At 52.9% G+C, this 230686-nt stretch carries 207 protein-coding genes, 2 tRNA genes, 2 other RNA genes, 1 pseudogene and 1 riboswitch (1 of these 213 cut by a window edge); of the genes and pseudogenes, 96 read left to right on the top strand and 116 right to left on the bottom strand.

Annotated elements, in window-relative coordinates:
* Positions 1 to 193: 193 nt before the first annotated feature.
* A complete protein-coding gene (locus tag BUA28_RS01500; protein WP_072766368.1) occupies positions 194 to 847 on the top strand; it encodes a hypothetical protein in 654 nt (217 codons plus the stop codon).
* Positions 847 to 1437, top strand: a complete 591-nt coding sequence (locus tag BUA28_RS01505) for an RES family NAD+ phosphorylase (protein ID WP_072766369.1) — start codon at positions 847 to 849, stop codon at positions 1435 to 1437. The genes BUA28_RS01500 and BUA28_RS01505 overlap by 1 nt, the downstream gene beginning before the upstream one ends.
* A gap of 69 nt (positions 1438 to 1506) precedes the next feature.
* On the opposite strand, the gene BUA28_RS01510 is transcribed toward BUA28_RS01505, so the two are convergent.
* From BUA28_RS01510 to BUA28_RS01520, 3 genes are read right to left on the bottom strand one after another with little or no spacing between them, the layout of a single operon-like run.
* Positions 1507 to 2961, bottom strand: coding sequence for a putative sulfate exporter family transporter (locus tag BUA28_RS01510; RefSeq protein ID WP_256598195.1), 1455 nt, complete (start codon positions 2959 to 2961; stop codon positions 1507 to 1509).
* A 21-nt stretch (positions 2962 to 2982) separates the two neighbouring features.
* Entirely contained in the window at positions 2983 to 3261 is a 279-nt protein-coding gene (locus BUA28_RS01515) for a DUF5395 domain-containing protein (RefSeq protein ID WP_072766371.1), read from the bottom strand.
* Positions 3262 to 3265: 4 nt separating this feature from the next.
* Positions 3266 to 3469 carry a hypothetical protein gene (locus tag BUA28_RS01520; RefSeq protein WP_072766372.1) on the bottom strand — a complete coding sequence of 68 codons (204 nt, stop codon included), beginning with the start codon at positions 3467 to 3469 and terminating at the stop codon, positions 3266 to 3268.
* A 463-nt stretch (positions 3470 to 3932) separates the two neighbouring features.
* Here BUA28_RS01520 and BUA28_RS01525 point away from each other — a divergent pair, with 463 nt between their 5' ends.
* The 3 genes from BUA28_RS01525 to BUA28_RS01535 are packed head-to-tail and all read left to right on the top strand — an operon-like array spanning position 3933 to position 5316.
* Positions 3933 to 4424, top strand: coding sequence for a hypothetical protein (locus tag BUA28_RS01525; protein ID WP_072766373.1), 492 nt, complete (start codon positions 3933 to 3935; stop codon positions 4422 to 4424).
* A gap of 35 nt (positions 4425 to 4459) precedes the next feature.
* Complete coding sequence (locus BUA28_RS01530; protein WP_072766374.1) at positions 4460 to 4996, top strand: hypothetical protein; 537 nt, start codon at positions 4460 to 4462, stop codon at positions 4994 to 4996.
* Entirely contained in the window at positions 4993 to 5316 is a 324-nt protein-coding gene (locus BUA28_RS01535) for a hypothetical protein (protein WP_072766375.1), read from the top strand. Before BUA28_RS01530 ends, BUA28_RS01535 begins: the two co-directional genes overlap by 4 nt.
* 78 nt (positions 5317 to 5394) lie before the next feature.
* Here BUA28_RS01535 and BUA28_RS01540 read toward each other — a convergent pair whose 3' ends face one another.
* Complete coding sequence (locus BUA28_RS01540; RefSeq protein ID WP_072766376.1) at positions 5395 to 6882, bottom strand: DVUA0089 family protein; 1488 nt, start codon at positions 6880 to 6882, stop codon at positions 5395 to 5397.
* Between the two features lies 1 nt (position 6883).
* Positions 6884 to 7147 carry a tyrosinase family oxidase copper chaperone gene (locus BUA28_RS01545; RefSeq protein WP_072766377.1) on the bottom strand — a complete coding sequence of 88 codons (264 nt, stop codon included), beginning with the start codon at positions 7145 to 7147 and terminating at the stop codon, positions 6884 to 6886.
* A 403-nt stretch (positions 7148 to 7550) separates the two neighbouring features.
* Between BUA28_RS01545 and BUA28_RS01555 the strand changes: the two genes are divergently transcribed.
* Positions 7551 to 8576 carry an isoaspartyl peptidase/L-asparaginase family protein gene (locus BUA28_RS01555; RefSeq protein WP_072766379.1) on the top strand — a complete coding sequence of 342 codons (1026 nt, stop codon included), beginning with the start codon at positions 7551 to 7553 and terminating at the stop codon, positions 8574 to 8576.
* A 115-nt stretch (positions 8577 to 8691) separates the two neighbouring features.
* Here BUA28_RS01555 and BUA28_RS01560 read toward each other — a convergent pair whose 3' ends face one another.
* Positions 8692 to 10038, bottom strand: coding sequence for a cytochrome P450 (locus BUA28_RS01560; RefSeq protein ID WP_072766660.1), 1347 nt, complete (start codon positions 10036 to 10038; stop codon positions 8692 to 8694).
* Positions 10039 to 10358: 320 nt separating this feature from the next.
* On the opposite strand from BUA28_RS01560, the gene BUA28_RS01565 reads away from it, so the two are divergent.
* Together BUA28_RS01565 and BUA28_RS01570 are read left to right on the top strand one after the other, a co-directional pair.
* Positions 10359 to 11042, top strand: a complete 684-nt coding sequence (locus BUA28_RS01565; RefSeq protein ID WP_072766380.1) for a zinc metallopeptidase — start codon at positions 10359 to 10361, stop codon at positions 11040 to 11042.
* 360 nt (positions 11043 to 11402) lie between these two features.
* Positions 11403 to 12233 (top strand): hypothetical protein, encoded by an 831-nt coding sequence (locus BUA28_RS01570; protein WP_072766381.1) that lies wholly within the window; start codon positions 11403 to 11405, stop codon positions 12231 to 12233.
* Positions 12234 to 12324: 91 nt separating this feature from the next.
* On the opposite strand, the gene BUA28_RS01575 is transcribed toward BUA28_RS01570, so the two are convergent.
* A complete protein-coding gene (locus tag BUA28_RS01575) occupies positions 12325 to 13035 on the bottom strand; it encodes an REP-associated tyrosine transposase (RefSeq protein WP_072766382.1) in 711 nt (236 codons plus the stop codon).
* A gap of 179 nt (positions 13036 to 13214) precedes the next feature.
* Entirely contained in the window at positions 13215 to 14390 is a 1176-nt protein-coding gene (locus BUA28_RS01580; protein ID WP_072766383.1) for a hypothetical protein, read from the bottom strand.
* A gap of 183 nt (positions 14391 to 14573) precedes the next feature.
* On the opposite strand from BUA28_RS01580, the gene BUA28_RS16365 reads away from it, so the two are divergent.
* A complete protein-coding gene (locus BUA28_RS16365; RefSeq protein ID WP_083569822.1) occupies positions 14574 to 14735 on the top strand; it encodes a transposase in 162 nt (53 codons plus the stop codon).
* A 363-nt stretch (positions 14736 to 15098) separates the two neighbouring features.
* On the opposite strand, the gene BUA28_RS01590 is transcribed toward BUA28_RS16365, so the two are convergent.
* Both BUA28_RS01590 and BUA28_RS01595 read right to left on the bottom strand, forming a co-directional pair.
* Positions 15099 to 15275 carry a Rossmann-fold NAD(P)-binding domain-containing protein gene (locus BUA28_RS01590; RefSeq protein ID WP_218587209.1) on the bottom strand — a complete coding sequence of 59 codons (177 nt, stop codon included), beginning with the start codon at positions 15273 to 15275 and terminating at the stop codon, positions 15099 to 15101.
* A gap of 49 nt (positions 15276 to 15324) precedes the next feature.
* Positions 15325 to 16035: an REP-associated tyrosine transposase gene (locus BUA28_RS01595; RefSeq protein ID WP_072766384.1), complete on the bottom strand. Its 711-nt coding sequence runs from the start codon at positions 16033 to 16035 to the stop codon at positions 15325 to 15327.
* 81 nt (positions 16036 to 16116) lie between these two features.
* On the opposite strand from BUA28_RS01595, the gene BUA28_RS01600 reads away from it, so the two are divergent.
* Positions 16117 to 16704 carry an efflux RND transporter periplasmic adaptor subunit gene (locus tag BUA28_RS01600; RefSeq protein WP_143148408.1) on the top strand — a complete coding sequence of 196 codons (588 nt, stop codon included), beginning with the start codon at positions 16117 to 16119 and terminating at the stop codon, positions 16702 to 16704.
* Positions 16705 to 16722: 18 nt separating this feature from the next.
* Entirely contained in the window at positions 16723 to 16848 is a 126-nt protein-coding gene (locus tag BUA28_RS16145; RefSeq protein WP_256598197.1) for a hypothetical protein, read from the top strand.
* Positions 16849 to 16960: 112 nt separating this feature from the next.
* Here BUA28_RS16145 and ssrA read toward each other — a convergent pair.
* From ssrA to BUA28_RS01625, 5 genes are all read right to left on the bottom strand, one after another.
* Positions 16961 to 17322: a transfer-messenger RNA gene (ssrA, locus tag BUA28_RS01605) on the bottom strand.
* Between the two features lie 207 nt (positions 17323 to 17529).
* On the bottom strand, positions 17530 to 18177 hold the full coding sequence (locus tag BUA28_RS01610; RefSeq protein ID WP_072766386.1) for an HAD family hydrolase: 648 nt from the start codon (positions 18175 to 18177) through the stop codon (positions 17530 to 17532).
* A gap of 170 nt (positions 18178 to 18347) precedes the next feature.
* Complete coding sequence (ubiG, locus tag BUA28_RS01615; protein WP_072766387.1) at positions 18348 to 19067, bottom strand: bifunctional 2-polyprenyl-6-hydroxyphenol methylase/3-demethylubiquinol 3-O-methyltransferase UbiG; 720 nt, start codon at positions 19065 to 19067, stop codon at positions 18348 to 18350.
* A gap of 229 nt (positions 19068 to 19296) precedes the next feature.
* Positions 19297 to 20622 (bottom strand): TRZ/ATZ family hydrolase, encoded by a 1326-nt coding sequence (locus BUA28_RS01620; RefSeq protein WP_072766388.1) that lies wholly within the window; start codon positions 20620 to 20622, stop codon positions 19297 to 19299.
* 68 nt (positions 20623 to 20690) lie between these two features.
* A complete protein-coding gene (locus BUA28_RS01625; protein ID WP_072766389.1) occupies positions 20691 to 21359 on the bottom strand; it encodes an OmpA family protein in 669 nt (222 codons plus the stop codon).
* A gap of 304 nt (positions 21360 to 21663) precedes the next feature.
* Between BUA28_RS01625 and gyrA the strand changes: the two genes are divergently transcribed.
* From gyrA to BUA28_RS01660, 7 genes are all read left to right on the top strand, one after another.
* On the top strand, positions 21664 to 24231 hold the full coding sequence (gyrA, locus tag BUA28_RS01630; protein ID WP_072766390.1) for a DNA gyrase subunit A: 2568 nt from the start codon (positions 21664 to 21666) through the stop codon (positions 24229 to 24231).
* 298 nt (positions 24232 to 24529) lie between these two features.
* Complete coding sequence (gene serC / locus BUA28_RS01635) at positions 24530 to 25624, top strand: 3-phosphoserine/phosphohydroxythreonine transaminase (RefSeq protein ID WP_072766391.1); 1095 nt, start codon at positions 24530 to 24532, stop codon at positions 25622 to 25624.
* Positions 25617 to 26816, top strand: a complete 1200-nt coding sequence (locus tag BUA28_RS01640) for a phosphoglycerate dehydrogenase (RefSeq protein ID WP_072766392.1) — start codon at positions 25617 to 25619, stop codon at positions 26814 to 26816. Before serC ends, BUA28_RS01640 begins: the two co-directional genes overlap by 8 nt.
* Before the next feature lie 28 nt (positions 26817 to 26844).
* Entirely contained in the window at positions 26845 to 27912 is a 1068-nt protein-coding gene (gene pheA, locus BUA28_RS01645) for a prephenate dehydratase (protein WP_072766393.1), read from the top strand.
* A gap of 111 nt (positions 27913 to 28023) precedes the next feature.
* Positions 28024 to 29217, top strand: coding sequence for a histidinol-phosphate transaminase (gene hisC / locus BUA28_RS01650; RefSeq protein ID WP_072766394.1), 1194 nt, complete (start codon positions 28024 to 28026; stop codon positions 29215 to 29217).
* On the top strand, positions 29214 to 30230 hold the full coding sequence (gene aroF / locus BUA28_RS01655; RefSeq protein ID WP_072766395.1) for a 3-deoxy-7-phosphoheptulonate synthase: 1017 nt from the start codon (positions 29214 to 29216) through the stop codon (positions 30228 to 30230). Before hisC ends, aroF begins: the two co-directional genes overlap by 4 nt.
* 34 nt (positions 30231 to 30264) lie before the next feature.
* Positions 30265 to 31164 carry a prephenate dehydrogenase gene (locus BUA28_RS01660; protein WP_072766396.1) on the top strand — a complete coding sequence of 300 codons (900 nt, stop codon included), beginning with the start codon at positions 30265 to 30267 and terminating at the stop codon, positions 31162 to 31164.
* 57 nt (positions 31165 to 31221) lie between these two features.
* Here the strand turns inward: BUA28_RS01660 and lpxA are convergent, their stop codons facing one another.
* Complete coding sequence (gene lpxA / locus BUA28_RS01665; protein WP_072766397.1) at positions 31222 to 32004, bottom strand: acyl-ACP--UDP-N-acetylglucosamine O-acyltransferase; 783 nt, start codon at positions 32002 to 32004, stop codon at positions 31222 to 31224.
* Positions 32005 to 32223: 219 nt separating this feature from the next.
* Between lpxA and BUA28_RS15730 the strand changes: the two genes are divergently transcribed.
* The 5 genes from BUA28_RS15730 to BUA28_RS01690 are packed head-to-tail and all read left to right on the top strand — an operon-like array spanning position 32224 to position 38521.
* Positions 32224 to 33642: an ABC transporter ATP-binding protein gene (locus BUA28_RS15730; RefSeq protein WP_072766398.1), complete on the top strand. Its 1419-nt coding sequence runs from the start codon at positions 32224 to 32226 to the stop codon at positions 33640 to 33642.
* Positions 33643 to 33650: 8 nt separating this feature from the next.
* Positions 33651 to 34520, top strand: a complete 870-nt coding sequence (locus BUA28_RS01675; RefSeq protein ID WP_143148409.1) for a hypothetical protein — start codon at positions 33651 to 33653, stop codon at positions 34518 to 34520.
* 7 nt (positions 34521 to 34527) lie between these two features.
* The gene (locus BUA28_RS01680) at positions 34528 to 36393 is read left to right on the top strand and encodes a glycosyltransferase (protein ID WP_178297836.1); all 1866 of its coding nucleotides are present in this window, start codon (positions 34528 to 34530) and stop codon (positions 36391 to 36393) included.
* A complete protein-coding gene (locus BUA28_RS01685) occupies positions 36390 to 37391 on the top strand; it encodes a Gfo/Idh/MocA family protein (protein WP_178297837.1) in 1002 nt (333 codons plus the stop codon). Before BUA28_RS01680 ends, BUA28_RS01685 begins: the two co-directional genes overlap by 4 nt.
* Positions 37391 to 38521, top strand: coding sequence for a DegT/DnrJ/EryC1/StrS family aminotransferase (locus BUA28_RS01690; protein WP_072766402.1), 1131 nt, complete (start codon positions 37391 to 37393; stop codon positions 38519 to 38521). Before BUA28_RS01685 ends, BUA28_RS01690 begins: the two co-directional genes overlap by 1 nt.
* A 185-nt stretch (positions 38522 to 38706) precedes the next feature.
* Here BUA28_RS01690 and BUA28_RS01695 read toward each other — a convergent pair whose 3' ends face one another.
* Positions 38707 to 38994 carry an encapsulin-associated ferritin-like protein gene (locus BUA28_RS01695; RefSeq protein WP_072766403.1) on the bottom strand — a complete coding sequence of 96 codons (288 nt, stop codon included), beginning with the start codon at positions 38992 to 38994 and terminating at the stop codon, positions 38707 to 38709.
* A gap of 841 nt (positions 38995 to 39835) precedes the next feature.
* On the opposite strand from BUA28_RS01695, the gene BUA28_RS01700 reads away from it, so the two are divergent.
* Positions 39836 to 40021 (top strand): CsbD family protein, encoded by a 186-nt coding sequence (locus BUA28_RS01700; protein ID WP_072766661.1) that lies wholly within the window; start codon positions 39836 to 39838, stop codon positions 40019 to 40021.
* Positions 40022 to 40504: 483 nt separating this feature from the next.
* On the opposite strand, the gene BUA28_RS01705 is transcribed toward BUA28_RS01700, so the two are convergent.
* The 4 genes from BUA28_RS01705 to BUA28_RS01720 all read right to left on the bottom strand — a co-directional run bounded on the left by BUA28_RS01705 (position 40505) and on the right by BUA28_RS01720 (position 47175).
* Complete coding sequence (locus tag BUA28_RS01705; protein ID WP_178297839.1) at positions 40505 to 41635, bottom strand: Wadjet anti-phage system protein JetD domain-containing protein; 1131 nt, start codon at positions 41633 to 41635, stop codon at positions 40505 to 40507.
* Positions 41636 to 41739: 104 nt separating this feature from the next.
* Positions 41740 to 45060: an SbcC/MukB-like Walker B domain-containing protein gene (locus BUA28_RS01710; RefSeq protein ID WP_072766405.1), complete on the bottom strand. Its 3321-nt coding sequence runs from the start codon at positions 45058 to 45060 to the stop codon at positions 41740 to 41742.
* Positions 45061 to 45070: 10 nt separating this feature from the next.
* Positions 45071 to 45700, bottom strand: coding sequence for a DUF4194 domain-containing protein (locus BUA28_RS01715; protein WP_072766406.1), 630 nt, complete (start codon positions 45698 to 45700; stop codon positions 45071 to 45073).
* Positions 45697 to 47175, bottom strand: a complete 1479-nt coding sequence (locus tag BUA28_RS01720; RefSeq protein ID WP_072766407.1) for a Wadjet anti-phage system protein JetA family protein — start codon at positions 47173 to 47175, stop codon at positions 45697 to 45699. The genes BUA28_RS01715 and BUA28_RS01720 overlap by 4 nt, the downstream gene beginning before the upstream one ends.
* 157 nt (positions 47176 to 47332) lie before the next feature.
* Between BUA28_RS01720 and BUA28_RS01725 the strand changes: the two genes are divergently transcribed.
* Positions 47333 to 47878, top strand: coding sequence for a hypothetical protein (locus BUA28_RS01725; RefSeq protein WP_143148410.1), 546 nt, complete (start codon positions 47333 to 47335; stop codon positions 47876 to 47878).
* Between the two features lie 76 nt (positions 47879 to 47954).
* Here the strand turns inward: BUA28_RS01725 and BUA28_RS01730 are convergent.
* Positions 47955 to 48044, bottom strand: a tRNA-Ser gene (locus BUA28_RS01730).
* Positions 48045 to 48192: 148 nt separating this feature from the next.
* Here BUA28_RS01730 and BUA28_RS01735 point away from each other — a divergent pair.
* On the top strand, positions 48193 to 48888 hold the full coding sequence (locus BUA28_RS01735) for a Bax inhibitor-1/YccA family protein (protein WP_072766409.1): 696 nt from the start codon (positions 48193 to 48195) through the stop codon (positions 48886 to 48888).
* A 93-nt stretch (positions 48889 to 48981) separates the two neighbouring features.
* Here BUA28_RS01735 and rlmD read toward each other — a convergent pair whose 3' ends face one another.
* The 9 genes from rlmD to BUA28_RS01780 form a co-directional block, all read right to left on the bottom strand.
* The gene (rlmD, locus tag BUA28_RS01740; protein ID WP_072766410.1) at positions 48982 to 50307 is read right to left on the bottom strand and encodes a 23S rRNA (uracil(1939)-C(5))-methyltransferase RlmD; all 1326 of its coding nucleotides are present in this window, start codon (positions 50305 to 50307) and stop codon (positions 48982 to 48984) included.
* Positions 50308 to 50371: 64 nt separating this feature from the next.
* Positions 50372 to 51145: a 3'-5' exonuclease gene (locus tag BUA28_RS01745; protein WP_072766411.1), complete on the bottom strand. Its 774-nt coding sequence runs from the start codon at positions 51143 to 51145 to the stop codon at positions 50372 to 50374.
* A gap of 69 nt (positions 51146 to 51214) precedes the next feature.
* On the bottom strand, positions 51215 to 51604 hold the full coding sequence (locus BUA28_RS01750) for a YdbL family probable chaperone protein (RefSeq protein WP_371915202.1): 390 nt from the start codon (positions 51602 to 51604) through the stop codon (positions 51215 to 51217).
* Between the two features lie 43 nt (positions 51605 to 51647).
* Positions 51648 to 51911, bottom strand: coding sequence for a hypothetical protein (locus BUA28_RS01755; protein ID WP_072766412.1), 264 nt, complete (start codon positions 51909 to 51911; stop codon positions 51648 to 51650).
* 6 nt (positions 51912 to 51917) lie between these two features.
* On the bottom strand, positions 51918 to 53969 hold the full coding sequence (locus tag BUA28_RS01760; RefSeq protein WP_072766413.1) for an intermembrane phospholipid transport YdbH family protein: 2052 nt from the start codon (positions 53967 to 53969) through the stop codon (positions 51918 to 51920).
* 106 nt (positions 53970 to 54075) lie between these two features.
* Complete coding sequence (gene cysM / locus BUA28_RS01765) at positions 54076 to 54963, bottom strand: cysteine synthase CysM (protein WP_072766414.1); 888 nt, start codon at positions 54961 to 54963, stop codon at positions 54076 to 54078.
* Between the two features lie 185 nt (positions 54964 to 55148).
* Complete coding sequence (locus BUA28_RS01770) at positions 55149 to 55445, bottom strand: ComEA family DNA-binding protein (protein ID WP_072766415.1); 297 nt, start codon at positions 55443 to 55445, stop codon at positions 55149 to 55151.
* Positions 55446 to 55659: 214 nt separating this feature from the next.
* A complete protein-coding gene (ssb, locus tag BUA28_RS01775) occupies positions 55660 to 56124 on the bottom strand; it encodes a single-stranded DNA-binding protein (protein ID WP_072766416.1) in 465 nt (154 codons plus the stop codon).
* Positions 56124 to 57482, bottom strand: coding sequence for an MFS transporter (locus BUA28_RS01780; RefSeq protein ID WP_072766417.1), 1359 nt, complete (start codon positions 57480 to 57482; stop codon positions 56124 to 56126). Before BUA28_RS01780 ends, ssb begins: the two co-directional genes overlap by 1 nt.
* 169 nt (positions 57483 to 57651) lie before the next feature.
* On the opposite strand from BUA28_RS01780, the gene uvrA reads away from it, so the two are divergent.
* From uvrA to mutS, 6 genes are all read left to right on the top strand, one after another.
* Positions 57652 to 60513 (top strand): excinuclease ABC subunit UvrA, encoded by a 2862-nt coding sequence (gene uvrA, locus BUA28_RS01785; RefSeq protein ID WP_072766418.1) that lies wholly within the window; start codon positions 57652 to 57654, stop codon positions 60511 to 60513.
* Positions 60500 to 61834 carry a glycerate kinase type-2 family protein gene (locus BUA28_RS01790; protein WP_072766419.1) on the top strand — a complete coding sequence of 445 codons (1335 nt, stop codon included), beginning with the start codon at positions 60500 to 60502 and terminating at the stop codon, positions 61832 to 61834. Before uvrA ends, BUA28_RS01790 begins: the two co-directional genes overlap by 14 nt.
* A gap of 148 nt (positions 61835 to 61982) precedes the next feature.
* Complete coding sequence (gene phoB, locus BUA28_RS01795) at positions 61983 to 62687, top strand: phosphate regulon transcriptional regulator PhoB (protein ID WP_072766420.1); 705 nt, start codon at positions 61983 to 61985, stop codon at positions 62685 to 62687.
* A 22-nt stretch (positions 62688 to 62709) separates the two neighbouring features.
* A complete protein-coding gene (gene phoR, locus BUA28_RS01800) occupies positions 62710 to 64044 on the top strand; it encodes a phosphate regulon sensor histidine kinase PhoR (RefSeq protein ID WP_256598199.1) in 1335 nt (444 codons plus the stop codon).
* Between the two features lie 107 nt (positions 64045 to 64151).
* Positions 64152 to 64709: an NUDIX domain-containing protein gene (locus tag BUA28_RS01805; RefSeq protein ID WP_072766422.1), complete on the top strand. Its 558-nt coding sequence runs from the start codon at positions 64152 to 64154 to the stop codon at positions 64707 to 64709.
* Between the two features lie 439 nt (positions 64710 to 65148).
* Entirely contained in the window at positions 65149 to 67788 is a 2640-nt protein-coding gene (gene mutS, locus BUA28_RS01810; RefSeq protein WP_072766423.1) for a DNA mismatch repair protein MutS, read from the top strand.
* Between the two features lie 110 nt (positions 67789 to 67898).
* Here the strand turns inward: mutS and BUA28_RS01815 are convergent, their stop codons facing one another.
* The 13 genes from BUA28_RS01815 to rpsB all read right to left on the bottom strand — a co-directional run bounded on the left by BUA28_RS01815 (position 67899) and on the right by rpsB (position 80641).
* Positions 67899 to 68378 (bottom strand): FKBP-type peptidyl-prolyl cis-trans isomerase, encoded by a 480-nt coding sequence (locus BUA28_RS01815; protein WP_072766424.1) that lies wholly within the window; start codon positions 68376 to 68378, stop codon positions 67899 to 67901.
* 219 nt (positions 68379 to 68597) lie between these two features.
* Entirely contained in the window at positions 68598 to 69188 is a 591-nt protein-coding gene (gene rnhB / locus BUA28_RS01820) for a ribonuclease HII (protein ID WP_072766663.1), read from the bottom strand.
* A gap of 431 nt (positions 69189 to 69619) precedes the next feature.
* The gene (fabZ, locus tag BUA28_RS01830) at positions 69620 to 70075 is read right to left on the bottom strand and encodes a 3-hydroxyacyl-ACP dehydratase FabZ (RefSeq protein WP_072766426.1); all 456 of its coding nucleotides are present in this window, start codon (positions 70073 to 70075) and stop codon (positions 69620 to 69622) included.
* 105 nt (positions 70076 to 70180) lie between these two features.
* Positions 70181 to 70663 (bottom strand): OmpH/Skp family outer membrane protein, encoded by a 483-nt coding sequence (locus BUA28_RS01835; RefSeq protein WP_072766427.1) that lies wholly within the window; start codon positions 70661 to 70663, stop codon positions 70181 to 70183.
* A 74-nt stretch (positions 70664 to 70737) separates the two neighbouring features.
* Positions 70738 to 73020, bottom strand: coding sequence for an outer membrane protein assembly factor BamA (gene bamA, locus BUA28_RS01840; protein WP_072766428.1), 2283 nt, complete (start codon positions 73018 to 73020; stop codon positions 70738 to 70740).
* A gap of 3 nt (positions 73021 to 73023) precedes the next feature.
* The gene (rseP, locus tag BUA28_RS01845; protein ID WP_178297841.1) at positions 73024 to 74391 is read right to left on the bottom strand and encodes an RIP metalloprotease RseP; all 1368 of its coding nucleotides are present in this window, start codon (positions 74389 to 74391) and stop codon (positions 73024 to 73026) included.
* A 146-nt stretch (positions 74392 to 74537) separates the two neighbouring features.
* Positions 74538 to 75725: a 1-deoxy-D-xylulose-5-phosphate reductoisomerase gene (gene ispC, locus BUA28_RS01850; RefSeq protein WP_072766429.1), complete on the bottom strand. Its 1188-nt coding sequence runs from the start codon at positions 75723 to 75725 to the stop codon at positions 74538 to 74540.
* On the bottom strand, positions 75722 to 76543 hold the full coding sequence (locus BUA28_RS01855; RefSeq protein WP_072766430.1) for a phosphatidate cytidylyltransferase: 822 nt from the start codon (positions 76541 to 76543) through the stop codon (positions 75722 to 75724). The genes ispC and BUA28_RS01855 overlap by 4 nt, the downstream gene beginning before the upstream one ends.
* A 47-nt stretch (positions 76544 to 76590) precedes the next feature.
* The gene (uppS, locus tag BUA28_RS01860; protein ID WP_072766431.1) at positions 76591 to 77388 is read right to left on the bottom strand and encodes a polyprenyl diphosphate synthase; all 798 of its coding nucleotides are present in this window, start codon (positions 77386 to 77388) and stop codon (positions 76591 to 76593) included.
* Positions 77389 to 77491: 103 nt separating this feature from the next.
* On the bottom strand, positions 77492 to 78049 hold the full coding sequence (gene frr, locus BUA28_RS01865; RefSeq protein WP_072766432.1) for a ribosome recycling factor: 558 nt from the start codon (positions 78047 to 78049) through the stop codon (positions 77492 to 77494).
* 100 nt (positions 78050 to 78149) lie between these two features.
* On the bottom strand, positions 78150 to 78866 hold the full coding sequence (gene pyrH / locus BUA28_RS01870; protein WP_072766433.1) for a UMP kinase: 717 nt from the start codon (positions 78864 to 78866) through the stop codon (positions 78150 to 78152).
* Between the two features lie 13 nt (positions 78867 to 78879).
* Positions 78880 to 79797, bottom strand: a complete 918-nt coding sequence (gene tsf / locus BUA28_RS01875) for a translation elongation factor Ts (RefSeq protein WP_072766434.1) — start codon at positions 79795 to 79797, stop codon at positions 78880 to 78882.
* A 103-nt stretch (positions 79798 to 79900) separates the two neighbouring features.
* Positions 79901 to 80641, bottom strand: coding sequence for a 30S ribosomal protein S2 (gene rpsB, locus BUA28_RS01880; RefSeq protein WP_072766435.1), 741 nt, complete (start codon positions 80639 to 80641; stop codon positions 79901 to 79903).
* A gap of 476 nt (positions 80642 to 81117) precedes the next feature.
* On the opposite strand from rpsB, the gene BUA28_RS01885 reads away from it, so the two are divergent.
* The 5 genes from BUA28_RS01885 (at position 81118) to BUA28_RS01905 (ending at position 83677) form a co-directional block, all read left to right on the top strand.
* Positions 81118 to 81528 carry an ElaB/YgaM/YqjD family protein gene (locus BUA28_RS01885; RefSeq protein WP_072766436.1) on the top strand — a complete coding sequence of 137 codons (411 nt, stop codon included), beginning with the start codon at positions 81118 to 81120 and terminating at the stop codon, positions 81526 to 81528.
* A gap of 40 nt (positions 81529 to 81568) precedes the next feature.
* Positions 81569 to 81937 carry a phage holin family protein gene (locus tag BUA28_RS01890; RefSeq protein WP_072766437.1) on the top strand — a complete coding sequence of 123 codons (369 nt, stop codon included), beginning with the start codon at positions 81569 to 81571 and terminating at the stop codon, positions 81935 to 81937.
* Positions 81934 to 82281, top strand: a complete 348-nt coding sequence (locus BUA28_RS01895) for a hypothetical protein (protein WP_072766438.1) — start codon at positions 81934 to 81936, stop codon at positions 82279 to 82281. Before BUA28_RS01890 ends, BUA28_RS01895 begins: the two co-directional genes overlap by 4 nt.
* Before the next feature lie 231 nt (positions 82282 to 82512).
* The gene (locus BUA28_RS01900) at positions 82513 to 82806 is read left to right on the top strand and encodes an EF-hand domain-containing protein (RefSeq protein ID WP_176767762.1); all 294 of its coding nucleotides are present in this window, start codon (positions 82513 to 82515) and stop codon (positions 82804 to 82806) included.
* A gap of 364 nt (positions 82807 to 83170) precedes the next feature.
* The gene (locus BUA28_RS01905) at positions 83171 to 83677 is read left to right on the top strand and encodes a shikimate kinase (protein ID WP_256325237.1); all 507 of its coding nucleotides are present in this window, start codon (positions 83171 to 83173) and stop codon (positions 83675 to 83677) included.
* 59 nt (positions 83678 to 83736) lie between these two features.
* Here the strand turns inward: BUA28_RS01905 and def are convergent, their stop codons facing one another.
* From def to smc, 7 genes are all read right to left on the bottom strand, one after another.
* Positions 83737 to 84270, bottom strand: coding sequence for a peptide deformylase (gene def, locus BUA28_RS01910; RefSeq protein WP_072766440.1), 534 nt, complete (start codon positions 84268 to 84270; stop codon positions 83737 to 83739).
* Entirely contained in the window at positions 84260 to 85006 is a 747-nt protein-coding gene (locus BUA28_RS01915) for an S-methyl-5'-thioinosine phosphorylase (protein ID WP_072766441.1), read from the bottom strand. Before BUA28_RS01915 ends, def begins: the two co-directional genes overlap by 11 nt.
* 158 nt (positions 85007 to 85164) lie before the next feature.
* Positions 85165 to 85710: a hypoxanthine-guanine phosphoribosyltransferase gene (locus BUA28_RS01920; RefSeq protein WP_072766442.1), complete on the bottom strand. Its 546-nt coding sequence runs from the start codon at positions 85708 to 85710 to the stop codon at positions 85165 to 85167.
* A gap of 45 nt (positions 85711 to 85755) precedes the next feature.
* Positions 85756 to 86640, bottom strand: coding sequence for a UTP--glucose-1-phosphate uridylyltransferase GalU (gene galU, locus BUA28_RS01925; protein WP_072766443.1), 885 nt, complete (start codon positions 86638 to 86640; stop codon positions 85756 to 85758).
* A 45-nt stretch (positions 86641 to 86685) separates the two neighbouring features.
* Positions 86686 to 88761 (bottom strand): NAD-dependent DNA ligase LigA, encoded by a 2076-nt coding sequence (ligA, locus tag BUA28_RS01930; protein ID WP_083569826.1) that lies wholly within the window; start codon positions 88759 to 88761, stop codon positions 86686 to 86688.
* Positions 88758 to 90014 carry a cell division protein ZipA C-terminal FtsZ-binding domain-containing protein gene (locus BUA28_RS16355; protein WP_305887641.1) on the bottom strand — a complete coding sequence of 419 codons (1257 nt, stop codon included), beginning with the start codon at positions 90012 to 90014 and terminating at the stop codon, positions 88758 to 88760. Before BUA28_RS16355 ends, ligA begins: the two co-directional genes overlap by 4 nt.
* 13 nt (positions 90015 to 90027) lie before the next feature.
* Complete coding sequence (gene smc, locus BUA28_RS01940) at positions 90028 to 93576, bottom strand: chromosome segregation protein SMC (RefSeq protein ID WP_072766446.1); 3549 nt, start codon at positions 93574 to 93576, stop codon at positions 90028 to 90030.
* Positions 93577 to 93714: 138 nt separating this feature from the next.
* On the opposite strand from smc, the gene queF reads away from it, so the two are divergent.
* Complete coding sequence (gene queF / locus BUA28_RS01945) at positions 93715 to 94134, top strand: preQ(1) synthase (protein WP_072766447.1); 420 nt, start codon at positions 93715 to 93717, stop codon at positions 94132 to 94134.
* 215 nt (positions 94135 to 94349) lie between these two features.
* Positions 94350 to 95813: a transglycosylase SLT domain-containing protein gene (locus BUA28_RS01950; protein WP_072766448.1), complete on the top strand. Its 1464-nt coding sequence runs from the start codon at positions 94350 to 94352 to the stop codon at positions 95811 to 95813.
* A gap of 302 nt (positions 95814 to 96115) precedes the next feature.
* On the opposite strand, the gene BUA28_RS01955 is transcribed toward BUA28_RS01950, so the two are convergent.
* From BUA28_RS01955 to BUA28_RS01965, 3 genes are all read right to left on the bottom strand, one after another.
* Entirely contained in the window at positions 96116 to 96478 is a 363-nt protein-coding gene (locus tag BUA28_RS01955) for a hypothetical protein (RefSeq protein WP_143148411.1), read from the bottom strand.
* Entirely contained in the window at positions 96475 to 98613 is a 2139-nt protein-coding gene (locus tag BUA28_RS01960; protein WP_072766450.1) for an Agd3-related carbohydrate deacetylase, read from the bottom strand. Before BUA28_RS01960 ends, BUA28_RS01955 begins: the two co-directional genes overlap by 4 nt.
* Positions 98614 to 98925: 312 nt before the next feature.
* On the bottom strand, positions 98926 to 100053 hold the full coding sequence (locus BUA28_RS01965) for a PEP-CTERM sorting domain-containing protein (protein ID WP_072766451.1): 1128 nt from the start codon (positions 100051 to 100053) through the stop codon (positions 98926 to 98928).
* A gap of 154 nt (positions 100054 to 100207) precedes the next feature.
* Between BUA28_RS01965 and BUA28_RS15735 the strand changes: the two genes are divergently transcribed.
* Complete coding sequence (locus tag BUA28_RS15735) at positions 100208 to 100369, top strand: hypothetical protein (RefSeq protein ID WP_178297843.1); 162 nt, start codon at positions 100208 to 100210, stop codon at positions 100367 to 100369.
* Between the two features lie 294 nt (positions 100370 to 100663).
* On the opposite strand, the gene BUA28_RS01975 is transcribed toward BUA28_RS15735, so the two are convergent.
* Both BUA28_RS01975 and BUA28_RS01980 read right to left on the bottom strand, forming a co-directional pair.
* A complete protein-coding gene (locus BUA28_RS01975; RefSeq protein WP_083569827.1) occupies positions 100664 to 101560 on the bottom strand; it encodes a pirin family protein in 897 nt (298 codons plus the stop codon).
* Positions 101561 to 101591: 31 nt separating this feature from the next.
* Entirely contained in the window at positions 101592 to 101921 is a 330-nt protein-coding gene (locus tag BUA28_RS01980) for a DMT family transporter (protein ID WP_072766453.1), read from the bottom strand.
* A gap of 261 nt (positions 101922 to 102182) precedes the next feature.
* Between BUA28_RS01980 and BUA28_RS01985 the strand changes: the two genes are divergently transcribed.
* The 4 genes from BUA28_RS01985 (at position 102183) to BUA28_RS02000 (ending at position 110874) form a co-directional block, all read left to right on the top strand.
* Positions 102183 to 103349 carry a DUF1207 domain-containing protein gene (locus BUA28_RS01985; protein WP_072766454.1) on the top strand — a complete coding sequence of 389 codons (1167 nt, stop codon included), beginning with the start codon at positions 102183 to 102185 and terminating at the stop codon, positions 103347 to 103349.
* A 145-nt stretch (positions 103350 to 103494) separates the two neighbouring features.
* Complete coding sequence (gene recJ, locus BUA28_RS01990; protein ID WP_072766455.1) at positions 103495 to 105333, top strand: single-stranded-DNA-specific exonuclease RecJ; 1839 nt, start codon at positions 103495 to 103497, stop codon at positions 105331 to 105333.
* 176 nt (positions 105334 to 105509) lie between these two features.
* Positions 105510 to 108971, top strand: a complete 3462-nt coding sequence (mfd, locus tag BUA28_RS01995) for a transcription-repair coupling factor (protein ID WP_072766456.1) — start codon at positions 105510 to 105512, stop codon at positions 108969 to 108971.
* A 208-nt stretch (positions 108972 to 109179) separates the two neighbouring features.
* A complete protein-coding gene (locus tag BUA28_RS02000; RefSeq protein ID WP_256598200.1) occupies positions 109180 to 110874 on the top strand; it encodes a sensor domain-containing diguanylate cyclase in 1695 nt (564 codons plus the stop codon).
* On the opposite strand, the gene BUA28_RS02005 is transcribed toward BUA28_RS02000, so the two are convergent.
* Entirely contained in the window at positions 110837 to 111682 is an 846-nt protein-coding gene (locus tag BUA28_RS02005) for an SH3 domain-containing protein (protein ID WP_072766457.1), read from the bottom strand. The genes BUA28_RS02000 and BUA28_RS02005 overlap by 38 nt on opposite strands.
* A 594-nt stretch (positions 111683 to 112276) precedes the next feature.
* On the opposite strand from BUA28_RS02005, the gene serB reads away from it, so the two are divergent.
* On the top strand, positions 112277 to 113122 hold the full coding sequence (gene serB / locus BUA28_RS02010; RefSeq protein WP_072766458.1) for a phosphoserine phosphatase SerB: 846 nt from the start codon (positions 112277 to 112279) through the stop codon (positions 113120 to 113122).
* Positions 113123 to 113153: 31 nt separating this feature from the next.
* On the opposite strand, the gene BUA28_RS02015 is transcribed toward serB, so the two are convergent.
* The 3 genes from BUA28_RS02015 to BUA28_RS02030 form a co-directional block, all read right to left on the bottom strand.
* A complete protein-coding gene (locus tag BUA28_RS02015; protein ID WP_072766459.1) occupies positions 113154 to 115748 on the bottom strand; it encodes a TonB-dependent receptor in 2595 nt (864 codons plus the stop codon).
* Positions 115749 to 115861: 113 nt separating this feature from the next.
* Positions 115862 to 117076: a sialidase family protein gene (locus BUA28_RS02020; RefSeq protein WP_072766460.1), complete on the bottom strand. Its 1215-nt coding sequence runs from the start codon at positions 117074 to 117076 to the stop codon at positions 115862 to 115864.
* A gap of 405 nt (positions 117077 to 117481) precedes the next feature.
* Positions 117482 to 118735: a dicarboxylate/amino acid:cation symporter gene (locus BUA28_RS02030; RefSeq protein ID WP_072766462.1), complete on the bottom strand. Its 1254-nt coding sequence runs from the start codon at positions 118733 to 118735 to the stop codon at positions 117482 to 117484.
* Positions 118736 to 119064: 329 nt separating this feature from the next.
* Between BUA28_RS02030 and BUA28_RS02035 the strand changes: the two genes are divergently transcribed.
* Both BUA28_RS02035 and BUA28_RS02040 read left to right on the top strand, forming a co-directional pair.
* Positions 119065 to 120045: an MraY family glycosyltransferase gene (locus tag BUA28_RS02035; RefSeq protein ID WP_256598201.1), complete on the top strand. Its 981-nt coding sequence runs from the start codon at positions 119065 to 119067 to the stop codon at positions 120043 to 120045.
* A 1-nt stretch (position 120046) separates the two neighbouring features.
* Positions 120047 to 122005, top strand: coding sequence for a polysaccharide biosynthesis protein (locus BUA28_RS02040; protein WP_072766463.1), 1959 nt, complete (start codon positions 120047 to 120049; stop codon positions 122003 to 122005).
* Between the two features lie 19 nt (positions 122006 to 122024).
* Here BUA28_RS02040 and BUA28_RS02045 read toward each other — a convergent pair whose 3' ends face one another.
* Together BUA28_RS02045 and BUA28_RS02050 are read right to left on the bottom strand one after the other, a co-directional pair.
* Positions 122025 to 123869 carry an ABC transporter transmembrane domain-containing protein gene (locus tag BUA28_RS02045; protein WP_072766464.1) on the bottom strand — a complete coding sequence of 615 codons (1845 nt, stop codon included), beginning with the start codon at positions 123867 to 123869 and terminating at the stop codon, positions 122025 to 122027.
* 112 nt (positions 123870 to 123981) lie between these two features.
* On the bottom strand, positions 123982 to 125994 hold the full coding sequence (locus BUA28_RS02050) for a TonB-dependent receptor (protein ID WP_178297845.1): 2013 nt from the start codon (positions 125992 to 125994) through the stop codon (positions 123982 to 123984).
* Between the two features lie 164 nt (positions 125995 to 126158).
* Positions 126159 to 126506, bottom strand: a riboswitch (cobalamin riboswitch).
* Between the two features lie 189 nt (positions 126507 to 126695).
* On the opposite strand from BUA28_RS02050, the gene BUA28_RS02060 reads away from it, so the two are divergent.
* The 3 genes from BUA28_RS02060 to ssrS all read left to right on the top strand — a co-directional run bounded on the left by BUA28_RS02060 (position 126696) and on the right by ssrS (position 127471).
* Complete coding sequence (locus tag BUA28_RS02060) at positions 126696 to 126896, top strand: hypothetical protein (protein WP_072766465.1); 201 nt, start codon at positions 126696 to 126698, stop codon at positions 126894 to 126896.
* Positions 126893 to 127201 (top strand): cell division protein ZapA, encoded by a 309-nt coding sequence (locus BUA28_RS02065; RefSeq protein ID WP_072766466.1) that lies wholly within the window; start codon positions 126893 to 126895, stop codon positions 127199 to 127201. The genes BUA28_RS02060 and BUA28_RS02065 overlap by 4 nt, the downstream gene beginning before the upstream one ends.
* A gap of 90 nt (positions 127202 to 127291) precedes the next feature.
* Positions 127292 to 127471, top strand: a non-coding RNA gene (gene ssrS, locus BUA28_RS02070) — 6S RNA.
* A 37-nt stretch (positions 127472 to 127508) separates the two neighbouring features.
* On the opposite strand, the gene BUA28_RS02075 is transcribed toward ssrS, so the two are convergent.
* Both BUA28_RS02075 and BUA28_RS15740 read right to left on the bottom strand, forming a co-directional pair.
* Positions 127509 to 128294 carry a galactose oxidase early set domain-containing protein gene (locus BUA28_RS02075; RefSeq protein WP_072766467.1) on the bottom strand — a complete coding sequence of 262 codons (786 nt, stop codon included), beginning with the start codon at positions 128292 to 128294 and terminating at the stop codon, positions 127509 to 127511.
* Positions 128218 to 129417: a hypothetical protein gene (locus BUA28_RS15740; protein WP_072766468.1), complete on the bottom strand. Its 1200-nt coding sequence runs from the start codon at positions 129415 to 129417 to the stop codon at positions 128218 to 128220. Before BUA28_RS15740 ends, BUA28_RS02075 begins: the two co-directional genes overlap by 77 nt.
* On the opposite strand from BUA28_RS15740, the gene BUA28_RS02085 reads away from it, so the two are divergent.
* Positions 129416 to 129745 carry a hypothetical protein gene (locus BUA28_RS02085; RefSeq protein WP_072766469.1) on the top strand — a complete coding sequence of 110 codons (330 nt, stop codon included), beginning with the start codon at positions 129416 to 129418 and terminating at the stop codon, positions 129743 to 129745. The genes BUA28_RS15740 and BUA28_RS02085 overlap by 2 nt on opposite strands.
* A gap of 91 nt (positions 129746 to 129836) precedes the next feature.
* Here BUA28_RS02085 and BUA28_RS02090 read toward each other — a convergent pair whose 3' ends face one another.
* Complete coding sequence (locus BUA28_RS02090; protein ID WP_143148413.1) at positions 129837 to 130196, bottom strand: cupredoxin domain-containing protein; 360 nt, start codon at positions 130194 to 130196, stop codon at positions 129837 to 129839.
* Positions 130197 to 130862: 666 nt separating this feature from the next.
* Here BUA28_RS02090 and BUA28_RS02100 point away from each other — a divergent pair.
* Positions 130863 to 132344 (top strand): amidohydrolase family protein, encoded by a 1482-nt coding sequence (locus BUA28_RS02100; protein ID WP_072766472.1) that lies wholly within the window; start codon positions 130863 to 130865, stop codon positions 132342 to 132344.
* 153 nt (positions 132345 to 132497) lie between these two features.
* On the opposite strand, the gene BUA28_RS02105 is transcribed toward BUA28_RS02100, so the two are convergent.
* Positions 132498 to 133820 carry a CapA family protein gene (locus tag BUA28_RS02105; RefSeq protein WP_256598202.1) on the bottom strand — a complete coding sequence of 441 codons (1323 nt, stop codon included), beginning with the start codon at positions 133818 to 133820 and terminating at the stop codon, positions 132498 to 132500.
* A 682-nt stretch (positions 133821 to 134502) separates the two neighbouring features.
* Here BUA28_RS02105 and BUA28_RS02110 point away from each other — a divergent pair.
* From BUA28_RS02110 to BUA28_RS02125, 4 genes are all read left to right on the top strand, one after another.
* Complete coding sequence (locus BUA28_RS02110; protein ID WP_072766473.1) at positions 134503 to 135453, top strand: Kdo hydroxylase family protein; 951 nt, start codon at positions 134503 to 134505, stop codon at positions 135451 to 135453.
* A gap of 254 nt (positions 135454 to 135707) precedes the next feature.
* A complete protein-coding gene (locus BUA28_RS02115) occupies positions 135708 to 137024 on the top strand; it encodes a sugar-transfer associated ATP-grasp domain-containing protein (protein ID WP_072766474.1) in 1317 nt (438 codons plus the stop codon).
* A 295-nt stretch (positions 137025 to 137319) separates the two neighbouring features.
* Positions 137320 to 137775, top strand: a complete 456-nt coding sequence (locus BUA28_RS02120) for an EVE domain-containing protein (protein WP_072766475.1) — start codon at positions 137320 to 137322, stop codon at positions 137773 to 137775.
* Between the two features lie 81 nt (positions 137776 to 137856).
* A complete protein-coding gene (locus BUA28_RS02125) occupies positions 137857 to 138654 on the top strand; it encodes a sulfite exporter TauE/SafE family protein (RefSeq protein WP_072766476.1) in 798 nt (265 codons plus the stop codon).
* A gap of 53 nt (positions 138655 to 138707) precedes the next feature.
* On the opposite strand, the gene BUA28_RS02130 is transcribed toward BUA28_RS02125, so the two are convergent.
* The 21 genes from BUA28_RS02130 to BUA28_RS02230 all read right to left on the bottom strand — a co-directional run bounded on the left by BUA28_RS02130 (position 138708) and on the right by BUA28_RS02230 (position 157817).
* A complete protein-coding gene (locus BUA28_RS02130; RefSeq protein WP_072766477.1) occupies positions 138708 to 139598 on the bottom strand; it encodes a phosphoribosylaminoimidazolesuccinocarboxamide synthase in 891 nt (296 codons plus the stop codon).
* 45 nt (positions 139599 to 139643) lie between these two features.
* Positions 139644 to 140813 (bottom strand): 5-(carboxyamino)imidazole ribonucleotide synthase, encoded by a 1170-nt coding sequence (locus BUA28_RS02135; RefSeq protein ID WP_072766478.1) that lies wholly within the window; start codon positions 140811 to 140813, stop codon positions 139644 to 139646.
* Positions 140810 to 141301 (bottom strand): 5-(carboxyamino)imidazole ribonucleotide mutase, encoded by a 492-nt coding sequence (gene purE, locus BUA28_RS02140; RefSeq protein WP_072766479.1) that lies wholly within the window; start codon positions 141299 to 141301, stop codon positions 140810 to 140812. The genes BUA28_RS02135 and purE overlap by 4 nt, the downstream gene beginning before the upstream one ends.
* Before the next feature lie 15 nt (positions 141302 to 141316).
* Positions 141317 to 141760, bottom strand: a complete 444-nt coding sequence (locus BUA28_RS02145; protein WP_072766480.1) for a phosphate-starvation-inducible protein PsiE — start codon at positions 141758 to 141760, stop codon at positions 141317 to 141319.
* A 138-nt stretch (positions 141761 to 141898) separates the two neighbouring features.
* Positions 141899 to 142660, bottom strand: coding sequence for an HAD family hydrolase (locus tag BUA28_RS02150; protein ID WP_072766481.1), 762 nt, complete (start codon positions 142658 to 142660; stop codon positions 141899 to 141901).
* A 63-nt stretch (positions 142661 to 142723) separates the two neighbouring features.
* Positions 142724 to 143728 carry an L-threonylcarbamoyladenylate synthase gene (locus tag BUA28_RS02155; protein WP_072766482.1) on the bottom strand — a complete coding sequence of 335 codons (1005 nt, stop codon included), beginning with the start codon at positions 143726 to 143728 and terminating at the stop codon, positions 142724 to 142726.
* A complete protein-coding gene (locus tag BUA28_RS02160) occupies positions 143725 to 144477 on the bottom strand; it encodes an endonuclease/exonuclease/phosphatase family protein (RefSeq protein WP_072766483.1) in 753 nt (250 codons plus the stop codon). The genes BUA28_RS02155 and BUA28_RS02160 overlap by 4 nt, the downstream gene beginning before the upstream one ends.
* A 90-nt stretch (positions 144478 to 144567) precedes the next feature.
* Positions 144568 to 145668, bottom strand: coding sequence for a quinolinate synthase NadA (gene nadA / locus BUA28_RS02165; RefSeq protein ID WP_072766484.1), 1101 nt, complete (start codon positions 145666 to 145668; stop codon positions 144568 to 144570).
* A gap of 286 nt (positions 145669 to 145954) precedes the next feature.
* Positions 145955 to 146449 carry a dihydroneopterin triphosphate diphosphatase gene (gene nudB, locus BUA28_RS02170; protein WP_083569846.1) on the bottom strand — a complete coding sequence of 165 codons (495 nt, stop codon included), beginning with the start codon at positions 146447 to 146449 and terminating at the stop codon, positions 145955 to 145957.
* Between the two features lie 118 nt (positions 146450 to 146567).
* Entirely contained in the window at positions 146568 to 148334 is a 1767-nt protein-coding gene (aspS, locus tag BUA28_RS02175) for an aspartate--tRNA ligase (protein WP_072766486.1), read from the bottom strand.
* Between the two features lie 29 nt (positions 148335 to 148363).
* Positions 148364 to 149029: a DUF502 domain-containing protein gene (locus BUA28_RS02180; RefSeq protein WP_072766670.1), complete on the bottom strand. Its 666-nt coding sequence runs from the start codon at positions 149027 to 149029 to the stop codon at positions 148364 to 148366.
* A gap of 17 nt (positions 149030 to 149046) precedes the next feature.
* Positions 149047 to 149343 (bottom strand): FmdB family zinc ribbon protein, encoded by a 297-nt coding sequence (locus BUA28_RS02185; RefSeq protein WP_072766487.1) that lies wholly within the window; start codon positions 149341 to 149343, stop codon positions 149047 to 149049.
* Positions 149344 to 149806: 463 nt separating this feature from the next.
* Positions 149807 to 150001, bottom strand: a complete 195-nt coding sequence (locus BUA28_RS02190; RefSeq protein WP_072766488.1) for a hypothetical protein — start codon at positions 149999 to 150001, stop codon at positions 149807 to 149809.
* A 444-nt stretch (positions 150002 to 150445) separates the two neighbouring features.
* Entirely contained in the window at positions 150446 to 151537 is a 1092-nt protein-coding gene (gene ychF / locus BUA28_RS02195) for a redox-regulated ATPase YchF (protein WP_072766489.1), read from the bottom strand.
* A gap of 97 nt (positions 151538 to 151634) precedes the next feature.
* Positions 151635 to 152210 carry an aminoacyl-tRNA hydrolase gene (gene pth / locus BUA28_RS02200; protein WP_072766490.1) on the bottom strand — a complete coding sequence of 192 codons (576 nt, stop codon included), beginning with the start codon at positions 152208 to 152210 and terminating at the stop codon, positions 151635 to 151637.
* A gap of 90 nt (positions 152211 to 152300) precedes the next feature.
* Positions 152301 to 152999 carry a 50S ribosomal protein L25/general stress protein Ctc gene (locus tag BUA28_RS02205; RefSeq protein WP_072766491.1) on the bottom strand — a complete coding sequence of 233 codons (699 nt, stop codon included), beginning with the start codon at positions 152997 to 152999 and terminating at the stop codon, positions 152301 to 152303.
* Between the two features lie 127 nt (positions 153000 to 153126).
* On the bottom strand, positions 153127 to 154077 hold the full coding sequence (locus tag BUA28_RS02210) for a ribose-phosphate pyrophosphokinase (protein ID WP_072766492.1): 951 nt from the start codon (positions 154075 to 154077) through the stop codon (positions 153127 to 153129).
* Positions 154078 to 154244: 167 nt separating this feature from the next.
* Positions 154245 to 154319, bottom strand: a tRNA-Gln gene (locus BUA28_RS02215).
* A 4-nt stretch (positions 154320 to 154323) separates the two neighbouring features.
* Positions 154324 to 155169 carry a 4-(cytidine 5'-diphospho)-2-C-methyl-D-erythritol kinase gene (gene ispE, locus BUA28_RS02220; RefSeq protein ID WP_072766493.1) on the bottom strand — a complete coding sequence of 282 codons (846 nt, stop codon included), beginning with the start codon at positions 155167 to 155169 and terminating at the stop codon, positions 154324 to 154326.
* 15 nt (positions 155170 to 155184) lie between these two features.
* Positions 155185 to 155901, bottom strand: a complete 717-nt coding sequence (lolB, locus tag BUA28_RS02225; protein WP_072766494.1) for a lipoprotein insertase outer membrane protein LolB — start codon at positions 155899 to 155901, stop codon at positions 155185 to 155187.
* A gap of 197 nt (positions 155902 to 156098) precedes the next feature.
* Positions 156099 to 157817 carry a tetratricopeptide repeat protein gene (locus tag BUA28_RS02230; RefSeq protein ID WP_072766671.1) on the bottom strand — a complete coding sequence of 573 codons (1719 nt, stop codon included), beginning with the start codon at positions 157815 to 157817 and terminating at the stop codon, positions 156099 to 156101.
* 236 nt (positions 157818 to 158053) lie between these two features.
* Here BUA28_RS02230 and BUA28_RS15745 point away from each other — a divergent pair, with 236 nt between their 5' ends.
* The 6 genes from BUA28_RS15745 (at position 158054) to BUA28_RS02250 (ending at position 161149) form a co-directional block, all read left to right on the top strand.
* Entirely contained in the window at positions 158054 to 158194 is a 141-nt protein-coding gene (locus tag BUA28_RS15745; protein ID WP_178297847.1) for a hypothetical protein, read from the top strand.
* A 26-nt stretch (positions 158195 to 158220) separates the two neighbouring features.
* On the top strand, positions 158221 to 159042 hold the full coding sequence (mutM, locus tag BUA28_RS02235) for a bifunctional DNA-formamidopyrimidine glycosylase/DNA-(apurinic or apyrimidinic site) lyase (RefSeq protein WP_072766495.1): 822 nt from the start codon (positions 158221 to 158223) through the stop codon (positions 159040 to 159042).
* A 151-nt stretch (positions 159043 to 159193) separates the two neighbouring features.
* Entirely contained in the window at positions 159194 to 159322 is a 129-nt protein-coding gene (locus BUA28_RS16155; RefSeq protein WP_256598203.1) for a hypothetical protein, read from the top strand.
* Positions 159323 to 159404: 82 nt separating this feature from the next.
* The gene (gene proC / locus BUA28_RS02240; RefSeq protein ID WP_072766496.1) at positions 159405 to 160217 is read left to right on the top strand and encodes a pyrroline-5-carboxylate reductase; all 813 of its coding nucleotides are present in this window, start codon (positions 159405 to 159407) and stop codon (positions 160215 to 160217) included.
* Positions 160218 to 160247: 30 nt separating this feature from the next.
* Positions 160248 to 160820, top strand: coding sequence for a YggT family protein (locus BUA28_RS02245; protein WP_072766497.1), 573 nt, complete (start codon positions 160248 to 160250; stop codon positions 160818 to 160820).
* Positions 160820 to 161149, top strand: coding sequence for a DUF167 domain-containing protein (locus BUA28_RS02250; RefSeq protein ID WP_072766498.1), 330 nt, complete (start codon positions 160820 to 160822; stop codon positions 161147 to 161149). Before BUA28_RS02245 ends, BUA28_RS02250 begins: the two co-directional genes overlap by 1 nt.
* A 13-nt stretch (positions 161150 to 161162) precedes the next feature.
* On the opposite strand, the gene BUA28_RS02255 is transcribed toward BUA28_RS02250, so the two are convergent.
* Positions 161163 to 162215 (bottom strand): hypothetical protein, encoded by a 1053-nt coding sequence (locus BUA28_RS02255; RefSeq protein WP_371915200.1) that lies wholly within the window; start codon positions 162213 to 162215, stop codon positions 161163 to 161165.
* A gap of 665 nt (positions 162216 to 162880) precedes the next feature.
* Between BUA28_RS02255 and BUA28_RS02260 the strand changes: the two genes are divergently transcribed.
* From BUA28_RS02260 to BUA28_RS02270, 4 genes are read left to right on the top strand one after another with little or no spacing between them, the layout of a single operon-like run.
* Positions 162881 to 163363, top strand: coding sequence for a cupredoxin domain-containing protein (locus tag BUA28_RS02260; RefSeq protein ID WP_072766500.1), 483 nt, complete (start codon positions 162881 to 162883; stop codon positions 163361 to 163363).
* Complete coding sequence (locus BUA28_RS02265) at positions 163360 to 163842, top strand: DUF411 domain-containing protein (protein WP_072766501.1); 483 nt, start codon at positions 163360 to 163362, stop codon at positions 163840 to 163842. The genes BUA28_RS02260 and BUA28_RS02265 overlap by 4 nt, the downstream gene beginning before the upstream one ends.
* A complete protein-coding gene (locus BUA28_RS15750) occupies positions 163839 to 163994 on the top strand; it encodes a hypothetical protein (RefSeq protein WP_178297849.1) in 156 nt (51 codons plus the stop codon). Before BUA28_RS02265 ends, BUA28_RS15750 begins: the two co-directional genes overlap by 4 nt.
* A 2-nt stretch (positions 163995 to 163996) precedes the next feature.
* The gene (locus BUA28_RS02270) at positions 163997 to 164569 is read left to right on the top strand and encodes a c-type cytochrome (protein WP_083569831.1); all 573 of its coding nucleotides are present in this window, start codon (positions 163997 to 163999) and stop codon (positions 164567 to 164569) included.
* A gap of 439 nt (positions 164570 to 165008) precedes the next feature.
* Here BUA28_RS02270 and rplS read toward each other — a convergent pair whose 3' ends face one another.
* From rplS to polA, 6 genes are all read right to left on the bottom strand, one after another.
* On the bottom strand, positions 165009 to 165413 hold the full coding sequence (gene rplS, locus BUA28_RS02275) for a 50S ribosomal protein L19 (RefSeq protein ID WP_072766503.1): 405 nt from the start codon (positions 165411 to 165413) through the stop codon (positions 165009 to 165011).
* 29 nt (positions 165414 to 165442) lie between these two features.
* On the bottom strand, positions 165443 to 166213 hold the full coding sequence (gene trmD, locus BUA28_RS02280; RefSeq protein WP_072766504.1) for a tRNA (guanosine(37)-N1)-methyltransferase TrmD: 771 nt from the start codon (positions 166211 to 166213) through the stop codon (positions 165443 to 165445).
* 4 nt (positions 166214 to 166217) lie between these two features.
* Positions 166218 to 166730 (bottom strand): ribosome maturation factor RimM, encoded by a 513-nt coding sequence (gene rimM / locus BUA28_RS02285; protein WP_072766505.1) that lies wholly within the window; start codon positions 166728 to 166730, stop codon positions 166218 to 166220.
* Positions 166731 to 166752: 22 nt separating this feature from the next.
* Positions 166753 to 167016 carry a 30S ribosomal protein S16 gene (gene rpsP / locus BUA28_RS02290; protein WP_072766506.1) on the bottom strand — a complete coding sequence of 88 codons (264 nt, stop codon included), beginning with the start codon at positions 167014 to 167016 and terminating at the stop codon, positions 166753 to 166755.
* A 21-nt stretch (positions 167017 to 167037) separates the two neighbouring features.
* A complete protein-coding gene (locus BUA28_RS15755; RefSeq protein ID WP_176767835.1) occupies positions 167038 to 167196 on the bottom strand; it encodes a hypothetical protein in 159 nt (52 codons plus the stop codon).
* Positions 167197 to 167304: 108 nt separating this feature from the next.
* Positions 167305 to 170046, bottom strand: a complete 2742-nt coding sequence (gene polA / locus BUA28_RS02300) for a DNA polymerase I (RefSeq protein ID WP_072766508.1) — start codon at positions 170044 to 170046, stop codon at positions 167305 to 167307.
* Between the two features lie 22 nt (positions 170047 to 170068).
* Here polA and BUA28_RS02305 point away from each other — a divergent pair, with 22 nt between their 5' ends.
* The 4 genes from BUA28_RS02305 (at position 170069) to BUA28_RS02320 (ending at position 173045) form a co-directional block, all read left to right on the top strand.
* A complete protein-coding gene (locus tag BUA28_RS02305) occupies positions 170069 to 170797 on the top strand; it encodes an LOG family protein (protein WP_072766509.1) in 729 nt (242 codons plus the stop codon).
* Positions 170798 to 170855: 58 nt separating this feature from the next.
* Positions 170856 to 171221, top strand: coding sequence for a DUF2782 domain-containing protein (locus tag BUA28_RS02310; RefSeq protein WP_072766510.1), 366 nt, complete (start codon positions 170856 to 170858; stop codon positions 171219 to 171221).
* Positions 171222 to 171284: 63 nt separating this feature from the next.
* Positions 171285 to 172235 (top strand): homoserine kinase, encoded by a 951-nt coding sequence (locus BUA28_RS02315; protein WP_072766511.1) that lies wholly within the window; start codon positions 171285 to 171287, stop codon positions 172233 to 172235.
* 54 nt (positions 172236 to 172289) lie between these two features.
* Complete coding sequence (locus BUA28_RS02320) at positions 172290 to 173045, top strand: BPSS1780 family membrane protein (protein WP_072766512.1); 756 nt, start codon at positions 172290 to 172292, stop codon at positions 173043 to 173045.
* 45 nt (positions 173046 to 173090) lie between these two features.
* Here the strand turns inward: BUA28_RS02320 and BUA28_RS02325 are convergent, their stop codons facing one another.
* Together BUA28_RS02325 and BUA28_RS02330 are read right to left on the bottom strand one after the other, a co-directional pair.
* Complete coding sequence (locus tag BUA28_RS02325) at positions 173091 to 175325, bottom strand: UvrD-helicase domain-containing protein (RefSeq protein ID WP_072766513.1); 2235 nt, start codon at positions 175323 to 175325, stop codon at positions 173091 to 173093.
* A 310-nt stretch (positions 175326 to 175635) separates the two neighbouring features.
* Positions 175636 to 176508 carry a phosphoribulokinase gene (locus tag BUA28_RS02330; RefSeq protein ID WP_072766514.1) on the bottom strand — a complete coding sequence of 291 codons (873 nt, stop codon included), beginning with the start codon at positions 176506 to 176508 and terminating at the stop codon, positions 175636 to 175638.
* A 281-nt stretch (positions 176509 to 176789) separates the two neighbouring features.
* On the opposite strand from BUA28_RS02330, the gene rplM reads away from it, so the two are divergent.
* The 6 genes from rplM (at position 176790) to erpA (ending at position 180771) form a co-directional block, all read left to right on the top strand.
* Entirely contained in the window at positions 176790 to 177224 is a 435-nt protein-coding gene (gene rplM / locus BUA28_RS02335) for a 50S ribosomal protein L13 (RefSeq protein WP_025040412.1), read from the top strand.
* A gap of 4 nt (positions 177225 to 177228) precedes the next feature.
* On the top strand, positions 177229 to 177621 hold the full coding sequence (rpsI, locus tag BUA28_RS02340) for a 30S ribosomal protein S9 (protein ID WP_072766515.1): 393 nt from the start codon (positions 177229 to 177231) through the stop codon (positions 177619 to 177621).
* Between the two features lie 346 nt (positions 177622 to 177967).
* On the top strand, positions 177968 to 178996 hold the full coding sequence (argC, locus tag BUA28_RS02345; RefSeq protein ID WP_072766516.1) for an N-acetyl-gamma-glutamyl-phosphate reductase: 1029 nt from the start codon (positions 177968 to 177970) through the stop codon (positions 178994 to 178996).
* 191 nt (positions 178997 to 179187) lie between these two features.
* Positions 179188 to 179922 (top strand): DUF6776 family protein, encoded by a 735-nt coding sequence (locus BUA28_RS02350; protein WP_072766517.1) that lies wholly within the window; start codon positions 179188 to 179190, stop codon positions 179920 to 179922.
* 10 nt (positions 179923 to 179932) lie between these two features.
* Positions 179933 to 180346 carry a bactofilin family protein gene (locus tag BUA28_RS02355; protein ID WP_072766518.1) on the top strand — a complete coding sequence of 138 codons (414 nt, stop codon included), beginning with the start codon at positions 179933 to 179935 and terminating at the stop codon, positions 180344 to 180346.
* Positions 180347 to 180402: 56 nt separating this feature from the next.
* On the top strand, positions 180403 to 180771 hold the full coding sequence (erpA, locus tag BUA28_RS02360) for an iron-sulfur cluster insertion protein ErpA (RefSeq protein ID WP_072766519.1): 369 nt from the start codon (positions 180403 to 180405) through the stop codon (positions 180769 to 180771).
* Positions 180772 to 180808: 37 nt separating this feature from the next.
* On the opposite strand, the gene BUA28_RS02365 is transcribed toward erpA, so the two are convergent.
* Both BUA28_RS02365 and BUA28_RS02370 read right to left on the bottom strand, forming a co-directional pair.
* Entirely contained in the window at positions 180809 to 181909 is a 1101-nt protein-coding gene (locus BUA28_RS02365) for an anhydro-N-acetylmuramic acid kinase (RefSeq protein WP_072766520.1), read from the bottom strand.
* A gap of 50 nt (positions 181910 to 181959) precedes the next feature.
* Positions 181960 to 183315 (bottom strand): M23 family metallopeptidase, encoded by a 1356-nt coding sequence (locus BUA28_RS02370; RefSeq protein WP_256598205.1) that lies wholly within the window; start codon positions 183313 to 183315, stop codon positions 181960 to 181962.
* 406 nt (positions 183316 to 183721) lie between these two features.
* On the opposite strand from BUA28_RS02370, the gene BUA28_RS02375 reads away from it, so the two are divergent.
* From BUA28_RS02375 to BUA28_RS02415, 9 genes are all read left to right on the top strand, one after another.
* Positions 183722 to 184879 carry a sensor histidine kinase gene (locus tag BUA28_RS02375; RefSeq protein ID WP_072766521.1) on the top strand — a complete coding sequence of 386 codons (1158 nt, stop codon included), beginning with the start codon at positions 183722 to 183724 and terminating at the stop codon, positions 184877 to 184879.
* Positions 184880 to 185020: 141 nt separating this feature from the next.
* Positions 185021 to 186508, top strand: coding sequence for an apolipoprotein N-acyltransferase (gene lnt / locus BUA28_RS02380; RefSeq protein ID WP_143148423.1), 1488 nt, complete (start codon positions 185021 to 185023; stop codon positions 186506 to 186508).
* A gap of 175 nt (positions 186509 to 186683) precedes the next feature.
* The gene (gene glyQ / locus BUA28_RS02385; RefSeq protein WP_072766522.1) at positions 186684 to 187589 is read left to right on the top strand and encodes a glycine--tRNA ligase subunit alpha; all 906 of its coding nucleotides are present in this window, start codon (positions 186684 to 186686) and stop codon (positions 187587 to 187589) included.
* Complete coding sequence (gene glyS / locus BUA28_RS02390; protein WP_072766523.1) at positions 187586 to 189721, top strand: glycine--tRNA ligase subunit beta; 2136 nt, start codon at positions 187586 to 187588, stop codon at positions 189719 to 189721. Before glyQ ends, glyS begins: the two co-directional genes overlap by 4 nt.
* Before the next feature lies 1 nt (position 189722).
* The gene (gene gmhB, locus BUA28_RS02395; RefSeq protein ID WP_072766524.1) at positions 189723 to 190256 is read left to right on the top strand and encodes a D-glycero-beta-D-manno-heptose 1,7-bisphosphate 7-phosphatase; all 534 of its coding nucleotides are present in this window, start codon (positions 189723 to 189725) and stop codon (positions 190254 to 190256) included.
* Positions 190253 to 191002, top strand: coding sequence for a lysophospholipid acyltransferase family protein (locus BUA28_RS02400; protein ID WP_176767830.1), 750 nt, complete (start codon positions 190253 to 190255; stop codon positions 191000 to 191002). The genes gmhB and BUA28_RS02400 overlap by 4 nt, the downstream gene beginning before the upstream one ends.
* 93 nt (positions 191003 to 191095) lie before the next feature.
* Positions 191096 to 191875, top strand: coding sequence for a M48 family metallopeptidase (locus tag BUA28_RS02405; protein ID WP_256598206.1), 780 nt, complete (start codon positions 191096 to 191098; stop codon positions 191873 to 191875).
* 345 nt (positions 191876 to 192220) lie between these two features.
* Positions 192221 to 193900, top strand: a complete 1680-nt coding sequence (locus tag BUA28_RS02410) for an AAA family ATPase (protein WP_072766525.1) — start codon at positions 192221 to 192223, stop codon at positions 193898 to 193900.
* A gap of 45 nt (positions 193901 to 193945) precedes the next feature.
* On the top strand, positions 193946 to 194821 hold the full coding sequence (locus BUA28_RS02415; protein ID WP_072766526.1) for a DNA adenine methylase: 876 nt from the start codon (positions 193946 to 193948) through the stop codon (positions 194819 to 194821).
* A gap of 163 nt (positions 194822 to 194984) precedes the next feature.
* Here BUA28_RS02415 and BUA28_RS16160 read toward each other — a convergent pair.
* The 3 genes and pseudogenes from BUA28_RS16160 to BUA28_RS02430 all read right to left on the bottom strand — a co-directional run.
* Positions 194985 to 195116: pseudogene (locus BUA28_RS16160) on the bottom strand (ATP-binding protein); the annotation flags it as partial.
* Between the two features lie 1078 nt (positions 195117 to 196194).
* Positions 196195 to 196869 carry an O-methyltransferase gene (locus tag BUA28_RS02425; protein WP_072766676.1) on the bottom strand — a complete coding sequence of 225 codons (675 nt, stop codon included), beginning with the start codon at positions 196867 to 196869 and terminating at the stop codon, positions 196195 to 196197.
* 264 nt (positions 196870 to 197133) lie between these two features.
* Entirely contained in the window at positions 197134 to 197808 is a 675-nt protein-coding gene (locus BUA28_RS02430) for an epoxyqueuosine reductase QueH (protein WP_072766528.1), read from the bottom strand.
* Between the two features lie 285 nt (positions 197809 to 198093).
* Here BUA28_RS02430 and BUA28_RS15435 point away from each other — a divergent pair, with 285 nt between their 5' ends.
* Together BUA28_RS15435 and lysA are read left to right on the top strand one after the other, a co-directional pair.
* Complete coding sequence (locus BUA28_RS15435) at positions 198094 to 198264, top strand: LPS translocon maturation chaperone LptM (RefSeq protein WP_143148416.1); 171 nt, start codon at positions 198094 to 198096, stop codon at positions 198262 to 198264.
* Positions 198261 to 199517 (top strand): diaminopimelate decarboxylase, encoded by a 1257-nt coding sequence (gene lysA, locus BUA28_RS02440; RefSeq protein WP_072766530.1) that lies wholly within the window; start codon positions 198261 to 198263, stop codon positions 199515 to 199517. The genes BUA28_RS15435 and lysA overlap by 4 nt, the downstream gene beginning before the upstream one ends.
* A gap of 43 nt (positions 199518 to 199560) precedes the next feature.
* On the opposite strand, the gene mgtE is transcribed toward lysA, so the two are convergent.
* The 5 genes from mgtE to BUA28_RS02470 form a co-directional block, all read right to left on the bottom strand.
* On the bottom strand, positions 199561 to 201006 hold the full coding sequence (gene mgtE, locus BUA28_RS02445; protein ID WP_072766531.1) for a magnesium transporter: 1446 nt from the start codon (positions 201004 to 201006) through the stop codon (positions 199561 to 199563).
* A 287-nt stretch (positions 201007 to 201293) separates the two neighbouring features.
* Positions 201294 to 201986, bottom strand: coding sequence for a monofunctional biosynthetic peptidoglycan transglycosylase (mtgA, locus tag BUA28_RS02455; protein ID WP_072766533.1), 693 nt, complete (start codon positions 201984 to 201986; stop codon positions 201294 to 201296).
* A 24-nt stretch (positions 201987 to 202010) separates the two neighbouring features.
* The gene (aroE, locus tag BUA28_RS02460; RefSeq protein ID WP_072766534.1) at positions 202011 to 202847 is read right to left on the bottom strand and encodes a shikimate dehydrogenase; all 837 of its coding nucleotides are present in this window, start codon (positions 202845 to 202847) and stop codon (positions 202011 to 202013) included.
* A 63-nt stretch (positions 202848 to 202910) separates the two neighbouring features.
* Positions 202911 to 203792, bottom strand: coding sequence for an energy transducer TonB (locus BUA28_RS02465; RefSeq protein WP_072766535.1), 882 nt, complete (start codon positions 203790 to 203792; stop codon positions 202911 to 202913).
* A 197-nt stretch (positions 203793 to 203989) separates the two neighbouring features.
* Entirely contained in the window at positions 203990 to 205843 is a 1854-nt protein-coding gene (locus BUA28_RS02470) for a ribonuclease catalytic domain-containing protein (RefSeq protein ID WP_072766536.1), read from the bottom strand.
* Positions 205844 to 206489: 646 nt separating this feature from the next.
* Between BUA28_RS02470 and BUA28_RS02475 the strand changes: the two genes are divergently transcribed.
* On the top strand, positions 206490 to 208682 hold the full coding sequence (locus BUA28_RS02475) for a di-heme-cytochrome C peroxidase (RefSeq protein ID WP_072766537.1): 2193 nt from the start codon (positions 206490 to 206492) through the stop codon (positions 208680 to 208682).
* A 58-nt stretch (positions 208683 to 208740) separates the two neighbouring features.
* A complete protein-coding gene (locus BUA28_RS02480; protein WP_072766538.1) occupies positions 208741 to 210018 on the top strand; it encodes a cytochrome P450 in 1278 nt (425 codons plus the stop codon).
* Positions 210019 to 210109: 91 nt separating this feature from the next.
* On the opposite strand, the gene BUA28_RS02485 is transcribed toward BUA28_RS02480, so the two are convergent.
* Positions 210110 to 210778 carry an ankyrin repeat domain-containing protein gene (locus BUA28_RS02485; RefSeq protein ID WP_072766539.1) on the bottom strand — a complete coding sequence of 223 codons (669 nt, stop codon included), beginning with the start codon at positions 210776 to 210778 and terminating at the stop codon, positions 210110 to 210112.
* A gap of 377 nt (positions 210779 to 211155) precedes the next feature.
* Between BUA28_RS02485 and BUA28_RS02490 the strand changes: the two genes are divergently transcribed.
* Positions 211156 to 211677 (top strand): DUF3617 domain-containing protein, encoded by a 522-nt coding sequence (locus BUA28_RS02490; protein WP_072766540.1) that lies wholly within the window; start codon positions 211156 to 211158, stop codon positions 211675 to 211677.
* A 19-nt stretch (positions 211678 to 211696) separates the two neighbouring features.
* On the opposite strand, the gene mpl is transcribed toward BUA28_RS02490, so the two are convergent.
* Positions 211697 to 213058, bottom strand: coding sequence for a UDP-N-acetylmuramate:L-alanyl-gamma-D-glutamyl-meso-diaminopimelate ligase (gene mpl, locus BUA28_RS02495; RefSeq protein WP_072766541.1), 1362 nt, complete (start codon positions 213056 to 213058; stop codon positions 211697 to 211699).
* Here mpl and BUA28_RS15765 point away from each other — a divergent pair.
* From BUA28_RS15765 to rsmA, 5 genes are all read left to right on the top strand, one after another.
* On the top strand, positions 212984 to 213169 hold the full coding sequence (locus tag BUA28_RS15765) for a hypothetical protein (RefSeq protein ID WP_176767828.1): 186 nt from the start codon (positions 212984 to 212986) through the stop codon (positions 213167 to 213169). The two genes, mpl and BUA28_RS15765, sit on opposite strands and share 75 nt — an antisense overlap.
* Positions 213170 to 213572: 403 nt before the next feature.
* Positions 213573 to 216353 carry an LPS-assembly protein LptD gene (locus BUA28_RS02500; protein ID WP_072766542.1) on the top strand — a complete coding sequence of 927 codons (2781 nt, stop codon included), beginning with the start codon at positions 213573 to 213575 and terminating at the stop codon, positions 216351 to 216353.
* An 86-nt stretch (positions 216354 to 216439) separates the two neighbouring features.
* Positions 216440 to 217780, top strand: coding sequence for a peptidylprolyl isomerase (locus BUA28_RS02505; RefSeq protein ID WP_072766543.1), 1341 nt, complete (start codon positions 216440 to 216442; stop codon positions 217778 to 217780).
* 19 nt (positions 217781 to 217799) lie between these two features.
* Entirely contained in the window at positions 217800 to 218780 is a 981-nt protein-coding gene (pdxA, locus tag BUA28_RS02510; RefSeq protein ID WP_072766544.1) for a 4-hydroxythreonine-4-phosphate dehydrogenase PdxA, read from the top strand.
* A gap of 53 nt (positions 218781 to 218833) precedes the next feature.
* Positions 218834 to 219604, top strand: a complete 771-nt coding sequence (rsmA, locus tag BUA28_RS02515; RefSeq protein WP_083569832.1) for a 16S rRNA (adenine(1518)-N(6)/adenine(1519)-N(6))-dimethyltransferase RsmA — start codon at positions 218834 to 218836, stop codon at positions 219602 to 219604.
* A gap of 55 nt (positions 219605 to 219659) precedes the next feature.
* Here the strand turns inward: rsmA and BUA28_RS02520 are convergent, their stop codons facing one another.
* The 8 genes from BUA28_RS02520 to ttcA form a co-directional block, all read right to left on the bottom strand.
* Positions 219660 to 220079, bottom strand: coding sequence for a DCC1-like thiol-disulfide oxidoreductase family protein (locus BUA28_RS02520; protein ID WP_072766546.1), 420 nt, complete (start codon positions 220077 to 220079; stop codon positions 219660 to 219662).
* 163 nt (positions 220080 to 220242) lie between these two features.
* The gene (gene lpdA / locus BUA28_RS02525; protein ID WP_072766547.1) at positions 220243 to 222060 is read right to left on the bottom strand and encodes a dihydrolipoyl dehydrogenase; all 1818 of its coding nucleotides are present in this window, start codon (positions 222058 to 222060) and stop codon (positions 220243 to 220245) included.
* A 57-nt stretch (positions 222061 to 222117) separates the two neighbouring features.
* On the bottom strand, positions 222118 to 223383 hold the full coding sequence (locus BUA28_RS02530) for a glutamate-5-semialdehyde dehydrogenase (protein WP_072766548.1): 1266 nt from the start codon (positions 223381 to 223383) through the stop codon (positions 222118 to 222120).
* Positions 223384 to 223458: 75 nt separating this feature from the next.
* Positions 223459 to 224469, bottom strand: coding sequence for a DNA polymerase III subunit delta (gene holA / locus BUA28_RS02535; RefSeq protein ID WP_072766549.1), 1011 nt, complete (start codon positions 224467 to 224469; stop codon positions 223459 to 223461).
* Positions 224470 to 224510: 41 nt separating this feature from the next.
* Positions 224511 to 224999: an LPS-assembly lipoprotein LptE gene (gene lptE, locus BUA28_RS02540; RefSeq protein ID WP_072766550.1), complete on the bottom strand. Its 489-nt coding sequence runs from the start codon at positions 224997 to 224999 to the stop codon at positions 224511 to 224513.
* Between the two features lie 87 nt (positions 225000 to 225086).
* Entirely contained in the window at positions 225087 to 227684 is a 2598-nt protein-coding gene (leuS, locus tag BUA28_RS02545; RefSeq protein ID WP_072766551.1) for a leucine--tRNA ligase, read from the bottom strand.
* Positions 227685 to 227928: 244 nt separating this feature from the next.
* Entirely contained in the window at positions 227929 to 229299 is a 1371-nt protein-coding gene (locus BUA28_RS02550) for a Do family serine endopeptidase (protein ID WP_072766552.1), read from the bottom strand.
* A gap of 40 nt (positions 229300 to 229339) precedes the next feature.
* Complete coding sequence (ttcA, locus tag BUA28_RS02555; RefSeq protein ID WP_218587215.1) at positions 229340 to 230224, bottom strand: tRNA 2-thiocytidine(32) synthetase TtcA; 885 nt, start codon at positions 230222 to 230224, stop codon at positions 229340 to 229342.
* A gap of 350 nt (positions 230225 to 230574) precedes the next feature.
* Between ttcA and BUA28_RS15315 the strand changes: the two genes are divergently transcribed.
* Positions 230575 to 230686, top strand: the start of a protein-coding gene (locus tag BUA28_RS15315) for a YezD family protein (protein ID WP_256598208.1). 116 nt of this gene lie beyond the right edge of the window; the window shows 112 of its 228 coding nt (coding positions 1-112); its start codon is at positions 230575 to 230577; its stop codon lies off the right edge, out of view.

The following is a 230686-nucleotide window of genomic DNA, read 5'->3' on the forward strand; positions in this document are numbered from 1 at the left end:
TGGTGGTCGATAAAAGTATGAGCTTCAACATGCTTCTGTAGAAACGATACACACACCCCTCGGTGTTATCGGTACGCTACCGCACGATAGAGGATTGTGGCGGCACAATTGCCAAGAGCAATTGAAAACTCTTGACGAACTTGACGAACTTGATCAGCGGTGTAAACTTGTACTTCGTCAGGAGGAAATCAACATGCCAACCAAAACCATGCAACAAGGACAGGAAAGTCTCGATGAGATAGTGAATGATTTGTTTCCGAAAGAAGCGACCAAATTCTCGCGCGCGTTGAATGATCACATGGTTAACCTGGTCAATGAAATAGTTCAGGAGGTCGTGGCTGACACGCTTCAACGTACAGGAGCCGCCGCCACCGAAAAGTTTTCGTTACCCAGTCGTCAGACACATACGTCGGAGTCCGGCGCCCCGATTGACTGGACAACACTCCGGCCCGTAGGTGGAGGTGTTGCTACTGCCGAAAGGGAAGGCAGTCGTTTCAAGCAGGAAACCTGGTCCAGCGATGAAATGCTGACGTCTGATGAAGCAGCGAGCCGGATGAGCATGAGCCGTGAAGCCCTTAACAACCGTCGGAAATCAGGGCGGGCTTTAGCGCTTGAGGCAGGGAAGCGCGGCTATCGGTATCCTTCGTGGCAGTTTGAAGATGCGCTTATCCCTGCCATGCCCTATGTCTTGAAAGCACTGTCCTCTTTTGATCCCTGGGCGCAATATCTGTTTTTCAAGCAACCGGAGCCTTTACTGAAAGGTGAAGCACCGTTGAATTTGCTTCGCGAAGGCAAGCTGGACGAGGTGACGCGAGTGGCTCGCCTTTTGGCGGCGGAAGCGGATTGATGAAGGGCCTGCCAGCTTCTTTTCCTGCCACATTGCCGCTACACACTTTTACAGAGGCGGTTTTTTTTCGGATCTGTAAAACCTTGTATTCGAGCAGCGAACCTGGTTTTCGTGCGGCAGGTACTTATCGTTTTGATTCGCCGGATCAAAGCTTCGGCACCCTTTACTGTGCCCGCAACTTTAAAACCTGTTTTTTTGAGACGATTATTCGCGACCGTCCCGATCTAAAGATCCCCTCCGCTGACTACAACAACCGATCGGCGGTACAGTTGCTACTGGACACCCTCAAGTTAAGGCTCGTTGCCATTCATGGTGACGGGGCTCAAACACTTCGGCTTAACCTGGCAGAGCTTGCGGGCGGCGATTACACCTACCCGCAGGCGTTAGCGAAAGCAATCCATGACCACGCGAGTGAGCCGCATGGAATGGTATACCGTTCGCGTTTCGATGATGATGCTTTGGCGATGGTATTATTTGAGCGCGCCAAACCGCATGTCCGGATATTCCCAAGCAGTACGCCGGTTGCATTATTAAATGCGAAGGAACTTGGTGATGCAATTCGCAACACCGTTCCTTTCATTCTTATCTGACCTATTCTTGCGTCAGCCAACCAGTCACTTGAAAAAAAATGGCGATAGATCCCACTCTCTGCAGCATTGTTAAAGAGTAGGCGGCATCATGCCGCGATGAAATATCCAGGCAACGCCATAAGCAATCGGCGCAATGATCCCGAACAAGGCAATTGCATAAAGGAGTGCCAGTTTGCCCATTCCCCTGAGTTTGCTGAAATCGGTTATGACACCAATGCTGAGGAAAGTCAGCATGAACATCATGGTACGCATGGACCCTTCCACCGGGGTCGCAGCTTCATGCAAAGTTTTGGCAATTTCCGGCCCGCTGGAAGCAATGGCGATATATGAAAACCACACCAGAAGGTAGCCCAATACGAATTTAGGAAATCGGTGCCAGATTTCCATGAGTCCGATTTTGGATTGCCCAGGTTGACGCTCCACCTTGTATACCCATACAAGCGCCAATACAAAAGCCCAAACGCCAATAAACATATCGATCCAGATTTTAGTGGTCAGCGAAGCCATTAAAATCCAGCCTTCCTTCCATCTCACACCCAGATTAGCCTCGGCGTTTGCCCGCATTAATTCATCGAGCATCGCTCCGGCGGCTGCATCCGCGCCGTCAGTTTTGACCGTCAACCCCAGAGCAGAACCATTAACGATCGGCTGGTTCGGGGCTATTGCGGTATAAAAACCGGGCAGTATGATGAGCTCGAACATGGCGAAGATTACCACCAGTATCGAGACGACGACTGGAATGACCGGGCGGGCGCGAATGGCACCGGCGGTGGCAATGGCGGCCGATACGCCGCAAATGGAAATACCGGAAGCGAGCACAGCCGAAGCATCGCGTGATAGACGGAACACCCTGCGGCCGAGAGCATACACAATGGGCCAGAACAACATATATGCAACAAAGGTTGCGGCAACACCGGTCATGACCAGTTCGGTAATGAAACCGGCCGCCTCGATGGACATGACACCAATTTTTATACCCAGGAACACGATTGCTGTTTTGATAAACCATTCAGGTTTCGCTGCTTCGCTGAGAAACCCGGCAGTGCCCTTGAAAAAATTTCCGATAATCAGCCCAATCAAGAGGGCCAGCAGGTAAGAGAATCCACCTCCAAGCGACAATCCCCAGGATAAGCCAAATTTGGCGAACTCATTAACAGACACCTTGAAATGTGCTTCCTGTCCAATGATCCATATTATCCAGGTCATTACAAAAAGCACGGTCCATCCCGCCAGGAACCGTTTTAGATCGAATTTCATCGCCCATGCCGCCACACAAGTCAGCGTGGTAAATACCAGATAGGTTACCAGCCATGAAAGTGTCGGATGCCAGCCCAGCTTGCCGCTGGGTTTCAATACACCCTCAAGAGAAAATTCTCCCCATACCCAGGTGTTGGGTTTCGCCATCCAGCCGGTTAGATCCAATCCCCAGAGCGAACTGACGCTTGCGAGGAACATGGTGAGCCCCAGCCAGACCGCCCACCAGTCTTCTGTTCTCGCCATGCCGGAATACCACTTTCTGTTCATTTCACTTATTTCCTGCTCCGATTATTGCGCTGCCGATATCGGTGATTTCAAATCCAACCGGATGTAGCGGTTGAAGTAATGAGAGGCGTACTGCCGTATCCAGGTCGGGATACAGTTATAGTCAAACACCATGAATACGGTAACGTGACTATTCTCGGGGAATAATTGCCTATCCAGCAGACATCTGGTCAGTTCCTGGTCCAGTTCGAGCAAAGTCTCTCCAAAGGCTTCGAAACTTTGATGGTATGCGATCCAGTTGATGCCATCATGCACCAACCGGACCTCCAGATCGGCTTTCATCCGTTTATGCGGGAAGCAGGAACATGTCTACCAAAATACCCAGGATTACAAGTCCCGCGATACCGATGCCTATGCTCCACAAGCACAGCTGGGTTTCCCACTTTTCCCAGGGTTCAGGTTCGCCCAGAACAGATTGATTGGATAATAAGTTGCCGACATTTTCAAATAAATGATCGGCCATCTCATTCTTTTTATCATTTTTTGTCATGGTGTTTCTTTCTCTATAAGGTCCTTTTTATTTTAACGCAGGTCAGGAAAAATGCCGATAGGGTCAGCATCGAGCTATCTTCAGTTTCGCCCGAGCAGCAGGCGAAACTGAAGCTTGTATGAGGTGGATGCGGACAAGCACGATTAGCAGGCGGCATAAAAATGGCGGATAAGTCCGTTATCTATAATGAGTGGGAGTCTTACCCCATAGCTCCAGGATCGGGAAGCACTTCAGCTAACTCTTCCATTCATTATAAATATGGAAAAAACGAAAATATCTCCTATATTTCATAGATGACAGATCTCGGAAGGCTTTAAATTTCTTTCTTCGGTTCAGTCTATCCTGAAGATAGGCCAAGTCCCGGCAACCGCATGGAGAAGTTGCACGAGGTCAGCGCGGTAAAAATGAAGAATCAGCAATCCAAATTCATGGATGCTCGTCAGCCATTAAGACCAAAAGGATCATGAGCAAGAAGGATTACGAAATGAAGAAACTTGCGCTGGTAACAGTTCTATTATTGAGTACTACTGGCTGTATTGGAAACCTTAGTAGTGTTCATCGCGTGCTTGAGGTTTCGAATGGAGAGGGAGCGTTGATTGATATAAAGCAACGCGCCATTATGTCGTCGGTCGTACCTATCTATGATGAGCATGGAAGAAAGATCAGGACTGAAACAAGAGTTTGCGCAGAAGCGAGTCCGGATGCCCTTTCGGCATATGCAGCGGAATTGGCAGCAAAAGCGGATTCCGGAAAAATTGGTGCGGAACTGGCTGCCGCATTTCAGGAGGGATCGTCCTACGTTGGAATGAGAACGCCGACCATTCAATCACTTCGCGATGCATCTTATCGATTGTGTGAAAGCTATCTCAACAATGCTATCAGCGGGGCAGAATACGGCTGGCAGCTCCGCCGCTTCCAGCGCAACATGGTCGTATTGGCTGCCTGGAGCAACTGACAGGTACGATACGTGCGCCGTCTGTCACCATTAAAATGCGAGGTCAAGCAGAGGCGGCAAAATCACTATCCGAAATTACTGCCGAAAAGCAAAAGATAGATTCAAAAATCGCTGAACTGGAAAACGGAACGGTAGAGGAAAAAGAGAAAAATAAAGACACGCTGGCAGCAATGAAAAAAAATAGCCAAATCATGAATGACGCAATCCTAAACGCCACGGGCCTGATTGCCGGGGGGGCGGCGACTACTTCAGTCGAAAGTCTCAATGTTCCACAAGCTACGCCTCAATACATCGCTTCGGTATCAAAAGACATCCTGGAAATGGTTTCAAAAATTATTGAACAGGACGATAGAGGGCAGTTATGTTTCATTTATCTTAGCTCGCTTCTTAAAGAAGCATTGGCGAAACCCGTAAACAAAGATCTTGAAGATATCTGCGTAGCTTTTCTGTCTGATCAAACTGCTGGAGTGAAACGCCACTCCGCAGAGTCCGCTTCTGATACGCTCACCTCGGCGCAAATTCCAGATACTACAAAAAAACGCCAAATCAATAAAGCGAAGGAGACAAAATGAAAATATATATCATTTTTATCGCTCTTCTTCTCGCCGCTACAAGTGTCATGGCTCAGGATATCAACGACGCTGTAATAGCACAATATCGGGATAAATCAAAGAATGCCTGGGATAAGGCGCAGAAAACGCAAACCCGGGAAAATTGGCTGGAAGCCGTGAAATATGCTTTCGTTTATAGAGAACTTAGTGCAATCAATAAGGCCGATGAAGCCGATTTAAATGAATTGGATAAATTCGTTAAAAAGGCCCAAGATAAAGTTCTGGACGAAAAAAAATGGGAACCTGTCGAAATAATAAAGAAAAGAATAGAGGACCAGTGAAGAACTGGTGAGCACGCCCATGCTGCCCGCTGTATGCAGACCGGATGAGCTTTATCCAAAATAATAGGGAATGCGGAATCAGTCTCTAACCGAAATGCTGTAAGAACCCGTGCCGGCTGGGCTGTAGTGCCTGACCTGGGCATAGTAAACGCCAGACGCAAGGTTGACAGCAATCCTTGAATTGGTTCCGGGACCGCTATCATCATCCTGGGTGATGAATGTGGCTGGATTATCGGGGCCAAATAATGTAAGGAAGCAGTCGGTGCTGCCAGCGGTCTCGATTGTATGCGTGCCGGGATTCATTACCGTGAATGTATACATATCCCGCTCATTCGCAGCAGCGATCGTTCCCTGCGCTGCCGGACCGTTCACCTGAATGGTGGGGATACCGGGCTGGGACGCCGATCCGCTTACGGAGATACTATAGCTCCCGACTGATGAGCCGCTATAGTGCCGCACGCGTACATAATAGGTCCCCGCCGACAAATTTCTTTCAATCCGCGAATTCGCGCCTGGTCCGCTGTCGTCATCCTCAGTAATGATTGCCGCCATGTCGTTGGGGCCATACAGGCCGGTCACCACGTCGGTTGGACCCTGAGTCTCGATGACATGGCTTCCAGACGTAGTCACGACGAAACTATATATATCAATTTCTCCTGCCTGCCCTATCGAAGCCGAGGTAGCGGGCGCGCCAACGGTAAGGGGCACGACCTCTGGAGACACCACCCCCTCGTCGTCATACGTATAGCCGAGCGCATGATGATCGAGAACGCTTAGCGGCGTAGGCGGTGACGCCTCATTATCCCATGGCGGCATCGGATCGTCCCGGCCGTGACCCGCCACTACATTGGGGGTACCGCTGGGCGGCAAATAAATTGCCGCAGGATTTTCCCTTTGCCATTCCGCCCATAGCCGATCGATATTGCAATGGTGCAGCCAGAACACGGGGTCATTGGGAGATGCCATGGCCATCATCGACCCACCAACCCACATGTGCCCCGGATTGTGAATGACCGATTCCAGTCGATTACGAAAACTTGTGTTAGTGCTGCTATTGGAGTTCCAGGGTGCGGAATCATACGGAACCACATTCAGGGTGGCACTGACACCCTGTTGAGTCGGCAGCGACCCCATTGCGCCAAAAGCGCGCGTAAGAAAAGTGGTTGTATCGCCGGGATCACGGACCGTAAGAGTCCATTCTCCGGTCGAAAATGCAAAGGGCCCTGTGGTAACCTGCCGGCTGGCACCTGTTCCATTGCCGCCCATGAGATCCGAGGCCCAAAGCGAGGCTCCCGCCGTCCTGTCGACTGTCCAGTCCCAATAGGGTATGGAAACACTTGAATCGATCTGCTGGAGAGCAAGCTCGAATCGTCGAAGATACTCACGGTGCCACGGCAAAAAGGCTGGGCCGCGGTGCGCAGGATCATTGGGGCTGGCCATAAAGGCGGCGCGATGTTGAGCAACGAACATATCGTAGTCGCCGTTTGCCTTCAGCGCTTTCACCGCAGCGACGAATGCCGCTTTCTCGGCGGCTGTCAGGCTGGACTGATTTTTTCGGATCCCCATATTATTCCCCCGTTTCCCTGTAGTCGATAATCTTCCTGGCCAAGTCGACTGGCGAAGGTTGAGGATCGAAGGCAAAGCCGGATGCAATATATTTCCCACCTGCATCGCGCATCGTGAAGATTCGCTCCCCATCGATGTATAGTTCAGTCCCCTCGGCGCCCGCTTCGTCTTCTCTGATCCCTGCCGTCGCTCTCGCGGTAGAGGCCTCCGCTCCAGTTCGAAGGATAATCTCCCGGCCTCTATAGGTTTCACGTTGCTCCGCCATTTTTCCCCCTTGCAAATATGAGTTCCAGACCAAATCAAAAACACAACACGGCACATGAGCTGGTTATTTTTAATATAGATCATCTCATTGAAAATGCCAGGAAAGCTGATACGCCGAATTGCATCAAATCAAATACAACCGCCGGAAAATATTCCAGGAAATAACGTTGCGTGCTAAAAGTTACCGAAAGGAGACCACAATATGAAAAAAAATTTTCGTGCGAATATTTTGAAACGATTAAAACGCTATGCCAGATGCCAGGAAGGTCGGTCAGCAGCCAGTTCGGGATGGCTCTGCTGTAAGTTCCCACATGGGCGCATCAGCCTGACGGTCCTGCCCATCTTACAAATCCCCACGAAGAAACTACGATAGTACCTTTCCTCTACCCTTAAATTTTTAACACATGACAATACAAACGAATACGACCAGGGCAGATGATTCACCGATACGACTGGTGGTTCACGGTGGCGCCGGTACTATCACGCGCAGCAAGCTGACAAAGGAACTGGAGCAGGCTTATACGCAGGTGCTTGCGCAATCGCTGACCGCCGGCCATGCAGTGCTTGAAGCAGGCGGCAGCAGCATCGATGCCGTGATTGCAGCGATCGTGGTGATGGAAGATTCACCTTTATTCAATGCCGGCAAAGGCGCCGTGTTCAGTAATGCCGGCCGCATTGAGCTGGATGCATCTATCATGGAGGGCTCCACGCGCATGGCAGGTTCTGTTGCCGCCGTTACGACCATACGCAACCCCATCCGCGCCGCGAACGCCGTAATGACGAAAAGCGCGCATGTGATGCTGATGGGCCAGGGCGCCGATGCCTTTGCCGCCGAGATGGGCCTGGAGATCGTTGATCCTTCCTATTTCTACACCCAATTCCGGTGGAACCAGTTGCAAAAAGCCATTGCCGAAGAACGCCTGATGCAGGACCATGATGTGGTTCCCGATACGCCTCAGCCCCAGATGGATAAAAAGCGCGGAACGGTGGGTGCCGTGGCGCTGGATCGCCATGGCAATCTCGCCGCCGGCACATCGACTGGCGGGGTTACAAACAAGCGCTTCGGGCGTGTAGGGGATTCGCCCGTCATCGGCGCCGGAACCTACGCGGACAACCATTCGGTTGCTGTATCCGCGACCGGCACCGGAGAAATATTCATTCGCACCGTAGCTGCATTCAACACAGCGGCACAGGTACGGTTGCAGCACATTCCAATTATCGAGGCGGCGGATAATACGCTGGCGGAAATTGCTGCCCTCGGCGGTGATGGCGGCTTGATCGTGCTAGATGCAAAAGGTAATTATGCAATGCGTTTCAACACCAGGGGCATGTACCGTGGCACTATCGGCAGCGATGGTATCGTGCAAGTAGGCATGTTCGCCGCCGACGATAGAGCGGTATCCACATCCAACTCACACGATACTCGATAAAACCGAGCCGCCTGGGGTCAGCGCAAAGAGGTCAGCCCAAAGGCAATTTCCCCAACACTTCCGGACAGCTTTTGTGGATTTTGTGGATAACAGAACCAAGAACTGAAGATTGATTTTATCGCCACTTCACCCGGACTGGAATTCCACCTTTGGGGCGCAGGGTTACCGCCATCTCAACCTCGACTTCATCCGTGTCAAGCAACTGTAAATCACAGTGCTGAACGATTATGCTGAGCAGAAGCTGGCTTTCCAGTAATGCAAAATGACTACCTATGCAGATGCGTTCACCTGTCCCGAAAGGCATAAACGAAAACCTGCGATGCTCGGGTATTAAAAACCGTTCAGGGTCGAACTGCTCGGATTGTGGCCAAAAATCAGCATGATGATGAAGATTGAAAATACTGAATATCGCAAGTCTGCCAGCCTTTAACATATAGCCATCAACCTCGGTATCCTTATTGACTCTACGCAGCATAATGCCGGCAGGTGGACGGAAGCGCATCGATTCATTGAGTACCGCTTTAGTATAAACAAGCTGCTGCAGATCTGCCGCGTCCGGTATTTTTCCTTGCAGCAGGCCGTCAAGTTCCTGGCGCAGCTTAGCGAGTACGTCTGGATGCCGGGCCAGTAAATATAAGGTCCAGCTCAACAAATTCGCGGTAGTTTCATGGCCTGCACCAAAAATGGTGATGACTTCATCCCGAAGCTGCCTGTCGGTCATCTTTTCACCAGTGTTGTCATCGCTTGCTTTTAACAGCATATTCAGCAAGTCGTTGTGCGTGGATGGCGTAGCACGACGCTCATTGATGATTCCGTAAATGACCCCGTCGATTATCCCCAAAGCCTGTTTGAATTTTTGATTGGCCGGGGTGGGTACATATAACGGGAGCATCAAAGGATTCACGATGGTTTTAGCGGCATACCTCAGCAAGATGTCCAGAGATGGCGATATCTGTTCTATCTTGTCGAGGACGCTGGTGCTGAACATGGTCTGGGTGATCCCCTCCAGCGTCAACTGCGTCATCTCCCTGGACAGGTTAATCTCCGCACCTTCACCCAGCTTCCGCCATCTATCCAGCATATTGCTGCCAGCGGTGGCGATTTGCGGCAACAGCGTGGTTATATTGCTTCGCTGAAAAACCGGCTGTATCAACCGCCGTTGCCTTTGCCATAAATCGCCTTGGCTTGTTACTAATCCCTGCCCCAAAACCAATTCCAGGCCAGTTGGTTTTCCGTCACCGTGTATTTTTACAAAAACATCGCTTTGCTTGATCAGGGCTTGCTCAAACAGCTTCGGGTGACCGAACAGATAAATTTGGCGGGCAGCTAACCTGAAGCTGACCAGGTCACCGTACTCTCGCTGCCAGTCACAAAGGGCCTGAAACGGATTCGCGATCATCTGGCTTAAATTGCCCAGCAGAAAATTGCCTTTGACCTGTGGAACTGTTTTGTTATGCGGCATCGTCAACATCGTCAATACGGTTAGAAGTTTCGATCATGAGTTCATCAGCATTCAATTCTGCGCATGCACGGATCAGATGCAATAAGGCTAACAAAAGCAAACCCACTATATGTTCTTGTCCAGCTTTCGCCAATGGTCCTGATAGAACTGGGTGCTGCCGATCAAACGACCCATCCGCTTGACCTTGTTACCGAGATTCAAGATGAATTATTTTGGATATCATTGATCAAACGGTAGGGTAAGCGCATGATCAACCTGCGCTACGGATAAACCCACTAGACTATTACCATTAAACCTTTTTTTTACTGATACTTGCTGCCATGCTTTATCTGATATTGGTCTGTTTTATCGCTCTCCTGGTTGTCGGGCCTTCCTACTGGGTCAAACATACCATGGAAAAATATAGTGAACCGGCTGATCGCTATTCATTCACCGGAGCACAACTGGCTCGCAAGTTGCTGGATAAGGCCAATTTACAACATATCGCGGTGGAGGCAACCGAATTAGGCGACCACTATGATCCGTTGAAAAAAGTAGTCCGTCTCACACCGGAAAAATTCAACGGCCGCTCACTGACAGCCATAACGGTTGCAGCGCATGAAGTCGGCCATGCGATTCAGCATCAGGATAACTACCCGCCTCTTGCCTTGCGTACCAAGCTGGTGCAGTGGGCTGCGCCTGCGGAGAAACTAGGCGCCGGCATCCTGATGCTGTCTCCTGTGATTATGGGGCTATTGCGCTCTCCCTCGGCGGGATTGCTATTTCTTGTAGGCGGCATCCTGACACTGGGAAGCGCGACGCTTGTGCACGCACTAACCTTGCCGATGGAATTGAATGCGAGCTTTGCCCGTGCCCTGCCGATTTTGGAGCGAGAGCGTTATCTGATCGACGGGGACATGCCGCATGCCCGGCGTTTGCTCAACGCCGCAGCATGGACTTATGTTGCAGCTTCCCTGATGACACTTCTCAATATGGCGCGTTGGTTTGCGATTCTACGCCGATGATTGAAGTTGAAATATGTAGAATGTTAACGTCAGAACGACGTCAGCCAAGGAATCCAAATTTCTCTTCTATTGATGAATAACAGGTTCGGACACGATTGATCGTAGCTGAGATGAAGATTAGAAGACCCTATTGCTTTCAACACGTCTAGAGCGTATAGCAAACGATAGAATCCAATGTTTATCAATATTACTTTTATGTATGGACACTGCTAAAAGGCTGGATACACCCTTGGTCCACTTCCCTGGAGCGAGCAGACTCTAACTAAGGCTTACTGGAATAATTTCTCAGCCACGCAACGCGCGGTAAAAGAACATCCGGGCAGAGAATTCCAAGAACGTAGTCTGTCTCTCAGATCTGTTTTGCGCATATTCAATAAGGCGGCGGCTTTATTCCTCCTACATGTCGAGCGTTTTCATCAACAGGCATATCAGGGGGAAATATTTAGACGTAATCGTCATCAGGAACTTTGCCGACTTGAAGAAGAACTTCAGGATGCTGTTTATTTATTTGCTTCCTCAGCTATGACCCTCGTAGATCAATCACGAGCTTTGAGTAAAAAGATCACGATTTCTGGTTACTCTGCACGAATCAGCGCTGACTTTGAGAAAAATGGTTCGCACAAGTTTATACAAGAGCTGAGGAATGACGTTGTGCATATCACATTGCATAAGCCCAACTGGCATATAAGTACGGAGAAGGATGGTACGCGAATAACCAAGTTTCTACTCTATCCTCACCAGCTGGCACGTGCAGAAAAGTACAATCTCTACGCGAAAAATTACCTTCAGAAGAATCCCAATGGGATTAATCTGGGTGCTTTATTTGCAGAGTATCAAACACTGGTTAACGGATTTCAGGAATGGCTGCAGAAAGCTATATCTAGCGTTGTTGGTACGGAAATCTCAGATTATCTCCGATGTCGTCTATATGTGAACCGGTTAGGTGCTCGTCCTGCTTGGAATTTAATCCTGTGCCAAGTTGTTGCTGGGGCAAAAAACCCATACAACTACCTCGACCAATTCTTAACCGAGAAAGAAATGGTGGAAGTGCTTGCACTTCCCCATCAAAGCGCTGCACAAGTTGATCTGATCATACGGATTATCGATGAATACGGCGCCTGTGACGACGAATTGCGCAGCCTTGTATACAAGGCTTTTAACATTCACGAGGAAAAAATGCTCGAACCTTGATTATCACATCAATGCACATCAATGGGGTCAGGTCTTGCTATTTGCTATAGCCTACGTGACCAGCGTTATTATGATGGTCATATCTACGGGGTCAGGTTCGATTGATCTTGAATTGCTCCGATCGCCTATCTCCACCCTTGGCCGCAGGCTTTACCCGTCTTTTCAATTTCTCTTGAATACTTTGCTTGAACCTATCATTTCCCAATACCCAAGCTTTGTTTGTTGCCTCTCTAATCGCGTTAATGCTCTCTTTAGAAACCGGATGCTCGAATAGCTGCTGGTATGCACTCCGGCATTCCTCGTCAGTTTGTCCCAAACGTCGATATTCAGGATGCGGATTCACTAAGTTATCGGTCTGGCCCAAAGCATTGTAACCATAGCTTGACCAGCGGTATTCGGATGGATGCGCTACCATGCCTGCACGTACTGGATTGAGTTCTATGTAGCGCATGCAGGTCAGCAAATACGCCTCGGTATCAATCAAAGTGGCTTTGTAGCGCCCTTCCCATAATGTACCGGTGCGCCGGTAGCAATGATTGAAAAACTGCACATAATAACGCCCAAGCATTTGCAAGGCTTTGCTCAAGCTCTGCTCTTCCTGGGGAGTGACGAGCAAGTGCACGTGGTTGGTCATCAACACATAGGCGTGAATGTCACAACCATGCTTTTCGCAGGCTAACCGCAGCTTATCAAGATAGAACCGATAATCCGCCTCTGCACAGAAAATCTCGATCCGATTATTGCCACGTAAGATGACGTGCTGCGGTTGGCCGGGAAGGATAAATCTCGGTAAGCGCGCCATTTGCAATTCCTGTTGCGAAAAAGTTTCCAGTATACTTCGTCGTTATTCCATAATCAATCGAGTCTGACCCTACTGATTACTAGTCTGAAACCGCGAGCCTAGCTGAGTCTTGATTGGCGCCCTGAACACGAATCAAACGTGTGCTAATTACTGGGAGCAGGTCACCATTACATATAACATTAATCTCCAAAAAAAGGCCTTAGCTCGTCCTCAAACGGTTCGTTGTACAAGAATTTATAGAGCCTATATTCGAGCAAACGCCGACTTAATACTTCAATAGCGGTTTCGACAATTTTTACCAACGCATCATTATCTCCAATCGATAATTTCGCAAAAGCTCCGAAGCTTAAGCCTGCCCCCCCCGCACTACGGAGAGTTGTTCCTAAAACCATCTTTGATCCATCGGCTATATTGCTAGATATATGTCTCATTGCCTTCAACTCAATCTCTGATATTCCAAATTCTTTTTCAGCGACTAACGGAGGTCCATTAAAAAATTTATCCTTTAATGTTAAAACCGTGGGTTGAAGATTAGATTCAGTGAGATAGTCAGGCTTATCCTCTTCTTTTAGATAAAGTAATTCATACAGAGGCAACAATTTTTTTGGATCCTCTTTGGATGCTATCGTTTTTGATGTTTGGTTATAGGATTGCTTATAGCTTATCTTATTCGTTGAGTTCGCCGTGACGGGAGTAGGAAATGCAAATTCAGATAACGCCTCAAGAAAAACTGTGGTAAGACCGATCAAAGCGTCGTTATCGGTCGACACGGTGAAAACCCCTTCTTGATTAAATCCGATGCTCTTAGATGGTTTCGCTAGCTTTGTTCCGTCCCGTAGAACAAAATCTCCTTTGTAGTAAGTTTTGGCATAGGTTAATAGTACTTTGCTGAATACAAGTTTGTCGTCCGCGTCTTTTATCTTTTGTTTAACTTTGTTATCTGAAGAAGCTCTTACATACTCTTTATGCATCGCGTCTATAAATTCACGCATTCCAGAATACCCCATACTCATATCTCCATTTTCCCCGCACTGACTCTTCATCAGTTCTTTCATAGTACCTGCGCTCGCCATCTCATCTGAGAGTGGTGCCTTATCTTCGTAGTATTTTGGTCCTGGAGCGGGTTGGGGATTATTAGAACTATTTTGACACTTATGACCTTTACCAAGCACCTGATCCGCCAATATTTTTAAACCTTGATTGTTTTTGTTATCTCTCGGAAGTTTTTTGAAGAAGATGCTGTTTTCCGGTTCTGTTAGGTTTTTGGCAGGTTCTATAATTGATAGTGAGCTGCATCCAGATAAAAAGATAACAATCCCAGAAGCCAATATGGAGAAAAGCGATTTTTTATTCATTTTTTTACCTTTCAAATGAAAAGATCAATTAAGAATGAAGTCACCCTCATGCTTGTATGGCTATTTTAAGTATAGTGACGGAACTAGGATTTACAAGAAATTGACGTTCTTCCGGAAAATTGATACAGGTTAAAACTGGAGGTAGGATTGCTTCCCGAGGCCCCGAACGGGCAAGGAGAAGTGATGAAGAAGTCGAGATTCACGGAGGAGCAAATCATTTATGCGCTGCGGTTGGCTGACAGCGGCAAGGCGGTGGTTGATGGGTGCCGGCAGCTTGGCGTGTCGGAGGCCACATGCGGACCTGGGTGTGAGCGAGCTGCGCAAGCTCAAGCAGATCGAGGATGAGAATGCAAGGCTGCGACGCATCGTGGCCGACCTGACGCTGGACAAGCAGATCCTGCAGGAGGTAGTGCGAAAAAAACTCTGAAGGCTGCCAAGCGGCGCGAGCTGGCAGCCTGGATGCAGGAGCGTTTCAAAATCAGTGTGCATCGATCATGTCACCTGGCGTTGCTGCAGCGCTCGTCGGTATGCCAAGAGTATGGCGCGTGATCAAAGCGCATTGTGCCAGCGCAGACGCGACATCGCCATGAATCGTCCCAGGTTTGGCTACCTACGGGTGCTAGTGATACTCAAGCGCGAAGGTTGGCAGGTGGGCAAAAAACGCGTGTACCTTGCGAACCAGTCGGGCGACACCGGATTTGGATATACCTATTTATCGACTTTGGCGGTTGAAAGGGTAAATCCTGCATCGTGTAAAGTTTTGGCGGCTGCTTCAGCATTTTCTTCCCACAGGTCGGCTAGCAGAACATGCTTACCTGCACTGACCCTTCTTGCGATAGCTAGCCCAATTGAACCAGTGCCGATTAAAACATTTACGTTCCCCATGCGAATTTTCCTCTTTATGATTTGCCAATAACATGCGATAGCGATGGGGTCAGACTCGATCGATCTTGAATTGCTCCGATCGTCTATCTCCACCCTTGGCCGCAGGCTCTACCCGTCTCTTCAATTTCTCTTGAATACTTTGCTTGAACCGGTCGTTTCCCAATACCCACGCCTTGTTGGTTGCCTCTCTGATTGCGTTAATGCACTCTTCGGAAATCGGGTACTCAAATAGCTGCTGGTATGCACTCCGGCATTCCTCGTCAGTTCTTCCCAATCGCAGGTATTCAGGATGTGGAGTTACCAAGTTATCGGTTTGGCCCCAGGCGTTGTAGCCATAGCTTGACCAGCGGTATTCGGATGGATGGGCTACCATGCCTGCACGTACTGGATTGAGTTCTATGTAGCGCATGCAGGTCAACAAATATGTCTCGGTATCAATCAGGGTAGCTTTGTAGCGCCCTTCCCATAATGTACCGGTGCGCCGATAGCAATGATTGAAAAACTGCACATAATAACGTCCCAGCATTTGCAAGGCTTTGCTCAAACTCTGCTCTTCGTGGGGTGTGATGAGTAAGTGTACGTGGTTGGTCATCAGCACATAGGCGTGAATGTCACAACCATGCTTTTCACAGGCTAGCCGCAGCTTATCAAAATAGAACCGATAATCGGCCTCTGCACAGAAAATCTCAGTCCGATTATTGCCACGTAAAATTACGTGCTGCGGTTGACCAGGAAGGATAAATCTCGGTAAGCGCGCCATTTGCAATTCCTGCTACGGAAGAGTTTCCAGTATACTTCGTCGGCATCCCATAATCAATCGAGTCTGACCCTACTGATTACCATGGATCTGATAACCGCAATTACTCTTGTCGCAAGACGCTATCTCGCACCAACAGTAATCGTTATTTTGGTGCTCGCTAGTGGTATGTCATACGTTTGGAGCGAGTACAAGGATCTCTTAAAGGAGCGAAAATCCTTGGACGATGAAATAGTTCGTTCGGAAAGAAATCGTGCTGATGCTTCAATAGCACTGATCGCACAAAAGGCCGAACTCGAAAAGCGTGAGTTCGTTCTTCAGCAACTTGAAAGACAAAACAAAGAAAAGCTAGCTGCGCTTCAGCAACGTGCTAGTGAATATGACGCGGCCTTTGGAAAATTGCAGCAGGCACAATCTTCTGTGGGCGAAGCCCAAAGACAGAAAGAGGTTGAAGACAAGATTCAAACCCTCATGTCGGAGTTCTCCGCGATGGGGGTAAACCTGGATGATCCTGTTCGCTGCGGAGATACTGACGGCCAAGCCCGTTTCAATGCAGCGAAAGCGAAGTATACGGAGATTTATACGTTGGCGGAGGCCAATCGGATGACGAAGAGATTTAATAATTTCCTCTTCCATAACGAACCGTCCGGGTGGCATTCATGCCAGCGCTGAAAATCTATGGAGCATATCATGGGGGTCCCTTGGGGTCAGGTCTTGCTATTTGCCATAACCTGCGAGATCAGCCGCATGACGGCAACCTCATCTGATGATGTTGCTGTTACCGTCAAATTTACTGCCGGCTACGTCGAATTATAATAGCCGAGCTTAGATTTATTGGACAACAAAAAACCCGCAAGCCTTTATTCATGCGGGTTTCTTGGGTTTCTTGGGTTTCTTGGGTTTCTTTGGACGTTGTTAAACGTTTAATTGGTGGAGGCGGCGGGAATCGAACCCGCGTCCGCAAATCCTCTACAGACAGTTCTACATACTTAGCCATGTTATTTAATTTTACCTGGCATGCGTCAACTGGCAGACTAATGACAGGCGAGTCACCTATTTTTTAGCGTTCTGTAAAGTGACCCTACCGAACGCGATCCTCGTTAATGGCTCCGCTGCCTGTTGCCAGACCCGGCGTTGAGGCCCACCGGTGCGGAGTCCAGCCGGATTTAAGCGGCTAGAGCGTAACTATCGTCGTTTGCGACTATTGGTTTCCAGATGTATTTACGAGGTAACTGGTCCTCGGTATGCCCTGCACTGCTTTGTAATCCACGTCGAAGCCAGGTCGCCCCCGGCATTCTGTATTTACATCTATTAGATAACTGCGGACCGGAAGAGTTCAATTACCAGTGTTTGGAAATCTTTGGAGAAGCCACTTGAGGTCGGATACCCGACTGTGTTACCCATTAGATGACAGAAGCATTGGTGAAAACTTTCATACGGCGCAATGCGCTTCGCTTATTGGCGCCCTACTCTTTACTTGCTGCATACTACCAGATTTTACAGATAACCGAGCAGTTCTTGCGGTTGATCGATGAGGTATCTCGCTCCCCATGACTCGGGCGGTGCCGCATTGCCCAAGTAGCCGTATCTCGCGACGATGGGTTCCATGCCTGCCGCAAGACTGGCCTGCACGTCACGCAAGTCGTCGCCCAGGTAGACGCATTCGGCCGGCGAGACATCCATCGTGTTGCTGGCTGCAAGTAACGGCTCTGGATGGGGTTTGGAATGCACGGTGTCTCCGCCGCTGATGATGCACGCGAAACGATTGTTCAGGCCTAGCGCCTGCATCAGAGGTATGGAGAAACGCGCCGGTTTATTGGTAACGATGCCCCACGGAATGCTGCGAATATCGAGTTGATCGAGTAATTCGGTTACGCCTTGAAATAGAGATGTTTCATGGCATAACCGTTCGGCGTAAAAATCGAGGAATTCGGCGCGCATCGCATCATAGCCCTTATCGCCGGGTTTGATACCGAACCCAAGACCAAGCAGGCCGCGCGCTCCTGCCGAGGCTTCGGTACGGATATGCTCTATCGGCAGGGCGGCAAGGCCGCGCATGATGCGCTGCCGATTGAGGGCATGACCCAGGTCGGGCGCGGTATCCGCAAGCGTACCGTCGAGATCGAATAGAACGGCTTTAATCATGAATGAGTCATGAATGAGTGATGGCTGAGCTCAATGGCTGAATCAAACAATTCAGGTGCGAGCAAAGGAATTGATGAGCCGACACGGAGAGCAGGCGGTGGCTACGGCTCAGCCTGGTGTCATCCACACGGAAACTCAGCGAGACTTCAAGCGGGACTTCAAGCGCGAATTCAAGCACGAAACGCCATGATGTAGTTGACGTCCGAATCCTGCCCCAATGCATAAACTTTCGTGATGGGGTTGTAAGTCAGGCCAATGATCTCCTCGACGGCTAGCCCTGCATCACGGCCCATGCGGGCCAGTTCGGATGGCTTGATGAATTTTGCGTAATCGTGTGTGCCTCTGGGCAACAGGCTCAGTACATATTCGGCACCGATTATGGCAAAAAGGTACGATTTTGGATTGCGGTTGATGGTTGAGAAGAAAACCCAGCCGCCGGGTTTGACAAGCTGGGCGCAGGCTCTCACGGTGCTCACCGGGCTGGGCACGTGCTCCAGCATTTCCATGCAGGTAACCACATCGTAATGATGGGGCTGTTCTTTGGCAAGTTCTTCTACGGCCACCTTACGGTAATTTACCTGCTTGCGGCTTTCCAGCAGGTGCAGCTTTGCAACTTTGAGCGCTTTATCGCCTAGATCGATACCCGTGACCTGTGCGGCGCGGTCTGACATGCTTTCTGACAAAATGCCGCCGCCACAGCCGACGTCCAGCACAGTTTTGCCTGCAAAACCCGCAAGCTGGTCGATATAATTCAGCCGCAAGGGGTTGATTTCATGCAATGGCTTGAATTCACTGGTCGGGTCCCACCAGCGGTGCGCAAGCTGGCTGAATTTTTCCAATTCAAGCAGGTCAACGTTTACGTTGTCACTTTCCGTCTGTTTACTCATCATGCCTCTATGCGGTTGTTGTTGGCATTGCAGAGCGAAGCGAGACTCATCATCCGGCTTATCTCACATGCCTCCAATCCGCTCTCCATATAACTCTACTGTTTATAGGGCCAACTCTTCAGAAAAATAATGGGTTGTGATGGGCTGCACTGCGTTTCATCCATGCATACTATATAAACCATATAGGCGTATAGGATGGCTTCCCGTTACGTTGCCAGTTCTTCAGCCCTCTTCAGCCCGCTGCCATCTGTCCCCGCCAGAATTCGGCCCTGAGCAACAGCTCCCGCTCATCCAGCGTGGTCAACTCTCCGCAGTTCAGCAGTATCTTACCATTTACCCACACATGGCTCACGTGTTCCCGCCCCGCAGCGTAGACGAGGTGGGAAACAGGATCATAACAGGGCGAAAGTTCGAGGCTGGAAAAATCCAGGGCAATGATGTCGGCTGACTTGCCCGCCACCAACGACCCGGTGAGCGCGCCCAGTCCCAGCGCCCGGGCGCCATTGAGTGTAGCCATTTGCAGCGCCTGCCATGCGGGCAGCATGTTGGCGCCGCCGCTTTGGCCTTTGGCAAGCAGCGCGGTGAAACGCATTTCTTCAAACATATCGAGCCGGTTGTTGCTGGCGGCGCCGTCCGTTCCGATGCCGACGTTAATGTCGGCATTCAGCAGTGAGACTATGGGCGCCAGGCCATTGCCCAGCTTCAGATTGGAAGAAGGACAATGCGCCACGGTGCAGCCTTGCTGCGCCAGCAATTCGATTTCGCCGTTATCCAGGTAGACCATGTGCACCGCGATGAGATTGGGACCGAGAAGGCCGAGCCTGTGCAAACGTTCTATCGGGCGCACCCCGTGAACTTTCACGCTATCGCTGATTTCATCACGGGTTTCATGCAGGTGAATATGGATGGGTAGATCGAGTTGCTCCGCATAGGTGAGAATTTTATTGAATATCCTATCGCTCACCGTATAAGGCGCATGAGGCGCGAAGCAGAACGACAGCAGCGGATGTCGGCTATATTCGTCGCGCAGCGCAAGACCTTTGGCCAGATAATCGTCGGCGTCGCTGGCGTATGCAGTAGGAAAGTCGATGGCGATCATACCGATGCTGGCGCGTATACCCGAAGCAATCGCCGCCCGAGCAGACGCCTCGGGATAAAAATACATGTCGTTAAAGCAGGTGATCCCGCCTCTCAGCATCTCGGCGCAGGCTAACCGGGTGCCATCGAAGACAAAGCCCGAATCGACGTGCCTGGTTTCCGCAGGCCATATGTGATTGTTCAGCCACTCCATTAGCGGCAGATCGTCCGCAATGCCCCGCATCAGCGACATCGCGGCATGGGTATGGAGGTTCACCAGGCCCGGCATCAGCGCGTGATTCTCAAGAACAATATGTTCCTCTGGCGCGAACCGGGCATGGGCCTCGGCACTTGGGACAATTGCGCTGATCACGCCCTTATTGATTGCAACGGCATGGTCGCGCAGCGCCACGCCCGCCGGTTCCACCGGAATTATCCAGCGTGCCTCCAGCAATGTATCGATTTTTTCAGGACAGATCATTATGTGAAAGCTTAGCAAAAAAAAACCCTGCGCGATGGCAGGGTTTTGATTTTAAGTTTGAAGCAGGATTATTTTACTGTCGCCCGTGTGCCGGCCACTTCAACTTCAACGCGACGGTCGGGTTGCAGGCATGCGACCAATGCTTTGGTTTTCTTTTCGCCCTTGCAGGTATCGCCGGTTACCGGATTGGCTTCGCCCTTGCCATCGGTAAAGACGGTATCGGCCGCTATGCTTTTCTCGTTGACCAGGTAGCTTTTGACAGATTCAGCGCGACGCATGGATAATTTCTTGTTGTAGGCATCAGAGCCGATACGGTCAGCGTATCCGATTACAACGATCGTGTCGTATTTGACACCTTCAAGCTTGGAGACAAGGTCATCCAGGGCTTGCTTGCCCTCGGGTTTTAGATTGGCTTTATCGAAATCGAACAGTTGATCGGCGGAGAGCGATACTTTTTCGGGTTCGCCGTAGGTGGTAGCAACAGGGGCAGCGGGTTCGGCAGGCGCTTCGACCGTCTTCTCGGGTTTTGGCATCAATTCAGGATCGCATTCGTAGGTCGCCATGGCAGGCGTCCAGTAGCCTGTGCGCCAACAGTCGCCGGATGAATCCCGGGCTGTAACCCCACGGCCATCACTTGCATATGCCTCGGGTTGCTCCTCAGCCATGGCAGCTCCTGCAACCAGCATTGGCAGAACCATCGCGCCAAGCAAGAGTTTTTTCGTTACCGTATTTTTCATCTATTGCCCCTTTTTCAGAAAAACTTCAATTCAAGATCAAATCATCCCTTAGGTCATGCAAATAACAAACAAAGCCATTTTTTTTGGCCGCGGCACATTATTGCATATTCGCGTTCCGATTATCTAGTTATATGTCCGTTCTTGTCAAATCAAGTTGTTGCAAACGGCATGAATGCTGGAATGCAGAGGTGACTTGGATACGATCGGCATGCTAAAATAAGCAGTTTTATGTATCGCTATCCGGGGTGAAGCTCAGGACGACATTTATGCTTTAAGCTACTGTTTGTCCTGAATAAAACAAGTAATGGATCAATTCGCTAAAGAAACACTGCCCATCAGCCTCGAAGAGGAGATGCGCCGCTCTTATCTTGACTACGCCATGAGCGTAATTATAGGCCGTGCCCTGCCGGATGTACGGGACGGCTTGAAGCCGGTACATCGCCGGGCGCTGTTCGCCATGCATGAACTGTCCAACGACTGGAACCGCCCCTACAAGAAGTCGGCGCGCATCGTCGGCGACGTAATCGGCAAGTACCATCCGCATGGCGATACCGCGGTATATGACACTATCGTGCGCATGGCGCAGAACTTTTCGTTGCGCTATATGCTGGTGGACGGCCAGGGCAACTTTGGTTCGGTAGACGGCGATAACGCGGCGGCAATGCGTTATACCGAAATCCGCATGTCGCGCATCGCTCATGAGCTATTGGCTGATCTCGACAAGGAAACGGTGGATTTCGGTCCGAACTACGACGGGTCGGAGAGAGAGCCGCTGATTCTGCCCGCGAAAATTCCGAACCTGCTTATCAACGGCTCTTCCGGTATTGCGGTCGGCATGGCGACCAACATTCCTCCGCATAACCTCAATGAAGTGGTGGATGCCTGCCTGGCGCTGCTGAAGAATGCCGACACAACCATTGAAGAGTTGATAGAAATCATTCCTGCGCCGGATTTTCCGACTGCCGGCATCATCTACGGCGTCACCGGGGTGAAGGAAGGTTACCGAACCGGGCGTGGCCGCGTGGTGATGCGCGCGCGCACTCACTTCGAGGATATGGAAAAAGGCAGCCGCCAAAGCATTATCATCGACGAGTTGCCCTACCAGGTAAACAAGGCGAATTTGCTGATCCGTATCGGCGAACTGGTGCGCGACAAGAAAATCGAAGGCATTTCCGATTTGCGCGATGAATCGGACAAATCCGGCATGCGCGTGGTCATCGAGCTACGGCGCGGAGAAGTGCCCGAAGTGGTGCTGAACAATTTATACAAAGAAACACAAATGCAGGACACCTTTGGCATGAATATGGTGGCCCTGCTGGACGGGCAGCCGCGCCTGCTGAATTTGAAGCAGATGCTCGATGCATTCTTGCGCCACCGCCGCGAAGTGGTGACAAGGCGCACCGTATTCGAATTGAAAAAAGCGCGTGAGCGCGGACATCTCCTGGAAGGCCTGGCGGTAGCACTTTCAAACGTGGATGAAGTGATTGCCCTCATCAAGGCGGCGCCTACGCCCGCGGTAGCGAAAGAAGCATTGATGTTGAGGATATGGCGCTCCACGCTGGTGGAGGAAATGCTGGTTCGCGCCTCGGTCGACGTGAAGTCATTTCGTCCTGACGGACTGGCACCTGAATTCGGTTTATCCAGCGATGGATACCGCTTGTCCGATGCGCAAGCCCAAGCAATTCTTGAATTACGCCTGCAGCGGCTGACCGGGCTGGAGCAGGACAAGATCGTAAGCGAATACAAGGAGGTAATGGAAAAAATTGCCGACCTTCTCGACATCCTCTCCAGGCCGGAACGTATCACGACCATTATCACCGAGGAGCTTGTTGCAATAAAGCAACAGTTCGGTGATAAACGCCGCAGCGAAATCGTTATCGATACTCAGGATCTGAGCATGGAGGACTTGATCACACCTGAGGATGTGGTCGTGACGCTATCACATAGCGGCTACATCAAGTCGCAGCCGCTCGATGACTACCGGGCTCAAAAACGGGGCGGGCGCGGGAAACAGGCAACTGGCACCAAAGAAGATGATTTCATCGACAATCTTTTCATCGCCAATACGCACGATTACATCCTGTGCTTTTCCAGCCGCGGACGTGTTTACTGGATCAAGGTCTACACGGTACCCCAGGGGGGTCGCGCATCGCGCGGCAAGCCCATCGTCAACCTGGTGCAACTGGAACGGGACGAAAAGATCAATGCCATCCTGCCCGTAAAGGTTTTCGAAGAGAACCGTTATATATTTATGGCCACTTCTTTTGGTACCGTGAAAAAAACGCCGTTGTCGGAATTTTCCCGCCCTCGCGCCAGCGGAATCATCGCGGTGGGCCTGGACGAAGATGATTATCTGATCGGCGTAGCCCTGACTGAAGGCAAGCATGACGTGATGCTCTTTTCAGACAACGGCAAGGCAGTGCGTTTCGATGAGAATGACGTGCGCCCCATGGGGCGTGGCGCGCGCGGCGTGCGCGGGATGAAATTGGGCAAGGGGCAGAAAGTAATATCCCTTCTGGTGGCCGAGAGTGAAGAACTGGCGGTCCTAACCGCAACGGAAAATGGCTATGGCAAGCGTACCCCGATAGGTGAATACACCCGTCACGGCCGCGGCAGCCAGGGCATGATTGCGATCAAGACCACCCAGCGCAATGGCAAGGTCGTGGCGGCAAAGCTGGTCAGGCCGGATGACGAAATCATGCTTATTACCACTGGCGGCGTGCTGATCCGCACTCGCGTCAATGAAGTGCGCGAAATGAGCCGGGCGACCCAGGGCGTAACGCTGATCAACCTGGACAAGGGTGAAAAACTCGCCGGGCTCGAAAGGGTGGTTGAGGCGGACGAGGAAAAGGAACTGATCCAGAACGTTTAAAATTTCGGAGCGCTTTTAAAAATTGAAGGTTGCGGGTAAGCTCATTGATAAATTGCCCGAATGGGAGCGCAGCTTGCGTAGGATGGGTGGAGCGTAGCGCAACCCATCATTTGGTTATTAACAGCCGCCTTCGCGCCGGTATCCGCTCATGGTTTAACGTGTCGTGTTGCGTCGTTTTGATGGGTTGCGCTACGCTCCACCCATCCTGCTGACCGCAAAGAGGCGGATTTTTGAATTATCGGGGATAAAAGCGCGAATTTGACTGCCAGGAGCGTCCTGCAGAGATAAAGGGGTTTTAATGGAACATATATATAACTTCAGCGCAGGTCCGGCGGTATTGCCGGCGGAAGTGCTGCAACAAGCGCGCGATGAAATGCTCGATTGGCATGGCAGCGGCATGTCTGTTATGGAGATGAGCCACCGCGGCAAGGAATTCATGTCCATCGCGGCGAAGGTTGAAGCCGATTTTCGCGAACTGGGGGGCATCCCGGCCAATTATAAGGTTCTGTTTTTATCCGGTGGCGCCTCCACGCAATTCGCCATGGCGCCCATGAACCTGCTGCGCGGAAAAAAAAGCGCCAACTACGTCAATACAGGCCAGTGGTCCAAGAAAGCCATCCAGGAAGCGAAGAAATATACGGCCGTAAATGTCGCGGCCTCATCCGAGGGCGCTAATTTCACCTATGCTCCGCCGCAGGATACGTGGAATATCGATCGCGACGCGGCCTATCTGCATTACACGCCCAACGAGACAATCGGCGGAGTAGAGTTCAACTGGGTTCCGGATTTGTCTGATCTGGGCGTCGATATGCCCCTGGTGGCAGACATGTCCTCCAGCTTTATGTCACGCCCCATCGATGTGGCTCGATTCGGGGTGATTTATGCCGGCGCTCAGAAAAATGTCGGTCCTGCTGGATTGTGCATTGTCATTGTCCGCGATGACTTGCTGGGAGAAACCATCCCGGGCACGCCGACCATGTTCGACTATAAAATCCACGCTGATACCGACTCGATGTATAACACCCCGCCGACCTACGCAATGTATATTACCGGCCTTGTGCTGGAGTGGCTGAAAAAGAACGGTGGGTTGGCTGCAATGGAAAAGGCAAACATCGCCAAGGCCAATTTGTTGTACGGCTTGCTGGATACCACCGATTTTTATCATTGTCCCGTAGCCAAAGCCGACCGCTCGCGCATGAATGTACCGTTCACGTTAAAAAACCCCTCGCTCGATGACGAGTTTCTGAAACAGGCCAAGGCACACGGCTTGATCCAGTTGAAGGGCCATCGTTCAGTGGGAGGAATGCGCGCTTCCATATACAACGCCATGCCCTTCGAAGGGGTAAAGGTCCTGGTTGAATTCATGAATAAATTTGCGAGTGACCATGCCTGAACGCGCACATAAAATTTTCCGGATACTTACGCTTAATCAGATATCGCCGCTGGGCCTGAAGTTGTTCGACCCCCATCATTACACCGTCGGGGACAATATTGCCGAACCGGACGCGATCCTGGTGCGTTCACACAACATGCTGCAAATGGATATCGCACCCAGCGTAAAAGCGATAGGCCGTGCGGGTGCGGGCACCAATAACGTTCCTGTGAAAGACATGAACCTTCGCGGCGTGCCGGTCTTTAACGCACCCGGTGCAAACGCCAATGCGGTGAAAGAACTGGTGCTTGCCGGCTTGCTGATGGCGTCACGCAACCTGATCCCGGCGATTCGCTTTGCCGAGGATTTGCAGGGCGATAACGCGACGCTGCACAAGCTCGCGGAGGGCGGAAAGAAGCAATTCGCCGGAATTGAATTGCCGGGGCGGACACTGGGGATCGTAGGCCTGGGTGCGGTAGGACGGTTGGTAGCGGATGCGGCGCTCCGGCTTGGCATGAAAGTGATGGGTTACGATCCGAATATAACGGTAGACGCAGCCTGGAATTTATCGGCGGAAGTAAAACGCGCCGAGAGCATGGAAGATCTGCTGCGCAATAGTGAATTTGTGACCTTGCATGTACCCCTGCTGGACGCCACACGTCACCTGATCAATCACAAGCTCGTGTCGAATATGAAAGCCGGCACGATTCTGCTCAACTTCTCTCGCGACGGTATCGTCGACGAGAGTGCCGTACTCGAAGGAATCGACTCGGGCAAGATAAAATATTATGTTTGCGATTTTCCCAGCCAGTTACTGCAGCACCGAGCCGCTGTAATCACGCTGCCGCATCTGGGCGCGTCGACGATGGAAGCTGAGGAGAATTGCGCGGTAATGGTGGTAAATCAGATGATAGATTATCTGGAAAACGGGAACATTACCAACGCGGTCAATTTCCCCAACATAACAATGGAACGCGGATCCCCCTTCCGCCTGGCGGTAGCAAATTCCAACGTGCCCAACATGCTGGGGCAGATTTCCACCGGTATGGCCAAAGCAGGCCTCAATATTCATAACATGGGCAATAAATCCCGCGGCGAGATGGCCTACACGCTGGTTGACGTCGACAGCCCGGTACCGCAAAAAACAATAGACGAGATTGCGGCAATCAGTGGCGTTTTGATGGTGCGCTACGTGCCGATACTGGCTGAATAACTATAAGCCACTATAAAATTCATTCTCGATGACCGCTCAACTCAAACAGCTGCGCGATAAGATAGATGCGATTGACAGCGAGTTGCTCAAACTGATGAGCAACCGCGCTGGTCTCGCACAAGAGATCGGACAGATCAAGAACGGCATGGCATATCGCCCCGAGCGGGAAGCCCAGGTGTTGGCCCGATTATGCGAGCTCAATCCCGGACCGCTGCCCAACGAACATATTGTGCGATTATTTACAGAAATCATGTCACTGTGCCGATCCATGGAAGAACCTTTGACGATAGCATATCTGGGCCCCCGGGGGACCTTTTCGGAAGAAGCCGCGTTAAAGCGCTTCGGTGGCGTGGTAACGACTCTTGCCTGCACCTCGATAGACGATGTATTTCGAAAAGTGGAGTCGCGCGCAGCCGGTTATGGGGTCGTGCCTGTGGAGAATTCCACCGAAGGCGCAGTGGGCAGGTCGCTGGACCTGCTGCTGCAAACCCCGTTAAAGGTATGCGGTGAAATTGCGTTGCCTATACATCAGCTTCTTCTCGCGCAGCATGCTGATCTCGCACGCATCACGAAGATCTACTCTCATCCTCAATCATTTTCTCAATGTCATGAGTGGCTTAACGCCAACCTGCCCCATTTGACCGGACAAGCGCGGATCAATGCGGCGAGCAATGCAGATGCGGCGAGACTGGCCGCAGAGGATGAAAATGCTGCAGCGGTAGCCGGGAGAAAAGCGGGAGAGGTATTCGGGCTTACGGTCTGCGCTGAAAATATCGAAGACGATCCTAATAACACCACGCGTTTTCTCGTAATCGGAGCACAGGAAGTCGCTCCTTCGGGCAAGGATAAAACTTCATTGGTCATGTCGGCCCGGAATCTTCCGGGCGCAATACACGGGCTGCTGGCTCCGCTGGCGGCTCATGGAGTCAGCATGAGCCGCCTTGAGTCGCGACCTTCCCGCGCGGGTTTATGGGAGTACGTGTTTTTTGTGGATATCGAAGGTCATCAGCAAGATATAAAAGTCGCGAAAGCGCTACAGGAATTGCAAGAGAAGGCAGCCTTCCTGAAAGTACTCGGCTCCTATCCAGCACCGTAACTGTATGCCTGAATAATAAATTTCCGGAATGGAATCCCATACTGCTAATCCACCTGTTTTCAGTTTTTATCAGCTTTTTGCTGTATTTCGGCAATTTATGGATTTGAACTTATGAATGTTTGCGATCTGGCTCCTGAATATATTCGCGCCATCAGTCCCTATCAACCCGGAAAACCCATCTCTGAACTGGCGCGAGAGATGGGAATGGATGAGCGTGCCATCATCAAGCTTGCATCCAATGAAAATCCGTTGGGAACAAGTCCGCTGGCGCGGGAAGCGATGCGCAAGGCACTGGATGAAGTGTCGCTTTATCCGGATGGAAGCGGCTTCGAGTTAAAAGCAGCGTTATCCCAGCGTTATGGCGTGACCAGCGATCAGATTGTGTTGGGCAACGGCTCCAATGACGTTCTGGAGCTGGCTGCCAGGGTATTCATGAAGCCGGGCGCTTCAGCGGTATATTCGCAGCATGCCTTCGCGGTCTATCCGCTGGTGACGCAGGCGGCAGGCGCAAGCGGCATATCGATTCGCGCCAGAAATTACGGCCATGACCTTGATGCCATGCTGCATGCGGTCATGCCTGAAACCCGTATGGTGTTTATTGCCAATCCCAATAATCCCACCGGCACACTGCTGGCTGCGCCTGATGTATTGCGTTTTCTGGAACGGATATCGTCAGATGTACTGGTTGTACTTGATGAGGCTTATAACGAATATTTGCCAAATCCCCTCAAGGCTGACAGTATTGAATGGTTGAAGCGTTTTCCCAATCTGCTGATTACCCGCACTTTTTCCAAGGCTTACGGCATGGCGGGTGCACGCGTAGGCTTCGGGCTGGCGCATCCTGATGTTAGCGGCCTGATGAATCGGGTACGTCAACCGTTCAATGTGAATAGCATTGGCCTCGCCGGCGCAGTAGCCGCGCTGGAAGATGTGGAATTTGTGAAACGCTCTTACGCGCTCAATCAGGCAGGAATGCTCCAGATTACCACCGGACTGCGGCAACTCGGCATCGAATACATTCCGTCCTACGGTAATTTTTTGAGTTTCCGAGTGCGGGGAAATATCAAAGCGGTAAATGAAAGCCTCCTGAAGCAGGGCGTTATCGTGCGCCCCATCGGTATTTATGAAATGCCGGAGCATCTTCGTGTCACTGTTGGGCTCGAATCGGAAAATCAGAGATTCTTGAAGTCCCTTGAGTTGGCGCTTGACGCAGCCCACGACGTAATTCCCGAAGCCGCGTTTGCAACGCCCTCGAAAACGACCCGCGAGGCAACCCCTTTAACAGAAACCGGAGAATCAGCTTGATCATCGTTATGAATAGTGGCGCCAGCGGCGAACAGATTGACACAGTGGTAGCCAAGATTCAAAGCTTCGGTCTGAGCGCGAATGTTTCCCGCGGCACCGAACGCACGGTTATCGGCGCCATCGGCGATGAGCGCAAACTCAACCCGGAAATGTTCGATTCCTTGAGCGGTGTCGAATCTTCAATGCACATCGTCAAGCAGTACAAAATTGTTTCGCGCGAATCGCACAAGCACGACTCGATAATAAACGTGGGTGGGGTACCGATCGGCGGCAACCAGGTGCAGGTGATCGGAGGCCCGTGTTCGGTGGAAACGCAGGAGCAAATGGACCTGGCGGCGCAACAGGTTTCCGCGGCGGGTTGCAAACTGATGCGAGGCGGCGCATTCAAGCCGCGCACCAGTCCGTATACCTTCCAGGGAAATGGTGAAGAAGGCCTGAAAATGTTCCGCAAGGCTGCGGATAAGCACAACCTGCGCATCGTTACCGAACTGATGGATGCGCGCATGCTCGACACCTTTCTCAAGTATGACGTGGATGTGATCCAGATTGGTACGCGCAGTATGCAGAATTTCGAGCTTCTGAAAGAAGTGGGACGCATCAATAAGCCGGTGATACTCAAGCGCGGAATGTCCGCGACCGTCTCCGAATGGCTGATGGCTGCTGAATACATTGCCGCCGGCGGCAACCACAACATTATTTTTTGCGAGCGCGGCATACGCACTTTTGAAACAGCTTACCGTAATGTGATGGATGTAACCTGCATCCCGGTACTGAAAAAAGAAACACATCTGCCTGTGATCGTCGATCCTTCTCATGCCGGAGGCAAGACCTGGATGGTGCCCGCGCTTGCACGCGCGGCCGTTGCTGCGGGGGCTGACGGCTTGTTGGTGGAAATGCACCCCAATCCATGCGAAGCCTGGTGCGATGCGGATCAGGCGTTGAATCCGCAGGAATTCCACGCCCTCATGGGCTCACTGAAAGGAATAGCGGAAGTAATCGGACGGAGTTTGTAGTTCAAGTCGTTTCCGATAAAAGTCGCTTTCTATTATGACAAACGTCGTGATCAACAAACTGGTGATTATCGGCGTTGGCCTGATCGGCGGTTCTTTCGCGCTGGCGTTGCGCAAGGCAGAGCTGGCCGGGCATATCGTGGGTGTAGGCCGCAGCCGGGAAAATATGGCGCGCGCCCTCAAGCGGGGGTTGATAGACGAGATTGCCGTAGACCTTCCATCGGCGTTGAAGCGTGCGGATATCGTATTCCTTGCCGTACCCGTCGGTCAGACCGGCGAAATCATGGCGAATATTTCCCCATATCTCGAACCTGACTCGATCGTAACCGATGCCGGCAGCACCAAACAGGATGTCATCGCGGCGGCGCGTTCTCATCTGACTGAAAACCTGCAAAACTTCGTTCCGGGGCATCCCATTGCCGGGGCGGAACAAAGTGGTGCAGGCGCGGCTCGCGCCGACCTGTTCCGTGCCAAAAACGTTGTATTGACGCCTCTCGAAGAAACCAGCAGCAACGCGGTAAATCGGGTAAAAGAATTATGGCAGGCTTGTGACGCACGAATCTCTCTGATGAGCGCCAGCCAGCACGACAAGATTCTTGCCACGGTAAGCCACCTTCCCCATGTGTTGGCATTCACGCTAATGAATCATGTCTACCGCGCTGGCCATGGGCCGGAGGGTACGCCGCGCCCGAACGACCCGCTACACTTTGCCGGCACCGGGTTTCGCGATTTTACCCGCATTGCGGGCAGTTCTCCCGAGATGTGGCGGGATATATGCCTTGGCAATCGCGAAGCCCTGGTTAATCAAATCGATGCTTACCAGCGTGAACTTGCCGCCTTAAGTGAAATGCTTGCAAGCAGCGATGGCGAGGCGCTCGAGAAGGCTTTCGCCAATGCACGTGAAGCGCGGCAACAATGGCTGAAAAATACGCCCTGAATCCGGTATCTCGTACTGAATGAATGAGGGCCTGTATTAAGTGAAAGAGCGCGGTATTCAGCGAATAATGCCTCGACCGCGAACGGAAAGAAAATCAAGAAAATTTTGAACTTCCGGCGCCACGAGAGTTAACGGCTTGATCAGCGCCTCCGCTTCTCTCAGAGAAAGGCCAGATCGATAGACCAGCTTATACGCGTGCTTTAAGGCATGGATGACTTCCTCCGAAAAACCTCTGCGCTTGAGCTCCCTCAGGTTGAGCCCATTAGGCTTGGCTGTATTGCCCGCCGCTAACACATAGGGGGGCAGGTCTTGAGTGAGTATGGTGCCCAGGGCAGTAAAGCTATAAGCGCCTATACGAACAAACTGGTGGACGGCGGTGAATCCGCCCAGACCTGCGTAATCGCCCACCTGTACATGCCCCGCCAATGAAGCGTTGTTAACGAACGTAGTGAAATTACCCACCTGGCAATCATGCGCCAGATGAACATACGCCATCATGAAGTTATCGTTTCCCAGGCGAGTTATTCCCGCACCATGGATGGTGCCGAGGTTAAAGGTGCAGAACTCGCGGATCGTATTGCGATCGCCTATTTCCAGCCCGGTCGGTTCTCCGTTGTATTTTTTGTCCTGTGGTTCATCGCCAAGCGAACAAAACTGGAAAATGCGATTGTCGCAGCCGATGCGTGTATGACCATTGATGACGACATGTGGCCCGATCTGGGTATCGTCGCCGATTTCCACGTGCTCGCCGATGATTGAATAGGCTCCGATGGCAACGCCCGCACCGAGACGAGCGCCTGGATGAACGATTGCAGCCGGGTGAATAAGATTTTCCTTCATGTGCTCGGCGTGGAAACTGCAAAATCAAAGCTTACATATATATAGCTGGCTTGCCGGCTGCTTCAACCACATAGTAGCTGGCACACTAATTCTAAGCTAAGATAAATTTTGATAAGCTTGGTGACGAGCCTCGGTTACGTGCCCTTCCCGCGCAATCGACAGGGCTCCCGGGAATGCGCATACAACAGCATGAGCAGTCTAACGAAATAGAACCACATAATGCCATCCTTGCCTCAACCCACTCTCGATGATGCCATTGACAGTGTAGATATTGCACTTCGCGTTTCAAACCTGTCAAAAACATATCGTATTTATGACCGCTCACAAGACAGGTTGCTGCAGAGCCTGTGGGGCAGCCGCAAGCAACTTTACCGCGAGTTCATGGCGCTGGATAGCATTTCATTTGATGTCTATCGCGGCGAAACCGTCGGCGTCATCGGCCTCAACGGTTCAGGCAAGAGCACATTGCTGCAACTGATCGCCGGAACATTGACGCCCACCAAAGGTGAAATATTCATCAACGGCAAAGTGTCGGCATTGCTCGAGTTGGGAGCCGGTTTCAATACCGAGTTTACCGGGCGCGAAAACATCTATCTGGCGGCATCGATTGCGGGGCTTACCAGCCTCGAGGTCGAGCAACGTTATGATCGGATTGCGGCGTACGCAGACATCGGCGGCTTTATCGACCAACCGGTGAAGACGTATTCGAGCGGCATGTATGTGCGTCTTGCATTCGCGGTAGCGATATCGGTCGAACCCGAAGTGCTGATTATAGACGAGGCGCTCGCGGTAGGAGATATGGAGTTTCAGACGAAGTGCATGGTGACGTTGAAACAGATGCAGGAGCGGGGCGCTACCATCTTGTTCGTCAGTCACGATGTTGGAGCCGTCAGCGCGCTATGCCGGCGCACTCTTTACCTGAAACAGGGACAGGCACGTGAGTTGGGACCTACCGCGGAGGTGGTTGCGCGCTATATTCGCGAGGTGCAGGAAGCAAACAACCGGACGATTATCGGCGCTATCGCTGACGCTGTAACTCAAACCGCAGAAATTGCCGGCATCAATGATGCCGCTGGAATCCCTGACGCTATTGGGACTACCGGAACCGCTCAAGCAGCTATAACGATGGGCGACCTTCCGCTCACGCGGAACGAGCATTTTGCCCGCTTTGCCGAAAAGGCAAACCATTGCCGCTCAGGGACTGGCGATATAAGAATCATGTACGCGGAGATGCTGGACGATAAGGGGCTGCCCGTTCGCTCAGCGGAGTTTGGGCAGGAGGTATCCATACGAATTATCGTCGAAGCCGTCCGCACCTGTACCTTTTCCGTCAACTACAAGATTTGCGACAAGAACCGTACGCCGGTCATCGGGGCCGATTTTTTGATGCAAGGTCAGGCGCTGCTGACGTTGGCGCCAGCGCAGCAGGCGGAAGTCGTTTACCGGACATCTCTTCCCCTGACCGATGGCAGATACAGCCTGAGAATCTCGCTGACACACCCTATCAAGGCACATCAACAGGCATTGTTTTTCGACATAGTGGAGATTGGGCATGTGTTCGAGGTGCTGCCAAACCCAACCGCCAAGTTCTGGACACAGGTTTATCTTCCGAATGTGCTGGAGGTAAAAGTTTTATAATGAGTATCATGAAATCCACGCCAGAAGGACGCAGTTTGCTGGTAATCGGCCACCCTGGCCATGAATTGCGCGTCTACGGCTGGATTGGCCAGACACGGCCCATCGTCTGCATTCTTACCGATGGTTCCGGTAGCGATGGCACGCCCAGGCTGGATAAAACGCTGGAAATCCTGCACGAATCAGGTGCGGAGATCGGACCGCTATGCGGGGAACTCAGCGATCGGGAAATTTATGAGAAAATCCTGCGTCATGAATACGATCCGTTCGATATCCTGTGCGAACGACTGGCCAGGCTCATCACCGCGCGAGATATCGATCTGGTCGTCAGCGACGCTATAGAAGGTTACAATCCGGTCCACGATTTGTGCGAGGCATTGGTTCGCACGGGGGTCGGTATCGCCAGGAATGCCAATGATGCTGACAGCAACGAAAATGCCGATAAAAAAAGCAATGGAACACCTCGCTCGATCCGGCATTGCACCATTCCTCTGATGAATGATCCCCGTCCAGCTACAGGCAGCATGGAAGCCGCGCACCATGCAATTGAATTGACACCGCTGCGGTTCAAGCAGAAGCTGGAGGCGATGCGGAGCTATGCCGCCAGCGCGGGAGGAATCCTGCAAGAGGAAGTGGGAGATGCGTTTCACAACTTTGGTGAACAAGCTTTCGCCCGTGAGTACCTGTTTGCGGCTGCTGCGCCGGGGCAGGAACCGGAACGGCGCTTCTCGCGACAAAAACCCTTTTATGAAACCTATGGAGAACAAAAAGTCGCTGCTGGCCGTTATCAATCTGTCATTCGTTTCCGCGAGCATGTTCTGCCAATTTTGAATCACCTTCGCAAGAAGGTATCGGACACGCGGGCGGATGCGCAGGGATGAAGCTGCAATGAGGGTGCTGATCACCAATAATACGCTGGATAACCGCGCCGGGTCCGAGGTCTACGTGCGCGATCTCGCGCTCGCGCTGTTGCGGCGCGGCCATAACCCGGTGGCCTATAGCACCCGACTCGGGATGGTCGCCAATGAGTTGCGCGAGGCGACCATCCCGGTAATCAACGACCTCAGGCTGCTCACAGCAATTCCGGACATCATCCATGGACAGCATCATCTGGATGCAATGACCGCCATGTTGCATTTCCCTGATACGCCGGCTGTCTATTTCTGCCATGGTTGGCTGCCCTGGGAGGAGATGGCGCCGCACTTCCCCACTATACAGCGCTATGTCGCGGTCGACGACCTTTGCCGGGAACGCCTGCAATGCTTGCACGGTATCTCCGGCGAGCGCATCCGGATGATCCGCAATTTTGTCGATCTGCGGCGTTTTGCGCTGCGCGGCGATCTGCCCGCTACCCCTCGTCGCGCGCTGGTTTTCAGCAATTACATAAACGAGGATGGTTGCCTGGGCATTTTGCGTCAGGCGTGTGCCGGCCGCGGCATCGAACTGGATGCCATCGGTCTTTCCGTCGGGCATAGTGAAGCCCGGCCCGAGCAGATCCTCGGCCAATACGATATTGTATTTGCCAAAGCGCGGTGTGCGCTTGAGGCGCTCGCCTGCGGGACAGCCCTGATTGCTTGCGATGCCGCCGGCCTGGGCGGCATGGTCACACCCGGCAATTATGAACGATTTCGCGCACTGAACTTCGGCATCCGCACCTTGCGTGATCCCATTACTGTCGAAACCATTACGAGGGAAATCGATCTGTACGATGCAGCCGGCGCCCGCGGAGTCACTCAACGTGTGCGAGCGGAAGCGGCCATGGAACCGGCAATCGATCAGATTATCGATGTGTACCGGGAAGCAGTCGATGCGCAGCTTGCCGCTCGAGCTACGAAATACCCGGAAAAAGAAACTGACTATCGTACCCATTTCCTGACTGCCAGCGATTATCTTCGCGGGGTCGCAGATTTCACCAAGGGCCGTTACCGAGCCGAGCAAGAGCGGGACCAAGCTCGGGTCGAAGCGGCGGCGCAGCGTTTGCGTACAAAACAAGCCGAGTCTGAGCTGACGAGAATTCGCAACTCGCGTCTCTGGCCTGTCGTGACCTCACTCTACCGCTTGAAGGACGCCGTATGGAGACGTTCCGCGGCTATGTTAAAAATACGTCAGGATAATCGCCACGATGGAGATAATCAGGGCATTCATGGTAGCCCTGCTGTAAACGACCATCCCCGAATATTCGAACAAATCTACCAGCATAATTCATGGCAAAGTGCTGAATCCCGGTCCGGACCCGGCTCGACCCTGGAGCGAACCAAGGCGTTGCGACAGGAGTTACCCGCAGTGCTAAGCAGATTGGGCGTCCGAACTCTCGTCGATGCGCCATGTGGCGACTGCAATTGGCGCCAGCACATCGAGATGGACCTGGATGCCTACATTGGCGTCGATATCGTCCCTGCATTGATCGAGGACAATCGCCGGCGCTACCAGGATTTCAACTGGAAATTCGAGGTTATGGACTTGATCAAAGATCCCCTCCCCACGGGCGATGCGGTACTCTGCCGCGATGCCCTGATCCACCTGTCACTTGCAGATATCGGCCGGGCTCTTTCCAACATCCGCCGCTCAGGGGCAAAATATCTGCTGGCAACCAGCCATGAAGCAATCAGCGTCAATACCGACATCACTACCGGCGGATGGCGTTCAGTGAACCTTATGCTGGCACCCTTTAATCTTTCGGCTCCGCTGGAACGCATTGTTGAAAACGCGCAGACCGGGAAGATACTGGGCGTATGGGCGCTGGGCAAACCATGACTCGGCCCGTCCTCGATCTCGAATTGCCGGGCGGCGTCCAGGACCAGGCGCGTCCCATCGATACCGCCGTTGTGGGAGTGGGCTATTTCGGCAGCCTGCACGCGCTATGTTACTCTAGATTGCCGGGCAGCCGGCTGCGGGCGTTGGTCGATCCAGATCCAATGACGAAATCCTTTGCCGACTACCTTGGCGTAAGCTGGTTCAGTCATCTTGCCGATCTCCCATCCACGGTGCGTGCGGTATCAGTGGCGACGCCGGTCGCTACGCACTACGCGCTGACAAAAGCACTGCTTCAGCGTGGGTTGGATGTGCTGCTGGAAAAGCCAATAGCAGAAACCGCGGCACAGGCGGCGAAGCTGGAGATCATGGCGGACGCAAAGTGTTGTGTCCTGCAGATTGGCCACATCGAGCGCTTTAATCCCGCTTTTGCCACCGGCCCATCCTTGCTGGGCCGGGCTCATACTATCCAGACAGTTCGTACTACGCATCGCAAGCCCCGTGCGGGCGCACTGGATGTGGTGATCGATTTGATGATTCATGACCTCGACCTGGTCCTGCACGGGGTGGCCTCCCCCGTGGTTGAATTTCACGCCTCGGGTAGCAGTCATCATTTGACCCCTATCGATGAAGCACAAGTTGAGCTGACCTTCGCTAACGGTTGCCGCGCATCTCTGCGCGCGCACTGGGGCTCAGGCGCAAGAAAAGAAGACCGCTGCATGACCGCTGAACTGGACGATAATGAAACCTGGACCATTGATTTTCGGCGCCGGATCACCTACCGTAACTTCCCCACGGGCCTCTCGCGCCCCGGCAATACCCACAACCCTTCCCTTACACATTCCGAGCCCGGGATACAGCAAGACGCGCTGAGCCTGCAACTCGCCTCTTTTCTGGAGGCTTCGCGCACCCGCACGGTACCGCGGGTCACTTCGGGAGAAGGCCATGCAGCGCTATACCTGGCGCAACAGATCCGACAACGGATACTCGACGGCGCCTGATGATCGTACCCCAATTGGATCTGGGTTCAGAGTATGAGCAATTACGCGCCGAGATCGATGCCGCGGTGCAGCGGGTACTCGCAAGCGGCAACTTCATCGACGGTGCTGAAAATGATGCATTGGAACGCGAGTTGGCCGCCTACATAGGCGTTGCTGAAGTGGTCTGCGTCAACTCGGGTACGGATGCACTGCTGCTCTCCCTAAAGGCCTTGGGCATAGGTGCAGGAGATGAGGTAATCGTGCCGGGTTTCACTTTTTTCGCGACAGCGGAGGCGGTTTGCCTGACCGGCGCCCAACCACGTTTCGCCGACTGCTCAGCCCAACATTATAATATCGACGTAGATAGCGTACGGCAGGCTTTGACGCCTCAGACGAAAGCGATTATTGCCGTCCATCTCTTTGGGGAGCCGGTTGACCTCGCGCCACTGCAGCAATTCTGCGAAAGCCATGGCTTGTGGCTGATCGAGGACGCGGCGCAAGCAATCGGTGCGCAATATTGCGGTCGCAGTGTCGGATCATTCGGCGTCACCGGCGCCTTCAGCTTTTATCCTACGAAAAATCTTGGCGCATACGGAGACGGCGGCGCAATTACCTGCAATGATCCGGCCTTGGCCAGGCGGCTGCGCAGTCTTGGAAATCACGGTCGCCAGAATCGCTATCAACATACCGAAATCGGTTGCAACAGTCGTCTCGACGAGATCCAGGCAGCTATTCTACGAGTCAAGCTTCCTTACCTGGATCAATGGAATGCGCGGCGCCGGCAACTTGCCGCTCTTTATCAGGAAGCCTTGCGCGGTACCGCCTGTGGCTGGCCGGTAGCTATAAAAGGCAGTATCTCTGTCTATCACCAGTTTGTCATTACCCATCCCCGGCGCAACGAACTTCAAATATTTCTGGCTGAATGTGATATCGCAACTGCCGTGTTTTATCCCATCCCCTGCCATCTACAACCGGCTTTCTCCGTATCGCATGCCGGGGTATCACTGCCGCTAGCTGAGTGCCTCGCTGATCAGGTGCTGGCCCTGCCCATCTTCCCCGCGCTGCCTGAAGAAAAAGTAGCGCACATCGCGAAAATGATACGAGTCTTTGAGCAGCGCTTCCCAATCGACGTGGAATATTCGCCTGTCTGAAGAGCGGCGCCAGCAATTAGCGATTCAATAGAAACCTGTTCGGCCTGGAAAAGCCTTGGCGCTACCCGTGAATGATTTATAGCTGCATGAGTATCAGGCAGCTCATCATTAGCGAGTCTGCTTGTGCAAGAGGCCAGCCGGCTATTCAGAAGAATTCACGAATAAGTCCTCAGGAAGCGCCTGCTCTAGTCGTGCGTAAGCGGCGTCTCAGTGAACAGATACTCTTTCAGCTCGGAGGAAAACTTCGCATCCCTACGCCGGATCCATTCCAGCACCATGGAGGCGTGCTCTTTCTCCTCATCACGATTATGCATGAGAATGGCCTTGAGCTCCTCATCCTTGCACGCGTTTACACGCTGGTTGTACCAATCGACAGCCTCCAGCTCTTCCATCAGCGACACGATTGCGCGGTGCATGTCCCTCGTTTCATCGGACAACTCTTCAATAGGCTCATGGTAACCAACACTTGACATTGCTTGCTCCCTTTTTGTGGACAATAAATTTCAATATTGGATGCTTTTATTGGTTCAGGTGAGATTTTCTGCGGCCATCGCTATGTTAGCAAGTGATGCTGTGGCTGGGACCTTACAGATCACCGTTGTGTAATCATGTAAGCCATACCCCAGTTCCATGCCTGGATTGGGCTAAGTCGAACTAAGTTTAACAGAACCGCATGTTACAGCTAGAGAGACGTCGACCTTTTGCCGGGCCATTTTCCAATGACCTGGTTTTTATCCTGTACAGTTTAAAGAAGAGTGAGCACGCCATCACAGATGGTACGCGATGTTGGTATCGAGTCGCCCGGATTAGCCGTATGGAAATGTATCCCCTACGCGCTCTACTTTGCCAGAGAATTACCGCAGCGGGGAGGAAATCTGACAGGCAAATCCTTGGAATTTTCAAGGCGTATGTTGGGGTAAGGCACAATTCCAACATTTCGTGCTGCTCAAACATTCGAGTTCCATTCGTCACGCCAATGTACGGAGATTGGACCCAAGTAGGTCGGGCTACGCCCGACGATCGAAGGAATGATGTCGGGCATAGCCCGACCTACTTGCTCAAAATTTAGCGTAACACGCGCTGATGCGTACGCTACGACCGTTGATACCCAATCGATGCTTCTATCCTTCTATCAAGCTATCCCGTCTCGGCCCTATGTGTTTTACCGCACAGTATGAGCCGCAATCATGGTGTTAATCTGATAACTCTTGCCGCTTGGTATCTGTAGCCGCTGATAACTCTAATGTTGAGAATATCAATGCCGGCTACTCCGTGAGCAAGCAATATTTAGATTTTTTGATAGGAGATTCAATCATGAATAAAGACCAAGTCAAAGGTACCGCAAAAGACATCGCTGGAAAAGTCCAGGAAGAGGCCGGAAACTTGACAGGAAGTAAAGAACAAGAAGCCAAAGGGCTTGCAAAACAAGTAGAAGGAAAAACGCAAAAGAAGGTGGGAGATGCCAAGGAAGCTGTCAAAGATGCAATTGACAAGCTTTAACAGTTGCACGCAAAGTCGGGGAGAAACCCGATAAAGAAGGAAGACTCCGGCGAAATATAAGCATCTGCAATGCCCCGGCCCCAGGTTACTGCGAGCCGGGGTTTTTATTCTGCTCGCCAGTTTGCCGAACGGGAGAACCATTACCTGTGGGGCAGGCGCTATCCGCTGTCCATTGTTGAGAAAGACGCAAAGCCCGCCGTGAACACTGGACCATTTATCTGACAGTTTTCTTTCGAAATTTCTGACAGCCGGGTGCGTCGGAAGAAATTCGCTCGGTTATTTGCCCTAAATTAGGCGGGATTCCATGCTACTCGGAGCGAGAACTTGCGGCAGACTTGAGCCTCTCAAGCTGCTCAGGTCGTTCGCATCAAGCGAGAGCAAGAGTTTTGGAAATAAATTGCCGGATTGCCCAAGACCGATTCCGAGCTTATACCGGCTGTGCCCGAAAATTTGTCCAAACAAAAGTATGCATTGTGCGGTTTGCTATCTGGCGGCATCGGGATGAAACTCGAAGAATGGCCACCGTGAAAGCTTAGGTCGTCCCAGAGATTCCTGTTCAAAATCTCCTTTGTCATCGCTGGTTACGAAGGCCTCGAGGTGAGGTCGGACATCTTCCAGAAATGGATCCGCAAGCAAGTTTGGAAGGACGGATCGGTCAAAGTCAGTGAGAGAAGTAGGAGAATTCCGTTCTCTCCGAGCCATGAGAAATGGAGTAACAGGACGCTTAATTGCTTGCCTGAGCTTTGAAAGGATGAGAAATCCCGCTGGGTCAGTGTCGCCAAAGTGGAATACTGGGATATCTGCAGGCAAGAGCTCAAAGAGGCGGACAAGACCGCGTGTTGGATATGCGCAAGCTACCACGAGGGTGTCCTTGGCTAGGTTGAGGGAGGCGATTCTACGAAGCGTAGTTTTTGTATTCTCGACTGTCAGCACTCTTTTGGCAGGAGTTTCTGCTTTGAGGGCAATCATGAGATCTGAGGTAAGGTGATAGCTGCTTCTTAGTTCATTAATTAGTTGTGTGCGCTCGTTCGCAAACTGAAGCAATAATTGACCGGCTATTTCGATCCTAGGCTGACTCCCGGCAATACCCAGCATTTCAAATGTGGCCACTCGACCAAGCATTGACGCCAAACAGGCTTCGATAAGACGCTGAGATCTCTCAAGATCCTTCGTTGCGAGGCCAAGATCCACGCTCGCTTCGCGTACAAGAGTATCTGGCGGCCATGATTTAGCTGAGATCTGGAATGTGATCCTCAACAGCCGTTCGAAGAGGACGGGGTGACGCCACGATAGAGGGCGAATTCGACTACCTGATACGAACGCATCTTCAATGCGTTTGAGCCAGTCGGACCATGAGTCGGGAAATAAAGGATGTTGCAATGCGGAAGCCCTCCGCACGTGTTCCAAGCTCTGATTCAGGATTTCATCCGGGCTCTGCGAGGAAAACAATTGACGAAGCCATTTTTCCGAATTGAACGGTACGGTCACGCGTTCGATGAGATAGGGACGGTAATCATTGCACTTGAGAGCTAGCTTTCCATCGGTTTTGAGTTTCCGGGCTTCCCGTGCGGCAGTGTTAATATCGTCCACCTTGATGATACCAGCAGCGTCCAAAAGCTCATCCCACTTCCTATGGTATGGTCTTGACCAAGAGCCAAGCTTATTCCCGCGAGAGGAAAACCACTGACGGTAAAGCTCGGTAAGCCAGTCTGGAGGGCTCATGAAAGTGCCTCAATGAGCTGAATCCGATCAATCTTTGTGCACCAATTACGGATGCCGGTGACATTTCCGTTTTGATCGTCATAGATCCTATCGACTTTCGCTTGTACCACCGTCTCCGCATAATGAATCATGGTAGGGAGCCTATCTTCGGGGAAGGCCATTACCAGTTGCAGACCAAAGTTTCGGGCGAGCGCGAGGCACGCATCGATCCGATCGCCCGAGAGCTTCGAAAAAGCTTCGTCCATAATAACAAGGCCGAGATTCTGGCGCTGGTCCTTTTTCCCAAGGTTATATACCCGCTGGAAGGCGGCGAGCATGGCGACAAAGAAGGGGGCTTGATTTTCACCGCCACTTTGCTTTTTTGCACTCTTGTTAAGTGAGATTGAGGAGCCTTCACCTCGACCTATGGGAGTTGCTCTGATATCCCAATGATGATAGTAGCGGTAATCTAGGGCCTTTTGATACCGCGGATCCTCCGTGTTCTCGATCGCAACCATGAGGGCTTGTTTTGCTCGCTCAATGTCGTCCTTACCGCCAGCAGCGAAGAGCTCCATCGCGGGATTGAGCCCTTTATCTACCAACGTCCAGATGGCGCTGTGTGTACGATCCGCCCGCATGGAGAGTTGGTAGCGAATGCCCCCGATTTCGTGATCCATGGCACGGTTCAGCTCTTTCTTGGTGCGCTCGGCTTCATCGAGTTTGTCCTTCAACACGTCGAGCACTTGATGCTGTAAACGATCTTCCCATTGCCGCTGCGCGTCCTCCGCCTCAATGCGATAACGTTCCAGTTCGTGCTCTTCCAGCGAGCGGCAACGGGTTTCGTAGCGTGTATTTTCATCGTCCGCAGAATCAAAGAATTCTGCGGTTTCGCGATGAGTCTCGGTCAATGCGGCTCGCTCAGTGTTACGCCGATCAAAAGCCTTCTCTGAATCATGGCGTCGGGCATAAGCGGCGGCGGTAGCAGCTTCCACACGCTGGGACCATTTCGGGAATTGTTGCCGTGCGGATTCGATCTTCTCTTCGATCTCAGCCTCTCTGATATTTCTTACCTGCTCGCGGCTGCCTTGGCGTTCCCGCAGGGACGCTTGTTCATTTTTCGCGGCACTTTCAATGCCCTCGAGCAGTTCGCGCTGCTGCTGATCGAATTTCGAAATCGCGCCAACCAGCCCGCCTATTCGCTCGATGACACCCTGAAAGGTTTTTTCCAGTATTTGTAGCTTCGCTACCGTGGCCTCACGCTCAGGCGTGGCCAACAGGCTGATGGTTTTATCGAGATCCCGCGCTTCCTTCGTTAGGTGGGGCAGGTTCCGCAGACGGAAGGTGTCAAAAGGTGGGTCTGGCTGGTTCAAGTACCACAGTTCCCCGTTCAGGATCCACTGCTTCCAAATACTCCGGGGCTGCTTGAGTTGCGCCAGTTCCTTCCTGACCGTCTCCAGTTCTGCTTCGCGAAGCCCCTGCAGGCGGCGACGGCCCTTCTCGCCGATGGTGAACTCTTTCGAGGGTGTGAGATGCAGCCGATGAGGCGGGTCTTTAAGCCAACCATCCTTGGACAGGGCACAAGGATACTCGTCCAATTGACTGGCGTTTTCTACGGCGATCATGTTGCCATAGAGATGCCTCAGATAGGCGGTTGCAGTCGATAGCGACGCCTCAAAGAGTTCTGCAATGCTGTTGTCGCATGCCTTCTTTGTCGCGATGAGTTCACCGGGATTTACCAGACGCTCATCGATGTGACCAAGACGCTGAGCCTGTTCCCAGGCGGCTGCGAAATCTTCTGCCAGAACGGCCTGCCGATTCGGTCCCAGGAGAGTCTCCAGTAGTGGCCACCAAGATTCTGCTTCGGGTCTGACTTCAATCACCCGCCCAAGAGCAACCGCTTTCTGCTCATGTGAGTGCAAAGCATCCAGCAAAGGCGATGCCAAGATACTGCCTTTACGCACGAGTTCATCCAGATCGCGTTGCAGCCGCAGTTCCTTAGCTTTCAGATCTCCGATCTTCTCCTCAATGGGGCGCAACTGGTCGTTTCCTTGCGTTTTCAGGAGTTGATGAATCTGCGCCATGCGTGAGGCGGCATCTAACGCTGGTGCCTCTTCCACATCCTGCATCTGCTCCAGCCACTCGAAAGCCTGCTCAGGTGCCTTCAGTCCCAGGTCGCCGGCTTGCCGGAGCCACTTCTTCCAGTTATGCGAGCGATCATAGAGGAACTGCTGTGCCGTCTTCGCGGCTTCCTTTAGCGCGTCCAACTCCCGGCCCACCTCATCACGACGGGCGCGGCTCTTGGCTAGTTCGGCAATCTGCGAATCACCGCCCGCGATCAGGCGCACGTCGTTGAGTTCCCGCTCTCTTTCGTTCCGCTCGGCGACGGCCTCCTCATAAGCCGCACGATCTGTCGCCTTCTGTTGATGAAGACGTTCGAGCTTAGCGCGACGGGCCTCCAACTCCTCACGTTTTTCCTCATGAGTTAGTGCATCACGCAGATGCTCAAAGAGCACCGCTTCTAGCCGTGCAGCCAGGTAAGTCGTATGATGCTCACAGATGCGCACGAGACGCTGATGCTGATCATGCATGGAGTCCAGCCGCGCCTTCGCCCGGCGATGCGCATCTACACTGGCACGCACTGCTTTCACATCCGGCAGGCCTGGCTCCAGTAGGTATTCACGAATGAATTTCTCGAAGCTTTCCACCGGCTGAAAGGCCATGGAATTCGGTAAAGTTTTATTCATCTGAATGCGATCGAAACCCAGATGACTGCGTGACCCCATCTCATCCAGATAGGTCGCCTGACGATCCCATACTTCACCATCCAAATCCCGCCGCACATGCACACGGAATTCATCCTCAGCTAGAAATCCTAGCGCATTAGCAAGGGGTTGAGCGGATAGAAAGTCATCTTGCTGCAGGCGCCCCGGTACGCAGAACCATAGAGTACGTGGCTTCGCGGAGGGTCCCTCGTATTCGATGCGGGCGCCCCACGTTTCCCTGCGCGGCTCAGCTCCATCGGATGCGGCAGGCCAAACGAACTCTAATGCAGCCACAGTTACACCACTAGGGCGTAGATAACGCTCTTGGCCGTCCTTGCCTACGGTATTCGTGTCACAGAGACAGTATCCCCGCAGAGTACGTCCGCTGCCCGCGCCGGCGGCGGCTTTGTTGAAGCGGCTTAGGGACTCCCCCAGCATGACGAACTGCAGCAGATCCAATAGTGCGCTCTTCCCGGAACCATTGGCCCCGGTGATAAGAGTGAGACCGGAGACATCAATGAAGTCCCGATAACCGTACCAGTTGATGGCAATGATGCGACTGAGGTGAACACGCATATTACAATAATCAGTTAGGAGTTTCGATCAATGCAGGCTGATAAACCGCGACCCGGGTCAGCCAGGTCTCAATAGAGTCAAAAGGAATCGTGCGGGCTAGACTGGGCAGGATTTCAATCTGCATTTCGCCAATGGGTGCAGTCGGGTCATTACGATAGGTGCGGATTAGGCGGTTGCGCTTCATCCGTGCGAGAAGCTGCTCCAATTGCGTTTTTTCCGGCGGCTCAATGTTCTCAAAGGTCGCTTTGAAGCGCTGCCAGAGATCGTCCACCGTGAGCACCACTGTTTGCTCGGCGCGAGTATTGCGATGGTCATCCCAGGCGCGCCATAGCACGAGCAACAGCAGCGTTTCGTCCTTTGTGAACTGGGCCAGTAGCAGGCAGACTTCCGGCCGCGGCCGCGCCTGGAGCAGAGAAAAATCGTCATCCACGATGAGTTCCAGCCCCAGTGGAGCGAGGTAGTCCGTGATGTGGGCCTGATAGTGATCTCGAGCCAGCAGGAAGAGATCTCGCCCGCTGCCTTCCGTGCCCAGCAAGGTGCCCCGCCCGAGAAGCTCGGCCAGAACTTCCCGCAGAGGAGCGCGGTCAGCCTCAGGAACATCTGGCCAGAAACGAGGCCAATGGGGATCAGAATCACTCATGCGTAGCGGGTAATGGTGAAACGCTCAATGTGCCAGTCAAATTGCTTGTCCCGCGGGATCGCGGTCACCTCCAGCCCGTCTTGGCGGCGTGGGCCGTCGACCTCCCAGCGTACCACGCGACCGTCCGGCATAGTGGCCTGCTCGTAAGCCGCGGTAGCCAGCAGATCCAGAAGGTCATCGATCGAGGCAGAAACCACATTGTCCGTGCCAGCGGTAACGGCCACCTTATCCATAAGACGCGCAACGAGGCGGGCCGCTCTCTGCGGAGTCAGTGCTAGACGTTGCCGCTCCTTGAGCGCCGCGAGATCGGCCTCTGCGTCATCGGCATGCTCTTCTGCCAGACTGAAGGTAAGATTGGCAGCGGCACGGCCACGGCGGGCACGAGCGAGCGATTCGATCCCGTAGAAAAAGCGGACCTCGGGCACCAGCGGAGTGTAGTCCGGCTCCTCATCCCGCAGCGTGCCGATCTTGCAGCCGAGGTGGAGGGCATTAACAGCATCGCAGTAGGATTTCACGATCTCCGGGCGGCGACCGCGCAGTTCCGTTTGGTAGGTATAGCGCTGCTGAGAGAGACGGTTGAAGCTGGCCATGCGGGAATCGATGGCATCCGCAACGAGGCGGATAGACGCTAGACCGTGCTCTAGATCGCGCAGGGCCGTATCCGCCCGCAAGTAGGATTCCTCCACCAGCCAGCCGTAGTGCGCCGAGAGTCCTTCTGCTAAGCGCTCCTTGGCCATAGGAAGGTCCCGCACTTTGGCCACTTTTCCGCGCACAGCTTGCAGGCGCGGAAGCAGACCGTTTCTACGAAGTGCATCGTAGCAGACCATATGCTGCCCGGAGCCGAACTCCTCATAGAGCAGCCGTAACGTTTCTGCGGGAGACTTGCTGGCCCGCTGCCGTTCGTCGAAGATGGAGATCAGCTTCTCAACGCCGTGAAGCTGGATTACGGCGCTCTCCAAACGTGCATTGAGATCAGTGACCGTGGCGCGGAGCTCATCTGGCGTTCGTATCAGGGCATCCAGCGCTTCCTCCCGTTCCAGAGTCTCGCAGACACCGCGAACAGTATCTGCGAACGTGATGAGTTCTGCGATTTCCTCTTCCGCCAGTTCTCTCAACAAGCGGAGTAATTGGCGCAGCCCGGGCGATACCAAGACCAATCGCTCGTGCAACCCCAATTGCTGATCTTCCACCCAACCCGCTTCGCAGAGGCGGTTAAATATCTGGCCTGCGCGCTGCCGGGTATCCCGTAGGAACGCTCCCTCATCTTCAGCAAGCTGAATCTCAGGATGAGCGGCTAAGACCTCTCGAACCAGCGCAATGACATCCGTTTGAGGAATGCTTCCAGCATCACCCGCTGCATCGGCAATGCGATCTGCACAGTCGATATAAACGCCAGCAGAGCGACGTGAAAGCGGCCGAAAAAAACCCCTCGGAACTGAGCTGAGTAAACGATGACTGAGAGGAGGGTTGACCATAGAGTCTCTGAAAATCAGAGTAATTTCTCCACGTATATTGATTTATCCGAAAGATTAACAATATTGCATATTATGCCATTCACGCAACCTTCTGTTGACTTACCTTTACTACGCCTGCAACAACGTCAGCAAGGACGGCATAGGTGCTACTTGCACATTGCTGAATATTCCGGCACGAGCAATGGACGATTGCGTCCTACAGATCATCGGAGAAATCGGGCGACACACGGATGTCATCAAAGCTGCCATCACTGCCTCTAATGAAGAGAAGAACAAATCGCTGCGCCCTCTCAAATCGAAGTTGACTCAATTCCAGCGTCGTCATACCGAGTTAAGCGAGAAGTTCCAGCGCTACCTCAAGCTCGTCCGCAAGACCGATTCCGAACATTTCGGACAGGAAATGTTGGCAGCCGCCGAGAATCTGGCCAAACAAAAAAACGAACTGGAGCAGGAGATCGAGAGAGTCAAAATCGACATCGCCTATCGTGAGCGTGTCGTGACGAACGAGAAGGTCATCGCCAATGCTTTGTTAACCTTTGAACAAGCCGTGAAAGTGCTACCCTTCGACGACCAACGGAAGTTGCTTCACCTCTTGTTGCAGCAGATTCGAGCTAACCGCCTTAACCCGGAAAAGGAGCTGCTTCCTGCCGATTCACAGACTTGGAATATCCAAATACGATACGAACTCGCTGGTATACGGTAAATTTAGACCTTCATGCAACTGGCTTGGTTTCAGGAAGTTGCGCAAAACGCGATTTGAGTTCGCATTTGAAACAAAATGGCGGAGGCGGTGAGATTCGAACTCACGGTAGAGTTGCCCCTACGGCAGTTTTCAAGACTGCTGCCTTAAACCGCTCGGCCACGCCTCCAGCGTTGGGCCAGAATAATACCTTTTTAAGCTTGATTTTGCCAGCCGTCACGCAGGAAAAGGCAAGCCCATCGGAAGGATAGGATTGCAACTTTTACTGAACATGAGTAGTCTTATGTGCTGTATAGTTCGTCAACCAAGGAGACGTTATGCAACCTGAACTACGATATTCCGGCTCGGCCGCGCAAACGGGGCTTTCCGCCGTTCGCAACAAGGTCTTGCGCAATACTTACTGGATGCTTGGCTTGACCATGATCCCGACGCTGATCGGTGCGTCGATCGGGATGAGCACCAATTTCGCGTTTCTCGCACAAGCGCCCATTGTTGGGCCGTTGGTGATGCTGGCGGTAATGATGGGTCTGCTGTTTGGTGTCAGCGCGACTCGAAACAGCCCGATGGGGATCGCATTGCTGTTTGCGTTTACCTTCGTAGCAGGCTGGTGGCTAGGCCCCATGCTGCAATACGCGCTTCATTTCAAGAACGGCGCGCAACTGATAGGAACTGCTGCCGCTGGAACGGGCATAATCTTTTTCACGCTGGCCACGATCGCTACGGTGACCAAGAAGGATTTCGGCTTCATGCGGAATTTCCTGTTTGTGGGACTTGTGCTGCTAATCCTCGCTTCCGTTGCTAATCTGTTCTTTGCCATGCCGGCTGCCTCGCTTGCCATTTCGGCAGTTGCGGTGCTGCTGTTTTCCGGCTTCATCCTGTTCGACGTAAGCCGTATTGTTAACGGTGGGGAAACAAATTACGTGATGGCAACGATGGGCATTTATCTAAGCCTCTATAACCTCTTCACCAGCCTGTTGCATCTGCTCCTGGCTTTCTCAGGTGAAAGAGACTAGCACTCGAAAATATTCCGGTACATGAAAAAGGGCGGCTGGTAACAGTCGCCCTTTTTCATTTCCGCGCCATTTCCGTTTCAAAACCGTGCTATTTTACAGCCGTGGCTCAGCGGCATCTTTCTCGAACAACGCGATGGATTCGACATGCGCGGTATGCGGGAACATATTTACGACACCTGCCGCTTTTAATACATACCCGTTGCAATGCACCAGCACCGCTGCATCGCGAGCCAACGTAGCCGGGTTGCAGGATACGTAAACGATACGCCGGGGCGCTGCTTGTTCTTTTCCCAAGGAAGTAACCGCAGCGAAGGCCCCTTCGCGCGGCGGATCGATCAGCATTTTGTCGAAATACCCCTGCGCTCGCATCCAGGCTTCATCTATTTCAAACAGATTGGTTTCGATGAATTGCGTATTGAGCGCAAGCCCGTTGCGCTCCGCATTTTCGTCGGCGCGGCGCACCACGGCCGCGCTGCCCTCAAAACCCGCGACCTGCGCACCACGCTTGGCAATCGGTAACGCAAAGTTTCCCAACCCGCAGAATAAATCCGCAATGCGTTCCCCAGGCTGAGGATCCAGCAGGTTCAGGGCGCGCCGTACCAGTACCCGGTTCATGGCGGGATTTACCTGGGTAAATTCGGTAGGATGAAACGGCATGACGATATCGAACTCGGGCAGCGTATAGTTCAATTCCGCCGCGTTCTTCGGGTAAAAAGGATAGGCTGTTTGAGGCCCGCCGGGCTGCAAGAAGAACTGGATATGATGCTGATCGGCGAAAGCCTGAAGCAACATTTCATCTTGATCGATCAACGGCTTCAGGATGCGCAACACCAGCACATCCACATTTTCACCCAATGATACCTCGATCTGCGGGATATGCTGACGGACAGACAAGCTGCATACCAACTCTCTCAATGGAATGATGAGCCGGGAAATGCGTGATGGCACGATTTCGCAAGCGCGCATATCGACAACGAAGCTGCTGCGCTTCTCATGAAAACCTACCAGGACCCCACCTTTTTTGGCGACATAGCGCACGGACAGCCGCGCGCGATGGCGATAGCCCCAGGCTGCGCCATAGATCGCCGGCAGTATCAATTCGGCCTCGACCTTGCCGATATGCTTGAGATTATCTTCAAGAACGCGCTGCTTCGCCGCCACTTGGGCGCGCGCATCCATATGTTGCAGGCTGCATCCGCCGCATATTGCAAAGTAACTGCATTGCGGCGCCACTCGACCAAAGCCCGGCTTGAGTATCTGTCCCGCCTGCGCCATTTCAAAGCTTTGTTTCTTGCGATAGGAGTTATAGGTAACCACTTCTCCCGGCAATGCACCTTCGATAAAGATGACCTTGCCTTCTGAGTGGGCGACCCCACGCCCTTCCTGATCCAGGGATTCTATGGTGACAGGCGCAATCATATTGTGCGGTGCGGGATGAGTCCCGTAATGGCGAGAGGATGAGAAAGAATAGGCGTAATGTTCGCTATGCCCACTGCCCCAGGAATTCCTGCCAGTGGGGTTCGGAAGATTTGCTCAAGGTAAAACGCACCAGTTCGCATTCGCGCTGATACTGTTCGTTATCAAAGATACCACGCATGAGCTGGAATCGTAAAAACACGAGATACGTGTTCACCACATCGGTTTCGCAATAATCGCGAATTGCGGCAATCTCACCATTCTGGAATGCATTCCAGACCTGGGAACCGTCCATTCCCAGTTTTCCGGGAAAACCCATCAGCTTAGCCAACTCATCCAGCGGTACATTTGCGCGCGGCTGATATAGGGCGAGCATATCCATCAAATCGAGATGGCGAGTATGGTAACGGCTAAGGTAATTATTCCATTTGAAATCGCGGTCATCCTCGCCCATATCCCAATAACGGCGCGCCTGCAAACCATGAATCAGGCTGCGATAATGGAGTACCGGCAAGTCGAAGCCACCGCCATTCCAGGAAACCAGTTGGGGACTGTATTTGTCCAGCCCTTCGAAAAAACGGCGGATGAGTTCGGATTCCGAATCTGCGGGAGTTCCTAACGACCACACGCGAAAATCATTTTTATCCCGCAATACGCATGAAATTGCCACGACCTTCTGCACATGCAATTGCAGGAAATCGTTGCCGACGGCCTGACGGCGCACTTGAAACGCCATGTCGGCAATACCTGCCGGCGCAACCTCCGGGGGCAGATTGTAAAGCCTGCGTAATCCCTCGGTATCGGGAACGGTCTCGATGTCAAAAACCAGTACGGGTATCAATGCTAAGAAGATCTCAAGCGAATTTTGGAGCTTGGAAGGTGTAATCTACAAGGCTTGCGTCATATAGCGTTACTTTCTGACCCAGGAGCCGTTTGCCGCTTGATACCACCACCCCGGCCTGGCCAGATCGATCCAGCGCTGACCGAAAGTAGCGCGAATATCGGCTTCCCACTCGGGATGGCTGTTGGCTCGGGCGATTTCGCGGTACAACGCATTTCTGTCCTGGTTTTCGGCCGCGATCAAGGCATTGACCGGCTGGCGCGCCGCCAATGGCAGTGCATTGGCATCACGCATGGCGACAAGACCATCTCGTGTAAGCCCTACCGCTCCCCTTTCATAATAAGGCTGGAGCTGGCTGTGGCGCTGCTGCATGCTTTGCCTGAGGCTGGAAATTGCGGGTGTATCGATTTCGATATTGGCTTGCGTATAACCAGGACTCGACACCGAAAACAGCAGCATCAGAAATATAAAGCGGTAGACAGGATTACGCATGGTAGTCACCTTAATTTTGGGGCTGCATGGGTTGCGTGGGCTGCATCGGTTGTCCCGGTTGCGGGATGGGTTGAGAAGGTATGGGGCCATCCATACCCGGTGTGCCCGGTGTGCCCTGTGCGCCGTCCTCGGGTTTTTTAAGTTGCCACACTTCCTCTATTATCTTGTCCGCTGCTTTTTCAGCAGCGGCAGCGGGGAAATAAATGTTGATAGTGACGCAACCGGACAGCAACGCCAGCGTCAGCAAGCTTGCGTAAAAATAAGAATTCTTCATATTCCCCTACTGAATAACGGGTTTGGTTTCTACCTGGGTGATCCGTTGCAGACGGTTCACCAGCTCCCACCAATCCACTTCACGATTATAGCCTATCACTGTAATGGCCGGGATTCCGCCGCCCTTGACGATGAGATAGCCATGCGGCAGCGGCTCCGACTCTATCCCGCCCATGTGACAAATCCCGCTGCGTAATGAGCAGCTCCAGCCTATCTCCGAATAGCCGAACTGCTCGAAAATGCCCAGAATACTGCGCTGGATCGCGGCAGCCGCTCCCGATCCTCCAAGAGAGGAGATATTCTGCACCGCAGCCTGGCTGATGCGACGCGGATAACTGCCGGGACTGCTCACAAGGCTGGCATCAAACTTTACCGGCTTCCAATTGAAGAGTTCGAGGCCATGGACGGCGGCATCAATGCGCCCCTGCATGTTGCCGAACGAAAACGTGCCGGTCAGCAGGTTCAGATCGAGATTGCGCATATCGAGGTCCGCCAAAAGGGATGGCGCAGGCCCCAACGGATCCAGCAGCTTCAAATTCCCCAGCTCTATGGTGCCATCGAATATCCTGAAAAGGAGCGCACCATCCACCACGACGGTTGCGCCATTGTAACTCACCCTGGGTATCTCACCGGACAGGGTGCCCTTCATTGGCTGGGTTCCCAAAGCTTCAGTCAGTTTTTGCATCGATACGGGCGAAAGCCCGCCGCTGAATTGCCATACCCAGCCCTGAGCCTGCCGCGATGCGCTGAAATTTTTGAGCGTAAGCTCACCGTCAAGCACAGGCAAGGTCAAGCGCGGGATGCGAAGATTCGACCCATCAATCTCCAGGGGAATGTCAACCTGGCCTATGGGTATCTTCCCCAACTGGCTGCTCTGGATACGAATAGTCGCTTTTGTCGGTTTCACACTCCCCTGATTCCCTGGCGCTTGCCAGGGAATACTGGCGTCGACGCCGCGAAATGCAAAGCGCCCATGCCCGTCTTCCACCGAGGCATTGCGCAAATCGACATGGAGGAATTCATGGGCGCCATCCCGGTAACGCCACTGCAGCCCCGCCTGTCCGGCAGCCTCTAGCTCAGCGATGGCGGTATTGACAAGAAACGGCTTCAGCACTTGACTGAACAAGGTGGACAACTCGAGATTGTCGGCGCTCAAATCGAAATCGCGCAGCGTGTTTCCTGGCCGGTCAATCAATCCCGATAAATTCACCTCCCCGATATTCGAAAGTACAAGCTTTCCCTCGCGCAATCGTATGGTGTTTTCATCCAGTTGGCCGCTGGCGCTAAAACGATGGCCTTGCGCGGCAAAATAAACCGGTTGCCAGAATACTTCGCCACTCGGCCAATCCACATCAACGTGCCACAACCATGAATTTCCTTGCTTGTCCTCGTCGCGCCTAGCCATCGCGTTAACTTCGACGCTGATATTCTCACCGGCATGCAACCCGCTGGCGTCACTGAACGCCAGTCCATCCACCGCCAGATGCGCTTCAATTCCAGCAAGCCCGCCGGCAGCGCCGCGCAGCTTGATCGTGCCGTTCATGTTTCCCTTTGCAGGCACCGGCAACAAGTTCTGTTCTGCCTCTGGCAAAAATTCGGCAATACGCGCTGCCTCTCCGTTTGTTATGGTCAGCATGGCTTCCCAAGCCGGCTTTCCCCACTGCGCGGATAGTCTCCAGCCCGCAGCGGCTCCTCCAGAAGCAGTCTTGATTTTTATGTCCAGCGTTTTATTGCGGGAAGAGAAATCAAACGATACAGGTAGCGGCGCCGATCGGGACAGCTTTAGCAAGCCATCCTCACAGCGAATCCAGTCATTCGCAACCTGAAATTTGTGGCACGAAAAATGCAAATCGCGCCAGACTTTTCCCTGTATCGCGACCTCGTCCAACCTTACTTCCAGCAATGATGCTTGCGGGCCAGTCACGCTGACCTGAACGCCTTTCGCATTTAAAAAAGGACTATGAACATCATCGGCGGAAAGGGTAATTAAAGGACCGGCATATGCGGATAAGGTACCAATGAATAATGCTGGCAATATTATGACGAACAGCTTTATCATTATTCATCCGGCCAATCACGGCTTACGTGTACCGCATATTGTACGCCGGGTTGCAGGCCGGCTACATAACGTCCTCGGCCGCATAACGCGCATGGGTTTACGATACTCAGGCGGGAAAAACACCTGTGGAAAGATAGCGATCACCGCGGTCGCAAACAATCGAAACAATTGTCGCGTTCTCGGCTTCTGCAGAAATCCTGAGTGCCGCCGCCAGCGCACCTCCTGATGAAATCCCCGCGAAAATCCCTTCCTCACTCGCCAGCCGCCGGGTCATCTCCTCGGCTTCAGCCTGGGAAACCAGCACGATGCGATCTACCCGCTTTGCATCATAGATTTTCGGCAGATACGCTTCCGGCCATTTGCGGATGCCCGGAATCTGGGAACCTTCTTCCGGCTGCACGCCGATGATCTGAATCTCCGGGTTCTTTTCCTTGAAATATCGAGAGCAACCCATGATGGTACCGGTGGTACCCATGCTGCTCACCAGATGGGTAATCTTACCGCCGGTATCTCGCCAGATCTCGGGAGCGGTGCCTTCATAATGCGCTCGTGGATTATCAGGGCTGGCAAACTGATCAAGGATGACACCGCGCCCCTCATCACACATGCGCTCGGCCACATCGCGCGCTTCTTCCATGCTGCCCTCCTTTGAGGTCAGCACGATTTCCGCACCGAACGCCTTCATCGATTGCCGCCGTTCAATGCTGAGGTGTTCCGGCATTACCAGCACCATGCGGTAACCCATTATCGCGGCCGCCATCGCCAGAGCAATGCCGGTGTTACCGCTAGTTGCTTCTATCAACGTATCGCCCGGCTTGATATCACCGCGCTGTTGCGCATGCGTAATCATCGATAACGCCGGACGATCTTTCACTGAACCGGCGGGATTGTTACCCTCCAGCTTGACGAGAACAACATTGCTGGTATTCCCCGGCAGGCGCTTGAGTTTTACCAGGGGCGTGTTGCCGACAAAATCTTCTATGGTTTTGTACATGACGACGCAATTTGCAAAAAGATTGCCGGATTATCGCACACGTTCCGGCTAGCGCGACGCTACAGATAGGATAGTAGTAGTAGGATGGGTGAAGCGAAGCGTAACCCATCAACCAATGATACGATGAGTTGCGGCTAAAGCCTCCACCCGTTCAACCGGATCATTTAATCAATAAGAGTTGTTGTTTACTTCAGCGTGGGTTTATTTTCTTTCTTAACCGTAGTAGCGCCACCCACTGCTATGTCCTTGCGCAACCGCTTCAGCGTAGCAGGGCCGATGCCGTTGACCTTTTCCAGGTCATCAGCCGACTTGAAAGATCCATTCTTCTTGCGATGATCGATGATGGCCTTGGCTTTGGCCGGGCCGATTCCCTGAAGCGTTTCAAGCTCGGCCTGGGTTGCGGTATTGATGTTGACGGCCGCGTAGGTAGCGCCGGTAAACGCGAACAGCGTAACCAAAACAATTGTCAGAAATTTTCTCATTAAATTTCCCTTGGGAAGGGTCAGGTTAGAGGCTGGCCCCGCACTGTTTTTCTCAGTAAGAATTTGATCGCTGGGAAGGCAAAACTATTAACAATACCGGTAAGGCAGATTCCTCTATAACGGCAAAATGAATATCAGAAATGAGCATGTTAAATAAAAAAATTCCTGTTCAGTTCGAAAGAGAATTTTAGCCCTCAGAATGATCGATGTAATATTAAAACGGAATATCATCATCCATATCATCAAATCCACTGCTGCTTTTAGCAGGTGCTTTACTCCCCGACGAACTCGGCGCAAAGTTGCTTTCGTCCCGCCCTTCCCTATCCGAATCGAAACCAGCGCTGCCGGGTTTGCTGCCGAGCATCTTCATATCGCTGGCGATGATGTCGGTGGTATAGCGCTCAACACCCGCCTTATCGGTCCATTTGCGCGTTTCCAACCGTCCTTCGACGTACACGGGACGGCCTTTTTTCAGGTATTCGCCGGCGATTTCAGCAAGCTTGCGATAAAAGGTGACGCGATGCCATTCAGTTTTTTCCTGTTTTTCGCCGTTTTTATCCTTCCAATTTTCCGTGGTTGCCAAAGTGATATTGGTCACCGCGTCGCCATTTGGCATATAACGCGTCTCAGGGTCTTTGCCGAGATTGCCAATGAGTATTACCTTGTTGACTGATGCCATTACGCTTCTCCCCCCAATAATTGAACAACGCCTTCTTCGTCGAAACCTCTCATATCCACTTTCAGGTAGGCCACGCCTTCGCTCGCCAGCACCAGCGCCTCATGCACGCCGGGCAGCGCCGCCAGCTGGCGGGATAGGCCGCTGGCCCTGCCTGTATCCATCTCTTGCACGTGGTACATTCTGGTACGCACAGCGGCAGGGGCTTTCATTGTAATGGCAAAAATAAGCCATAATGTCAGTAGGGCTCCGCAAAACGCATAGAGTGCAGAGGCTCCATAATGCTGATACAAATAGCCACCCACGGTTGCGCCCACAAATGCGCCAAGAAACTGGACACTGCTATAGACGCCTATGGCTGTGCCTTTCGCACCTACCGGCGCAATCTTGGAAATGAGCGAGGGGAGAGTCGCTTCCAGAAGGTTGAAGGCGGTGAAGAACACCAGCAACGCCAAGGTCGTTCCCCATAGCGAATCGAATGCATAGGCCAGCATTACCTGGCTGGCAAGCAATACAGCTATCGAAATGACGAATATCTGTTTGAGCTTCGCCTTCTTTTCACCATAAATGATCGCCGGAACAATCAATACCATGGAAAGGAGCAGTACCGGCAAATATACCTGCCAGTGGTTGTCCGCCGCCAGTCCGGTTGTTCGTAACGACAACGGCACTACCAGCCACAGCGCCATCAATGTCGCGTGCAATGCAAACACACCGAAATCCAGGCGCAGCAGTTGCGGGTTGCGCAACACATTCCGGAAACGTCCGGCGGATGCTTCGGTATCGGAATGGAAGCGGCTGACTACCGGATCGGGAATGATTTTGAAAACAACCACCATCGCCAGTAGTGCCAGCACGCCGGTCATGGCAAAAATTCCCGGCACACCGATCACATTATTTAGTGCTGGCGCAATAATCAGCGAGAGTGCAAAGGTCGCACCTATGGTCATGCCGATCGCGGCCATTGCCTTGGTCCGGTGCTCTTCACGGGTAAGGTCGGCGGCAAGCGCCATCACAGCCGCGGAAATCGCCCCCGCACCCTGGATGACGCGCCCAAGGATCACCACGTAAATATCGGTGGCGGATGCAGCAACAAAACTGCCGATTGCGAACAGGATCAATCCGATGTAAATGACAGGCTTGCGGCCGATACGGTCGGACAGCCAGCCAAACGGAATTTGCAGTATGGCCTGAGTCAGCCCATATGCGCCAAGCGCGATACCTACCAGCGTATAGCTGACGCCGCCAGGGAGATGCTCGGCATAGAACGCGAATACCGGCAGAATGATGAACATCCCCAACATGCGCAACCCGTAAATTCCCGCCAGGCCGGCTGTAGCGCGCAGCTCTATCGGCGACATTTTATCGGGAGGTAATGAGGAGGACATGAATCAGATTGGGGAAACGCGGAAAGTTGCGTATATTAACAGGTTTGACCGGCACTCAGATAGCCTCGGCTGAGGATGTTACGGATAGTTCACGTAACATGTCGTCGCAGGTAGTCTATGAGCAGCCAAATGGAAGCAGTCGATGGAACTTATAAAAATTCGCGGTGCGCGCACGCACAATCTCAAAAACATCAGTCTTGATTTGCCGCGAAACAAGCTGATCGTCATTACCGGCTTGTCAGGGTCCGGCAAGTCTTCGCTCGCGTTTGACACCCTGTATGCGGAAGGCCAGCGGCGCTATGTGGAATCGCTCTCGGCGTATGCGCGCCAGTTTCTGCAATTGATGGAAAAACCCGACGTCGATCTGATAGAAGGGCTGTCTCCTGCCATAGCCATAGAGCAAAAAGCGACTTCGCATAACCCGCGTTCCACCGTCGGCACCGTTACCGAAATACATGATTACATGCGCCTGCTGTTTGCGCGCGTGGGCGATCCGCAGTGCCCTGATCATGGCATCACGCTAACAGTGCAAAGCGTCTCGCAAATGGTCGATCATGTCATGCGGTTGCCTGCGGAAACCAAGCTGATGATACTGGCGCCGCTGGTGGTAGGGCGCAAGGGCGAGCAAATGGAATTGATCGATGAGCTGCGCGCGCAGGGTTTTGTGCGGCTACGAATCGATGGTGAAGTGCATGAGATCGATACACTGCCGAAATTGCAAAAAAATAAAAAGCACACAATAGAAGTCGTGGTGGACAGGCTTAAAGTCTCACCCGATTCCAAGCAGCGACTGGCGGAATCGTTTGAAACAGCGCTACGCCACGCCGACGGACGCGCTTTAGCAGTGGAAATGGATTCGGGCCATGAGCACCTTTTTTCGGCCAGGTTCAGTTGTCCGGTATGCAGCTACTCCCTGCCGGAACTCGAACCCCGCTTATTTTCCTTTAACAACCCCATGGGGGCGTGCCCTAAATGTGACGGCCTGGGCAAAATAACCTTTTTCGACCCTAAACGGGTGGTGGCATTTCCTCATCTGTCATTGGCTTCCGGCGCGATCAAGAGCTGGGATCGGCGAAATCAATTTTATTACCAGTTGCTGGCGAGCCTTGCCAACCACTACGATTTTGATCTGGAAGTACCCTTTGAACAGCTCGGCGAGAATTTGCAGGATATCGTTCTGCACGGATCAGCCAAGGAAAAAATCTCATTCTCGTATTTGAACGAGAGCGGTAAACGCAACTATCGCAAGCATACCTTTGAAGGCATTATTCCCAATCTGGAGCGACGCTACAAGGAAACCGAATCGCTTGCCGTGCGTGAAGAACTGGCAAAATACCTCAATTCCCAAATATGCCCCGAATGCGGCGGAACCCGACTACGTCGCGAGGCGCGCCACGTCCGCGTGGGAGGGCGGGCTATTTACGAAATCAACGCGCTGCCACTGAAGGAGGCGAAGGATTTTTTCGATCAGGTAACACTGACGGGGCACAAATTTGCCATCGCGGAAAGAATCGTCAAGGAAATTTCCAGCCGCATATTATTTCTCAACAATGTCGGGTTGGATTATTTGTCGCTGGACCGTTCCGCCGACACTTTGTCGGGTGGAGAATCCCAGCGCATTCGCCTCGCCAGCCAGATCGGATCAGGCCTGACCGGCGTGATGTATGTGCTGGATGAGCCGTCCATCGGCCTGCATCAACGGGACAACGGACGCCTGCTGGAAACGCTCAAGAACCTGCGCGATCTCGGCAATAGCGTCATCGTGGTGGAACATGACCAGGACGCCATACTTACCGCCGACCATGTGGTGGACATGGGCCCGGGTGCGGGCGAGCATGGCGGATTGATCATCGCACAGGGAACACCCGAGGCTATTCAACAGGATTCCAGCTCACTCACCGGTAAATATCTTTCGGGTGAACTTTCCATCGCACTGCCGGAAAAACGCACCGAACCAAAAAGCGATCGCTGGCTCAGGATCGAAGGCGCATCGGGCAATAACCTGAAGAACGTCAACCTCAACCTGCCTGTAGGATTATTCGTCTGCATCACCGGCGTATCCGGTTCAGGCAAATCCACGCTCATCAACGAAACACTTTACCATGCAACCGCTCGCCATCTATATGGCAGCACTGCAGAGCCCGCGCCATATCAGAATCTGGATGGATTGGCCTTTTTCGACAAGGTCATCAGCATGGACCAGAGCCCCATCGGGCGGACACCGCGCTCAAACCCGGCCACCTATACCGGCCTGTTCACGCCGGTTCGGGAGTTGTTCGCCGGTGTTCCGCAGGCACGCGAGCGCGGCTATGGGCCCGGGCGATTCTCGTTCAACGTCAAGGGCGGGCGCTGTGAAGCCTGCCAGGGCGACGGCATGATCAAGGTTGAAATGCATTTTCTGCCGGATATATATGTGTCATGCGATGTCTGCCATGGCAAGCGCTATAACCGCGAAACCCTGGAGATCCAGTACAAGGGAAAAAACATCAATGAAATTCTGCATATGACGGTCGAACAGGCACGCGAGTTTTTCAGTCCCGTGCCGGTCGTGGCACGCAAGCTGCAAACCTTGCTGGATGTCGGCCTGGGCTATATCACCCTGGGCCAGTCCGCGACCACACTTTCCGGAGGCGAAGCCCAGCGGGTAAAGCTGTCGCTTGAACTTTCCAAACGCGACACCGGCCGCACGCTCTATATTCTGGACGAGCCCACTACAGGCCTGCATTTCCAGGACATCGATCTATTGCTGAAAGTATTGCATCGCTTGCGCGATCATGGCAATACCGTAGTCGTCATCGAGCATAACCTGGATGTGATCAAAACCGCCGACTGGATTATCGATCTCGGCCCCGAAGGCGGCGGAGGCGGTGGCGAGATCATTGCCCAGGGGACGCCGGAGCAAATAGCAGCGGACGAGAGGAGCTTTACCGGACGCTACCTGAAAACGGCGCTCAGTTCCTCAACTCATAATCAGCAGCGGCAACGTGGATATGGGCGTTCATAAGCATGTCCGCAACCTTCTGCTCAATAGCTTTCATGCCGCAGTCAGCGCAGCCGATCCCCTGCTTGTAGTACCCCGGCATTTACCGCCACCATTGCTGCACCGATTACCTCGAGGCCGGACGCTGGTGGTGGGTGCAGGCAAAGCTGCGGCGGCGATGGCGCTGGCAGTGGAAAAACATTGGCAGGAAGATACGACGCTGGATGGCATAGTCCTCACCCGCTACGGTCACGGCTTGCCGCTCGATCGGATCCAGGTTATCGAAGCCGGACATCCGGTACCCGATGAACATGGCGAAGAAGCCACACGCCATCTTTTGGCGGAAGTAAAAAAACTCGGTACGAATGATTTTCTGCTTTGCTTACTGAGCGGCGGCGGGTCGAGTTTGCTATCGCTGCCGGTAGCGGGTATATCGCTGGGCGATCTCCGAACCGTCACCTCGGAACTGCTCCACTGTGGCGCGACAATTCAAGAGATCAACACTGTGCGCAAGCATCTTTCCGCTGTCTTGGGAGGAAGGCTTGCAGCTTCGAGCCGTGCGCAAGTACTGGTATTGATAATTTCCGACGTAACGGGGGACGATCCAACGCATGTCGCATCCGGCCCCTGCGCACCGGACCCCACAACCTACGCGGATGCGCTCGCAATCATCGAGTATCACGGCATCCCGGCACCCGATGCCGTAACGGAAATATTGCTGGCAGGCGCCAATGGCAAGCTTGGCGAGACGCCCAAACCCGGCGATGCGGTGTTCCATCGCGTAGAAAACCGGGTGATCGCTACCGCGCATGAGTCGCTGCTGGCCGCGGTGGAATATTTTCGCACTCAAGGCATTTTCGCTGTAATACTGGGCGATTCCGTTACCGGCGAGTCGCGCGATGTCGCCAGGGTCTTCGCAGCCTTGCTCAGGGAAATCCGCCGATATGGGCACCCTTGGAGACCCCCGTTAGCGCTAATCTCAGGCGGCGAAACGACCGTTACATTAGGTAAAAAACGAAATGGCGCCTATGGTGACCAAAGCAACCATCGCGGACGTGGCGGACGAAATACGGAATTCCTGCTATCTCTTGCCGTTGAGCTCGGTGGTGCAGAGAATATGCACGCGCTCGCCTGCGATACGGACGGCATAGACGGAACGGAAAACAATGCCGGCGCCATTGTCACGCCGGATTCCTTGTACCGTGCAAGCCAGGCGGGTATCAACGCATCGACATTGCTTGCCCGCAACGATTCTTATACGTTCTTTGAGCAGCTCGGGGATTTGGTCGTTACCGGCCCAACCCGCACGAACGTCAATGACTACCGCGTTATCCTGATGTTGTAAGGCTGGCGCGCGACAGGGCTGGAAAGCACTTGCATTCGGGCAGAGGAGGACGCAAGTGTCACGAAACCGCAATATTGTTTACATATCATCGCAATATAAGGACAATCAAAATCGAAGAGAAATAATCACGAATAGAAGGAATGTGCCGATGGCAGCGACAATACTGGTGGTTGAAGATGAACCGGCGATCCAGGATTTAATCTCATATAGTTTGCGACAGGCAAGACATAACGTTTTTTCCGCACGAAATGCGGAAGAAGCGATGGAAATAATCAATGATGCGCTACCGGATCTGGTGCTGCTCGACTGGATGCTGCCGGGGATGAGCGGAATCGAATTCGCCCGCGTTCTGCGGCGCACCGCGCGCACTAAAACAATTCCTATCATCATGCTTACGGCTCGCGCAGAAGAAGGCGATAAGGTGGCCGGGCTGGAGATCGGGGCCGACGATTACATTACCAAGCCTTTCTCTCCGCGTGAGATGCTCGCGAGAATCAAGGCGGTGCTGCGGCGGCGCTCGCCCGAAGCAGCCGACGACATGGTCGAGATCGGTGGACTACACCTGGACTCGGCTGCTCATCGGGTAACCGCCGACGGTAATGAAGTAGTGCTGGGTCCTACCGAATTCCGGTTGCTGCATTTTCTGATGACTCACGCCGAGCGGGTATACAGCCGTTCGCAACTGCTCGATCAAGTATGGGGAGATCATGTATTTGTAGAAGATCGCACCGTGGATGTGCATATCCGCCGATTACGCAAGGCATTGGAGACAGTCAGCAAGGATGGACTGGTGCAGACAGTGAGGGGATCCGGCTATCGGCTTTCCGCGGTGCTGACGGCGAGCATGGGGTGATCCCTGGAATAATGATCCAGTTTTGTTCTTCCAAATAGCTCACGTGTCCAGTTTCTGGGAGCGTTTCCGGGAGCATGCGGCCAACCTGATCCTGGTTACGGTTGTAACCGGGCTACTCTTGGCGGTGCTGGGTGCTCTCGCGACATTAGCCCTCTATAATGTCGCGCTGCTGCTGCTGGTCATTTATCATTGGCGTCAATTGGCGGTGCTCGATAAATGGCTCCAGGCCGAAGAATCCAGGTTACCTTCCGGCTTCGGCAAATGGGGGGACGTGTTTGCACGCTTGACACGCCTGACCCGTGATCAAAGCCAGAAACATCGGCAAATCAGTTCTGCGCTGGAGCTTCTGCGACGCGCCACCTCGGCTATGCCGGAAGGCGTGGTAATCATGGATGAGATAGACCGCATCGAATGGTGCAACCCTGTAGCAGAGAAACATCTGGGCATCAACGCGAGTGTTGATACGGGGCAGCATATCACCCATCTGATGCGTCAAACCCAATTCACCAAATACCTTGCCGCCCAAAACTATTCTGAACCACTGATAATCAAACAGTCCCGGCATCAGGGACTGACTCTTTCAATACAGCTAGTGCCCTATGGTGATAAACAGAAACTGCTGCTCAGCCGTGATGTGACGCGCTTTGAAAGAATTCAGACCATGCGCAGGGATTTCGTGGCCAATGTGTCGCACGAATTACGGACACCGCTGACGGTGGTTGGCGGATTTCTCGAAACACTGTCGGAAGAAGGCCATTCAGATCCTGAAACACGTAGGTGGGCGCTGACGCTGATGACCGATCAAACCAGACGAATGCAAAGCCTGGTGGAAGACTTGTTGACGCTGTCGCGACTGGAGGACACGGAAAACATGGCCCGGGAGGGGAACGTCGATGTCCCCGAAATGTTACGGAAGCTTTATGATGAAGCGCAATCCTTGAGTGCCGGACGCCACCATATCAGCCTCAATCTCGATACTGACACGAAATTATTGGGTAACACGGACGAATTGCGTAGCGCTTTCGGTAACCTTATCAGCAACGCCATCCGTTATACCCCTGCCGGAGGGGATATCTCCTTGAACTGGGCAATGCGCGACGGGCAGGGCGTATTTTCCGTACAGGACAGCGGCATGGGCATTGAACCCCAACATATCCCGCGTCTTACGGAACGATTCTATCGGGTTGACCATGGGCGTTCGCGTGAAACGGGGGGTACCGGACTGGGTCTCGCCATTGTCAAACATGTGCTGAGTTGCCATCAGGCGAGACTTGAGATCGACAGCGAACCCGGCAAAGGGAGCCTTTTCAGTGCCTGGTTCCCATCCGCAAGGTTGATCGTGCAGGAAAGCGAGTAGGTCGCCGCCTGCCACAAGCGTTATAGGCAAGCGTACAGCCCTTCGGATGAAACGAACCCATCACGAATTTTCGTCAATATTCATTTTCAAGGTTGCTTTACATTGTTATGCCCACAACACCCCTCGATCTTACGGAAACAACGCTCAGCAGCGAGAATGTGTACGATGGCGAGCTTCTGCATGTGCGAGCAGACCAAGCCCGGCTGCCTGACGGCAAAGTCGCAGTACGCGAATACATCAGGCATCCCGGCGCAGTGGTCATCATACCGTTGCTCGACAATGGCGAGCTGGTGCTGGAACGCCAGTATCGCTACCCCCTGCAGCGGGAGTTTTACGAACTGCCTGCCGGAAAAATCGATAGCGGTGAAGATCCGCTAAGGTGCGCTCAACGGGAACTGCTGGAAGAAACAGGTTACACGGCGGAAAGCTGGCGTCATATCGCCACCTTGCATCCCTGTATCGGTTATTCGGACGAGAAGTTGATTTATTACTTCGCGGAAAACCTTACCTTCAAGGGCGCAAGCCTGGATGACGGCGAGCATCTGGAGGTGTTCACCTTGGGATTGTCGACGGCACTGGAGTGGGTAAAAACAGGGAAAATATCCGACAATAAAACGGTTTCCGGCCTGTTTTGGGCAGAGAAGCTACTAAGTGGCGCATGGTAAATGCGGTTTGGATTCGCCAGGCACGATTGCTAAGCCGCCATAATTACCTAATCCTCCGGTTGCGCCGCATGAGCTTGCGTCCTCTTCGCTCACAGAATGTTGAAAAACCCCGCCCAATCCATGCAAATAGTATAATTGGGTTTTTGGTCGCGAACGCCGCGCGCGGACAGCACTCTCCCTCGGCCACGAGTTGGTGCAAGCGGTGGGTTCTCGCCAAGTCGATGACGTAACAACGAGGTTCTACACGCTGCGCCGTCCCGTCAGAGCCTTGTTTTGGTGCTCGCAAGATAGCGCCGTAGGACTGGAACAATCTCCTCAAAAGTAGCCGCGTAGTTGGAATTTTCTGCGTACAAAAAAACATTTGGATCAATAAAAGTAAAACTTAGGTAACAAATTTCAATTTATTCAGATTTTTTTGCTAGCCGGACCATAGGTAAAGATGGAAAATCTAGCCCGCCATACCCCCATGATGCAGCAATATCTCCGCATCAAGGCGCAGCATCCCGATATGCTGATGTTTTATCGCATGGGGGATTTCTACGAACTGTTCTTTGAAGATGCGGAAAAAGCGGCCAAGCTGCTCGATATTACCCTGACCCGGCGCGGCACTTCGGCGGGCGAGCCGATAAAGATGGCGGGTGTGCCTTATCATTCCGCCGAACAGTACCTGGCAAAACTCATCAAGCTGGGTGAATCGGTAGCGATCTGTGAACAGACCGGCGATCCCGCTACGTCCAAAGGTCCGGTAGAACGGCAGGTCATGCGGATTATTACGCCCGGAACGCTGACAGATTCGGCGTTGCTGGATGAAAAACGCGAAAGTATTTTATTGGCCCTGTGCGTGCATGAAACAACGCTGGGGCTGGCATGGCTCAATCTGGCGGCGGGGCAATTTTGGGTATTGGAAACATCAGCGGATAATCTGGCGGGCGAACTCGAACGCCTGAAGCCAGCGGAGATTCTTTTGCCGGATTCGCAGGATGCGCTTACCGGCCTCAGCGATGCGGGTGCATCCAAAACTTGTCTGAAGCGCCTGCCCTTTTGGCAGTTCGACGTCGAGGCTGCTGTTCGCATTCTCTCGCGCCAATTGGGAACCCATGACCTTTCCGGTTTCGGTTGCGAGGGCCTGCATTCGTCGCTGGGCGCGGCCGGTGCGCTGCTGGAATACGCGCGCCTCACGCAAGGCAACAATATCGCCCATATCAAGACATTGCGGGTGGAGCGGGACAACGCCTATTTGCGCATGGACGCTGTCACTCGCCGCAATCTTGAAATTTCCGAGACCATACTTGGCGGTGCATCGCCCACTTTGTTATCCCTGTTCGATACCTGCTCGACCCATATGGGCAGCCGCATGCTGCGGCACTGGCTGCATCATCCCCTGCGCGACCGGGCAGCGATTCAAAACCGGCTTGACAGCGTGTCGTTTTTAATCGGAGAAGCGGGCTCAGGGCCCTACCTTTCCATTCGAGGATGCCTCAAACGGGTCGCAGACATCGAACGTATCACCGCTCGCATTGGGCTGAAATCGGCCCGTCCACGAGATTTATCCGGACTGCGCGATAGTCTCAAACGCTTACCGGAAGCAATTGCAGCTATCGCTGAAGTCGCCGCTATTGCTGAAGCCATGAACGGCATTGACAAGCATATTGCCGCGCTGGCGCAATCGATGACTCCGGATGCGACGCTTGTCGGGCTTCTGCAGGAATCCCTGCGCGAAGAGCCGGAGGTGGTGCTGCGCGTAGGCGGTGTGATCGCGGATGGCTATGATGCCGAACTGGATGAGCTTCGCGCCATACAGAATAATTGCGGTGAATTTTTGCTGCAACTCGAAACGCGGGAAAAAACGCGCACAGGCATTTCAAATCTCAAAGTGGAATATAACCGGTTACACGGTTTTTATATCGAGGTGACGCACGCGCACACCGAGAAGATCCCGGAGGACTACCGCAGAAGGCAGACGCTGAAGAATGCCGAGCGCTATATTACGCCAGAGCTCAAGGCATTTGAAGAAAAGGCGCTCTCTGCGCAGGACCGTGCGCTGGAACGGGAAAAGCTTTTATATGATGAGCTGCTGGAAGGGCTTTTGCAGTATATCGATCACTTGCAGCAGGTGGCCCGCAGTATTGCCGAGCTGGATGTATTAGCCGCCTTCGCCGAACGCGCACTGGCCCTGGACTATATCGTGCCGACCTTCACCAGTGAAGCCGTTATTGAAATTGAGGCGGGCCGTCATCCGGTTGTGGAAAAACAGGTCGAAAACTTCATTGCCAACAATGTCCAGCTCGGCGCCTGGGGCGATACCGCACGGCAAATGCTCGTCATTACCGGTCCCAACATGGGCGGAAAATCCACCTATATGCGACAAGTCGCACTGATTGCGTTACTCGCACATTGCGGCAGCTATGTACCGGCAAAAAAAGCGCGCTTCGGCCCCCTGGATCAAATCTTCACTCGCATTGGCGCTTCCGATGACCTGGCCGGGGGACGCTCAACCTTCATGATGGAAATGACGGAAGCCGCCAATATCCTGCATAACGCCACTGCACAAAGCTTGGTGTTGATGGATGAGATAGGACGGGGAACTTCTACTTTCGACGGCTTGGCCCTGGCTTTTGCGATTGCCAGGTATCTATTGAAAAACAACCGCTGTTATACGTTATTTGCAACTCATTATTTTGAACTGACGAGGCTCGCGGAGGAGTTTACGCAGGCCGCCAACGTGCACCTGCGTGCGGTGGAACACAAGCATCATATTGTATTCCTGCACTCGGTCGATGAGGGCGCTGCGAGTCAGAGCTACGGGCTTCAAGTGGCTGCGCTGGCCGGCGTGCCGGAGCAAGTGATCAGAACAGCAAGAAAATATCTGGCGCAACTTGAGGAGGAAGCGGTTGGCAGACACCCACAACGGGATTTGTTCGCGGCAGCGTCGGGCAGCGCAAAAGAAAACCCCCAAACCCTGCCCGAACACCCCGTACTCAAACTGCTGCACGCTATCGTTCCGGACGAGCTAAGCCCGAAGCAAGCGCTGGAAGAACTCTATGCGCTAAAAAAAGCCGCGGAGAAAGACCGGCCCTAGGAATGAGAAGGACGAAACAACCAACCGGACGAGGCAAGCCAACTGGTTGTCATAACCCGTCTTGATCGATTTCTTACGTCGAGATACTGCGGGTTCGCCAGAGCCTCTCTTCAATGTTCGTGCCCATGGGCACCATGGACGTGGCCGTGAGCCAGTTCCTCTGAAGTGGCGGGCCGTACTGCGGTAACCGTACAATCGAAGCGCAGTGTCACGCCCGCGAATGGGTGATTGCCGTCTACTACCACCTTGTCTTCGGCAATATCGGTTACGGTATAGATAAAGGCATCGTCGGAACCTTCTTCGCCTCCTTCAAACTGCATTCCGACCGTTACATTGTCGGGGAAAAGATCGCGAGGCTCGACTCGCACCAAATCGCTATCGTATTCACCAAAAGTATTTTCCGGCTCCATCAAAACGGAGCAACTATAGCCCACTTCCTTGCTATGCAATTCTTCTTCCACCATTGGGAAGATTCCGTCATAACCTCCATGCAGATAGCTGATTGGCGCGTCGGGTTCTTCCATGATCTTGCCGGCCAGATCAGATAATTTATAGTTTAGTGACACTACGCTGTCTTTTTCGATTCGCATATTAAAGGCCGTAAGTTAATGTAGGTTAATTATTGCAATAAAGATGAGCGCCGATGTTTCTTGCGTTACTCACAAGAAAAACCGCTGGCGCCCAAGTATGCGCATATGCTATCAATGTGGCTTATCGAGAGCAACCATAATTGCATTAGTAATTATGAATTGAATAAAGTTCTGTCTCGGGGAAATCTGTATATGCTCAGCGCTGTCTTATCCGGTTCGTCAGTTTTTACAGGTTCCAATCAATTCTCTGACTGGCGCAAAGCTGCGTCGGTGCACTACCGATATCCCATGCATTCGCAGGGCTGCAATGTGTCGTTCTGTGGAATACCCCTTATGCTGGTCAAAGCCATAACGTGGGAAGCGCTGGTGTAACGCCACCATCTCCGCATCACGCGCCGTCTTTGCCAGAATGGAAGCGGCCGAAATCTCGGGTACCAAACTATCGCCTCTGACGATAGTGGTTACGGGGCATCGCAGACGAGGTTTCTGGTTCCCATCCACCAACACCCTGGAAGGAACCAGAGACAGACTCTCTACAGCACGTTTCATGGCCAGTAAACTTGCCTGAAGAATATTGATTCGATCGATTTCCTTAACCGATGCAAAGCCAATGGCCCAGGCTATGGAATGTGCTTTAATGGCAACAGTGAGGCTGTTGCGCTTTGCTTCGCTTAGCGTTTTTGAATCCGCCAGACCCTCGATGCAATAGTCTGGATCGAGTATGACGCAGGCGGCGAATACCGGCCCCGCCAGCGGTCCCCTGCCGGACTCATCCACACCGCAAACCCAGTTGAATTCCCGTGCCGTCACTTCTCGCGGCTTCCCTTTCTCAATGCCCGCCGCTGGCCAGCCCAAATATTTTCGGCACCATTATCCTAAATCCGGTAGTTGGACGAGGGGAAGTGTACTGCTTTTGGCGTGCAGGGCAAGGCGCAACGACGCGGAATAGACCGCGCAGGGCGGAGCAGTGCCTTCCGCAGGAAGGTGCGACCCCGAAGCGGGATGCGGGCGCCCCCTTGCGTGTGGAGCGCGATCGCGGCATCCCCTGCGCTGCCCGATCCCCGCTTCGCGGGGCCCCTCGGGCGACGCTTCGGGGCGCCGTTCCATTCCAAGAAGTTGCAACGCAGCCATGTGCCCCAAAAACTGTGCAATTCTTCCCGTAGCGACCTCACCCGGAAGGTGAGCGTCAAATAATCTGAGATATTGTTATTGATCATGACACTGATATGTTAAATGAGCGGTCAGCTACCGGATTTAGGATTATCCTTGCGGCGCATTGTGCACATCAACTCAGCTACGGCAACAGTCCGGCCTTCCACTTCCGCCTGGGCAGAATATTTCCAGATTCCAATCCTCTCCCGCAAAATCGTGGCCTTGAGTATCAGCTGGTCCCCCGGCACTACCGGCCTCTTGAAGCGGGCGCCATCTATGCCCACAAAATAGTAAACCGAATTCTCGTCGGCTTCCAGATTCGCCGTCTTGAGCGTCAGGATAGCCGCCGCTTGTGCCAGTGCTTCGATTATGAGAACGCCCGGCATCACTGGATAGTGGGGAAAATGACCACCGAAGAACGGCTCGTTAATGGTCACGTTCTTGAGTGCGGTGATGCTCTTTCCCGGATCGCAGGTTAAAACGCGATCAACAAGTAAAAAAGGATAGCGATGAGGGAGGTACTTTAAGATTTCCTGAATATCCATGATGCGTAAATTTTTCCTGGGTCCGTAATAATGACAGTTTGGATAAGCAATGCCGGTCCCACGTATTTCGGCCGTGGAATTGGCAGGGCCCCTGCTTTTTACTTTTTACTTGTCAGCCAGCGCCTTGATCACCTTCTCGGTGATGTCGACACGTGGACTGCGGTAAACGAGATCGCGCAAGGGCAATATCAAGTCGTACTTTTCTGCCTCCGCGATTATTTGAATGGCTTTACTGGCGGTTAACTGAAGCGTGGCGACTTCATCGTTCTGGCGCAGGCTCAGGTCTTCGCGCATTTGCCGTTGAGCGCGCTGAAGTTCGCGGTTAAGGGTGGCAAGTTCGCGCTCCTTGCTACGCCGGTCCGCTTCTGGCATCGTTTTTCCCTCATTTTCAAGAAGGTCCTGCAGCGCCTTGGCCTGTAAAGCCAGCTTCTTGATTTCATGGTCGCGTGGCAAGAATTCCTTTTCTATTTTTTTCAGCGCCCTTACCGCAGGCGCTGATTCGGCTAGAATTCTCTCGGTATCGACAACACCTATCTTGATCTCATCCGCAAGGGCGCCCGCCGATCCCCAGGCAGATGCAAGGATCATGCATGCTGCCGCCGTTAAAGTTCTTAGCCTTAGAACCTTTTGTTTCAATTTTATCTCCGGATTGTTCATTTAATTTAGAACTGCTGCCCAAATTGAAACTGAAACCGCTGCAAACTGTCGCCCGGTTTATCATTCAAAGGTTGTGCGGCACTGACTTTAAGTGGTCCCATCGGTGAAATCCACATTACCGCGACTCCCGCCGAATAACGCAAGCCTTCCTGCTGCGGCCTTTCTCCATCAGGACCCCAGACCGAGCCGCCGTCAAGAAATACGCTCAGGCGCACTGTTCGATCGTTTTTCATGCCGGGCATCGGGAACAGTACCTCCACGCTGCCTACACCGCGCTTATTGCCCCCGAGCGCTCTATTGGACGCGTCACGTGGACCCAACGAACTGATGTTATAGCCTCGAACCGAGGTATTGCCACCGGCAAAAAAATTCTTGAAGAAGGGAAGATCCTTTCCATTGTACCCGTCGCCGTATCCGAACTCGCCCTTCAACATAAGAGTAAAGATTTTCGTAATAGGATAATACCAACTAAGGTCATAACTCACTTTATAATAGGTCAAATCGCCTCCCGGCAGACCTGCTTCAGCAAATACCCGCTGTGTGGTGCCTTCGGTCGTCCAGATGGCGCTATTTCGGCCATCGCGCCGCCAGCTGAGCGTTAGAGGTATATTGATGGTACTCCGCCCGAATTTTTCCACAAAATTGATGTTGCGCTGGGGACTGTTGGCGCCTAGATCGATTACAGTATTTTCGATCCCCAGTCCACCTATAACCCTGTCGTTTTCGTTGACCGGCATGCCAAAGCGTACACCGGCGCCGGTGGTGTCGGTATTGAAGTTCATCACGGATGACAGCGAACTCGTATTCAGGACTCGCTTATAAAGATCGAACCCGGCGTTAATGCCGTCGCGGGTGAAATAAGGATCGGTATAAGATAACGAGTAGGTCTTGTTTACACGACCGGTATTGATCATGAGATTGACAAGTTTACCTGTACCGAAAATGTTGTCCTGGGCAATGGAACCGCTCAGTATCAGTCCCTCCATATTGGAATAACCCGCTCCAAACATTACCGCGCCTGTGGGCTTTTCCTTAACCTCGACGTTCACGTCAATCTGATCGGTGGCGCCTGAAACCGCCGGGGTTTCAAGGCTGACGGAATTGAAATAATTCAGGCGGTCTATACGGGTCTTTGACTGATTAATCTTGCTGGTCGAATACCATCCGCCTTCGAATTGGCGCATTTCCCGACGTATTACTTCATCCCGCGTACGGTTATTGCCCGTTATGTTGATACGCCTTACGTACACCCTCCGCCCAGGATCTATAAAAAAAGTAAACGCTACCTGTTGCTTTTCCTTATCCAGTTGAGGCGACGCGTTGATATTTGCAAATGCATAACCATCATCGCCAAGCCGATCGGTAATGAGCTTGATGGATTCAGTCAGCTGCTCACGTGAAAAAACAGCACCTTCTTCAATTTTTATAAGCTTGCGCAATTCTTCTTCCGGTACCAGCAGTTCGCCAGCCAGTTTTATCTCGGACACCTTATATTGCGGACCCTCAGCGATATTTACCGTAATATAAATGTCCTGCATGTCGGCAGTGATCGATACCTGGGTGGATTCAACGCTGAACTCAAGATAGCCGCGATTGAGATAGTAGGATCGTAATGACTCAAGATCAGCGGAAAGCTTCTGTTTCGAATACTGATCCTCCTTGGTAAACCATGTTAGCAGACCAGGCGTCCTCAATACGAACGCGCTCAGAAGCTCTTTTTCCTTGAAAGCCCTGTTCCCAACGATATTGATCTTGCGAATTTTGGCGGTCTTGCCTTCATCCACATGGAAATTGATTCCGATGCGGTTACGTTCAAGGGGCGTTGTGGTAGTGGTGATTTTTACCGCGTATTTGCCACGGCTGAGGTATTGCTGCTTGAGTTCGTGCTCGGCTCGTTCCAGCACCGAGCGATCGAATATCCGCGATTCCGCCAACCCGGCCTGTTTCAGGCCTTCCTTCAGTTTCTCTTTCTCGAATTCCTTCGCGCCGATAATGCTGATCTGTGCAATAGCGGGGCGCTCTTCAACCACCACTATCAAAATGCCGTTTTCAGATTCGAGTCGCACATCCTTGAAAAAGCCGGTGGCATAGAGCACTTTGATGGCTGCTGCGGCCTTTTCATCGTCAAGCGTATCTCCCACCTTCACGGGAAGATAACTGAACACTGTCCCAGCCTCGGTTCGCTGTATGCCTTCCACTCGTATGTCTCTCACTACGAATGGCTCACGCGCCCATGAAACCGAAGCGCAGAAGGCAGAAACAAGCGCGACGAGATACCTGACTTTCATACTTTAACTGGGGATAAGCCGGCTGATATCGTTGTATATGGCAAAAGCCATCAGGACAAATAACAGTACCATCCCGACCTGCTGACCCATTTCGATAACTTTCGCAGAAACAGGACTGCCTTTGACGATTTCGATCACATAATACATTAAATGCCCCCCGTCCAGTATGGGAATAGGTAACAGGTTCAGCACACCCAGACTGATGCTGATGAGGGCGACAAAGCCCAGGTAGGATGACAGGCCCATCTGCGCCGATTTGCCTGCGTAGTCGGCGATTGTGATGGGACCGCTCACGTTCTTCCAGGACACTTCACCCGCAACCATTTTCCACATCATATGCAAAGTAAATACCGACGTTTCCCAGGTTTTGCTAATGGCCTTGGCCATGGCTGTGCCCGCCGGATAGCTGACTTCTATGAGCAGCTTCTTCAACTCGTCATGATCGATTTGGGGTCCAATACCGATTTTCCCGATTTTCTCCCCGCTGTCGGTGGTTGTATCGGGAATGACTTCCATGCTCAGCGTTGTTTCATTACGACGGATATCCAGCATGAGCGGAATTCCCGGACTGGCCCGTATCTTTTGCACCAGATCTTCCCAAAGCGTAATCCGCTTACCGTCTATTGCCAGAATCTCATCACCCGCCTGCAAACCGGCACGGCTACCTGCGCTATCCGGCGTGACCTGTGAAATAATGGGTTTCACCGCGGGCTGATAGCTGCTCAAGCCGACCTTCTTCAGAAAATCGCCGTCCAGGTCATCGGCATCAATGCCGCTGAAATCTATTCGCCGCAAGACAAGTCGTCCGTGTGTATCAAGCGTCTCCACGGCCACGGCAGGTGACCTTTCAACCGCATTCGACAACAACAGCCAGCGAGCGTCCTGCCAGGTCGTGACGGGTTCTGCTTCGATTTTTACGATAGTGTCCCCCTTCTCAAAGCCTGCAACCGCTGCTGGTGTTGCAGGTGCGACGGGCCCCAGGACGGGTTTCATGGCGCTGACGCCGAGCACGAACAGGAACCAGTAAAGCACGATTGCCAGAAGAAAATTGGCGATAGGTCCTGCCGCGACAACCGCAAGCCGATGTGCCACAGACTTGCGGTTGAAGGCTCGCGTCAGTTCCTCGGGCGGAACGGCACCCTCGCTTTCATCAAGCATCTTCACGTAACCGCCGAGAGGAAAAGCCGCTACTACCCACTCGGTTTGGTCTTTTCCCCAGCGCTTCCGTAATAAAGGCCGACCGAAGCCGATCGAAAAACGCAGCACCTTTATTCCACACCAGCGCGCTACCAGAAAGTGGCCAAATTCATGAAATACGATCAGTAACCCTAAGGCAACAACGAAAGCAACGATGGTGAAAATGAATGTCATGCGGTATGCCGGCTGGTAACGCGGCCCAGGGGAGCTTCAAATATCCGGAAGAAATGGCTTGCTGTCTTCCGCAAAGCGGGATAACAGCGTGATCGGTGAGAAATGATCAGGTTGGCGTCAGGCACAACGGGAGAAACGACGGTACTTTATGCCAGGCACGTCAGCCACTCATGTGCAGCTTCACGCGCTATGCTATCCGCATCAAGCACGTCATCAAGGGTGGCGATATCCTGGTGGCCGATAGTCTGCATCACATCTTCAATCATGGCCGGGATGGCGGTAAAAGGCATTTTACATGTCAGAAAAGACTCTACCGCTACTTCGTTGGCTGCGTTAAGTATCGCTGGTGCGCTGCCGCCGGTAGCCAGCGCCTGGTATGCAAGCCTCAAGCAGGGGAAGCGTTTAAAATCCGGGGCCTCGAAATCCAGCCGGCCAACTTTGAACATATCCAGAGGTGTCACACCCGTTTCAATCCGGTCCGGAAAACCCAGGGCATGTGCAATCGGCGTACGCATGTCCGGATTACCAAGCTGTGCCAATACCGAACCATCCACGTATTCAACCATGGAATGAATGATGCTCTGCGGATGAATCACTACCTGGATCTGGTCCGGGGGGGCCTCAAACAGCCAATGCGCCTCAATGACTTCCAGCCCCTTGTTCATCATGGTAGCGGAGTCGACTGAAATCTTCCGCCCCATTACCCAGTTGGGATGAGCGCATGCCTGCCCCGGCGTTACCTGCTCCAGCGAGCTCAGCGGAGATTGCCGAAACGGCCCCCCGGATGCCGTCAGTAAAATGCGGCGTACCCCGATTGCACCTAAATCACCATTGAAATGCTGCGGTAGCGATTGAAAAATCGCATTATGTTCGCTATCAATCGGCAGTAGAGTAGCGTTATTTTCTTTGACCACATCCATAAAAATCCGCCCCGCCATGACCATCGTTTCCTTGTTGGCGAGCAGCACCTGCTTGCCTGCACGGGCGGCGGCAAACGTGGGACGTATGCCCGCGGCACCCACGATCGCGGCCATCACGGTATCGACTTCTGCTAGCGACGCCACTTTTTCCAGAGACTCGACACCGCAGAGCACTTCGGTAGCAAGCCCTGCCGCACGCGCTTCGGTCTGCAACCATTCAGCGCTCGCTTCCTCAAGCAGGACTGCATAACGGGGCTGAAAGCGACGGCATTGCTCCAGCATTTTTTTGGCGCTCTTGTTGGCAGCAAGGGCAACGATACGAAACCGGTCAGGATGGCGTGAAACCACGTCAAGCGTACTTACGCCGATGCTACCGGTAGAACCAAGAATAGTGAGGTGACGAACTGCTATCATAATTCGGACTGTAACAATAGAAGTGACAAAACTGCCAGGGGCAGGGTTGAAGTCAGGGCATCAATACGGTCAAGTATACCACCGTGGCCGGGCAAAATATTTCCGCTATCCTTGAGTCCGGCATGACGTTTCATCATGGATTCAAACAAATCTCCGATGATTCCCATGGCGGCGAGTAAAAGTAACAGCGGTATCAGTAACCTGGCTGGAACTTCGTCTCCTCCCGCATAACTCCATATCAGCGCATAAATAAACACCGCAGCCAGCGCTCCCGCCACGCCTTCCCAGGTCTTTCCCGGGCTGATAGCGGGCGCAAGCTTATGCTTTCCCCAGGCACGTCCGGAAAAATACGCCGCGGTATCGGATATCCAGACGGTGGACATGAACCCCAGCAGGAGAAGCGGATCGATGGACCGTAACTGGTACAGGGCAAAACACGTCGGCAGTAGCAGCAACCAACCCGTCAATGCCAGCAAGGCCGTATTTCCGATCGGACGTTTTGATCTCAGCAAAAACGGAACGCCCAGCGTCCAGAACACCAGTGATGCGACGTAAATCCAGAGAAATGACGTGGTATACGGATCAGCTAAAACGGCGCCGCTAAGCAGGAATAGCAATTCACCCGTCAGCAACACCGTAAATAAAAGATAACCGATGGAATGCTTGAGGGAAAACTTTGCGAGCCGGGTCCATTCCAATGAGCCTGCGGCAGTCAAGATAAGCAGCAATGCCATCCAGAAAATAGGCGACAGGTAAAATAATGCCGCAAGGAAAAGGCATAATATAATGACGGCGGTGAAAATCCGAGCCCTAAGCATGACTGGGAAGGTAAAGAAGAAACGGCACGGATGGAAAGGTGTAGAAGTTATGCCGTTTTTTTGACGACAGCTTCTCTTCCTCCATGACCGGGTGGCGTCGTTTGAAGTTGTTCGCTGGTGCGCCCAAACCGGCGTTCACGCTGTTGATAAGACTGGATCGCGAGGTCCAGCGCACGCGCATCAAAATCCGGCCACAACGTATCGGTGAAATAAAGCTCGGTATAAGCCAATTGCCATAACAGAAAATTGCTGATGCGTTTTTCGCCGCCGGTACGGATAAATAGATCCGGTTCGGGAGCATAGTTCAAAGCAAAATGCTTCATCAAATCATTTTCGTCAAAAGAAGCAGCCAATTGCGGGTGTTGCTCCAGCATTTTCCGAACAGCCTGCATCATATCCCAGCGCCCACCGTAATTGGCCGCAATGGTAAGTGTAAATCGATTGTTCCCTGCTGTAAGCGCCTCCCCATTGCGAACAAATTCGACTATTTTTTGATCAAATTTGGACAAATCGCCGATCACTTTGAAGCAAATGCCGTTCTCGTGCAGTTTGGTAACCTCCTGCTCGAGCACGCTGATGAAAAGCTGCATCAGAAATGCGACCTCGTCCGTCGGCCTGCGCCAATTTTCGCTACTGAAAGCGAATAAGGTGAGATATTCCACCCCGCGCTCTATACAAGCCTTGATCGCTGTGCGAACTGTTTCCACCCCGCGTTTATGCCCAGCCATCCGCGGCATGAAGCGATTTTTCGCCCAACGGCCATTGCCGTCCATGATGATGGCGATATGTCGCGGAATCAGGCCGGTTTCAGGTATTTCCCGAGTTGAACTGGTGGTAACGGGCATGGGGATACGGTTGAGTCAAGGACATTTAAAATCCAGTAATGCGTAGCACCGTTCGCAAAAGCGGACGCTTACCTCCGCAATACCTTGTGCAGGCAGCTTAACCTCAGATCGCCATCAGTTCGGCTTCCTTGATCTGCAGAAGTTTGTCTATTTCCGCGATATAACGGTCGGTGATTTTCTGAATCTCATCCTGTCCGCGGCGTTCATCATCCTCAGCTATTTCTTTTTCCTTCAGCAGATCCTTCAGGTGCGTATTTGCGTCACGGCGGATATTTCGCACCGCCACCCGCGCGGTTTCACCCTCATGCTTAACCACTTTGGTGAGATCACGACGACGTTCTTCAGTGAGCGCGGGCATGGGTACGCGGATCAACTCGCCTACAGTGACAGGATTTAGCCCCAGATCGGAGCTTCGAATCGCTTTTTCAATCGCACCCAGCATTTTCTTTTCCCATGGCGCGACGGTGATGGTGCGCGCATCCGCCAGGTTGACGTTCGCGACCTGATTGATGAGCGTCGGTGCGCCATAATAGTCGACCGTAACATGATCCAGCAGACCCGTGTGAGCCCGCCCGGTCCGTATCTTGCCCAGGTCCAGTTTCAGCGCATCCAGACTCTTCTGCATTTTTTGTTCAGCGGATTTTTTTATCTCGGCGATCATGATTGTCGTTTACGGAATAACGGAATTTTGCACTGATCGTTGACAGTCCCTATTTTACGGATGATTACAATGGTGTTAAGCAGTAAAAATGTAGACCATTTCAAGCCTGCACCAACGTTCCCTCATCTTCCCCCATCACCACCCGTTTCAGCGCACCCGGCTTGAATATGCTGAATACATTGAGCGGCAACTTCTGATCGCGGCACAAGGTCAATGCCGTCGCATCCATCACCTTGAGATTCTTGGCAATGGCCACATCAAACGATAGCTTTTGATAGCGGATGGCGTCGGCATTCGTCTTGGGATCAGTGGTATAAACGCCATCCACCTTGGTGCCCTTGAGTACAATATCGACGTTCATTTCCATCCCGCGTAGCGCGGCAGCAGTATCGGTCGTGAAAAAAGGATTGCCTGTACCGGCGGCAAAAATCACCACCTTCCCGGTCTCCAGATAACGTATGGCCTTCCCACGGATATAAGGCTCCACGACTTGATCAATTCGCAACGCGGACTGTACCCGACTTACCAAACCGCCGCGGCGCATGGCATCCTGCAGCGCCAGGGCATTCATGACCGTAGCCAGCATCCCCATGTAATCCGCGGTGGCGCGATCCATCCCATCTTCAGCGGACGTTATTCCTCGAAAGATATTGCCACCGCCAATTACCACGGCCACCTGGACGCCCAACTGAATTACGTCGGTGATCTCGGCTACGATTCGTTCAATTACCGCCCGATTGATGCCATAGCTATCATCGCCCATAAGAGCTTCACCGGAGAGCTTCAGCAGAATACGCTTGTAAGAGGCGATCGTCATGAATAATGAATAATTAATTTGGCTGATTTGACTGCGACGTGTTGTCTTCTTTGGCCTGGTTTACTTGCGCCATCACTTCGGCGGCAAAATCGCCAGTTTTCTTTTCGATACCCTCACCCACGATAAACAGGGTAAAGCCATTAACCTTCGCAGACTTTGCGGTAAGTAGTTTCTCCACGGTCTGATCGGGATTTTTGACGAATGGCTGGCCTAGAAGAGTAACTTCAGCAAGGTATTTGACAACACGCCCATCAACCATCTTTGTGACGATATCGGCAGGCTTACCGCTTTCCTCCGCCTGTGCCGCATAGATTTGCCTTTCGCGCGCCAGCAACTCGGGTGACACCTGCTCGCTTGACACACATATCGGTTTGCTGGCCGCGATGTGCATCGCCAAATCCTTGCCTAGCGCCTGGTCACCCCCCGTATAATCAACCATTACGCCAATTTTTGCACCGTGCAAGTATGAAGCAAGATGCCCCTGCGTTACATGTCGCGCGAAACGGCGCAGGCTGATATTTTCGCCTAATTTCATTATCAAGGCTTCCCGGAACTCATCCACGTTTTCCCCGCCCGGCAGCGCAGCGCTCGCCAATGCTTCGGTATCGGCTAAATTTTTCGTCGCTGCCAACTGCGCAAGATCGCGGACAAAACCGATAAAGTCTTCATTTCGGGCGACAAAATCGGTTTCGCAATTGACTTCCACCAAGGCGCCGCTCTTGCCATCTGGCGTAATATACGCCGCCACCATTCCTTCCGCCGCAACACGCGCGGCGGCCTTGCTCGCCTTGGCGCCACTCTTGATGCGTAGCAGATCCTCCGCCGCTTTAATGTCCCCGCCGGCTTCAGTCAACGCTTTCTTGCATTCCATCATGCCTAGACCGGTCATGTCGCGCAATTCCTTCACCCTTTTTGCGGTGATGTCCGCCATATTCACTCCAGATATAATTTGTTAAAGTAGCCGGGCGTTGATCATATCGCCAGCGTTGCCTGCGCAGAGGAAAACCCATCTGGCCAGCTAACAGCAGCCCCTGTTATTCCGCGGCTATTGCCTCATCCGCCTCTGCCAGCTCATTTTTAACGATCTCCTGCATGGCCTGATTGCGCCCTTCCAGAATCGCATCGGCGACACCACGTGCATAAAGGCGTATCGCCTGGCTGGAATCGTCATTACCAGGGATAACATAGTTCAACCCCTCAGGGCTGTGGTTAGTGTCCACCACGCCGACTATCGGTATGCCGAGCTTCTTGGCCTCCGTAATCGCTCCTTTCTGGTAACCGACATCGATCACAAACATGGCATCGGGCAAGCCTTTCATGTTCTTGATACCGCCTAGGCTGCGATCGAGCTTTTCCAGATCGCGCTGGATATCCAGCGCTTCTTTCTTGGAAAGCTTGTCGAGAGTGCCATCCTCAGCCATCGCCTCCATATCATGTAAACGCTTGACCGATAGCTTTATCGTCTTGAAGTTGGTGAGCATCCCGCCGAGCCAGCGCTGATCGACATAGGGAGCACCGCAGCGGAGGGCTTCCTCACGCACGATATCGCGCGCCTGGCGTTTGGTGCCGACAAACAGAATATTGCCCTTGTTGGCCGATAACTGGCGCACATAGTTCATCGCATCCTGGTACATCGTCAGGGTTTTTTCGAGATTGATGATGTGTATCTTGTTGCGATGGCCGAAAATGTACTGTGCCATCTTGGGATTCCAGAAACGGGTCTGATGCCCGAAATGGACACCCGCCTCGAGCATTTGTCGCATGGTTACTGACATGAATTTCTCCTGTGGGGTTGAGCCTCTATCCGCCATAGTCGCTCTCCTGAAGAGCACCCTATTTGAAACAGACGGATATGCGAATTTAAGCTGGCTTACGAAAAATTCATCCTGGAACTTGGGGACCAATTAACCGCAAAGCCAGATTAGCGGGAAATTATATCATTTTTGCCGGGATTCACTCAATTTGAACCCGAGAAATGGGATATATAACTCTGGCGTGCGTTACGTTTCGTGCGCGGAAGGGCCTATATGTTTAGGCCTCGGAAGAGAAATAGCAGGATTCCGTTGATAACGATTGGATTATCCTCAATCCAGCAGGACGGAGTGGAGTGAGCGGTCAACGGACGGATTTAGTGGTATGTGTGTCAACGTACATAGCCACGTCAACAATTGTGAGAAACTGATCACTCATGACGAGGCGCTCACAATCGAGTACTGCGTATATCTTCTGACTAACAATTGAAGGAGCCATTATGGAACAGAATACTTCGGATAAGATTGATGACGCAAAAGCCGCGGCAGAAAACATGGCGGACCGGGCCGGCACCGCAGCTCAGCGGGTCGGAAATGCGGCCAAATCCGCAGGTAAGCAGGTGGGTGACGTCGCGAGTGAAGAACTCGCCAATCTCAGAGCCGATCTTGACGACCTGATTTCGCGAATACCCAGCTTATCGGATGTTGACCTCGAGGAAGCCAAGGAAAAACTGATGGCAAAGGTTGCCTCCACGCGTGAAGCGGCGACGGACCTGGCCCACGATGCCCGCGAACAGTTCGACTATGGTGTTGAATGTTCCAAGGAGTGTATAAAGGAGCATCCCCTGCAATCGGTAGGTTACGCCGCCGGCATCGGCTTGCTGATCGGCTTGCTGATGACGCGCCGTTAACCGTCCATCCGGCTCCAGCACCCCAGTCGAGATAATCGCCATGTTTGAGTCCATCAAAAAAGCCCAACAACTCGGAACACTTGCGTTAGAGCGCGTCGACGACTATCTCGAGTTGGTGAAGTTATCAGCGGAGATTCAGGTTCAAAATTGGAAGAAGCAAGTGGTCAGCTATCTAATGGCAGCGCTTTTTTCTGCCTTGAGTCTGATCTTCCTGGGGTTGGCCGTCATCATTACCTGCTGGGACACCCCTTATCGCATACTCTCCGCATGGGGTGTTGCCGGCATTTACACTTTGATAGCTTTTCTGGTTTACGCCGCAGCACCAAAACCGACAGTTTCTGTTTCGGCCTTCGATGTCGTGCGTGATGAATTGCAGCAGGATATAAAGCTAATGAAGGATGTGGTATGAGCACCGCTCTCGAAGATGAACAAAAAGCGCTACTGGAGCGGATGGATGCCAGTCGTAGAAATTATCGATCCAGATTTGTCCATGAGCATGAAGACGAACAAGTCCATGATACGCATGCGTTCCCGCGTAGCCATACGTTCAAATTCCTAACGCGACATCCGTATTACGTCTCCGGCGCGCTTGTTGCGCTGTCGTTGGTTTCACGCGGACGACTGAACAAAGCGGTGAAAGGCGGCGTAGCGCTCACGGCAGGAATGCTGGGCAGCAGCGCAAGAACACTCATTATGCGTCGGGTCCTACCCTCGGTAATAAGTTCGCTACGCTCGCGTAACCACCGCGCATGATTCGGCAACGAAAAAATGCGTATGTGACTATGGCATGGCCGAAACAAGCTGCTTCTGCTTTTTTTGAGGAGAGTTATCATGGGTAAATATATTCTCGCCTGGATTCTGGGCGTACCCGCATTTGTTTTAATAATAGTTTACTTCTTGATGAACTGAGCGATATTGATCTGCATTGCTGCTCTAGCTGGATTTCTTCTGCTCAGCGCCAGCTACTATCATAAAGGCGGTCCCGTGAGATATTTTTCAACATGCCAGGTCTTCAAACTGCAGTGGTTTGCAATACTGATTGCCAGCGCCGCAGGGCCGGCCTATGCAGAGGCGCCTCCCGAGGGAAACCGGAATACGCCAGAGGCAGTGGCGCCCCCGTGGGAATTATACGACACCGATGAGGATGGTTATATCAGCACTGAAGAAGCAGCGGCACAGAAGATGTCAGCTCGGACTTTTGAAGGTCTGGACATTGACCGGGATGGACGGCTGAATCAGGATGAGTTCTCTAAGGCGCCTCGCATCAGGTTGAAGTGATATGCCCCACTTAAACTTACCCGGACACCTGGTTGTGGGTCGTAGGCTGCGGCTTTCGCCTCCTCGTTCTGCTCTTCTGCTCTTCTGCTCGTTCTGCTGAAAGTTATCTAGTTATCTTGCTTACACCGCCCTTCGACTTGCGAGCGATCGGTAAGCCGAGCCATTGCCATCAAAATACAGTCCGACTTGGCGGGGATTGTTTTAGTCCTTGGCGGTCAAAACCTGAACATATTGTAGTTAACGTGGATCAGGGCATTTCGGCTACAATTCGTGAATGTATGCAATTAAAGCAATAGTGACGCTAGATAATAGGGTAGGCGAGCCCGTCCTGGACGAGACAAGGGGAAATATTTTTCTGGTCGGAATGATGGGAGCGGGAAAAACGACGGTCGGCAGGCTTCTGGCGAATTTTCTGGAAAAAAAGTTTCACGACTCGGATCGGGAAATCCAGAAGCGAACTGGCGTTAGCATACCTCTTATTTTTGAAATTGAGGGAGAGGCTGGTTTCCGCAAGCGGGAAACAGAAATGCTCTCCGAACTGGTGAAAACCGGAAATATTGTGCTTGCCACAGGCGGCGGCGCAGTGTTAAGCGCGGAAAATCGCGAGATGCTGAAGCGTAGCGGCACCGTGATCTACTTGAGAGCCACAATTGATGATTTGTGGCGACGAACGCGACATGATAAGAATCGTCCATTGCTCCAGACTCAGGATCCTCGCACGAAACTGACCGAGCTTTATGCGCAACGGGACCCGCTTTACCGGGAGACAGCGCATATCATCGTTGAAAGCGGAAAACGGAGTGCACGCCATCTTGCGCAACTGCTGGCACAACAACTGGCCTGCTCCGATCTAAGAATGGATGAAATTTGAAAAGAAAAGGTCTATAAATTGGCGGACTGATGAGTAAAGAGGGAGACGGATAGCTCAGCTTACTCGTCCATTGGCGCCTCGTCTGGAAACAGAACATCGGTAAAACCAAATGTACGAAAATCAGTAATACGCATGGGGTAGAGAATGCCCTCCAAATGGTCGCACTCATGTTGTACGACACGGGCGTGGAACCCCTCGACACTCCGATCTATGAATTTACCATACTGATCCAGGCCCTGATAGCGCACCTTGGTAAAACGTGGAACCATGCCGCGCATGCCTGGAACACTGAGGCAGCCCTCCCAACCCTGTTCCATGGTTTTTGCCAGCGGTGTTAACTCCGGATTCACCAATACGGTATAGGGCACCTCCTCCGCATCGGGATAGCGCGGATTGCGCTTCACCCCGAAGATTACTACTTGTAGCCCGACTCCAATTTGAGGTGCAGCCAGTCCCGCGCCGTTGAGCGCTTCCATGGTGTCATGCATATCTCGAATCAGGGCCTCAAGCTCGGGGGTACCGAACGCCTCCACTTTGCGGGCCACTTCGAGCAATCCGGGAGCGCCCATTCTCAAGACGGGTTTAATCGACATCGAGCTCCACCGCGTGCTCGAGAATATTCCTGACACCGACCATCGCTTTCTCCAGAACAGCATGAGCATCTTCCAGGCGAATCGCATGTACGCTCGTTTTACGTCCCGCGGCATGATTGGCCACTACCGCGATCGCCGCATAGCAGAGGCCCAATTCTTTAGCGAGCGCCGCTTCGGGCATACCGGTCATACCTACCATATCTACCCCGTCCCGTTCCATGCGATTGATTTCGGCGGCGGTTTCCAGCCGGGGCCCTTGAGTTGCGCCATAGACGCCACCATCGATTACGTCCTCACCGGCACATCCCGCTGCTTCCAGCAAGCGTCCACGAGTCAATTTGCAATAGGGCTCGGTGAAATCGATGTGAACTACGGACTTGGCTGCGTTGTCGTGATAAGTATACTTGCGACCATGCGTATAATCGATAATCTGATCGGGAATTGCAACCACGCCGGGTGTTAAATCCGAGCGGATACCGCCTACCGAAGCAACAGCTATCACCCGGGTCAGATCCAGTGATTGCAGCGCCCAGAGGTTGGCACGATAATTTACCTCATGAGGCGGAATCGTATGCCCATAGCCATGGCGCGCCAGGAATACGACCTCGTTGCCATTAATCCTCCCGAAAGTCAGGGGGCTCGACGGTTCGCCGTAAGGCGTCGTCATGATGCGCCGATGCGATATTTCAAGACAGGCAAGCTGGGCCATGCCGGTGCCTCCGATGATTGCAAGCATGTCTTAGAAATCCAGAAATATTGAAGAGTGCTCGGGCTTGACCGCTTTTAAAAAAAACATGGCTCGCCGGCGCTCACCCCGCAACTTTCGTTCTTTTCGTTCTTGTCGCGCGTTGGCGACGTTAGCGACTTTGCAGGTTTCATATTTTCCGGTTTTTCCTACGCCTTCAAGGCGTAAATCGCGGGGAGATTCCGCCACGCGCCATAGATATCCATACCGAAGCCAAACACAAAGCGATCCGGCAGCAGGACACCCACAAAATCCGCGCTGATGGGCTTGGGCTTGCCTATGACTTTCTCAGCAAAAACGGCGCTGTAAAAGGCCGTTGCGCCCTGGCCCATGACCCGTTCGCGGATCGCCGCAAGCGTAACCCCCTCATCAAGGACGTCATCCAGCACTAACACTACCCTGTCCCGCACGTTTTCGGGGGGTAATACCTTCCAATTGATTTTACCACCCCGAATTTCATTATCGTAGCGGCTGACGTGAAGGTAATCGAAATTGAGCGGAAATTCCAGCAACGGTAGCAATTGACCGGTAAACACCACGGCCCCGCCCATTATGCTCAACACCAGCGGATACCGATGCGATAGTGCCGCAGTAATCTCGACTGCCATTTGTTTGACCGTCTGGGATACCACGTCAGCAGAAAATATCTGCTCCGCTGCACCCAGGATCTTCTTCGCTTCTTCACAAGAAAGCATCGGATCAGTATGGGTATCAGCTAAAATCGTAAAAAGAAAAAATCGTCAAACCAAAGGAATGTCGCGGCATCGGGCATCCAGATAATCGGAAAATTCCTGGCGCACTTCCGGATGCTCAAGCGCCAGCGCGATAGTAGCCTTGAGATAACCTATCTTGCTTCCACAATCGTAACGGGTACCCGAGAATTCATACGCCAACGCGCGCTCTTCCAATAATAGCGAGGCGATGCCGTCCGTGAGCTGAATTTCCCCGCCCGCGCCAGGATCGATTTTTTCCAGATGCTCAAAAATTTTGGGAGTCAAAATATAACGGCCCACTACGCCTAACGTTGAGGGTGCATCCTCTGGCTCGGGTTTTTCAACAATACCGGTGATAGGGTGCAGCCGGTTCATCCCTGGCCCGCATTTCACAATGCCGTAATTCACCGTATCTTCCGGCTCGACTTCTTGTACGGCTAATATCGAGCAGCCGTTCTGTTCATATACACGGCACAACTGTTGCATGATCGGTTCGTCATCCGCCAGCAAGTCGTCCGCAAGCAGTACTGCGAATGGTTCATTACCCACTGCGGGGCGAGCACATAAGATTGCATGGCCTAACCCGAGCGCTTCCGATTGACGGATATAGATGCAGGAAACGTTTTTCGGCAGAATATTCCGCAGCACTTCCAGCGTTTCCGTTTTACCGCGTGCTTCCAGCTCTGCTTCCATCTCGTAAGCTTTATCGAAATGATCCTCTATAGCACGCTTATGACGTCCAGTTATAAAGATCATTTCTGTTATGCCCGCCGCCACAGCCTCTTCAACGGCGTACTGGATCAAAGGCTTATCCACGACGGGCATCATTTCCTTGGGGCTCGCCTTGGTAGCAGGGAGGAAACGGGTGCCCATCCCCGCCACGGGGAAAACCGCTTTAGTTATTTTGGCCATGAACGCACTCGCTTAGTGTTGGGATTTCGGAAAAATCAACTTGAATCAACCTTGCGAACCTTGCAATAATTGTAACAGTCCTGCCTCGTCAAGGACCGTTATTCCCAATTCAACGGCCTTGTCATACTTGCTGCCAGGGTCTGCACCAGCCACTACATAATCGGTTTTTGCCGAAACGCTGCCTGTTACTTTTCCCCCAACGGTTTCTATTTTCTCCCTGGCGTCCTCCCGTGTCAGATTTGGCAGGCTCCCCGTCAGCACAAAAATCTTGCCACCGGCTTTGCCCATATCCGAGATGATATCGAAGCTCGCCTTTGCTTGTGCGCCTTCGTCTTCCTTCCATCGTATTCCGCTGGCGCGCAATTGTTCGATAACTTCGAGATTGTGCCTTTCTCCAAAAAAATCGGCAATGCTCTCAGCCACTACAGGTCCAATATTCGGCACCAGACGCAAACTTTCCGCATCCGCTGCAATCAGCCTATCCAGCCCACCGAAGTACCGGGCCAGATCCTTGGCAGTGGTCTCGCCCACATTACGGATACCCAACGAATAAATAAACCGGGCCAGCGTGGTATTTTTGCTTTTTTCGATGGCCTTTATGACATTGCTTGCGGATTTGTCCGCCATCCTCTCCAGCGCGGCAAGTCCGGTTATGCCCAGTTTATAAAGATCTGCCGGTGTTCTAATAATGGCGTTGTCTACCAGTTGCTCCACGAGCTTATCGCCCAGGCCGTTGATATCCATAGCGCGGCGTGAGGCAAAATGCAAAATCGACTGTTTTCGTTGTGCCGGACAGAACAGCCCGCCCGTGCAACGTGTTAGCGCCTCGCCAGGCAGGCGCACTGCTTTCGAGCCACATACCGGGCAGTGATCGGGCATGACGAATGGCCTTGCATGCGGCGGTCGGCTCTCCTTCTGTACTGCCACTACCTCGGGAATCACATCGCCCGCCCGCCGCACTGTTACTTTGTCACCGATCATGACATCTTTACGCCTGATTTCATCTTCGTTGTGCAGCGTTGCATTAGTAACGGTGGCGCCCCCCACAAACACCGGCTTCAATCGCGCAACCGGCGTCATAGCACCGGTTCTACCTACTTGTACGTCGATTCCCAGCAATTCCGTTATCGCTTCCTGTGCTGGAAATTTATGAGCGAGGGCAAATCGGGGGGCGCGTGACACAAACCCAAGCTTCTCCTGCTGCGCAAGATCGTTGACCTTATATACCGTGCCATCGATATCGTAGGGCAGATGTTCACGCTTTATGCATATTCCCCGGTGATATTCCAGCAATGCCGCTACACCGGTTACGGTACTGCGTTCTTGCGCGACCGGAAAACGCAGCGACGCAAGGTAGTCCGTTATATGATGATGTTTATCCCGAGGCACGCTTCCGCCTTCACAAGCGCCGACGCCATAGGCGAAGAACTTCAGTCCACGGTTTGCCGTAATGGCGGGGTCGAGTTGGCGTAGCGCACCTGCCGCGGCATTGCGAGGATTGATGAACTCCCTTTCATTTTTTGCACGCTGTTGCCGATTAAGTTTCTCGAAATCAGCCTTCAACATCAGTACCTCCCCGCGCACCTCAAGAAAGGAAGGAGTTTCTTCGCCACAAGCGCCGGTTTTAAGCGTCAAGGGAATAGATTGGACCGTGCGTAAATTCAGGGTAACATCTTCGCCAACGTAGCCATCGCCGCGGGTGGCGCCGGTCCTGAATATACCATTTTCATAACACAGGCTTACCGCCAAACCGTCGAATTTAGGTTCCACCGCATATTCCACCATGCTCACGCCTAAGGTCTGGCGCACGCGCCGGTCAAATGCCTCCACCTCCGCCGGTTCAAATGCATTGCCAAGGGAGAGCATCGGGATGCGATGGACAATCTGGGGAAATTCAGTGAGCGCGGCAGCACCAATGCGCTGAGTAGGGGAATCAGGTGTAATGAGTTGCGGATGGCGCTGCTCAAGTTCCTGTAATTCACGGAACAGCTTGTCGTACTCCGCGTCCGGAATTGTCGGGGTATCCCGTGCGTAGTAGTTGTAATTATGCAGTTCGATAGTGCCGCGCAGTTCCTGTATACGGCGCGCTACTTGAGAGACTTCATCCGGATGTCCACTCACGTAAATAGCCTCAGCGCAGTTTCGCCACCCGCAGGGATATTGCGCGACAGCATGGTGGACTGTATCGCAATTAATTGCTGTTTGATTTTGCGGATGCCGCTGTCACTCAAGGGTATGCGATTATCATCTACCATGATTCCCCCCAGATTGTCCGTGAAGATACCGGCAAGATGAATCATTTGCCCAAAAACGGCTTCGCCGTTTGCTACGCCCGGTATATCAAGAAGAAATGTAATACCACGCGTCGTAAGCGTGCGTACGCTACCCGGGAGAAAAGGGGAAGGCTCATAGTTTCCGAGGGAAAATAAGATCGCATTGTTTTCGTCACGATAATGAAACAGACCTTCGGCTCCCAGTTTGAACCCCGACGTTTCTGCCAGGACGCGAATTTTGGCGCCGGTAAACACACTGTTATCCTTGCTGATAATGTTGATGCCCACCATGACGTCCACTTGGGTGCAGAATTCATCAAGCAATATCGCGCGCGCATACGCCTTATGTATGTTGGGGCAATTTACCGCTGCTGCCACATGCGTGGCGAAGTTTTCCGCCATGTCACGAAATTCGGACAAACTTACTTCGCTTATCGGACCGGCTCGATCGGCGAGTTGCAGGCAACCGCGCAAATGTGTATAGCCACCCTTGCCGTTGGCCTCCGTGGTGATTTCTTCCCAAAATGCTTCTGAACTCCTCTGCCCCAGCCATCGCACCGGCTTGCTGAAATCGAATCTCCGCTGTAACACCTCTGCCATGCTCGAATTCATGATCGGTTTTTCGCTGCGGATTTCAATAATATAATCCACACTCTCCTGGGAATTGTCCTCCTCAAGCGGCGCTGACTCCCGCTCAACCGCTGTTATAGCCCTGGCCGAACCGATGAGCGGCTCCAGCTTGGGCTTGGCAATTTCCGCAGCTTCTGCTGGTTCTTCGCACGGTTCTTCGATTGGTTTTTCGGTAGGTTCTTTGGTTGGTCCTTCGGTTGGTCCTTCGGTAGTTTCTTCGGCTGGTTTTTCGGTGGATTCTCCGTCTGGCTCCATCCGGGGCTCTTGCGAGAACCCCTTGTCGAGTTGCGGTTCAATCCTTTCATTTTGTTCACTGGACATGGCTTCTCTCAGCAGCACATCCTCATGCTTTGGCCCGAATGCTTCTTCCGCACCCCGCCGATAGCGGCGTTGCTGCATCCAGTTAAAAAGAACAACACCCATAACCACAATGAGTCCTATGGCTATCAAGCTGATTTGCAATTCGCTCATGTTCATCATATGTTCAAGTCACCGTGGAAGCGCCGCTCAGTCTTACAGCCTCTTCGATTTCTACCGCAACCACCCGTGAAACGCCTTTTTCCTGCATAGTGACGCCAATTAATTGCTGCGCGATTCCCATAGTGATCTTATTGTGACTGATAAACACGAACTGGGTCCGAAGCGACATTTTCCGCACCAGATTGCAGAACCGCTCGGTGTTGCTATCATCCAGAGGGGCATCCACTTCATCCAACAGGCAAAACGGCGCAGGATTGAGTTGAAACAGCGAGAACACAAACGCCAGCGCAGTGAGCGCTTTTTCACCGCCGGACAAAAGGTTGATAGAACTGTTCTTCTTACCCGGCGGTTGGGCGAAAATTTGTATGCCTGCATCGAGAATTTCCTCACCCCTCAATATCAGCTTCGCTTGCCCGCCACCGAACATGGTGGGAAACATCTCTTCCAGATGCCCGTTGACCTTTTCGATAGTCTCCAGCAGTCGTTCGCGGGTTTCACGATCTATCTGCCGGATTGCATTTTTAAGGGTCTCGGATGCCTCCTCCAGATCCTGCGATTGTGAATCCAGATAAGTTTTACGCGTCTGGCAAGATTCCAGCTCATCGAGCGCACCCGGATTGACTGCTCCCAACGCAGCAATTTCTCCATTCATCCGGTTTATCTCAGCCTGCAATGCGAAAGGTCTTGTTTTCCCGAGAGAGTGGACCAGTTCCTGCTCCGAACCACCTGATTCCCTTAATTGCTCACTAAACTGATCCTCGGCAATTCGCGCCTCTTGTTCCTTGAGGCGCGCCTGGTTGATGCCCTCCCGCAGCGGGTGCAACTTTTGCTCGGCGGTCATGCGCTCCTGCTCTATTTCTCGCAATTCGCTGGCCGCATCTTCAAGGGCGTTGCGCGCAACCGCCAATCTCTCCTCACGCTGTTCACGCGACGCCAGCCGTTCCTGAAGCAGGCTGCTCAATTGCGTTTCATCAAAATCACTTTGTCCGGCTTGCAATTTTTCCAGATGAGCCTCGAGCTCAACAGCATTTTCGCCAATATATCGAATGGAATTCTCCACTTCGGAGATTTTATTCAAGCAGGTTTTTTCGTGAAATGCAGCCTCCTGCATTTCCTTCTCGGCAATCCGCACGCGCAGACGCTGTGCATCCAAAAACTGTTCCGCTGCTTCCCGCGCTTGTTTTTCCTTTTTTACCTGCTGTTGCAGCGCTTCGACCTGGACCTGATACTGCATCAATTTTTCTTCGGCCTCCTGCTTCCGGGAGGACTCTGCCGTTGCCTGCTGCCCTATTTCAGCCAATTCGCTGTCAATCTGCTTGTGCCGCTGGCTAGTGCGGTCAGCGAGTTGCGTGAGCTTCAATGCTTGCATTTGTACGTCGTGATGCAGTTGCTGTAGGCCCCCAATATCATCACGAAGACAAGATACAAATGATTCGAGCTCATGGCAGGCTTCCACCGCCATATCCAGCTCGGCTTTCTCCCCCGCCAGGCTTACTCTCAGCGCACCCGCTTCGACTTCAATCTGGGTTATCTCGCGTTGCCGCGCCAGCACGCCATGCAACTGGGAATCGGGAGCATAATAGGAAAGACTGTGACATGTAATGATATGGCCCTCGCGGGTCACCAGCATTTCGCGGGAAGATAGGCTTGTTCGTGCCGAGAGACCCGCCCGCACATCCTCGGCCACAAATATTCCGTCCAGCCATTCGTCCAGCACAGGTCTTGTTTCTGCATGATCGCAAGTCAGATACGACTGCAGCAGTATCCAGCTCTCCCTTCCTCTCAAGTTCTTCTGTTGTTCGCCCGGTATTCCTTGTAATGCCTGGGCCGCTAACTCGAACACCGCCCATTTCCCCGGAGGAGGATCTTCCGCCCACTCGCGCGTCAGCTCCAATTGGCCAAGCGACACACTGTTCAGGCGCTCGCGCAGCACCGCTTCAAGCGCATCTTCCCACCCCTTCTCAATCTGGATGTGTTGCCACAAACGCGGCAGTGCATCAAGCTGATGCCTTGCGATCCATGCGCTCAGTCCCTCGCTGCCTTCGAGGCGTTTCTGCAGGCGCTGCAAAGCGCCAAGCCGCGCTTCGATCCGGACAATCTGCTGTTCCAGCATTTGCACTTTGTGCGAAAACTCGCGTTTCACTTTCTCGGCATTCAGCAGGAGGCTTTCGGTTTGCACGAGCGTTTCCTGTTTACTTTTCAGATCAGCAGCGCTGACCTCTATTTGCCGAGTCAAGCGGGACAGCGCTTCGATTTCCGGTTGCGGCAAGGAATCTCGTTCAGCCGTTAGCCGTGCCCGTCGCAGCTCAAGCTGCTGGAAGTTTTTTGCCGCGTGGACCCGGTTACTTTCCTCCAACTGACCAGCCTGCTCAACCAGCAACAGCTCACGCTGTATTTCGGTTAATTTCTCCTGGCATAACCGAAAAGCGGAGTCGGCTACCGGCAATTTTTCGCTTTCTGCCGCGACTTCCTGTTTGCCGGCTTCGCGCGCCAGGCGAGCCCGTTCAAATTCTTCGCGCCAACGGTTCAAACTTTCTGCTGCGTCCTCCGCTTGTTTTTTTTGGCTCTCAAGCTGGTTCTTCACTGCCTTGATTTGTTGCTCCATGCGATGATAGTTTTCACGCACGTGTCGAATTTGTTGTTCAATATGCGCTACTTCCGCATTGGCTGCATAAAGCTCGCCCTGAAACTCATGCAAGAGATCGCCCATGGCGTAATGATGAGCGCGCTTCTCTTCCAGGCGTTTTTCTGCGTCGCGCAGGTTCGCGCTTTCCATTTCCAGCGAGGTCTGCAGCGATCGGAGTTCTTTTTCCGCAAGGGTACGTTGCGTGGCGGCTTCCTGTTTGCGGGCGTACCATAAAAGGTTTTGCGTTTTATGCAATTGGTCTTTCACGTCATTGAAGCGTCGGGCCACCTCGGCCTGTCGTTCCAGGCGTATTAACTGCTTTCCCAGTTCCTGGCAAATATCGCCTATCCGCAGAAGGTTGTCGCGTGTATCGGAGAGACGCGATTCAGTTTCCCGGCGCCGCTCACGATATCTGGAGATGCCTGCTGCTTCCTCCAGAAGTACGCGCAACTCCTCCGGCTTTGCCTCGATAATGCGAGAGATCATTCCCTGCTCGATAATGGCATAACCACGCCCGCCTACCCCGGTGCCAAGAAAGATATCCGCCACATCCCGCCGGCGGACATGGATATTATTGATGTGATAGGTTGACTCACCGTCGCGACGCAATATCCGTTTGATGGAGATCTCCGCATAGCTCGACCATTGACCTGCCGCCTTGCCAAGATTGTTATCAAACATCAGCTCCACGCTTGCTCTTCCCACTGGTTTGCGATTCGCGGAACCGTTAAAAATCACGTCCTGCATGGACTCGCCGCGCAACGCAGACGCCCGCGATTCGCCCAGGACCCAGCGCACGGCGTCGATCACATTGGATTTTCCGCAGCCATTAGGACCCACAACGCCGACCAGATCCCCTGGAAGGGGAATCTCGGTAGGGTCGACAAAGGATTTGAACCCGGCTAGTTTGATGCGGGAGAGACGCAATTTGTCGTTCGCAACCAGTTATAATTGAGCGGCTCGAAAAGATAGCCTTGAAAAGAAGCCCTAAAGTTATTCTGAGCTATTGTGCAACGACCGTACCTCAGGGCAGACAATTCTAACCGATTTGAAAGAGATAAGAGAATGCCCAGCAACCCCACGACCAACTTGGAAGTTTTCCCAAACCCCGCGCCGGCGCGGGATTATCATATCCATATGGAGATTCCGGAGTTTACCTGCCTTTGTCCAAAAACCGGACAACCGGATTTTGCCACCTTGATTCTGGATTACATTCCGAACGTAAACTGCGTTGAGCTTAAAAGCCTCAAGCTCTACATCTGGTCTTATCGGAACGAGAAAACGTTTCATGAGGCTGTAACCAACCGTATTGCCGATGACCTCGTTGCTGTCCTGGAGCCAAGGTATTTACGCCTCACTGCCAAATTTTATGTGCGCGGCGGTATTTTTACCAATGTCATCGCGGAACATCGGAGGCCGGGCTGGCAACCGCTGCCGGCAGTAGAGCTGGCGGCATTCGGGGCTCAGCCTGCAACACGAGGATAATTTCTTTTTTGCGGGTAGCAGTCATGCATGGGGTCAGGCTCCGCCGTTATTGCCCACTTGTTGCTTTTTGATAGGTTGCTTTTGGCGATTTGCTGCCCCGAGATAATCTTTGTGCAGCTTGATTAAATTTTAGAAAGAGGCCTTACCCGACGAATTTTTTCCAATAAACCTCCACAAACCAATAAAACCTCGACAAAAGGTTAATAATAATAAGCATGGAAGTCCAACGGCTCACTTCAGTTTTGATTATCAGCCTCACGCTGACAACCGCAAGTTTCGCAGCAAACGCAGATGAGCATACCGATCAGCCAATTGCTGAGTTTGCGCAGGACGATACGCACGACACATCCGCCATTCTTCCCATTGCGGAAAACGATCCTGTCATTCCCCCCGCCGAAACGAGCCTCCCTGCCGGCAAGATAGCACCTTCTCTCCCCGTTGATCTATGGCAACGCATTCGTAATGGCTTCGCCATGGCTAAATTGGATAGTGAAAAGGTGCGCAGCAACGAGGATTTTTACGTTGATCGTCCCGAATATATCAAGCGCATCGTCGAACGCGGTAAACGCTACCTCTTTCATATCGTTGAAGAGGTGGAGCGCCGCGGCATGCCTGCCGAGATCGCCCTGCTGCCTATCATCGAAAGTGCTTTCAATCCAAAGGCATATTCCAATCGAAGTGCCGCCGGCATCTGGCAGTTCATCCCATCCACAGGTAAGAATTATGGCTTGAAGCAGAATTGGTGGTATGACGAACGCAGGGACATAGTCGCCGCCACCGGCGCCGCACTTGATTATTTACAAAACCTTCATCGCATGTTTGGTGACTGGGAACTGGTGCTGGCTTCATATAATTGGGGTGAAGGTGCAGTGGGACGCTCGCTCATGAAAAACCGTAACAGCGGGCTTCCGGAGGATTTCCGTAATATCGCGCTGCCACCTGAAACCCGAAACTATGTTCCCAGGCTGATCGCAATCAGAAATATTATCTTGAACCCGGCCGCCTTCGGGATTGAGCTTGAATCCGTCCCCAACGAGCCTTATTTCGGCCGGGTCGAAGCGACCCGCCATATGGACGTAAAACTGGCGGCAAGGCTTGCTGAAATTTCTGTGGATGAGTTTAAAGCGCTTAATCCGGGCCATAATCGGCCGGTCATTAATATTGACGGGCCTCGTACGCTGCTTCTTCCAGCGGAAAAAGTGGAGGTCTTTATGGAAAATCTGAAAGTTCATGACAGACCCTTGGTATCGTGGCAAGCCTACGAGGCAAAAAAAGATGAGACGATAGAAAAAATTTCGATTCGATATGGGATCAGCGTCGGGCGACTGAAGGAAATCAACGATATTGAGACGGGCGGCGCGATAATGGCAGGACAAACTTTGCTCGTTCCCCGTAACGGAAGTGCCGAAGGGATGGATATTTCTGTTATGAGCAACAAACCCGCCACGCCGAAAATGCTCGAACACAATTTCGTCTACGCCGTCAGGAAAGGCGATTCACTTTTGGGCATTGCCAAACGTCATGACGTCACGGTAGGGCAAATAATGTCATGGAACGGTGGCACAGGCCGTCTGCTGCAAATCGGCCAGAAGCTCACGCTAAAGCACAAGTTTGTGGATAAAACAGCGCTACCTGCTACTGAGGCAGGACCTGCTTTGCCGGAAAAAAAACGCATGTGAGCGTGCATGTAAACGTATTGCCCGGCACTCGATGCGTCGGATTCATACGAACCAAACCGCACTTAAAGGACCAAAACGCGCCAGGAAGAGATTGCCAGGTGCTAGAAACAAAAAGCCACGAAGCGCGGACTCAACTCTCTATATAACTCAGAATAAGGCTCTGCTTAAGCAGTCTCGCCATGAGGCGGCGCTATCAGCCTAAGCCGATCAGTAGCGTGCCCGGTTGCTGTGCTGACAGTTCCAGACTTTGCTGATCAAAAAAATCCCGCTCTTACGGGAAGGTTCAGGAGCTCACCGAACGCTCACTGAACGGCAGGTTTATCACTCGTATTGACTCTTGAAACAAGCTCGGACTGGCCCTCGAAATAAGCTGCAGCGTCAAGAATGGGCTTGGGGTCGCCGCCTTGTCGGGCGACAATCTCTGCCGTCTCTTTATAGCCCTTCGCCAGCGATTTTGCCTGCTTGGGAAACAACGGTTCTCCTGTCTTTAGCTTGAAGTCATTCGCCTTTCGTATCTTCTTTCTAGCCTCGTCACTGGCTTGCTGAGCTGCATTATCAGTTTTTTTCGATGCCGTCTGTGCCGCCACCGGGGTTCCTGCGACAATGAAAATGGAAAGCGCAATAACCAGCAGGATGCGAAAAGCCGAGAAGCGGTGCATACTCATTGATTGAGCCCGCGGTCGACAATATGCGCCGTAGAGTTTGTACCCACGTTAACAGCGCCGATAAATTGGCCTCCGTACAACTCTCCGCCAGAGAGTCCCGTGACATGAAGGTTCGGTACCGCTTTGTTTGCAGACAAGATAATCTGATTGGTCGTGCGATTCCATTGCGCATGGATAATCGCAGACTTGACGTTGAGAGTTTCCGCGGTACCGTCACCGATCAGATAATATGGTAAATTCCTGACGGGTAAATTAAACAGTTGTTCATATTCCACGAAAACCGCATTGAGCCAGTCAAATTCCAGCGTATTACCGCTTTCGTCATATCTAGCCAAGTTCGCCTGATGGAAAAAATGAGGCCACCTGCTAAATGTCAGCATATGTCGTAACGCCATATCTGCTTCCACCATGAGGATTTCAGCATAATTCCGGGGAGAGCAGATAGCTTCGGGTATTTCACATGGATTTCGTCCCGCATTAACAAATCTCCCATTGTAAATATAGTTGTACTCATCTTCCAACTGGGATGGATTCGTCACATTATAAAAAATATTGGTTGGCCAGCGTGGCAACATCAGTCGATCCGTTCCGCTACCATCTTCGTACTGAGCGATATATTGTTCGACGTTCTCAGCCTGCTGCGATGCGTCGGCGCCGAGATACTCCACGCCCACGCTGGCCGCCGCTTCAAGGAATAGCGGATTGGCGCCACCCGCATCAAATGCTATGTCATCAGCTTGAACGTCAAACATATCAGGGTGCAAAGCAGGATCCTCCGTGCATTTGCGGTCTTTCAAGCCCGAGTGGGCGCCGCTTATCAGCACTCGGTTGTTTTGACTTCTTTCGGGAAGATCCAGAAGCGCCCAAACCGCCTGGTTCTTGGTAATTTCCGCGCGAATGGCCGCGACGTTGGTAAATCTAGCCTCATCACAGGGGGCATCCGCTGGAATCGGCGCCTTATCCAAATCCGCATGAGTGAAGGTATGGTTGATAAAACGAAAATCTCCTTTATTGGCGACCACCGCCGCGACCAGGTCTTCCGTCAAGTTTGCGGCCAGCGGCGCCGCTTCTGGATCGACAACCGCGCCCGAACCGTTGAACGGAAAATCCAGCTTGAAATTACCGGCTAGTGGATGTGCGGCACGAAACGCTTGCTGTCTACGCACTGTATTATTGATGTCAGCGCCGTTCAAACGAAAGGTCATGACAGGATGTTCTTTCTTCAGAGCGGGATCCCATAATTTACTGCGGCGAAACAAGTCGTCCATATGGGCAGCCATATAGACAAAGCGTGAACCCACGAATATGCCTTGTGTCACCCAGTTGATGAACTCGTAGACCAAAACATTAGAATGGACCAGGAACGGCGCGTTCGTGATAGTCGAGATCATCACCTCGCGTACAGGCGTTGCCTGGGAAGGCAGCATGTATCGCACGATCGATATCAACGCCTCGCCATTTCGGGTTCGCAGAATGGGATCAACGTGCGGCACAGAACCATCCCGCATGCCGCTGGCATCATTTCGAGGGTTGGCCGTGAAGGCAAAGTCTGTAATTGAAAACGGACTCGCCCGGTTCACGTACTCAAAAACCTCCTTGCTATAGATGGCAGGCACCGTCCACTTGGCATCGAAGTCATTGCCGCTCGACGAATAGACAAGACCATAATCCAGATAAACTCCATGAGGAGGTTGCGGATCCGTATAAGTGGCTGGCCATCCTGACAGCACCGCCTCGCGTACGCCAAAGTTTTTCTGGTAATTATGCAGTATGTCCCATTCTGAGGGCGTGAAGTTGGGGACCAAATCGGCATCGGAAAGGATAACGCCGTTATAGTTTCCTACACAGCCCACATCCCCAGCCTTGCAGCCGACGCCGGCCGAAGATGAGGCAAGCATGGGGGCCGTTAAATCCTGTGTCTGGGCATTTAACACATCGTACGGCACTCCCATTTCATCAAGGACCGGCTTGATATAGGCGAATCCCAGATCTTCCGCTACCTCACCTGTCGTGATTACCAGTATTCTCAGCTTGACGGCATTATCAGAAAACGCGGATGGCGCCACAGCAGCTAAAGCCAGCCACATGGCCGCTGAAAGGAGCAGCAGGCGTTTTATGCTCAGACTCTGCTTCATCAATAAAATCTCCTTATCGGAGACGAAAACCAAAAGAGTCCAATGAATTCCTCAAGATTAAAGATTGATTCTGTCCATTAATCTCACACTCCATCGCCACCCCTTAATCGACAATAAGTCGCGCACTCACATTTGACAAGAAAACCTATGCCAGATTCTCCTGCATTACAATAAATGATAACCGGCTATTATATTGCTCTGCTCAGCAGGAAGAAGAAAAAAAGAGAAGGAAGTCCACTGAGCAAAAACCTGGATATGTCCGCGTAAAAGATATAGTTCGCAATCCCGTTCTGCATCCTTTAAAAAGGAAACTTAACGAGCAAGCATTGGCCAATAAACATTGGTATCTACCGACAGCTCCAATTTTCGAGAAGACTTCTGATACCTATCCTGATGCTTTCGGCCACTTTTACGCGCGATAAGGAGACCAATCAGGCCAAGCGCAAAGAGCGCTAATGTCGACGGTTCAGGAACAGCGCTAATTTCATTGGGGATGATTCCGCCCTCGCCCTGATTTCCGTTTCCACCGGTGCCGCTAATGCCGGAACCATTACCCATACCCCCGCCATCCGAGTTATCAAAATCGAACCAGCTATCGGCATCCCCGTTACCTCCAATACCAGTACCAGGGTTAGTACTGTCAGAACCTGTACCGGCACCAGTGCCTCCTGCGTGGCTTTGACCAGTACCACCACCGCCTCCGCTTCCACCAAGGCCGCCGCCACCGCCACCGAAGTCGCCACTATCCACAATGCTCTTATGGGGATACAAGCCAGCGCTTCCGCTACCCCCGGGCATTAAGTCTCGGCCCCTGCCACTCCTGCCAGAACCGCTACTGCCGCCCGACCCAATCTCTTCGGGGCAAAGACTTCCTCCTCGCTTGTGCGACTGCTCCTGCCGTGGTTGCAGGCAACCGTCTCGCGAACTTTGCCGAACTATTGCAGGCGCCACAGCCGGTGAGGTTTTCCGAATAAATGCCTGTGAATTTTTTTCGACTGTTAGCGGATCCTCTAGTGAAATGCCCAACATGGCAAAAAATTCATCTGCGGCATTTTTGTCTTCACTTGATTCGACAATGTGAGTCACGTCGATGAGATCAGCAAACGGATGGTCCAGGATGAGAAAAGTCGCCATATCAAGACCCGGTAAATCGCTTCCAAAAACCGAGTGGAAGCCATAAAGTATATCGATTCCGCCCGGATAATTAGCCGACGGCGCAGCATTCGCGGCAGTGTGCTGGTTCCACAAGAGAGGATTTGCAGGTATCCGAGCATCATCATCCCCCGTGCTGATCCTGGTGAGATCGCCGTATTGCGCGTCATAGGCATCCCCATCCAAAGAAGGCGCAAGGTCGAGCTGAAATATGGGAAAAGCATGGGCGTTTGCAGAAAATAAAAGTATTAAAAATACCCCTGCTCGCAAGAAAATTTTTATGCTCACTTTACGCGTACTCCGATTTACCGATGCTCATCTGATAACTGAGGTAAAAACTTGAAGATCAGCGCGGTCCGGGCAGCGCGATCAGCAGTTCAAGCCCAAGAAAAAAGCCTTTCAAGTCATGTGCGCATCATAACAACCTCGGCAGTAGGGTCAATTGGACCTTGGTACACCTTCAGGCGCAAATGGATTATTACGTTCCGAGTTCAAGGACAAATTGGCGCTCCATCCTATCGGCGAGCAGGAAGCACGGACGAAGCCGGTAAGGGCAGGAAGGAAAAAATTACCGGTGAATCTCGGGCAGGAAGATATGTTCTGACGGACGTGCAGGGTGGAATCGAATAACTACGCTGAAGAAGTCCGTGGTAATTGAACACTCGCTCTTCAGGAGGCCTGGTAACAAAACCGCAGCCCATCCAGCATGGGTGATCGGAACCACATCAATACGCGCCATGATAGCAAGACGTACCGGCTATTTGATGACGTCACCGCGACCTGTCGCCAAAAACGAAGATTGGACGACTATGATAGTGATACGGAGTCACTCAGGAAGGGAAATCCTGACCTGGCGAACCTACCTGCTCTTCATGGACAGATGCGGCAAATGTTGGAACTATGACAAACGTCCCATCCTGCCGCTTTGGTAATCGGTAATCGCCTGTCTGATTTCCTCTGGCTTGTTCATAACAAAAGGGCCGCTTCCCACAATTGGTTCGTCGATCGGTTCACCGCAAAGCAGCAGCGTTGTTGCGTTTTGTGCGCTATCAATGCAAATCTGGTCGCCAGCCCGATCAAACAGACCAACCTCCCCCGCCCGGATCGTTTCAGAACCATTCACGTTTACCGACCCTTTGAGCACTACCAGCAACGTGGTGTACCCTTCGGGTGTCGGGAGGCAGAATGACTGCTCACTCGCCAAACGAAGATCCCACACATGAACCGGCGTAAACGTTTGCGCCGGCCCCCTTATACCGCCAAACTCGCCAGCGATGATGCGCAGCGTTCCATAACCGCCGGGGAGATCCAGCGCGGGGATCTCCCTATTCGATATGCTTTGATAGCGCGGTGAGGACGTTTTGTCTTTTGCGGGCAGGTTGACCCACAACTGCACCATTTCCAGCGTACCGCCTTGTCGCGCAAAATTGCCGCCATGAAATTCTTCATGAACCAGGCCGGAGGCCGCCGTCATCCATTGCACATCACCGGGACCAATAATGCCGCCACTGCCGGAGCTGTCGCGATGCTCCACCTCGCCGCTATATACGATAGTTACCGTCTCGAATCCGCGATGCGGATGTTCACTGACACCAAGGCGTTTTTCTGTTGGCGGAAATTCCATCGGACCAGCATGATCGAGAAGCAGAAAAGGGCTGATCATCGGCCCCAGGTTCGAATAGGCGAAAAGTGTTCGTACGGGGAAACCGTCGCCAACCCAGTGCTGCTCTCCCCCGCGCTGGACGCGCGATAATTTTTTGGTGGATTTTCCAGCTGCTATTTCAAGTATCCTCATGACATTCTCCCGCTTCAAGGTGAATAGTAGGTTAATGGGAAACTGACCTGGAAAATACATTCAGGACAATTACGCCAGCGACGATAAGCGCCAGTCCGAGCATAGCGAAACCATCAAGCGTTTGCCCGAAAGCGAGCCACGCAATAAGCGTGACAAGCACGATACCGGCGCCAGACCAGATAGCGTAGGCGACTCCAACGGGGATTGTGCGTAGGGTAAGAGACAGGAAAAAGAAGGCAGCGGCGTAGCCGGCTACCACTACAAGGGACGGCCACAATTGCGTGAATCCGTTACTCGACTTCAAAGCGGAAGTCGCAATAACTTCACTGATAATTGCGATAGAAAGGAAAAGCCATTGCATTGCCGGCTCCTGCCTGATCGGCGTACGGAATTGACTTTATTAACATCATACGCCAAGTGGCGACATCGGCGATAATCGGAACGCCACCCAGATGCTTTATGTGCGTCACCGTACCGACCAGATTTTTGCTCCTCAATAACGTTCAAAAATTCAGACGCGCGGCTGCTGGAAATCATAATCCATGAGTTGCAAGCCGACAAAAAATAAGCAGAAACTACAGACTACCTCATCCTCGATCAAGACTCTAAAAAAGGGAATACCGTGCCACATCTTTCTATCATCGCCGCAACGTTGTTGTTATTTACATCAGTGGTCAACGCTGCGGTAACCGAGGACGCTTATATTGCCGGTTATGCCGCTGGGATTCTCAAGCATGGTTTCAAGGTCGAAATACCGACGTTGATCGTGCGGGAAGGCATCATTACAGTTCCGGCGAATAAACTGACACCGGACAACCGTATCTCGATTGTGCACGCACTGTCACAGATTCCGGGAGTCACTGCGGTTACTGTGTCTGAAAGTATTGCCGGTGGTTCCGCGCAGCGCGATGCATTCAAGCCTATTCAGCAACGCCCCGCCACCTCGCAGGAACCGGGACCGGAAGAGGCAGTTGCAAGTGAAGGAGTGCCCGCAGCGGGTCCAGCGGTTCTCGCAACCGGAATGCTGCCTGAAGGTCATCTGTTCAAGCCATTGCTGGCTGATCCCCGTTGGGCTCATTTCTCCGCCGCATACCGTAATTATGTTGGAAACAACATTGATGGAAATAACAATGGCGCTGTCAGCTTCGGGGAAACGATTCCGTTCTACCGCTCTAATTTTGGAAACTCGACGGTGCAATGGGAAGCCGGCCTCCAGGCTGCCGTCTTCAGCGACTTCAATCTCGGTGCGCCCTCTGCGGATCTCATCAATACCGATTTTATAGCTTCGGCCTACGGAAGTATGCGAGCGGGCAACTTTTCGGCTTTCGGCCGCGTCTATCACCAGAGCTCGCATCTTGGCGACGAGTTTTTGCTGCGCAGGTTAACCAATTTCGAGCGGATCAACCTTAGCTATGAAGGAGCCGATCTCAGGCTGTCGTATGAGCTCCCGTATGGACTACGAGTCTACGGCGGAGGAGGAGGCATTTTTCACAAGGAACCCTCGACAATCAAACCTTGGTCAATACAATATGGTGTCGAGTTCAGAAGCCCCCGGCGAATCGAGGTTGTATCAATGCGACCGATTGTAGCGGTTGACATCAAAAACCATGAACAGAATGACTGGAACGCCGATGTATCCGCGAGGGCGGGCGTGCAATTGGATCACTTCCAGGCATTTGGTCGAAAACTCCTGTTCCTGGTAGAATATTTCCACGGAAATTCTCCCACCGGGCAGTTTTTCAGACAAAGGGTCGACTATCTTGGTTTTGGCGCGCACTACCATTTTTAAACCCTGGCCGGCAAATGCTGCATGGATGCACTTCCACTTCCTGGCAACTGCACTTCAACCTGATTACTCGGTGGGACTATTGCTGAGCAAGTCGATGAGCTCTGACCGCGTGGCCCGGTAGCGGCTGTTCCAAGATTTCCTACGCATGTCCAACACCATTCAGCGGGCCTATCCGTCGCATGCTTACGATGCACTGCTCCGGCATGGCTTCCATCCCGTACTGGCTCGCGTCTATGCTGCGCGTGGTATCGAAGAGCCAGCGCAACTCGAGGTGGATTGGTCCCGGCTAATCCCATTCAGTCGCCTGAAGAATATTTCACTAATGGCGCGATTTCTTGCCGAGGCAATCCTGGCTCGAAAACGTCTCCTGATCGTAGCCGATTATGATTCGGACGGCGCCACCGCTTGCGCCGTTGCCATCCGCGCTCTTAGGCAATTCGGCGCGGTAGTCGATTATCTTGTCCCCAACCGCTTCGAATACGGTTATGGCCTAACACCGGAGATCGTGCGTCTTGCAGCCGGCGCCGTAGGCGCAACGGCAACCGGCGGGACAAGCCGTCCCGACATACTGATCACGGTGGATAATGGCATAGCCAGCGTAGAAGGCGTAGCTGAAGCCAACCGTTTCGGTATGCAAGTGCTTGTTACCGATCATCACCTGCCCGGGGATGAATTGCCGGATGCCGCAGTGATCGTGAATCCAAATCAGCCCGGCTGCGATTTTCCCAGTAAACATCTCGCCGGCGTCGGCGTAATGTTTTATCTGATGCTGGCGTTACGGGCAGAGTTGCGCGCAAATGGAGTTTTTCGCGCCCCTCAAAAGGAACCTAATCTTGCCATCCTGCTGGACCTGGTTGCGCTGGGCACCGTAGCCGATGTCGTAAAACTCGATGACAACAACCGGATTTTAGTACACCAAGGTTTGCAGCGTATCCGCAAGGGGCGCGGCTGCGCAGGCATCAACGCTCTCCTGCAAGTTGCGCGACGGGATTTTCAGCGCGTATCCGCCTACGAACTGGGTTTCATGTTGGGGCCGAGATTGAACGCAGCGGGACGGCTCGACGACATGTCGCTAGGCATTGAGTGTCTCATTACAGATGATGCATCCCGCGCTTCGCAAATTGCCCTGCAACTCGATACGCTTAACCGCAAACGCCAGGAAATCGAGGCGGATATGCAGGATAGTGCGTTAACGATGCTGGAGAATGCTCTCCTTCCGGTACCGGCTCCCCAATCACAACACCCAACTATAAAGGCGCCGGATACCCATAGCCTGAGCCTGTTCGATCCAAGCTGGCATCAAGGCGTGATAGGCATACTTGCATCGCGCATCAAGGATAAGTTCCATCGCCCAGTCATCGCATTCGCACCAGGCAGCAATGGCGAATTGAAGGGTTCGGGGAGATCCATTACGGGATTTCATCTAAGGGATGCACTGGATCTCGTTTCAAAACGCTATCCGGGCCTTTTGCTGAAATTCGGCGGCCATTCAGCCGCGGCTGGGCTGACCATACTTACCGGTGATTTCGAAAAATTTCGCGATGCGTTCGAGCAAACTGCGCAGGCGCTGCTCGCGCCGGCTGATCTCAAGCGCATTATTGAAACCGACGGTGATCTGGACGAATCCGAAATGAATCTGGAACTGGCACGGCATCTTACGGAACAGATATGGGGCCAGGGTTTTGCGCCGCCCACATTCAGTAGCCGCTTTTGTGTGGAGGATCAGCGTGTGGTTGGGCAAAGACATTTAAAATTAAAACTGAGGAGACAGGAAACAAAGATCAGGGATGGCGAGCGAATGAAGCCGAAGATTCTTTATGACGGCATATTATTTTCCCACGCAAGTCCTCTTCCAGATGTCATAGAGGCGATTTACCGGCTACAGATAAATGAGTTCAACGGCAGTTCCACCTTGCAATTCATCCTGGAGCATTGGTTTCAGCCTGTGCCTGATGCTCAAGTTACGCTTTCTCAAGAGCGATGAACCTGATACGCCGTTTTTTATCGCACCGTATTTCTGCCGGAGGGCGATGAAAGAAACATACTTTCGCAGCCAGCCATCCGTCTGCTGGATATACGGCATTATAACTGTCATATAATGTCTCTCTTTTTTATGTGGAGCGCGGTGTTTATTGGCCGCGGCTATTGAAAACAGTACAGATGCCATTCAAGTTGACTATTCCCCAGTCCGGTTCGATGATCCGCTATGGTCATTTCGACGGTTCCGGTGATGCCCTGGCTCTGGCAAAACTGGCGCAGGAAGCAAAACCTATCGCCATCATCACGGCAAGCGCGCTCGCCGCGCAAAGGCTGCTGGAGGAAATCCCTTTTTTTGCCCCCGAGTTGAGAACACGGCTGTTGCCGGACTGGGAGACCCTGCCCTACGATACCTTTTCACCTCATCAAGATCTCGTTTCCGACCGGCTTGCCACGCTTTACCAGCTCATGAGCGGCGCCTGCGATGTACTGATCGTTCCTGTCACTACCGCGTTATACCGAATGCCACCGCGAGAGTATCTGGCAGCGCATACTTTTTTTCTCAAGCGGGGTGAAACGCTTAATCTGAACACGCTACGCGGCCAAATGACTTTGGCGGGTTACAGCCATGTAACCCAGGTGCTCTCGCCGGGTGAATACAGTGTGCGCGGCGGGCTGGTAGATCTGTTTCCAATGGGTAGCCCGCTGCCCTACCGGATCGATTTGCTGGATAACGAAATTGAAACCATCCGTACGTTTGATGTGGATACGCAGAGAAGCGTCTATCCCGTCACGGAGATACGATTACTGCCGGCGCGTGAATTCCCTCTCGACGAAGAAGCCCGCAGTCGTTTTCGAGGTCGTTTTCGCGAAAATTTCGAAGGTGATCCATCGAAAAGCCGCGTCTACAGAGACATAAGCAAGGGTGCTGCGCCTGCGGGCATCGAATATTACTTGCCGCTTTTTTTTGAGGATACCGCGACAATCTTCGATTACTTGCCGCAAACGACGCTGATATGCCTGCACCATGAACTCCACCCGGCAGTGGAAAACTTCTGGCGCGACACCCAATCACGCTATCAGCTTTTGCGAGGCGACAATGATCACCCATTGCTGCAACCGGGAGAATTATTTGTCACGACGGAGGCTTTCTTCGGCGCGCTGAAGCCCTACGCGCGCATCGAAATCCCATCCGATGCTCAAACCTCGAAAGCCGAGACTCAAAGTTGGACCCGCTCGCTACCACTTCTTCAGATTGATCGCCGCGCTGACAATCCAGCTGAGAAGCTTGATATATTTATCGCAGAATTCGCCTCTGAGTTCACCTTTCCCGCCGGGCGAACATTGCTATTGGCAGAAAGTCTCGGCAGGCGAGAACTGATTGCAGATCATCTGAAACAGTATGGGCTCGATACCGATATCTGCGATAGCTATGCGCAATTTCGGTCAGGCGACAAACCTTTCATGCTTGGCGTGGGGCCCTTGCACAACGGTTTTATATTCCGTGGCGAAGGAACAGCCTTCATTACCGAAAACGAGCTGTATGCAAGACATTTGCACGGCCGTCGCGAACGTGATTCGCGCAAAACTTCCGCAGTGGCCGATGCGATGCTGCGCGATTTGTCCGAGATCAAATCCGGTGACCCGGTTGTGCATGAGCAGCACGGCATTGGCCGTTACCTCGGACTGGTAAGCATGGATATGGGAGAAGGCGCAACAGAATTTCTATCGCTTGAATACGCCGGTGGAGATAAGTTATATGTACCGGTTTCGCAACTGCACCTTATTGGACGATACAGCGGGGCGACGCCTGAAGCTGCGCCGCTGCATAAACTCGGCAGCGGCCAATGGGACAAAGCCAAGCGTAAAGCGATGCAACAGGTACGCGATACCGCTGCGGAACTGCTGAATCTTTATGCTCAGCGTACCGCTCGTGTGGGCCATGCGTTCAGGCTCAGGCAGCATGATTATGAAGCATTTGTTGAAGGTTTCGGGTTCGAGGAAACGCCCGATCAGGCCGCCGCGATCGATGCGGTAATCGAGGATCTGGCTTCGGCCAAGCCCATGGACCGCCTGATCTGCGGAGATGTTGGTTTCGGCAAGACCGAAGTGGCGTTGCGAGCAGCCTTTGTCGCTGTTGCGGATGGTAAACAGGTGGCTGTACTGGTACCCACTACGCTCCTGGCTGAGCAGCATTTCCAAAACTTTTCCGATCGCTTCAGCCTGATTGCGAACGAATGGCCAATCAAAATTGCGGAGCTGTCGCGTTTCCGTTCGCCGAAGGAACAAACCCAGGCGTTGGCAGGGTTGGCTACCGGGCAAATCGACATTGTCATCGGTACGCATAAACTGGTCCAGAAAGGAGTGAAATTCAGTAACCTGGGCCTGGTCATCATCGACGAGGAGCATCGCTTCGGTGTGCGTCACAAGGAGCAACTGAAAAGTCTGCGTTCTGAAGTGGACGTGCTGACGCTCACCGCCACACCCATTCCCCGCACGCTTGCCATGTCGCTGGAAGGTCTGCGTGACTTTTCCGTAATCGCTACCGCCCCGCAAAGGCGGCTCGCCATCAAAACTTTTGTCAATCGTTTTTCCGAGGGCATTATTCGCGAAGCATGCTCGCGCGAATTAAAACGCGGCGGGCAGATATACTTTCTGCACAACGAAGTGAGCACCATTCAACCCATGCATGACAAGCTTGCACAGTTGTTGCCGGAAGCGCGCATAAATATTGCCCATGGGCAAATGCGCGAACGCGAACTGGAACATGTGATGAAGGATTTTTATCAACAGCGCTTTAATCTGTTGCTTTGCACAACCATCATCGAAACCGGTATCGATGTTCCCACCGCCAATACCATCGTCATCAATCGCGCGGACAAATTCGGTCTGGCGCAATTACATCAGTTGCGCGGACGCGTAGGCCGCTCCCATCATCAGGCGTACGCTTACTTATTGGTGCCGGAGGAAGAGGCGCTTGGAACACAAGCCAGAAAACGTCTGGAAGCCATCCAAGCCATGGAAGAGCTGGGCGCGGGTTTTTATCTCGCCATGCACGATCTGGAAATTCGTGGCGCTGGCGAAGTACTGGGGGAATCGCAAAGCGGCGAGATGCAGGAAATCGGCTTCACTCTCTATGCCACTATGCTTGATGCTGCGGTTCGATCATTAAAGGAGGGCAAAGAACCCGATATGCAGCATCCCCTGGGCGTTGCAGCCGAAATAAACTTACATGTTCCCGCGTTGCTGCCTGATGGCTACTGTAATGATGTACATGAACGCCTGGTATTGTATAAGCGCATGGCGAACTGTACAAGCGATGATGGACTGGATGATATTCAGATAGAATTGTCGGACCGCTTCGGCCTCTTGCCGGACCCCGTCAGAGCACTGCTGGATTGTCATCGCCTGCGTGTTGCAGCTACGCCATTGGGAATTACGCGCATTGAAGCAAGTGCCGACTCCATCCAGGTGCAATTCATCCCCAACCCGCCGGTTGATGCCGCAAAAATCGTCGCGCTCCTTCAGCGCAGCCGCGATTATGAGCTTTCCGGTCCTGATCGCTTGAAAATAAAAGCACGCATCCCCGAAGTGAAAGAACGGGTAACGCGGATAAAAAGCTTGATCACCGAGTTGAATGGCTGAAAATCCAGTTGCGATTTGACGCGGAGTCGACTATGCGTTTTGGTATTCCTTCAACTAAGTACCATTAGCCAAGTATTGTTGATGATTACGGCGTTTCCCTTTTTTTACAAAAATAAATAGATGCCCAATTGCAGCTTTTCAGGATAATCGCCCTTCATTCGGACATAACTTGTCCGTTAATAATCGTTTATGCCGGAAAACTATCCTGATGGCGTGGCTAAGGAGTATTAAAAGCAAACTTGTTGTGTTTGCCATGATGGCCACACTCATCCCGTCGTTAGGGCTGGGATTGTTGTCCTTTCGACAAAATGAGGCGCAGATAAGCGATAACGTAACCCGTGAACTTCGCGCCATGACAAATTATGCCAGCCGCGAAATAAAGCTCTGGATTGATAAGCGTGTCCATGAGGTACACGTAACATCCACGTCCAATGTCGTCATAGACGGTTTATCGGCAATTAGCCGCCCCGAAGAGAGCTTACCTGGTGGAAATCCGCAAGCCCTCGCACACTATCTGCGATCGGTACAGGGAAAACTCGACACAATACTGGAACTGACTGTCGTGGATGCGACGGGTAAAGTCGTGGCGAGCAGCACGCAAGCGCCGGCCAGAGTCACACTCCCCAAGGATTGGCCCCAGAGTTCCCTCACAGAAGGCCTGGTGATTGCACCGCCTCGCTGGAATACGGGATATGCTACCGCCACACTTAGCGTTGCGGTTCCGGTATTGTCCTACGACGATCTATTGATGGGCGCGTTAGTGGCCGTGCTTGATCTTCACGGCTTGCAGCCCCGCCTGAAAAGCGCGATAAAATCTCCATCGGGCGAAGTGATCCTGCTTGATTCAGACGGCAGAGCTCTCGCCAGCAGCCAGAACGACACAGATAAATTGCAGCAGCTGGATCCTTCCGTGCTGCGGCATCTGCTCGCGCAACCGGGCAACTCCATGGCCTTTCAAGGCCTCACACATCGCAACGTGATCGGGTTGGCTGAGGTATCCGCGGAGCCGGGGGTCACCATTGTGGCAGAGCTCGATCGCGCTGCAGTCTATGGCAAATGGATAGAACTTCGAAATATGTTTCTGGGGCTGGTAGGCGCACTGGTTCTGGTAGTGGCAGCCGTGGCCTTTCAGATGGGCCGTTCAATTGTCGTGCCGTTGCAACGGCTGATCCGTGCAGCGGACCGCATTGCCGGGGGCGACCTGGAGGTACGGCTTTCTGCAAAACGAAATGACGAACTCGGTCGCCTTACGGTGGTATTCGATCAGATGGCGGACCGGTTGCGCCAAAGCCACGCCGAGATTATGGCCGCTAATGAAGCCATGCAGCAACAGAATCAGGTCCTGGAGACGCTTTCCATCACCGACAGCCTTACCGGCCTGTACAATCGCAGTAAGCTCGATGCCATTCTGGCCGATGAGCTAGCGCGCTTTAAACGCACCCAACGGCAGTTTGCATTATTAATGCTGGACATTGATCACTTCAAGACATTAAACGATACCCATGGCCATATCACCGGCGATGAAATTCTGCGAAGCGTCGCCCGGATACTTCTTCAGTCTGTCCGTAGTATCGACTATGCAGCACGCTACGGGGGTGATGAACTTATTATTATTCTGGTTGATACTTCCGCAGACCTGGCCGCGAAAACTGCAGAACGCATCCGTTCCCAAGTAGAAAATGCGCAATATGGCAACAACGGCTCGACGATTGCAGTAACGGTGAGTATCGGTATCGCACAGTGTCAACCCGACGACATGACGCCAACCGCAGTGTTCGCCCGCGCAGATCAAGCACTCTATCAAGCAAAGCGCGCGGGTCGCAACAGGCATATAGCGATCATTAATCCTGGTTTGTCCACCGCACCTACTGCTTGCCCAAGTAGGCTTCCACCAGCGTATTGAGTACCCATCCCGACCGGCCATCGGCCGAGATCAACAGCCATTCGCCCTGATAGGCATCCGCTACCATAAGGGATTCCTTCTTCAATACGCCCAGCACTGCGGCACTTAAACCGGGCTTCTGGCGCAGATTGCTATTGGCAGTGGCACGAAGCGGGAGTGGAACCTGCAACGAGACTGTTATTTGATGCGACTCCGAGCTCTTGCGACCTTGGGTGTTTGTTAGCATGTTGATAAACTCACGAGCCTGCGCGGCATAATCCATGGCGACGGCATAGTTGTCCTCTGCGTACGATGTAGCGGCCGCATCCAGAAGGCGCGCTGCCTGAGCTTGAAGTACCTGCGCGGAGCCCGTGATTGGTGATGATTTCACGTTTTCCATGACCATTTCAACTTCCGCAATAGTGGAGGCGGCGGCGGGACGTGTAGCCAGACGCCTGAGTTTCACCTGGGCGTGAGCAGCCTTGCTGCTGGTTTCCTGCAATGTCTTTGCCTGGTCCTGCTGCCGGGCTTCCTGGCTGCGGATTTGGGCCTCCTTTTCCGCCACCAACTTCTGCAAGCGTTCGATTTCCTGCTGCTGCACCTCTTTTTCCACAAGCAGTTTTTGCAGGCGCTCGATTTCATGCTGTTCCCCAACACATGGAGACCAGAGGCTGCGGGCAATCTCGGCTTCAGAGGGAGAAGCTTTTGGAAGAATGCTGCATCCCGTCATAATCACGCCGATAAGCACGAAGATCATCCAGTCCGGCATTTGTCTTGGCTGAAGCTTTAAAAGACTGTAGTGCTCCACTGATCGCTTCAATAGTCCCATGACTCGGTTACTCCGGATCGATCCTGATATTGGTTGAAACAGATATTATCGCTCAGTTCCGGTTTATGTGGTACGCATCACCATTTTCACTGTATGGTCTAGTGCTAGCCAGGCAAAACTCGGCGGCGCGCAGACTTGCTATGCCACTCATCGAACAGGCAGCAGATATAGCAAGTATGAGTACATCCCCATTTGCTTGATCTTCAGGACCTGTGAAAGCTCTTTTCGAGATCATAAAAATACAAGGCGACATGGGTAGATTGTACCTTCAGCCAGGCATGGATTTTAGGGTATCGGCTAAATCTCCAACCACCGAATAAATAGGCTCCGGCAATTCGATGTAGAAGTTACTAGCGATTGCTGGCAAAATGCTGGGTTGCCGGAAAAATATTAGTCCCGCTACATTGGCCTTTTCCGCAGCATAAAACTGCGGGGAACCTGCCTCGGACCGCCCTACAGGTTTACAGAAAGGCGTACAGGAGCGGCTACTCCATCTGTGTTCTCTCTTGAAGCAGTAGCACGCCTGGGCTGACCAGGCTATCTTCCAGCGCTTAAAGGGACTGGAAGCATCTTTAACAATAAATGGAACGGTATATGAATCTAATAATACAAGGGCTTGAAATAGCAAACAGTGATTTGAGAGAGTTGGCGAAACTTGCCGGCGCTAACCATATCGAACGAATCACAGGCCAGGCGTTTCGGCTGGAAAACGCAACACGCCGCGAGCTTGTTGCTGAATACTGCGCTGATGCCGAACTGGACTTTGCGTTCGTCGAACAAACGGCGCAGCTTTCCGATTTTGGGCTGGTTGCGATGGATATGGATTCTACGCTGCTTGCGATCGAGTCCATTGATGAAATAGCCGACATGCACGGGATGAAACCTCAAGTGTCGGAAATTACACAGAGAACCATGCGTGGCGAAATCGTCTTTGCGGAAAGCTTGAGGCAGCGCACCGCCTTGCTGCAAGGGTTGCACCAGGATGCATTGCAGCAAGTTTACGATGAGCGTGTGCGATTAAGCCCCGGTGCGGAAATAATGCTGCAACGGATGAAATTTGCGGGTCTCAGGACCATGGTCATTTCTGGCGGATTCACGTTTTTTACGGACAGAATAAAAACAAAACTGAATCTCGATTATGCCGCAGCCAACAAACTCGAAATTGCGGATGGAAAGCTCACCGGCAAGGTAATGGGAGAAATCATCGGCGCCTCGGGAAAAGCCGAAGTGCTAAAAAGTGTGCGCGAAAAGCTGGGCTTGAGGCGAGAGCAAGTAATCGCCATCGGCGATGGCGCCAATGATCTCAAAATGATGGAAGAGGCCGGGGTCAGCATCGCTTATCATGCGAAGCCCATCGTACAGGAGAAGGCTACTTATGCCATCAACCATGTGGGTCTCGATGGAGTAGCCAATTTGTTCACATGGTCCGCGTCATCCTGATCATGCAATAACTCGTTACGTAAAAATAGCGTTAATAGCTGAACGCAGCTTCCACCAGGAAGGTGCGTTGCGGATAGGGGTGAAAAACAAAGGCCTTGTCATTGTTCAGGTTGGTAATACCGAACGAGAATCGGCTTTTAAGGCCGCTCTGGAACTTGTGCCGATAGCTGGTTTTCAAGTCCATGAAAAAGAAATCGCTCTGAGACCCGAAAACGTTATTCACATGATCCCGGTTATCGAGATCGTTAAACGAATCACTGGTATAACGGCCTGAAAATGCAATATCCCATGCCTCCGTGGCATGATAGGTGGTGAAGAAATTTGCGCGCCAGTGCGGTAAACGGATACGCTGTTTGCCATCGAGATTAAAATCGGCATTTGCGCCTGTCGGATCCGTGAATCTGACAATCCCTCCCTTGTCCACTTTTGCATTCATCCAGGTACCGTTGAACATGAAGTCAAATTTAGATCCAAGGATACGCCGTTGATCGAAAATAAGCTCAACGCCGGTGGTACTGGTCTGATCGATATTTTGAAATGCACTCGAAGTGAGTGCACCTGAGGCTCGCTGCACTTGCTGGATAGCATCTTTGATATCGTCGCGAAACACGTTTACGCGGACGTAACCCTTAGGTAGCGCGTATTCAACCATGAAATTGTGATGCACGCCATTCTCGGGCCTGAGCAGCGCATTGGCTGTAAGAATGCTGGTCGGTGAGCTGAGCGATTGAAACAACTCGGCAATTACGGGGAATCGGTGGGCTCGGCCAAAGGAGTAACGGAGTTTCAACGGTCCAGGCTCATAGCCCAGCGAAACTTTGGGTGATAACGCGGATTCCGCGCGATCCGGTACTGAAGTACTTCCGACAACACCGTTGGACGCCGACCACCACTCCTGGCGCGCTCCTGCTGTTACATCCCAGTCAGGCAGGAAACGATATGCGGATTGGGCAAAGACCGCATGAGTCGATGTCTGGCCATCATTGTTCCGGTTGGCCTGCAAGGGGCCGCGAGTGAGCGTGGCATAGTCCGTCAGATCATACTGCCGAAAGCTTAAATTGTATTGATCAAAATGATATCCGCTCAGAAATGATAGTTTCTCGTTGCCTAGCAGCGCTGGCGTACTTAGCTTGAGGTCATAGTTCAACCAGCTGAATTTCTTGAAATCCTGAATCTGGCCCGCGCCAGTATTTGCGGGATCCTTTGGACTGAAAAAAGCTGAGGCGCGAGTATCTTTCAGGACATCGAAATGGCTGATGGTCGTGTCGATATTCCAGTTTGGAGTGAGAGCGCCACGTAGCTGCAGTCCTAGATTCAGCGTCTCTCGTTTGTCCTGGCTGCCCCCAAAACCACGTTGCGCGACATCGAACCGGGTCCCATCCAGGGAAGCGTTACCTTCCGTATTGCAGCAGGCCGGCACTGCCCCTCCCCAAAACGGCTGTCCAGTCGCGTCGCTTACGTAGTTGCGGGGACGATTCTGGCTGCGTGTACGATCCTCATACGCCACTGTGAAGATAGCTTGGAGATCCGTAGTGATGTCGTAACCGAACTTGCCCTTGAACAAGTGGGTTTGTACCTTTTCCGGTCCGGTATCGCCATAGATGATGCTGGGCGTACCGCGTGTATCGGGTGTCCGTATGCCACCCGTGACGGGAGTTCCGCCTGGGACATCAAACAGTCCCGTATTGTCGATGAAGTAAGACTGTGGATGGCTCTGCGCTTCAAGACGGTTGTAGGCCAGGAATACTGTAAACCGGTCCTGAATCCGGTTGCCATACGATACGTATTGCCGATCGCCTATGAAAGTTCCCTGATCCGGCCCGTAGATCTTGTAGGGCTGAATAAACAGGCTGCTCTCGACATAAAATTCCTGCTTGCGCGGCATGCGCGTTTTTATGTTTACCACACCACCGATGGAGTTGCCGCTATATTCCGCCGAGAAGGGTCCATAAACAACGTCGACGGAATCGATTTCATTTGGGCCTACCAACGACCAGCGCGGCGCACCGTTAAAGGAAGCCTGCAGAAAATTGTGCAGCGGCAAGCCATCGGCATAGACCATATTGCGCGCGGTCGAGAACATATCCGCACCCCGAATGCCGAGAACACCGTTGGGATCACCGACATAACGCTGCCGGATTTGCAGGCTCGGCTGATATTTCAGTACCTCCTCTGTGGTTTGCGCATTTTGCAGCTCGATCTGTGACCGGGTCACACGCGTCGAAGGCGAAGTGTAATGTGTATCACGCTCGGTCTCGCCGGTAACAACCATTTCCTTGAGTACCGTGTCCGGTTCGCCGCCTTGCGCGGGATTATCCTTATTTCCATCCTTGCGTTTGTTCTTGCCGGAAACGTCGCCCGCCGCTTTCTCTTCAACACCGGGAATGGAAACGGCGCCGGAAGCTGCTTGACTTGTATCTTCCGCCGATGAAGCCGGGCTGCCTGGCTGCACGGTTAACCCGCTGGCGGCGCCAGCGGAAGGGGGTGCCTGGGTGGCAGTTCCCTCGGCGCGAGAACCCTTATTTTCTTGTTTTGGCGGAAATTTTTTTGATTGGTCCGAATCTTCGGCTGCCGAGACCGGAGATACCCAAAGCAAACCTACCAGGAAAAACGAGAAAGATCTCATATTTATTTTTATATTATGTGATCGCTCTTACTGATAACGATCAACCAGGATCTTTACCAACATATGCTTCAAACGTTTCGTCAGCGCGACAATTTATTCCAATCCATGAAAGATCAACTGGAGCGTCCGGCAGTGATTCGCTCAATCGGTATAATTCGCAGCCCCTCTTTTGCAGTGTTCCACACCACCAGCACTTTTTCGCCGTTAATCAACGGCAGTGGATAATCGGTTGCGCCAGCCGAAGACATCAAACGCGTCGGTTCGCTCCAGGAGACGCCGCCATTGACCGAATACATCATCTGGGCGGAGTAGGACTGCCCATCAAATTCTCGCCAGGAGAGGATAACGATTTTATCCTTCAAAACGACCGAGGCATGGTTTGCCTGTGCCGCAGGATTACCGATAGGCATGGGCTGGGATTCCCAATCCCCGTCGATATTTTTGTAGAACAACCCCTGGCGCGCCGTGCCATTGGTAAACCAGGCGAGGTGCAGCTTGCCCCATCTGTCAGCCGCCAGGCTTCCGCCATTATGCGGACAGGCATCAACTTGCCATTTGTCATGCGTCGCACGTCTCACTCCACCCTCATCCAAATTTGCGATAGCGAAATCGCGCGTGTTGGTACCGAAAATATTCCGCCAGAGGGCGACAGGTCCATCCTTGGTCCAGGCGAGCGTTATTCGGCAACACTCGCATGTATGTTCGTGAAATCGATGGTTCGGGCCAAAACTTTTGCCGTTATCAAGCGATTTGACTGTATATATCGATGAGCCCCTAAATTTGTCGCCTTTTTCCTTGGCCGCATCCCGATCCCTCGCATCCAGCCATGCAATCACAACCCGCCCGTCGCCATCGATTGCCATCGAATCAAACCGGTGGCTGGTGATGCGCCCATCGTCATTCAGCGTAATGGGTGCGGAAAAGGTCTTACCTGAATCTGTCGAGCGCGCAAACCGGACGTTGCCGGCGTATTTCTGGGGCAAGGACTGCACCCAGGTCAGAAGCACGGCGCCATCGCGCGCAACTGCAATCTTGGGTCGGCTCTCGCCATCAGCCGATATGGCTTCCGGCTCGGGTGTGACGATAACCGGCGTGGAAAAATTAGTTCCGTCGTCGTCCGACCAGGAAACCAGCAGCCGCTGATTCTCTACCCTCGCTATCCATAGCCGTCCATTTTCATCCAGCGTTGCGCCCACCGCCAGCGTAGCCTTTGGAGCATGCGACATTGAATGGCTTTGTCCTCCATTAGCTGAATCCTGCTGACCCGCGAGCGCCGTTGCCGAAACGCTCATCAGGAAAATGGATGCAATACGAAGAATCCGGTACATCTTTCGCTCCCATTACAGTGTTGAGGTCGAGAGTAATCTATTTGCCGAAACATGGGAATGTGGCAAATTGTCGCACTTGATAATCGCGATCTCATGAATCCAAGGGCAGGAAGTGTGATAACAGATTGAAAGCAATACCTTAAGCATCCGTATTTCTGCATTTCTGGTTATTGCCTCTGCCTCTGCCGCGACCGCGGCAACAATCCGAATGCTCATCCGGGCATTTCCCCTGGGGTTGCTGCTAGCAGCCTGTCGGACTTAAGGAATCGCAGCGAAGAAGTGACTGGGTGAGGTCAGATTTTGGGGATTTTGAAGGCCGATAGTTATTCTATTGATCGAAAAAGCAGCGAAATATGAACTGGCCAGACGCTTTTGCAGCCGATTTCCTTTAAATCCGGCAGGCTGCTAATGTTCGTTGATGTGCTGCTCATGCCCCACCCATTTCTGTACCACGAGACTTCCCACCATGTCCCCTTCGACATTGACCGCCGTGCGAAAAGTATCCAGGAGGCGATCGATGGGCAGCAGGATGGCAATGGCTTCTGCGGGCAGGCCGACAGATTGCAGTACCACTACCATGGTCACCATCCCGGCACTGGGTATGCCGGGCGCGCCCATTGCAGCCAGCATGGCCGTCACAAATACGATCATCTGTTGCATGAGGTTGAGCTCGATGCCTGCCAGATTAGCGATAAACAAGGCGGCCATTGCTTCGTACAACGCGGTACCGTCCATATTGAGCGTAGCGCCCAGCGGCACGACAAAACCGGCAATATCGCGTTTGACATGCAGATGCTGCTCGACGCAGCGCAAGGTGACCGGCAGAGTGGCGGAACTGGAACTGGTGGCGAAGGCCGTTATCAAGGCCTCCCGCGCCCCACGCCAGAATTTGAGCGGTCTCATGCCTGTAACCAGATAAAGAATCAACGGCAGGACTACCATGCCGTGCAATAAAGTTGTTGTCACCACCACGACTATGAATTCGACCAATGTGGCGAGCAAAGCCGCGTCCTGGGTGGCCGCAAGCTTCAACAGCAGTGCCATGATACCGAATGGCGCCAAGCGCATGATCCAGCCCACCAGCATCAGCATCAGCTCCAGCAATTCCTGTAACAGAATGAGAATGTTGGCATAGCGTTCGCCGCCCACCACCAGGGCAATCCCGAGCAAAAGCGCGAAAACCACTACAGCAATCACGTTACCCTCCGCCAGCGCAGTCATTGGGTTTTGGAACAGCGAATGGAGGAAGTGAGCGAAAAAATCGGATAACGTCATTTGCTCGGCTCGAAATCCCTGCATGGCATCCTGAAACATCGCGAGCTCCAGCCCTGCACCAGGACGGACAAGATTGGCGGCAGTCAGGCCCAGCATGATCGCGAGCGCCATGGAGAATATGAAAAAGCCCAGCGTTGCTTTCCATACCTTGTGCATCTGCCTGTGTGCGCGTAAATTGGCAACCCCCACGGCGATGGAAGTAAACACAAGTGGAATCATTACCATTTTCAACAAGTCGATAAACAGTGTTCCGACCAACTCGGCGAAATATAACCCGGCCTGTGCGGCTGTAGATTCCTTTCCCAGCAGGGATAACCCCAGGCCCAGCAGGAGACCAGCCAGCACACCAGCCAGAATTTGCGCATTAAGCGATATCTTTCTCATCGGTACGCCACTTTAGTGGTTGATTTTTGATAGACAGGAAAATATTCTTGTTCGAGGATATCATTTGAACGATGAGTGCAAGCACCGACCTGAAAAGGCAGGCAATTTGCGAGCAACAATACCAGATTTTCCGATCGGAAGAAGGTTGGGAGCAAGGCTCAAACAAATTTCATAGATAGAAATAAATCCAGGCTCTTTTCTGAAAATTGCCTTTCGCCATTGCTTTATGAGTTTGCCTCACTGGTGCTTCATATGCGCGAACCATCGCGCATATGGGGGAATCTCCGCACGCCCTTCTCAGCAGCGATAATCCATTCATGGACATAGGCATGTCTTTTTCAGCTTTTGCGGCACCGTTCGTTGCTTTCATGATCGCGTTCGCGCTGATTTCCTATTTGATCAAGGGCGGCCTTCTCAAAGTGCTGGACTACCCGAATCCCCGCTCCCTTCACAGCAAGGCTGTTCCACGAACCGGCGGACTGGGCTTGATGTCCGGGGCCCTCGTCTCATGGGCGCTTCTCCCCGGCATGCTGCCGTTGTCCATATGGGCAAGCGTTATATTACTGGTAGCAATCTCCTTTGCCGATGATGTCTCCGGCCTGCCGGCCTGGGCAAGGTTTCTGATACATGGAGCGGTTGCAGTCTGGTTCTCCGTAGCAATGCTATCCGATACCCATGGCTGGATGGTCACGGCGATGGCCGCGGTCGCAATTACCTGGATGCTCAATCTTTATAACTTCATGGACGGCTCAGATGGCTTGGCAGGCGGAATGACGCTGATTGGTTTCAGTTGCTACGGCGTGACCGCATGGCTAGCCGGGAATGAGCCGTTTGCCATGATCAATTTCTGCATCGCTGCGGCAGCGGCAGCTTTCTTGTTGTTTAATTTTCATCCCGCACGTATTTTCATGGGAGATGCAGGATCAATTCCGCTAGGATTCCTGGCCGCAATATTGGGTATTATGGGCTGGACAAACGGTAACTGGCCATTATGGTTGCCGTTGCTTATATTTTCACCATTTATTGTCGATGCTTCTGTTACTCTCGCGAAACGCGGTCTGCGCGGTGAAAAAATTTGGGAGGCGCATCGCGAGCATTATTATCAGCACATGGTGCAAAGCGGTTTGGGTCATCGCAATACAGCCCTGCTCGGCTATGTTCTCATGTTAGCCGCGGGCGCCAGCGCAATATGGGCGATGAGACAGCAAACTGCCGTTCAGCTCGGGGTCGGCGTCGCATGGGGTGGAATTTATCTCATCATGGTACTGGTATCCGACAACTATTGGAAACGCCATCCGGGTCGCTCATAGCATGCCTGTACATAAACTTAATATACGCGCGGGAATTGCCTTCATTCACGATCTTGCCGCAGTAATCGCTGCCTGGTGGTTCGCTTATTTGTTCCGTTTCAATTTCGAAATACCTCCTTTTTACCTGGCGGCATTGAAAGAAATCCTGCCATTTACGGTTTTGATACACGCGGCAGCGTTTCTATGGTTCGGCCTGTATCGCGGGCTCTGGCATTACGCCAGCTTGCCCGATTTACGGCGCATCCTCTTCGCTGTATTGGCATCAGCAGCCGCAGTTCCCCTGGCGTTATACCTGTTGCAAGTACACACCGGCGTACCACGTACCGTGTTGCTGCTGGCCCCTATTCTGCTTCTGGTTATCATGGGAGGAAGCCGCCTCGCCTATCGGTTATGGAAGGAGCATCGACTTTATGGACGAAAGAAACTGGAAAAAAATCTCGTCCTGGTGCTTGGGGCGGGAGATGCCGCAGTCGGACTGGTGAAAGAGCTTGCCCGGAGCGTGCAATGGGAAGTAGTGGGATTTCTGGACGATGATCCCGCTAAGCGGGGCTTGATGCTGCACGGCTTCAGGGTCATGGGGCGAATCAGCGAATTACCGGCCGTCGCAAAAAAGTATCGCGTGGATCATGCCATCATCGCCATGACATCCTCGTCTTCCGATCGCCGTAAAGTATACCGCGCCCAACCCGACAGGCGCCAACCGGACCGCCTTCTACGCAATCGGCGCCGGGCGATGCAAATGTGTTCGACCGCTGGCGTAAAGGCGCTGATCGTCCCTTCATACGACGATTTGATCAGCGGTAAAATCACTGTGTCGCAGATCCGCACTGTCGAGCCGGAAGATTTACTGGGCCGGGACTCGGTGATATTGGATAACGACGGATTGCATGGCTTGCTGGCAGGAAAAACTGTTTTGGTTACGGGTGCTGGCGGCTCAATCGGTTCGGAGTTGTGCCGTCAAATTGCGAAGTTCAGGCCGGGCCGCCTGGTGCTGTTCGAGTTGAACGAATTCGCGCTTTATAGCGTCGAGCAGGAATTCCAGGCCAATTTTCCGCACATCCCCATGGTATTCGCCATAGGCGATATCAAGGACGCTGCGCGGCTGGCTCAAGTGTTCTTGCAGTACCAGCCGAAGGTTGTATTCCATGCCGCAGCCTATAAGCATGTACCGTTGATGGAGCATGAAAATGCCTGGCAAGCTGTCATGAATAACGTTTTTGGAACTTATGTGCTGGCACAGGCTGCGATCAAGCAGGGCGTGGAAAAATTCGTATTGATCTCGACTGATAAAGCGGTGAATCCTACGAATGTCATGGGCGCGAGCAAGCGCCTGGCGGAAATGGTATGTCAGGCTCTGCAGCAATCCATCTCCATTGCTGGTAACGCCTCTGGAAAAGATGGCTTGACCGACAGGAATCATGTGCCGGGTTTTGTCATGGTACGTTTCGGAAACGTACTGGGTAGCGCGGGCAGTGTCATTCCAAAATTCCGTGAACAGATCGCAAAGGGTGGGCCGATCACTGTCACCCACTCGGAAATTACCCGCTACTTCATGTCTATAACTGAAGCCACGCAACTGGTTCTGCAAGCGGGACTAATGGGGAGGGGAAAGGGTGGCGGAGAAATTTTCGTGCTGGATATGGGCGATCCCGTGAAGATAGCCGACCTCGCAAGAGACTTGATCCGTCTTTCCGGCCTGAGCGAGAGTGATATACAAATTGTATACAACGGGTTACGCCCGGGGGAGAAACTCTACGAAGAGTTGTTGGCAGATGATGAGAACACTTTGCCGACACCCCATCCCAAATTGCGCATTGCCCAGGCCCGCCAGGTCGAGAAACAGTGGCTGACGGAACTGCTGGCATGGATAAACGAGAATCCGGCATTAAGCGATGAGGAAGTCAAACAGGACTTGAAAAGATGGGTTCCGGAATACTCAAGCCAGGAATTCATACAATGATCTCCTGCTTCCCGCGCCATTACCCAAGGGACGACTCAGAGTTTCTGGCCATCACATCCTTTTGCGCATATAAAGCCCGAGCAAGCTTGGCGTAAGCTCCACCTCTTGCGAGTAATTCCCGGTGACTGCCGATCTCGACGGCTCCGCCTCTACCCAGCAGGACGACGCGGTCCGCTTTCTCCATGGTGGCTAAACGATCGGCGATAACAAGCGTGGTACGCTCTTGCACGACGGCATCCAACGCTGCCTGCACATGATGCGCAGATTCGATGTCTATCTTTTCGGTTGCCTCATCCAGGATCAGGATAGGCGAATTTTTAATCAGTGCGCGCGCAATGGCAATACGTAGCCGCTGTCCCCCCGTAAGGTTTACGCCGTGTTCCCCTACGAGGGTTTGCAATCCCTGGGGCATCTTCCGGATGAACTCCGTTGCGTGCGCGGCTTGTGCTGCAGCAGTGATCGTTGCTTCTGTTGCCCGGCCCAGTGCGCCATAAGCGATATTGGCCGCTATCGTATCGTTGAAGAGCGTTGTCTTCGATGATACCAACGCAATATTGGCGCGCAGACTGGCCAATTTAAGGCTCCTTAAATCATGGCCATCAAGCAGAATCTTTCCTGATGCGGGATTAATGAAACGCGGCACCAGACTCGTGAGCACAGCGGTGCTTCCTGAAAAACCTACTAATGCCACCATTTCACCCGGCTGTATGGTCAGAGTGATACCCAACAGCGCCGAACATGCGCCGATACCCTGCTGGCCACCGGGCCCGGGATTCGCTTTGGAGCCGCCTTCAAAGCTCTTTTCCCGATCGTGGTAGAAATGGACCTGTTCGAATCGTAATTCGCCGCGCGCACGCTCGACGATAATTGTTCCCGTGTCCGGTTCAGGCTCCTGGTCAAGCAGCGAAAATACGCTCTCGACCGCTCCTAGTCCATGCCGCACGACCTCCTTCAGACCGGCAATGCGTTTCACTGGAGAAATCAGCATCAGCATGGCCGCCATGAAAGAAACAAAGCTGCCTGCAGTAATCTCATCGGCAAACGCTTGCTGAGCTGTTACATAAACAATAACCGCCAGCGCTCCTGCAGCGGCTATTTGTATCAACGGTACACGGAGAGAGGCCATAGCCATTCGTCTTTTAGCTAAGCGATGCGCTTCCTCCGCCTTTTCCCTCATGCGCTGGTTTTCATACTGCTCACCGCCGTGAAGCTTGACCACCTGGTAGTTCTCGATGGCATCCTCCAGCACCTGGTTGAGGCTTCCCATTGTTTGTTGGGCTTCCATTGCCATTTTTTGCAGTCGCACCGTGACGAGCCGCGTGATCAGCAGCATCGCCAAGGCCATCAATAACGCCAGCAAGGCAAGCCGCCAGTCGAGATAAAGCATCCATCCCAGCAATCCCAGAACCACAAGCACATCCTTGACTGCCACCGTTATGACATCGGTAAAGGTACGGGCGACCTGCTCGGTGTCGGATGTGATTCCGGAAACGAGGTTACCGCTCTCGTGACTGGTGCAATAGGGAGCTGGCAAGGTCAACAACTTGGCGAACATCTCCACCTGCAAGTCCAGCACCAGTTTGCTTCCTAGCCAGTTCACCGCATAGGCCCCGATATGGCCGGCCACCGCCCGAACCGCAAACAGGCTGATGATCCCCAGCAGAACGAGCTGCATCAATTCCAGGTTCTTGCCAGCAATAGCGCCATCCAGCATCGGTTGCACCAACGCGACCAGCATAGGTACACTTGCCGCCATCGCAATCATGCTTATTACCCCAAGTATGACCGCGTCCCAATAGGGCGCGACATACCTTATCAAGCGCAGGCATAGTTGACGGCGGGTGGGAATTTGCGTGTTTTGCATGCGCAAGCAGAATCGGGAGAAGATGCACTACCAGGAGTTCTGGCAAAGCCGTATTATGTCATCTGCTTCCATGCGCGATAAGGTGCTTGCGCGGAACATCACTACAATGGTCTCAGTCAAACTGATATTTTACGGTGAACCAGACATTACGCTCGCGAGCGGGTAGCGCATTGAAGCTCGTGCCTGGTGCGTTGCGAATCGCATATGAAAAATATTTTTCGTCGAATAAATTGTTTACTGCCATGCTCAGCAACAGCTTTCTTAGCTGGTGAGTAAACTTGAGATCCACGGTAACGTAATCCGGCATGCGACGCGTGGCTGTATTGGCCTGATCGTTATCGAATACCTGTTCCCCAACATAATTCATCGTCGCAGCGAAACGCGTTGTCGGTGCAAGCCGAATGGTACCGCCAGCTGAAACCTTATGGCGCGGCACCAGCGGAATGATGTTTCCTGAAACATCGACGCCGCCGAAATTCCCCTGACGAAAACGTGCATCACTGTAAGTGTAGCTGCCGGATACATCGATTGCGCTGTTAACAGCCCAGGACGCCTCCAGTTCGAGACCTTGCCGCCGGGTAGGGGGGAGGTTCGTATTAGCAAAAAACCGAAACGGGTCTATGTTGATGAAGTTGATCTCATTGTTGAGGTTGATCCGGTAAAGTGAGGTACGGGCACGTACTGGTCCTTGCTGATAATCCAGCCCGATTTCTCCGGTATGAGCGGTTTGAGGCTCAAGTATCTTGATTATGGAATCGAATGCCGGCCCACCGAACTGATTGAAGTTTTCATCTACCGTGGGTATACGGAAACTGCGGCCAAACTTACCGTAGAACGAAAATGCAGATCCCAGTGGCTGACGCACGCCGACGTCATAGGCATGGACGGTGCGGCTCTGCTGACCACGGGCATGCGCTGAGGGATTGAAACGATCATTGGCCTTATTGTCCACCCATTGCAGCCGCCCTCCCAGCGTAATGGTCGTACCTTTGGGTAGAGTAGAGGTGTGTTGCAGGTAAACTGCGCGATTCTGCTGAGTCGCCACGACATCGGTCTGTAGTGTGGTGGCGGATGCTGAGCCCGGCACGGTTTCCGATCCGGTAAGGCGTTCGGCACGATAGTCCCACCATTCCAGATTCGCGCCCAGTATCAGTTCGTGATCCATTCCCAAAGCCTGAAACGGCAGTTTCGCCCTCGGATTGAACAGCCACACGTCGGATTGTGAATTGACGAACGTTTTGGAGTTGAAGCCATCGATACTGTAATCATCAAACAATGCCGTGCGACGGACATCGCGAAAGGAAAGATCCGCGGCAAACTCGCCAAATCCAGTAGTGCGTTCTCCCCGGAGCGTCACGTATGCGCCCTCGCGCGTGCTGAAATCGCGCGGCGTCGCGGTCCCTTTCCGGTCTGTTCGCAACTGCGATTCGGTGCGAGGCCCCGGTAATTCCAATCTTTGGTCATCCAGGCCGAACTTCAACAATGCCCGCCCACCGGTAAACTTATAGCGTAGATCTCCTTGCAGGTTCAGTTGACGCAATGCGTTGTTGACGCGATAGTTATCCGTTTGCAGCGCGTTACCGGTGAGCGCCAACCCAAGGTTCTTGCCTGCAGCGTTTAGCGTCCCATTGAATTCCGTTGCACTATAGCTGCCAATTGAAACGCCTCCGGTACCCGACACACGACCAGGCGCGGCAGCGCGTGTGACGATATTGATTACGCCACCCGTGGCGCCAGCCCCATAGGTCACGGCGCCGCTGCTTCGGAGCACTTCGATGCGCTCAATTGAATCAAGCGGAACGGTCGACCAGCGGACACCCACCAGTTCGTTTTCATTCATCCGCTGGCCATCGAGCAAAACCAGCGTGTTCTGATTACCCGTAATGCCGAATCCGCGCATGTCGATCTGGGGGTCCGGGCTGCCATCGACATTACGGGTATGGATGCCGGCCAGTTGTTGCAGCAACTCCGGCAAAGTCGAAGCAGCACTATTTTTGATCTGCTCGGCGTGGATCACAGAAACGCCTATCGGCAACTTCTCGACACGCTGATTAAAGCGGGTGGCGGTAACGACGATCTCTTCAAGCGGGAGTTTCGCCGGATCGCTGGATTCAGCGATCGCCATTGAAGACGCAGACATGACAAAAAATGGAAAAAGTAGTTTGTGGAATAGACCCATGGTATCAGCTTGTAATTGGAGGAGTCGTATCCACCATGTATCGAGAACAAGGAAATACCGCAGAGGCTTTTGAGCGAACAGATATCGATCAGGATACCGCCCCACGCGATATTTCCATTTGCGTTCAAGGCCGGTATCCGGGCTCGCAGGATTTGACGTATCACCTTCCCATGAATTGGAGCATTCACAGTGGCATCAGAGTTCTCTGAAAAAGTCTCCACGTCTGGCAGTTGGGTTGGCAACGTAATTGCCAACCCAGCGTTTTACGGAATACTTCCTGTTCAGAATTCCTTATTCGATACGCCCACACCTGCTTACCGTTGCGGGGGCAGCCCAGGCATTCAAGAAACCGCTGAATAAATCCTGTCGCAGGATTTATATTCAGAGGTTGCTTAACCTGGTTCCCGTTTAACTCGACCGCGCAAAGCGGCCAGAGCACCTCAAACGTGGCCGGCATTCTACCAGAACCATCAGTTTGGGGCGTAAACTGATGGTTCTGCTTTCACTATCAAATTTATCGCTGCGAACTGGCCGATGGATCATGACTGACTGCTGTGGATTGCTTGAAACTACATTTAGAAAATCACGTTAGCAGTTGACTCAACAGGGAGTTGACTCAACAGGGATTTCCAAACTATAGTGACTTGATGGAATCGGAACTGAAATCCCTCGAAGAGAAAATTGATCAATTCGTGCATTTATGTCATCAATTGCGGTTGGAAAATATCCAACTCCGCCAGGACCTGGCTGGCACCATCAGTGAAAATAAGCGTTTGGCCGAAAAAATAGGTGTCGCAACCACTCGTCTCGAGGCTATCCTGATGCAGATTCCGGAAAGCGAAGAATGAAGACCGGCAAAGCTTTGGATGTAACCATCATGGGGCGGGAATTCCGCGTTACCTGCCCCGACGAAGAGCGCGAGGAACTACTCCAAGCGGTGGCCTATCTCGACAAAAAGATGCGTGAAATCAGGGATAGCGGCAAAGTGGTCGGGTCAGAGCGCGTCGCTATCATGGCGGCCCTGAACATTACTCATGAATTGCTCACGACGAGAAACAGAGGAGGCTTTGACATGGAAGAATTTAAGCGTAGAATCGATCACATGCAGGCAGCGCTTGATGCGGTGATGCCGGAACAGGACAAGTTGTTTTAACCCGGATTACAAATTCAAGCCAGCCCGAACAAATTCTTCATTTCGGCCGGCTGAGTCAGATATTAAATGCAGGCAGTAATGGATAAAAGTTGTTCCCTGCGGTGTTTGTTTAGCCCTATATTCTTTGAACCAACTTTTTAAGAACTGGTTGCAAACCATCGTGATGCTGTTGTGCGAGTCCTCTAAGGAAGCGCCTGATGCATCCGGCTAGTGACCGCCTTGGACCCTAAGGTTCAAGATAAATGGGTTGACGGCATCCGCGGGGACCTTATCAGGAAACAATCCTGGCTGAACCACATTTTTGGACTCAGTCACTCGGCTTCTTCGTCCCTGGCGCAGGATTATCCTTGCTGGTGACATGCATGGCAAGTTGCTGTTTTATTTCCGCGGGTTCATGATCAGGTTTTCCGCCTCCCGTCAATTGTACCCACCTGGCAACCGAAGGCACGCCTCGTTTGTTGACCAGGAACAACATATACCGTCCCGGTGGGGCGATGTTCTGCTCGCTCAGGACATTGACATGCAAACGGCAAAAATCGTGCGCCTTGAACTCAAGGTCTACCACGCGCTGCCCGGTCTCGCATGAGTGGGTTGTCGCCATGAGCCAGATCAGTTCGACCCAGTGAATCTCTTCAGCCTGTGGGGTATGGATTTCAAATTCTCCGCCGTACAGGATCTGCTGCGGTACTGTCTCGATGAAGGGCCGAGGGCCCCGGAACAGATATGGCGGATGATAGATCTCAAGGCGCAATTCGTCGTCTCGCCTGTTCGGATTGGATCCGGCCGCAAGCACGCGGCCGTCGGGCAGCAGAAGGGCAATTGAATGATACAGCCGTCCGGCTTGTGCCGTAGCGGCCGCAATCCAGGTGTCGGTAGCAGGATCGTATATCTCGGCCTCCAGAACCGCCGTTGCCACAACTTCAGATTGGCCATTTCCACCTGAAACAAATACGGTCCGATCCGGCAGTAGAACCGCATTTACGTGAAACCGCGCGTGAGTCATGGACGCAACCGGCTCATAGGCCGGCGCGGAAGCTTTCAGATCGATAATATGCGCGGTGTTGATCGCGGGGTCGCCTCCGCCCAGGATCATGACCCGCTGGTCTTGGGCAGGCGCCAGCAGCACGCTGCCGCAGTGATCTCTGCTCTGGCTGAATCCTTCCGGCAACGTGACAATGGTCATTGTGCTTGTGGCTATATTCAGGAACCCTGGCAACACTTCTACCGGATTCGGAGAGCGGATCAAACAGATAGCTGGTTTCGAGCCCAACGAAGGGGCAGCCATCCCTGTCATACTCCTTTGTGCCGCCCGCGACAAGCAACCGGCCATCAGGCAGAAATGCCTGGCCTGCGCAGAAGAAGTCCACAGGAGTAAAAGGAGAAATAAACTCTCCGTTTTCATAATCCCACACCGCACTGCGCAAGCCGGTGGTGAAAAGTTCATCATTGCCCGAGCCAGCAAACAATAAAACTTTACCGGTATGCGACACCGCACCATGAATAGCGAGTATCGGCGCGGGACAGGGCAGCAATTCCCACCTTCCTTTCGTGGCTGCTTCAAGGATATCCCGCGAAGGCATGGCGCTCATTCCGCCCATGCCCATGCCGGCCATACCTACCGCTTCCACGGTTGGCGCCAGGTGCTCCCTAGCGCCGCCCGAATGGTCGTGGCCGGATGTGGGCGCTGCATCGTGGTCATGCAGGCAGCGCAGAATATCGACCGATGGACACTCATTCATTCCATCGTCAAAGGGCAATTCCACCTCGATCGACTTGCTCAATTCGTCGGAAATCCAGATGTACTGGCGAGCACGAACCAGGCCGGCCAGACCGGCCATCATGTGCTCTTCAACGTGGCAGTGGAAAAGGAAATCTCCGCGAATTCGCACGCGACAGGCATTTTCCGACGGATTCCACTGAAACTGCTCGAGAGCGTACGGAAGCCGTATGGCGGGAGGAATCTCGGTATCGGTGATAAATGTTTCCAGAGAACTCATTCCGTGTACATCGGATGCGCCTCCAGGAGGAAGCGGCAGCGCCCAGCGAACCGAATGGGGGTGAAAGTTGTGCCAGATACCGGAGACATCCAGGTTGAATATACCAGCGTAGTTTCTCGCCAGTATCCCCCGCCACTGTCGGTGTGTTCCCGACAAACGGGCGGCCATTGAGGCAGAAGTTTGGAGCGCCGCCTCCAGCAGAAAACACAATGTGTTCATGGTTGTCGTCATTTTGCCAGTGGATGCTTCCGCCAGGGCACACCTGGATCAGGGAAGGGACGAATTTGTTGTCCTGGACGCTGACGTTTGCGCTGACCGGTGCGCCCGCCGTGACCTGGACTGTTCCATTCATCGCGGGACCGTGGATCGCGCAGTAATAGTGAACAATCTTCGCATCGGCAAAAACGAAATTGAACGAATCGCCATGAGCAAGAGGCTTGCTTTGAAACGCAACGCCCGAGCTTCCGGCAAATTGATGAATAAAAACCGGAACCTCATGATCTGCACAAGGCGCGGCCGGGTTTCGGACGATCAAACCTCCGAATAAGCCCCAGATTAATGTTTCGCGCAACGTCGTGCGCGTGGTCATGAAACCCCCAGGCGCCCACCATGTCAGGCGTAACGTCGTAAACGTAAGTTCACTTCTGACCAGGAAGAATTTCATCGCTGCGCCCTCCATCGCGCCCCGCGACACCCAGTGGCCAGGCCCCATCCGATTCGATTCCGTAACGTAGCCCGTGAATATGAAAACTGTGACAGTCGCTTGTATCCGCGTTCCAGACATGGATATACAGCCGCTCCCATGGTTTTGCATAGAGCAGGCAGCCCGGAATCCTGCGATCCCACGGCGGTTCGTTGACATCCGCCTTGATGAGCTTCGCCTTGTTCGGAATCGTATATTGCGCGTCGAGATATTCGCGGTAGACCAGGCCATCGGCGGTACTGGCCAGGATTTCCTGCGCGGATACGCGGCCCGATTCATGGCCTGGGTTGAACATGCAATCGCACCCAAAGTGACGCGCGCAGGCCACAGGTGCGAGCGGGCTATAACTCGGCAGCGATTCAATTTTCAGAAAAATGTCGCGTCGGCGGAAGTTCATCATAGCCCCCATGCCTCTTCGGGATCATATGCTGGAATGAATTAGCGAGTACTCAATTGTAATAACAGGGCTGCCTGCGGAAGGCGCTATAAACATGACAAACCCGAGCGGCGCCTTGCTAGCCTGATCTGACAAAACGCAATTGAGCCCGGTGCGAGATTTGATACGCGCTCTTCCGATAACCCAGTGCAGATCACGCTTGCCAAAATTACCAAAAAGGCAAGTAAAAGCGGCCGGCAACATTGCGAGAAAGGAGGCGCACATTTCGCTTTGACCTGCTTGATACCGTTTGCGCAAGCCCTGCCGCGTCAGCGGGTCAAGCAACGATCTGAAATACGCGCTTTGCCAAATCGATTTCCCTGTATTAACCTGTCTGGCAGCGTCTCCTTACCTAATTTTCCAGGTGGAGCTTGCATTTGGGTTGTGAGTGGAACGTCCCATTCAAGATCAAATCTAGAAGGATGGGGTGTGCGAACTTAAGGTGAAATTGAATAATGCACATGTCTTTCTCGGCGGCGAACTCTCCTGCGCTCTGCATTTATTTTTTTGAAAGGACCTGCCAATATGAACTCAGCTAAACCACTCGTTGATCCGGACGGCGCCCGACTCCCTATCAAGCTCGACACGACATCCAACGGGGAGTTTGAGCCGGTACCGTTATCCCCCGTGAATCAGGCGGCGAACCGCCTCGCACATGAAGCGGCGGATAAGAATTCAAAGCGTTTGGCTGTTTCTCGAAGAAATTTTCTAATCTCCGCTTGCGGCGCGGCCTCCACTTTACTTGCCTTCAACGTAGCGAACGCCGCAGCAGGCAATGCAGGCGGCTTTTTCGATCTGCCGATCGAAGCTGCGCTCGATCCCGAACTCGCACAGGCGCGAATCGGAGGCAAGGGCGAATTCATCTTCGACGTCCAAGGCCACTTTGTGGACCCGAACGGCGCCTGGTTGCAGAAGCTCGCGCCCGGCGTAAAACCCCTGAGCCAGATGCCCAAAACGGGCTGCGCACTCGCGTCGGAGCCTGGCTCGCACAGCTACCTGCGTTGCCTGGGTCCGGATGAGTTCATCAAGGACGTGTTCCTCGATTCCGATACCGATATGATGGTGCTCTCCTTTGTACCATCGAAACCTGACGCCGAACCGCTTACCATCCAGGAGGCCGACTCGGTGCGCAGGATCGTGGATCGGATGGAAGGGATGCACCGCTTGCTGATCCATGGACGCGTCAACCCCAACCAGGAACATGACCTTGAAGCGATGGACGAGTTGAAAGAGCGCTGGAGCGTGTCTGCCTGGAAGACCTACACCCAGTTCGGCCCCGGTGGCAAAGGCTATTTTTTGTCGGATGACATCGGTACGCGTTTCATCGAAAAAGCACGCAAACTCGACGTCAAGGTCATCTGCGTACACAAGGGCTTGCCCTTCGGCAAACGATCCTACGAGCACAGCCAATGCAGTGATATCGGCGTCGTCGCAAAGCGCTTTCCCGACGTAGCCTTCCTGGTCTATCACTCGGGCTTCGTAACTACCGTTCCTGAACGCGCCTTCAAGGGAAGGGGCGCTGATGACGGCATCGATACGCTGATCCGCTCGCTCATCGAGAACGGAGTATCGCCGAATAGCAACGTTTATGCTGAGCTTGGCAGCACTTGGCGCTACCTGATGCGCGACCCGGAAGGTGCGGCGCATGCGCTGGGCAAACTTTTGAAGTACTGTGGCGAGAATAACGTTCTCTGGGGCACGGACTCCATCTGGTATGGCTCCCCGCAGGATCAGATTCAGGCGTTCCGCGCGTTCCAGATCGCGCCCGAATTGCGCGCCAGGTATGGCTATCCCGCAATAACTCCACAACTACGAGCCAGGATTTTTGGACTAAACGCTGCAAAGGTTTACTCGATCAGCCCGGAGGAGGTGAAGAAATATACCGAACGCGACCGTATCGCCCGCGAGCGGTTGGCTTACATGGAACATCCCGAGCCGCATTTCCTCACCTACGGGCCGAAGACCCGGCGCGAATTCCTCAATCTACCGGGAGCTGGACAACCTTGACCGCAGTTTCTGCTAGCAGCTTGTCGGACTTGAAGAATCGAAGTGAAAAAGTGCTGGCTGAGGGCATATTTTGAGGATTTTGATCGAAAAAGCAGCGAAATATGAACCACCCAGACGCTTTTGCAGCCGATTTCCTTTAAGCCCGACGGGTTGCTAAGGTGCCGATGCCCATCCCAGCGCCAACGTATTATCTGCCTGGAGATCAACCGAAGTCCCGAATTTTTTGCCTTCCCTGTTCAGGACATCTCTTAGCCACAGGACATCCTTCTCAGCCGCATGATTTAACCTGAAGCGTTTGACCTGCATGGGCGTCATGGATAAGCTGACCAACTTGCCAGTCGAGGGATTCGTACTGACAAAATACATCAGGGCGAGATCGCCGCGGTAAACCTCGTGCCCGGAAATGCCTTCATAGTCGTTCAGAAAATCGCCGCAGCCGTAAAGAATCAGTTTTCCTTTATAAACCTCGATCCCTTTCACATGGTGAGACGAGTGGCCGTGGACGATGTCGACATCTGCTTCATCGATTAGCTGATGAGCAAACTCCTGTTGACCGGGTGGGATCTGATAGCCCCAATTACTGCCCCAATGGATCGACGCAATCACGATGTCACCCGCCAATCTGGCTTTTCTGACACTGTCGCTAATGCCTCCAACCGTTACGGCGGAAAAATCAGGCAATAGGTTTACTCCTGGTCTGTCCGGCGCAGCAGCCCAACTCCAGGGTATGCCACTGGTTTCCGACCCAAATGAGAAGACCAGCACCCTCCCCTTTTCCGGTATGGCCATCACTGCAGGGCTCTGCGCCCCGTGAATATCGCGGCCGGCTCCTGCAATTTTTATATGCGCATCCTTTAACGTTTTCAGCGTTTCGGCAAGTCCCGAGTATCCCCAATCCAGAACATGATTGTTCGCGAGAGCGCAACAATCGATATTTGCCGCGGTAATGCAGGGAATATTGCCGGGATTCATTCGGTAATTGACCGCCTTATGTTCCACGTCATCACTGCGAGTGACCGCGGTTTCCAGATTGATAATGCGCACATCGGGCTTTCTGCTGTTCAACTCGGCCAGCGCATCGCCCCAGATATAGGAAAAATCGACGGACTTGGGGATTGGGCCGTTTGCCTCTTCGGCAAGCTCCACATATCCTCTCGCGCTTTTCATGTAACCCTCAAAGAGGATGGGGTCACTGGGATGTGGCAATACCTGGTCTATGCCTCTTCCCGTCATGACATCGCCACAGAGAAACAAGGTAATCGGGTGAAGGGACTGTGGATGCTGGCCGCCGGTCCTTTGTTCACTATCTATCGATAAGCTTCCGGCTTCGGCGGCGTTGTTGCCAGTATCAATTGTGATCGCCTGAGCGGACATTGGCCGAACTGCAATGGTGATCCCCGCAGCAAGCGCATAACCGATAAACTGGCGCCGCTCCAGTTGCTGATTTATACCGTCGAAATTTTTAGGACTCTTCATCGCCGAATCGCGCCAGTGCGTTTGATTGCGGTTGACCCTGTTAACTGCGATTGAAACACATCAATGAAGATCGGTGAATTCAATATAGCGCATATGGTAATAATTGCAGTTATTGATGTGGGGAAGACGACACATTTACGGCGCTCAAGTTTGGTTAATCCGTATTAGTTCAGGCTCAGCCCGACGCATTGTGTATTGCCGACATGAAACCCAGACCTACCTATAGATCTGGTATAGGTCCGGATTGAGCCAGCGTTGAACTCGACTTCGGCCGCCTCCGACAGGCCGACTGGCGGCGCCATGTTGAAAAGCTTCAATGGACACTTGGGACAGGGGCGCTTCAATGCGCAGCGGCTATTGTCTTTAGGGAATGCCGGGCGCAAAATTGATAACGTGGCGGCCTCACTATATTAAGGCGCGTCGCACTCTGCATTGCAAGGGTAGCGCTGGCGTAATTCACCCGCTGGGCAAGGGACTTGTGGCACATCCCGCATACCTTTGGAGTCGAATTTTCCACTTCTGTCCGGCGTGGTTCTGCGGCGAGTCAGACGTGCAGCCAATATGCTGTTATCGGTACTAAAAATGATCAAGACAATTACTATCTGACAGAGAAGGGATAATGCAGTGTTATTAATTTGCTGTCAGACTATTACACTCTTGCACATCGAGGGGATGCCATGCCATGGTAAATGAAGAACATGTTTCCGTATGCGAAGCTGAAACCGTGAAGATGCTGACGATCGAGCCCGGAGCCGATCTATCGACGCCGGAGATGCGACGCACAGCCATTGAGACGTTGGAAGGGGGAGGCGTCATCTACCTGCCCAGAAGCGGTTTTGAGCTGACCGAGCAAGAGCGGGACCTGATCTCTGACACGGCGAAGATCCTGACCCAAGAGCCCGACGTTCAGGACGGCCGGCCCACAATCATCTTCGATCCTGCGCGCGGCAGTATCAAGAAATATCATTACGCGCGCGTGCGCGGCAAGATGATGCGCGCCAAGGTCAGAGATACGGCGCGTCCTGATCTCGAGGCGGCCATGGCGCGCTACGGCAAGTGGACCGAAAGTGTGATCGGCCAATTGTTCCCCAGCTATCAAGGAACGCTGGACCGCAAACGGGTCACCTATCGGCCTTTTCAGCGCAGTAACATCCAGGCCCTGCACATCGACTCGAGCTACGGGTATCCTACCCAGGGGCGCGGCATGTTGCGCATTTTCTCCAACATCCATCCCACCACTCGACCGCGTATCTGGCAGCTCGGCGAACCGTTTGAACCCTTCGTGCGTCGCTTCCTGCCTTCCGTGCGCCTCAAAGAGCCGAGTTTGATTTCTTCTATTCTGGCCCGCCTCGGCATCGTCGATGGAACCAAAACCAAATACGATCAGTACATTGCGGCGCTTCGCGCCCTCGGCATGAGCGACAAGGAATACCAGCAGACAGCACCGCACAAGTTCATGGAGTTTCCGCCCGGCTCAAGTTGGATCGCGATCACCGACCTGGTGCTGCACGGCGCGGTGTCGGGGCAGCACAGCTTCGATCAGACGTTCTACCTGCCCGTGGATGCGATGAACGATCCGTCGCGTTCATCGCTTCGCATTTTGGAGAGGTTGACCGGCGAGGCCCTGGTTTAAGCGAGCGACGGCCGCAGGACTCGTCAAGACGCTCCTGCCGGCCCGACGAGAGAAGGTCCCGGAGTTCCAGAGCCATCACGATTACCTTAGCGGCTGCGTACTGCTCTGCTCCTCCTCGGGCAGACCGGGGAAACGGTGGGAGTCCTCGACTTAAGCCTTGACTCTTTACTCAAGCACCAAATGCTTGCAATAGAACTTCATACACAGGTCGTTGATTTATAATACCTATATTGAAGCTATAATTTTGGATAGCCATGACGAAGATTGTAAGCGGCTGGGGCTTTGACAGGATCACGCGCGAATTGAGCGGTGCGATGTGGACGTTTTCCCGCTTGCCTGACGATAGCTCGGCAGCAACTTTTGTCCACCGATGCTTTCAGCACGAGATTTGGCACGAGATCAGGCTCCGCGAACGTATCGTAATCTGTGCGGTGCTACCGTTTGTGCCATTGGTGATCGCTGTACTGGCAACAGTCTTTACCGCGCTAAACGGGCAGACAATAAAGAAGAGGACTGGGAAGGGGATAACCCGCCAAGCCCGCGAGCAGATCGGACTCGCGCTCCGGTGCGCGATTTTGCCTCCCTGGTACTATATTTTCGAACTGCATGACGATGATAAGCGACAGCACGCCTCCGAATACGTGAATCGCTTTGAGATGAAAAGCGGGCTATATCGCCTCCTGCGCGACTACAATGGTGGCCTTCCCATTCCGGCGGAGCGCAGCACCGCGTGCATCAAAGACAAATTACGCTTCATGTCCCGTTGCCGTGAATTTGATATTGCCACTGCGCCTGCCCTTCTGAGCATCGCAAAGGGAAAGATTACGGCAATTGATTGGAGCGGGCCGGGCCTCCCGGAGATCGATCTCTTCGTGAAGCCGTTGCATGGTCAGAACGGAAAAAATGCCACACGCTGGGATTATCTAGGTTCGGGGCAATATCGACGCAACGACGGTAAGAATGCTACCGCGAACGAGGTGCTTGAATGCTTGCGCCAGGCATCACAACGAAGAGCTTTCCTGGTGCAGCCACGGCTCGTGAATCACAGGGAGATCGCCGACCTCGGCAATGGCACCCTTGCAACGATCCGGGTGATGAGCTGCCGTAATGAGCGAGGCGAATTCGAAGTTACCAATGCGGTTTTTCGCATGGCGCAAAATAGCACCGCCGTTGTCGACAATTTTCACAAAGGGGGAATCGCGGCCAATGTGGATATTCATACCGGCAAGCTGGGGAGGGCAACCTGCGGAGCCTGGGGGTCTACCGTGGATGGATGGTATGAGCAGTATTACGAAAATGGCGCGCAGATTCTGCATCGCAAGCTTCCATGCTGGCCTGAGCTGATCGATCTGGTCCGATATGCCCATGGCACCGCGTTCTCTGACCAGGTGGTGATCGGCTGGGACGTCGCCCTGCTTGACAACGGACCATGCATGGTCGCAATTAACAAAGCACCGGATTTTGACATGCTCCAGCGGATCGGCAGGGGGCCGGTGGGCAACGAACGGCTGGGAAAACTCCTCGCGTTCAACCTGAGGCGTACTGTCGAGGCCAAGCATCATTCGGTTTAGCAGGAGTCCGAAGAGTGATGTGCAGCTTCCCTGCAATTCAGAGTCATGACCATATCTTCGTTCCCTTGGTCGTATCGCAGAAGCAAATCACCACCCGTCGGAGAGAAGCGGCCGCGCTTCGGATCGGCTTTTCCGTACGTCATGCTGCAGGGTTCCCATATTGTTCCCTCGGGAATGGTTTTGGGTGGGATTCCGGACGAGATTTTACCGGTTTTGTCGAACAATCAAGGTGATGGATTCGAGTATATTCTCTTGAAACAATCTTGGAACATTATAGGAACAGCAAGGAACTGATATGCGCTACTGGCTAATGAAATCTGAACCCTCCGACGTAAGTATTGACGACCTTGGCGCAATGTACCAACAAACCGTCACCTGGTATGGCGTGCGTAACTACCAGGCACGCAATTTTATGCGCGATCAAATGCGCGTCGGCGATGGGGTTTTTTTCTACCATTCGAGCTGCAAACAACCCGGAATCGCCGGCATTGCCGAGGTTAGCAAACTTGCCTACCCGGACGCTACGCAATTCGATCCCGGCAGTAAATATTTCGATCCGAAAGCGACACCGCAGAGCCCGCGCTGGTTCAACGTTGACGTGCGGCTCGTCAAAAAGACGCGCCTGGTTAGCATCAAGGAATTAAGGGGTTATCCCGAACTGGCCACCCTGCGTATTCTACAAAAGGGTAGCCGTCTGTCCATTACACCGGTGGATCCGGCCGAATGGAATTTCATCATGGGAATTCTGTAATGTCGGGCTTGTCGAGAATTTCCCCTCCAGGGAGTTATCCCGGCGCGCCGAAGCCGAGCGCCCATTACGGCAAAGGCTGAAGTGGAGTGGTGGCTCGCCTATCTGCTGTTGGGCATGTTCGTGGGCTTCTTTGCCGGACTGCTGGGTATTGGTGGCGGATTAGTCATGGTCCCGGTACTCAGCTTCATTTTCAGTGCCCAGCATTTTCCGCCTGAACGCATCCTGCACCTTGCTCTGGGCACTACCATGGCCTCGATCATATTCACTTCCGCTTCCAGCATGCGCGCACATCACGCTTATGGCGCGGTGAATTGGCAAGTGGTGAAATTTATCACTCCGGGTATCATCCTGGGCACATTGAGTGGCGCGACGGTGGCGGGAATGCTCTCCAGCCAGGTCCTCAGCATTATCGTAGTCGTGTTCATCTATTATGCCGCCACACAAATGCTGCTTAAAATCAGACCCAAACCCAGCCGCACGCTTCCCGGAAGGTGGGGTATGGTCGGGGCGGGCAGCATAATCGGGATGGTTTCCAGTTTTGTCGCGATCGGCGGGGGATTGCTGACGGTGCCGTTTCTTTCCATCTGCAACGTCAAACTGCAACATGCCATCGCCACTTCCGCGGCGGTGGGCTTTCCCATCGCCGTGGCTGGCACCATTGGATATATTGTGAATGGAATGACGCAATCCCAGCCGTTGCCGGATTACAGCCTCGGTTACGTCCATCTACCGGCGGTTGGCTGGGTCGCGCTCGCCAGCATGCTAACCGCACCCCTTGGCGCAAAAGCAACCCACATTATTCGGATGGCCACGCTCCAGGCAATTTTTGTCGTACTGCTTTACCTGTTGGGAACAAAGATGCTGATAGGGCTTTTTTAACAGCAAAACTCCCTGGCGGCATGCTTGCTGTGCTCGTTTTTTCAGCCCTATAGCTAACCGGCCAAACGTCGCAGGGCTTCCTGATATTTTTCTGTTGTCTTGGCGAGCACATCGGGGGGTAGGGCAGGAGCCGGTGCTTTTTTGTTCCACTCCTGAGTCTCGAGCCAGTCGCGCACGAACTGTTTATCATAGCTGGGGGGATTTTTTCCTGGCGCATACTGGTCGGCAGGCCAGAAACGGGACGAATCGGGAGTCAGGGCCTCGTCTATCAGATAAAGTTCGCCTGCGTCGTCTCGACCGAATTCGAACTTGGTGTCCGCGATAATGATGCCTTTTGTTATCGCGTAATCTGCCGCTTCTGTATACAGCGCGATGGCTTTGTCTCGCACTTGCTCCGCTAACCCCTTGCCCAGCAGTTTTTCTGCTTCACTGAACGGGATGTTTTCATCATGCGCGCCATGCTCAGCCTTGGTTGAGGGCGTAAAGACCGCCCCTCCAGGCAACCTGTCGGCTTCCCGTAATCCAGGAGGAAATAAGATCCCGCAGATCATGCCGGTACTTTTATAATCCTTCCAGCCTGAGCCGGCAACGTATCCTCGCACGATGGCTTCTATTGCCAGCGGCTTCAACCGCTTTACCACAAATGCACGGCCGGACACCTGTTCATGCTCGCCCTTAGCTACAACCGCTTCCGGCGCAATGCCGGTCAGATGGTTAGGAATAATGCGAGCCAGTTTTTCAAACCAGAAACTGGATAGAGCGGTGAGCAGCTTTCCCTTCCCCGGAACAGGCGTCGGCAGGATCACGTCGAATGCGGAAAGTCGGTCGGTCTGGATAATCAGCAGCTTGTCTCCATCTACCGCGTAGATGTCGCGCACCTTTCCGCGATGCAACAGAGGCAAGCTTCGGATGCTGGATTCAAACAACGTGGATTGATCGGGCATGATGTTTATCTTTTACAAACGTGCCATTGTAAATATGGAGACAGGCTAACATTCCAGCGATTGCTTGATTTTCAGCGCAAGCTGCAACGCGGCTTCAGTCGTCTCGGCGAGCACGGTATAGTGCCCCATTTTTCGTCCTGGACGAGCATCAAGCTTGCCATATAAGTGTAATTCGACATTCGGATGCCGCCGCAACAGTTCCCATTCCGGCTCTCCCCGCTGCCATAGATCGCCCAACAAATTCACCATCACCGCTGCCCCATGCATGGCCGTGCTGCCGAGCGACAGGCCACAAAGTATTCTTACCTGCTGTTCGAACTGGGAGGTGGCGCAGGCATCAATAGTGTAATGGCCGCTGTTGTGTGGGCGCGGAGCAATTTCGTTCACTAGCAGCCTGCCATCGGCAAGCACAAAGAATTCCACGCATAAAACGCCACGGTAATCGAGTTTCTCCGCAACCCGAACCGCAATTTCACGTGCTTTCTGAACGACAGCCTCCGATACCCTGGCTGGAACAATGCTGACATCGAGTATGCCGTTACGGTGTTGATTCTCCGATACGGGAAAAGTGTTAACTTCGCCATCGAATCCGCGCGATACGATAACCGACACCTCACATTCCAATGACAACAGTTTTTCCAGCACGCATGCAGTCCGGTTCATTCCACTCAGCGCATGATCCAGTTCTATTGCGTTTTTTACCCGTACCTGGCCCTTGCCGTCGTAACCGAAACGGCTTACTTTGAGAATACCCGGAAATAATCCAGGAAACAGTTCCGGACGCTTTTGGGGCGACACCTCATCCAGATTGAGCGATTTATGCAATTCATGTGAATTCTGTATTACCGCATACGGCACAACCCCCAACCCGTTTGCCGCAAAAAAATTTTTTTCAAGAATGCGATCTTGCGCAATCGCTACACTGTTTGCTGCCGGACTGACCACACAGTGCTCAGCGAGTATTCGAAGGGACTCAGCGGGAACATTCTCGAATTCCGTGGTAACGCCCGCGCAGGTGGATGCGAGTTCACCCAGCGCATCGGCGTCGAGATAATCCGCACGCAAATGGCGGTTAGCCACGCTGCTCGATGGGTTCCCTACGGCTGGATCGAGTACGGTGACACGGTAGCCCATGCGCTGCGCAGCCATGATAAACATGCGGCCGAGCTGGCCGCCGCCAAGAAGCCCCAGCATCGCTCCCGGCCTGATGCTCATAATTTAGGCAGTGTCGTTGCCGCGACCGTTGCTGCCTGAGTTTCGCGAAATGCGACAAGACGCGTTGCGAGTTTTGTATCTTCCACCGCCAGCAGCGCAACGGCAAACAATGCCGCGTTGGATGCACCCGAATCGCCTATGGCGAAGGTGGCGACGGGGATACCCTTGGGCATCTGCACAATGGAAAGAAGCGAGTCCAGCCCTTTAAGCTGCCTGGAGGTAACCGGTACGCCCAGTACCGGCAGGATAGTCTTGGCGGCAATCATTCCAGGGAGATGGGCCGCACCGCCGGCACCAGCGATAATACACTTGAGCCCTCGCTTGACTGCGGTTTCCGCATACTCGAACATGCGATCCGGAGTACGATGAGCGGAAACCACCTCGGCCTCGTAAGGCACATTAAACTCACTCAATATATTAGCCGCATGCTTCATGACTTCCCAATCGCTACTGCTACCCATTATTACGCCAACCACAGGATTGTTCATCTAATGCCCTTCATTTCAATCGAGGGGACGCGTTTTTCTGGACGTCGCGTCTTCCAGATCCTCCAGGTCTTCCAGGTAGGGATAACGCACATGTCCAAAACGGATGACCAGAACCGCCAATGCGACCAGTACAATCGAGGCGGAGACACCGAGCAGCCTCATACTATCCATCTCCTTGATATCGACGGTCACATATCGCGCCATCGCCACCATTGCGATGTAAAGAGGGAATCGTACCGGCAGCTTGCCGGACTCGAAATATAACCCCACCATAGTCAGGATTTCAAGATAGAGAAACATCAGCAGCAGATCTGCAAGCGTAACTCTGGCGTTGTGTACCATCAGCATGGTTTCTTGATAACCTGCGAATATCGTGGCCAACGCGATAACGATGAGTCCTGCGGCTTCAAAGAGTCGAAGCATTCGGCGGGAATAAATAGTGGTGCGGGGATTCAGCATTTTATTTTTCTGTCAGCAATTGCCAGCAATCAAAACCGATACTACCTCTTCCAGATGACAATTCCAATTTTGGGGCGCGGATTTTGATTGAAGTGGGCGATGATTATTGCAGGCGGCTCTATGGCTTTCCCCGGTATTTCAACCCTTCAACCTCAGCAGTAGTGCACTATCCACCCAACCGGTGACAGGCAGATTCCCCTGTAGCATAGTAAATGGTTGCGTCGGTTCGCCCAGATCCGACAATACTACCGCCGCTCCGCTAAAATCCTGTAGTCGAGTGTAATCGCTAATCGTGATTACCGTATCGAGCCCTGCAGCAAGCGATGCTCTCAGCCCGTTTTCAGAGTCTTCTATTGCCACGCATTGTTGTGCCGGCAACCCCAGTTGATCAAGTACCCAGTGATAAATATCCGGTTCGGGTTTTTTTCCGGGAACAATGTCTCCCGCGCCAATAACATCGAACCAGCCGGGGGAATCCTCCCCTAGCGTAGATTTTAAAAGTGCAGTTACGTTTTCTGGTGTCGTGGTAGTCGCAATAGCCATTTTTATATTCGTATCGAGCAAATGATGAATCAGGCGAGCCACACCGGGACGTAGCGGAATTCCGCCGCTTTCGAGCAAATTCACATAGTGCTTCGTTTTCACCTTATGCAAGCCTGCTATCCACTCATCCAGTCCGCTTCTGCTCAGTTCCGCAGGTGCATAGTTTTCCATGAAGTGCCGGATGCGCTCTTTTCCGCCCGTTATAGCCAGCAGTTCGCCATAGAGTTCGACTCCCCATTCCCAGTCGAGGCCGAACTCTTCGAACGCGGCATTGAAAGCGAGACGGTGCCCGTCACGCTCGGTATCAGCCAATGTGCCGTCAACGTCAAACAGTACCGCACGAACCGCGCTATTCATCGCCACCTTTACCTCCACCTTATCGCTTTATTTTCAAGACTCTTTGCCATGACACGCTATAGTTCAATCATCGCGCTGAACGGCACAACTTGCGCGTTGTAACCGATCCGCAATCGCCATCCAGCCTGGGTTATCCGGAGGGGCTTCCACTAGCAAGCAATCGAACCGTTCATGGTCGAAACGGCGCAATGTTCCATATAAAAGACGACCGTATCCCGCCGGTTCAGCAGGCATGGAAAAATAGACGATATTTTTGTTTTCGGCATGATCCATTTGTTGGTCCGACCAAGCTATTACCGCAACGCGCAATCCTTTTGCTCCAAGTTGGAGCGCGCGGGGGGATAATGATCCCGAAGGCCAGAGCTCCAATGGCGTTTCCGGCGCATAGTGAGACTTGAGCGCACCCGGCACGCGTACAGCAAGCTCCTCTTGTCCGGATAGTGTCACCCTGCCTTTCAATACCTCTGCCAGTGCCGGCAACGGGATGCCGCCAGGCCGCAATATAACGGCCATTTGGCCATCAAAGCCGACAATTGTGCTTTCCAGGCCAACTCGGCATGGGCCGCCATCCAGAATCATATCTACCGACTCACCCAGCTCTTCCCGCACGTGAGCCGCCGTTGTGGGACTTATACGCCCAAACCGGTTGGCGGACGGTGCGGCAAGCGCTTTCTCCGGGCCCAGTGCATTCAATAAGGCAAGCGCGACGGGGTGATCCGGCACCCGCAACCCAACCGTATCCTGGCCTCCCGTTACACTTTCCGGCACGTGACGGCTGCGCCGCAATACCAGAGTCAGCGGCCCCGGCCAGAAGCATTCGGCCAAATGCCAGGCCTGTTCGGGCACTTCTTGCGCCCAGCGTTGCAAGCCGGATGAGCCCGCAAGATGAACAATTAGCGGGTGATCCGCAGGCCGCTTTTTGATCTCGAATATGCGTCTCACAGCGGACGGGCTTGAGATATCCGCCCCCAGGCCATAAACCGTTTCGGTGGGAAAGGCCACTACCCCGCCCGTCCTTAGCAGCACAGCAGCAGCGGTGACCTGGCTGTGCGGTTCGGGTAATGTCATCTGAGCGTCATTGTCGCCGACAGCACAGCATGATCCGAAGTTTTCGACCAGGGATGGCCTCGATGCACCTGCGTCTTTTCTACCTGGAACCCTCGCACATAAATGCGGTCGAGCCGGAACAACGGTAATGCCGAGGGATAGCTGCGCGCCGCCCTACCCTCAGTCGACTCAAAAGCTTCGATCAGTCTAAATCGCTCAACCAGAACCCGGCTCGCCATTTCGCGCCAATCGTTGAAATCTCCGGCAATGACCAGCGGCGCCCCTCGCGGGACCAGTTGCTCGATATGCTGCCCCAACACTTGCAATTGCTGGGATTGCCCTCTCTTGAACAGCCCCAGGTGCACACATATGCAGTGAAGCCTTTCCGGCCAGCCAGGAACATCGATCTCGCAATGGAGCAGGCCCCGGCTCTCGAAACGATGCGCCGAAACATCGAGGTTGATCCATCGCATAATAGGGTAGCGGCTTAGAATTGCATTGCCGTGATGCCCTTCAGTATATACCGCGTTTTTTCCGTATGCGAAATCCGACCAGACCGAATCGGCAAGAAACTCGTACTGGGGGTTGCATGGCCAGTTTTCGAAACGCGCCGCGTGCCCCTTGTGGAGGCCGACCACTTCCTGCAAAAAAATGATGTCTGCATTAAGCGCGCGCAAGCTGTCACGCAACTGATGCAACACCATGCGCCGATTAAAATGGGAAAAACCTTTGTGAATGTTATAGGTCGCGATATGCAGCTTATTGAGCATATGGTGAACGTCAGCTTATCCCGGAAAATTGATATGCATGCTCCCCGCCGATATCCGTTTCCGGTTCCCTGGAGAAATCGTATCTTTTCATTATATTGAAACCTCCAGCATCCGCTCCAGTGCCAGCTTGGCAAGTACCGCTTCAGCAGCCGGCACATTGATCTGATTCACCACTTCGCCCTCGACCAGGTTTTCCAGCGTCCACGCCAGATGTTGTGGATCGATGCGCGCCATGGTGGAGCACATGCAGATTGTCGAGGCCATGAACTGCACTATTTTTCCTTCGGGTTTGAACTCCTCCGCAATACGGCTGACGAGATTCAGTTCGGTACCCACCAGCCAGCGGGTTCCCGCCTCCGCTTCGCGGATGGTCTTGATGATGTACTCGGTAGAGCCAACAAAATCGGAATTTTTACATACTTCGAAACTGCATTCCGGATGTGAAATCACTTTTCCGTCCGGATGCTGATTGCGGAATCGCAGTATGTGCTGCGGCTGAAACATCTGATGCACCGAACAATGCCCCTGCCATAGCAGGATTTTTGCTTTCCTGATTTGCTCTGGCGTCAGCCCGCCCAACGGCTCATCAAAGTCCCACACCGCCATCTCGTCCAGTGGAACCCCCAGCTTGTGGCCGCTCCAGCGGCCCAGATGCTGATCTGGAAAAAACAGTACTTTTTCGCGGCGCGAAAAGGACCACTCCAGAATCTTTGTCGCATTGCTGGAAGTGCAGACGATACCACCGTGCTCGCCGCAAAAGGCTTTTAGATCAGCGGCCGAATTAATATAGGTCACGGGCGTGATCGTCTCATCAGGGTCAAGCACTTCCGACAACTCGCGCCAGGCACGCTCCACCTTGGAAAGACTTGCCATATCCGCCATTGAGCAACCGGCTGCGAGATCAGGCAGGATGGTGATTTGCTCCGGCTTGGAGAGAACATCCGCCACCTCAGCCATGAAATGCACCCCGCAAAATACCAAATAATCCGCATCGGTTTCCACGGCAAGGCGCGATAGCTTCAGGGAATCGCCAGTGAGATCGGCATGCTTGTAAACGTCTGCACGCTGATAATGATGAGCGAGTATAACGACGCGCTTTCCGAGTGCGGCTTTAGCCTCCACAATGCGCTGCGCGCAGTCATCATCTTTCAAGTTATCAAAACGTTCAAATGCAATAGCTTCCGCTGACATGGCTACTCCTGTTCTTTCCTCTGGAAACGGTTAGACAACCTCTAATAGGACCCACATGGATCGCTTATCAAGAGCCGAGTTGGCAACTGCAATGCAACTGAGCTGTTAAAACTGGAATAATTCAAGGCATATGCGCCGTTGACGCGGTCCATCTGCACGGAGCATTTCATTTTTGAAACAGCTCATTACAGATGCTGTTTTGCCACGATTATGCTCCAGTATCCTGCTGGCAACTCGGGTAGCTATCCAAAGGTCTGCCTGGAAAATACTTTATCAGACCAATATCCTAACTATCGGTTCTACCCGGCTCCAGGCATGGATTTTTTTCGCTACGATTATTTCTGTCGCTTTTATCTGACGCCAGCTTTCGTATCGCCTCTGCGTTAGTCGGTGAAAAAACCTTTTCCACTGCTTTCTCCCAAGGAAACCAGGCAAAGCGGAGATGCTCTCTTGCTGCCACCAAGACCGGAACCGGCGCCGGCACGAGCAGGCCGAAAACATGCTCGGTATTGTGCGTCACCTCAGGTGCATACCGCCACCGCCATTCCTCATAAATCTCGTATTCGCTCTGAATGTTCCAGTCGGTCAACTCGTAGCAACTGGCATCCAGTCCGGTTTCCTCAGCCACTTCGCGCGCTGCCGTTTGCAGAAGCGTTTCGCCTTGATTCTGACTCCCCGTAACCGATTGCCAATACCCGGGATGATCCGCCCTCTCCAGCAACAGAACCTGCCTATCCGGCGTGTGGATAATTACCAGGACGGAAACCGGCGTCTTATAAATTTTCACCGCGAAGACTTCGCAAAGAATAGAGATTGGAAAAATTACTCCGACCTGCGGAGAGCGCTGTTTTCAATCCGGATCTCCGCGCGAGCATGCTCCGAGCTTTTGCTTTTGGCGCTTACATATTTCGAAGCTTGATGTGCAATTCGCGCAACTGCTTTTCAGCCACCGCGCTGGGCGCATGGGTCAGCAGGCATTGGGCGCGCTGCGTCTTCGGAAAAGCAATGACATCGCGGATTGATTCGGAGCCCGTCATCATGGCAACGATACGGTCGAGTCCAAACGCGATGCCGCCATGAGGCGGCGCGCCGTATTGCAATGCTTCCAGCAGAAAACCAAATTTTTCACGCGCCTCATCGGCGCCGATATTCAGCGCGCGGAATACCTTTGACTGTACTTCCTGGCGATGGATGCGCACCGAACCACCGCCAATTTCCGAGCCATTCAGCACCATATCGTACGCCCTGGATAATGCATTTCCGGGATCACTCTCCAGCAGGTCTTCGTGGCCATCCGCAGGAGAGGTAAACGGATGATGCAAGGCTTTCCAGCGGTTTTCTTCCTCATCGCGCTCAAACATGGGAAAATCGACTACCCATAAAGGCTTCCAGCCAGATTCGGCAAGTCCACGGTCATGCCCGACCCTGGCGCGCAACGCACCAAGCGCCTCATTCACCACCTGGGCCTTGTCCGCGCCGAAAAATATGAGATCGCCATCTTCCGCGCCTGTACGTTCCAGGATAACTTGTATTACTGCCTCTGGCAGAAATTTCAGTATCGGCGACTGCAGGCCTTCAAGACCCTTTTCCAGCGCGTTAACTTTGATATAGGCCAGCCCCTTCGCCCCATATATGGCTACAAAACTCGTGTAGTCATCTATTTCCTTACGGGATAATGTCCCACCCGCCGGTACCCGGAGCGCGGCCACCCTGCCGCGGGTTTTCAGGGCGGCTTCGCGGAAGACCTTGAATTCCACATCCTGCATCACATCGGTAAGCTCGGTCAGAACCAGCGAGACACGCAAATCCGGTTTGTCCGAGCCGTACCGGGACATCGCTTCTCCGTAAGCCAGGCGCGGGAAGGGACTTGGTAGATCAATATTCATTGCGCTTTTGAATATTCCGCAAATCATCTCTTCCATCAGCGCCATGATCTGGGCTTCGTTCAGGAAAGACGTCTCGATATCAATCTGGGTGAATTCCGGCTGGCGATCGGCGCGCAAATCCTCATCGCGAAAGCATTTGGTGATCTGGTAGTAACGGTCGAATCCGGCCACCATCAGGAGCTGCTTGAACAACTGCGGCGATTGTGGAAGCGCGAAAAAATGTCCCGTGTTGACACGCGACGGCACCAGGTAATCGCGCGCACCCTCGGGCGTCGATTTGGTCAGCATGGGCGTTTCAACATCGATGAAGCCATGCTGGTCGAGAAATACGCGAACCGCCATCGCCACCTTGTAGCGCAACCGCAGGTTTTCCTGCATTTTCGGACGTCGCAGATCGAGATAGCGATGTTCCAGGCGCACGGCTTCACTCAGGTTTTCATCGTCCATCAGAAACGGTGGCGTGAGCGAAGCATTGAGTATCTCGATGGACTGTGCCAGCACCTCGATTTCACCGCTGACGAGGTCGGGGTTGATGGTCCCAGCAGGACGGGGTCTTACCGTGCCGGTAACTCTGAGTACGAACTCGTTGCGAATTTTCTCCGCGCTTTCAAAAGTGGGCGCATTGTCGGGATCGCATACCACCTGCACCAACCCCTCGCGGTCGCGCAGATCGATGAATATGACGCCACCATGGTCGCGACGGCGATGCACCCAGCCATAGAGGGTGACATTCTGCTTCAGATATTTGGCATCAATGAGGCCGCAGTAGTCAGTACGCATGACAGCTCTGTAATCGGGGGAAAAAGAAATCAGGATTTGTCGCTTGAAGCAGAACTGGCAGCGCCATGCAGCAGCGCTGCCTGTGATTGGCTCGCATCTTTTTTACCATTGCCGGGTGCGACGACACCCATTGAAATAATATATTTCAATGCCGCATCCACACTCATGTCGAGCTCGATCACATCACTTTTCGGCATCATCAGGAAAAATCCGGAAGTAGGGTTGGGTGTAGTCGGCACATAGACACTCACATAGTCTCCCTTGAGATGGTTGGCCACATCACCGCCCGGGTGCCCGGTCATGAATGCGATCGTCCACGAACCCTTACGCGGATATTGCACCAGCAATGCCTTGCGGAACGCCTCCCCCTGACTGGAAAACAGCGTGTCGCTGACTTGCTTGACCCCGTAATAGATCGATTTTACGACCGGTATGCGCCATAAAACGCCTTCCCAGAATATCACCAGCCGCTGGCCGATGATATTCGTCGTCAGCAAGCCGGTGAGAAATACCACAAGCAAGGTCAATACAGTACCGACGCCGGGCACATATACGCCCACAAGCGCTTCAGGGCGCAGGGCCTCCGGCAAGAGCAGCAGGGACTGATCCATGGTACCAATGAGAAATTTCAACGCCCAGGCGGTAATGCCCAGCGGTACCCAGATCAAAAGCCCCGTAATGAAATAGCGTTTCACGTTAGCAGGTTGCAAGCTTACTCACCCGGGCAAGCTGGGCACGCAGCGCCCGAAGCTGGTGCTGCTGCAGGTCCGGTTTCACTCTTGACAGCGGCTGGCGCTTCCGCATCAGATTTCGGTTTTGGCTTTGCACCGTTCTTGAAATCGGTAACGTACCAGCCACTACCCTTCAATTGAAAGCCCGCAGCGGAAATAAGCTTGACATAAGCATCGCTGCCGCACGAGGGACACGCCGCAACCGGCGCATCGTTCACCTTTTGCAGATATTCTTTTTCAAAACCACAGGACCCGCAACGGTATTCATAGATCGGCATGACAGCCCTCCAATACAGCGGAATAGAAAAAATGGAATTATACCTCAACCACTTGCCTAACCGGAAAATATGGGCTGCAAGCGCGGATTACAAGATGGAGCTGCGGATATACCTGAATATGCTTTTGGCGTGCAGCAGGATGGGTGAAGCGTAGCACTGTAGGTCGGGCTGCGCCCGACATCGTTTTTTGATCGTCGGGCGCAGCCCGACCTACCAAACTATTGAGCAATCCACTCATCAAACTGAGAATGGTGCACGGAAATATAGCTGAACGAACCTCGGATTAATACCGAAATACGGAGTTTGTGTGATTAAGGGTAAGAAGTGGACATAGGAAACAGGAAATCGAACCCGAGTAAAATACTGATAGGTGGATATCGAAAATGGCACGGTATGTTTTAAGGCAGATCTACAGCGCGTTTCCACTCAGCGCAGATCAGACCTGACATGACATATCCGATTTTCAATGCACGTTAATGATGTAATCATCGCGATTGAGAGAGTGATAAGGTTTTTCCTGACAAAATCGAGTGAACGCCAAATCTCCAGCTTCAGCTTCCGAGTCAGCTTCAATATTGTAGTCGGCTAGAACGCCACTGTAATTAGGCTCGCCTTTTATAGATGGCTCAGCAGGTGTTATAAGGACTTTGTATCTCATAACGTTACCTCCTTTTCATATTTATCCCACTCTATTTCTTAGAAGCCTAGCAGAACTGGAATACATGTCCAGCTTAAAGATGACGATCCCAAAGAGATTGGGTCCCAAACTGCTGTAACTCGGTGAGGTGAGGTAGCCACCGCTTGTGGTTCGGTAAGCTGACGTTGTCGAACTGCCCAAGAAATACCGGCGGTATCTGCGCCGCATCAATATTCGAACGCCGCTATTTGGACATCGACTACTTCAAAGAGGGGTTGCGGCATGCGCCGCCGTCAGTGAGGACAATAACGTTGTGTTCTTCAATGACCGACAAGATCATTCGTCATTGACGAGCCAAAGGAAATTACAACAGATTTTGGACCTGATTCAAAAAGGCCCATGAGCAACCGGCATGAAAGAATTTTCGAATTTCCTGATGCTTCTCAAACGTCAGAACGCGAGCGCTTAGACGTTAAACCGAAAGTGCATCACATCTCCATCCTTGACCACATACTCCTTGCCTTCGAGTCGCATTTTTCCGGCTTCCTTGGCGCCCTGCTCGCCTTTACAAGCGATGAAATCCTCGTAAGCGATAACCTCGGCGCGGATGAAGCCTTTCTCGAAATCTGTATGAATCACTGCGGCGGCCTGGGGCGCGGTATCTCCTTTTGATATGGTCCAGGCGCGCACTTCTTTCACGCCGGCGGTGAAATAAGTTTGAAGGCCGAGCAGTTGGTATGCTGCACGAACCAGACGATTCAATCCCGGCTCTTCCAGATTCATATCGTCCAGGAAGATTTGCTTATCCTCGTCCTGCATCTCTGCAATTTCCGATTCGAGAGCTGCGCATATTGCTACCACCGGCGCACCCTCGCGCGCGGCATATTCTTCCACTCGGCCCAGCAACGGATTATCAGTGAAGCCCTTTTCATCGACGTTGGCCACGTAAATGGCTGGCTTGGCGGTCAGCAGGCAGAGCGGTTGCAGCAGTTGTTGTTGTTCCTTGTCCAGCCCCATACTTCTGACGGGTTTACCCTGGTCGAGGTGTGCCCGTGTCGCTTCCAGTAGCGCCACCAACTTGATCGCATCCTTATCGCCGGATCTGGCGAGCTTGGTTTCTCGATGCAATGCCTTTTCCGTCGTAGCGAGATCGGCTAGCGCCAATTCGGTTTGTATGGTTTCGATATCCGAAACCGGATCGACGTTACCGGCAACATGCACGACGTTGTCATTGACGAAGCAACGCACCATATTGACGATGCCGTCTGTCTCGCGGATGGTGGCAAGGAATTTGTTTCCCAGCCCCTCGCCCTTGGATGCGCCCGCCACAAGACCGGCGATATCAACGAACTCGACGATGGCGGGTTGCACTTTTTGCGGCTTGACGATGGCGGAGAGCGCAGTTAAACGCTTATCGGGAACCTCGACGATACCGACATTGGGCTCGATGGTGCAGAACGGATAGTTTTCCGCGGCTATGCCGGCATTAGTCAGTGCATTGAATAGAGTGGATTTCCCCACATTGGGCAAACCAACGATACCGCATTTCAGGCTCATAAGTTTTTCGAACTGTAAAGATTAGAAGATTTCAGACTAAATGAATCCTGAAATGTAAAGATGAGATGAACCGCCGGTCTTTCGCAAGACTTACCGTTTATTCCTTACTTTTGGTGTGCAATTTCATCATCGCTGCCTGACAATTGCCCTCCGCGATGAGCGGCCAGACTTCCAGGCTGCGGTGAATAGCGTCGTCTATCAGCGCCGCTTCTTCCCGGCGGGGAGGCTGCAATACATAATTCACCACGGCGTTTTTATCGCCTGGATGACCGATGCCAATGCGCAGGCGCCAGAACTCTCTGGTGGCAAGATGAGCAGCGATGTCCTTCAAGCCATTGTGTCCACCCAATCCACCGTCCAGCTTCAGTCTGGAGGTTCCGGGCGGCAAATCCAGTTCATCATGAACCACGAGAATCTCTTCGGGCTGAATTTTATAAAAGCGGCACAAGGCTGCAACGGATTTTCCGCTTACGTTCATATAGGTTTGAGGATTGAGCAGCCACAACTCTGAATCACCCTGCCCAATGCGCGCACACAAGCCGTGAAATCTGGCTTCCGCTTTCAATGTGATACGCAATTCATCAGCCAGGCGGGATAGCCACCAAGTGCCAGCGTTATGGCGAGTGGCCGCGTATTCCTTACCGGGGTTGCCAAGACCGACAATGAGTTTCATTGAACGTAACAGGAAAAATACGCTTGTTCATTAAAGAAAAGCCCGCTGGAACAGACATGGCTCCAGCGGGCCTCACGTAAATTACAGGGTTTATTTTTTCTTTCCGCCGTCTTTCTTGCCGGAATCCTTTTTCTCCCCTTCCTTTGGAGCTTCTTTCTTCTGTACCGTTGTCGGGATATCGCCCGCGGCCACGACCGCGGCGGCTTCCTCCGCTGCCACTGCTCGCGGAATGACGATGGTCGCCACAGGCAAATTGTCGCCCTTGGTGATCGCCGGAATTTCCACACCTTCCGGCAGCTTCAGATCGCTCAGGTGCAACGTATTTCCGGAAGCCAGCTCGGCCAGATCCACCGAAATGAATTCGGGCAGGTCTTTGGGTAAGCAGGAAATATCCAGTTCGGTAAGCACGTGGCTGACGATCCCGCCGGAAAGCTTCACTCCGGGGGCAATGTCCGCGTTAATGAAGTGCAATGGCACTTTCATGTGTATTTTCTTGTTCGGGTCGACACGCTGGAAATCGATATGCAGCACTTGAAGCTTGAACGGGTGCATCTGGATGTCGCGCAATAGAACCCGTTCTTTCTGGCCTTCCACATCCATGGAAAGGATGGAGGCATGGAAGGCTTCGAGCTTGAGCTTATGATAAAGATTATTATGATCCAGCTCGATTGCCTGGGCCGGGTTTTCTCCGCCGTAGATGATTCCCGGGACGACACCGGAACCACGCAGGCGGCGGCTCGCACCCTTGCCCTGCAGTACGCGCTTTCTGGCGCTGATTTCAATTTGCATCTGTTTTCTCCAAAATGTGGATCATCCGCGACCAGATGATCCTGATTAATAAAACTTGTACCGTTCCCGAAATTCTTGTTGAGATATTTCTTTTTTCTCTTCTTCCGAATTCGTAGATATGTCCTTCTTATTCCATGAACAGTGAGCTCACAGAATCTTCATTGCTGATCCTCAGCATCGTTTCCCCCAACAGACTGGCCACGCTCAGCTGATGAATACGAACACAAGCTTTGGCGTCCTCCCGTAGCGGAATTGTGTCGGTGACCACCAATTTATCAAGGGCGGAATTCTCGATGCGTTCCACGGCGTTGCCCGACAGTACCGGATGGGTGCAATAAGCGAGCACTCGCTCCGCCCCTTGCTCCTTCAAGGCACGGGCTGCTTCACACAGGGTATTGGCGGTATCTACCATGTCATCCATGATTACGCAGGTACGCCCCTCAACCTCGCCGATAATGTTCATTACCTTGGCGACGTTAAATTTGGGGCGGCGTTTATCTATGATTGCCAAATCACATTCCAGGCGTTTTGCCATCTGTCTGGCCCGTACCACTCCGCCCACATCAGGAGAAACCACTACCAGGTTCTGGTAATCGTTTTTCCACAGATCGCCCAGCAGGATCGGCATGCTATAAATATTGTCCACGGGAATATCGAAAAATCCCTGAATCTGGTCGGAATGCAGATCCATGGTCAACAATCGGTCTATCCCGACGGTGGTCAGCATGTTAGCTACCACTTTGGCGGTGATTGGCACCCGCACCGAACGCGGCCGTCTATCCTGGCGGGCGTAGCCGAAATAGGGTATCGCCGCCGTGATTCGCCCAGCGGAAGCCCGCTTCAACGCGTCCACCAAGACCAGCAGTTCTACCAGTGTATCGTTGGTAGGCATGCAGGTGGATTGCAACACGAACACATCCTTGCCTCGGACATTCTCGAGGATTTCCACCATCACCTCGCCGTCGCTGAAACGACCTACCGTGGCACGGCCGATACGGATATTCAGATGCCGCACCACATCCTGAGCCAGCTTGGGATTGGCGTTGCCGGTAAAAACCATCAAGCTATCGTAGGCCATGGCTGGAAGCTATAAGTTTGAAAATTCTAAACCTGGAACTGAGGGATTCAAGCGAATACAAGCGGCTCTCGCACGTCTGATCCGGCTGGGCCTGGAAGCCTGACTACGCTTCCGTGGAGTGCGCGTGGGATTATTCGGAGGTTCCTTATATTTCAAAACCTGAAAACTGGCTGGGGAGGTAGGGATCGAACCTACGAATGCCGGAATCAAAATCCGGTGCCTTACCACTTGGCGACTCCCCAATAACTATTCCGCAAAATCATGCATGGGATGATGGTTCAGTCCCTGTGCCACAAAACCATTCATACCGGACGGAACTTGCGACAGCGCCGACCTTGCCGCCCGCTCTGTGGCGAACTCCGCAAATACGCAAGCGCCGGAGCCCGTCATTGCAGCTATCCGGGGACCATCGAGCTGCTTCAGCCATTCAAGATGGCGCGCCACATCTGGATATAGCCGGCATACCACCGGTTCCAGATCATTATGCCCGTGCTCGATGGAAAAGGGCGGTATTTTGATTGGGATTGTGTTTCGTGTCAATTCCTTGCTGCCAAAAACCTGCGCGGTCGACACGTGCACGGACGGCGTCAGGACCAGATACCATGCGTCTGGCAGGGCGATAGCCGAAAGCGCTTCGCCTATGCCTTCAGCAAAGGCATTGGTTCCGAAGATGAATACCGGCACGTCCGCACCCAATCTGAGTCCCAGTTCTAATAGCCGACTCTTTTTCCAGCCCAAGCCCCACAAACGGTTGAGTCCAAGCAATGTCGTGGCCGCATCGGAACTGCCGCCTCCCAGCCCGCCTCCCATCGGAATACGCTTCTCTAGAAAGATATCGACACCCAGAGAAATGCCGCTTTCCTGTTGCAGCAACCTTGCGGCACGCACACACAGATCCTTGTCTTCAGGTACACCGGGAGTTGGCGTATGCAACTTAACCAAGCCGTCTGTCCGTGGCGCCAAATGAAGCTGATCCGAAAAATCCAACAATCGGAACACAGTTTGCAACAGGTGATAGCCATCCTCCCGACGTCCTACTACATGCAGGAACAGATTAAGTTTGGCGGGAGCAGGGCAAGCAAGTCTGGTCATCAAATCCACGTGGCTTCAGCGGTCCCCTGGGTTCCAGTTATCTATTATGAGTTTTATCTGAAGACCGTTTCGCTTAAGTACCAATAACCTCGGACTCGGATACGTAGTCCCGGACTGCCTGGCTTGTGTCAGCGCCGCAGGGGCATAGCCCGCATAATCAATTTCCCATCCGTCCTGCCGAATAGCCACCACGGACCCGTCCATGTCCAGGTCTATCGCCGATGCCGTAGTGGGCGAATTCAGGCTTTGTACCCAGTATTGCAACCCTATGAGGGGCAATCGCCACCCTAGCGCCTGTTCCGTCAGGCTTTCCACATCGGTCGCGTAATAACGCTTGTGCTCGGAGGTAGTCAGGTATACGCCATCGGTAGTGTGCTGAATTTGCGCCAGCGTCTGACCTAATGGAGAAAGCAGAAGAATTTCATCGCCTCTGTCGCTGTGACGCCATTGTACTCCACCTGAGAAGCTTTCTTTGCCGCCCTTCACCGATACCCTGCCAATAAGCCCGAAATCCGCTGCCGTCGCGTTGGTCAGACCGGCAACAGGTTCGGTGACGATAGTGCTGACGGCATTTTTGTGGGTATGACTGCTGAAAGTAGCGCACCCCGAAAAAAAAACCGGTATGAGCAGTATGCAGAATATGAAAACCTGCCAAGAGAAAACGAAATCTTGTTTTAACGGCAGACCCACCCGGATGCCTGGCTGCATCGTCGCAATACCAGAATGACTCATATTATCCCAGACAATTCATTAGGCGGCTCCGCGAGCCTGTCCGAGTGCTGGCGGTTAGTTGGCGGCCATTTTCGCCGCCATTTTTGCTACCTGCGCGGCGTCCATAAACCAAACTATGGACTTCTCTCAACCGGCAAAACTGTCTCGCAACCTGCCTCGCCATCATCTCGCGTCCCAATGGATTATCTGGGATTATACTACTTCATGAATTTTTTCATTGTGCTGAGCAATGCCTCATTGCCAGGATGATTCTTGAGCGCTGCCTCCCAAACCTCTGTAGCCTCTTCCTTTTTTCCCTGTACCCATAGCACCTCTCCCAGATGGGCTGCAATTTCCGGGTCCGGCGCCAGCCCGAATGCCTGTCTCAGGTAGTTGAGCCCCTGGTTGAGATTGCCCATGCGGTAATGCACCCACCCCAGGCTGTCCATTATGTATGGATCACCAGGAGAAAGGGTGATAGCCTTCTCGATGAGTTCAAGCGCTTCCGGCAGGCGGTCAGTACGTTCTGCAAGGCTATAGCCAAGGGCATTGTAAGCATGAGCATGATCCGGCTTCAATTGGATCAACTTACGCAAATCCTGCTCCAGAATTTCATATTTACCGATTTTTTCCGCTGCCAACGCGCGGTCGTAGAGCAAATCAGGAGAGTCAGGAAGCTTCTCGAGGCCATTACTCAGCAATTGGAACGCTTTCCGGTACGAACCGTCCTCGCGCAGCAATTGCGCCTCGGCGATCATTAATTGCGCACGCTGCTGGTCGTTCGTCACCGGCAATTGCTGCAAGTGCTGTAAAGCCTCGTCGATTTTGCCTTTTCTGCTCAGCAGGATGGCATACTTTATCTGTGCCGGAAGATACTGTGCGCCAGCCGTTACTGAGCGATACCACTCCATCGCGGAGGCATCATCCTGGGTTTTTTCATGAATGCCACCAAGGTAAAAACGCACCATGCCCGGGTCTCTGTAATCCAACTCCAGCGCTCTCTTGAAATTGGATTCGGCCAAGCCATATTCCCGCAATTCCATTGAAAGCAAACCTACAGCCACAGCGACATCGGCATTATCCGGATTTTCCGCCAGCAATTGCTGAAATTGGTCGCGTGCCTTGATGTAATCTTTTTCCGCCAGCAATAACCGGGCGTAGGTAATGCGCGTATCGTTGGCTTTGGGATAGGTTTCAAGATAGCGTTCAAAAAATCTGATAGCGCTGGCATTGGATTCACGCGCAAGAATTCGGCCCTCATAAATTGCCGCCATCTCCCACTCCGGCCTAAGTGCCAATGCCTTTCTCATCTCTGCCAGGGCAATATCGAAACGATTGGCGAGCCATGCTGCCTGAGACACGGCGAAATGTGCTTCCGGTAGTTTTGGATAAGGTTCGGCAAGTTTTCTGACCAGCTCAAATGTCGCATTTTTGTCTGAGCTACGCACCAACAGGCTATTCAACTGCATAAAAGCCTCATCGATATTGCTTCCGCCAGAGGCCAGCAATTTCTCCAGATGGGGCCGGGCTTCGTCCAGCCTGTTAAAGTTAACCAGTAGCGCTGCCAGCGTCTGGCGGGCACCGACCGAATTCGGATCAAGCGTTGCCCAGATGTTCGCTGCTTCAAGTGCCGGCAGGGGTTGGCGTGATTGAAGGGCGATTTCTGTCGCTCTCTGAGCGACACGCGGGTCGCGCGTGGTTCTCGCCAGCTTGAGATAAGTATTGGTAGCGATCTCCGGATCACCGCGCTGAAAAGCCGTCTCCCCCAGCAAGAAATCGAACAACATGGGTGGGGTCAACTCCTGATCGGGCAATTTCGACTGTCCAACTCCTGTCTTGTTCGACTGATTGCTCGTCGTGACATCGGTCTTGGCAGGAAACTGCGCACAGGCAGCGAGGAAAAGCAGCGGCAATGCGCCAAAAATCTTAAAACTCATGGGGAAGTCCGCAACGTTCGAAAAAAGGCTGTCAAGGACGGGGCTGTCCTTCAGTACAATCCACATATTAGGTATATTTTACGCTTATCACAAGTGCACATCAGAACGACGATGTCGTAAATGTGCTTATCGCCAGCCCTGTTAATTCAAAAATGACTTCTCAAATCGTATGGAGAAGCACAGAGATCAGTAGATAAGGGAGGAATGCCCGAATCCGAATTCATCATGATATTCTCATGGCCGAACAGCTCGACTCAGCCGCCATGCCGGCTCGTGCCCCTGCCATCATTTCGCTGGCCGGCCGGGTATGCGGAACCGATCTGGCGGAAATGCGCTTCGGTCGACGTGCTGTGCTTTTGTTGATTGATTTTTTGTAAGCTGAACCATATTTTGGTAATCGCAATTGCCTGAACTGCCTGAAGTCGAAGTTATCCGTCGCGGAATCGCCCCCCATCTGGAAGGCCGCCGCGTTGCCTGCGTCACGATACGGAATCCAAATCTGCGCTGGCCGGTGCCATCCGATCTGAATAAAACACTTCGCGGCGTGACAATCGACAAGGTGGAGCGGCGCGCAAAATACCTCTTGTTTGGCTGTGGCAAAGGCACGCTGATCCTGCATCTTGGAATGTCGGGGAGCTTGAGGTTGCTGCCAACTGGAGCAACAACCGTGCCGGAAAAACATGACCATGCCGATCTGACTTTAGACAACGGCATGACTCTCCGCTTCAAGGACCCTCGCCGCTTCGGCGCAATACTGTGGACATCGATTGATGTCATGCGCCACCCGTTACTGGCTCAGCTTGGCCCCGAACCGCTCACTGAAGCGTTCAACGGATACCTGCTATATAAGCGGACCCGGAACCGTAGCGCCAGCATCAAAGAAGTGCTGATGAATAGCCGCATCGTCGCCGGCGTCGGCAATATTTACGCAAATGAAGCGCTCTTTCGGGCTGGCATCAATCCCATGAGGCCAGCGGGCGGGCTTGAGTTAATCGAATGCGAAAAACTGGTGCAGGCAATAAGAGAGATCCTGGATATCGCAATTAAAGCAGGCGGCAGCAGCTTGCGTGATTTTGTCGATAGCAGCGGCAACCCCGGTTATTTTCAGCAACAGTACTGGGTATACCGACAAACCGGCCTGCCTTGCCGAAAGTGCGGAACAAACATTTTGCAAGCAAGGCAGGGGCAGCGGTCAACTTTTTATTGTCCACAATGTCAAAAATAAGCTGCGCAAAGTCATCGTTGCGGTAAGGGGCACAGGCTTTACCTGCTGCGGAATCTGATAAACTGCCACAGCTCCCATTACGTTACCCCCGTTACGTTACCGGTGGGTTACGCTACGCAAGGGGTAAGGGCTGAGTTCCGGAAGAAAAAACATGTTTTACACGATGAAAGGCGAAAGTGTCTCCGAGATCGTTGCCGAAAAGCGCGATCTCGGCATTTGCCAAATACGTACGGCGTACGCTGGCACAGCCGTGCCCGGTTTCGCGGGCATCTTCGCCTGAATGTGTGTCGCCGCATCCATGACCAGGACACAAGCGCCTCCAGATCGCAATCCATCGCAATTATTACGAGTTTAGAGTTTATATGAACATTACTTTCATCGGCGGCGGCAACATGGCCTCCGCCTTGATCGGTGGCCTGTTGCAGCAAGGTTATCTGCCCACGCAGATATGCGTGGTGGAAGTCAGCGCTGAAGGGCGCGAAAGGATTAAGCAGGAGTTTAATGTAGAGGCCGTAGCGGAACTCTTCCAAGGCGTAGCCAACAGCAATGTGGTTGTGCTGGCGGTAAAGCCGCAGCAACTACCCGCTGTGGCACGAGAGCTTGCGGCGCTACTCAATAATCACCTGGTTATTTCTATCGCTGCCGGTGTTCGCGCAAAAGACATTTCCCGCTGGCTCGGTGGTTATACACGTATTGTGCGAGCCATGCCCAACACGCCAGCCCTGGTTGGTGCGGCTGTTACCGGCTTGTATGCCATGGCCGGCGTGTGTGAAGCGGAAAGAGGTGATGCAGAGGCCATACTCGGTGCGGTAGGTTCCGTACTGTGGGTTGCGCGTGAGGAATTGCTGGACACCGTTACAGCCATCTCCGGCAGCGGCCCGGCTTATGTATTTTATTTCATCGAAGCGATGCAAAAGGCAGCGCATGAACTAGGTCTGGATGCGGCCCAGGCACGGAAGTTGAGTATCGATACTTTCGTCGGTGCGGCAAGGCTTGCAAGCCTGAGCAGTGAAGAACCCGCCGCGCTGCGTGCTCGAGTGACGTCCCCCGAGGGCACTACCGAGCGCGCGATACGAGCTCTCGAAAACGAAGGAGTCAAGAGCGCCATCCTGCGGGCGATACATGTCGCAAACGCTCGCTCGCGCGAACTGGGCGATGAGTTTGGCAATATATAAACGGCGCTGACTATTATTTTAGGAAATTGAATGCTCAACCAGATGTTGATATTCCTCCTCGACACCCTTCTGGGGCTATTTTCCCTGGTGCTGCTGCTGCGTTTTTATATGCAGTTGCTACGGGCGCCCCATCGTAACCCGCTATCGCAATTTCTCATCGCGATTACGGATTTTCTGGTACGACCGGCGCGACGCCTAATCCCCGGCTTCGGAGGTATAGATTTTCCCACGTTGCTGCTGGCATGGCTTACGCAACTCATATTATTGGCAGGTGTGTACATACTTCAGGGGTACAACTTCACCTCGACTATCGGCCTTGCAGCCGGCGCGCTGGCGCTCCTGGCGCTTGTGGAAATCATCAAGATGACGCTGTATATCATAATGGCGGCGGTAATCATTCAGACGGTGCTTTCCTGGTTCAATCCCTATAGCGCACTGGCGCCGGTACTCGACAGTTTTACCCGGCCGTTCCTCGGGGCTATCCGGGCACGCATTCCCCCTATCGGCAACATTGATCTGTCGCCACTGTTTGTGCTGATAATTATCCAATTGCTGCTGTTCGTAGTGGCAAGGACGGAAGGGGAAATCTCCCGCCTGTTCTGATGCCGGAAATAACATCTTCCACTTGGTACCGCTGTGATAGTGGCGGACAACGGCTTATCCTTACCCTGCACGTACAGCCGGGCGCAAAGCAAACGGAAGCGGTTGGGTTGCATGGCGACGCGATGAAAGTCAGGCTGGCTGCCCCACCTGTAGAAGGCGCAGCCAACGCTGCGCTGATTGAATTTCTCGCCGGAATATTTGGGGTGCCACAATGCCAAGTGACGCTCAAGCACGGGATTAAATCCCGGCGTAAGGTGGTTGAAATTACCCATCCGCTCCGTGACCCCAGCGTGCTATGGAAATATGCCAGGGATACGAATACGGGCTAGCGGTTTCGGCAAGTCATTTAGCGATAGTGATACTGGGCACACCAACACGGGGCAGCTCAGTGACGGTTATTTGAAACAGAAGGTACAACATCTGGAAGGCATCCCGGTTCCAATTCGCAAGAGGTCCTGCCGTGTCCACCGCGTAATATCGGCCGTGCGAGTGCACCGAAAGATCGGCTTCCTCGGGATCCGAGTCTGAAACAACGAGCCCAATGGTGGCGGCGGGATTTTCGTCGTTATGGATTGCGGGAGTTCTTGGATCCTTGTCGACATCATACTCTGGATCGTCGCCGATTGAGCGGCCCAGGAAATTGAGGACTGAATGGAAGCTTCTGAGCCGAAAAACGCCTCTCATAGGCCACGTCCCTCCCGGAAAATCGGAACGGATGTCGAACGCAATATCGTTACTGGTCCAATCTACCGCCTCCCGGCTCAACCGCATGCGTTCGTCAGTAGACAAAGTCTTTGGGTCGTAATTGGTCATGAGAATGGGCCCAGGCACTTGTTTGCGAAGCGTGAAAGTATTATCCACGCTGTTATAGAGCACGGAAAACTCTTTCTCCAGCGCTTGAAAGCCCTCCGCCGTAACCGACCCTGCGGGAATACTCCAGGCTTGTTCCAGGGTCAACGGTTCGGCGTGGAGCTGATCCTGATCCTGAATGGCCGAGAGGTGAAGAACCGCGCGGCGAAACATTTCGTAGCCCGCGGTATCGGAGGGCCTGTTGCGATAGGCGACATGGTGCTCAGAATGCTGAATTCGTACTTCTTGAGCCATCAGCCTCAGCAAGAGATCAATATCAAAACGCTGTCGAAGCAGCAGGGTAAACTTGTTTTGGTGAAACGGGGTAAGAAGCCGTTTCGTAAATTCTTCCCCTTCGATCGGAACAATGCTGATGGTCGGATTTTCCGCGACGCTACCGCCGAATAATGGCAGGAGTACCGGTCCAGCCAACCCGCCCAGGGCAGGTGTGGCTCCGGCACTGAATCGGAAATCGAACGTCGCCGCAATGTTTGAGACTCCGGTAAAATGTATGGGTTGACGGTGATGCGCACGAGCAATGTTCATCAATAGCTGCTTGGACGCCGCGCTGGTTATGGCATTATCATAAGCGCCCACCGCTCGATTGAGCGTGATGGGAGACAGGCAAGCCGACAGCATCAGCGGGGCTATCAGGCAAAATAACACGCATAGCGAACGTTTAGGGCGAGAGCAAAAACTGCCCATGTACTGTAGGTTCATCTGGATAAACGGATAGGCAAGCAGAATGGGAGCGAGATAACAGATTCTTGTTGTACTTAAAGTAAATGCTCAAGACGGTACGGGTTCGACTCAAGGCATAGCGCTTCGCAGGTCCACCTGTATAATCCGCGAAGGTTGAGACGTTAGCTCAGCATACCCCAAATGGGTATCAGCTCCCCGCCAACCTGAAAGTGAGGAACTCCGCTGCCGCTTCTCAGTCTATTTCCGGCAAGACATTACCTCTTTCCAATCCCTGCGGTCAAGATGTTAATTCATGGCGGCGAAGTACGATTTCAGGCAATGAATGGAAGCCAGCCATCAGATAATATCCGGATAATAATGTAAAATGAATGTGTCCCCTGATTACAACTGGCAGTTGGGGCAAAACGAGCCGGTGAGCTTTTTTTGCTATATTTGTATTGAGGTACCCCAATAGCAATAAGATCGATACTGAAAGTGGGAATTCGAATCTCTGCCGGGAGAAAAATCACATGAAAAAGATTTTGATCGTATCTGCGTTAACTTTAGGTTTGGCCTCACCCGTCGCCTTTGCGCAGCATGATCATCACAGTGGAGAAAAAGACACCTCCCTCGGCAGCCCCGGCGATCCCGGCGAGGTTTCACGAACTATCGAAATAACAATGGTGGATAATCGCTTTAAGCCTTCGGAAATAAAAGTAAAACAAGGTGAAACAGTTAAATTTCTGCTTAACAATACTGGCAAGAAAAAGCATGAGATGATGATCGGTACGCCAGAAGACATTGATAAGCACAATAAAATGATGAAAAAATTTCCCGACATGGAGCACCCTGACGAGCCCAACATGGTCAGCGTTGCTCCAGGCAAGACCGCGGAATTGGTCTGGCATTTCACCGAAGCCGGGACGGTTGACTTCGCCTGCCCGTTGCCAGGCCATTTCAAGGGTATGAATTTTCCAGGTATGAAAGGAACAATCGAAGTGGAGACCAAATGAAAATATCAAAGCAGGTATTATTAGCAGGATCCATCCTCATCAGCGCACTGGCTGGAAGCGGCGCTCATGCCACTGCCACGACGGTCGAGGTTTACAAGAGTTCGACCTGCAAATGCTGTGCAAAATGGGTTGATCACATGCGAGCGAACGGGTTTACGGTCAATACCCACGATGTGGGCAACAAGGAAGCCCGCGAGCAAGCCGGAATTTCCACTACCCTCGGGTCATGCCATACTGCCCTGGTCGACGGCTATGCAATTGAAGGCCATGTGCCCGCCCAGGATATCAAGCGCCTTCTCAAGGAGCGTCCCCGTGCTATTGGCCTGACCGCTCCGGGCATGCCTCATGGTTCTCCAGGAATGGAAGGAGCACGCAGCGATCCTTATGACGTGCTTTTGATAAACAAGCAAGGCGATACCACGGTTTACAGCCAGCATCGTCCATCTGACGCAAAAGATTCAGTGATGAGGCTTAAATGAAGAGCATCGAATCCTGTAACCTTACCCCTCAAGGCATGAAAGAGAGATCCAGCAAGGTTTCCCTGACCGCGCCAGTAAGTTTCTTTACAGTCCCGACCATTATGCCGCTTACCGGGCAAGGAATGGTTGGCGCGGGAGGCAAGCGGCCTTGAGCATGCATCGTTTCATTCTCTTAAGTGCGGTAATCGTTATCATTGCAAGCTGCGGCGAATCCAAACCGCCTGCCACAACAGAAGCGCCGCCGGCTGCACCAGCCTCGCCAGCCGCCGCACCGGCTACTGCCGAACCCGCCGCGCCTGTTGCCGAACCTGGGCCACCAGCTGCGGCATCTGTCCCGGCACCGGTGGAACAACCCAAAAACTTGGCAGCGCGCAAGCTGGATCCGGAAAAAATCAAGCGTGGCCAGGCCACTTATACCAAAAATTGCGCAAGCTGCCATGGACCCAATGGCGAGGCCACTCCAGGTTGGCGAATACCGGCGGCTGACGGCAGATATCCACCGCCTCCTTTGGACGGCAGTGCCCATGCCTGGCATCACTCAACCGAAACATTGGAAACAATGATCCGGGTCGGTAGCCCGGGTGCCGGTATGCCAGCGTGGGATGGAAAACTGACGAAACAGGAAATAGATGACGTGATCGTCTGGATAAAATCGCTATGGCCAGATGAAGTCTACGATATCTGGCTTAAGGAAATTGAGAGTAAGCCGGAACCAAAACGAGGCTAGGCTCTAAGCGCCGGCTATTTGCTGCGCTGGTTTTGGGATAACGGAGATAGCGCTACTTTTCGGGCTGAGACCTGGTTTAAGCCCGAAAAGGGCGACCAGAGTTTCGCTAGGTTGCTAATCCCATCTGAAGGGACAGGAACTGCGACAGGCGAAGGATTCAGGTAGAGTTGAGATATAACAACAAGGCCACCAGACCGATCAATCGGCCGACTGTTTCCCTATCTTATCCAGCAGCCTGTTGAAGAATCGCACCTAAAAGGTGGCCGGGTGAGGACAGATTTTGAGGATTTTGAAGGCCAATAGTTATTCTATTGACCTAAAAAGCGGCGACATATAAACCGCCCAGACGCTTGCAGCCGATTTTCTTCAAATTCGACAGGCTGCAAGGTAGCAGTCGGCAATTCAACGTCGCTCACACTCCCGATCAAAAGCGCTACGCTTAACCCTCGGGTTGGCTGGCTTTCGGCGCCGCCTTCTTTACCGTAGCACGGGCGGGAAGCTTTTCCCGGATGCGCGCCGACTTGCCGGAACGATCCCGCAGATAATAAAGCTTGGCGCGACGGACATCCCCGCGACGCTTGATCTCTATGCTGGCAATCAGCGGTGAGTAGCTCTGGAAAGTCCGTTCCACACCCTCCCCGCTGGATACTTTACGTACAGTAAAGGCCGAATTGAGACCGCGGTTGCGCTTGGCGATGACGACACCTTCATAAGCCTGTATCCGTTTACGGTCGCCTTCCACTACGTTGACGTTAACGATCACGGTATCCCCAGGAGCGAAATCCGGAATTGTCTTGCCGAGACGGCTGATTTCTTCATTTTCAAGTTGTTCGATCAGGTTCATTTGCACTCCTTACTTTATATTCTCTGGTTTCAATTTCTGATGTGGACATGCTGGAATTCTTCCAGCAACTCCTTTTCTTCTCTCGTCAGGCCACGTTCCACTTTCAATGCCATCAAATCCGGTCGCCTCAGCCATGTCCTGCCGAGGGACTGCTGTAAACGCCACCGCTTGATCCTGGCATGATTGCCAGACATCAGAACCTCAGGCACCACATTTCCCCGATATATCTCCGGCCGCGTGTATTGGGGAAAGTCCAGCAACCCCGCCACAAATGAGTCCTGGTTCGCCGATTCTGGATCGCCCAGCACGCCTGGCATCTGCCGCACCAGGCAGTCTATCAGCACCATCGCGGCCAGTTCGCCGCCAGAAAGCACGTAATCGCCAATAGAAATTTCATAATCGACCTGACGCCCTATCAAACGCTCATCCACGCCTTCATAGCGTCCCGCCAGAAGTACCAGCGCCGGTAGCTCGCCCAACTCTACAACCAGGCCATGATCCAGCGGGCGTCCCTGCGGAGACAGATAAATCACTTTCGTTTCCGCAATGCCGAGCGCTGCCTGTCGGTTCCTTGCAGCAGTGAGCGCTTTTTCAAGCGGCTCAGCCAACATTACCATCCCTGGCCCGCCACCATAAGGACGATCATCTATTGTATGGTAATTATCCACGGTAAACTCACGCGGATTCCAGGTATGCAGACGATAAATATCGTTTGCGTTCGCCCTCCCGGTCACGCCATGCTTGGTGATCGCGTCGAACATCTCGGGGAACAGGGTAACGACATCAAATTCACGAGCCATGTTCTTAGTAGTCCACGCCCCAATCCACCGTTATCCGGCACGCCTTGAAATCTACTTTTACAATTACCTGGCTGATGAAAGGAATCAATCTTTCCCTTTCGGGTTCTTTCAAACTCTGCACTTGAAGCACATCGTTGGCGCCGGTTTCAAGCAATCCAGTGACTTTCCCCAGTGCTTCGCCCTGTTGGTTAACGATTTCAAGCCCGATCAGATCCGACCAGTAATAGCCGTCGTTACCGCTATTCGACAAGACCGGCAACTGACCGCGAGGAATTGCAATTTGCAGGCCCTTCAGTTCCGCCGCTGCGTTACGATCGGCGCATTGCTCAAGTAACGCGGTCAATCTGTTCCCGTGAACACCGCTTGCGTTAACCTTAACGTTGCGCCATTCGCCATTGCCGCTGCCCAACCACCACACCGGATAGTCAGCCAGCCCATCTATATATTCGGTATAGGGGAAAACCTTGATCCAACCTGACAAACCGTAAGGGCCAACGATATGCCCCATCACCACCATCGGCTCGACCGCTGTGCCCGGTCTAGCTTCCTGCGGTTTCTTGTTTCGCGCCAAACTGCTTGACCAGCCTCGTTACGGTGTCCGACAGCTGCGCACCCTGTGATTGCCAATAAGTGACTCGATCCAGTTTGACCCGCAGCCCTTCTTCACCTTCAGCCGCTCTGGGATTATAAAAACCGATGCGCTCGATGAATTTTCCATCACGAGCATTGCGCGAGTCCGCTACTACCATATTGAAAAACGGGCGATTCTTGGCGCCGCCGCGTGCCAATCGAATAATGACCATGTATATATTGCCTATTGGGGTCTAAAACTGAAAAGGGTGTGATTTTACGGTAATTTTTGCCGGATTAGCAAGTAATACTTCCGCTTGCCAATAGGGATAGAAGGCGTAGAGCCAATAGATTACCACATGCTGATCGGGCAAGCCAGCCACCTCCACGTTTGCTCGTTTCCGCGTTTCCATGTTTACGGCGGCTCTTTCATTAAAGCACGGAATCTCTATCATGATCGCCTGCCACCGGCGGCGGGTGGCCAAGCTGGCAAAACGATAATTTATTCGCAGTCCCTTACCTTAATGCGCCTGTTCCCAATTTGAGCCAACACCCACCTCCACTAACAGCGGCACATCGAGCTCGGCCACGTTACCCATCAATTTCGGCAATTCATGTTTCATCATTTCGATTTCATCAGCCGGCACTTCCAATACCAGTTCATCGTGGACCTGCATGATAAGCTTGCTGCGAAGATTTTCCCGTTCCAACCAGCCATGCACCGCAATCATGGCAAGCTTGATGATGTCCGCCGCAGTGCCTTGCATCGGCGCATTGATAGCGGCACGTTCTGCAGCCTGCCTGCGATTGCCGTTGGCGCTGTTGATCTCCGGGAGCCGTAGTCGTCGGCCGAATACGGTTTCTACGCAGCCCGTTTCTTTGGCAGTTTCCCTGGTCCGCTGCATATAGTCCGCCACACCCGGATAACGGGCAAAATAACGGTCCATGTAAGCGCGGGCGGCCGCGCGCTCAATGCCGAGCTGAGAGGCAAGGCCGAATTCGGACATCCCGTATATCAGACCGAAGTTAATGATTTTTGCGTAACGCCGCTGTTCGTTGTTCACTGCTTCCAGCGGGACGCCGAACACTTCCGAGGCTGTGGCGCGATGGATGTCCTCACCCTTGGCGAAAGCGTTGAGCATCCCTTCATCATGCGAAATATGCGCCATGATGCGTAGCTCGATCTGCGAATAATCCGCGGAGACAATGCTATGCCCCGGCGATGCGATAAATGCTTCACGAATGCGACGGCCTTCAATGGTACGCACGGGAATATTCTGTAGATTGGGTTCGTTGCTGGCGAGTCGTCCGGTCACTGCTACCGCCTGCGCGTAATTGGTATGCACCCGCCCGGTAGCGGCATCCACCATACGCGGGAGCTTATCGGTATAGGTAGACTTGAGCTTGGCGAGGCCACGATAATCGAGCAGGACTTTTGCAAGGGGATAGTCCAGTGCAAGCCGTTGCAGCACATCTTCGTCCGTGGAAGGCACGCCGCCCGGGGTTTTTTTAATGACGGGCAGCTTAAGCTTGTTGAACAGGATTTCCTGAATCTGCTTCGTTGAATTCAAATTGAACGGCTGTCCGGCGATTAAACACGCGCTGTTCTCCAGTAGCAGCATTTTTTCGCCGAGTTCCCGGCTTTGATTTTCCAGCAACTTCAAGTCCAGCAGTACGCCGTTGCGCTCCATGTCGAACAGTATCTCCATCGCCGGCATTTCAAGAGCGCGATAAATATATTCAAGCTTTGCATCCGCCGCAATTTCAGGGTACAGGTGTTGATGCAGTTGCAGCGTGATGTCGGCATCTTCAGCCGCATATCGCGAGGCGCGTTCGATATCCACCTGATCAAAATTTATCCGGCTGGCTCCCTTGCCCGTGATCTCATCATAACTGACCGTCTTGACGCCGAGATGCCGCAATGCAAGGTTATCCATGTCGTGCGGGCGGTGGGATTCGAGTACATAGGACTGGAGCAGCGTGTCATGGACGATACCGTTCAAGGCAATACCATAACTGGCAAAGATATGCTTATCGTACTTCAGGTTCTGCCCGAGTTTTTGTTTGGCCGGATTGGTCAGCCAGGGCCTGAGCTTATCGAGGACAAGACCGATCGGCAGTTGCTGTGGCGCGCCGGCATACCGGTGCGCCAACGGCAGGTACGCGCCCTGGTGAGCCTCGACGGAAAATGCGATGCCGACGAGCTGAGCCTGCATCGGGTCCAGCCCTGTGGTTTCGGTATCCAGTGAAACAACCGGCGCGGCATCGATACGCATGACCCACTCATCGAACTGGGCCGGCGTAACAATGGTTTGGTAGTCTACCGGCGCCCGGTCAGCGCGTACCTCGCCCGCACTCGCTTGCGGATAGGTCCGAGTCAGGGAAAGGGAACGCTCGCCGCCCTTTTCTCCTGAACCCACGTCCCGCAACTCTCGCAGCCATGTTTTAAAGTCCAGCCGCTCATACAGTTCTGCCAATTTGGCGGTATTTTGCGGCTGCAGCCCAAGGCCATGCAGATTTACGGGCAATACGACGTCGCACTTGATCGCGAGGATTTCGCGAGACTTGCTCAACCAATCGAGAGCACCGCGTAAATTTTCGCCGACCACACCGCCGATTTCATCGGCATGGGCGACAATATTGTCCAGCGTACCGTATTGCGTGAGCCACTTTACCGCGGTTTTAGGGCCGACCTTTGGTACGCCCGGAATGTTGTCGGATGTGTCACCGACCAGTGCCAGATAGTCGATCATGCGCGACGGCGCGACGCCGAACCGGGCCACCACGCCGGCTTCATCAAGTATTTCGTTTGTCATGGTATTCACCAGCGTTACCTGTTGATTTACAAGCTGCGCGATATCCTTGTCGCCGGTAGAAATTATGCAACGCATATTCTCCCGTTCAGCCTGTTTAGCCAGCGTAGCGATCACATCATCCGCTTCTACCCCTTCCACGATCAGCATCGGCCATCCCATCGCATTGATGCACTCATATAGCGGCGTTATCTGAGCAACGAGATCATCCGGCATGGGAGGGCGATGCGACTTATACTGCGCGTAAAGATCGTCACGAAAAGTCTTGCCTTTTGCATCAAATACGCACGCGCTATAATGCGCTTCGTAATCCTTGTGGAGGCGGCGTAACATATTGATCACGCCATAAATCGCCCCCGTCGGCTCGTTGTTGCGGTTGCGGAAGTCTGGTAACGCATGAAAAGCGCGATATAGGTAGGATGAACCGTCAACCAGCAGTAATGTTTTCATCTAACTCCAAAGGTTTTTGCCAATGAGCCCGAAAGATAAGCTAGCCCGTACCATGACGAACGAATTTCGGGAACAGACCTGGTCGGCGAGCGAATCGTGGCGCGTGTTCAGAATTATGGCAGAATTTGTCGAAGCGACAGAACGCTTGAGCTCGATCAGGCCCGCTGTAAGCATTTTCGGTAGTGCGCGTACGCTCCCAGAGCATCCATACTATAAACTGACCGAGCAGATTACCCGGCAACTGTCCGATGCGGGTTTTGCCGTAATTTCCGGCGGTGGTCCCGGTATCATGGAAGCGGCCAACAAGGGCGCTTATTTTGGTGAATCGCCCAGTATCGGCCTGAATATCCAACTTCCCCATGAACAGCATCGCAATGTCTACCAGGATATCAGCCAGACCTTTCGCCATTTTTTTGCGCGAAAATATATGTTTGTCAAGTTCGCCAGTGCCTACGTCGTCTTACCTGGCGGATTTGGCACGCTTGATGAGCTAATGGAGGCACTTACGCTGGTTCAGACCGGCAAGACCCGGAAAATGCCTATTATCCTCGTTTGTTCGGATTTTTGGCGCGGCATGATTGATTGGCTCCAGCACGTGCTTGTCTCGGAAGGCATGATCGGTTCGGAAGATATGAACCTGATACAGATGATCGATGAGCCGAGCGAAGTGGTGAACGCCATATTCAAATATTATGAAACCCGGGGGTTCGAGCCTTCCGCGGCAGAGCGCGAAGTCCAACTCAATCTGTAATGGCGGGTCATTTCAGATAGAATAACATATTGACCCTGACCCCCTGCCGGGAGGCGCCATGCGTCGTATAGTGATTGCATTATTATTGATTTCCGCACTACCCGCAGCAGCGCAATCCAATCAGCCCAAGGATCTGCGGCCCTTGCCCGAGGTTCCGGAACCACCAGAATTACCTTTGCCTTCGCCGGGGGCGGACGATGAGGACGCCTCGCTGGAACCGCAGGTTACGATCACCAAGCGTGGAGAGGACAAGATCGAGGAGTACCGGATCAATGGGCGCCTCTACATGATCAAGGTGACACCCCGCATTGGCCTGCCATATTATTTGATGGACAATCGTGGGGACGGAACATTTTCTGCCCACGACACCGGCGGCCTTGACCAGCGCATTCGTCCTCCGATGTGGGTAATACGCGAGTTTTGACCTTTGATTAAAGGCAGCGAGATTCTTCTCCCTGTTGCTGCTTAGCCTTCTTTGCTCCCGTTCATGTCCGTCTATACCACCGTCACGCAGCATCAGCTTTCCATTTGGCTGAAAAACTACTCTCTCGGGTCCCTGATCGATCTGCAGGGCATCTCCTCGGGTATCGAAAACACCAATTATTTCGTCACTACCAATCACGGCAAGTACGTTCTCACCCTGTTTGAAAAGCTGAGCTTTTCCGATTTGCCCTATTACCTGAACCTGATGGCCTATCTGTCACGCCATGGCATTCCGTGCCCCAGCCCAATTGCTGATCTCGACAATAAATTTCTTGGCGAGCTCAACGGTAAACCGGCGAGCATCGTCACCTGCCTGCGCGGAAAATCTCAGGAACATCCGACTACCCTGCACTGCGCGGAAGTCGGCGAACTCCTGGCAAGCCTGCATTTATCTGGCCTTTCCTATCCTGAGAAAATGGAGAACTCGCGCGGACCAAAGTGGTGGAAGGCCACGGCGCCTGATGTTATGCCATTTCTTAATGCGGAGGACGCGAAAGTTCTTCGGGAAGAATTGCGTTTTCAGTCGTTGTATCGTTTTGAAAACCTTCCCCGCGGCGTAATTCATGCAGATCTGTTTCGCGACAATGTCCTGTTCAACGACAACGCGATGGGCGGCGTGATCGATTTCTATTTCGCTTGCAACGATGTCTTGCTGTACGATCTCGCCATTGCCGCCAACGACTGGTGCCTGAACGAAAATGGCGAACTGGACGCGACACGTACATCGTCTTTACTCCAGGCGTATCACCGCACCCGCCCGCTGACTGTCAACGAACGCGACGCCTGGCCGGTGATGCTGCGTGCCGCGGCTTTGCGCTTCTGGTTATCGCGGCTCCAGGATTATCATTTGCCGCGCATGGGCGAACTCACTCATGTCAAAGACCCTGCCCACTTCATGCATATACTGAAGAACCACGCGTCATCCCAAGCCACACTGAAGCCGGTTTGGGTTTAAGTATAAAACTGCGGTTACGTTTTGCGGCGGGCACAGCCCTATCGGAGATAAAAAATGCAAGTCAGGCAAGTCGATGCGAAACAGGGGTGGCAGTGGATAATGACTGGCTTTTTTTTGTTCCGCAGAGCTCCTCTGGTATGGATTGTCCTGTGCGCCACCTTGCTGCTGATCGCTGCCACGCTAGCGCTTATTCCAATAGCAGGACAATTTATTTTCACTTTGCTCTCGCCGGTGTTCCTGGCAGGCGTGATGATAGGATGCAAAACACTGGAAGAGGGCGGCCGACTGGAGATTACCCACTTGTTGGCAGGCTTTCGCGGCACTGCATCTCCGTTGATTACGATAGGGGGAATCTATCTGGTAGGGCAAGTGCTGATTGTTGGGGTGTTCATGCTGGTCGGAGGCGACGTACTGATGGGTTTGTTGCTGGAGGGGAAAAGGGTCGATGAAAATGAGTTGCAGAATGTATCAGGGGATATGCTCTCCGCATCCCTGGTGGCGCTCGTGTTGACCATTCCGCTTTTGATGGCTGTCTGGTTCGCACCACTGCTGGTAAAATTCGGCAATATGCGGGCCTTGGATGCAATGCGGTCCAGCTTTATTGCCTGCCTGAAAAATATCGTTCCACTGCAGGTTTACGTCATTACGCTGGTAGTCGTCATGACGATACTGATAATGCTGGCAAGCGGTCTGCTAGGCCCTTCGCTAATAGTACAGCTGGCAGTAATCACGGCCGTGTCTCCGACCTTGTTCGCTTCCATTTTTGCAAGCTACCGCGACATTTTCCAGGACTCGGCGGAAGCCGTATAACAATTCTTCAAAACAGCTCTTCAAAAGCTCCAATCTATCCCGGCTTCATGCACCGACCAGCTTGGCATACTCCAGCAATAACCACTTTGTGCCAGCACGGCCAAACTTGACCTCGACGCGAGCGTCTGCGCCGCTTCCTTCGCAATTGACGATTACACCTGCACCAAACTTGGCGTGCACAACATTCTGTCCTACTCGCCAGGGCGATGTAGGCGAGTCGTGCCTCGCTGGCTGCTGGATTGGCTTGCCATATCCATGACCGTAATCCCCGAGGCTCGATTCCTGATTCCGGATTCCTGCCTTCTGCGGCGGCTGTAACCACTTCAGCAAGCTATCCGGAATTTCCTTCAAAAACCGCGAAGGAATGTTATAGCGCGTCTGACCGTGAAGCATGCGGCTTTGGGCGAAACTCAAATACAACCTTCGCCGGGCCCGGGTTAACGCGACATACATCAACCGCCGTTCCTCTTCCAGGCCGGCTGCTTCGTTACGACTGTTATCATGTGGAAACAGGCCTTCTTCCAATCCACTCAGAAACACGCTGTGAAACTCAAGACCCTTGGACGAGTGCACCGTCATCAACTGCAGCGCATCCTCACCACCGCCAGCCTGATGCTCGCCCGCTTCCAGCGACGCATGGGCAAGAAATACCGTCAGGCTATCATCCTCCGCCTCATGTACGAAGCTGGCGGCAGCGGTGACCAATTCATTCAAGTTTTCCAGCCGGTCGGCTCCCTCGCGTTCGGCGCGATAATGCGCCACCAGCCCACTATGCTCCAGAACGTGCTCCACCACCTCCGGTAGCGGTAACTTCTCGCATACGTGACGCATCGATTCGATCATCGCGACAAAACCGCCAATTCCTTTCTTTGACTTCTCCGATCCCTTACCGCCCTCGGACCTGGCAGGGGTTTTATCTTCCGCCTCCGGTATGGAAAACGCTCCACCTCCGCATTTCTCAATCATTGCTTCCCAAAGGCTTCCACCTTGCCGCTTGGCTTCATCCTGTAACTGTTCCAGACTTCGCATACCGATTCCGCGCGCAGGAAAGTTTACAATCCTCAGCAGCGCATTGTCGTCGCCCAGGTTGACCAATAGCCGAAGATACGCCAAGGCATGCTTGATTTCCTGCCGTTCGAAAAAACGCATTCCGCCATAGACCCGATACGGCAACGAGGCATTGAATAAAGCATGTTCCAGTACCCGCGATTGCGCATTGGAACGGTAGAGCAATGCCATCTGGGACAGCGCCACACCTTCCGCACGTAGCGATTTTGCTTCACCTACGATGAATGCAGCCTCATCAAAATCGGTCGGCGCGTTATACACGCGTATCGGTTCGCCATGGCCCTCGGAAGTCCACAGATTCTTGCCCAGCCGACCGCTATTGTTGCGTATCAGCGTGTTGGCGGCATTCAGTATATTGCCGTGCGAGCGATAGTTCTGCTCCAGCTTGATGATTTTTGAAATACGAAAGTCGCTTTCAAACTCCTTCATATTGCCGGTGTTCGCGCCGCGAAATGCATAGATACTCTGGTCGTCATCTCCAACGGCAAATACTGCAGCCTGTTCGCCGGCGAGCAACCTTAGCCATTTGTATTGCAGACGACTTGTGTCCTGAAATTCATCCACTAGAATATGGCAGAAGCGGCTACGATAATGCTCGCGAATGATTTCATTCCGGCTCAGCAGCTCATAACTGCGCAGCAGCAGCTCAGCAAAGTCAACCACGCCTTCCTTATTGCATTGCTGCTCGTAGAAATGGTAAAACTCAACCGCCTTCCGCGCAAAATCGTCATAGGTTTCAACCTGCGATGCTCTCAACCCCTCGTCTTTTGCGTTGTTGATGAACCATTGGACCTGCCGCGGCGGAAATTTTTCGTCATCCGCGTCCAGATTCTTCAGGATGCGCTTGATTACTGCCAGCTGATCAGCGGAATCCAGAATCTGAAAAGCCTGCGGCAATCCGGCATCCTGATGATGGGCGCGAAGCATGCGATTGCACAAGCCATGGAACGTGCCTATCCACATACCACGCGTATTGATCGGCAGCATTGAAGAGATGCGGGTGAGCATTTCCTTCGCCGCCTTGTTGGTGAAAGTGACGGCCAGTATGCCATGAGGACTCACCTGGCTGGACTGGATTAAATAGACAATGCGGGTAGTGAGTACCCGTGTCTTGCCGCTACCCGCACCCGCCAGCACCAATGCCGACTGATGCGGCAAAGTGACCGCTTCGCGTTGTTCAGGATTCAGTGCGGAAAGAGAAGGAGAAGGCATTATGGAAAGGGTTTCCGATCAGATATTCGGGAATGATCTTGAATCCCGAAATTGGGCAAAGGCTCAGTGTGCAGTGAGGGCACGATGAGTCCTGTATAACTTGACTATAACTGCTGCGCTCGGGATTATCCGCGTTTATGCAATTTGGGAGTAGTCGAGCAAAAAGAAGAAAAAGAAGATATGGCGCCACTATAAATTCCAGCTTCGAAGCATTATGTAGCGCTATCGGTGTGTAAAACGACAGGCAATCCATTAAATGAGCCGTTGAAGCGGGGCTTTATAGGGCGCCCTTATCGATAATATTACATGACTATTTGCTTCGGCTTTTCCTCACCAGATCCAGAATAAGCGGCGTTAGAACCAATTCTATCGCCAAACCCATTTTACCCCCCGGCACTACAATTGTGTTCGGACGAGACATGAATGAGTTGTGAATCATCGAAAGCAGATACGGGAAATCGACGTTCTTGGGGTCGCGGAATCGAATCACGACAAAACTTTCGTCCAGGGTAGGTATATCCCGAGCAATAAAAGGATTGGACGTGTCCACCGTTGGTACACGCTGGAAGTTGATATGCGAACGTGAAAATTGCGGCGTAATGTAATGAACATAATCATGCATGCGCCGAAGAATGGTGTGTGTTACCGCCTCAGCCGAATACCCCCGCGCATTCATGTCGCGATGAATTTTCTGTATCCATTCCAGATTGACAATGGGCGTAACACCTACCAGCAGATCGACATATTGCGTAACGTCGACGCTATCGCTTTTCACCCCGCCATGCAAGCCTTCGTAAAATAACAGATCTGAACCGGGCTTTATCGGTGACCATGGGGTAAAGGTGCCCGCTTTTTGCTGGTATGGCGCAGCTTCTTCATCATTGTGCAGGTACAAGCGAACTTGGCCGCTGCCGCTCTCGCCATATTCCTTGAAAAGAGCTTCGAGCTTCTCGAATTCGTTAGCTTCGGGACCAAAATGGCTGATGGCGTGACCGCCATCCTTCTCCGAATCAGCTACGGCGTTTTTCATTCCGTCGCGATCGTAGCGATGGAAGCTATCACCTTCTACCACCGCAGCAGTCAGTGTCTCGCGCCGAAATATATGCTCGAAGCTATTCTTGACCGTCGACGTACCCGCGCCGGACGACCCGGTAACGGCGATGACGGGGTGCTTTTGTGACATACAGACTTTCTCCTCAGGATAATAAGATGTTCATAGGGCGTGCGTCAGTGGATTTGCTGATTTCAGCAAATCTCGAGCAGCGTAATGATAACTGTTTTTTTAATAATTTTGGTGGCAACGGTTGAGGATAAAGTCATTTCACGCTTGCTTGTAAGCAAATAGCTTGCGGACAATCTGTTTTTTCTTATAGGGAAAATTCCCGGGTAAATACTCAAGTTTGACATTCACAGGTCTCTGGCATAGAATGCGCCGCTTTACTGAAATAAGCAGGGGTAGGTTTTGTGAAAACCTTTTCAGCCAAACCACATGAAGTAATCCGCGACTGGTTTGTGATCGATGCAGCCGACAAGGTGCTGGGACGTCTCGCAGCAGAGATCGCCCATCGTTTGCGCGGCAAACACAAGCCCATTTTCACTCCACACGTGGATACCGGCGATTTTATTGTTGTCATCAATGTCGATAAGCTACGCGTGACCGGCAATAAAGCGGAAAACAAGACTTATTATCGTCATAGCGGTTACCCTGGCGGCATTTACGAAACAAGTTTTGCGAAAATGCATGCACGTTTCCCGGGTCGTCCCCTGGAAAAGGCAGTCAAGGGTATGCTGCCGAAAGGTCCGCTCGGGTACGCAATGCTAAAGAAACTTAAAATCTATGCGGGTGCTTCCCACCCGCACGCGGCGCAACAGCCGCGTCAACTCGAAGTCAGGGCTTGATACCATGAGCACAACCTATAGTTACGGTACCGGCCGCCGGAAAAGTGCGGTGGCGCGGGTATTCATCAAACCTGGAAAGGGGTTGATCACGGTCAACGACAAACCGGTTGACGAATTTTTTTCCCGTGAAACCGGGCGCATGGTCGTCCGTCAACCACTCGAACTGACGGGAAATCTGACGAGTTTCGACATCCTGGTCAATATCCACGGGGGCGGTGAATCGGGTCAGGCAGGCGCGGTGCGACATGGTATTACCCGCGCATTAATTGATTTTGACTCGACGCTTAAACCTGTATTGAGCAGCGCTGGACTTGTCACACGTGATGCACGTGAAGTGGAACGGAAGAAAGTGGGTTTTCGCAAGGCACGCCGGCGCAAGCAATTTTCGAAGAGATAAGCGTTGTACGATGCTATACAAAAAGCCGCCCGCTTCTGGCGGCTTTTTTATTTGTTGCTTATAATCAATCGATGAGATTCACCTCCCCTGCCAAGATAAATAATCGGACAAAGCTTCAATCCCACATTAGAGACTATGGGCTCGAATTGATCCGTCATGAGGCGCCACTGAGATCCGTGCAAATATCCAGCTCGAAAATGAGGTTGTATCAACGAATTTTTTAGCGACATCAGGAGTGCTGTGTTAAAGCAGGGGAGCCGATGGCGAAGCGGATGCTCACGAGCAAGTTTCATTCTGAAGCTTGCTGCATGCAGCCTGACGCGTCCTTTTAAAACCTGGAGACACCATGCTTAAAATTGGTATCGTAGGCGGAACCGGTTACACCGGCGTGGAATTGCTGCGCATTTTGTCGCAACACCCTGAAGCGAACATCCAGGCCATTACTTCACGTAAAGAAGCAGGTATTGGCGTAGCTGAACTGTTTCCCAATTTGCGCGGACGGGTATCGCTCAAGTTTTGCGATCCCGCGGAAGCAGGATTGGAGAAATGCGATGTGGTCTTCTTTGCCACCCCCAACGGTATCGCCATGCAACAAGCCCGATCCTTGCTTGCCGCAGGGGTGCGCGTGATAGACCTTGCCGCGGATTTCCGCATCAAGGATGTGGCGGTATGGGAAAAATGGTACGGCATGCCTCATGCCTGTCCCGACCTCGTGGCGGAGGCTGTCTATGGCTTGCCGGAAATCAATCGCGACAAAATCAGGAGTGCTCGGCTCATAGCGAATCCCGGCTGTTATCCAACCGCCGTGCAACTGGGCTTCCTGCCCTTGATCGAGGCCGGCATTGTCGATCTCGACCACCTCATCGCAGACGTGAAATCCGGCGTCTCCGGTGCGGGACGCAATGCGGAAATTCATACGCTGTTTGCGGAAGCAGCTGATAACTTCAAGGCCTATGGCGTGGCGGGACATCGTCATTTACCCGAGATCCGGCAGGGCCTGTCGAATGTAGCCACACGTCCGGTCGGGCTGACATTCGTGCCGCACCTTACACCGATGATTCGTGGCATCCACGCCACACTATATGCAAGACTTGCGGCAGATATCGATTTGCAGGCTTTATATGAGCAACGATACGCCCACGAACCATTTGTTGACGTGCTTCCGGCAGGTGCTCATCCCGAAACCCGCTCAGTGCGCGGCTCAAATCTTTGCCGGATTGCGGTCCATCGCCCGCAAGGCGGCAACATGGCAGTTATACTGTCGGTAACAGACAATCTTGTAAAGGGTGCGGCGGGACAAGCAGTGCAAAACATGAACCTCATGTTCGGCTTGCCGGAAACCCTGGCGATCAATCATGCTCCATTACTACCTTAAGTATTCATTGAATAAATCTTATGGAGGACACAACGACAACAACCGTGTTAACCCGGCAATAAGGGTATTAACCCAGTCTTTATTTCGACCGAACGAGAATACTTCATCCATCTTGTTTGAGTGCTTTTCTCCAATACTTTTAGTGGCGCTGGGTCTCGGTAATTCGCTGCCGCACGGCATAAGCTTGGGTTATGATCAAATCGTTTAAAAGAAAATCCGGCATCTCTGCGTCGCGAGTGGCGGTTCGCCCGCAAACCCCGGCGTATGTCCGATGGTTGGCCATTGCCGCACTTATCCTGCTGGCGCTTGGTTTGTCCTGGGGAATGTATGACGCCGGGCGCAAGTTTGCTGGTTTCGACAAGAATGAGGTAACGTATGAGCTGGATCGGCTAACCCAGTTAAACGCCGACCTTCAGCGAGATAATGAGGAGCTGCGTGTCAGACTTGCCGGACTTGATCGTCAATTGCAGATGGACCTCGTGGCACGAGAAGATATCGCCAAGCAGGTGAAGACGCTGGAACACGAGAATACCCGCCTGAAAGAAGATCTCGCATTTTTCCAGAATCTTGGGTCAGCCCCCGGAAAAAACGAACAACGGATTTCCATTGGCCGCTTAAAACTGGAACGAGGCAATTTCCCCGGAGAATACCGTTACAGCTTGCTGCTGGTCCAAGGCAAGCAGCGCCCCGGCGATTTCCATGGTAGCCTGGAATTCACCATCAATTTCGAGCAAGATGGTAAAAAAATAGCGATGCCACTCGCAGATAGCACATCAACGACAGAGGTTAGCTTCAAGTTTTACCAGAGAGTGGAAAATATCTTCCGCATGCCGCCCGATGCCACCGTGGAAAGTATGCAGGTGAAAGTGTTTGAAAAAAACGTAGCCCAGGCTAAGCTGGTGCAAACCGTCAATTTGTCTTTGTGAAGGAGAGAAAATGTTTGGGAAGAAGACGGGCAAGCCCCAGAACCAGATCGATTCGCTCATAGGTGCAGGCACCCGCATCGACGGCAATATAAGCTTCAGTGGAGGTTTGCGGGTAGATGGCCATATCAAAGGTAATATTACCGCGCTGGGCGACAAACCCAGCACTTTAGTGCTAAGCGACGAAGCAATCGTCGAAGGGGTAATCCAGGTCTCTCACGCGGTTATCAATGGCACGGTAGTCGGTGCCATACAAGTGAGCGAGTATGTGGAACTACAAGCCAAGGCCAGAGTCTCTGGAGATATACACTATAAAACCATGGAAATTCAGCTTGGCGCATCCGTTCGAGGAATGCTGCATCACCAGGATACGATGCAGCTCGACAACAAGGTGGTGACGCTAATACCGGCTTCCCACAGTGATTGACCGTTGTTTGATAGCAGGGGATAATTTTTCTTGATTAATTTTATTTGCGACTCAATATGAACGCGCCAGCAGACTCAAATTTAGCCGCAGAAATGCAAGTTCCCTTGAACTTTACCGATAATGCGGCAAGCAAAGTCAGACAATTGATTGAAGAAGAAGGGAACAATGAGCTCAAACTGAGAGTATTTGTAGCAGGTGGAGGATGCTCCGGTTTCAAGTACGGCTTCACGTTTGATGAACTGACGAGCGAAGATGACACGGTAATCGAAAAGAACGGCGTGAAACTTCTGGTAGATCCGATGAGCTTTCAGTACCTGGCGGGAGCGGAGATCGATTATCAGGAAAATGCCGAAGGTGCGCAGTTTGTTATCCGAAACCCAGGCGCTGCCAGCACTTGCGGTTGCGGGTCTTCATTTTCTGTTTAGGTATAGATAAGACAGGCAAATTTAGGCCGGGTAAAACCTAAGCCGGGTAAATTGCACCAAGCAACCTGGCGCCCTTGGCGCCGGTTACCGCAGGCAGATTGCCGGGAATTCCCTGGATGACTTGTTTGGCCAGCCAGGCAAAAGCAAACGCTTCCAACCAATCCGCATCGATGCCAAGGCTGTCTGTCAATTCCACTTTCCTGCCAGGCAGTGCTGTTCGCAGCGCGTCAACCAATAACCCGTTACGCGCTCCACCTCCGCACAAGTAAATTTCTGCCGCATCTGGGAAATAATCGAATACCGGCCTGGCAATCCCCAATACGGTTAACTGCAGCAAGGTGGCCTGTACGTCCGCCGGCGCCTCTTTTCCAGATAAGCAACTCTCCAGCCAAGCGAGGTTGAATGTTTCTCTTCCCGCGCTTTTGGGGGGCGGAAGAGAAAAAAATGGAAGCGCCAGAAGTTTTTCAAGCAGACTCTGTATTATTCTTCCAGACCCGGCCCATGAGCCATTTTCGTCATATATCTTGCCGGTATGTTGCAGGCACCAGGCGTCCATCATCATATTGCCAGGTCCGCAGTCGAACCCGATGACTTCTCCATTGGGCGGCAGGCTGGTGAGATTACAAATCCCACCGATGTTGACAACGAGACGGTGAATTTGAGGATGGGTGAACAAGATATGATGAAACGCCGGGACCAGGGGCGCGCCCTGGCCTCCCGCGGCTATATCACGACTTCGAAAGTCCGCCACCACAGTGATGCCGCTGAGTTCAGCCAGCAATGCAGCGTTGCACAACTGGATAGTGTAACCTCTTCCGGATTCCGGGCAATGACGCACCGTCTGGCCGTGACAACCGATTGCGATCACCTCCTCTGGCCCTACGTCGCTTTCGCTAAGTAAGCCCGCTACCGCCTCTGCATAGCGTCGTGCAAGCTCATTGCCAAGCATGGCGGCAGTATGCAGTTCATCATGACCAGGATAATGCAGGTCAAGCAGTTGACCGCGAAGGGCTGCGTCGTATGGCAGATAAAAGGTGTGCGACAGCAACGGGGGAGACGGACTCAAGTCGGCCAGCACCGCATCTATCCCGTCCAGACTGGTGCCGGACATGAGTCCAATATAGTAAGCGGCTTTCAAATTCTTCCGCCTGGACGCCTCTGGGTATCTACCTAAGAACTAGCTCAAGACTAGTCCAGGAATGCGAGGCTGGTGCCACGCAGCGCATCCAGCCTGGCCATCGACGACTTTGTATATTCGTAAAACGCGGACATTTGCCGGGATGAGACGGGATTGGCGGTCGGCATCGCCACCTTCAAAGGGTCACGCTGGACGCCCTTGAACCGGAATTCATAGTGTAGATGTGGTCCCGTCGCCATTCCGGTTGAGCCGACATGGCCGATAATGTCGCCCTGGCGGACGTGCTGCCCTTTTTTCAAACCCTTCGCGAAAGACGACAAGTGGCCGTAAACGGTGGAATAAGACCCCTGATGCTCCAGGAAGATGACATTACCGTACCCATCCTGCCAGCCCGCGACTGCCACGATCCCATCGGCAGCAGCCTTGACTCCGGTGCCCGTTGGGGCGGCATAGTCGATCCCTTTATGAGCACGCCATGTTTTCAGGATCGGATGGAAACGACCGCTGGAAAAACCGGAACTGATGCGGGAAAATTCCAGCGGCGAACGCAAGAATGCTTTTCGCAGGCTCTTGCCGTCGGGCGTGTAATAACCGCTTTCCCCGTTTTCCACCTGGAAATACAACGCCCTGTAAGGCGTTCCCTGGTTAACGAACTCCACCGCCAGTACTCGACCTGCCCTTGCGGGTTCGCCATTGCCATAGAGAGAATCATATACCACCGTAAAACGGTCGCCCTTGCGTAAATCCCGATGGAAGTCAATCTCGGTGGCTAAAATATCGACAATCTGGGTAGCAATACTGTCAGGCACACCCGCGCTGTCGACGGCAGCAAACAGCGAGCTGTTTATTACGCCGGATTTCATCTGGATATGCGTCTCCAGCTTTGCCGGTTGTTCGCTTAACTTGAAGGTGCCAGCAGCTTTTTCCATCACAAGCTGCTCGCTGCCGCCCGGAAAATAGCGGAGTAAAAGCAGCTCGCCCGCTGCCGTGGTTTGCGCATGCATCGTTTTGCCGGCTACCAATTGATGCACTGCCTTGATATCTCTTGTATCCCGTAGAAAACCGGTTGCGTCCTGAGTATTCACGTTAAGGCGTGAGAGTAGCGTTGCAATCGTGTCCCCGCGCTGAATGCGTTCCTGGCGCCAGAATGTCATATCAACGTCAGAAGCCACGTGAGTTTCAGGAAGCTCGAGGCTGAGAACGACCTGCTCGATGGGTAATTCTTCTACGGAGGTATCCGGTGCGATACCAAAAGCGGCCATCATGCCGAACAAGGGAAAACTGGATAACAGAATGAGCCAGCGCAGCCTTTTTTTTGTCAACATCGGCGGCTTTTGCGCTAGAACACTATTTTTGTCGCCCTGCATGCTTTCCCCCACGACCATTGAGGGCATAGAGTCTAACATAAAATTTGTCCTGCACGGGAAATGCAGACCCAATTAACCGGGAGTCTAAGTGGAGTCGAGACATACCCTTGATATCGGTTGATCCCTAATCAACCTTGCCAAGGTTTTGCGACGTCACCCGATGCAACGCAATAACAAGCATATCTCTGGAAACCGCCTCCCAGTATCGGGACTCCATGTTTACTTTTCGGTTCAACGCGAGCTATTGTATAATTCCATTGTTTCAAGAATCACTGAGTAAATCGCTACCTGAAGCTCGAAAACTCCAGCGGGCGATCCGCCTTTTTCTCGAATTCAAGAGACATCTTTAGCGTAGTTGTTCTTCGAATCGCGCCGATCTGAACCGCCACTTCCAATCCGTTGCATGGGCATTTAGCCCCTCTGCGCATTTTCAGACGAGCATAGTATGTCTACAGAAGACCTTACGCTTGATTTACTGACGTACCATGCATTTCCCCGTCTTGCTTCGGCGCTGCGGTCACGCTCCGATGTCATCATACAAAAGTGGGAAACCGCCGTGCGTGCCATGCTGCCTGCCGCCGATGAACTCACGCTCCTACAGCTTCGAAATTCGCTGCCCGCGATTCTGCAAGAAATCATCGATGTATTTGAGTCAAACAAGCCTCATGAAACCCGCGAACTCATAGAAGGCAGCAAAAGCCATGGCTCTACGCGCTTTCACGAAAGCTACAGCATAAGAGAGCTGATTATCGAATACCAGCTGCTGCGTAGAATAATCATAGAACAAATTTCAGAGGACCTGAACGAGGTACTGGACACCAGAAGCACCGTGGCCTTGAACATGGCGATAGATACAGCGCTCCAAAGCGGTGTGGTTACGTTTACCGAAGACCTGCAACAGCAGATTAAAGCCTCTGCCGAGGCCCAGTCCAAATATCTCTCCTTCTTGTCGCATGATCTTCGGAATCATCTCAACCGGGCGACACTTCATCTGCAGCTTCTCGCCGCAAAGCTTGCCCAGTCTCCGGAATATTCCGAGAGCGTAGAGGATATCCGATCAGTCAATCGATCCATTTTGCAGACAATATCGGGGATGGATCGAATACTACAGGCAGAACAGCTCCGGCAAGGGTCGATGGAGCCCGATATCCAGCCTGTGGATTTGAATTTCGTGCTAAAGGACGTCGCAAAGCAGTTGTATCCTGAAGCAAAATCCAAAGGGCTGGAGTTGGATGTGGACGTGCCCGAAGATGCCCGGATAGGGAGCGATGAAGGTCTGCTGACTCTTGTTTTACATAACCTGCTTTGCAATGCAATAAAATACAGCGCAAAGGGAAAAATAAAAATAACAGCCCGCAGCAGACCAGAAGGCGAAGAAGGAGGGTGGGTAGTCAGCATTAGCGATCAAGGGCCCGGCATCGCTCCGGAAAATTTGCGGCATCTGTTCGAGGCCTTCAGGCGCGGCAATACGTACGGCACCCCTGGAGTAGGACTGGGATTATCCATTGCATCCCACGCGACCAAACTACTGGGCGGCATGTTGGAAGTCGAGTCGAAAGTCAATGACGGATCGACCTTCCGATTAGTTCTTCCTCAGCGATGACCACTCGTCCCTTTTATACTTTCCCGGTTTTACGGGTTCGCTCGTTATCGCAATTATTTTTGATGGACCCGATGCGCCGGGCCAGCGGATCGGCCGCTCCAGGCATCAGGCCGACGGGATGAGTTATTGAAGCAATTGAATATAATCCGCACGGAATTTAGTATTTCCTTTCTGGTCGGCGCACTTACCGTTCTCGGTTTTGCGCCGTTTTATCTTTTCCCGATCCCGCTTTTCACGCTCGCGCTGCTATGCCGTTTTTGGCGCAGAAGTGCGACGCCCTTCAATGCGGCAATGCTGGGCTTTTCTTTTGGCATGGGCATGTTCAGCGCGGGGGTGACCTGGATTTACGTAAGCCTGCATGATTTTGGCGGCATGCCGATGGCGGCCGCGGTGCTCGCGCTATTTGTCTTGTGCGCTTATCTGGCGCTGTTCCCGGCGCTGACAGGCTGGATACTGAAAAAACTTCCAATCGCTTCGGCCTATGTATGGTTTTTGGTTGCCGGCGCGCTGTGGGGACTCTCCGACTGGCTGCGCAGCGTACTGTTCACCGGTTTTCCGTGGCTGACATTGGGTTATTCGCAAGCGCCGCAGAGCCCACTGGGCGGTTTTGCCCCAGTAATAGGCGTCTATGGCGTGTCAATGATACTGGTCTGCAGTTCGGCGCTCTTGTGCCTGTTTTTTGAAAAAGAATTCCGCAAAAAAAGTTATCTGCTCACGCTGTTCGCTATCTGGGTTGCCGGCTTCGGCTTACAGCAAGTCCGGTGGACTGAACCACAAGGCGAGCCGGTGACGGTGAGCCTCCTGCAAGGGAATATCTCCCAAGACCTGAAGTGGCGTGCGGATCAACTCGTGAATTCCCTGGAAAGGTATGCCGCGCTTACGCTTGAGAGCAACAGCCGCCTGATCGTCACGCCGGAAATTTCCATACCGCTTTATCGTAAGGAGGTGCCGGCGAGTTACCTCGAACAACTCGCCGCCCATGCGCGGCGGAACGACGGAGACATCCTGGTGGGCATGGTCGAAGTGCCGGATGGTAGCCACGGATTCTATAATTCCATGTTCAGCTTTGGCACTTCGCCTGATCAGAGTTACCGAAAACACCATCTGGTCCCGTTCGGTGAGTTTATTCCATTGAAATTCCTGTTCGGCTGGGTCGTCAATGTATTTCCATTGTCGGACTTCTCACGCGGCGGCCTTGACCAGAAACCCATGAATATTGCCGGGCAAAGGGTGGCAGTGAACATCTGTTATGAAGATGTATTCGGTGAGGAAATAATTCAGCAACTACCGGAAGCCACACTGCTTGCCAACGTCAGCAATGATGCCTGGTTCGGCCGATCCATCGGTCCGCGTCAGCACTTGCAGATTTCACAAATGCGCGCGCTGGAAACCGGGCGTTATATGCTGCGTGCCACTAACACAGGCGTGACCGCCATTATCAACGAGCGCGGTATCGTGCTACAGGAAGCGGAAGTGTTTACCACAACCGCGCTCCACGGCCTGGCGCAGGGCTACACCGGTGCAACACCCTATGTCCGGTTCGGCAATAGTCTGCTATGGGGACTTGCCGGAATAATACTTTTGATCGCCCTGTTGCCGGTTTTTCGCGGCAGGCGTAAAAACCTGTAAAATCCCACTGTTGTGGTTATTAAACCTAAATCCGGTGGTTGACCGCTCATTCGATAGATCAGCGTTATGATTAATAACAATATTTCTTATTAGTTGACGCTTATCTTCCGGATGAGGGCGCTACGGGACTACCGGATTTAGATTAAATCCACCATCACAATTTCTCAGGCGTTTCATGCGTACATTCCAGGAAATTATTCTCACCCTGCAGCATTATTGGGACAGGCAGGGCTGCGCGCTGCTCCAACCCTATGATATGGAAGTGGGCGCGGGCACTTCGCACACTGCGACCTTTCTTCGTGCCCTCGGCCCCGAGCCCTGGAAAGCGGCTTACGTGCAGCCTACCCGGAGGCCCAAGGATGGCCGCTATGGGGAAAATCCTAACCGCTTGCAGCACTATTATCAGTTTCAGGTTGTTCTGAAACCGGCGCCCGGCAATATCCTGGAACTGTACCTCGGTTCGCTGGAAGAGCTCGGCTTTGACCTGAAACAAAACGATATTCGATTCGTCGAGGATGACTGGGAAAATCCAACTCTGGGCGCCTGGGGCCTGGGGTGGGAAGTGTGGCTGAATGGCATGGAAGTGACGCAGTTTACGTATTTTCAGCAAGTCGGCGGCATAAATTGCAGGCCGATTACGGGCGAGATCACTTATGGCCTGGAGCGCCTCGCGATGTATTTGCAAGGTGTGGAGAATGTGTTCGATCTCATCTGGACAAAAGGGCTCTCCTACCGCGATGTATATCATCAGAACGAGGTTGAACAATCCGCCTACAATTTCGAGCACAGCGACGTTGATTTCTTGTTGGCTGCCTTTTCGAGTCACGAAAGACAAGCCAGATATCTGGTGGAACATGGGCTGGCATTGCCGGCTTACGAGCAGGTGCTGAAAACAGCGCATTCTTTCAATCTGCTGGATGCACGCGGTGCGATTTCCGTTACGGAGCGGGCGGCATACATGGCGCGAATTCGCGACCTCGCCCGCAGCGTAGCGGAAGCCTATTATGAGAGCCGGGAACGCCTCGGTTTTCCCATGGCGCCACGCGAGTGGGTCGAGCAGTTGACGGAGAATGTCGCTTGAGTAACACAGCCAGAAGCGTGCTTATAGAATTGCTGGTCGAGGAACTGCCACCGAAGTCGCTGAAACAGTTGGGCCAGTCATTTGGAACATTATTGTTCCAGGGATTACAAAAACTGCATAATCTTGGAGACGGCTCGCAACTGACCACATTTGCGTCTCCCAGACGTCTTGCCGCCCATATCACCAACGTTCTGGACATTGCTTTGCAACCCCCGCAGAAAGTAAAACTCATGCCGGTATCCGTCGGGGTGGGTGCGGATGGCGAATACACTTCGGCATTTCATAAGAAGCTGCGGCAAAGCTGCGGATACCGTGATGATGTACACCACAGCGTTCTCGAGGTACGAATTTCACGGGAATTTGAGGGAAAGACGGAATTTCTATTCCACACTGATGTGGCTGTCGGGGTACCTGTAGCCGTAAACGTGCAACAAGTTCTGAGTACTTTGATCACTAGACTTCCGATCGCCAAACTGATGACCTATCAATTGGCCGATGGCTGGACGACGATATGTTTTGTGCGTCCCGCACACGGTCTGGTAGCGCTGCATGGCGATGAGACCATACCGATCGGCGTGCTGGGCTTGACTGCCGGACGCGAGACACAAGGACATCGCTTTGAAGCCGGGACCAAGGCGGTCGTGCTGCGAGATGCGGACTGTTATGCGCAACAGCTTGAAAGTGAAGGCGCGGTCATTCCCGGTTTTGCTGCGCGGCGCAATGAGATAGTGCGGCAGCTTAACGTGGCTGCCGCGGCGGAGGGTCTGAAACCGGTAGAGGACGAAGCCTTGCTGGATGAAGTGACCGCGCTGGTTGAACGCCCTAACGTGCTGGTGGGCAAATTTGAATCCGAATTCCTGGATGTGCCGCAGGAATGCCTGATTCTGACCATGAAAACCCATCAAAAGTATTTCCCCCTGCTGGACGCAAACGGCAAGCTCTCTCCTAAATTCCTGTTGGTTTCGAACATCCGGCCGGCGGATCCCAGCCATGTCATCGATGGAAATGAGCGAGTGCTGCGCTCACGCCTGGCGGATGCGAAATTCTTTTTCGACCGGGATCGCAAAAAAAAGCTTTATTCACGTGTGGCCGGTTTGGATAAGGTCGTTTACCACAACAAGCTCGGCAGCCAGGCGGAAAGGGTGGAACGGATATGGGCGATTGCGCAGGCGATAGGCTTGCGCCTGGGCGGTAATGAGCTTGCGGCGCAGGCAGGAGAAGCGGCAATGCTATGCAAGGCGGATTTGCTCACCGACATGGTGGGTGAATTTCCCGAACTGCAAGGTATCATGGGACGTTATTATGCCAAGCACGACGGGTTGCCGGATGACGTTGCGTTTGCCATCGAGGATCACTACAAGCCACGGTTTGCGGGCGATGAATTGCCGCGTAACATGACCGGCACTTGCGTGGCATTGGCGGATAAGCTGGAAATGCTGATTGGCATGTTCGGTATTGGGCAAATTCCAACCGGTGACAAGGACCCGTTTGCGTTGCGCCGTCATGCGTTAGGTGTGACTCGCATCCTGATCGAAAAAAAGCTCCATATCGCCCTGGAAGAAATGATCAAGATTTCGAGCGGGGTCTTCAATAACAAGATTAAATTTGGCGACACTGAATCTCGCCAGTTGCTTGATTTCATCTACGAACGAATGTCCAGCCAATTGCGCGAACAAGGTTACTCACCACAGCAGATCGAGGCAGTTATTGCGAAAAGGCCTCAATTATTGATGGAGATTCCGCAACGTCTTGCTGCGGTACGCGCTTTCTCCGCCTTGCCCGAAGCTGAAAGCCTGGCGATTGCAAATAAACGTGTGAGCAATATTCTGAAAAAGGTTGAAGGTTCAGTCAGCGGCGCGGTGAATGCCGAACTGCTACAGGAACCCGCCGAGCGGGCGCTGCATATCGCGCTCAACAGTGTGATGCCTAAAGCTGATGTTGCTTTCGATCGAGGAGAATTCAGTTTGGCGTTACAGGAACTCGCGGTGCTAAAAGCACCTGTTGATGCATTTTTTGACAATGTGCTGGTGAACACCGAGGACCCCGTGCTGCGCGCCAATCGCCTCGCGTTATTAGCCCAGCTACAGCAGGCCATGAACCGGGTCGCCGATATTTCAAGACTGGTGGCTTGAAGTGAAACTGATCATCCTCGACCGCGACGGCGTCATCAATTATGACAGTGACGCTTTTATCAAGACGCCTGACGAGTGGAAACCCATTCCCGGCAGCCTGGAAGCTATCGCCCATCTCACCCAGGCAGGTTATCGCGTCGTTATTGCAACCAATCAGTCGGGCATCAGCCGGGGATTGCTGGACATGGTGACCCTCAACGCCATCAACGACAAGATGTGCAAGGCGGTCAATCAGGTAGGCGGACGCATCGATGCCATGTTTTTTTGTCCTCACTCCAATACGGACAAATGCAATTGCCGCAAGCCGGCGACCGGAATGTTCAAGGAGATCTCCGATCGCTTTGGCCTGGAGCTGAACGGCGTGCCGGCGATAGGCGATTCGCTTCGTGATTTACAGGCCGCAGCCGAAGTCGGCGCCATACCGATTCTGGTACTTTCAGGCAAAGGTAAAAAGACCAGGGCGAAGGGAGGGTTGCCGGAGAACACGCGGATTTTTTCGAATCTTTCAGCGGCCGTTGATGCGCTGACACAATGAACTCGATTTTGGTAGTGCTCCGCTCGACGCTATACGGTCTATTGCAAATCATCATTACACCGCTTTATTTTGTAATCATACTTGCTTCGTTTCCGCTCTCCCCGCTCAGCCGCTATCGCATCACTTCCGGCTGGGCGCACCTGATGCTGTTTTTGCTCCGTGTTATCTGTGGCATCCGGTATCGCGTGATCGGCGCGGAACATATTCCTCAAACGCCTGGCATTGTGCTCTCCAAGCATCAATCGGCTTGGGAGACACTCGCGTTTCAGGAGATATTCCCGCCGCAGGTGTGGGTCCTGAAAAAAGAGTTGTTGCTGGTTCCGTTTTTTGGTTGGGGATTGGCCATGACCAGCCCCATCGCGATCGATCGCAGCTCGAAAAAAGCGGCACTGAAACAGATCGTCAGCCAAGGGAAAGACCGGCTCAAGCGAGGTTTCTGGATCGTGGTTTTCCCGGAAGGCACGCGCATTGCGCCTGGCGAAAAAGGCAGATACGGCATTGGCGGCGCATGGCTCGCAACACATACCGGCGCGCCGGTCGTACCGGTGGCGCACAACGCGGGACGGTTCTGGGGCAAGAATGCGCTCATCAAATTGCCCGGCACCATCACCGTAAGTATCGGCGCGCCCATCGATCCCACGGGGATGGAGCCTGGCGACCTCAACGCCCGCGTGGAATCATGGATTGAAGCAGAGGTGGCACGCATCGATGATCCCACTTCAGGCAATCGCGAATCCGGCCGTTAATTCCATCGCGTTTCAGTTCCACACTTATGACTGTTAAAGTTTTTTTCAACTTGACCTTCACTTGGTGAGGTTCCTATTTCCGGATTCAGGATAATGCATGACGAAAAGAAACCACTGCCTCGACGTTTAAACCAGCGTCCAAAAACAAGCAAACTTGCAGCAAGCGAACAGCGCCGTATTAACCTGAATGGCAAGGATGTCGCGTATGTCCTCATGCGCTGCCGGCGCAAAACCATCGGCATGAAAATCAATAGCGAGGGGTTAACGGTTCGTATTCCGCCGAGAGAACCATTGTGCTGGGTCGAATCAGTATTACAAAAACGAGCCGATTGGATCGTAAAAAAACTCGACGAATGGAAGAATAAAAAATCGAGCAAGCCTGAGTGGGCCGAAGGCGCGATTTTTCCATTGCTGGGCGAGCCTTGGCAGGTGACGATTACTACCGACGGGATTGTCCAAATGGTTCCGGCCATGGTGAATGCAGGGGTGGAAGAGGAAAACCAGTTGAAATTGCCGCTCCCATCCATGCTGACCGCCAACCAAATCGAAAAAGCGGTGATGAACTGGTATCGCCATCACGCCATGACATGCTTCAGCGAACGCATCGTACTGTATGCGCATAAGCTCGGCGTGGCGTTGCCACAACTACGATTATCGCGCGCAAGAACCCTATGGGGTAGTTGCAACTCGCGCGGCATAGTCCATCTCAACTGGCGGCTGATCCAGAAGTCGCTCGACTTGGTGGATTATGTCGTCGCGCACGAGTTGTCGCATCTCATTGAAATGAACCACTCCAAGGCGTTTTGGCAAACGGTGGGGAGCGTATATCCGGGTTATGCGGCGGCCAGGAAGAAATTGAGGGGGGTTGGGTGATGGTGAGATCGGGAATTGCATTCCTGATCTGAAAGCTGTGCCAGAAGCAGTCGTTACGCCGCGCTATAGGAATCTCCTACAGGTAGGCATCAGTAAGCACCTGATATACAGACGTAAGGAAAAATTTTTCGACAAAAAATTTATGCTTGATATGTAAGGAGCTTTATACCTCTTAGTCGTAATTAAAATGCTCGACTCAGCCAAAGCCACAGAGAAAAATCGAAGCGTTCTGAAAATGAATACAGGTTCTGTGGTCGGAGTAAATATCCGAACATCAGCACTGTATTGAATCATGAGCTCACTGAGAAACTTCGTTGTCGCACAGGAAAATTGAAGAAGGTAGCAATGCCCAAGACGTTACTAAAAAAGCTCGTCATCAAAAAGTTCCGAGCACTGAACAACGTAAATATTGAGTTTGGAACTCATGTTACCGTTATATGCGGGAAAAATGGAACTTCTAAATCATCCATCCTTGGTATTGCTGCGCAGATTTTTAGTTTTGAAAAAAACTACCTAAAGGACGAGCAACTGCGATTTCAAACTATAACTGGATCGAACTTCAAATCATTACCCTCTGAACATTTTCGTTTCTCCGATAAGTATGATGTACCTGGATCATTGGACGTAGCGGTTGAGCTACACGATGGCTACAGCGATAACGATGCCACTGCCGAACTTGGATTATTCAGTCGAGGATCTTCTGCTAGACCAGTTGTTCGAAAGAACACAACCGCAGAGAAAGGGAGGGAAAGTCGCAATTTCACACATCCAGTTATTTTTCTTAGCCTAAAAAGGTTGCAGCCAATCGCCTCCAGAGAATATAAGGTTCGCGATTTCGAGTACTTAAGCGCGCATGAGCAGCAGTTCATCAACCTGAACAATCAGTTGCTCAACAAAACATCGTCTTCTGCAACAGGCACAGGTGGTTCGATCAACTCAGCAGTCGCACACGCAGAAAACTACGATCAAGATTCTGTGTCAGCAGGAGAAGACAATGCTGGACAAATCGTTTTGGCGCTGATGTCCTTTAGAAAGCTAAAGGAAGAATATTCCGATTACAAAGGTGGTCTTCTGCTTATCGATGAGGCAGATGCGGGATTGTTCCCAGCAGCACAGACAAAACTGCTCGAGATACTAGAAAAAGAATGCAACGATCTTGAGTTGCAAGTAATTATGACTTCCCATTCTCCGACCTTGATCGAACGCACATATGATTTAAGCAAAAAATATCAACGAAAATTCAAAACGGTGTACCTGAGCGATACCTTTGGTCCTGTTCAGGCTATGCATGACATTTCTTGGCCAGGAATTAATTCCGACCTGCTCACCACAACAGTTGCAGCCCCAAATGAAATTTCCTTGCCAAAAATAAATGTCTATTTCGAAGATAAAGAAGGATGGAATTTTTTCAACACGCTGCTATTTCGGCACAAAAGTAAGAAATACATCAATCAATTGGATGACGTGTCACTTGGCTGCGCCAACTACATTCAACTTGTGCGAAAAGGCGTTCCGGAATTCTCAGCCAAGAGCATCATCATTCTAGATGGCGATGTCGAAGGAATAAAGAGTCTTAACTCGATTATTCTGCTGCCAGGGCCGCTGCCGCCCGATCAACTTATATTTGAGTTTTTATACAACCTACCCCCAAGTGACGAACTCTGGAAAAATACAATCCACTTCACACGACCTGTATTTACTAATTGCGCATCGAAGATAATAAGTACTCTGTCTATTACCGGCAACCAACTCAACCTCAAATCACTTGTCGATTCCTTCAGCAAAAGTAATACAACAGAACCGAAAGTCAAGCTTAGAGAGGTATTTAAGGATTTTTATAAAACTCCTGATTTTCAAAATTTCCTTACCCAAAAGGGAAAGAATAATCCTTGGAAAAGATGGGCTTACGACAACCAAGCCGCCAGCCAAGAATTTAGATCACTTTTTACAAAACGCCTCGCCAAGACGATGCGAGATGGCTATGGCGTCGACGAGTCAAAGTTAATTTTTCTAGAAAACAAATAAGTTACACAGAGATACCTGGACCTCATTCTTTGAGATAATCCTCTCATGTACTCTAATAAGCTTTACACACCTCTGCGCTACCCTGGCGGAAAGGCACGCTTCGCACCCTTCATTGCGCGAGTGATGGAAGTAAATGGATTAACGGGCGGCCATTATCTTGAGCCGTATGCTGGTGGTGCGGGCGTTGCACTCGAGTTGCTATATGATGGCCATGCAAACCATGTACACATCAATGATTTGGATTCTGCAGTCCACTCCTTCTGGGTTGCGGTAACGAAGAAACCCGAGGAAGTGCTGAAGTTACTTCATGATACGCCTGTCACTATGGACCAATGGTTCAAGTGGAGGTTAGTTTTGCGTGGAGAGGTGGAGGCCGACTTGGTTGAGCGCGGCTTTGCGACTTTGTTTATGAATCGCACAAACCGATCTGGGATCCTGAAGGGCGGCGTCATTGGTGGTTTAGCACAAAGGGGGAGCTATAAGCTTGATGCCAGATTCAAGAAAGACGCGTTAGCTGCAAGGATACGGAAGATCGCGGACCATGCGAGCCAAATTACGGTTTATAGCGAGGATGCTTTGGCTCTGTTGCAGCGCTGTGGGACGTTCCTGCGCAAGGAGTCGCTAATTTATCTAGATCCGCCCTACTATGTAAAAGGGCAAGGTCTGTACCGGAATTTTTACATGCACGACGACCACCTCAAAATCGCAACGGCACTGCAATCCAACCGATTCATGCTGCCATGGGTGGTGTCCTATGATAACGCTACCGAAATTTGCGATATGTACCGGCTTAGCAAGTGTCTTTCGTATAACTTAAACTATACAGCTCAAAAGCGCTATGTCGGCAATGAAGTGATGTTTTTCAGTTACGAGCTTCTCGTTCCTGAAAATGAGATTCCGCAGTCGAAGCTGATTGCATAATAGAGAAAAGAGCTATTTCTCTCATGTCAAGGTGTTGCGCGATGACTTGCGGAGAAAGATTGCTAAAGTCCCCAGAGCGAGTGTCCTTTCAAGTGGCAATTGATATGGGGCAATAACGCGCGCTTGCTGTCGTTGATGTGGAGACCATCTAAAGAATTTGAGGCTACACGCCGATTGTTATTTCGGCGACCTTCACGTGGCCGGCTTTGCGTTTATCCTTGAGCCGGTAGCTTTCCTTGCACATCTGCACGATATGTGCGTGATGCCGCAACCGAGCCAACATGGCGTCATCAAGGTTGGATCGTCGGCGGCGCAGTACCTGCGCACAAGGGCGAGCATTGTTCTTAACGTTTAGGATCTTCTCCAGGAAATCGGATCTTCTCCAGGAAATCCTCATCCAATACCTGAGTCGCTGCCCGCGGCGATGTCGTTGTCAAGCGCGCTCATTCAACGCCGTCAGCCTTTGCTGCCGGGCTGCCTTGTCCAGCCTGGCTAGTGCCAGCCGTTCCAGCAACCCCGGCGTCCTGCATTTACCTCTCGTTCTTGCCCGAACGGGTCGCGTCGTATCGATCCCTCCGCCCCTACATATGCTTCCACTCCAACAGAATTGGCCAGCGGACTCGTGCATCATGTTGACTTCGTTTTCGATGGGTGAACCGCCCGAGTCGCTCTGTTGGCTCTCATTTTAGCGGTGCAGAAGGCCTCCTCCATCCCCTTGACAAAGATGTGGTCTTCACATATTCTTCACACACGCCTCACAAAAACTTCACAAAAACTTCACAAGTCCTTTTTGGAAATAGCGCAAGCTTTGCAATTAATCGAAAATGGAGCGGCAAGATGAAAACTGAAAACATGAAACCGGAAAACAGTAAGGATGAAAGCGTCGAAAATGATAACGTTCTTGAACTTTTCCTGCTCGTGGTGTTGGCCGGATTGATGGGACTGGCTTCCTGAGGGTTGGAATTACCCGAATGACAAGAGGCCAAACGTAAATGGTCTCCACTGCCAGCCCCCAACTGGCAAAAGGAAGGCGGCCCCGCTACGGCTTCCCTGATAACCCGCATCCGCGGGTTTTTTATTGCTTGGGGACAAGTGTCGCCAAAGCAAGGCGGCAGGAAGATATAAGGAACGAAAACTAACCCCCCGCGAAATCAGGAAAATCTATAGGTCAGACTCGATCGGTCTTTTTCTTTCCATGGACATCCTTTGGCAGCCTTCGCTTCGTGAAGTCAGATGCTAGAGGTTCTGTAAACAGTATTGGGGACAGACGGAGCCAGTCCCTGCTCATTCATGAGCTTTCCTCGTTTTCAATGCAATAGCTGTCGCCTGAAAACCCCCGCCCAGCCTGGAGGCGACTTCAAACCACATTCCGATCAGCGGGGACCTGTAAAAATCGAGATCGACAAACCATCCCATCCCTTTATGCCCACTGTCTGAATCGCGGTCGAAGTCAATCGTGGTTCGGCGGCCAGAAGTTCAAAGAAGTGCCGTGTTCCCTGAACGTCCGGGTCGCTGCTGTCCGCATCCATCACCCGGCCCTTGCGAACGACATTGTCGCAAATGATCAGCGTCCCCTGCTGCGACAGCTTCAGTGCGCCCTTTAGGTACGTCGGATTGTTTTCCTTGTCCGCATCGATGAATACGAGATCGAACGGCTCCACATGATCGGCCGCGAGCTTTTCCAGGGTATCGGCAGCCCTGCCGACAATGATTGTGACAACATCCGACAAACCAGCCAATTCGATATTTTTTCGTGCAACCTCCGCATGGACGTGACTCACCTCCAGCGAAACGAGCGAGCCACCGGGCGGGAGCGCCCGTGCAAGCCAGATGGTGCTGTATCCGCCCAGCGTGCCGATTTCCAGAATGCGACGGGCGCCCCGGATTTGCGCCAGCATGTGCAGCAGCTTCCCCTGGTTGGGCGCGACATTTATCGACGGCAACCCTGCGTCGGTACAATGCTTCAGCGCTGCCTCCAGAACGGGATCTGCGGGTATCAGCATCTCCGAAAAATACGCATCGACGGCGGACCATTGTTCCAGACTCATGCAGAATGCCTCCTTATTATTTTTATCGCAAAAGAGCACGGCCATGTCGCCGGCTTTACTGCGCGCCCGAACGCACCTCGCATGGGCGCACTCCAGTTAATCAATGTCTATCTTATTCATGACGCTTTGCGACCTTGCCTAACCGGGATAATTCAGCAGCTTGAACAAAGCGCTCGAAATCAGTCTTTGCTTTTCGATAGGAATCGGCTGCTTCACTGAGACTTGGCAGCCGGCTGAGCGGGTGCGAACAAATTCCGCAGACCGTTAGCTCGACGGCTCATCCTTCTCCGCCGGGAAACCATAAAACTGGGAGCCGAGCTCAATCAGGGAACGACCCTGGCTTCTCCGGTGCCGGTTGGTATCGCGCAGCGAGTAGACGCAACCGCAATACTCCTGCTGATAAAACTCCTCGCGCTTGCTGATTTCGATCATGCGCGCCGAACCGCCACCCTTTCGCCAGTTGTAATCCCAGTAGACCAGCCCCTCATAGCGTCCTGCCGCGCGGCGACCGCAATCGTTGATCTGCTCCATGTTCTTCCAGCGCGAAATGCCGAGAGAGCTCGTTATCACGGGAAAGCCGTTCTCGAAAGCATACAGCGCAGTGCGTTCGAAGCGCATGTCGAAGCACATGGTGCACCGGATGCCGCGTTCGGGCTCCCACTCCATGCCTTTGGCGCGCGCAAACCAGTTTTCCGTGTCGTAATCCGCATCTATGAATTCGATGCCGTGCTTGTCCGCAAACCGGATGTTTTCATTCTTGCGCAGAAGGTATTCGCGCTCGGGATGAATGTTGGGGTTGTAGAAAAAAATGGTGTAGTTGATCCCGGAGACCAGCATGGCCTCCATGACTTCCCCCGAGCAGGGCGCGCAACAAGAATGCAGCAATACCTTTTTTTCGCCGCCGGGTGGGATGAGACTCGGCCTTTTCGTTTCGTCCATGGCATTAGGCTAACAGACTTGCCTATATTTTTCCACCGGTAGCCGCCTTTTCCGGTTGCCGGGAAAGGCTTTTCTTTGGTTCAAGCTCCGCGTCTGCCGCGCTTGTGGAAATGATTCACACAGCGTTGCTGACGTAAGCACGGCACCCTGGCTGCCTCGATAAATCGGGCTTGGAAAACGCTGAGGGCATTGCTCTGAGGAGCATCACTGGAAAACCTCGGGACGTAGTCAGTGGTTACTGATCTTTGTGTTAGTATTTCCACCTCATCTTTCTTGTACCAACCCATGCGTACGCTTTCTTCCGTCGTTGTGATAGTTTTGCTGCTCAGTGCTTGCGGCCTTAAAGCGCCTCTCTATCTTCCGCAGAAAGCGCCTCCGCCACAGAAATCGTCCACCCCGCAGAAGTCCCCTGCGCCCCAACCTCAACAGCCTTCAGATGAAGAGAGAAGGGAGTGAGCGGCTTCCCTTCATTCAGTTATCGTAATGGCAGGCTATGCGGTGAATCGGTTGAGCTGGATCGCATCGCCCGAGAGTTCGGCACGCCTTGCTATATTTATTCGCGCGCCGCGCTAACTGCCGCTTACAGAGAATTCGATGCTGCTTTTGCCGGGCGCGACCATCTGGTGTGCTATGCGGTCAAGGCCAATTCCAATCTGGCTATTCTCAATTTGTTCGCCCGCCTCGGCAGCGGCTTCGACATTGTCTCGGGCGGTGAACTGCAGAGGGTGCTGAAAGCCGGAGGCGATCCGAAAAAAATCGTTTTTTCGGGAGTCGGCAAGCAGCCTGAAGAAATGCGGGCGGCGCTTGACGCAGGGATACTTTGCTTCAATGTGGAGTCGGAAGCGGAGTTGAGAGTGTTGAATCAGGTCTCTGGGCAGATGAATAAAATCGCACCCGTGAGCCTGCGGGTCAACCCCGACGTCGATGCCAGAACCCACCCGTATATTTCTACCGGCCTCAAGGAGAATAAATTCGGTATTCCCTTCGACGAAGCGGAATCGCTTTATGTCTCCTCCCATGCATTTTCCAACGTACGCATTACCGGACTCGATTGCCACATAGGTTCGCAGTTGACCGAGCTCGCCCCTTTCGTCGAAAGCTGCGAAAAAATGCTGAGGCTGCTGGACCGTCTCGAAGCGCAGGGCTTGCAAATCGATCATCTGGATTTGGGCGGGGGGTTGGGAATTCGTTATTCCGGGGAAAATCCGCCTCTCGTCCGGGAATATATCGATGTGTTGCGCACCGGTATCGGCCAGCGTAAGCAGCGTATCCTGATCGAGCCTGGTCGCGCGCTGGTGGGAAACGCCGGTATATTGCTCACGCGGGTTGAGTATCTCAAGCATACGCCCCATCGCGACTTCGCCATTGTGGATGCGGCGATGAATGATCTGATGCGTCCGGCGCTATACGATGCTTATCATGAGATTCTTCCCGTTATTTCCGAGGATGACATGAGCGCTAAAACTTATCAGGTGGTCGGCCCTGTTTGCGAAACGGGCGACTTTCTCGGGCATGATCGGAAGCTGGCATTACGCCAGGGAGATTTGCTTGCCATCATGTCCGCTGGGGCATATGGCATGAGCATGAGCTCAAATTACAATACTCGTCCCCGCGCCGCCGAAGTGATGATCGATGGCGACGATGTTCATCTTATTCGAGAGCGAGAATCCATAGAGCAATTGACCGCCGGTGAGAAAATTCTGCCGTAGCTTAACTAGCAGCTTCAATTATGTGATCTCGCTCCTGGATTTGTTACACCAGAAAAATTGTAGCCAGCCCCAGAAAAATAAAAAAACCTCCGCTATCGGTAACGGCGGTAATCATCACGCTGGAGCCTGCCGCCGGGTCGCGGCCGAATTTATGAAGGGTCAGCGGTATCAGCACACCCACTGTTGCTGCCAGCAGTAAATTCAATATCATTGCCAACATCATTACCAGACTGAGGGGAATGCTGCGGTAAATCAGAAAAGCGAATATCCCTACCACGCTACCCCACATCAGGCCATTCACTGCGCTCAAACTGATTTCCTTGCCAAGCAGCATCCGGGCATTCCTTGGGTCAAGTTGCCCCAAGGCAAGCGCCCTCACAATCATGGTAATTGTCTGATTGCCGGAATTGCCACCGACCCCGGCAATAATCGGCATCAGCGCCGCCAGCGCTACCAGTTTTTCAATCGAATCTTCAAATATGCCTATTACGCGCGAGGCAATAAAAGCGGTCACCAGATTAATGGCTAGCCATGTCCAGCGGTTCTTCAAGCTTTTCCATACCGGCGCAAACAGATCCTCTTCCTGTCGCAGGCCAGCCAGGCTCAGCGCCTCGCTTTCTGATTCCTCGCGGATAAAGTCCATTACCGCGTTAACAGTCACGCGCCCGACAAGCTTATCTTCCGCATTTACCACGGGGGCCGAAACCAGATCGTAGCGCTCGAACGCCTGCGCCGCCCGATGCGCCTTCTCATCGGGATGAAACACTGTCATTTCGGTGGTCATCACCGAAACGACCTGCGCGCCGGGATCGCTGACCAACAGGCGGTTCAGCGGTAGCACGCCCTTGAGATACTCTTCCCGATCCACCACGAATAATTGATCAGTGTGGTCCGGCAATTCATCCAGCCGCCGCAAATAGCGCAGCACCACTTCCAGCGTGACATCCTCACGAATAGTCACAACGTCAAAATCCATCAGTGCGCCGACCGAATCCTCTGAATAAGACATGGCGGAGCGCAATTTCTCGCGCTCCTCCATCGGCAGCGACTGGAATACATCATCGAGAATATAACGTGGAAAATCGGAGGCGATGTCGGCAATTTCGTCAGCGTCAAGCTGCTCTGCCGCGGCGCGCATCTCGCGCCTGTCCATCGTGGCGATCAGCGTCTCACGTACCGCGTCCGAAACTTCCAGAAGAATTTCGCCGTCACGCTCCGCGTTGACCAGGTCCCAGATCAAAAGGCGGTCTTCCAGCCGCATCGCCTCCAGAATGTGCGCAATGTCGGCGGGGTGTAGCTTGTCCAGGAGCTTTTGCAGCTCAGCCAGATTCTGCTTATCCGGCCATTCTTCCTCGAATTCCCGGTCTGACGGTGCTGCATGGGCATGCGCAAGACTTTCGGCAAGCCTGTGCTCGTGCAACAAGTAGGTTACCCGTTGCAGATGCTCTTGCAGATTTTCTGTTTCCCTGAGGTTGTTTGCTTTTGTCATGACGGGTCGCCCTGGAACAGGATGGCCTGATTGTAGGGAAAATTGGGTCGGATATTATGACAGCGAGGACGCAGAACGCAAAATAAGCATTACCGGCCCCCAGCAGCCTGTCGGACTTGAAGAAACCTGCTGCAAAAGCGTGTGGCCGGTTCATATTTCGCCGCTTTTTCGGCTAATAGAATAACTATTGGCCTTCAAAATCCGCAAGGTGTGTCCTCACCCAGTCACTTTTTCGTTGCGATTCTTCAAATCCGACAGGCCCCCAGCTTTCCAACCTGTTCAGATTTTCAGGGAATTTGTGCCGATGCCATTCGGCTAAGGATGATCCCGGTTTTCTTCGATAACCAGGGTGTATTACGGTGCTTATCGTAAAAGCGAGGGTTGGTAATCATGGCCGCGAGGCGAGCAGCTTGTTCCGCAGTAATCGAAGAAGCGGAAACGCCGTAATAGTAGGGGATGGCAGCGCCCGCCCCGAACACTCCGTTTCCCCATTCAATCACGTTCAGATAAATTTCCAGAATACGGCGTTTGGACATCACGTTTTCCAGCATCAAGGTGATGATGGCCTCTTGAATCTTGCGCCCCGGGGTTTTTTCACTGGAAAGAAATAAATTCTTTGCCAGTTGCTGACTGATGGTGGAGCCTCCCGCAACAAGCTTGCCCTTTTTCACGTTTTTCTGATACGCGTTCTGAATAGCATCGAAATCGAACCCCTCATGCGCCAGGAATTTGCTGTCCTCCGCAGCGACGATCGCCCGCTTGAGATTGGGAGAAATTCGCTCGTAAGGAACCCATTGTGTACGCAATACCGCCGTTCTATTTCCTTGCCGTAATACTGCCAAACGATCTTCCATGAAAGCGCTGGAAGAAGGGTTGTAAGAATTCCAATAGACGACATGGCCGAAAATCCAGAATTGATAGGTGAAGACGATGCCGACAAGCAGCAAAAAGAGGCGCCAGAACCAGCGCTTGAAGAACATTCTCATGCGTTTGCTGCCGCAACCTTATATTTTCAACTTGTCGCGCCCATGCGATCTGAGCATTTCAATTACCGGTTCCGTTCGTGGTCTTAGTCCACGCCACAGGAAGAACGATTCCGCCGCCTGCTCCACCAGCATGCCGATACCATCAGCCAAATGACCCGCGCCCTGTTGCTTTGCAAATTGCATAAAAGGGGTATACCCGTTGCCGTACATCATGTCGTAAGCCAACGATTCGCTGGAAAAAATGCCGGATGGCAGCGCTGGAAGTTTACCATCCAGGCTGGCGGAGGTGGCGTTAATGACGAGATCAAATTTCGTTTCGTTCAGATCATCGTAGTCGGCAGACACGATATTTCCGTGGCGCGTAAACAGCTGCTGCAACGTATCGGCTTTTTGTCTGGTACGATTTGCGACAGTCAACAGATAAGGCTTATGCTCCAATAGGGGCAACACTACGCCGCGGGCCGCGCCCCCGGCGCCCATGAGCAGAACCTGCCTGCCTGCAAGTGAAAATTTCAGATTGGTTACGATGTCACGTAATAATCCGGCACCATCGGTGTTATCGCCGAAAATTCCGCTGTCATCAAACGCAAGCGTGTTCGCCGCTCCCGCCGCTTCTGCCCGCTCGGTCAGGCGGGTGGAAATCCTGCAGGCTTCAAGCTTGAACGGAACAGTGACGTTCACGCCTTTGCCTCCACGCGCCCTGAAACCCGCTATCGTTGCGGCGAACGCATCCGTCGGCGCCAGAATGGCCTCGTAATGTATATCTTGACCTGTTTGCCGCGCAAACTCGGCATGAATCAGCGGTGACTTGCTGTGGGCAACAGGGTTGCCGATGACGGCATAGAAATCGGTCATTAGCCAACCACTTGAATGGGTAAAAAGATATACGGACAGCGGCAGGCCTGGGGCCCGCGCCGTTCATTCGCTGGCCAACTCGTCCGAACGGGTAAATACCCAGGTGCGCGTAATGTGGAGGATGTCGGTATCTCGACTGATGTCGGGGGGGAAAGGAGCGAACCCATTTTGCCCGGCCAGGTTAACGATGCGTATCGCTGCTTCATCCAGAACCTTTCTCCCCGATGAGCGGTTTATTTCGATTGATTCAAGGCTGCCATCGGATTTTATCCCAACGGTGAGTTGCAGTTTTCCATAAAGCCCCTCCCGTCTGGCAGCTTCAGGGTAGTTAAGGTTGCCGATCCGTTCCACCTTGAGGCGCCAATCTTCGGCATAACGAGCGAAGCGGAATTCCTGCGTACGGGCACCGATGAATTTGCGCTTTAGCCGGTGCTGATAAGCTTCATAATTCACCGGTGTCTGCGCTTCGAGCCGTGCAATCGCGAGGCTTCGCTGAACCAACCCAGTGGTGTCAACCGCGTTCTGACTCTGTTCGGATTGCACCAAAGGGGGCTCAGCCTGATACATGAGTTGATCGCTATCAGCCTCTGTCATTAGCCGCTGCGTTTCCTGTTCAAGCTGCTCTGTTTCTTGCCTGCCTGTGTCAGTCTCCACTGCCTGATTATTTTTTAGCGGAAGCGGAAATGGAGCTTTCGCCCCGCGATCGCTGCGGGTATTGCCTCCACCCTCCAGATTGGCCTGCGCCCACGCATCTGCCTTGCTCGGCTTGGACGCGGACTTGCTGTTCACCAATACCACTTCCAGCGGGTTACCGGCTTTGCTATCCTTGGGAAGGGGAGACTTGAAGTTGATGCCGAACAAAACAGCTGCATGGCAGACCACGGATATCAATAGCGCCAGCTTCAGACGTGAGGACCCATTCAGCAACCAGCCGTGAGTTGCCATTGTGTCGAAACCAGATATATTCGGAATGGCGCTCAATCTCGGAACCGTGCGGACGCTAGGTTGAGGAACGGATTTTATGGAACATCAGGATAATTCCCGAGCTGAAAGGCACGACGGTGAACATGGACTAGTTCGGCGTTTCCGGCGTCATTTTAAACAATAAAACCCCATTCGTCACATCGAATGCAAGAATAACTTCATGCTTCTTGTTTATTCAGGAATTTTGCGTTGAAAGTGAGTTCCAGCAAATCAATATTGGAAATCTCAACTTCAATATTCGTTTCAGGCGGCACTTCCGGTAACGAGGCAATCCGTACCACCAGTGGAAGGCGGTCCAACTTCACCAGATTTTCTTTCAATACCTGCGCCCCCGTTGTACTGATATTTTCCTGCAACAGCCAACGCAGGCACCAATAGCGCTCCATGGCGCGCTGAAAATCTGTGTAAACCTCATAAGTCGCTTCGAAATCCCGCATGAACGTCTGCAGACTCTCGCCCTCTCTTGTGTAAGGCGGCGTCTCTCCGCGCAATAGCGCAACCAGTTGACGTTGATTAATGAAATCGACATATCGGCGCATAGGCGAACTGATCCAGGCATACTGCGAAACACCCAGTGCCTGATGCGGTGCGGGAGAGGTACTTATTTTAACCTTGCCGCCACCCTGGCTACGATAGATGCCGGCAACGCTATTGTCTGCGAGCAGCTTGCCCCATTCGGAATTAACGTAAATCATCAATTCCGATACCACCTTGTCAATCGGGGAGCCCCGCCGGCGCTGACTGATATCGATACGATCATCCTTGACGCTGAAGCAGTAATCGATTCGCTCATTATTGCTGTCGTTGGCCTTGCCCCGGAGTGCCTCCGCCTTGCGGGCGAAGTTCCAGAGCGACAGCAGCTCTTTTCCGAAAGGATGATCCAGCTTTCCTCCCGCCAGGGTAGACTCGTTAAAATGTTCTTCCAGCGTGTCATGTCTCAGGTTAGCGGCAATCCTCACTTGTTCGATACGGCTGCTTGTGGCAAAAACGGTGAAGTCATCGGCGACGTCGAGATACATCGAAACCACCGGGCACAACCGTTTTTCGCATAATGTATAGTGCTGTATCACGGCGTCCGGAAACATCGTGATCTTCTGGCCCGGGATATATACGGTTGAAAGGCGCTCTGCCGCCAAGGTATCCATCGGCGAACCCGGCGCGATGCCCAAAGTCGGGACAGCGATATGGATACCGATGCGGACGCTCCCCAGCGTCAGCGGGGTAACTGAAAAAGCGTCGTCAATTTCGGTAGTGGTGACGTCATCTATACTGAAGGCAGCCACATCCGCAATGGGCAAATCCGTCGGGACGTGCAGATCCCCGCAATCGAATGCCCCGAACTCGGTACCTTCAGGAAAATGCTCCAGCAGAAAACGGTTGAGATGATAGTCATGCGTGGAGGGGATTGCACCGCATTTCTCCAGCAACTGGGAAACGCTCAGTTTGCTTGCAGTACAAGCGGCTTCAAGCGCTTTCCACTCGACTGTATTCTTGTCGGGACGATAAAGCAGGCTGGATAGCGACGGCTTGAATTCTTCCGGTAATGAGAACTCGCTCAGTAATTGCGTATAGCGCGCCTGCTGTTCCGCCTGGCGACGTCTTTTTTCCTGGCCCGCAAGCGCCGCCTCAAGCGCTTTCGGTGGCGCAGCCTTGTAGCGCCCGCGACCCTTCTTGTAAAAATACATCGGCGCACTGTGCAGCCGTATCAACACAGCCGCCGCTTCCTCGGGAGTGGCGACATGACCGAAATAATCTGCAGCCAGCGCGTCGCTGGCAAACTCCGCCTCGATCTCGCAACATTCCCAAAGAAAATCAGGATCCAGATCTTCCGCCTTCTTTTGCGCAAGATCCATGAATTCGGACAGCGAGGGCGCGTCAAACCGAAGCAGCACCGAAGCCGCTTTTATTTTTGCACGCTTGCCGTGAGGCGCCTCCACTTGAAGCGAGGTCGTGTTGTCGGCAAGTATCGAACCCACCTTGAAGGTGCCTTCCTCTTCGTAAAAAACATTCATGAAATAGTTTGCGGAGCAACGCCGTTAAAGATTATAGGAAGCGCAAATGCACCGGTTCAGCTCTGTAACGCCGGCAAATTATAACCGGAACGTAACACCTCCCGAGGTTCGGAAGAACCTTCCGCCTGGGTAGAATACAGGCGATGATACCAATCCGCGGCAGCCGCTTTTTGGTGCCTGCCAATTCAGGGTGCCAAGAAAACCATAAAATACCCAAGATTTAGACTGCAATTCGGGGCAAAAGTTTTCTTTCAAGCATCCGTTATATAACGAAAATTGTCAGGGATATTAGCACAGTGAGCATCTCCTTCTACTTCGACCCGGATGGGACAGTACCGGAACGGTTCGTCTGTCGGCACATCTGTTACGGAAAAACGAGAAAAGTCTACCCCTTGCCTCGTCCCCTCCTTTGCTCAAGCCCATCAAATCCGGCTGGAACTCATCCGCCCAATCATTCGAGATGCGCTGACGCCTGTTGAGCTGGTTTCAAGCTTGATCATTTTCATACTCTACGGATTGTGCGATTAGAGCTATGCTAAACAGCGCAGTCCACCGCCTGGCGCCAGATATTTTGCGGAAATAAACTATAATTATCTTAGAGCGTTACTCTTATTCTCATCCTCTCATTCTCGGTAAAGGGACTATTGTGAACCAATCTTTTGCTGCGTTAGAAAAACGGCGCGCATTTTTCATTCCCGCGCTGATCCTCGTGATCGCGCTTTTGCCTGCCTGTGCAGCATTCGACAAAGACCCGGACCGGGGCGCAACCACAGTGAAGCAGGACGTTTTCGGCGATCAGTTCAATACAGTGGAGTACCTTCCCAGCCAGAACTGGCAACCTGCCGACAGCTTATGGTTTTACAGCGTGACGCAGGGATCGAGCATGATGCCCTATGATTTCTTCATGGTACTGGAAAAAAAAGGCACCTCGGAACCATTTCGATCCAATGAGAACATGAATGGCTACCGCTATCTGCCGCAGAAGACAACTTCCAGCAATCCCGATGCACTGCCGGTCGGCTTCGTCAAGGATACATACAAAGGCCATGATTACATAGGCCTGACTTGCGCCGCCTGCCACACGGGGCAAATAAACTACAAGGGCAAGGGAATACGTATCGATGGCGGTCCGGCAGGGGCTGATATGGAAACGTTCATGGCGGATATCATCCGCGCAATGAAAGCTACCCTCGAAAATGGCGAAGCCCGGAAACGGTTCGTGGAGAACGTCCTGGCGCGCGGAAACTATAAAACAGAGGCGGAAGTCGAGGCTGATCTCAGAAAATACATCCAGCGTCTCACCAATTACATTACGATCAACTACAGTACGACACATTACGGCTATGCGCGGCTGGATGCATTTGGACGAATCTATAACCGGGTGTTGGAACATACCGTAAACGTCAAAGCGCTCAGGGAGTTATTGCGCGACCCCATGGTGATGAGAAAAGGGGTGCTAAGTGAAGAAGAACTGGACGCCTTATTCCGCGATGTTGACAATGTGCGTGTTCTAAGCGGAGAGCAGCGTGATCGAATAGTTGAAAATCTAATGAAAGCCTTGAACGAGAAGAAAGGGCGGGATGCGCTCGAATCGCTCTGGAAGCTAAGGACAAAGCTGTTCAATATGCCTAATGCCCCCGTCAGCTATCCTTTCCTTTGGGACACCCCTCAGCATGATTATGTTCAATGGAATGGGCTAACGGAAAATGCTGGCCTGAAGGCTATCGCTCGCAACGCGGGAGAGGCGATTGGCGTATTCGGCACGTTGGATTGGACGGAAAGAGAGGGATTTTCATTGCCGGCATTCATTACCGGCCAAGGCTTGTTCAGCAAGCACATTAGCTACGACTCTTCCGTTAATGTAATGAATTTACGCCGGATAGAGGCTCGCCTATTAACCCTGCAATCTCCACTGTGGCCAGAAAATATTCTTCCGCCCATTGACAAGGCTCGTCTCGTGAAGGGGAGATCGCTGTTCAATCAGCATTGCGTAAGTTGTCATACCAACCTCAAACGCGACGATCCTGATCGCCGCATTGTGGCGCATATGTCGAGGGCCCGCGATGTCGGTACCGACCTCCAGATGGCTGAGAACAGCGTAAATTACCAGGGTTACTCAGGCATACAACGAAATCTATATGTTGGCGCCGGTGGGGTGGGTGACATCTTGCTCGATCAGCGCGCGCCGGTTTCGGCCTTGTTGACAAAAGCGACAATAGGGGTCGTCGCCAACCCCGAACCGGACAAGTGGTTCCTGCAGCGTTGGGGCGAGTGGGCCTATAATCTGGCGACAGGGTTTCGTGATAATGTGATCAAACCTTCGATCAAACACGGCGATTATGACCCCGACACGACAGCCAATCCGGTTGCCTCGCTGAAATCGTACAAGGCCCGGCCGCTGAACGGCATCTGGGCAACCGCGCCTTACCTGCATAATGGTTCCGTACCTACGCTCTACGATTTGCTGCTGCCGAAAAAGCGACCCGGAGACCCCGAAGGCGGGGAATACCGGCCTGATGAGTTCGTAGTGGGATCGCGGGAATTCGAGCCCGACAAGGTTGGGTTCAAAAGCAGCGGTTACGAAGGCTTTACATTTAATACCAAGGGAATCTGGGACGACAGGACAGGAGACTATACCAAGGGAAACAGCAATGCCGGGCATGAGTACGGGGCAAGACGCGTAGCCGACGAGTCTAATGGATCTGTAGACCAGAAGGATAGAGACCTGTGTTCGAACGACAAGATCAAAGATGAAGATGAGTCCATCAAAGGCAAATGCCTGTATCCCATGTCCAGGGAAGACCGCCTCGACCTGCTTGAATATTTGAAGACGCTATGATCCGGACCTGCTTTGATTTTTCGACATTCGCTATATACAAACGATAAGGGAGTTACCGATGAGTGCAAGTCATTACCTGGAGCAATATGATGCCGCTGCCGATTCAGAAAAATTTGGATTGGTCCGCCGTTGGATCGATACGGAACCCTTGCCGTTTTTTAAGGAATTGCGCGAAAAGCGGCCGATTCTGGTGACATCGAAATGCACCTTGGTCACACGCTTCGACGATGTCAGGGAAGTCCTGAACATGCCCAAGGTATTCACGGTTGCGCCTTACGCACCAAAAATGGGCAACTACCTGATGATGCATGATGACGATGCCTTGCATACACGTGAAAAATCCCTGATGCAGTGCATGTTGAATCGCGATGACCTGCCGGCGGTGCGCGAAATGGTGGGCAAGGTTTCCAGGGAGATACTCGACAATGCCCATGGCAACATCGAGTTGGTCGGCAATTATTGCCGCATGGTGCCTGCCACCCTGGTGCGGGAATATTTTGGGCTTACCGGAGCAAAGCGGGCCGATTTGATCGAATGGTCTTACTGGAACCAATGCGATACCTTTCATAATCATCCTTTTGACGCGCAGCCGCCGGAAAAATCCCAGCACATCATCGACCGTCACAATGAAACTTCCAAAGAACTGGGCAAGTTCATCGTCGAACTTATTGCTCGCCGTTTGCTGCAAGTAAAGGCTGAACAACTCACCTTCTCGACTCTCATTCGGCTGGACGATGATATCGTGACCAGAATGTTGCGCACGGATTATCCAAAACAACTGGATTTTGATATCAAACGCCTGGGGATTAACGCGGGCGGTCTTTTGATCGGCGCCATCGAGACAACCTCGCAGGCCGTTGCGCAGGTGATGCAATATCTGCTGGACCGCCCGGAATGGCTCGCCAAGGCAACAACCGCTGCTCAGCAGGAAAACACCGCTGAATTCGATGGCTTCGTCTGGGAGGCCCTGCGCTTCGTGCCGATCACGCCTTATTTGTTCCGCACTTGCGAAAGCGACTATACCGCAGCCAAGGGCACGGAACATGCAACGTTGCTTCGCGCGGGAACCTATGTGCTGCCGGTAACCTTGTCGGCAATGTTCGATGAGAGAGCGTTCGAATCACCAGACGAGTTTATCCCGAAGCGTAACTGGTATAACTATTTTCATTTCGGCTTCGGCAGCCATGAGTGTCTGGGGCGCTACGTCGGCATGGTCATGATCCCGGAGATGGTACGCCAGGTCCTGATCCGGCGGAACATTGCGGCTAAAGCCCCCATCGACTATAAGGATGGCCCTTTCCCCGAACAGTATCACCTTTCCTGGGCCGTGGAATGAAGGATGCGTCATCCTGAGATAGCGGGGTCGATCTGGCGGTTAAGACTGCCGGTGAGGTTGAACAAGGTCTGCGCCGGGCGTAGACCTGTAGTTACCGGGCTCCTGCATCCTTGAGTAGTTTTACTACATCCTGGTGACGATACCTGGATGCCAGCATCAGTGCTGTTGCGCCGTTACCTGCTGTCGCATTCACATCGGCCTTGGCGGAAAGCAGTGTTTGCACCACTCCAGTATGGCCGATCTGCGATGCAAGCATCAGTGCGGTAGCGCCATTGCCTAATCTACCATCCACATCGGCCCCGGCGGCGAGTAGCATTTGCACGATCTGCCGTTGCCCCTCCTGTGCGGCCTGCATCAATACGGTAACGCCATCGGCTCTCCTGGCATTCGCGTCGGCCTTGGCGGAAAGCAGCTCCTGCACTACTTGCCGGTGACCTTTTTGTGAAGCCTGCATCAACGCGGTAGTGCCGTTGAGCGTCTTTGCGTTTACATCTGCCTTGGTTTCGATCAGCAATTGCACCACCTCTTCATAGCCGTTCTGCGATGCCGCTATCAAGGCGGTGACACCGTCGGGCGCCCGGGCATTCACATTGACTTTTGCAGCGAGCAGTGTCTTGACCCGAGAGAGATCACCGTTGCCGGATGCAGCAATAAGCCTTTCCTCATCTATATTCGCCCACGTACTCGCCGCGGTGCACAATAAAAACATCGCGCCCAAAATGGAGAAACTTCTGCCGATTATTCCAATTTCGTTTTTCATACCAGCCCTCATATTCCTGATTCGAGTTGCGGCAGGAATAATAGTTGCGCTACCCTCGTTCCGGTTCACGCCTATTCCGTTCATTTTTCCGCTGGCTCGTGCGAACCGACAACGCTGGCTCCTGCTGTACCGACAAAGTAAATTGATCCGAAAATACAGTCATCCTTTTAGTTTTGACGGCAATACTCTACACTTGTCCAGCTCAATAAATGTCGAAGTTATATTATCCCGAATCCGGGAGTTGACCGCTCATTTTTCGGATCATTCACCGATCAAGCGCTATAACCGAAGGTTTTTTACCCTTTTACCTCCTAAGCTTCACCTTCCTGGGTGAGCTCGCTACGGGGCAGATTCAGGATTATTTTTTTAAGGAATTGATGCGAAAACTCTTTTTATTACTATCATTGCTATCGATAGTTTCAGCTGTTAGTGCTGCCGAAAATCATATCCGTCCCGGATTATGGGAAGTCACAACCACGTCAATGCTGTTGGCGCTGGTGCCCCAGATTCCGCCGGAGCAGATGCAGAAATTGACCAGCCTGGCCAAACAATACGGATTGGATATGCCTCAGATCCAGAATGGGGCGGCGACATCCAGAGTCTGCATTACGCAGCAAATGGCGGATGAAGAAATTCCATCTTATTTTCACGTACAGGAATCGGGTTGTAGCATCAAAAATGCGATTCGAGCAGAAAACAGCTACAAAATGGATCTCGTCTGCACCCATTCTCAACTAAAAGGCAATGGACGAGCTGAAGGAACATTTATTACTCCCGAGCGCTTCTCTGGATGGACCATATTTAATGGTACGGTACAAGATAATCCCGTCAATGAGCACGCGGATACCAGTGGCCGGTGGATCAGTGCAAGTTGTGGAACGGTTAGGTCAGCGCATTGATCTCGCACTTATCTGGCACTCAGCTCGTCACTCCGTAACGGTCGCGCATAGCTACCAGCAGTTTTTCATGGATTCCGCCGAAACCGCCGTTGCTCATGATGAGTATGTGATCGCCGGGCGTGGCGGTAGCTATAATGGCTCCGATCAGCGCGTCCAGGTCGTCATGGTATATGGCTTTCTCACCCAGGGAAACCAACGCCTCTTTCACATCCCAGCCCAAATTGGCCGTATAGCTAAATACCAGGTCCGCAGCCGCAAGGCTATCCGCCAGGCTGTCTTTCCATAAACCCATCTTCATCGTGTTGGAACGAGGTTCCAGCACTGCGATGATGCGAGCATCTCTCGTCTTATCGCGCAGGCCCTGGAGCGTTGTCCGGATGGCTGTGGGGTGATGGGCAAAATCGTCGTAGACGACGATGCCCTCGACCATACCTCGGACCTCCATCCGGCGCTTGACGTTCTTGAATTCCAGTAGCGCACCGATGGAAATATTTACGGGGATACCGGCGTGGCGGGCAGCGGCCAACGCAGCAAGTGCATTCATCCGGTTGTGTTCGCCCAGCAATTGCCAATGCAGCGTTCCCTGAGGTTCGCCCATCAAAGAAATAGCGACTTGGCCGTCGGCAAGAATATCAGCCTGCCAACCGCTTGCTACCCCTACCCTTTCCACAGGTGTCCAGCACCCCCGGTTCAACACACGCGTCAGGCTCTCTTCCCGGCCATTGGCGATGATAAGGCCGTTGCCGGGAACTATCCGTACTAGATGGTGAAACTGCTGCTCGATCGCGGCAAGATCGGCAAAGATGTCCGCATGATCAAACTCCAGATTATTGAGTATTACAGTTCTTGGGTGAAAGTGGACAAACTTGGAGCGCTTATCGAAAAAAGCGGTGTCATATTCGTCCGCCTCGATGACAAAAAAGCTTGAATTACCCAGTCTGGCGGATGACCCGAAGTTTTCCGGTATGCCACCAATGAGGAACCCCGGCGCCAATCCCGCGTATTCAAGGATCCATGCCAGCATTGCGCTCGTGGTCGTCTTGCCGTGCGTGCCGGCAACAGCCAGAACCCATTTGTCGCGCAAGACATTATCCGAAAGCCACTGGGGACCCGAAACATAGGGAAGGCCACGGTTGAGAATTTCCTCCATGAGCGGGTTGCCGCGCGTCACTACGTTACCAATTACGAACAGGTCGGGATTCAGTTGGATTTGTTCCGGCGAAAACCCTTCAATCAACTCAATTCCTTGAGAAATGAGTTGGCTACTCATGGGTGGATACACGCCCGCGTCGCAGCCGGTTACTCTATGGCCGGCTGCTCGCGCGATCGTCGCTATACCGCCCATGAATGTGCCGCAAATGCCGAGAATATGAATATGCAAAGCTTAGCCCCTGAATTTCGTGAATATGAAAATGAAAAGGAACACGCGCCAACCAGTGCTTTGCAGCGTAAAATTGAAGCGCAATCAACCGCTCCTCGTGAAAAAAAGTGAATGGGAATGTATCGTAGTAACCTGGCAAGCCAATCAATGCTGCAAATATTCTCATGCAGACATATGCATTAACAAGAGCTTGGGGCGTATACCCGAAGTGCGATGACGCTGCATTCGCGGTTCCGTTGCAAACCGATGACTCGGGGCTTGGATATTGTTACTCTTAGCCGGCATAGCTTATCTTCTGTTTTTTGTTACACTTACAGCTTTGCCCCCCGTTAACTCATCATCAAGGCCAGCTGAGTCGCAGGCTCAATGCAAAACATCCCTCGATTTTTACAAGCCTGGTTCAAATACGCTACGTGCTCTCTCGCTTCGATATCTGTAATACGAGACTTATAAATCTGAAAACGGAAATTCATCCGTATCAAGAAGATTTCCTCTTCAGGCTGAATATCCTCAAATGAAATCGCGTTTTTCCCGCCCCATTTGCTGGTCAGTTCTTTTGTTTTGCCTTGCATACGATGCGCGCGCAGATACGCCGTCGCCTGCCTCCGAAAGCAAAGCGCCGCCCGCCCGCACAACCAGTGACAACAAGCCTTCGCTTATCGACACAGAACACATACAGGGCCGCCATGAATATGAGGCTGAAGCCAGGGGCGAGGCTGAGCTGCGGCGTGACCGTCTGCGCTCAGCCGAACAAATGAAAGGTCGTCAAAAAACCGATGATAAGGCACTCGGAACTAACGCATCCACTGAACAACCCGGTAGCACTGCGGAAGGCGCTCAAACCAAGCCGAAGCAGAACTATACACGATCACCGGCAGAAGAAAATGAGTCTGCTTTGGGCGGCTCGTCCATAGAAACGGAAATGGGTGAAAACGGGACTGCTCGCGCCCGAACTGGGCGCCCATCAGGTCATATGGCGGAAGAAGATGAAGCCAGGCTGCGCGGCAGCACACGGCCGGATTCCGCCAGCGTAACGGCTGGCGCCAAGCCGGATAAAAGCGCTTCGACTTTTACCGAGGCTCAACATATCCATGGACACCTGGCACAGGAGGGTGAAGCAAAACTGCGGCTCGGAGGACAAGCCGAGCCTGAGGCTGAGGTCGAAGTGGCGACGGCCGAAATGGACACAGCAGCAAAAAAAACCAAACCTGTATTCGTTGCAGCTGAGCGAGTACAAGGGCACTCAGGCAAGGAAATCGAGGCGATAGGCAAGGCTGAGCTGTCTAACGGTGATCAGCTCATCTCCGCCGAGCGATTGAAATACAATCAGGAGACGGACGATGCGGAGGCCGAAGGCGGCGTGCGTGTCGAACAACGCGGCGATATATTGGAGGGCTCGCAGCTCAAGTTCAACCTCTTGAGCAAAACGGGACAGTTGAGCCAGCCCAACTATCGCTTGAAAGATGCCAGCAGCCGGGGCTATGCCGAGACGCTGCTCTTTGAGGGCGAGAACCAATATCGGCTAAAAAAGGCAACCTATACCACATGCCCGGCCGGGGACGACGACTGGTTTCTTCAGGTGGCCAATCTCGAGCTCGACGATAAGACAAAAAAAGGCACGGCCAGAGCGGTTAAACTCACATTTCTGGACGTTCCCATATTGTATACGCCCTGGATGAATTTTTCATATAGCGGACAGCGCAAGTCCGGCTTGCTCGCTCCCTTGTACGGTGTCAATGCCAAAACCGGCCTTGAACTCACTGTGCCTTTCTACTGGAATATTGCCCCCAATTATGATGCGACAGTCTCGGCACGCCTGATGTCCAAGCGTGGCGTCGCATTTAACAACGAGTTACGCTATCTGGGCGAGAACTCAAGCGGCACTTTATTGGCTGACGTATTGCCACGCGACCTGAGCACCGGGCAAACCCGCTGGCGCACGTCCCTCTTCCATAACTATAACCTGGGCTACGGCTTCTCCACCCGAATCGACTATAACCAGGTTTCCGATGACACCTATTTCCGCGATCTGGGCAACAGCCTGAACCTCACTTCTCGGACCAATCTGTTGCAGCAGGGCGTAGTGTCCTACAACCGCGCCTTGGGAGACGATGGCACGCTGAATTTCAGCTCGTTGGTACAAAGCTTTCAGACTATCCAGGATCCTCGCGCGCCTATTGCCGTCCCGTACAAGCGCCTGCCCCAGTTCACAGTCGCCGCGAACAAACCGGATGTTTTCGGCATGGACCTGAATCTTATCGGCAGCTGGTCAAATTTTTCGCATCCCACGCAAATAAACGGCACTCGCCTGGTGCTCTTTCCCAGCGTTAGCTACCCTCTTCGCAACTCATTTGGCTACATCACCCCGAAGATCGGGGTACACCATACCCGATATAACCTCGACGCTACCGCCTCGCCGGATTCGAATCCTAATCGTACCATCCCGATGTTCAGCGTCGACAGCGGGATTGCGTTTGACCGCGGGATATCGCTGGGGGGCGAGCGCTTCACTCAAACGCTCGAGCCACGCTTGTTCTACGTATATGTGCCGTTTCGCGACCAGAGCCATCTGCCCAACTTCGACTCCGCCAGGACGGACTTCAGCTTCGCTCAGATGTTGACCGAAAACCGCTTTAGCGGCAGCGACCGCATTAATGATGCGAATCAGGTGACGTTGGCGCTCACATCGCGCCTGATCGCGCCCAGTTCGGGCAGGGAAGTGGTGCGTGTCACCGTTGGCCAGCAGCTGAGCTTCATTGATCGCAGGATAGTATTGGAGGCGCCAGGAACGATAAACCGTCGCCCGGATTTTGTTGCTGCGGTGACGGGGTTTATAACGCCGACAATCAGTACCGATTCAAGCGTGCAATATGACCAGACCCAGTTCATGGTCGACGTCGTACGCTCGGGCTTGAGCTATCGCCCCGAGCCTGGCAGGGTAGTCAATGTCGGTTATCGGTTTACGCGTGACGTGCTGCATCAGGTTGATGCCTCAAGCCAGTGGCGTTGGTCGGAAAAATGGCAAACTGTCGCGCGTCTGAATTACTCGCTGCAGGATCAGAGAATTCTGGAAGGACTGGCGGGACTTGAGTATAATGCGTGCTGCTGGTCGTTGCGGTTCGTACTCCAGCATCTCATCACCGCCACCCAGAAAACCACGACGGCGGCTTTTTTGCAGCTCGAGTTGAACGGGCTGATGCAAATCGGATCGAACCCGCTAAATGTCCTGCAACGCAGCATTCCGGGGTATACCAGAACGGGTGTCCCGGGAAACAGTCTCATGGAAAGTCCATAAACGGGGGTCCTGCACCGTTATTCTTCGCGTTAAGCGTCATTCATCCCTCTATATTCTCTCTATATTCTCTAATAGCGCTTATTCACATGGGTACGAAATTTTTGTTGCGTTCCCCTGTCCTGATGGCATTGCTGGCCACTGGAATGATTGTTGCCCAGCAGCACGCCCATTCAGGCAGCGTCGAGACCATCGATCATATCGTCGCGGTTGTGAATGAGAATGTGATTACGCGCCACGAACTGGACGAGGTGCTCAGCGCCACGCTCAAACAGTTGCAGAAGCAGGGCGTGCAGCCTCCTCCACCCGCCATTCTCGAAAAGCAGATTCTGGACCGTATTATCGTCAATCGGGTGCAGTTACAACTCGCGAAAGAAACCGGCTTGACGGTAAGCGATACTGAGCTCGATCAAACGCTGCGCCGCATCGCGCAGGAAAACAAGATGTCATTAACGGAATTTATCAGCGCGCTCGAGCAGGATGGCGTCTCTTTCAATAGATTTCGGGATGAAATCCGGGATGAGATCATTTTGGTGCGACTGAAAGAACGTGAAGTAAGTAACAGGGTAAGCGTGTCAGAAGGGGAGGTAGATAATTATCTGGAAACCCAGGAAATTTCGTCCGGAAATAATGATGAATATCGCATTGCGCATATTCTGGTAACGATACCTGAGAACGCAACCCCCTCACAAACCGAAGCTCGGCGGCTGCGAGCGGAAGCCGCCCTGGCGCTCTTGAAGAACGGCACTGAATTTGCCCAGGTCGCCGCAGAATACTCCGACGCTCCCGATGCGATGACGGGCGGGTTACTTGACTGGCGGCCCGCTGCCCAATTGACGAAAAAATTTGCCGAGCTGCTGACCCCGATGAAACCCGGCGGAATCACACCGATCGTTTCAAGCCCGGGTGGGCTTCATATTCTCAAACTGGTCGACCGCCGTAGTCCGCAAGGGGCCGTAACAGTGGTGGATCAGACCCATGTTCGCCACATTCTTGTAAAAATCAGCGAGCTTACATCTGAAGCCGATGCGAGACGGCGGGTATCCGAGTTGAAAGAACGCTTGGACCATGGCGGCAGTTTTGAGGAACTGGCGAAACTTCATTCTGAAGATTCCGCATCCTCCTCTGGAGGTGATCTGGGCTGGGTCTCGCCAGGCGACACCGTACCGGAATTCGAACAGGCCATGAACGCCCTTGAACCTAATCAGGTTAGTGAACCGGTACAGTCCCCGTTTGGCTGGCATTTGATCCAGGTTCTTGCGCGCCGCTCGCAGGATGTCAGCCAGGAGCGACAGCGGCAAACGGCACGCCAGTCCATCCGGACGCGCAAAGCGGACGAAGCGTTTCAGGATTGGCTGCAGCGGTTGCGTGATCGCGCGTACGTCGAATATCGGCTGGAGGAAGGACAGGATCGGCACGCCGCTGAATAAAACCACGCCCCTTGAGGGGATGGAAGGGCTGAAGCTTGCTCTCACCGCGGGAGAACCCGCGGGGATCGGTCCCGATCTGTGTGTGCAAATGGCTCAACTGGATTTGCCATACAATCTGGTTGTCATTGCTGATCGTCATTTGTTGCGGGAGCGCGCCCGGCTGCTACAGCTCCCGCTGAAGATGACGGACTACTCGCCCGACATTGAGGTTAAGCACAAGACTGGCCGGTTGCAGGTACTGCACGTACCGCTGGCCAAACGGCCGACCCCCGGAAAACTTGAATCAGCCAATGCGCGCTACGTGCTAAAAACGCTGGAACGCGCCGTTGAGGGATGCGGCAATGGTGAATTCAATGCAATGGTAACCGGCCCGGTACATAAAGGCATCATAAACGATGCTGGCATCGCCTTCACCGGCCACACGGAGTACCTGGCACAACTGACCAACAGCCGGGTAGTAATGATGCTCGTTGGCGGCGGCATGCGCGTAACGCTGGCAACCACCCATTTGCCCCTTAAGGATGTGGCTGCGGCGATCACGCGGGAGATGCTGGAGCAGAAACTGCGCATCATTTGGCATGATTTGATCGCACGCTTTGCGATTCCCATGCCGCGCATCGCCGTAGCCGGGTTGAATCCTCATGCGGGTGAATCAGGTCATCTTGGCAGAGAAGAGATAGAAACCATTATTCCGGCGCTGGATAAGCTGCGCGCCGAGGGCATGGATTTGATCGGTCCGCTGCCAGCCGATACCTTGTTTAATCCACCAAAGCTGAAGAATTACGACTGCATATTCGCGATGTATCACGACCAGGGCCTACCGGTGCTGAAGTACGCGAGCTTTGGCAGCGCTGTCAACGTGACATTGGGACTGCCCCTCATCCGCACTTCGGTTGACCATGGCACTGCCCTTGACCTGGCAGGAACCGGCCGCGCCGATCCGGGCAGTTTGATCGCGGCAATTGAAATGGCCGCGATGTTAGCCGGAAATCGGAAATAGAATCTTCGAAGGATAGCGTCGGCCTGCGCGCGCGCATCCGCGTTGTCGGATAAATCATGCACATTCCCCGTAAGCGCTTCGGCCAGAATTTTCTGGTTGATTCCCAGATCGTAATGGATATAGTCCGCGCTATCCATCCTTCCAGGGCCGACCTGCTGGTAGAGATCGGACCGGGACTGGGCGCATTGACGCGGCCCTTGTTGCAATCGCTCGATCATTTACAAGTCGTGGAAATTGACCGCGATATCGTCGAGCGTTTGCGCAGGGAGTTTTCTGAAAAGAAGTTGACGGTTTATTCGGCCGATGCATTGGAATTCGATTTTGCCGCTCTGGGAGAAAATCTGCGGGTTGTTGGAAACCTTCCCTACAATATTTCCACGCCTATCCTTTTTCATTTAAGTAAATTTGCGGGCAATATACGGGACATGCATTTCATGCTGCAAAAGGAAGTGGTCGCACGCATGGTGGCTGCACCCTCCACTCCGGATTACGGACGACTTTCGGTGATGCTGCAATGTCGCTTCCAGATGGAACAACTCTTCATCGTCCCACCCGAATGTTTCCACCCCGCCCCAAAGGTGGAGTCGGCGGTTGTTCGCATAATCCCACGTGGGGAATCACTGATTGAAGCCAGCAAGGAAAGGTTATTTGCAGGTATTGTTTCCGCCGCCTTTTCGCAGCGGCGCAAAACCTTGCGCAATACGCTGCACGCCCATCTCAAGCCGGAGGATTATCTGGCGCTGGATATCGATCCCATTTCACGGGCGGAGAATTTGTCGGTGGAGCAGTTTATAGCGATTGCAGGCCGCCTGGGGGAACGATAGCTTCCATAATGCAAACCCCGGCCTCATGGATTTACTTGTCGTCACCGAAGATAGCTCAGTCATCTCGAATAAAGCCACGCCGAGTGACCGCAAGAATCATGGAACGGGCGCATCGCATGATTGGATAGAGGCATTTCGCTACCCACTTGTACCTGAAGAGGTGGTAGTTGATCCAATTGAAGGCGTTCCCTGGGGTATCGATCAATGCAAGAAACCGGATTGCAGCAGCCCCCTGATAGCGGGCAGAACCGATTTCGACGATCATACCCGTGTTCAAGTTCATTCCCTCCGCTCCGAATTGTCGTGCCACAAGCGGGTATTCGCGAGCGTCGATCAGCTCCACGTTGAACGAGGCACGTATCCGAAGCAGCCTGACGTAACTGTTGCAAAACGGGCACGCCCCGTCGTAGTAGATATGAATATTCTTTGGCTCGGCCACCGAATCAATACCGATCAAGCCGTGAAAAATTTCCATTCCCACTGCTCAGCCCAGCATAGACAGAATTGATGGGAGTGTTGCGGCGAATGGCAACGCTCTGCAGACCAGAATGGATCAAGGAAATAAGATTCGATTGATTTGCGAGATTACGCTCCACCAGTACGTCACCCCTTGCATTCGCCGTCGGATGGTTGTCGTATCACCTCTTCGGCATATAAAGATCAGTTATCGTCCCTTCTGCAATCTCAGCTGCAAAAAACACCGTTTCAGATAGGGTCGGATGCGGATGAATGGTAAGGCCGATATCTTCCATATCTACGCCCATTTCCAGCGCCAGCACGGTTTCGGAGATCAGTTCGCCCGCGTTGACGCCTACTATGCCGGCACCGAGAATGCGTCGGGTTTTCTTGTCCAGCAATAGTTTGGTCAAGCCTTCATCACGCGCCATGGCCAGTGCACGGCCGCTTGCGGCCCACGGGAACGCCGCCTTTTCATATTCCACGCCTTGCTTTCTGGCTTCCGTTTCGGTTAATCCCATCCAGGCAATTTCCGGATCCGTGTAAGCTACCGATGGAATGGCGCGTGCGTCGAACGCCGCATTTTTCATTTTTTCTCCACCGGCAATGATTTCCGCGGCAAGCTTGCCTTCGTGCGTGGCTTTGTGCGCCAGCATGGGTTCACCGACGATGTCGCCGATTGCGAAAATATGCGGCACATTGGTGCGCAACTGCTTATCCACCGAAATGAAGCCGCGCTCACTCACGTTGACGCCGGCACGCTCGGCACCGATATCGCGTCCGTTGGGACGGCGACCTACCGCCATGAGAATGCGGTCGTATGTTTGCGGCTCTGGCGTAGCGCTTGAGTTCTGTCCCTCAAATGTAACTTTCAGTCCATTTTCTTGGGACTCGATTCCGGTAACCCTGGTTTTCAGATAGATGGCTTCATAGCGCTTCTGTATGCGTTTGTGCAGCGGTTTGATAAGGTCCGAATCCGCGCCAGGAATCAATTGATCCATCAATTCGACCACGCTCACTTTCGAACCCAGTGCGTCATAAACCGTCGCCATTTCCAGGCCGATTATGCCACCGCCAATGATGAGCATGCGCTTTGGAATTTCCTCCAGCTTCAATGCGCCGGTTGAATCGACGATGCGGGGATCATCATATGGGAAACCGGGAATGCGTGCCGCGCTTGAGCCCGCGGCAATAATGCAATGTTCAAACGACACATTTTTCTGACCGTCGGCTGTTTCCACCTGCATCATATTGGGCGAGATGAACTTGCCGATGCCTCGCACAACCTCGACCTTGCGCTTCTGCGCGAGCCCCGACAATCCTTTTGTGAGCTTGCCGGTGATGGAATCCTTCCATTTTCGCAGCTTGTCTATTTCTATGCCGGGCTTGCCAAAAACAATGCCCTGCTGAGCCGTTTCCTCGGCATCGGTAATAACTTTTGCCACATGCAGCAGCGCCTTGGAAGGAATACAGCCGACATTGAGGCACACGCCGCCCAGCGTTGGGTAACGCTCGATCAATACCACTTTCTTGCCAAGATCGGCGGCGCGAAACGCAGCGGTGTAGCCGCCCGGGCCCGCGCCCAGCACCACGATATCGGCGTGGATGTCGCCGCGCGGCACAACGGTGGTGGAATTATCTACTGCAGGTTCCGGGTGGACGACAACGGGTGAACCACGCTCTCCTTCGTCTTTTTTCAGAGCAAGCGTGGCATCCGGAGAAGCTTTTTTGTCGGGCTCAGCTGTTCCCATCGCTGATGCCGCCGCCTCCAGCATCAATATGACTGATCCTTCTGAAACCTTATCGCCGAGCTTGACGTTGATTTCCTTCACAATGCCGGCTTGAGGCGAAGGAATTTCCATCGCCGCCTTTTCGGTTTCGAGCGTGATAAGCGGCGTTTCCTTTTCCACCGCCTCGCCCGGTTTCACCAGGATTTCGATAACGGGAACATCCTTGAAGTCACCGATATCGGGGATTTTGATTTCGCTAAGTTGAGCCATGACAACCTTGATCTGAGGGAAAAAACTGAGCTCCCTGGTGGAAGTTTATTACCAGGTCTATTGCCTGACCTGCCCGTCACCCAGCACAATGAATTTCTGGCTGGTCAGCCCTTCCAGCCCCACCGGGCCACGGGCGTGTATTTTGTCGGTCGAGATGCCTATTTCCGCACCAAGGCCATACTCGAACCCATCGGCAAAGCGTGTGGAAGCATTCACCATCACCGAACTGGAATCCACCTCGCGCAGGAAACGGCGGGCGCGGCCATAGTCTTCGGTAATGATCGAATCGGTATGCTGCGAGCCATAAACGGCAATGTGCTCGATAGCCTGATCCAATCCGCTTACCACACGTATGCTGAGAATCGGCGCGAGATACTCGGTGTGCCAGTCTTCTTCCGTCGCTTCGCTCATCTGGGGAATAATGGCGCGAGAAGCGGCATCGCCGCGAAGTTCCACACCCTTATCCAGATAGATTTGGCACAGGGGTGGTAATACTTCCCCGGCGATGGCCTCATGCACCAGCAATGTTTCCATGGTGTTGCAAGTGCCGTAGCGCTGTGTTTTCGCGTTGTCTGCAACACAAATAGCTTTCGCCAGATCGGCGCCATCATCGATATAAACGTGACAGACACCATGCAAATGCTTGATGACCGGAATACGCGCTTCGTTGGAGATACGTTCGATCAGCCCCTTGCCCCCGCGCGGCACGATTACGTCGACGAATTCTTTCATGGTAATGAGCTCGCCCACGGCCGCCCTATCCGTGGTTTCGATTATCTGTATCGCCGTTTCCGGCAGCCCGGCAGCTTTCAACCCTTCCTTCACGCAAGCTGCGATAGCCTGATTACTACGGATCGCTTCCGATCCGCCGCGCAGTATCGCCGCATTGCCTGCCTTGAGGCATAATCCCGCCGCGTCCGCCGTAACATTGGGCCGCGCTTCATAAATGATGCCGATCACGCCAAGCGGCACGCGCATTTTTCCGACCTGGATGCCTGCGGGACGGTACTTCAGATCGCTGATCTCGCCAACCGGATCGGGCAGCGCCACAATTTGCAACAGACCTTCCGCCATGCTCGCAATGCTTTTGGAAGTGAGCGTCAAGCGATCGATCAAGGCTGGTTCCAACCCTCGGATTTTCGCGTTGTCCACGTCCCCGGCATTTGCGGCCAGCAGTTGCTGCTCGTCACGCTTGATGGCTAAAGCCATGAGCGTGAGCGCGCGGTTTTTGTCGGCGGGCTCCGCCTTGGCCATCAGACGTGATGCGGTGCGAGCCTCACGTCCTATTGATTGCATGTAAGTCTTGATGTCAATGATGTCCATGCCACAGTTCCATTTAGACAATGAATTAATAGGTGCGCAATTCTAGCGATATAAGCCTAGAACGACCCAATGTTGCTAATGCTTGGTAACCGCGAAGCGCAACCCCAACTGCAGTAATTCATCCCACGCATCACCCTTCGCAACGCCCTTGCTGATCCTGTCTATTTTCGCAGCATGCATCAAGGCCGACACCAACGGTTTGAGATCAAGGCGCCTGGCAGCGCTTTCCATTGCTTTTTGTTGATCCCCCCAGGCTCTTATCTGGCTCATCAGTTGCGTGAGAGGCCTGCCGGAATCCAATCCTTTACGAATCATTATCAACGAGCGTATTTGTCCCGCAAGGGTGTTCACAATCAGCGGCAACGCCGCGCCCTCGCCCTGCAAACCTTCCAGCATGCGGGCATAACGCACGGTTTCCCCCGCCATCAGTGCATCTGATAACTTGAAAACGTCGTAACGTGCCACATCCAGTACCGCATCTTTCACCTGCTCGAAGGACAACACCCCAGGCGGATAAAGCAATGCAAGCTTCTTGAGTTCCTGATAAGCTGCGATCAGGTTACCCTCAACCTTGTCAGCCAAAAACCGCACGGTTTCCGGGTCCGCTTTCTGCGCTTGCATGTCCAGGCGCTGGCCGATCCACATGGGTAGCCGGGTGCGTTCAACTGGATAGACCGGAACCATCACACCCGCGCCTTCAAGCGCTTTGAACCACTTGGTTGCCGCACCCTGCTTGTCGATTCTGGGCAAAGTGACGAGCGTGACGGTATGGGGGGGCAGCGAACGGCAATATCCCTCTATTACCGCACTGCCCGGATTCCCCGGTTTACCGGACGGAATGCGTATATCCATTATACGTCTTTCACCAAATAGCGACAGACTACTGCTGCGCTGCTGCAGATCCGTCCAGTTAAAATGATGGTCTACGGCAAAAATCTCACGCTCGATATAGCCTGCCTGATACGCCTTGGCACGAATCAGATCCGCAGCCTCGATAATCAGCAGCAGCTCGTCGCCAAATACCGTGTAGAGCGGCGCAACCTGCTTCCGAAGATGCTGGGAAAGGTTATCGGGGGTAATACGCATGGCATTCCTTTATGGCACGCGAGTCTGCCATCCTTGCCCCATTAACCTTCCGCTACCTTAACCGCCTCCAGTCGCCGCACGATCTGCGCTGCGGAATCGCTTTGCATTTCTCTGACGAGCATCGCCTCCTCGCCCTCTTTACCCACTACTTGCGCATCGGTATAAGGGAGAATGCGACGCAATGCAATCTCGCTCGTAGGGATGAGTTCTTCTCCCTTGGCATTGATGAGGCGAAATGAAATCCGATAGAAGAGTTCAAATTCCCGCACCCGTCCGCCTCCCGATACCGACATGATTTGCTTGTCATTCGTCACGCTGACAATTTCCAGTATGGCCTGGGCATTTTTCGGCTTGTCAATAATGCGGGTAGTGGTACTGGCCTTAATGAGGCGCCGCAGATCAGTACCGATAGGATGCCCTGCGGGGAATGATATATAGAGCGTTTCGAACGGCAGTTTAGCCTGGCCGCGCAACTGAAAACCACAGGCAGCCAGAAAGAAACAGAATACAACCAGCAGAACTTTTTTCATGCGGCATCCTCACATTCAGTTTCAGGAACCTCTGAACAGGCCCGCAAAGTGCCGTTGCGCCCGCGTCGGGCTTGTTCAGGAATTTCTTCAGACAACGATGTTCACCAATCTACCCGGCACGACCACGATCTTCTTGATCTCACCAGTTACGAATTTACGCACCTGCTCGCTTTCCAGCGCAAAACGCTCGATGGCCGCGGATTCCGTATCTCTGGCAACGCGTATTTTGCCGCGCAGTTTGCCGTTGACCTGGACTATCAGTTCAATCTCATCCTGGATAAGCGCCATGCTATCGACTTCCGGCCAGGACTGATCTAGGAGTTCGGTTCCCGGCTTAAGTTCACGCCATAGGGCGTGACAGATGTGGGGAATGATGGGTGATAACAGTAATACAATGCTTTCCATCGCCTCCTGCATCAGGCCGCGCGCAGCCGGGCTGGGATCCTGCAGTTTTCCAAGCGCGTTCATTAACTCCATCACGGCTGCGATGGCGGTATTGAAGGTGTGTCGCCTGCCCAGATCATCGCCAACCTTGGCGATAGTTTGATGCAATTGGTAACGCAAGGATTGCATTTCCGGACCGAGGTCTTCATTTTGGGCCGAACGGTCAATCGGCCCGCCTTGCTGTAGATGTTCGTAAACCTGTTTCCATAACCGCTTCAGAAAGCGGAATGCGCCATCTATCCCGGCATCTGCCCATTCGAGGGTCTGCTCGGGCGGGCTCGCGAACATCATGAACAGCCTTGCGGTGTCGGCTCCGTATTGTTCCACCAGTTTTTGCGGATCGACGCCGTTATTCCTGGATTTCGACATGGTGCCGATCCCACCCAACTCCACCGGTTGACCATCCGTGCGCAGCAACGCGCCAATGCGTCGACCTTGCTCATCGGTTTGAATATCGACGTCCACCGGATTGAAGTAGACAATGCGCCCGGTTTCCGTTTTTCGAAACATGATCTCGTTCAAAACCATGCCCTGGGTCAGCAGGTTGGCGAAGGGCTCGTCGAACGCGACCAACCCGAGATCGTGCATGACCTTGCTCCAGAAGCGAGAGTAGAGGAGATGCAAAATGGCGTGTTCGATGCCGCCGATGTATTGGTCCACCGGCAACCAGTAATCCACACGCGCATCGACCATGCTCTTGTTCTGGTCGGCACAGGCGTAGCGGGTGTAATACCACGAGGAATCGACGAAAGTATCCATGGTGTCTGTTTCCCGCCGTGCTGGCTTGCCGCAGCGGGGACATTGACACGCGTAAAATGATGGGGTCTTCGCTAACGGGTTGCCGGAGCCATCCGGCACAAGATTGTCCGGAAGCACGACGGGAAGCTGGTCATCGGGTACCGGTACCACACCACACGCATCACAATAAATGAGAGGAATAGGGCAGCCCCAGTAACGCTGACGTGAAATGCCCCAATCGCGGAGGCGGTAGTGCACACGTTTTTCACCCAATCCCTTATGCTGCAATGCCGCCGCGATTGCATCCACAGCCGCTTGAAATACAAGACCGGAAAATTCGCCTGAATCAAACGTAAGACCGTACTCCACGTACGCTTGCGCAAGCGGCATTCCCAGATCGGAATCAACTGGCTTGATCACCGGCTTGATCGGTAGAAAATATTTGGTTGCGAACTCAAAATCACGTTCGTCGTGGGCCGGCACCGCCATTACCGCGCCTTCGCCGTAACCCATGAGTACGTAATTGGCTATCCATACCGGAAGTTTTGCACCGGTCAGCGGATGGATGACAAACAGCCCCGTGTCCATGCCTTTCTTTTCCTGAGTCGCAATTTCTGCTTCCATGGTGGCGCCATGCTTGCACGCCTCGATGAACTCGCCAAGCTCAGACCTGTTTTCCGCCGCATATAGCGCAACAGGATGTTCCGCTGCCACAGCAACATAAGTTGCGCCCAGCAGCGTATCCGCGCGTGTCGTAAAAACCTTCAGTGCTTGGGGCATGCCGGACTCGGCGTCGGCAGGAAACGTCACATCCACCCCGAAGCTCTTGCCGATCCAGTTTGCCTGCATGGTCTTTACCCGCTCAGGCCAACCGGGGAGCGTATCCAATGTTTCCAGCAGTTCATCGGCATACGCGGTAATTTTCATGTAATACATCGGGATTTCGCGCTTTTCCACCAGTGCGCCGGTGCGCCACCCCCGTCCGTCTATGACCTGCTCATTGGCCAGCACCGTCTGATCGACCGGGTCCCAGTTGACCGTGCCGGTCGTTCTGTAAGCCAGTCCTTTTTCCAGCATTCGGAGAAACAGCCATTGATTCCACCGGTAGTACTCTGGAGTACAGGTTGCAAGCTCGCGGCTCCAGTCGATGGCCAGACCCAGACTCTGCAGCTGCTTGCGCATGTAAGCGATGTTATCGTGCGTCCACTTCGCCGGCGGCACATTGTTCTGCATCGCCGCATTCTCCGCAGGCAAACCGAAAGCATCCCAGCCCATAGGTTGCAGAACGTTGTAACCCAGCATGCGGCGATAGCGTGACAGCACGTCGCCAATCGTATAATTGCGTACGTGCCCCATATGCAGTTTACCCGATGGATAGGGAAACATGGAGAGACAGTAATATTTTTGCTTTCCAGGGATCTCTACAGCTTTGAACGCAGCGGTATCGTTCCAGTGCCGCTGGGCTTCCGCTTCGATTTCCTGTGGATGATATTTTTCCTGCATAAAATCCCGACTTTCCTGCCGCAAAACATGGAATTATACCGCGAACCAAAATTCCCCACGTTACGCATGTTGATTTACATCAAGATAAAAATTGCAGATTGCGTGCGATGCGCCCTGCGCTCTCCATCACGCTTCATCAAGTGCTGTCTGAAGAATTCATTCGGGCAAGGGATTAGACGCGAACGCTGCCGCCAGCCGGAATCGACTCCAACTGCTGCGGCAGCTCTTGTCCAGGACCATCGTTTTACTGGATTACGAGAGTGAGCCGGAAATCACCACGCAGCAGATTGAGAACAATGACATCTTCGCTCATTTGCAACACCGCCAGAAATTCCTGTACCGTGCGGATCTTTCTACGATTGACCCCGACAATGATATCGCCAGGCCTCAGACCATGCAGCCAGGCAGGACTATTTGCATCGGCCTTGGTCACCAGCACCCCTTCCACCTTACCACGTGGCGACCCGCTTTTGAGATTAGCCACCGTTGCGCCCGCGAGTTGAGGCACTGTTTCCGCCTCGGTGCCCGATTCATCAAGCGGCTTCGCGATCTTGAACTTCGCGTTAATAACTTTACCTTCCCTCAAGAGCTTTAGGCTTATCGTTTCGCCGATTGGCGTCATCCCTATCTTGTTGCGCAAATCGACAGAATTTCTTACGGGTCGCCCGTTAACCGCCGTCACCACGTCACGGGGCCGCAGGCCTGCCTTTTCCGCTGTCGAGTTAGGCTCGACTGTACTGATGATCGCACCTTCGGTGGAACGCAGCCCGAGGGATGCGGCCAAGTCGTAGGTAATGTCTTCGCCGCTCGCGCCCAGCCTGCCTCGACTCACTTCGCCAAAACGCACAATCTGATCGAGCACGGCCTTTACCATGACGCTGGGTATGGCGAGGCCGATGCCCACGTTGGCGCCGGATGGCCCTACAATAGCTGTGTTGATACCGATCAGCTCCCCCTTGAGATCGACCAGCGCGCCGCCGGAATTACCCGGATTGATGGAAGCATCGGTCTGTATGAAATCCTCATAACCCTCGATATCGAGCCCGCTTCTTCCCAGTGCGCTCACGATACCCGAGGTCACCGTCTGCCCCAGGCCAAACGGATTGCCGATCGCAACCACGAAGTCTCCTACGTTGAGCAACTCGGAATCGCCAAGGCGTAAAGCCTGCAGATCCTTTGCATCGATCTGCAGCACGGCGATATCCGTGCCCGGGTCCGTTCCCACCAGCTTCGCCTGGAACTGGCGTCGATCCTTGAGCGTGACCATCACCTGCCGGGCATTCTTTATCACATGATAATTTGTCACGACATACCCGTTTGCTGCGTCCACGATAACGCCGGACCCGGCACTACGCTCGGGGCGCGCCGCCTGATCGGGGAGATCGAAAAAACGGCGGAAAAACGGGTCGCGAAACAAGGGATTGTCTTCGATGGCGGAAGGCGTCAGCACGGAAATATTCACGACCGCCGGGGTTACGTCATGAAGTAGCGGCGCCAACGTAGGCAAGCCGTTTTTGCTGTTGGTGAATGGCACAGCGGAGTAGCCGGGCAACGCCACCGCCAGCAAAGCAATCAAACTGGTATGGAGTAAAATAATCCTGAAGGACTTTTGCATTGATAGACCGGGTATTTTTTTGGGGGGTCAAGCGAAATAGCTATTCATTCGACTCAGTGCTCAAACTCAACATTTCTTCTATGCCAGTCTCGAATATTTCCGGGTCGAAAGCCTTGTCGCCATCCACAACAGGCCCGCTTCCAGCTTTAAGCCCGTGAAAATTATAGAGCGTGGGATCTGCCAGATGTGAAGGCTGGATATTCTGCAATGCCGTAAACATGGTTTCCAGCCTGCCGGGATATTTTTTATCCCATTGCTGCAGCATTTCCTTCACCGCTTGGCGCTGGAGATTTTTCTGCGATCCGCACAGATTGCAAGGAATGATGGGAAAATCTTCTATCTCGGCATAAGCCGCCAGATCTTTCTCCTTACAGTAGGCCAATGGACGGATCACGATATGCCGGCCATCATCGCTCACCAGCTTGGGCGGCATGGTCTTCAGCTTGCCGCCATAGAACAAGTTGAGGAACAGCGTCTCGAGGATGTCGTCCCTATGATGCCCCAGTGCGATTTTGGTCGCGCCCAGTTCGCCGGCAACACGGTAGAGTACACCGCGGCGCAAACGGGAACAGAGACTGCAGGTGGTTTTACCTTCCGCAATGACGCGTTTCACCACGCTGTAGGTATCCTGCTCGACAATCTGAAAGGGCATTTCAATACTGGTGAGGTAACCCGGCAATACGTGCTCGGGGAATCCTGGCTGTTTCTGGTCCAGATTCACTGCAATCAATTCGAATTCTATCGGCGCATGCGCCTGCAAATTACGCAGGATATCTAGTAAGGCATAGCTATCCTTACCGCCCGAAAGACATACCATCACGCGGTCCCCATTCTCGATCATGTTGAAATCCGCAATGGCCGTGCCGACAAGGCGCCTCAACCGCTTATGCAGTTTATTGACGTTGTGTTGTTCTTTTCTGGACATCATTCCCATCGACAACCTCATCCCCACCACACTGATTGGAAAAACCCGCAGTAGCGCCGTAGCGCTCGAAGACCAAACATTATCAGCTAATTTTTAGGCATTTTCCCAGATTAAATACGGTTTGGACAGTGCGATCCCCGCAGGCATCTGCAACTCTTCTGGATCACGAAAGTTTGTCAGACTGAGGTCCAATCCATCGCTGACAGGAAATTGAAGAAAGGATCACTCCCGGCGCTGGAACGTTTTCAATGCGGAAGATTTTCCATGCAGATTTACAATATGAAAAAAATAGATAAGCAAATGAAATGTTATTAGTTTCAATTATAAGGAACGACTGGTAACTTTCGCTCGTGTCCGCACTGCTCACTTTGGGAAAACGAATGGTAGCGATAGCGAAAACCCCCGGTTTGGAAGAAAGACAGGCAAGATCTGAAAAGGTTGGCAAACAGATACCGATGGATA

It is taken from the genome of Nitrosospira sp. Nsp11, assembly GCF_900142705.1.
Taxonomy (GTDB): Bacteria; Pseudomonadota; Gammaproteobacteria; order Burkholderiales; family Nitrosomonadaceae; genus Nitrosospira.

Excerpts from the sequence above, each read along its gene's own strand:
- BUA28_RS01500 (WP_072766368.1), top strand. The coding sequence starts at position 194 with ATGCCAACCAAAACCATGCAACAAGGACAGGAAAGTCTCGATGAGATA.
- BUA28_RS01505 (WP_072766369.1), top strand. The coding sequence starts at position 847 with ATGAAGGGCCTGCCAGCTTCTTTTCCTGCCACATTGCCGCTACACACT.
- BUA28_RS01510 (WP_256598195.1), bottom strand. The coding sequence starts at position 2,961 with ATGAACAGAAAGTGGTATTCCGGCATGGCGAGAACAGAAGACTGGTGG.
- BUA28_RS01515 (WP_072766371.1), bottom strand. The coding sequence starts at position 3,261 with ATGAAAGCCGATCTGGAGGTCCGGTTGGTGCATGATGGCATCAACTGG.
- BUA28_RS01520 (WP_072766372.1), bottom strand. The coding sequence starts at position 3,469 with ATGACAAAAAATGATAAAAAGAATGAGATGGCCGATCATTTATTTGAA.
- BUA28_RS01525 (WP_072766373.1), top strand. The coding sequence starts at position 3,933 with ATGAGCAAGAAGGATTACGAAATGAAGAAACTTGCGCTGGTAACAGTT.
- BUA28_RS01530 (WP_072766374.1), top strand. The coding sequence starts at position 4,460 with ATGCGAGGTCAAGCAGAGGCGGCAAAATCACTATCCGAAATTACTGCC.
- BUA28_RS01535 (WP_072766375.1), top strand. The coding sequence starts at position 4,993 with ATGAAAATATATATCATTTTTATCGCTCTTCTTCTCGCCGCTACAAGT.
- BUA28_RS01540 (WP_072766376.1), bottom strand. The coding sequence starts at position 6,882 with ATGGGGATCCGAAAAAATCAGTCCAGCCTGACAGCCGCCGAGAAAGCG.
- BUA28_RS01545 (WP_072766377.1), bottom strand. The coding sequence starts at position 7,147 with ATGGCGGAGCAACGTGAAACCTATAGAGGCCGGGAGATTATCCTTCGA.
- BUA28_RS01555 (WP_072766379.1), top strand. The coding sequence starts at position 7,551 with ATGACAATACAAACGAATACGACCAGGGCAGATGATTCACCGATACGA.
- BUA28_RS01560 (WP_072766660.1), bottom strand. The coding sequence starts at position 10,038 with ATGCCGCATAACAAAACAGTTCCACAGGTCAAAGGCAATTTTCTGCTG.
- BUA28_RS01565 (WP_072766380.1), top strand. The coding sequence starts at position 10,359 with ATGCTTTATCTGATATTGGTCTGTTTTATCGCTCTCCTGGTTGTCGGG.
- BUA28_RS01575 (WP_072766382.1), bottom strand. The coding sequence starts at position 13,035 with ATGGCGCGCTTACCGAGATTTATCCTTCCCGGCCAACCGCAGCACGTC.
- BUA28_RS01580 (WP_072766383.1), bottom strand. The coding sequence starts at position 14,390 with ATGAATAAAAAATCGCTTTTCTCCATATTGGCTTCTGGGATTGTTATC.
- BUA28_RS16365 (WP_083569822.1), top strand. The coding sequence starts at position 14,574 with ATGAAGAAGTCGAGATTCACGGAGGAGCAAATCATTTATGCGCTGCGG.
- BUA28_RS01590 (WP_218587209.1), bottom strand. The coding sequence starts at position 15,275 with ATGGGGAACGTAAATGTTTTAATCGGCACTGGTTCAATTGGGCTAGCT.
- BUA28_RS01595 (WP_072766384.1), bottom strand. The coding sequence starts at position 16,035 with ATGGCGCGCTTACCGAGATTTATCCTTCCTGGTCAACCGCAGCACGTA.
- BUA28_RS01600 (WP_143148408.1), top strand. The coding sequence starts at position 16,117 with ATGGATCTGATAACCGCAATTACTCTTGTCGCAAGACGCTATCTCGCA.
- BUA28_RS16145 (WP_256598197.1), top strand. The coding sequence starts at position 16,723 with ATGGGGGTCCCTTGGGGTCAGGTCTTGCTATTTGCCATAACCTGCGAG.
- BUA28_RS01610 (WP_072766386.1), bottom strand. The coding sequence starts at position 18,177 with ATGATTAAAGCCGTTCTATTCGATCTCGACGGTACGCTTGCGGATACC.
- ubiG (WP_072766387.1), bottom strand. The coding sequence starts at position 19,067 with ATGATGAGTAAACAGACGGAAAGTGACAACGTAAACGTTGACCTGCTT.
- BUA28_RS01620 (WP_072766388.1), bottom strand. The coding sequence starts at position 20,622 with ATGATCTGTCCTGAAAAAATCGATACATTGCTGGAGGCACGCTGGATA.
- BUA28_RS01625 (WP_072766389.1), bottom strand. The coding sequence starts at position 21,359 with ATGAAAAATACGGTAACGAAAAAACTCTTGCTTGGCGCGATGGTTCTG.
- gyrA (WP_072766390.1), top strand. The coding sequence starts at position 21,664 with ATGGATCAATTCGCTAAAGAAACACTGCCCATCAGCCTCGAAGAGGAG.
- serC (WP_072766391.1), top strand. The coding sequence starts at position 24,530 with ATGGAACATATATATAACTTCAGCGCAGGTCCGGCGGTATTGCCGGCG.
- BUA28_RS01640 (WP_072766392.1), top strand. The coding sequence starts at position 25,617 with ATGCCTGAACGCGCACATAAAATTTTCCGGATACTTACGCTTAATCAG.
- pheA (WP_072766393.1), top strand. The coding sequence starts at position 26,845 with ATGACCGCTCAACTCAAACAGCTGCGCGATAAGATAGATGCGATTGAC.
- hisC (WP_072766394.1), top strand. The coding sequence starts at position 28,024 with ATGAATGTTTGCGATCTGGCTCCTGAATATATTCGCGCCATCAGTCCC.
- BUA28_RS01660 (WP_072766396.1), top strand. The coding sequence starts at position 30,265 with ATGACAAACGTCGTGATCAACAAACTGGTGATTATCGGCGTTGGCCTG.
- lpxA (WP_072766397.1), bottom strand. The coding sequence starts at position 32,004 with ATGAAGGAAAATCTTATTCACCCGGCTGCAATCGTTCATCCAGGCGCT.
- BUA28_RS15730 (WP_072766398.1), top strand. The coding sequence starts at position 32,224 with ATGCCATCCTTGCCTCAACCCACTCTCGATGATGCCATTGACAGTGTA.
- BUA28_RS01675 (WP_143148409.1), top strand. The coding sequence starts at position 33,651 with ATGAAATCCACGCCAGAAGGACGCAGTTTGCTGGTAATCGGCCACCCT.
- BUA28_RS01680 (WP_178297836.1), top strand. The coding sequence starts at position 34,528 with ATGAGGGTGCTGATCACCAATAATACGCTGGATAACCGCGCCGGGTCC.
- BUA28_RS01685 (WP_178297837.1), top strand. The coding sequence starts at position 36,390 with ATGACTCGGCCCGTCCTCGATCTCGAATTGCCGGGCGGCGTCCAGGAC.
- BUA28_RS01690 (WP_072766402.1), top strand. The coding sequence starts at position 37,391 with ATGATCGTACCCCAATTGGATCTGGGTTCAGAGTATGAGCAATTACGC.
- BUA28_RS01695 (WP_072766403.1), bottom strand. The coding sequence starts at position 38,994 with ATGTCAAGTGTTGGTTACCATGAGCCTATTGAAGAGTTGTCCGATGAA.
- BUA28_RS01700 (WP_072766661.1), top strand. The coding sequence starts at position 39,836 with ATGAATAAAGACCAAGTCAAAGGTACCGCAAAAGACATCGCTGGAAAA.
- BUA28_RS01710 (WP_072766405.1), bottom strand. The coding sequence starts at position 45,060 with ATGCGTGTTCACCTCAGTCGCATCATTGCCATCAACTGGTACGGTTAT.
- BUA28_RS01715 (WP_072766406.1), bottom strand. The coding sequence starts at position 45,700 with ATGAGTGATTCTGATCCCCATTGGCCTCGTTTCTGGCCAGATGTTCCT.
- BUA28_RS01720 (WP_072766407.1), bottom strand. The coding sequence starts at position 47,175 with ATGGTCAACCCTCCTCTCAGTCATCGTTTACTCAGCTCAGTTCCGAGG.
- BUA28_RS01735 (WP_072766409.1), top strand. The coding sequence starts at position 48,193 with ATGCAACCTGAACTACGATATTCCGGCTCGGCCGCGCAAACGGGGCTT.
- rlmD (WP_072766410.1), bottom strand. The coding sequence starts at position 50,307 with ATGATTGCGCCTGTCACCATAGAATCCCTGGATCAGGAAGGGCGTGGG.
- BUA28_RS01750 (WP_371915202.1), bottom strand. The coding sequence starts at position 51,604 with ATGCTGCTGTTTTCGGTGTCGAGTCCTGGTTATACGCAAGCCAATATC.
- BUA28_RS01755 (WP_072766412.1), bottom strand. The coding sequence starts at position 51,911 with ATGAAGAATTCTTATTTTTACGCAAGCTTGCTGACGCTGGCGTTGCTG.
- BUA28_RS01760 (WP_072766413.1), bottom strand. The coding sequence starts at position 53,969 with ATGATAAAGCTGTTCGTCATAATATTGCCAGCATTATTCATTGGTACC.
- cysM (WP_072766414.1), bottom strand. The coding sequence starts at position 54,963 with ATGTACAAAACCATAGAAGATTTTGTCGGCAACACGCCCCTGGTAAAA.
- BUA28_RS01770 (WP_072766415.1), bottom strand. The coding sequence starts at position 55,445 with ATGAGAAAATTTCTGACAATTGTTTTGGTTACGCTGTTCGCGTTTACC.
- ssb (WP_072766416.1), bottom strand. The coding sequence starts at position 56,124 with ATGGCATCAGTCAACAAGGTAATACTCATTGGCAATCTCGGCAAAGAC.
- BUA28_RS01780 (WP_072766417.1), bottom strand. The coding sequence starts at position 57,482 with ATGTCGCCGATAGAGCTGCGCGCTACAGCCGGCCTGGCGGGAATTTAC.
- uvrA (WP_072766418.1), top strand. The coding sequence starts at position 57,652 with ATGGAACTTATAAAAATTCGCGGTGCGCGCACGCACAATCTCAAAAAC.
- BUA28_RS01790 (WP_072766419.1), top strand. The coding sequence starts at position 60,500 with ATGGGCGTTCATAAGCATGTCCGCAACCTTCTGCTCAATAGCTTTCAT.
- phoB (WP_072766420.1), top strand. The coding sequence starts at position 61,983 with ATGGCAGCGACAATACTGGTGGTTGAAGATGAACCGGCGATCCAGGAT.
- BUA28_RS01805 (WP_072766422.1), top strand. The coding sequence starts at position 64,152 with ATGCCCACAACACCCCTCGATCTTACGGAAACAACGCTCAGCAGCGAG.
- mutS (WP_072766423.1), top strand. The coding sequence starts at position 65,149 with ATGGAAAATCTAGCCCGCCATACCCCCATGATGCAGCAATATCTCCGC.
- BUA28_RS01815 (WP_072766424.1), bottom strand. The coding sequence starts at position 68,378 with ATGCGAATCGAAAAAGACAGCGTAGTGTCACTAAACTATAAATTATCT.
- fabZ (WP_072766426.1), bottom strand. The coding sequence starts at position 70,075 with ATGGATATTCAGGAAATCTTAAAGTACCTCCCTCATCGCTATCCTTTT.
- BUA28_RS01835 (WP_072766427.1), bottom strand. The coding sequence starts at position 70,663 with ATGATCCTTGCATCTGCCTGGGGATCGGCGGGCGCCCTTGCGGATGAG.
- bamA (WP_072766428.1), bottom strand. The coding sequence starts at position 73,020 with ATGAAAGTCAGGTATCTCGTCGCGCTTGTTTCTGCCTTCTGCGCTTCG.
- rseP (WP_178297841.1), bottom strand. The coding sequence starts at position 74,391 with ATGACATTCATTTTCACCATCGTTGCTTTCGTTGTTGCCTTAGGGTTA.
- ispC (WP_072766429.1), bottom strand. The coding sequence starts at position 75,725 with ATGATAGCAGTTCGTCACCTCACTATTCTTGGTTCTACCGGTAGCATC.
- BUA28_RS01855 (WP_072766430.1), bottom strand. The coding sequence starts at position 76,543 with ATGCTTAGGGCTCGGATTTTCACCGCCGTCATTATATTATGCCTTTTC.
- uppS (WP_072766431.1), bottom strand. The coding sequence starts at position 77,388 with ATGCCCGTTACCACCAGTTCAACTCGGGAAATACCTGAAACCGGCCTG.
- frr (WP_072766432.1), bottom strand. The coding sequence starts at position 78,049 with ATGATCGCCGAGATAAAAAAATCCGCTGAACAAAAAATGCAGAAGAGT.
- pyrH (WP_072766433.1), bottom strand. The coding sequence starts at position 78,866 with ATGACGATCGCCTCTTACAAGCGTATTCTGCTGAAGCTCTCCGGTGAA.
- tsf (WP_072766434.1), bottom strand. The coding sequence starts at position 79,797 with ATGGCGGACATCACCGCAAAAAGGGTGAAGGAATTGCGCGACATGACC.
- rpsB (WP_072766435.1), bottom strand. The coding sequence starts at position 80,641 with ATGTCAGTAACCATGCGACAAATGCTCGAGGCGGGTGTCCATTTCGGG.
- BUA28_RS01885 (WP_072766436.1), top strand. The coding sequence starts at position 81,118 with ATGGAACAGAATACTTCGGATAAGATTGATGACGCAAAAGCCGCGGCA.
- BUA28_RS01890 (WP_072766437.1), top strand. The coding sequence starts at position 81,569 with ATGTTTGAGTCCATCAAAAAAGCCCAACAACTCGGAACACTTGCGTTA.
- BUA28_RS01895 (WP_072766438.1), top strand. The coding sequence starts at position 81,934 with ATGAGCACCGCTCTCGAAGATGAACAAAAAGCGCTACTGGAGCGGATG.
- BUA28_RS01905 (WP_256325237.1), top strand. The coding sequence starts at position 83,171 with ATGATGGGAGCGGGAAAAACGACGGTCGGCAGGCTTCTGGCGAATTTT.
- def (WP_072766440.1), bottom strand. The coding sequence starts at position 84,270 with ATGTCGATTAAACCCGTCTTGAGAATGGGCGCTCCCGGATTGCTCGAA.
- BUA28_RS01915 (WP_072766441.1), bottom strand. The coding sequence starts at position 85,006 with ATGCTTGCAATCATCGGAGGCACCGGCATGGCCCAGCTTGCCTGTCTT.
- BUA28_RS01920 (WP_072766442.1), bottom strand. The coding sequence starts at position 85,710 with ATGCTTTCTTGTGAAGAAGCGAAGAAGATCCTGGGTGCAGCGGAGCAG.
- galU (WP_072766443.1), bottom strand. The coding sequence starts at position 86,640 with ATGGCCAAAATAACTAAAGCGGTTTTCCCCGTGGCGGGGATGGGCACC.
- BUA28_RS16355 (WP_305887641.1), bottom strand. The coding sequence starts at position 90,014 with ATGAGCGAATTGCAAATCAGCTTGATAGCCATAGGACTCATTGTGGTT.
- queF (WP_072766447.1), top strand. The coding sequence starts at position 93,715 with ATGCCCAGCAACCCCACGACCAACTTGGAAGTTTTCCCAAACCCCGCG.
- BUA28_RS01950 (WP_072766448.1), top strand. The coding sequence starts at position 94,350 with ATGGAAGTCCAACGGCTCACTTCAGTTTTGATTATCAGCCTCACGCTG.
- BUA28_RS01955 (WP_143148411.1), bottom strand. The coding sequence starts at position 96,478 with ATGAGTATGCACCGCTTCTCGGCTTTTCGCATCCTGCTGGTTATTGCG.
- BUA28_RS01960 (WP_072766450.1), bottom strand. The coding sequence starts at position 98,613 with ATGAAGCAGAGTCTGAGCATAAAACGCCTGCTGCTCCTTTCAGCGGCC.
- BUA28_RS01975 (WP_083569827.1), bottom strand. The coding sequence starts at position 101,560 with ATGAGGATACTTGAAATAGCAGCTGGAAAATCCACCAAAAAATTATCG.
- BUA28_RS01980 (WP_072766453.1), bottom strand. The coding sequence starts at position 101,921 with ATGCAATGGCTTTTCCTTTCTATCGCAATTATCAGTGAAGTTATTGCG.
- recJ (WP_072766455.1), top strand. The coding sequence starts at position 103,495 with ATGTCCAACACCATTCAGCGGGCCTATCCGTCGCATGCTTACGATGCA.
- mfd (WP_072766456.1), top strand. The coding sequence starts at position 105,510 with ATGCCATTCAAGTTGACTATTCCCCAGTCCGGTTCGATGATCCGCTAT.
- BUA28_RS02000 (WP_256598200.1), top strand. The coding sequence starts at position 109,180 with ATGGCGTGGCTAAGGAGTATTAAAAGCAAACTTGTTGTGTTTGCCATG.
- BUA28_RS02005 (WP_072766457.1), bottom strand. The coding sequence starts at position 111,682 with ATGGGACTATTGAAGCGATCAGTGGAGCACTACAGTCTTTTAAAGCTT.
- serB (WP_072766458.1), top strand. The coding sequence starts at position 112,277 with ATGAATCTAATAATACAAGGGCTTGAAATAGCAAACAGTGATTTGAGA.
- BUA28_RS02015 (WP_072766459.1), bottom strand. The coding sequence starts at position 115,748 with ATGAGATCTTTCTCGTTTTTCCTGGTAGGTTTGCTTTGGGTATCTCCG.
- BUA28_RS02020 (WP_072766460.1), bottom strand. The coding sequence starts at position 117,076 with ATGTACCGGATTCTTCGTATTGCATCCATTTTCCTGATGAGCGTTTCG.
- BUA28_RS02030 (WP_072766462.1), bottom strand. The coding sequence starts at position 118,735 with ATGAGAAAGATATCGCTTAATGCGCAAATTCTGGCTGGTGTGCTGGCT.
- BUA28_RS02035 (WP_256598201.1), top strand. The coding sequence starts at position 119,065 with ATGTCTTTTTCAGCTTTTGCGGCACCGTTCGTTGCTTTCATGATCGCG.
- BUA28_RS02040 (WP_072766463.1), top strand. The coding sequence starts at position 120,047 with ATGCCTGTACATAAACTTAATATACGCGCGGGAATTGCCTTCATTCAC.
- BUA28_RS02045 (WP_072766464.1), bottom strand. The coding sequence starts at position 123,869 with ATGCAAAACACGCAAATTCCCACCCGCCGTCAACTATGCCTGCGCTTG.
- BUA28_RS02050 (WP_178297845.1), bottom strand. The coding sequence starts at position 125,994 with ATGGCGATCGCTGAATCCAGCGATCCGGCGAAACTCCCGCTTGAAGAG.
- BUA28_RS02060 (WP_072766465.1), top strand. The coding sequence starts at position 126,696 with ATGGAATCGGAACTGAAATCCCTCGAAGAGAAAATTGATCAATTCGTG.
- BUA28_RS02065 (WP_072766466.1), top strand. The coding sequence starts at position 126,893 with ATGAAGACCGGCAAAGCTTTGGATGTAACCATCATGGGGCGGGAATTC.
- BUA28_RS02075 (WP_072766467.1), bottom strand. The coding sequence starts at position 128,294 with ATGATCCTGGGCGGAGGCGACCCCGCGATCAACACCGCGCATATTATC.
- BUA28_RS02085 (WP_072766469.1), top strand. The coding sequence starts at position 129,416 with ATGGTTGTCGTCATTTTGCCAGTGGATGCTTCCGCCAGGGCACACCTG.
- BUA28_RS15740 (WP_072766468.1), bottom strand. The coding sequence starts at position 129,417 with ATGAACACATTGTGTTTTCTGCTGGAGGCGGCGCTCCAAACTTCTGCC.
- BUA28_RS02090 (WP_143148413.1), bottom strand. The coding sequence starts at position 130,196 with ATGTTCAACCCAGGCCATGAATCGGGCCGCGTATCCGCGCAGGAAATC.
- BUA28_RS02100 (WP_072766472.1), top strand. The coding sequence starts at position 130,863 with ATGAACTCAGCTAAACCACTCGTTGATCCGGACGGCGCCCGACTCCCT.
- BUA28_RS02105 (WP_256598202.1), bottom strand. The coding sequence starts at position 133,820 with ATGAAGAGTCCTAAAAATTTCGACGGTATAAATCAGCAACTGGAGCGG.
- BUA28_RS02110 (WP_072766473.1), top strand. The coding sequence starts at position 134,503 with ATGGTAAATGAAGAACATGTTTCCGTATGCGAAGCTGAAACCGTGAAG.
- BUA28_RS02115 (WP_072766474.1), top strand. The coding sequence starts at position 135,708 with ATGACGAAGATTGTAAGCGGCTGGGGCTTTGACAGGATCACGCGCGAA.
- BUA28_RS02120 (WP_072766475.1), top strand. The coding sequence starts at position 137,320 with ATGCGCTACTGGCTAATGAAATCTGAACCCTCCGACGTAAGTATTGAC.
- BUA28_RS02130 (WP_072766477.1), bottom strand. The coding sequence starts at position 139,598 with ATGCCCGATCAATCCACGTTGTTTGAATCCAGCATCCGAAGCTTGCCT.
- BUA28_RS02135 (WP_072766478.1), bottom strand. The coding sequence starts at position 140,813 with ATGAGCATCAGGCCGGGAGCGATGCTGGGGCTTCTTGGCGGCGGCCAG.
- purE (WP_072766479.1), bottom strand. The coding sequence starts at position 141,301 with ATGAACAATCCTGTGGTTGGCGTAATAATGGGTAGCAGTAGCGATTGG.
- BUA28_RS02145 (WP_072766480.1), bottom strand. The coding sequence starts at position 141,760 with ATGCTGAATCCCCGCACCACTATTTATTCCCGCCGAATGCTTCGACTC.
- BUA28_RS02150 (WP_072766481.1), bottom strand. The coding sequence starts at position 142,660 with ATGAATAGCGCGGTTCGTGCGGTACTGTTTGACGTTGACGGCACATTG.
- BUA28_RS02155 (WP_072766482.1), bottom strand. The coding sequence starts at position 143,728 with ATGACATTACCCGAACCGCACAGCCAGGTCACCGCTGCTGCTGTGCTG.
- BUA28_RS02160 (WP_072766483.1), bottom strand. The coding sequence starts at position 144,477 with ATGCTCAATAAGCTGCATATCGCGACCTATAACATTCACAAAGGTTTT.
- nadA (WP_072766484.1), bottom strand. The coding sequence starts at position 145,668 with ATGTCAGCGGAAGCTATTGCATTTGAACGTTTTGATAACTTGAAAGAT.
- aspS (WP_072766486.1), bottom strand. The coding sequence starts at position 148,334 with ATGCGTACTGACTACTGCGGCCTCATTGATGCCAAATATCTGAAGCAG.
- BUA28_RS02185 (WP_072766487.1), bottom strand. The coding sequence starts at position 149,343 with ATGCCGATCTATGAATACCGTTGCGGGTCCTGTGGTTTTGAAAAAGAA.
- BUA28_RS02190 (WP_072766488.1), bottom strand. The coding sequence starts at position 150,001 with ATGAGATACAAAGTCCTTATAACACCTGCTGAGCCATCTATAAAAGGC.
- ychF (WP_072766489.1), bottom strand. The coding sequence starts at position 151,537 with ATGAGCCTGAAATGCGGTATCGTTGGTTTGCCCAATGTGGGGAAATCC.
- pth (WP_072766490.1), bottom strand. The coding sequence starts at position 152,210 with ATGAAACTCATTGTCGGTCTTGGCAACCCCGGTAAGGAATACGCGGCC.
- BUA28_RS02205 (WP_072766491.1), bottom strand. The coding sequence starts at position 152,999 with ATGCAAATTGAAATCAGCGCCAGAAAGCGCGTACTGCAGGGCAAGGGT.
- BUA28_RS02210 (WP_072766492.1), bottom strand. The coding sequence starts at position 154,077 with ATGGCCTACGATAGCTTGATGGTTTTTACCGGCAACGCCAATCCCAAG.
- ispE (WP_072766493.1), bottom strand. The coding sequence starts at position 155,169 with ATGACCAGACTTGCTTGCCCTGCTCCCGCCAAACTTAATCTGTTCCTG.
- lolB (WP_072766494.1), bottom strand. The coding sequence starts at position 155,901 with ATGAGTCATTCTGGTATTGCGACGATGCAGCCAGGCATCCGGGTGGGT.
- BUA28_RS02230 (WP_072766671.1), bottom strand. The coding sequence starts at position 157,817 with ATGAGTTTTAAGATTTTTGGCGCATTGCCGCTGCTTTTCCTCGCTGCC.
- BUA28_RS15745 (WP_178297847.1), top strand. The coding sequence starts at position 158,054 with ATGGCCGAACAGCTCGACTCAGCCGCCATGCCGGCTCGTGCCCCTGCC.
- BUA28_RS16155 (WP_256598203.1), top strand. The coding sequence starts at position 159,194 with ATGTTTTACACGATGAAAGGCGAAAGTGTCTCCGAGATCGTTGCCGAA.
- proC (WP_072766496.1), top strand. The coding sequence starts at position 159,405 with ATGAACATTACTTTCATCGGCGGCGGCAACATGGCCTCCGCCTTGATC.
- BUA28_RS02245 (WP_072766497.1), top strand. The coding sequence starts at position 160,248 with ATGCTCAACCAGATGTTGATATTCCTCCTCGACACCCTTCTGGGGCTA.
- BUA28_RS02250 (WP_072766498.1), top strand. The coding sequence starts at position 160,820 with ATGCCGGAAATAACATCTTCCACTTGGTACCGCTGTGATAGTGGCGGA.
- BUA28_RS02255 (WP_371915200.1), bottom strand. The coding sequence starts at position 162,215 with ATGAACATTGCTCGTGCGCATCACCGTCAACCCATACATTTTACCGGA.
- BUA28_RS02260 (WP_072766500.1), top strand. The coding sequence starts at position 162,881 with ATGAAAAAGATTTTGATCGTATCTGCGTTAACTTTAGGTTTGGCCTCA.
- BUA28_RS02265 (WP_072766501.1), top strand. The coding sequence starts at position 163,360 with ATGAAAATATCAAAGCAGGTATTATTAGCAGGATCCATCCTCATCAGC.
- BUA28_RS15750 (WP_178297849.1), top strand. The coding sequence starts at position 163,839 with ATGAAGAGCATCGAATCCTGTAACCTTACCCCTCAAGGCATGAAAGAG.
- BUA28_RS02270 (WP_083569831.1), top strand. The coding sequence starts at position 163,997 with ATGCATCGTTTCATTCTCTTAAGTGCGGTAATCGTTATCATTGCAAGC.
- rplS (WP_072766503.1), bottom strand. The coding sequence starts at position 165,413 with ATGAACCTGATCGAACAACTTGAAAATGAAGAAATCAGCCGTCTCGGC.
- trmD (WP_072766504.1), bottom strand. The coding sequence starts at position 166,213 with ATGGCTCGTGAATTTGATGTCGTTACCCTGTTCCCCGAGATGTTCGAC.
- rimM (WP_072766505.1), bottom strand. The coding sequence starts at position 166,730 with ATGGTGGTGATGGGGCATATCGTTGGCCCTTACGGTTTGTCAGGTTGG.
- rpsP (WP_072766506.1), bottom strand. The coding sequence starts at position 167,016 with ATGGTCATTATTCGATTGGCACGCGGCGGCGCCAAGAATCGCCCGTTT.
- BUA28_RS15755 (WP_176767835.1), bottom strand. The coding sequence starts at position 167,196 with ATGGAAACGCGGAAACGAGCAAACGTGGAGGTGGCTGGCTTGCCCGAT.
- polA (WP_072766508.1), bottom strand. The coding sequence starts at position 170,046 with ATGAAAACATTACTGCTGGTTGACGGTTCATCCTACCTATATCGCGCT.
- BUA28_RS02305 (WP_072766509.1), top strand. The coding sequence starts at position 170,069 with ATGAGCCCGAAAGATAAGCTAGCCCGTACCATGACGAACGAATTTCGG.
- BUA28_RS02310 (WP_072766510.1), top strand. The coding sequence starts at position 170,856 with ATGCGTCGTATAGTGATTGCATTATTATTGATTTCCGCACTACCCGCA.
- BUA28_RS02315 (WP_072766511.1), top strand. The coding sequence starts at position 171,285 with ATGTCCGTCTATACCACCGTCACGCAGCATCAGCTTTCCATTTGGCTG.
- BUA28_RS02320 (WP_072766512.1), top strand. The coding sequence starts at position 172,290 with ATGCAAGTCAGGCAAGTCGATGCGAAACAGGGGTGGCAGTGGATAATG.
- BUA28_RS02325 (WP_072766513.1), bottom strand. The coding sequence starts at position 175,325 with ATGCCTTCTCCTTCTCTTTCCGCACTGAATCCTGAACAACGCGAAGCG.
- BUA28_RS02330 (WP_072766514.1), bottom strand. The coding sequence starts at position 176,508 with ATGTCACAAAAGCACCCCGTCATCGCCGTTACCGGGTCGTCCGGCGCG.
- rpsI (WP_072766515.1), top strand. The coding sequence starts at position 177,229 with ATGAGCACAACCTATAGTTACGGTACCGGCCGCCGGAAAAGTGCGGTG.
- argC (WP_072766516.1), top strand. The coding sequence starts at position 177,968 with ATGCTTAAAATTGGTATCGTAGGCGGAACCGGTTACACCGGCGTGGAA.
- BUA28_RS02350 (WP_072766517.1), top strand. The coding sequence starts at position 179,188 with ATGATCAAATCGTTTAAAAGAAAATCCGGCATCTCTGCGTCGCGAGTG.
- BUA28_RS02355 (WP_072766518.1), top strand. The coding sequence starts at position 179,933 with ATGTTTGGGAAGAAGACGGGCAAGCCCCAGAACCAGATCGATTCGCTC.
- erpA (WP_072766519.1), top strand. The coding sequence starts at position 180,403 with ATGAACGCGCCAGCAGACTCAAATTTAGCCGCAGAAATGCAAGTTCCC.
- BUA28_RS02370 (WP_256598205.1), bottom strand. The coding sequence starts at position 183,315 with ATGTTAGACTCTATGCCCTCAATGGTCGTGGGGGAAAGCATGCAGGGC.
- BUA28_RS02375 (WP_072766521.1), top strand. The coding sequence starts at position 183,722 with ATGTCTACAGAAGACCTTACGCTTGATTTACTGACGTACCATGCATTT.
- glyQ (WP_072766522.1), top strand. The coding sequence starts at position 186,684 with ATGCGTACATTCCAGGAAATTATTCTCACCCTGCAGCATTATTGGGAC.
- BUA28_RS02400 (WP_176767830.1), top strand. The coding sequence starts at position 190,253 with ATGAACTCGATTTTGGTAGTGCTCCGCTCGACGCTATACGGTCTATTG.
- BUA28_RS02405 (WP_256598206.1), top strand. The coding sequence starts at position 191,096 with ATGCATGACGAAAAGAAACCACTGCCTCGACGTTTAAACCAGCGTCCA.
- BUA28_RS02410 (WP_072766525.1), top strand. The coding sequence starts at position 192,221 with ATGCCCAAGACGTTACTAAAAAAGCTCGTCATCAAAAAGTTCCGAGCA.
- BUA28_RS02415 (WP_072766526.1), top strand. The coding sequence starts at position 193,946 with ATGTACTCTAATAAGCTTTACACACCTCTGCGCTACCCTGGCGGAAAG.
- BUA28_RS02425 (WP_072766676.1), bottom strand. The coding sequence starts at position 196,869 with ATGAGTCTGGAACAATGGTCCGCCGTCGATGCGTATTTTTCGGAGATG.
- BUA28_RS02430 (WP_072766528.1), bottom strand. The coding sequence starts at position 197,808 with ATGGACGAAACGAAAAGGCCGAGTCTCATCCCACCCGGCGGCGAAAAA.
- BUA28_RS15435 (WP_143148416.1), top strand. The coding sequence starts at position 198,094 with ATGCGTACGCTTTCTTCCGTCGTTGTGATAGTTTTGCTGCTCAGTGCT.
- mgtE (WP_072766531.1), bottom strand. The coding sequence starts at position 201,006 with ATGACAAAAGCAAACAACCTCAGGGAAACAGAAAATCTGCAAGAGCAT.
- mtgA (WP_072766533.1), bottom strand. The coding sequence starts at position 201,986 with ATGTTCTTCAAGCGCTGGTTCTGGCGCCTCTTTTTGCTGCTTGTCGGC.
- aroE (WP_072766534.1), bottom strand. The coding sequence starts at position 202,847 with ATGACCGATTTCTATGCCGTCATCGGCAACCCTGTTGCCCACAGCAAG.
- BUA28_RS02465 (WP_072766535.1), bottom strand. The coding sequence starts at position 203,792 with ATGGCAACTCACGGCTGGTTGCTGAATGGGTCCTCACGTCTGAAGCTG.
- BUA28_RS02470 (WP_072766536.1), bottom strand. The coding sequence starts at position 205,843 with ATGAATGTTTTTTACGAAGAGGAAGGCACCTTCAAGGTGGGTTCGATA.
- BUA28_RS02480 (WP_072766538.1), top strand. The coding sequence starts at position 208,741 with ATGAGTGCAAGTCATTACCTGGAGCAATATGATGCCGCTGCCGATTCA.
- BUA28_RS02485 (WP_072766539.1), bottom strand. The coding sequence starts at position 210,778 with ATGAAAAACGAAATTGGAATAATCGGCAGAAGTTTCTCCATTTTGGGC.
- BUA28_RS02490 (WP_072766540.1), top strand. The coding sequence starts at position 211,156 with ATGCGAAAACTCTTTTTATTACTATCATTGCTATCGATAGTTTCAGCT.
- BUA28_RS15765 (WP_176767828.1), top strand. The coding sequence starts at position 212,984 with ATGGCCGGCTGCTCGCGCGATCGTCGCTATACCGCCCATGAATGTGCC.
- BUA28_RS02500 (WP_072766542.1), top strand. The coding sequence starts at position 213,573 with ATGAAATCGCGTTTTTCCCGCCCCATTTGCTGGTCAGTTCTTTTGTTT.
- BUA28_RS02505 (WP_072766543.1), top strand. The coding sequence starts at position 216,440 with ATGGGTACGAAATTTTTGTTGCGTTCCCCTGTCCTGATGGCATTGCTG.
- pdxA (WP_072766544.1), top strand. The coding sequence starts at position 217,800 with ATGGAAGGGCTGAAGCTTGCTCTCACCGCGGGAGAACCCGCGGGGATC.
- BUA28_RS02520 (WP_072766546.1), bottom strand. The coding sequence starts at position 220,079 with ATGGAAATTTTTCACGGCTTGATCGGTATTGATTCGGTGGCCGAGCCA.
- lpdA (WP_072766547.1), bottom strand. The coding sequence starts at position 222,060 with ATGGCTCAACTTAGCGAAATCAAAATCCCCGATATCGGTGACTTCAAG.
- BUA28_RS02530 (WP_072766548.1), bottom strand. The coding sequence starts at position 223,383 with ATGGACATCATTGACATCAAGACTTACATGCAATCAATAGGACGTGAG.
- holA (WP_072766549.1), bottom strand. The coding sequence starts at position 224,469 with ATGCGTATTACCCCCGATAACCTTTCCCAGCATCTTCGGAAGCAGGTT.
- lptE (WP_072766550.1), bottom strand. The coding sequence starts at position 224,999 with ATGAAAAAAGTTCTGCTGGTTGTATTCTGTTTCTTTCTGGCTGCCTGT.
- leuS (WP_072766551.1), bottom strand. The coding sequence starts at position 227,684 with ATGCAGGAAAAATATCATCCACAGGAAATCGAAGCGGAAGCCCAGCGG.
- BUA28_RS02550 (WP_072766552.1), bottom strand. The coding sequence starts at position 229,299 with ATGCAAAAGTCCTTCAGGATTATTTTACTCCATACCAGTTTGATTGCT.
- ttcA (WP_218587215.1), bottom strand. The coding sequence starts at position 230,224 with ATGTCCAGAAAAGAACAACACAACGTCAATAAACTGCATAAGCGGTTG.